187 protein-coding genes, 1 tRNA gene and 2 pseudogenes (2 of these 190 only partly in view) are annotated in these 230,686 nt (G+C 62.4%); 94 read left to right on the plus strand and 96 right to left on the minus strand.

Annotated elements, in window-relative coordinates; all coding sequences use genetic code 11:
* The 5 genes from J3P92_RS13290 to pedF all read right to left on the minus strand — a co-directional run.
* Nucleotides 1–664, minus strand: the 5' portion of a protein-coding gene (locus J3P92_RS13290; protein WP_434647458.1) for a PQQ-dependent methanol/ethanol family dehydrogenase. It extends 1,112 nt beyond the left edge of the window; only the first 664 of its 1,776 coding nucleotides appear in the window; its start codon is at nucleotides 662–664; its stop codon lies off the left edge, out of view.
* A 280-nt stretch (nucleotides 665–944) separates the two neighbouring features.
* A complete protein-coding gene (locus J3P92_RS13295) occupies nucleotides 945–1,883 on the minus strand; it encodes a quinoprotein relay system zinc metallohydrolase 1 (RefSeq protein WP_434647460.1) in 939 nt (312 codons plus the stop codon).
* 16 nt (nucleotides 1,884–1,899) lie between these two features.
* Entirely contained in the window at nucleotides 1,900–2,655 is a 756-nt protein-coding gene (locus J3P92_RS13300; RefSeq protein WP_434558882.1) for a quinoprotein dehydrogenase-associated SoxYZ-like carrier, read from the minus strand.
* Between the two features lie 9 nt (nucleotides 2,656–2,664).
* Nucleotides 2,665–3,540: a substrate-binding periplasmic protein gene (locus tag J3P92_RS13305; protein ID WP_434647461.1), complete on the minus strand. Its 876-nt coding sequence runs from the start codon at nucleotides 3,538–3,540 to the stop codon at nucleotides 2,665–2,667.
* A gap of 5 nt (nucleotides 3,541–3,545) precedes the next feature.
* Complete coding sequence (pedF, locus tag J3P92_RS13310) at nucleotides 3,546–4,007, minus strand: cytochrome c-550 PedF (RefSeq protein WP_420763890.1); 462 nt, start codon at nucleotides 4,005–4,007, stop codon at nucleotides 3,546–3,548.
* A gap of 251 nt (nucleotides 4,008–4,258) precedes the next feature.
* Here pedF and exaA point away from each other — a divergent pair, with 251 nt between their 5' ends.
* Nucleotides 4,259–6,115: a quinoprotein ethanol dehydrogenase gene (gene exaA / locus J3P92_RS13315; protein ID WP_434647463.1), complete on the plus strand. Its 1,857-nt coding sequence runs from the start codon at nucleotides 4,259–4,261 to the stop codon at nucleotides 6,113–6,115.
* Between the two features lie 133 nt (nucleotides 6,116–6,248).
* Nucleotides 6,249–6,887 (plus strand): pentapeptide repeat-containing protein, encoded by a 639-nt coding sequence (locus tag J3P92_RS13320; protein ID WP_434647465.1) that lies wholly within the window; start codon nucleotides 6,249–6,251, stop codon nucleotides 6,885–6,887.
* A gap of 163 nt (nucleotides 6,888–7,050) precedes the next feature.
* Here the strand turns inward: J3P92_RS13320 and J3P92_RS13325 are convergent, their stop codons facing one another.
* The 3 genes from J3P92_RS13325 to J3P92_RS13335 are packed head-to-tail and all read right to left on the minus strand — an operon-like array spanning nucleotide 7,051 to nucleotide 9,142.
* Complete coding sequence (locus tag J3P92_RS13325) at nucleotides 7,051–7,689, minus strand: response regulator (RefSeq protein WP_434647466.1); 639 nt, start codon at nucleotides 7,687–7,689, stop codon at nucleotides 7,051–7,053.
* The gene (locus J3P92_RS13330; protein WP_434647468.1) at nucleotides 7,686–8,942 is read right to left on the minus strand and encodes a histidine kinase; all 1,257 of its coding nucleotides are present in this window, start codon (nucleotides 8,940–8,942) and stop codon (nucleotides 7,686–7,688) included. Before J3P92_RS13330 ends, J3P92_RS13325 begins: the two co-directional genes overlap by 4 nt.
* Before the next feature lie 2 nt (nucleotides 8,943–8,944).
* Nucleotides 8,945–9,142 (minus strand): hypothetical protein, encoded by a 198-nt coding sequence (locus tag J3P92_RS13335; RefSeq protein ID WP_434605791.1) that lies wholly within the window; start codon nucleotides 9,140–9,142, stop codon nucleotides 8,945–8,947.
* Nucleotides 9,143–9,305: 163 nt separating this feature from the next.
* Between J3P92_RS13335 and J3P92_RS13340 the strand changes: the two genes are divergently transcribed.
* The 6 genes from J3P92_RS13340 (at nucleotide 9,306) to J3P92_RS13365 (ending at nucleotide 14,490) form a co-directional block, all read left to right on the plus strand.
* Nucleotides 9,306–10,472 (plus strand): ABC transporter substrate-binding protein, encoded by a 1,167-nt coding sequence (locus tag J3P92_RS13340; protein ID WP_434647470.1) that lies wholly within the window; start codon nucleotides 9,306–9,308, stop codon nucleotides 10,470–10,472.
* A gap of 26 nt (nucleotides 10,473–10,498) precedes the next feature.
* Nucleotides 10,499–11,488 carry a YVTN family beta-propeller repeat protein gene (locus J3P92_RS13345; RefSeq protein ID WP_420763884.1) on the plus strand — a complete coding sequence of 330 codons (990 nt, stop codon included), beginning with the start codon at nucleotides 10,499–10,501 and terminating at the stop codon, nucleotides 11,486–11,488.
* On the plus strand, nucleotides 11,485–12,216 hold the full coding sequence (locus J3P92_RS13350; RefSeq protein ID WP_434647472.1) for an ABC transporter ATP-binding protein: 732 nt from the start codon (nucleotides 11,485–11,487) through the stop codon (nucleotides 12,214–12,216). The genes J3P92_RS13345 and J3P92_RS13350 overlap by 4 nt, the downstream gene beginning before the upstream one ends.
* Nucleotides 12,213–13,004, plus strand: a complete 792-nt coding sequence (locus J3P92_RS13355) for an ABC transporter permease (RefSeq protein WP_434647474.1) — start codon at nucleotides 12,213–12,215, stop codon at nucleotides 13,002–13,004. The genes J3P92_RS13350 and J3P92_RS13355 overlap by 4 nt, the downstream gene beginning before the upstream one ends.
* A gap of 233 nt (nucleotides 13,005–13,237) precedes the next feature.
* The gene (locus J3P92_RS13360) at nucleotides 13,238–13,771 is read left to right on the plus strand and encodes a PQQ-dependent catabolism-associated CXXCW motif protein (RefSeq protein WP_434647475.1); all 534 of its coding nucleotides are present in this window, start codon (nucleotides 13,238–13,240) and stop codon (nucleotides 13,769–13,771) included.
* Nucleotides 13,772–13,824: 53 nt separating this feature from the next.
* A complete protein-coding gene (locus tag J3P92_RS13365) occupies nucleotides 13,825–14,490 on the plus strand; it encodes a response regulator transcription factor (RefSeq protein ID WP_039588789.1) in 666 nt (221 codons plus the stop codon).
* Nucleotides 14,491–14,650: 160 nt separating this feature from the next.
* Here J3P92_RS13365 and nahK read toward each other — a convergent pair whose 3' ends face one another.
* The 4 genes from nahK to J3P92_RS13385 form a co-directional block, all read right to left on the minus strand.
* Complete coding sequence (gene nahK, locus J3P92_RS13370; protein WP_434647477.1) at nucleotides 14,651–17,293, minus strand: hybrid sensor histidine kinase/response regulator NahK/ErcS'; 2,643 nt, start codon at nucleotides 17,291–17,293, stop codon at nucleotides 14,651–14,653.
* Nucleotides 17,223–18,386, minus strand: coding sequence for a nitric oxide-sensing protein NosP (gene nosP / locus J3P92_RS13375; protein WP_434558902.1), 1,164 nt, complete (start codon nucleotides 18,384–18,386; stop codon nucleotides 17,223–17,225). Before nosP ends, nahK begins: the two co-directional genes overlap by 71 nt.
* Before the next feature lie 215 nt (nucleotides 18,387–18,601).
* Nucleotides 18,602–19,786, minus strand: coding sequence for a porin (locus J3P92_RS13380; protein ID WP_434558904.1), 1,185 nt, complete (start codon nucleotides 19,784–19,786; stop codon nucleotides 18,602–18,604).
* 362 nt (nucleotides 19,787–20,148) lie between these two features.
* Nucleotides 20,149–21,423: a glucarate dehydratase family protein gene (locus tag J3P92_RS13385; protein WP_434558906.1), complete on the minus strand. Its 1,275-nt coding sequence runs from the start codon at nucleotides 21,421–21,423 to the stop codon at nucleotides 20,149–20,151.
* A gap of 96 nt (nucleotides 21,424–21,519) precedes the next feature.
* Here J3P92_RS13385 and J3P92_RS13390 point away from each other — a divergent pair, with 96 nt between their 5' ends.
* Nucleotides 21,520–22,416: a LysR substrate-binding domain-containing protein gene (locus J3P92_RS13390; protein WP_420763876.1), complete on the plus strand. Its 897-nt coding sequence runs from the start codon at nucleotides 21,520–21,522 to the stop codon at nucleotides 22,414–22,416.
* A 160-nt stretch (nucleotides 22,417–22,576) separates the two neighbouring features.
* On the plus strand, nucleotides 22,577–23,005 hold the full coding sequence (locus J3P92_RS13395) for a nuclear transport factor 2 family protein (RefSeq protein ID WP_420763875.1): 429 nt from the start codon (nucleotides 22,577–22,579) through the stop codon (nucleotides 23,003–23,005).
* 203 nt (nucleotides 23,006–23,208) lie between these two features.
* On the opposite strand, the gene J3P92_RS13400 is transcribed toward J3P92_RS13395, so the two are convergent.
* Nucleotides 23,209–24,132 (minus strand): LysR substrate-binding domain-containing protein, encoded by a 924-nt coding sequence (locus tag J3P92_RS13400; RefSeq protein ID WP_434647479.1) that lies wholly within the window; start codon nucleotides 24,130–24,132, stop codon nucleotides 23,209–23,211.
* Nucleotides 24,133–24,259: 127 nt separating this feature from the next.
* On the opposite strand from J3P92_RS13400, the gene J3P92_RS13405 reads away from it, so the two are divergent.
* Both J3P92_RS13405 and J3P92_RS13410 read left to right on the plus strand, forming a co-directional pair.
* Nucleotides 24,260–24,466 carry a tautomerase family protein gene (locus J3P92_RS13405; protein WP_030140737.1) on the plus strand — a complete coding sequence of 69 codons (207 nt, stop codon included), beginning with the start codon at nucleotides 24,260–24,262 and terminating at the stop codon, nucleotides 24,464–24,466.
* A gap of 309 nt (nucleotides 24,467–24,775) precedes the next feature.
* Entirely contained in the window at nucleotides 24,776–25,510 is a 735-nt protein-coding gene (locus J3P92_RS13410; protein ID WP_420763873.1) for an SDR family NAD(P)-dependent oxidoreductase, read from the plus strand.
* Between the two features lie 52 nt (nucleotides 25,511–25,562).
* Here J3P92_RS13410 and J3P92_RS13415 read toward each other — a convergent pair whose 3' ends face one another.
* Together J3P92_RS13415 and J3P92_RS13420 are read right to left on the minus strand one after the other, a co-directional pair.
* On the minus strand, nucleotides 25,563–27,704 hold the full coding sequence (locus J3P92_RS13415; RefSeq protein WP_434647481.1) for a TonB-dependent siderophore receptor: 2,142 nt from the start codon (nucleotides 27,702–27,704) through the stop codon (nucleotides 25,563–25,565).
* 75 nt (nucleotides 27,705–27,779) lie between these two features.
* Nucleotides 27,780–29,195 carry a PLP-dependent aminotransferase family protein gene (locus tag J3P92_RS13420; protein WP_434647483.1) on the minus strand — a complete coding sequence of 472 codons (1,416 nt, stop codon included), beginning with the start codon at nucleotides 29,193–29,195 and terminating at the stop codon, nucleotides 27,780–27,782.
* 133 nt (nucleotides 29,196–29,328) lie between these two features.
* Between J3P92_RS13420 and J3P92_RS13425 the strand changes: the two genes are divergently transcribed.
* From J3P92_RS13425 to J3P92_RS13510, 18 genes are all read left to right on the plus strand, one after another.
* The gene (locus tag J3P92_RS13425) at nucleotides 29,329–30,495 is read left to right on the plus strand and encodes an MFS transporter (protein ID WP_434605813.1); all 1,167 of its coding nucleotides are present in this window, start codon (nucleotides 29,329–29,331) and stop codon (nucleotides 30,493–30,495) included.
* 91 nt (nucleotides 30,496–30,586) lie between these two features.
* Nucleotides 30,587–31,258: a GntR family transcriptional regulator gene (locus J3P92_RS13430; protein ID WP_434605815.1), complete on the plus strand. Its 672-nt coding sequence runs from the start codon at nucleotides 30,587–30,589 to the stop codon at nucleotides 31,256–31,258.
* A 118-nt stretch (nucleotides 31,259–31,376) separates the two neighbouring features.
* On the plus strand, nucleotides 31,377–32,387 hold the full coding sequence (locus J3P92_RS13435; RefSeq protein ID WP_434605817.1) for a hypothetical protein: 1,011 nt from the start codon (nucleotides 31,377–31,379) through the stop codon (nucleotides 32,385–32,387).
* A gap of 124 nt (nucleotides 32,388–32,511) precedes the next feature.
* Entirely contained in the window at nucleotides 32,512–33,444 is a 933-nt protein-coding gene (locus tag J3P92_RS13440) for a 4-hydroxyproline epimerase (protein ID WP_434605818.1), read from the plus strand.
* On the plus strand, nucleotides 33,441–34,556 hold the full coding sequence (locus J3P92_RS13445) for an NAD(P)/FAD-dependent oxidoreductase (RefSeq protein ID WP_434647485.1): 1,116 nt from the start codon (nucleotides 33,441–33,443) through the stop codon (nucleotides 34,554–34,556). Before J3P92_RS13440 ends, J3P92_RS13445 begins: the two co-directional genes overlap by 4 nt.
* Nucleotides 34,549–34,785 carry a 2Fe-2S iron-sulfur cluster-binding protein gene (locus J3P92_RS13450; protein WP_420763865.1) on the plus strand — a complete coding sequence of 79 codons (237 nt, stop codon included), beginning with the start codon at nucleotides 34,549–34,551 and terminating at the stop codon, nucleotides 34,783–34,785. The genes J3P92_RS13445 and J3P92_RS13450 overlap by 8 nt, the downstream gene beginning before the upstream one ends.
* Nucleotides 34,782–36,029: an FAD-dependent oxidoreductase gene (locus J3P92_RS13455; protein WP_434647487.1), complete on the plus strand. Its 1,248-nt coding sequence runs from the start codon at nucleotides 34,782–34,784 to the stop codon at nucleotides 36,027–36,029. The genes J3P92_RS13450 and J3P92_RS13455 overlap by 4 nt, the downstream gene beginning before the upstream one ends.
* A gap of 72 nt (nucleotides 36,030–36,101) precedes the next feature.
* Nucleotides 36,102–36,851 (plus strand): helix-turn-helix domain-containing protein, encoded by a 750-nt coding sequence (locus J3P92_RS13460; RefSeq protein WP_434647490.1) that lies wholly within the window; start codon nucleotides 36,102–36,104, stop codon nucleotides 36,849–36,851.
* A 231-nt stretch (nucleotides 36,852–37,082) separates the two neighbouring features.
* Entirely contained in the window at nucleotides 37,083–37,901 is an 819-nt protein-coding gene (locus tag J3P92_RS13465; protein ID WP_434647492.1) for an ABC transporter substrate-binding protein, read from the plus strand.
* A 10-nt stretch (nucleotides 37,902–37,911) separates the two neighbouring features.
* A complete protein-coding gene (lhpI, locus tag J3P92_RS13470) occupies nucleotides 37,912–39,690 on the plus strand; it encodes a cis-3-hydroxy-L-proline dehydratase (RefSeq protein ID WP_434647495.1) in 1,779 nt (592 codons plus the stop codon).
* Nucleotides 39,683–40,348, plus strand: a complete 666-nt coding sequence (locus J3P92_RS13475; RefSeq protein WP_434558928.1) for an amino acid ABC transporter permease — start codon at nucleotides 39,683–39,685, stop codon at nucleotides 40,346–40,348. The genes lhpI and J3P92_RS13475 overlap by 8 nt, the downstream gene beginning before the upstream one ends.
* Nucleotides 40,349–40,357: 9 nt before the next feature.
* Nucleotides 40,358–41,008, plus strand: coding sequence for an amino acid ABC transporter permease (locus J3P92_RS13480; RefSeq protein ID WP_434647498.1), 651 nt, complete (start codon nucleotides 40,358–40,360; stop codon nucleotides 41,006–41,008).
* The gene (locus J3P92_RS13485) at nucleotides 41,001–41,723 is read left to right on the plus strand and encodes an amino acid ABC transporter ATP-binding protein (protein WP_434647500.1); all 723 of its coding nucleotides are present in this window, start codon (nucleotides 41,001–41,003) and stop codon (nucleotides 41,721–41,723) included. The genes J3P92_RS13480 and J3P92_RS13485 overlap by 8 nt, the downstream gene beginning before the upstream one ends.
* Nucleotides 41,724–41,874: 151 nt before the next feature.
* A complete protein-coding gene (locus tag J3P92_RS13490) occupies nucleotides 41,875–42,903 on the plus strand; it encodes a trans-3-hydroxy-L-proline dehydratase (protein ID WP_434647502.1) in 1,029 nt (342 codons plus the stop codon).
* Nucleotides 42,904–42,980: 77 nt separating this feature from the next.
* Nucleotides 42,981–43,898 (plus strand): dihydrodipicolinate synthase family protein, encoded by a 918-nt coding sequence (locus J3P92_RS13495; protein ID WP_420763856.1) that lies wholly within the window; start codon nucleotides 42,981–42,983, stop codon nucleotides 43,896–43,898.
* Between the two features lie 226 nt (nucleotides 43,899–44,124).
* Complete coding sequence (locus tag J3P92_RS13500; RefSeq protein WP_434605830.1) at nucleotides 44,125–44,679, plus strand: DinB family protein; 555 nt, start codon at nucleotides 44,125–44,127, stop codon at nucleotides 44,677–44,679.
* Nucleotides 44,680–44,703: 24 nt separating this feature from the next.
* Nucleotides 44,704–45,054 (plus strand): DUF6152 family protein, encoded by a 351-nt coding sequence (locus tag J3P92_RS13505; protein WP_434647504.1) that lies wholly within the window; start codon nucleotides 44,704–44,706, stop codon nucleotides 45,052–45,054.
* A complete protein-coding gene (locus J3P92_RS13510; RefSeq protein WP_420763853.1) occupies nucleotides 45,054–45,554 on the plus strand; it encodes a DUF6644 family protein in 501 nt (166 codons plus the stop codon). Before J3P92_RS13505 ends, J3P92_RS13510 begins: the two co-directional genes overlap by 1 nt.
* Before the next feature lie 65 nt (nucleotides 45,555–45,619).
* Here the strand turns inward: J3P92_RS13510 and J3P92_RS13515 are convergent, their stop codons facing one another.
* The 5 genes from J3P92_RS13515 to J3P92_RS13535 all read right to left on the minus strand — a co-directional run bounded on the left by J3P92_RS13515 (nucleotide 45,620) and on the right by J3P92_RS13535 (nucleotide 50,984).
* Entirely contained in the window at nucleotides 45,620–46,684 is a 1,065-nt protein-coding gene (locus J3P92_RS13515; protein WP_434651124.1) for a 2,3-butanediol dehydrogenase, read from the minus strand.
* Between the two features lie 84 nt (nucleotides 46,685–46,768).
* Nucleotides 46,769–47,881: an acetoin dehydrogenase dihydrolipoyllysine-residue acetyltransferase subunit gene (locus J3P92_RS13520; protein WP_434558934.1), complete on the minus strand. Its 1,113-nt coding sequence runs from the start codon at nucleotides 47,879–47,881 to the stop codon at nucleotides 46,769–46,771.
* The gene (locus J3P92_RS13525; protein WP_434558936.1) at nucleotides 47,881–48,897 is read right to left on the minus strand and encodes an alpha-ketoacid dehydrogenase subunit beta; all 1,017 of its coding nucleotides are present in this window, start codon (nucleotides 48,895–48,897) and stop codon (nucleotides 47,881–47,883) included. The genes J3P92_RS13520 and J3P92_RS13525 overlap by 1 nt, the downstream gene beginning before the upstream one ends.
* A 33-nt stretch (nucleotides 48,898–48,930) precedes the next feature.
* On the minus strand, nucleotides 48,931–49,908 hold the full coding sequence (locus tag J3P92_RS13530; RefSeq protein WP_434647506.1) for a thiamine pyrophosphate-dependent dehydrogenase E1 component subunit alpha: 978 nt from the start codon (nucleotides 49,906–49,908) through the stop codon (nucleotides 48,931–48,933).
* A gap of 2 nt (nucleotides 49,909–49,910) precedes the next feature.
* A complete protein-coding gene (locus J3P92_RS13535) occupies nucleotides 49,911–50,984 on the minus strand; it encodes an ATP-NAD kinase family protein (RefSeq protein WP_434647508.1) in 1,074 nt (357 codons plus the stop codon).
* Nucleotides 50,985–51,325: 341 nt separating this feature from the next.
* Here J3P92_RS13535 and J3P92_RS13540 point away from each other — a divergent pair, with 341 nt between their 5' ends.
* A complete protein-coding gene (locus J3P92_RS13540; RefSeq protein WP_434647511.1) occupies nucleotides 51,326–53,200 on the plus strand; it encodes a sigma-54-dependent Fis family transcriptional regulator in 1,875 nt (624 codons plus the stop codon).
* Between the two features lie 202 nt (nucleotides 53,201–53,402).
* On the opposite strand, the gene J3P92_RS13545 is transcribed toward J3P92_RS13540, so the two are convergent.
* The 3 genes from J3P92_RS13545 to J3P92_RS13555 all read right to left on the minus strand — a co-directional run bounded on the left by J3P92_RS13545 (nucleotide 53,403) and on the right by J3P92_RS13555 (nucleotide 55,384).
* Nucleotides 53,403–53,696, minus strand: coding sequence for a hypothetical protein (locus J3P92_RS13545; protein ID WP_420764035.1), 294 nt, complete (start codon nucleotides 53,694–53,696; stop codon nucleotides 53,403–53,405).
* Nucleotides 53,697–53,880: 184 nt separating this feature from the next.
* Nucleotides 53,881–55,089 (minus strand): cytochrome c biogenesis protein DipZ, encoded by a 1,209-nt coding sequence (locus J3P92_RS13550; RefSeq protein ID WP_434647513.1) that lies wholly within the window; start codon nucleotides 55,087–55,089, stop codon nucleotides 53,881–53,883.
* Nucleotides 55,090–55,120: 31 nt separating this feature from the next.
* Nucleotides 55,121–55,384 (minus strand): DUF2790 domain-containing protein, encoded by a 264-nt coding sequence (locus tag J3P92_RS13555; RefSeq protein WP_434647515.1) that lies wholly within the window; start codon nucleotides 55,382–55,384, stop codon nucleotides 55,121–55,123.
* A gap of 225 nt (nucleotides 55,385–55,609) precedes the next feature.
* On the opposite strand from J3P92_RS13555, the gene J3P92_RS13560 reads away from it, so the two are divergent.
* The 6 genes from J3P92_RS13560 to J3P92_RS13585 all read left to right on the plus strand — a co-directional run bounded on the left by J3P92_RS13560 (nucleotide 55,610) and on the right by J3P92_RS13585 (nucleotide 63,770).
* Complete coding sequence (locus J3P92_RS13560) at nucleotides 55,610–56,350, plus strand: response regulator (RefSeq protein WP_434647517.1); 741 nt, start codon at nucleotides 55,610–55,612, stop codon at nucleotides 56,348–56,350.
* Nucleotides 56,347–57,663 carry an ATP-binding protein gene (locus tag J3P92_RS13565; protein ID WP_420763844.1) on the plus strand — a complete coding sequence of 439 codons (1,317 nt, stop codon included), beginning with the start codon at nucleotides 56,347–56,349 and terminating at the stop codon, nucleotides 57,661–57,663. The genes J3P92_RS13560 and J3P92_RS13565 overlap by 4 nt, the downstream gene beginning before the upstream one ends.
* 246 nt (nucleotides 57,664–57,909) lie before the next feature.
* The gene (locus J3P92_RS13570; protein WP_434647520.1) at nucleotides 57,910–58,548 is read left to right on the plus strand and encodes a ferric reductase-like transmembrane domain-containing protein; all 639 of its coding nucleotides are present in this window, start codon (nucleotides 57,910–57,912) and stop codon (nucleotides 58,546–58,548) included.
* Between the two features lie 16 nt (nucleotides 58,549–58,564).
* Nucleotides 58,565–59,083 carry an HvfX family Cu-binding RiPP maturation protein gene (locus J3P92_RS13575; RefSeq protein ID WP_434647521.1) on the plus strand — a complete coding sequence of 173 codons (519 nt, stop codon included), beginning with the start codon at nucleotides 58,565–58,567 and terminating at the stop codon, nucleotides 59,081–59,083.
* A gap of 99 nt (nucleotides 59,084–59,182) precedes the next feature.
* Entirely contained in the window at nucleotides 59,183–60,982 is a 1,800-nt protein-coding gene (locus J3P92_RS13580) for a thiamine pyrophosphate-requiring protein (RefSeq protein ID WP_420763841.1), read from the plus strand.
* A 214-nt stretch (nucleotides 60,983–61,196) separates the two neighbouring features.
* Nucleotides 61,197–63,770 carry a bifunctional diguanylate cyclase/phosphodiesterase gene (locus tag J3P92_RS13585; protein WP_434647523.1) on the plus strand — a complete coding sequence of 858 codons (2,574 nt, stop codon included), beginning with the start codon at nucleotides 61,197–61,199 and terminating at the stop codon, nucleotides 63,768–63,770.
* 72 nt (nucleotides 63,771–63,842) lie between these two features.
* Here the strand turns inward: J3P92_RS13585 and J3P92_RS13590 are convergent, their stop codons facing one another.
* Nucleotides 63,843–64,283, minus strand: coding sequence for a carboxymuconolactone decarboxylase family protein (locus tag J3P92_RS13590; RefSeq protein ID WP_420763839.1), 441 nt, complete (start codon nucleotides 64,281–64,283; stop codon nucleotides 63,843–63,845).
* A 165-nt stretch (nucleotides 64,284–64,448) separates the two neighbouring features.
* On the opposite strand from J3P92_RS13590, the gene J3P92_RS13595 reads away from it, so the two are divergent.
* From J3P92_RS13595 to J3P92_RS13610, 4 genes are all read left to right on the plus strand, one after another.
* Nucleotides 64,449–65,882, plus strand: coding sequence for a PLP-dependent aminotransferase family protein (locus J3P92_RS13595; protein ID WP_434647526.1), 1,434 nt, complete (start codon nucleotides 64,449–64,451; stop codon nucleotides 65,880–65,882).
* Between the two features lie 112 nt (nucleotides 65,883–65,994).
* Entirely contained in the window at nucleotides 65,995–66,288 is a 294-nt protein-coding gene (locus J3P92_RS13600) for a putative quinol monooxygenase (RefSeq protein WP_420763837.1), read from the plus strand.
* A gap of 144 nt (nucleotides 66,289–66,432) precedes the next feature.
* A complete protein-coding gene (locus J3P92_RS13605; RefSeq protein ID WP_420763836.1) occupies nucleotides 66,433–66,837 on the plus strand; it encodes a cupin domain-containing protein in 405 nt (134 codons plus the stop codon).
* A 114-nt stretch (nucleotides 66,838–66,951) separates the two neighbouring features.
* On the plus strand, nucleotides 66,952–67,971 hold the full coding sequence (locus J3P92_RS13610) for a GlxA family transcriptional regulator (RefSeq protein ID WP_434558960.1): 1,020 nt from the start codon (nucleotides 66,952–66,954) through the stop codon (nucleotides 67,969–67,971).
* 19 nt (nucleotides 67,972–67,990) lie between these two features.
* Here the strand turns inward: J3P92_RS13610 and J3P92_RS13615 are convergent, their stop codons facing one another.
* Entirely contained in the window at nucleotides 67,991–68,932 is a 942-nt protein-coding gene (locus J3P92_RS13615) for a LysR family transcriptional regulator (RefSeq protein WP_434558962.1), read from the minus strand.
* 389 nt (nucleotides 68,933–69,321) lie between these two features.
* Here J3P92_RS13615 and J3P92_RS13620 point away from each other — a divergent pair, with 389 nt between their 5' ends.
* The 5 genes from J3P92_RS13620 (at nucleotide 69,322) to J3P92_RS13640 (ending at nucleotide 74,241) form a co-directional block, all read left to right on the plus strand.
* Nucleotides 69,322–70,497, plus strand: a complete 1,176-nt coding sequence (locus tag J3P92_RS13620; RefSeq protein WP_420764034.1) for a sensor histidine kinase — start codon at nucleotides 69,322–69,324, stop codon at nucleotides 70,495–70,497.
* On the plus strand, nucleotides 70,457–71,107 hold the full coding sequence (locus J3P92_RS13625; protein WP_434647527.1) for a response regulator transcription factor: 651 nt from the start codon (nucleotides 70,457–70,459) through the stop codon (nucleotides 71,105–71,107). The genes J3P92_RS13620 and J3P92_RS13625 overlap by 41 nt, the downstream gene beginning before the upstream one ends.
* A 100-nt stretch (nucleotides 71,108–71,207) precedes the next feature.
* Nucleotides 71,208–71,582, plus strand: coding sequence for a response regulator transcription factor (locus J3P92_RS13630; RefSeq protein ID WP_420763832.1), 375 nt, complete (start codon nucleotides 71,208–71,210; stop codon nucleotides 71,580–71,582).
* Nucleotides 71,583–71,906: 324 nt separating this feature from the next.
* Nucleotides 71,907–73,109 (plus strand): NAD(P)/FAD-dependent oxidoreductase, encoded by a 1,203-nt coding sequence (locus J3P92_RS13635; RefSeq protein WP_420763831.1) that lies wholly within the window; start codon nucleotides 71,907–71,909, stop codon nucleotides 73,107–73,109.
* 220 nt (nucleotides 73,110–73,329) lie between these two features.
* Nucleotides 73,330–74,241 carry a LysR family transcriptional regulator gene (locus tag J3P92_RS13640; RefSeq protein WP_420763830.1) on the plus strand — a complete coding sequence of 304 codons (912 nt, stop codon included), beginning with the start codon at nucleotides 73,330–73,332 and terminating at the stop codon, nucleotides 74,239–74,241.
* A gap of 193 nt (nucleotides 74,242–74,434) precedes the next feature.
* On the opposite strand, the gene J3P92_RS13645 is transcribed toward J3P92_RS13640, so the two are convergent.
* The 9 genes and pseudogenes from J3P92_RS13645 to J3P92_RS13685 form a co-directional block, all read right to left on the minus strand.
* Nucleotides 74,435–75,451 (minus strand): ABC transporter substrate-binding protein, encoded by a 1,017-nt coding sequence (locus tag J3P92_RS13645; protein ID WP_434564110.1) that lies wholly within the window; start codon nucleotides 75,449–75,451, stop codon nucleotides 74,435–74,437.
* Between the two features lie 74 nt (nucleotides 75,452–75,525).
* Nucleotides 75,526–76,908, minus strand: coding sequence for an aspartate aminotransferase family protein (locus tag J3P92_RS13650; protein ID WP_434647530.1), 1,383 nt, complete (start codon nucleotides 76,906–76,908; stop codon nucleotides 75,526–75,528).
* Nucleotides 76,908–78,350 carry an APC family permease gene (locus tag J3P92_RS13655; RefSeq protein WP_434647532.1) on the minus strand — a complete coding sequence of 481 codons (1,443 nt, stop codon included), beginning with the start codon at nucleotides 78,348–78,350 and terminating at the stop codon, nucleotides 76,908–76,910. Before J3P92_RS13655 ends, J3P92_RS13650 begins: the two co-directional genes overlap by 1 nt.
* Nucleotides 78,351–78,414: 64 nt before the next feature.
* Nucleotides 78,415–79,909 (minus strand): annotated as a pseudogene (locus tag J3P92_RS13660) (aldehyde dehydrogenase).
* Nucleotides 79,910–79,924: 15 nt separating this feature from the next.
* On the minus strand, nucleotides 79,925–81,094 hold the full coding sequence (gene argE / locus J3P92_RS13665) for an acetylornithine deacetylase (protein ID WP_434647534.1): 1,170 nt from the start codon (nucleotides 81,092–81,094) through the stop codon (nucleotides 79,925–79,927).
* Complete coding sequence (locus J3P92_RS13670; protein WP_434647536.1) at nucleotides 81,087–81,761, minus strand: DUF1028 domain-containing protein; 675 nt, start codon at nucleotides 81,759–81,761, stop codon at nucleotides 81,087–81,089. Before J3P92_RS13670 ends, argE begins: the two co-directional genes overlap by 8 nt.
* A 10-nt stretch (nucleotides 81,762–81,771) precedes the next feature.
* On the minus strand, nucleotides 81,772–82,182 hold the full coding sequence (locus J3P92_RS13675; RefSeq protein ID WP_003201555.1) for a RidA family protein: 411 nt from the start codon (nucleotides 82,180–82,182) through the stop codon (nucleotides 81,772–81,774).
* Entirely contained in the window at nucleotides 82,182–83,486 is a 1,305-nt protein-coding gene (locus tag J3P92_RS13680; protein WP_434647537.1) for a flavin-containing monooxygenase, read from the minus strand. The genes J3P92_RS13675 and J3P92_RS13680 overlap by 1 nt, the downstream gene beginning before the upstream one ends.
* 299 nt (nucleotides 83,487–83,785) lie before the next feature.
* Nucleotides 83,786–84,841 carry a LacI family DNA-binding transcriptional regulator gene (locus J3P92_RS13685; RefSeq protein ID WP_434647539.1) on the minus strand — a complete coding sequence of 352 codons (1,056 nt, stop codon included), beginning with the start codon at nucleotides 84,839–84,841 and terminating at the stop codon, nucleotides 83,786–83,788.
* 128 nt (nucleotides 84,842–84,969) lie between these two features.
* Between J3P92_RS13685 and J3P92_RS13690 the strand changes: the two genes are divergently transcribed.
* Genes J3P92_RS13690 through J3P92_RS13700 form a run of 3 tightly spaced genes read left to right on the plus strand, consistent with a single transcriptional unit; the run spans nucleotide 84,970 to nucleotide 88,028 of the window.
* The gene (locus J3P92_RS13690; RefSeq protein WP_434647541.1) at nucleotides 84,970–85,893 is read left to right on the plus strand and encodes a TIM barrel protein; all 924 of its coding nucleotides are present in this window, start codon (nucleotides 84,970–84,972) and stop codon (nucleotides 85,891–85,893) included.
* Nucleotides 85,894–85,912: 19 nt separating this feature from the next.
* Entirely contained in the window at nucleotides 85,913–87,082 is a 1,170-nt protein-coding gene (locus tag J3P92_RS13695) for a Gfo/Idh/MocA family protein (RefSeq protein ID WP_434647543.1), read from the plus strand.
* 43 nt (nucleotides 87,083–87,125) lie between these two features.
* Entirely contained in the window at nucleotides 87,126–88,028 is a 903-nt protein-coding gene (locus J3P92_RS13700; protein WP_434647545.1) for a sugar phosphate isomerase/epimerase family protein, read from the plus strand.
* Nucleotides 88,029–88,038: 10 nt separating this feature from the next.
* On the opposite strand, the gene J3P92_RS13705 is transcribed toward J3P92_RS13700, so the two are convergent.
* Nucleotides 88,039–88,497: a metallophosphoesterase family protein gene (locus J3P92_RS13705; RefSeq protein WP_434647547.1), complete on the minus strand. Its 459-nt coding sequence runs from the start codon at nucleotides 88,495–88,497 to the stop codon at nucleotides 88,039–88,041.
* Nucleotides 88,498–88,625: 128 nt separating this feature from the next.
* Here J3P92_RS13705 and J3P92_RS13710 point away from each other — a divergent pair, with 128 nt between their 5' ends.
* The 5 genes from J3P92_RS13710 to J3P92_RS13730 all read left to right on the plus strand — a co-directional run bounded on the left by J3P92_RS13710 (nucleotide 88,626) and on the right by J3P92_RS13730 (nucleotide 102,857).
* Nucleotides 88,626–90,191 (plus strand): sensor domain-containing diguanylate cyclase, encoded by a 1,566-nt coding sequence (locus tag J3P92_RS13710; RefSeq protein WP_434647550.1) that lies wholly within the window; start codon nucleotides 88,626–88,628, stop codon nucleotides 90,189–90,191.
* A gap of 105 nt (nucleotides 90,192–90,296) precedes the next feature.
* Nucleotides 90,297–92,300, plus strand: coding sequence for a peptidase U32 family protein (locus J3P92_RS13715; protein ID WP_420763817.1), 2,004 nt, complete (start codon nucleotides 90,297–90,299; stop codon nucleotides 92,298–92,300).
* 195 nt (nucleotides 92,301–92,495) lie between these two features.
* The gene (locus J3P92_RS13720) at nucleotides 92,496–94,235 is read left to right on the plus strand and encodes a dipeptidase (protein WP_434647553.1); all 1,740 of its coding nucleotides are present in this window, start codon (nucleotides 92,496–92,498) and stop codon (nucleotides 94,233–94,235) included.
* Nucleotides 94,236–94,287: 52 nt separating this feature from the next.
* The gene (locus J3P92_RS13725) at nucleotides 94,288–96,924 is read left to right on the plus strand and encodes an excinuclease ABC subunit A (protein ID WP_434647556.1); all 2,637 of its coding nucleotides are present in this window, start codon (nucleotides 94,288–94,290) and stop codon (nucleotides 96,922–96,924) included.
* A gap of 320 nt (nucleotides 96,925–97,244) precedes the next feature.
* On the plus strand, nucleotides 97,245–102,857 hold the full coding sequence (locus tag J3P92_RS13730) for a putative Ig domain-containing protein (RefSeq protein WP_434647559.1): 5,613 nt from the start codon (nucleotides 97,245–97,247) through the stop codon (nucleotides 102,855–102,857).
* A gap of 191 nt (nucleotides 102,858–103,048) precedes the next feature.
* On the opposite strand, the gene J3P92_RS13735 is transcribed toward J3P92_RS13730, so the two are convergent.
* The 6 genes from J3P92_RS13735 to J3P92_RS13760 all read right to left on the minus strand — a co-directional run bounded on the left by J3P92_RS13735 (nucleotide 103,049) and on the right by J3P92_RS13760 (nucleotide 114,739).
* Nucleotides 103,049–104,398 carry a TolC family outer membrane protein gene (locus J3P92_RS13735; protein ID WP_420763813.1) on the minus strand — a complete coding sequence of 450 codons (1,350 nt, stop codon included), beginning with the start codon at nucleotides 104,396–104,398 and terminating at the stop codon, nucleotides 103,049–103,051.
* Between the two features lie 2 nt (nucleotides 104,399–104,400).
* The gene (locus J3P92_RS13740; RefSeq protein ID WP_434647562.1) at nucleotides 104,401–105,771 is read right to left on the minus strand and encodes an HlyD family type I secretion periplasmic adaptor subunit; all 1,371 of its coding nucleotides are present in this window, start codon (nucleotides 105,769–105,771) and stop codon (nucleotides 104,401–104,403) included.
* Complete coding sequence (locus J3P92_RS13745; RefSeq protein WP_420763811.1) at nucleotides 105,764–107,485, minus strand: type I secretion system permease/ATPase; 1,722 nt, start codon at nucleotides 107,483–107,485, stop codon at nucleotides 105,764–105,766. The genes J3P92_RS13740 and J3P92_RS13745 overlap by 8 nt, the downstream gene beginning before the upstream one ends.
* A gap of 331 nt (nucleotides 107,486–107,816) precedes the next feature.
* Nucleotides 107,817–108,464, minus strand: coding sequence for a response regulator transcription factor (locus J3P92_RS13750; protein ID WP_434559002.1), 648 nt, complete (start codon nucleotides 108,462–108,464; stop codon nucleotides 107,817–107,819).
* Between the two features lie 87 nt (nucleotides 108,465–108,551).
* Nucleotides 108,552–109,151, minus strand: coding sequence for a lecithin retinol acyltransferase family protein (locus J3P92_RS13755; protein WP_434559004.1), 600 nt, complete (start codon nucleotides 109,149–109,151; stop codon nucleotides 108,552–108,554).
* Nucleotides 109,152–109,264: 113 nt separating this feature from the next.
* Complete coding sequence (locus J3P92_RS13760; protein ID WP_434647565.1) at nucleotides 109,265–114,739, minus strand: trifunctional serine/threonine-protein kinase/ATP-binding protein/sensor histidine kinase; 5,475 nt, start codon at nucleotides 114,737–114,739, stop codon at nucleotides 109,265–109,267.
* Nucleotides 114,740–115,202: 463 nt separating this feature from the next.
* On the opposite strand from J3P92_RS13760, the gene J3P92_RS13765 reads away from it, so the two are divergent.
* The 4 genes from J3P92_RS13765 (at nucleotide 115,203) to J3P92_RS13780 (ending at nucleotide 119,824) form a co-directional block, all read left to right on the plus strand.
* Complete coding sequence (locus J3P92_RS13765; RefSeq protein WP_434559008.1) at nucleotides 115,203–115,577, plus strand: response regulator transcription factor; 375 nt, start codon at nucleotides 115,203–115,205, stop codon at nucleotides 115,575–115,577.
* 177 nt (nucleotides 115,578–115,754) lie between these two features.
* On the plus strand, nucleotides 115,755–117,224 hold the full coding sequence (locus tag J3P92_RS13770; RefSeq protein WP_434647568.1) for an efflux transporter outer membrane subunit: 1,470 nt from the start codon (nucleotides 115,755–115,757) through the stop codon (nucleotides 117,222–117,224).
* Nucleotides 117,221–118,786, plus strand: coding sequence for an MFS transporter (locus tag J3P92_RS13775; RefSeq protein WP_434647571.1), 1,566 nt, complete (start codon nucleotides 117,221–117,223; stop codon nucleotides 118,784–118,786). Before J3P92_RS13770 ends, J3P92_RS13775 begins: the two co-directional genes overlap by 4 nt.
* A gap of 6 nt (nucleotides 118,787–118,792) precedes the next feature.
* Nucleotides 118,793–119,824, plus strand: a complete 1,032-nt coding sequence (locus J3P92_RS13780; RefSeq protein ID WP_434647574.1) for an HlyD family secretion protein — start codon at nucleotides 118,793–118,795, stop codon at nucleotides 119,822–119,824.
* A gap of 16 nt (nucleotides 119,825–119,840) precedes the next feature.
* Here J3P92_RS13780 and tspO read toward each other — a convergent pair whose 3' ends face one another.
* A complete protein-coding gene (gene tspO / locus J3P92_RS13785) occupies nucleotides 119,841–120,281 on the minus strand; it encodes a tryptophan-rich sensory protein TspO (protein ID WP_434605905.1) in 441 nt (146 codons plus the stop codon).
* Nucleotides 120,282–120,427: 146 nt separating this feature from the next.
* Between tspO and J3P92_RS13790 the strand changes: the two genes are divergently transcribed.
* Entirely contained in the window at nucleotides 120,428–121,567 is a 1,140-nt protein-coding gene (locus tag J3P92_RS13790) for an epoxide hydrolase family protein (RefSeq protein WP_434647577.1), read from the plus strand.
* Nucleotides 121,568–121,632: 65 nt separating this feature from the next.
* On the opposite strand, the gene J3P92_RS13795 is transcribed toward J3P92_RS13790, so the two are convergent.
* Together J3P92_RS13795 and J3P92_RS13800 are read right to left on the minus strand one after the other, a co-directional pair.
* Complete coding sequence (locus tag J3P92_RS13795) at nucleotides 121,633–123,945, minus strand: hypothetical protein (protein ID WP_434647580.1); 2,313 nt, start codon at nucleotides 123,943–123,945, stop codon at nucleotides 121,633–121,635.
* 24 nt (nucleotides 123,946–123,969) lie between these two features.
* Nucleotides 123,970–124,044 (minus strand) — tRNA-Lys (locus J3P92_RS13800).
* Nucleotides 124,045–124,570: 526 nt separating this feature from the next.
* On the opposite strand from J3P92_RS13800, the gene J3P92_RS13805 reads away from it, so the two are divergent.
* Together J3P92_RS13805 and J3P92_RS13810 are read left to right on the plus strand one after the other, a co-directional pair.
* Nucleotides 124,571–124,852 (plus strand): fructose-bisphosphate aldolase, encoded by a 282-nt coding sequence (locus tag J3P92_RS13805; RefSeq protein ID WP_434647582.1) that lies wholly within the window; start codon nucleotides 124,571–124,573, stop codon nucleotides 124,850–124,852.
* Between the two features lie 243 nt (nucleotides 124,853–125,095).
* Nucleotides 125,096–125,416: an isochorismate lyase gene (locus J3P92_RS13810; protein WP_434647585.1), complete on the plus strand. Its 321-nt coding sequence runs from the start codon at nucleotides 125,096–125,098 to the stop codon at nucleotides 125,414–125,416.
* A 180-nt stretch (nucleotides 125,417–125,596) separates the two neighbouring features.
* Here the strand turns inward: J3P92_RS13810 and J3P92_RS13815 are convergent, their stop codons facing one another.
* The 4 genes from J3P92_RS13815 to J3P92_RS13830 are packed head-to-tail and all read right to left on the minus strand — an operon-like array spanning nucleotide 125,597 to nucleotide 130,723.
* Nucleotides 125,597–125,818: a formate dehydrogenase subunit delta gene (locus tag J3P92_RS13815; protein WP_434647588.1), complete on the minus strand. Its 222-nt coding sequence runs from the start codon at nucleotides 125,816–125,818 to the stop codon at nucleotides 125,597–125,599.
* A complete protein-coding gene (gene fdhF / locus J3P92_RS13820; RefSeq protein ID WP_434647591.1) occupies nucleotides 125,815–128,691 on the minus strand; it encodes a formate dehydrogenase subunit alpha in 2,877 nt (958 codons plus the stop codon). Before fdhF ends, J3P92_RS13815 begins: the two co-directional genes overlap by 4 nt.
* Nucleotides 128,688–130,247: a formate dehydrogenase beta subunit gene (locus tag J3P92_RS13825; protein ID WP_434647593.1), complete on the minus strand. Its 1,560-nt coding sequence runs from the start codon at nucleotides 130,245–130,247 to the stop codon at nucleotides 128,688–128,690. The genes fdhF and J3P92_RS13825 overlap by 4 nt, the downstream gene beginning before the upstream one ends.
* Nucleotides 130,241–130,723: a formate dehydrogenase subunit gamma gene (locus tag J3P92_RS13830; protein ID WP_420763805.1), complete on the minus strand. Its 483-nt coding sequence runs from the start codon at nucleotides 130,721–130,723 to the stop codon at nucleotides 130,241–130,243. Before J3P92_RS13830 ends, J3P92_RS13825 begins: the two co-directional genes overlap by 7 nt.
* Nucleotides 130,724–131,173: 450 nt before the next feature.
* Here J3P92_RS13830 and J3P92_RS13835 point away from each other — a divergent pair, with 450 nt between their 5' ends.
* The 3 genes from J3P92_RS13835 to J3P92_RS13845 are packed head-to-tail and all read left to right on the plus strand — an operon-like array spanning nucleotide 131,174 to nucleotide 135,883.
* The gene (locus tag J3P92_RS13835) at nucleotides 131,174–132,658 is read left to right on the plus strand and encodes an RHS repeat domain-containing protein (protein ID WP_434647595.1); all 1,485 of its coding nucleotides are present in this window, start codon (nucleotides 131,174–131,176) and stop codon (nucleotides 132,656–132,658) included.
* 17 nt (nucleotides 132,659–132,675) lie between these two features.
* Complete coding sequence (locus J3P92_RS13840; protein WP_434647598.1) at nucleotides 132,676–135,366, plus strand: RHS repeat-associated core domain-containing protein; 2,691 nt, start codon at nucleotides 132,676–132,678, stop codon at nucleotides 135,364–135,366.
* The gene (locus J3P92_RS13845) at nucleotides 135,353–135,883 is read left to right on the plus strand and encodes a hypothetical protein (RefSeq protein ID WP_434647600.1); all 531 of its coding nucleotides are present in this window, start codon (nucleotides 135,353–135,355) and stop codon (nucleotides 135,881–135,883) included. Before J3P92_RS13840 ends, J3P92_RS13845 begins: the two co-directional genes overlap by 14 nt.
* Nucleotides 135,884–136,131: 248 nt before the next feature.
* Here the strand turns inward: J3P92_RS13845 and J3P92_RS13850 are convergent, their stop codons facing one another.
* Nucleotides 136,132–137,022 carry a LysR family transcriptional regulator gene (locus J3P92_RS13850; protein WP_420763801.1) on the minus strand — a complete coding sequence of 297 codons (891 nt, stop codon included), beginning with the start codon at nucleotides 137,020–137,022 and terminating at the stop codon, nucleotides 136,132–136,134.
* 230 nt (nucleotides 137,023–137,252) lie between these two features.
* Here J3P92_RS13850 and J3P92_RS13855 point away from each other — a divergent pair, with 230 nt between their 5' ends.
* The 4 genes from J3P92_RS13855 to J3P92_RS13870 all read left to right on the plus strand — a co-directional run bounded on the left by J3P92_RS13855 (nucleotide 137,253) and on the right by J3P92_RS13870 (nucleotide 139,979).
* Nucleotides 137,253–137,594 carry a cyclophilin-like fold protein gene (locus tag J3P92_RS13855; protein WP_434647604.1) on the plus strand — a complete coding sequence of 114 codons (342 nt, stop codon included), beginning with the start codon at nucleotides 137,253–137,255 and terminating at the stop codon, nucleotides 137,592–137,594.
* A 24-nt stretch (nucleotides 137,595–137,618) separates the two neighbouring features.
* Complete coding sequence (locus tag J3P92_RS13860; RefSeq protein ID WP_434647607.1) at nucleotides 137,619–138,647, plus strand: alpha/beta hydrolase; 1,029 nt, start codon at nucleotides 137,619–137,621, stop codon at nucleotides 138,645–138,647.
* Nucleotides 138,648–138,675: 28 nt separating this feature from the next.
* Nucleotides 138,676–138,969 carry a hypothetical protein gene (locus J3P92_RS13865; protein WP_434647610.1) on the plus strand — a complete coding sequence of 98 codons (294 nt, stop codon included), beginning with the start codon at nucleotides 138,676–138,678 and terminating at the stop codon, nucleotides 138,967–138,969.
* 140 nt (nucleotides 138,970–139,109) lie between these two features.
* Nucleotides 139,110–139,979 carry an AraC family transcriptional regulator gene (locus J3P92_RS13870; RefSeq protein ID WP_434647613.1) on the plus strand — a complete coding sequence of 290 codons (870 nt, stop codon included), beginning with the start codon at nucleotides 139,110–139,112 and terminating at the stop codon, nucleotides 139,977–139,979.
* A 19-nt stretch (nucleotides 139,980–139,998) separates the two neighbouring features.
* Here the strand turns inward: J3P92_RS13870 and J3P92_RS13875 are convergent, their stop codons facing one another.
* The 6 genes from J3P92_RS13875 to J3P92_RS13900 form a co-directional block, all read right to left on the minus strand.
* Entirely contained in the window at nucleotides 139,999–140,442 is a 444-nt protein-coding gene (locus tag J3P92_RS13875) for an HIT family protein (protein ID WP_420763795.1), read from the minus strand.
* On the minus strand, nucleotides 140,439–140,855 hold the full coding sequence (locus J3P92_RS13880) for a response regulator (protein WP_434647615.1): 417 nt from the start codon (nucleotides 140,853–140,855) through the stop codon (nucleotides 140,439–140,441). The genes J3P92_RS13875 and J3P92_RS13880 overlap by 4 nt, the downstream gene beginning before the upstream one ends.
* Entirely contained in the window at nucleotides 140,852–143,035 is a 2,184-nt protein-coding gene (locus tag J3P92_RS13885; protein ID WP_434647618.1) for a PAS domain-containing sensor histidine kinase, read from the minus strand. Before J3P92_RS13885 ends, J3P92_RS13880 begins: the two co-directional genes overlap by 4 nt.
* 193 nt (nucleotides 143,036–143,228) lie before the next feature.
* On the minus strand, nucleotides 143,229–144,059 hold the full coding sequence (locus J3P92_RS13890; RefSeq protein ID WP_434647619.1) for an amidohydrolase family protein: 831 nt from the start codon (nucleotides 144,057–144,059) through the stop codon (nucleotides 143,229–143,231).
* Nucleotides 144,060–144,089: 30 nt separating this feature from the next.
* A complete protein-coding gene (locus tag J3P92_RS13895) occupies nucleotides 144,090–145,379 on the minus strand; it encodes an MFS transporter (RefSeq protein WP_434605936.1) in 1,290 nt (429 codons plus the stop codon).
* Between the two features lie 130 nt (nucleotides 145,380–145,509).
* Nucleotides 145,510–146,241 (minus strand): GntR family transcriptional regulator, encoded by a 732-nt coding sequence (locus tag J3P92_RS13900; RefSeq protein ID WP_434647622.1) that lies wholly within the window; start codon nucleotides 146,239–146,241, stop codon nucleotides 145,510–145,512.
* Between the two features lie 280 nt (nucleotides 146,242–146,521).
* Here J3P92_RS13900 and J3P92_RS13905 point away from each other — a divergent pair, with 280 nt between their 5' ends.
* On the plus strand, nucleotides 146,522–148,222 hold the full coding sequence (locus J3P92_RS13905; protein ID WP_434647625.1) for an amidase: 1,701 nt from the start codon (nucleotides 146,522–146,524) through the stop codon (nucleotides 148,220–148,222).
* Between the two features lie 74 nt (nucleotides 148,223–148,296).
* On the opposite strand, the gene J3P92_RS13910 is transcribed toward J3P92_RS13905, so the two are convergent.
* The gene (locus tag J3P92_RS13910) at nucleotides 148,297–149,076 is read right to left on the minus strand and encodes an EAL domain-containing protein (protein WP_434647628.1); all 780 of its coding nucleotides are present in this window, start codon (nucleotides 149,074–149,076) and stop codon (nucleotides 148,297–148,299) included.
* Nucleotides 149,077–149,366: 290 nt separating this feature from the next.
* Between J3P92_RS13910 and J3P92_RS13915 the strand changes: the two genes are divergently transcribed.
* Both J3P92_RS13915 and J3P92_RS13920 read left to right on the plus strand, forming a co-directional pair.
* On the plus strand, nucleotides 149,367–149,789 hold the full coding sequence (locus tag J3P92_RS13915; RefSeq protein ID WP_434647630.1) for an AraC family transcriptional regulator: 423 nt from the start codon (nucleotides 149,367–149,369) through the stop codon (nucleotides 149,787–149,789).
* A gap of 32 nt (nucleotides 149,790–149,821) precedes the next feature.
* Nucleotides 149,822–151,162 (plus strand): OprD family porin, encoded by a 1,341-nt coding sequence (locus tag J3P92_RS13920; protein WP_434647633.1) that lies wholly within the window; start codon nucleotides 149,822–149,824, stop codon nucleotides 151,160–151,162.
* Between the two features lie 85 nt (nucleotides 151,163–151,247).
* Here the strand turns inward: J3P92_RS13920 and J3P92_RS13925 are convergent, their stop codons facing one another.
* The 4 genes and pseudogenes from J3P92_RS13925 to J3P92_RS13940 form a co-directional block, all read right to left on the minus strand.
* Nucleotides 151,248–152,540 (minus strand): PQQ-dependent sugar dehydrogenase, encoded by a 1,293-nt coding sequence (locus J3P92_RS13925; RefSeq protein ID WP_434605946.1) that lies wholly within the window; start codon nucleotides 152,538–152,540, stop codon nucleotides 151,248–151,250.
* Nucleotides 152,537–152,965 carry a DUF2231 domain-containing protein gene (locus tag J3P92_RS13930; RefSeq protein WP_420763786.1) on the minus strand — a complete coding sequence of 143 codons (429 nt, stop codon included), beginning with the start codon at nucleotides 152,963–152,965 and terminating at the stop codon, nucleotides 152,537–152,539. Before J3P92_RS13930 ends, J3P92_RS13925 begins: the two co-directional genes overlap by 4 nt.
* 92 nt (nucleotides 152,966–153,057) lie before the next feature.
* Nucleotides 153,058–155,058 carry a M10 family metallopeptidase C-terminal domain-containing protein gene (locus tag J3P92_RS13935; RefSeq protein WP_434647635.1) on the minus strand — a complete coding sequence of 667 codons (2,001 nt, stop codon included), beginning with the start codon at nucleotides 155,056–155,058 and terminating at the stop codon, nucleotides 153,058–153,060.
* Nucleotides 155,059–155,182: 124 nt separating this feature from the next.
* A pseudogene (locus J3P92_RS13940) lies at nucleotides 155,183–156,105 on the minus strand (LysR family transcriptional regulator).
* A gap of 113 nt (nucleotides 156,106–156,218) precedes the next feature.
* On the opposite strand from J3P92_RS13940, the gene J3P92_RS13945 reads away from it, so the two are divergent.
* The 3 genes from J3P92_RS13945 (at nucleotide 156,219) to J3P92_RS13955 (ending at nucleotide 161,159) form a co-directional block, all read left to right on the plus strand.
* A complete protein-coding gene (locus J3P92_RS13945; RefSeq protein WP_434647638.1) occupies nucleotides 156,219–157,214 on the plus strand; it encodes an aldo/keto reductase in 996 nt (331 codons plus the stop codon).
* Nucleotides 157,215–157,449: 235 nt separating this feature from the next.
* Entirely contained in the window at nucleotides 157,450–158,859 is a 1,410-nt protein-coding gene (gene potE / locus J3P92_RS13950) for a putrescine-ornithine antiporter (protein WP_434647641.1), read from the plus strand.
* Nucleotides 158,856–161,159 (plus strand): Orn/Lys/Arg decarboxylase N-terminal domain-containing protein, encoded by a 2,304-nt coding sequence (locus tag J3P92_RS13955; RefSeq protein ID WP_434559075.1) that lies wholly within the window; start codon nucleotides 158,856–158,858, stop codon nucleotides 161,157–161,159. Before potE ends, J3P92_RS13955 begins: the two co-directional genes overlap by 4 nt.
* A 37-nt stretch (nucleotides 161,160–161,196) precedes the next feature.
* On the opposite strand, the gene J3P92_RS13960 is transcribed toward J3P92_RS13955, so the two are convergent.
* On the minus strand, nucleotides 161,197–161,892 hold the full coding sequence (locus J3P92_RS13960) for a tRNA (adenine(22)-N(1))-methyltransferase (RefSeq protein WP_434647644.1): 696 nt from the start codon (nucleotides 161,890–161,892) through the stop codon (nucleotides 161,197–161,199).
* A 229-nt stretch (nucleotides 161,893–162,121) separates the two neighbouring features.
* Between J3P92_RS13960 and J3P92_RS13965 the strand changes: the two genes are divergently transcribed.
* Nucleotides 162,122–162,850 (plus strand): substrate-binding periplasmic protein, encoded by a 729-nt coding sequence (locus J3P92_RS13965; RefSeq protein WP_434651125.1) that lies wholly within the window; start codon nucleotides 162,122–162,124, stop codon nucleotides 162,848–162,850.
* 15 nt (nucleotides 162,851–162,865) lie between these two features.
* On the opposite strand, the gene J3P92_RS13970 is transcribed toward J3P92_RS13965, so the two are convergent.
* Entirely contained in the window at nucleotides 162,866–163,324 is a 459-nt protein-coding gene (locus tag J3P92_RS13970) for a winged helix-turn-helix transcriptional regulator (protein ID WP_420763778.1), read from the minus strand.
* Nucleotides 163,325–163,439: 115 nt separating this feature from the next.
* Here J3P92_RS13970 and J3P92_RS13975 point away from each other — a divergent pair, with 115 nt between their 5' ends.
* Together J3P92_RS13975 and J3P92_RS13980 are read left to right on the plus strand one after the other, a co-directional pair.
* The gene (locus J3P92_RS13975) at nucleotides 163,440–164,648 is read left to right on the plus strand and encodes an MFS transporter (protein WP_434647647.1); all 1,209 of its coding nucleotides are present in this window, start codon (nucleotides 163,440–163,442) and stop codon (nucleotides 164,646–164,648) included.
* Nucleotides 164,645–165,022: a YceK/YidQ family lipoprotein gene (locus J3P92_RS13980; RefSeq protein ID WP_434647650.1), complete on the plus strand. Its 378-nt coding sequence runs from the start codon at nucleotides 164,645–164,647 to the stop codon at nucleotides 165,020–165,022. Before J3P92_RS13975 ends, J3P92_RS13980 begins: the two co-directional genes overlap by 4 nt.
* Nucleotides 165,023–165,041: 19 nt before the next feature.
* Here the strand turns inward: J3P92_RS13980 and J3P92_RS13985 are convergent, their stop codons facing one another.
* Complete coding sequence (locus J3P92_RS13985; protein WP_434559087.1) at nucleotides 165,042–165,896, minus strand: LysR family transcriptional regulator; 855 nt, start codon at nucleotides 165,894–165,896, stop codon at nucleotides 165,042–165,044.
* Nucleotides 165,897–165,970: 74 nt separating this feature from the next.
* Between J3P92_RS13985 and J3P92_RS13990 the strand changes: the two genes are divergently transcribed.
* A complete protein-coding gene (locus J3P92_RS13990; protein ID WP_434647652.1) occupies nucleotides 165,971–166,942 on the plus strand; it encodes a DMT family transporter in 972 nt (323 codons plus the stop codon).
* Here J3P92_RS13990 and J3P92_RS13995 read toward each other — a convergent pair.
* Both J3P92_RS13995 and J3P92_RS14000 read right to left on the minus strand, forming a co-directional pair.
* On the minus strand, nucleotides 166,906–167,460 hold the full coding sequence (locus J3P92_RS13995) for a DUF488 domain-containing protein (RefSeq protein WP_434559091.1): 555 nt from the start codon (nucleotides 167,458–167,460) through the stop codon (nucleotides 166,906–166,908). The two genes, J3P92_RS13990 and J3P92_RS13995, sit on opposite strands and share 37 nt — an antisense overlap.
* Before the next feature lie 294 nt (nucleotides 167,461–167,754).
* On the minus strand, nucleotides 167,755–169,809 hold the full coding sequence (locus J3P92_RS14000; protein WP_434647655.1) for a 2Fe-2S iron-sulfur cluster-binding protein: 2,055 nt from the start codon (nucleotides 169,807–169,809) through the stop codon (nucleotides 167,755–167,757).
* Nucleotides 169,810–170,141: 332 nt separating this feature from the next.
* Here J3P92_RS14000 and yghU point away from each other — a divergent pair, with 332 nt between their 5' ends.
* A complete protein-coding gene (gene yghU / locus J3P92_RS14005; protein ID WP_434647658.1) occupies nucleotides 170,142–170,981 on the plus strand; it encodes a glutathione-dependent disulfide-bond oxidoreductase in 840 nt (279 codons plus the stop codon).
* Nucleotides 170,982–171,052: 71 nt separating this feature from the next.
* On the opposite strand, the gene J3P92_RS14010 is transcribed toward yghU, so the two are convergent.
* A complete protein-coding gene (locus J3P92_RS14010) occupies nucleotides 171,053–171,979 on the minus strand; it encodes a Gfo/Idh/MocA family protein (RefSeq protein WP_434605974.1) in 927 nt (308 codons plus the stop codon).
* A 91-nt stretch (nucleotides 171,980–172,070) separates the two neighbouring features.
* On the minus strand, nucleotides 172,071–172,856 hold the full coding sequence (locus J3P92_RS14015) for a DeoR/GlpR family DNA-binding transcription regulator (RefSeq protein ID WP_420763770.1): 786 nt from the start codon (nucleotides 172,854–172,856) through the stop codon (nucleotides 172,071–172,073).
* 220 nt (nucleotides 172,857–173,076) lie between these two features.
* Here J3P92_RS14015 and mqo point away from each other — a divergent pair, with 220 nt between their 5' ends.
* Entirely contained in the window at nucleotides 173,077–174,726 is a 1,650-nt protein-coding gene (gene mqo / locus J3P92_RS14020; protein ID WP_434647661.1) for a malate dehydrogenase (quinone), read from the plus strand.
* Between the two features lie 21 nt (nucleotides 174,727–174,747).
* On the opposite strand, the gene J3P92_RS14025 is transcribed toward mqo, so the two are convergent.
* The 19 genes from J3P92_RS14025 to gspG form a co-directional block, all read right to left on the minus strand.
* Complete coding sequence (locus J3P92_RS14025; protein WP_434647664.1) at nucleotides 174,748–175,707, minus strand: LysR substrate-binding domain-containing protein; 960 nt, start codon at nucleotides 175,705–175,707, stop codon at nucleotides 174,748–174,750.
* A 41-nt stretch (nucleotides 175,708–175,748) separates the two neighbouring features.
* Complete coding sequence (locus tag J3P92_RS14030) at nucleotides 175,749–176,714, minus strand: peptidylprolyl isomerase (RefSeq protein ID WP_420763766.1); 966 nt, start codon at nucleotides 176,712–176,714, stop codon at nucleotides 175,749–175,751.
* 5 nt (nucleotides 176,715–176,719) lie between these two features.
* A complete protein-coding gene (locus J3P92_RS14035; protein ID WP_434647667.1) occupies nucleotides 176,720–177,202 on the minus strand; it encodes a YbjN domain-containing protein in 483 nt (160 codons plus the stop codon).
* A 34-nt stretch (nucleotides 177,203–177,236) separates the two neighbouring features.
* Entirely contained in the window at nucleotides 177,237–177,884 is a 648-nt protein-coding gene (locus tag J3P92_RS14040; RefSeq protein WP_434647670.1) for a DNA repair protein, read from the minus strand.
* A gap of 16 nt (nucleotides 177,885–177,900) precedes the next feature.
* Nucleotides 177,901–179,592 carry a putative porin gene (locus tag J3P92_RS14045; protein ID WP_434647673.1) on the minus strand — a complete coding sequence of 564 codons (1,692 nt, stop codon included), beginning with the start codon at nucleotides 179,590–179,592 and terminating at the stop codon, nucleotides 177,901–177,903.
* A 35-nt stretch (nucleotides 179,593–179,627) separates the two neighbouring features.
* The gene (locus J3P92_RS14050; RefSeq protein WP_434647676.1) at nucleotides 179,628–180,350 is read right to left on the minus strand and encodes an energy transducer TonB family protein; all 723 of its coding nucleotides are present in this window, start codon (nucleotides 180,348–180,350) and stop codon (nucleotides 179,628–179,630) included.
* 3 nt (nucleotides 180,351–180,353) lie between these two features.
* On the minus strand, nucleotides 180,354–180,779 hold the full coding sequence (locus tag J3P92_RS14055; protein ID WP_434559115.1) for an ExbD/TolR family protein: 426 nt from the start codon (nucleotides 180,777–180,779) through the stop codon (nucleotides 180,354–180,356).
* Between the two features lie 10 nt (nucleotides 180,780–180,789).
* Nucleotides 180,790–182,622 carry a DUF2341 domain-containing protein gene (locus J3P92_RS14060; RefSeq protein WP_434559117.1) on the minus strand — a complete coding sequence of 611 codons (1,833 nt, stop codon included), beginning with the start codon at nucleotides 182,620–182,622 and terminating at the stop codon, nucleotides 180,790–180,792.
* A gap of 31 nt (nucleotides 182,623–182,653) precedes the next feature.
* A complete protein-coding gene (locus J3P92_RS14065; protein WP_434605990.1) occupies nucleotides 182,654–184,243 on the minus strand; it encodes a ShlB/FhaC/HecB family hemolysin secretion/activation protein in 1,590 nt (529 codons plus the stop codon).
* 146 nt (nucleotides 184,244–184,389) lie between these two features.
* Nucleotides 184,390–184,989: a transposase gene (locus J3P92_RS14070; protein WP_420763758.1), complete on the minus strand. Its 600-nt coding sequence runs from the start codon at nucleotides 184,987–184,989 to the stop codon at nucleotides 184,390–184,392.
* Nucleotides 184,990–185,242: 253 nt separating this feature from the next.
* Nucleotides 185,243–197,755 carry a filamentous haemagglutinin family protein gene (locus J3P92_RS14075; RefSeq protein WP_434647679.1) on the minus strand — a complete coding sequence of 4,171 codons (12,513 nt, stop codon included), beginning with the start codon at nucleotides 197,753–197,755 and terminating at the stop codon, nucleotides 185,243–185,245.
* A 203-nt stretch (nucleotides 197,756–197,958) separates the two neighbouring features.
* Complete coding sequence (locus J3P92_RS14080) at nucleotides 197,959–199,191, minus strand: substrate-binding domain-containing protein (protein WP_420763755.1); 1,233 nt, start codon at nucleotides 199,189–199,191, stop codon at nucleotides 197,959–197,961.
* A gap of 338 nt (nucleotides 199,192–199,529) precedes the next feature.
* Nucleotides 199,530–200,741 carry a type II secretion system inner membrane protein GspF gene (gene gspF / locus J3P92_RS14085; protein WP_434647682.1) on the minus strand — a complete coding sequence of 404 codons (1,212 nt, stop codon included), beginning with the start codon at nucleotides 200,739–200,741 and terminating at the stop codon, nucleotides 199,530–199,532.
* The gene (gene gspE, locus J3P92_RS14090) at nucleotides 200,741–202,183 is read right to left on the minus strand and encodes a type II secretion system ATPase GspE (RefSeq protein ID WP_434647685.1); all 1,443 of its coding nucleotides are present in this window, start codon (nucleotides 202,181–202,183) and stop codon (nucleotides 200,741–200,743) included. The genes gspF and gspE overlap by 1 nt, the downstream gene beginning before the upstream one ends.
* On the minus strand, nucleotides 202,180–204,552 hold the full coding sequence (gene gspD, locus J3P92_RS14095) for a type II secretion system secretin GspD (protein WP_434647688.1): 2,373 nt from the start codon (nucleotides 204,550–204,552) through the stop codon (nucleotides 202,180–202,182). Before gspD ends, gspE begins: the two co-directional genes overlap by 4 nt.
* Nucleotides 204,549–205,103, minus strand: a complete 555-nt coding sequence (gene gspM, locus J3P92_RS14100; protein ID WP_434647691.1) for a type II secretion system protein GspM — start codon at nucleotides 205,101–205,103, stop codon at nucleotides 204,549–204,551. Before gspM ends, gspD begins: the two co-directional genes overlap by 4 nt.
* Nucleotides 205,096–206,259: a type II secretion system protein GspL gene (gspL, locus tag J3P92_RS14105; protein ID WP_434647694.1), complete on the minus strand. Its 1,164-nt coding sequence runs from the start codon at nucleotides 206,257–206,259 to the stop codon at nucleotides 205,096–205,098. Before gspL ends, gspM begins: the two co-directional genes overlap by 8 nt.
* Nucleotides 206,256–207,239 (minus strand): type II secretion system minor pseudopilin GspK, encoded by a 984-nt coding sequence (gene gspK / locus J3P92_RS14110; protein WP_434611588.1) that lies wholly within the window; start codon nucleotides 207,237–207,239, stop codon nucleotides 206,256–206,258. The genes gspL and gspK overlap by 4 nt, the downstream gene beginning before the upstream one ends.
* Entirely contained in the window at nucleotides 207,227–207,676 is a 450-nt protein-coding gene (gene gspG / locus J3P92_RS14115) for a type II secretion system major pseudopilin GspG (RefSeq protein WP_420763750.1), read from the minus strand. Before gspG ends, gspK begins: the two co-directional genes overlap by 13 nt.
* A gap of 173 nt (nucleotides 207,677–207,849) precedes the next feature.
* On the opposite strand from gspG, the gene gspI reads away from it, so the two are divergent.
* Nucleotides 207,850–208,230, plus strand: a complete 381-nt coding sequence (gspI, locus tag J3P92_RS14120; protein ID WP_420763749.1) for a type II secretion system minor pseudopilin GspI — start codon at nucleotides 207,850–207,852, stop codon at nucleotides 208,228–208,230.
* A gap of 1 nt (nucleotide 208,231) precedes the next feature.
* Here the strand turns inward: gspI and J3P92_RS14125 are convergent, their stop codons facing one another.
* The gene (locus J3P92_RS14125) at nucleotides 208,232–208,660 is read right to left on the minus strand and encodes a type II secretion system protein N (protein WP_420763748.1); all 429 of its coding nucleotides are present in this window, start codon (nucleotides 208,658–208,660) and stop codon (nucleotides 208,232–208,234) included.
* A 92-nt stretch (nucleotides 208,661–208,752) separates the two neighbouring features.
* On the opposite strand from J3P92_RS14125, the gene gspH reads away from it, so the two are divergent.
* Both gspH and J3P92_RS14135 read left to right on the plus strand, forming a co-directional pair.
* A complete protein-coding gene (gene gspH, locus J3P92_RS14130) occupies nucleotides 208,753–209,211 on the plus strand; it encodes a type II secretion system minor pseudopilin GspH (RefSeq protein WP_434606007.1) in 459 nt (152 codons plus the stop codon).
* The gene (locus J3P92_RS14135) at nucleotides 209,211–209,822 is read left to right on the plus strand and encodes a prepilin-type N-terminal cleavage/methylation domain-containing protein (protein ID WP_434606009.1); all 612 of its coding nucleotides are present in this window, start codon (nucleotides 209,211–209,213) and stop codon (nucleotides 209,820–209,822) included. Before gspH ends, J3P92_RS14135 begins: the two co-directional genes overlap by 1 nt.
* A 22-nt stretch (nucleotides 209,823–209,844) precedes the next feature.
* Here J3P92_RS14135 and J3P92_RS14140 read toward each other — a convergent pair whose 3' ends face one another.
* The 3 genes from J3P92_RS14140 to J3P92_RS14150 are packed head-to-tail and all read right to left on the minus strand — an operon-like array spanning nucleotide 209,845 to nucleotide 212,126.
* Nucleotides 209,845–210,801 carry a FecR family protein gene (locus J3P92_RS14140; RefSeq protein WP_434606011.1) on the minus strand — a complete coding sequence of 319 codons (957 nt, stop codon included), beginning with the start codon at nucleotides 210,799–210,801 and terminating at the stop codon, nucleotides 209,845–209,847.
* A gap of 54 nt (nucleotides 210,802–210,855) precedes the next feature.
* Entirely contained in the window at nucleotides 210,856–211,401 is a 546-nt protein-coding gene (locus tag J3P92_RS14145; protein ID WP_420763744.1) for an RNA polymerase sigma factor, read from the minus strand.
* Nucleotides 211,398–212,126: an STN domain-containing protein gene (locus J3P92_RS14150; protein ID WP_434647698.1), complete on the minus strand. Its 729-nt coding sequence runs from the start codon at nucleotides 212,124–212,126 to the stop codon at nucleotides 211,398–211,400. Before J3P92_RS14150 ends, J3P92_RS14145 begins: the two co-directional genes overlap by 4 nt.
* Nucleotides 212,127–212,286: 160 nt before the next feature.
* On the opposite strand from J3P92_RS14150, the gene J3P92_RS14155 reads away from it, so the two are divergent.
* Nucleotides 212,287–212,595 (plus strand): hypothetical protein, encoded by a 309-nt coding sequence (locus J3P92_RS14155; protein ID WP_434559139.1) that lies wholly within the window; start codon nucleotides 212,287–212,289, stop codon nucleotides 212,593–212,595.
* A 242-nt stretch (nucleotides 212,596–212,837) separates the two neighbouring features.
* Nucleotides 212,838–213,086, plus strand: a complete 249-nt coding sequence (locus J3P92_RS14160) for a hypothetical protein (RefSeq protein ID WP_434647700.1) — start codon at nucleotides 212,838–212,840, stop codon at nucleotides 213,084–213,086.
* On the opposite strand, the gene J3P92_RS14165 is transcribed toward J3P92_RS14160, so the two are convergent.
* The 3 genes from J3P92_RS14165 to J3P92_RS14175 all read right to left on the minus strand — a co-directional run bounded on the left by J3P92_RS14165 (nucleotide 213,087) and on the right by J3P92_RS14175 (nucleotide 215,377).
* Complete coding sequence (locus tag J3P92_RS14165) at nucleotides 213,087–213,464, minus strand: hypothetical protein (RefSeq protein WP_434647703.1); 378 nt, start codon at nucleotides 213,462–213,464, stop codon at nucleotides 213,087–213,089. It abuts the gene before it with no gap.
* A gap of 165 nt (nucleotides 213,465–213,629) precedes the next feature.
* Entirely contained in the window at nucleotides 213,630–213,971 is a 342-nt protein-coding gene (locus tag J3P92_RS14170; RefSeq protein ID WP_434647705.1) for a hypothetical protein, read from the minus strand.
* A gap of 218 nt (nucleotides 213,972–214,189) precedes the next feature.
* Entirely contained in the window at nucleotides 214,190–215,377 is a 1,188-nt protein-coding gene (locus J3P92_RS14175) for a XylR family transcriptional regulator (RefSeq protein WP_420763739.1), read from the minus strand.
* 154 nt (nucleotides 215,378–215,531) lie between these two features.
* Here J3P92_RS14175 and xylA point away from each other — a divergent pair, with 154 nt between their 5' ends.
* From xylA to leuD, 6 genes are all read left to right on the plus strand, one after another.
* The gene (xylA, locus tag J3P92_RS14180; protein ID WP_434647708.1) at nucleotides 215,532–216,848 is read left to right on the plus strand and encodes a xylose isomerase; all 1,317 of its coding nucleotides are present in this window, start codon (nucleotides 215,532–215,534) and stop codon (nucleotides 216,846–216,848) included.
* A 147-nt stretch (nucleotides 216,849–216,995) separates the two neighbouring features.
* Nucleotides 216,996–217,997 (plus strand): D-xylose ABC transporter substrate-binding protein, encoded by a 1,002-nt coding sequence (xylF, locus tag J3P92_RS14185; protein ID WP_434647711.1) that lies wholly within the window; start codon nucleotides 216,996–216,998, stop codon nucleotides 217,995–217,997.
* 163 nt (nucleotides 217,998–218,160) lie between these two features.
* The gene (xylG, locus tag J3P92_RS14190; protein ID WP_420763737.1) at nucleotides 218,161–219,717 is read left to right on the plus strand and encodes a D-xylose ABC transporter ATP-binding protein; all 1,557 of its coding nucleotides are present in this window, start codon (nucleotides 218,161–218,163) and stop codon (nucleotides 219,715–219,717) included.
* Entirely contained in the window at nucleotides 219,718–220,854 is a 1,137-nt protein-coding gene (locus J3P92_RS14195; protein ID WP_420763736.1) for a sugar ABC transporter permease, read from the plus strand.
* A 154-nt stretch (nucleotides 220,855–221,008) separates the two neighbouring features.
* Nucleotides 221,009–222,430 (plus strand): 3-isopropylmalate dehydratase large subunit, encoded by a 1,422-nt coding sequence (gene leuC / locus J3P92_RS14200; RefSeq protein WP_434647713.1) that lies wholly within the window; start codon nucleotides 221,009–221,011, stop codon nucleotides 222,428–222,430.
* A 3-nt stretch (nucleotides 222,431–222,433) separates the two neighbouring features.
* Nucleotides 222,434–223,039, plus strand: a complete 606-nt coding sequence (leuD, locus tag J3P92_RS14205) for a 3-isopropylmalate dehydratase small subunit (protein ID WP_434647715.1) — start codon at nucleotides 222,434–222,436, stop codon at nucleotides 223,037–223,039.
* Nucleotides 223,040–223,104: 65 nt separating this feature from the next.
* Here leuD and J3P92_RS14210 read toward each other — a convergent pair whose 3' ends face one another.
* Together J3P92_RS14210 and treA are read right to left on the minus strand one after the other, a co-directional pair.
* Nucleotides 223,105–224,022, minus strand: coding sequence for a LysR substrate-binding domain-containing protein (locus J3P92_RS14210; protein WP_434647717.1), 918 nt, complete (start codon nucleotides 224,020–224,022; stop codon nucleotides 223,105–223,107).
* A gap of 61 nt (nucleotides 224,023–224,083) precedes the next feature.
* The gene (gene treA, locus J3P92_RS14215) at nucleotides 224,084–225,688 is read right to left on the minus strand and encodes an alpha,alpha-trehalase TreA (protein ID WP_434647720.1); all 1,605 of its coding nucleotides are present in this window, start codon (nucleotides 225,686–225,688) and stop codon (nucleotides 224,084–224,086) included.
* 147 nt (nucleotides 225,689–225,835) lie between these two features.
* Between treA and J3P92_RS14220 the strand changes: the two genes are divergently transcribed.
* Nucleotides 225,836–227,137, plus strand: coding sequence for an SDR family oxidoreductase (locus J3P92_RS14220; RefSeq protein ID WP_434647723.1), 1,302 nt, complete (start codon nucleotides 225,836–225,838; stop codon nucleotides 227,135–227,137).
* A 20-nt stretch (nucleotides 227,138–227,157) separates the two neighbouring features.
* Here the strand turns inward: J3P92_RS14220 and J3P92_RS14225 are convergent, their stop codons facing one another.
* Nucleotides 227,158–229,158 (minus strand): sigma-54 interaction domain-containing protein, encoded by a 2,001-nt coding sequence (locus tag J3P92_RS14225; RefSeq protein ID WP_434647726.1) that lies wholly within the window; start codon nucleotides 229,156–229,158, stop codon nucleotides 227,158–227,160.
* 179 nt (nucleotides 229,159–229,337) lie between these two features.
* On the opposite strand from J3P92_RS14225, the gene J3P92_RS14230 reads away from it, so the two are divergent.
* Both J3P92_RS14230 and J3P92_RS14235 read left to right on the plus strand, forming a co-directional pair.
* Nucleotides 229,338–230,360 (plus strand): Gfo/Idh/MocA family oxidoreductase, encoded by a 1,023-nt coding sequence (locus J3P92_RS14230; protein WP_420763729.1) that lies wholly within the window; start codon nucleotides 229,338–229,340, stop codon nucleotides 230,358–230,360.
* Nucleotides 230,357–230,686 carry the 5' portion of a TIM barrel protein gene (locus J3P92_RS14235; protein ID WP_434647729.1) on the plus strand. It continues 462 nt past the right edge of the window, so 330 of the gene's 792 nt are visible here — the first part of the coding sequence; it begins with the start codon at nucleotides 230,357–230,359; its stop codon lies beyond the right edge, outside the window. Before J3P92_RS14230 ends, J3P92_RS14235 begins: the two co-directional genes overlap by 4 nt.

Consider the following 230,686-nt stretch of genomic DNA (forward strand, 5'->3'; position numbering starts at 1 on the left):
TCGGCCGGGTCCACAGCAACGCACCATTTTTCGGATCGAATGCGGTGATCTGGCCGACCACGCCGAATTCGCCCCCCGCCACGCCGGTGATGAGCTTGCCATTCACAACCATGGGCGCGGCGCTGATGGAATAGCCTTCCTTGTGGTCGGCGACCTTCTTGCTCCACACCACTTTGCCGGTGTCCTTGTTCAGGGCCACCAGCTTGGCGTCCAGCGTGCCGAAGAACACCAGGTCGCCATACAACGCCACGCCCCGGTTGATCACGTCGCAGCAAGGGCGGATGTCATCGGGCAAGCGCGCGTCGTATTGCCAGAGCTTCCTGCCGGTGCGCGCATCCACCGCAAACACCCGAGAGTAGGAGCCGGTGAGGTACATCACCCCGTCCTTGATCATGGGCTGGGCCTGTTGACCGCGCTGCTTTTCACCGCCGAAAGAGAACGCCCAGACCGGACGCAGGTCCTTGATGTTATCGACATTGAGGGCATCGAGCGGGCTGTAGCGCTGGCCCTGCACGCCCAGGCCGTTGGTCACGACCTGCTGCGGATTCTTCGGGTCCTGGAGAATTTCCTGGTCGGTCACGGCGGCCAAGGCCGAGCCGGACAGCAGCATGGCACTGAGCAGCAGGCTTACGGCGAAGGGCTGGCGACGTGCGGGATGAATCATGGCGGCTACCTCTGCGGTTATTGTTATACCCGGGAAAATTTCCCGGTCTGTCGCAGATTCTTGGGCCGGGGGCCGCCGCCAACAATTGCCCGCTGTGTTGAGTTTTCTAGTTCCTTGGTACACATAGAGGTAAGCAAATACCCCGTGGCGAGGGAGCTTGCTCCCGCTGGGCTGCGCAGCAGACCTTCTGTTGTCCCCCTGGTTATCAATGTTGACTGGCTATCTTAGGGCCGCTGCGCGCCCCAGCGGGAGCAAGCTCCCTCGCCACGGGGATGTGTGATCAGTCAGGGTTTTGGGTATCCACCCGCGTCATCCCCGCCCGCTCATAACGCGGGTAAAGATGACTGACGCTGCGGATCAACTCATACCGGCTCAAGCTGATCCCGGCGAAGCGCTCGGGGATGGGGCTGCGGATCATTTCGGCCATGTCGTCGCCCCGGGCGGCGCCCTCGCGCATCAGTTGGTCGAGCCAGCCGAGGTAATCGTGCATCTGTGCGAAAGGCCGGGCGTCGATGGCCACCGGGCCGTGGCCGGGGACGATCTGCTTCCAGGGCAGCGCCTGCAGCGTGTTCAGATCGTTGAGCCAGATATCCAGGCCGGGGCTGTTCGGGGTGGTCAGGGCCCGTTCATAAAACACCAAATCACCGGCAAACAGCACGCCGGTGGTTTCATCGAGGATCGCCAGGTCCGCCCCGGTGTGCCCGGCCAACGCAAGCAGGCGCAGCGAGTGATCGCCGACCTTCAGCGTACCGGGGCTCAGCGCCTGGGTCGGCAAAACCACTTCGGTGCCGCGCATCCAGTCGCCCACCAGCCGGTACATGTTTTCCGCCATCGCATCGCCCTGCTGTCGCAGCAGGTCCGCGGTGCCCGCCAGCGCACCAACAGGCACGCCGTTGAAGGCCTGGTTGCCCAGCACATGATCGGGGTGATGGTGGGTCAGCAGCACCTGGATCACCGGTTTGTCCGTCGTCGCCGCGATGGCCTGGCGCAGCGCCTCGCCGTAACGCTTGGACGGACCGGTGTCGATGACCACCACCCCGACGTCGGTGACGATGAACGCCGTGTTGACGATGTTGCCACCGTTGGCCTTGGCGAAATTATCCGTGCTGCCTTCCAGCAGCCAGGTGCCCTCGGCGATCTGCCGGGGCTTGAGGGAATAATCGCTGGAGGACCACGCCGGCAGGCACAGTCCAAGACAGATCAGCAACAACCAGCGCATGGCGCGCTCCTTGTGGTCAGGGAATGGCCGCCTCGAATTCGTTGCCGCTGTTGTCTCGCAGCACCAGGCGGGTCTGTCCCGGGCCTTGGATGTCGAAGCCCAGGTTGGGGTTTTCACTGACCGCCGGGAACAGCTCCAGGCGCGCCAGCAGCTTGCCGTCAGCGTCCAACAGTTGCGCCTGGTTGAGGAAAAACTCAGGGATGCCGCTCACCAGGCCGTTGTCCATGGGATGGGCTATCTGCAAGCGCAGGCGATTCGAGTCCCCACGCGGGTAGCGCCCGCCCAGCACTTCGCCCAGGTGTTCTTCCCAACCCGGTTGGGTGCGCACCACGCTGGGCGCCGTGCAACCACCACCGGCCGCGTCGATCAAGGCCGAGCCAACGTGCCACAGGCCGTCGCGGGTCTGTACGGCGGCACGTAACGGCGTGGCCTGCTCGATACGAATGCGGATCGACAGCCACGGCAGCACCCGCTCCGAAGGTTGGAAGTCGACGATTTTCGGCAGTGGGTTGAGCTCGGCCCACGCCAGCACTCGTACGACATCGCCGGTGAACGCCCTGGCATCGATTTCCAGCGGCACCTGCCGCGCATCTTCGGCAAAAGGTGGCGCCAGCAGCCGCACCCGGTCGTCGAAAACGAACGGTGCGTCAGCCAGCAATTGCTTGTGATAGAAGGCCCACATCACCGATGGCACCGGATCCTTTCCCGGCTCGATTGCGCTAACCATCAATGGCAGCCAGCCCAACAGCAGCCCCAACACACGCCAGTTCATCCTGCGCTCCTATTGGTACATTTGCGCTACTTCGTAGCGCAGGCCATAGCGGGCATACACCGCCTTGAGGCTGCCGTCGCGAATCAAGCCTTCCAGCGCCTCCTCCACCGCATAGGCCAGCTGACGGTTGCTTTCATGCACCGCCATGCCGATCTCCCAGCGCTGCTTACCCATGTTCGGATAAGCGTTTTCAGCGAGGGCCAACTGCGAGTCGGCAGCCTGATGCACTTGCCAGTCGATCTCGCCGCGCATCGCCATGACCGCATCGACTTCGCCGGCCCGCATGGCCCCGAAGGCTTTGGCAACGCTGGGGTAATGGCGAGTCTTGGCACTGAGCATGCCGTTGAACACCGAGGTCAGGTAGAACGATGGCACGCTATCGACTTCGACGCCGATGGGGTGCCGCTGGAACACCGCGACACTGCCCACCGAAGCCAATCGACGGCGGTCATACGCCACCTGCCAGCACTCCTGCTGATATGGCCCGAACATCACGACCTGGGCGTTTTCCCGTTCGCCAATGTCGTTGCGCCGCTGCACATAGTCGTGATCGTACGGCACTCGCATCATCAGGTCGGCCAGTTGCCGGTCGTGCAGCGGACTGCTGCGCCAGATGTAGTCGCGCAGGTCATCGTCGAGCTTCTCGCCAGGCGGCGCCCACATCAGTTTCAGCCGCACGCCCATGGCCTTGGCCAAGGCCTGGGCCAATTCAATGTCGACGCCCCTGGGCTGGCCCTGGTCTTCGAAACTGTAGGGGGCAAAGTCCTTGTAGACCGCGACCTTCAATTCGCCGTCGGCGATCATCTGGTCATAGCCGCGGACCTGCGCCTGCACCGCCGAGCCCCACAGCAACAGGCTGCACATCACCCAGGCGAACAGGCGCATGGCGGTCACTCCTCGACGTGTACGCTGTCCAGATAGGTCCGCACCGCCCACAGCGCTTCCTGGCTCAGGTAGTCGGCCATCTTCGGCATATAGACCCGGCCGTCGCGCACCGCGCCATGGCGCACCCGTTCGACGAACCATTCGTCACCGGCTTCGGCGGCATCGAGCATGCGCAAGTCCGGGGCGATCCCGCCGGACTTGGCTTCCAGGCCATGGCAGGCCGCGCAGTTCTGGTTGTACGCCGATGCGCCGATTTCGACTGCTTTGTCCCGTTCGGGAGCATTGCGATAGGGGTTTTGCGAGGCCCAGCCATCGGCATCCAACGGCAGGTTGGTGTCTTTGATCGGGGTCAGTCCCTGGGTTTCCACTGCCTGGGGCACCACGTTGCCATGGGCCCATGCGGAGCCTGCGCCGGTCAGCCCCATCAGCAATGCGGTAGCGATGATGGCGTTGCGTTTTGTTGTCATTGTTATGCCCTCGAAATTGCACGCAAGACCTCTTCGCAGAGGCCGTGCCGTCATCTTAGGAACCGTCTGCCCCCAACCGAATGCTGCTTTGGTGGTCGCGGTCTAGTTCCTTGGTAGCAGGCCATCCGACGCTAGTCGCAAAGACAGGCGCCCTGGGAAGTTTTCCCGGCGAGGGCGGGATTTTTTCCGTATCGGACCAGGGGGGCGAGACCCGACCCTAGTCAGGCCAAAACCTCACTGGGAATCCCACCATGACAATAAAAACGCTCCCTGCCCTCTCGTCCCTGACCGTTGCCTTGCTGCTGGCCGGCAGCCTGTCCCTGGGCCCACAGGCCAACGCCGCCGTTACCTGGGAAGACATCGCCAACGATCACCTGACCACCAAGGACGTGTTGCAATACGGCATGGGCACCAACGCCCAGCGCTGGAGCCCGCTGGCCCAGGTCAACGACAAGAACGTCTTCAAGCTGACCCCGGCCTGGTCCTATTCCTTCGGCGACGAGAAGCAACGCGGCCAGGAATCCCAGGCCATCGTCAGCGACGGCGTGGTCTACGTCACCGGCTCGTACTCACGGGTGTTCGCCCTCGACGCCAGGACCGGCAAGCGCCTGTGGACCTACAACCACCGCCTGCCGGACAACATCCGCCCATGCTGCGACGTGGTTAACCGGGGCGCGGCCATCTATGGCGACAAGATCTACTTCGGCACGCTGGACGCCCGGGTCGTCGCCTTGGACAAAAACACTGGCAAGGTGGTGTGGAACAAGAAGTTCGGCGATCACGCCGGCGGCTACACCATGACCGGCGCCCCGGTGCTGATCAAGGACAAGACCAGCGGCAAGGTCTTGCTGATCCATGGCAGCTCCGGCGACGAGTTCGGCGTGGTCGGGCAATTGTTCGCCCGCGATCCGGACACCGGTGAAGAAGTCTGGATGCGCCCCTTCGTCGAAGGCCACATGGGGCGGCTAAACGGCAAGGACAGCACCCCGACCGGCGACGTCAAGGCGCCGTCCTGGCCCGACGACAAGACCACCGAGACCGGCAAGGTCGAGGCCTGGAGCCACGGCGGCGGCGCGCCCTGGCAAAGCGCCAGTTTCGATCCCGAGACGGACACCATCATCGTCGGCGCGGGCAACCCCGGCCCGTGGAACACCTGGGCGCGCACGGCGAAGGACGGCAACCCCCACGATTACGACAGTCTCTACACCTCCGGGCAGGTGGGCGTCGACCCCAGCACCGGTGAAGTGAAATGGTTCTACCAGCACACGCCCAACGATGCCTGGGACTTTTCCGGCAACAACGAACTGGTGCTGTTCGACTACAAGGACAAGGACGGCAAAATGGTCAAGGCCACCGCCCACGCCGACCGCAACGGCTTCTTCTACGTGGTGGACCGCAACAACGGCAAACTGCAGAACGCCTTTCCCTTTGTCGACAACATTACCTGGGCCAGCCACATCGACCTGAAGACTGGCCGCCCGGTGGAAAACCCTGGCCAGCGTCCGGCCAAGCCATTGCCCGGTGAAACCAAGGGCAAGCCGGTGGAAGTCTCACCGCCATTCCTCGGTGGCAAGAACTGGAACCCCATGGCCTACAGCCAGGACACCGGGCTGTTCTACGTACCGGGCAACCAGTGGAAAGAGGAGTACTGGACCGAGGAAGTCAGCTACAAGAAAGGCTCGGCTTACCTGGGCATGGGCTTTCGAATCAAGCGCATGTATGACGACCACGTCGGCAGCCTGCGAGCCATGAACCCCACCACCGGCAAGGTGGTGTGGGAGCACAAGGAGCCGCTGCCACTGTGGGCCGGTGTGCTGGCGACGAAGGGCAACCTGGTGTTCACCGGTACTGGCGATGGCTTCTTCAAGGCCTTCGACGCGAAAACCGGCAAAGAGCTGTGGAAGTTCCAGACCGGCAGCGGCATTGTCTCCCCGCCCGTCACTTGGGAGCAGGACGGCGAGCAATACATCGGCGTGACCGTTGGCTACGGCGGCGCCGTACCGTTGTGGGGCGGAGACATGGCCGAACTGACCAAGCCGGTGGCCCAGGGCGGTTCGTTCTGGGTGTTCAAGATTCCGAGTTGGGATAAGGCGACGGCGCAGAAATAACCCTGACCTCCACCACAATCCCTTGTGGGAGCGAGCTTGCTCGCGATGGCGCAGTGTCAGTCAACATCAATGCCGGCTGAACCACCGCCATCGCGAGCAAGCTCGCTCCCACAGTTAACATCGAGTTCATGCCATGAAATCATTGCCCTTGTTGCTTCTGTTCATCAGCGCGTTTGCCAACGCCGACGACACCCCACTGACCCTAAACGGCTGCCTCATTGCCGAATCCAGCCAATGCCCCGGCGCTAACCTGCGGGGCGCCCACCTGGCCAACCAGGACCTGCGCAAGATGAACCTCGCCGGCGCGGATCTGCGCGACGCCGACCTGCGCCATGCCCGGCTGGACCTGGCGAATCTAGAAAAGGCCCAGCTACAGGGCGCCAACCTGAGTCGCGCGAGCCTGCAACAAAGCAACCTTCGCCTGGCGGACTTCAGCGATGCCACGCTCAAGGCGATCCAGGGCTGGGGCCTGTTTGCCCAGGGCGCGCAGTTTCAGCGAGCCGACCTGACCGCCGCCTATCTCCAGTTCGCCCGCTTGTCCGGCGCCCGCCTGCACGACGCCAACCTGCAAGCCGCCGACCTGGAAATGGCCTGGCTGAGCAAAGCCGACCTCAAGGGCGCCGACTTGCGCGATGCCAACCTGCAAGAGGTCAAACTGGGCGAAAGCAACCTGGAACGGGCCAACCTGACGGGCTCGCGGCAGCATTACGGGAATTTCCAGGATGCGAATATGCAGGGGTGTGTCGGATGCCCAACGTCTTGGGAACAATGAAGCTCCCGTGGCGAGGGAGCTTGCTCCCGCTGGGGTGCGAAGCAGCCCCAATTTGTACGAGTCAATTAACCTGACACACCGAGGCGCCGGCCTTGGGGGCGCTTCGCACCCCAGCGGGAGCAAGCTCCCTCGCCACAATTGGCCGGCATTTCAAGTCAGGGACTCACCCCGACACCCGCACCACTCCCATATCGATCCCCAAATGCACCAACTCGGCATGGGAACTGACCTGCAACTTACTCTTGAGCAACGTCAGGTGGTTGGACACAGTCTTGGAGCTGATGCATAGCTGTTCGGCAATGGTGCGCGCGGGAGTGCCATTGGCGAGCATGACGAAGATCTCCAGCTCGCGCTGGGTCATCGATTGCAGGCGTGGATCGCTGTTGTGGCGGGTGGTGGCGCAGGCCAACTGAGTGGCCAGGGCCTGCTCGATGTAGGCATGGCCGGCCAGCACTCGCCGTACCGCCTCGATCAATACCTGCGGCGCCGAGTTCTTGGTCAGGTAGCCCGCAGCGCCCGCGTCCAACGCCTGGCGAACCAACGGCAACTCGTCGTGCATGCTGAAGAACAGCACCCGCAGTTGCGGCAAGCGTTGACGCAGGCGCCGGGTGGTTTCCAGCCCGCTGATCCCCGGCAGGCCGAAGTCCATGATCACCAGGTTCGGCACTTGTTCCTGCACCTGGCTCAACGCCTCTTCGCCGCAGGCCGCTTCGCGCACCTGCAGCTGTGGCATCAAAGCCCGCAACAAGCTGGCGTAGCCCTGCCGAACCACGGCGTGGTCGTCCACCAACAAAATGTTCATGAGGCCTCCAAGGGAATATTCAAGGCCAGCGCCCAACCCGCCCCGGGCCGGCTGATGATGCGCAGCTCACCACCAAGGCTGCGCGCCCGTTCCGCCATCGAATGCAGGCCCACGCCGGCCCGGGAGCGCTGCTGGGCACCGCGTCCGTTATCGCGCACCCATAGCCGTAGGCGACCGGCGCGGTGCTGCATGCGGATCCGCACCTGGCTGGCGTCGGCATGCCGTGCGATGTTGGTCAGCGCTTCCTGCAACAGGCGGTACAACTGAGCCTTGTGCGATGCGGCCAATGGCGGCGGTGCTCCATCGACCCGTAACTGACAGGCGATGCCGTGGCTGTCCTGCCATTGCCGGGCCAACAATTCAATGGCCTCACCCAACGGCAGATGCTGGAGCACGACCGGATACAAGTCGTTGACCAAGGCGCGAAAGCCTTGCTGCAAATGATCGCAGTGTTCTTCCAATTCGTTGGCGGTCTGCTCCAGCACGGGCGGCTGATGAATCACCAGGCGCAACAAACAGGCCCTCGCGCGAATACCTGCCACGTACTGGCCCAAATCGTCGTGCAAGGTTTGCGCGAGGGACCTGCGCTCCTGCTCCTGGACGGCCAGCAACGCCTGGGTCAGCCGCGCATTGTCGGCCCGAGTCTGGCCCAGGGCGGCGGTCATGCGGTTGAAATGCGCCGCCAATTGCTGGGCTTCCGATAGGCCCTCGGGCCGCAGATGCACTTGCAGGTCGCCGCTGGACACCTGGTGCAACGCCTGTAGCAACTCGTCCAGCAGGCGCATGCCCCGGCGCACCGCCCAGCGGATCGCCAGCAGGCTGAGCAGCAACGCCATCGCGCAAACGCCAAGCAACTGCACCAGGGAATCGAAGATTTCATCGACTTCATCACCGGGGTCAACGGCAATCCAGGCCCGACGACCGTCCTGCAACTCGACGATCTGGGCGGCAGGCCCTTGGGCCAGGAGTCGACGCCCCAACCAGGCGTTCAAGCCAGGCTCCTGTGCCGGCGCGTTTTCGCCGGGCGCCAACCAGCGCACCCGAACGTGACGCAGGCTGCCGGTGAGCCGCGACTGGAGGCTGGCCGGGTCGCGCTGGGCAGTCTCGCGCAGGTAATGCACCACCGACTCGGCCGATTGCAGTTCGCGTCGCACATCCACCGTGGCCTGGTGCAACAGCAGCGTTGCGCAGGCCAGGGTGACCAGGGCGAAGAACGCCGTGACCCAGAGGTTGATGCGCCAGAGGGCAGACATGGTCAGTGCTCCAATCTGCGAATCACACCGGCCCCCTGTGGGAGCGAGCCTGCTCGCGAAAGCGAAGGCACATCCAACATCAACGTCGGCTGGACCAACGCTTTCGCGAGCAGGCTCGCTCCCACAAAGGACACTTTAGGTCGATCCACGCCTATCAAACTCAGGATCAGCAACAACGGCAACAGCAGCGTCTTGAACATTCGCACGGTCTGTCCGCTCCCTGATGAATGACAATTGAAAGCATCCTAAAACCCCGGCGCCTGGACCGAGCTACTACCTTGGTACTGCCCCAGCGGTACTTTCTGCATATTTCCCCGGCATCACGGCCTTCCTATGCTGGCGCTACCTGCAATGGAGGACGTCATGCGCTGGCTTGTCAGTTACGCCCTGATCTACCTGTTGGCCGCATCGACCGCTCAGGCCAGCGATGCCGCGCCGTTGCAGGTGCGCATCGGCTACCTGGGTTACCGTCCCGACCCCGGCCCGCTGCTGTCCAACATCATCCCTGAACCCACCGATGCCGGATTGCGCGGCGCCGAACTGGCGATCATCGACAGCAACAGCACCGGGCGATTTCTCAAGCACGACTACCGTCTCGAAAGCGCTAACGTCGACAATTCCCAAGCACTGCTGGAGGCCGCCCGTGCCCAGCATGAACAGGGCCTGCGTTTGTTCGTGGTGAATGCGCCGGGTGAAAGCCTGCGCCAACTCAGCGCCGCCCTGCCCGACAGCCTGCTCTTCAACGCCGGCAGCCCCGACGACAGCCTGCGCACCAGCGGCTGCCTGAGCAACGTGCTGCACACCCTGCCCGACCGCGCAACACTGGCCGACGCCTTGATCCAGTTCAGCGTCGTGCGCAAATGGCAGCGGGCCTTGCTGATCGTCGGCCAGACACCCGAAGACCAGGCCTACGCCGCTGCATTGCGCCGGGCCATGAAACGCTTCGGCATGAAGATCGTCGCCGAGAAACCTTGGCAGTTCGATAACGACCAGCGCCGCAGCGCCCAGGCCGATATGCCGCTGTTCACCCAGGCCGCCGAGTACGACGTGGTGCTGGTAGCCGATGAGCGCGGCGACTTCGGCGAATACGTGCCCTATCAGACCTGGCTCCCGCGCCCGGTCGCAGGGACCCAGGGACTGACGCCCACCGGTTGGCACAAGACCGTCGAGACATACGGCGCGGCGCAGTTGCAAAAGCGCTTCGAAGCCTTGGCCGGCCGCTGGATGAACGACCGCGACTTCGCCGCCTGGATCGCCGTGCGCAGTATCGCCGCCGCCGTGAGCAAGCTGCGCCAGGACGAGCCATTCGCCATTCGCCAACTGGCCCTCGGCGACGAGCTGCCGCTGGATGGATTCAAAGGCCGCAAGCTCAGCTACCGGCCCTGGAATGGTCAACTGCGCCAACCGATTCCCCTGGTTCAGCCTCGGGCCTTGGTCAGCACGTCGCCCCAGGACGGTTTTCTCCACCCGTCCAACGAAATGGACAGCCTGGGCTTCGACCGGCCCGAAGTGAGCTGTCGCTACCCCTGATCGATCACAACAATAAGGAAGACGCCATGCGCCGCCCCCTGCTCAACCCGGCTCTGCTTTGCCAAGCCCTCGCCCTGGGCGCCTCGCTGCTCCTTGCCGGTCCCGCTGCCGCCAGTATCGCCTGGGTCTCCAACGAAAAAGACAACAGCCTCAGCCTGATCGACCTGCAGAGCCTGGAAGTCGTCGATACCTTGCCGGTAGGCCAGCGCCCGCGAGGCTTGTTGTTGTCCCATGACAACCGCCTGCTGTACATCTGCGCCAGCGATTCGGACCGCGTCCAGGTGATGGACGTCGCCACTCGCAAGATCATCAAGGAGCTGCCCTCCGGCAAGGATCCGGAGCAATTCGCCCTGCACCCCAACGACCGCTGGCTCTACGTTTCCAACGAGGACGATGCGCTGGTCACAGTGATCGACACCCAGACCTCCGAAGTGCTGGGCCAGATCGGCGTCGGCGTCGAGCCCGAAGGCATGGCCGTCAGCCCCGACGGCAAGTGGGCGGTCAACACCAGCGAAACCACCAACATGCTGCACTGGATCGACACCAGCACCCAGACCCTGGCCGACAACACCTTGGTGGACCAACGGCCGCGTTTCGTCGAGTTCAATCGCGACGGCACGCAACTCTGGGCCTCGGCGGAGATCGGCGGGACGCTGACCATCCTCGACGTTGCCTCGCGCCAGGTGCTCAAGACTCTGACCTTCCAGATCAAGGGCGTGCACCCGGACAAGGTGCAGCCAGTGGGCATCAAGCTCAGCGCCGACGGCAAGCTGGCATTCGTCGCCCTGGGCCCGGCTAACCATGTGGCAGTGATCGATGCCAAGACTTTCGAAGTGCTGGATTACCTGCTGGTGGGCCGACGCGTCTGGCAGTTGGCGTTCACCCCGGACCAGAAGCAACTGCTGGCAACCAATGGAGTCAGCGGCGACGTCTCGGTGATCGACGTGCAGAGCCGCAAGGTGCTCAAGTCGGTGAAAGTCGGCCGCTATCCCTGGGGCGTGGTGGTGACGCCATGAACGCCTTGGAGGTCAGCGACCTGAGTTTCGCCTATGGTGCGCGGCAAGCCCTGCGCCAGATCAGCTTCAGCGTACCGGCCGGACGCTTCGCCGCCCTCCTCGGACCGAACGGCGCTGGGAAGTCGACGCTGATTGCGTTGCTGACGCGTCTGTACGATGTTCAGCGCGGCGAGATCCGCGTCGGCGGTCATTCATTGCGCACGTCACCGCACCAAGCGTTGCGCCAGTTGGGCGTGGTGTTCCAGCAAAGCACGCTCGACCTGGACCTGAGCGTCGAGCAGAACCTGCGTTATCACCTCGCGCTGCATGGCTTTTGCCGGCGCCAGGCCGATGCCCGGATTGAAACCGAACTGGCCCGCCAGCAGTTGACCGAACGACGTCACGAGCGGGTGCGCCACCTCAATGGCGGACACCGGCGCCGGGTGGAAATCGCCCGGGCCCTGCTCCACGAACCGCGCTTGCTGCTGCTGGACGAGCCGAGCGTCGGGCTCGATCCGGCCAGCCGCCAGGCTTTGGGGCAACACATTCGCCAACTGTGTCGCGAACAGGACATCAGTGTGCTCTGGGCCACGCACCTGCTGGACGAAGTGCAGCCCAGTGATGACCTGTTGATCGTGCATCAGGGCCGGCTGGTCGCCAGCGGACGGGCCGAGGACGTGAGCGAGGAACACGGCGGCAGTCTCGGCTCGGCCTTTCATCGATTGACCGCCTCGGGAGTTGCCGCATGAACGCGTATTGGCAATGTTTCCTTGGCGTCGTGATGCGCGAATGGCTGCGCTTCGTCTTGCAACGCACGCGATTGCTCAGCGCACTGGTGCGACCGTTGTTGTGGCTGCTGGTGTTCGCCGCCGGCTTCCGGGCGGCGCTGGGCATCGCCATCATCGCGCCTTATGACACTTACATCCCCTATGAGGTGTACATCGTGCCGGGGCTGGCCTGCATGATCCTGTTGTTCAATGGCATGCAAGGCTCGCTGTCGATGGTCTATGACCGCGAAATGGGCAGCATGCGCGTGCTGCTGACCAGCCCCCTGCCCCGGGCCTTTTTGCTGGCGAGCAAATTGCTCGCAACCTCGCTGATCTCGCTCTTGCAGGTCTACGCCTTCCTCGCCATCGCCTGGCTCTACGGTGTCCAACCGCCAGCCATGGGCGTTCTGCTGGCATTGCCGGCCTTGCTTTTGGTGGCGCTGATGCTCAGTGCCCTGGGCCTGTTGTTGTCCAACGCGATCCGCCAGCTGGAGAACTTCGCCGGGGTGATGAACTTCGTCATCTTCCCGATGTTTTTCCTGTCTTCGGCGCTGTACCCGTTGTGGAAAATGCTCGAAGCCAGCCCCTGGTTGTACTGGCTGTGCGCGGTGAACCCCTTCACCCATGGCGTGGAGCTGGTGCGGTTCGCGTTGTATGGGCAATTCAATGTGCTGGCGATGGTTGTGTGCGTGGGGCTGACGCTGCTGTTCGCGCTGCTGGCGGTGTGGACGTTCAATCCGCAGCATGCGGCGTTGCGCAAGGCCAATTGACCTACCTGATACACACAGCCCCTTGTGGGAGCGAGCCTGCTCGCGAATGCGGTAGACCAGACACATCTATGCTGCCTGACCCACCGCTTTCGCGAGCAGGCTCGCTCCCACAGGGGATTTGTGTGATCCGTGATGAAAATTACTACTTTAGTACCGTTTTTCCTGTCTATGGTCGCATTCACAAGACCTCGACCCTGGCATGTAATGGGCGCATAACAAAAAGGATAAATCCCATGCCCCGTTTGCTGGCCATCGTCTTGCTGGGCCTGGCGCTGAATGTCGCCCAGGCCGACACTGCGTTGTTTTCGGCGCAGGGCTATCGCATTACCCAATACCGCAGCCCCACGCCCGCCTCCGCCCAGGGCGCGCAAACCGTCGACACCGAAGGCTTGCAGCGCCTGCTTGGGCAAACGCCCGCCCCGGTGTTGATCGACGTGTACCGTCGTCCATGGGTCCAGGGGCGCTTCATCGACACCGAGCCCCACGCCAACCTCCCCGGCAGCCTATGGCTGGCCAATACGGGCGATGGTGAGCTGGAGGGGAACTGGCAAGATTACTTCACCTCCCACCTACGCAAGGCCACCGACGGGCGCCTGGACCAACCCTTGGTCTTTTACTGCCGCTCCGATTGCTGGTTGAGCTGGAACGCGGTAAAACGCGCCGCGTCCATGGGCTATAAACATTTGTATTGGTACCGCGACGGCCTCGACGCCTGGGAGGCGGCCAACCTGCCCTTGCAAGCGGCCCGCCCCGAACCTTTTCCCTGATGCAGCGCCCTGCGTGCAATTGCCCCAACACGACAATAACGAGGTGAATGGCCATGTATAAAATCCTGATAGCCGACGATCACCCACTGTTTCGCGAAGCCATCCACAACGTCATCAGCGACGGGTTCGCCGGTAGCGAGGTGATGGAAACCGCCGACCTGGACAGCGCCCTGGCGCTGACCCGCGAACACGACGACCTGGATTTGATCCTGCTGGACTTGAACATGCCCGGCATGCACGGCCTCAACGGCCTGATCAACCTGCGCAACGAAGCGCCGACCATCCCCGTGGTGATCGTGTCCGCCGAACAGGACAAGCAAATCGTTCTGCAGGCCATCACCTATGGCGCGGTGGGTTTCATCACCAAGTCTTCACCTCGCTCGCAAATGACCGACGCCATCGAGCAGATCCTCAACGGCAACGTGTACTTGCCGCCGGACATCATCCGCACCCAGAAGAGCCCCACGGGCCGCCGCTTGAACGAAACCCCGGCGTTCCCGCCCGAACTGCTCCAGGCCCTGACGCGCAAGCAACTGCTGGTACTCGAACGCATGACCAAGGGCGAGTCGAACAAGCAGATCGCCTACACGCTGGACATCGCCGAAACCACGGTCAAGGCCCACGTCTCGGCGATCCTGCGCAAGCTCAACGTGCATAACCGGGTGCAGGCGATTCTCAGCGCGGGGGATATTGATTTCGGGGCTTATTTGCGGCGTTGAACGGCTGAACACTAACGGGACACTGTGGCGAGGGAGCTTGCTCCCGCTGGGGCGCGAAGCGGCCCCAAACCCAGGCACCTCGGTGTGTCAGGCTTGTTCAGGATGGGGCTGCTTCGCAGCCCAGCGGGAGCAAGCTCCCTCGCCACAAAAGCGGTTCGACTCATCGGCTGGTTGTTTGGCCCAGCAAGTGACTCATCGCAATCTTCAGTTTCATCGGCCGCACCGGCTTGTGCATCAGTGTGTGCCCAAGCTCGCGGATCTGCTGTTTGAGTTCATTGCTGTAATTGGCGGTGATCATCATGGCCGGGATCGGTGAGGCACGGCAGGCGTTGATCCGGGCCACGGCGTCCACGCCGTTCTGGTCGTGATCCAGGTGGTAATCGGCGATCAGCAGGTCGGCTTCGGCACGGTAGCCGTCCACTTTCCGCGCTAGGTCCTGTTCCGACAGCGCAGTCACCACGAGGCAGCCCCAACCTTCGAGCAAGGTACGCATGCCGGCGCAGATCGCTCCATCATTATCCAGCACCCAGACCCGCGCCCCGCGCAGGCGTTCAAGCATGGGCTCGCTCATGTCCAGGCACGGCAGCGGCTTGGGCGCGGTGGCGCTGAGGGGCACCTCAATGGCGAATACCGAGCCTTTGCCCGGCCATGAGCGCACCCGGATCCGGTGCCCAAGTATCCTGGCGATCTTCTCGACAATCGCCAGCCCCAGGCCCAAGCCTCGATCCTGGTTCGGTCGCTGGACATCACCGCGCTTGAACTCCTGGAAAATCTCCCCCAGGCGATCCTGGGCGATGCCTATGCCAGAATCCCAGACCTCGATCGAAACACGATTGCCAAGACGCCGGCATCCCAGCAGAACCCGCCCGTTCGGGGTGTAGCGCAGCGCATTGCTCAGCAGGTTCCGCAGGATCCGCGCCAACAGTTGGATGTCACTGCGCACCAGCACCGAACAAGGTACGAAACACAATTCAAGACCCTCGCTGCGCGCCACTTGGCGATATTCGGCCGCCAGGTTGTCGAGCAATTCACTCAAGGCGAACGGCGCCACGTCGGCCTTGATCACGCCGGCGTCGAGCTTGGAGATATCCACCAGGGTGCCCAACAGGTTTTCCACGTCCTGCAGCGAATTGCTCACGTTGCGCACGAGGTGCGCGTTCGCCACCGGCTCGCGGCGCTCCAGCAAGGCGCTGGTGAACAGCCGCGCGGCGTTCAACGGTTGCAGCAGGTCATGGCTGACCGCCGCGAGGAATTTGGTTTTTGACAGGTTGGCCCGCTCGGCCTCGCGCTTGGCTTCACGCAAGCGCAGTTCCACCCGGCTGCGCTCATCGATCTCGCGCAGCAACTGGTCGTTGAGGCTGGTCAGTTCAGCGGTGCGCTCCTGCACGCGCTGCTCCAGGTTTTGATAGGCCTGGTGCAACGCCTCGGCGGTGCGACGGCGCTCGGTGATGTCGCGGATCAGCACGAAGATCCCCACCACCTCGCCGTTGGCCAGCACGTTGGGCACATAGGAGCGCAGCATGTAGCGCTCCTGGTTGTTGATGTTGGTCTCGGCGAATTCGAACGTCACGCTCTCGCCCGCCAGCGCCCGGGCCACGTAGGCTTCCAAGCGCTGATAGTGCTGCTCGCTGTGGGCTTCTCGCAGGCTCTGGCCGAGCATCACGCCACGGGGCCAGCAATACCATTGCTCGTAGACCTTGTTGGTGAACTCATAAACCAAATCGGCGTTGAGATAGGCGATCAGCGCCGGAACGTGGTCGGTGATCAGGCGGATCCAGCGCTCGCTCTCGCTCAACGCCTCGGCGTGCTGGTAGCGCTCGGTGATGTCGGTGAAGGTGTTGACGTAGCCACCGGTGGGCAGTGGATGGGTGCGGATCTCCAGGACTCGGCCATCGGACAGCCGTTGCTCACACTCCTGGATCAGCCGGCCATTGCCATCGCGACTGGTCGGTGTAAGCAGTTGCAGCTCGCTGTCGGCGATGACCTCGTTGAACGGCCGATGGGCCGCTACCGGTGCCAGGCCACTGAGCTCCAGGAAGCGCCGGTTCCACAGTTCCAGCACGCCTTGAGCGTTGACCATCGCCACGCCCTGGGACAGGTTGTCCACGGCGCGCTGCAACAGATGGGATTTCTGCGCGATGGCCTGTTCCCGGCGCACGGTTTCACTGAGTTTGACGTCGGTGATATCGGTGAAGAGAATCACCCGGCCGCCTTCCTGGGTCGGCCGTTCACTGACTTGCAGCCAGCGCCCGTTCTGCAATCGGTACAGCACCGGTTCGTCGGGCTGGCCGCGGGTTTCTTCGCTGAACAAGCCGTTGGCGGTCATCAAACGCTTGACCTCGGCAAGGCGCATCCCCGCGATGATCCGCACCCGGCTGTGGGCCCAGAACGCCTTGAAACGGCTGTTGAACAGGACGATGCGCTGTTGCGCGTCGAACAGCACGAAGGCATCGGAAATACTTTCGATCGCGTCGATCAAATGCCGATGGGCCGTTTCCGCCCGCAACCGCGCTTCGCCGAGCAAATGGTTGCCGGCCTTCAACTCGGCCATGGCTTGGTTCAAGGCGTCGGTACGCTCACGCACCTGTTCGGCCAGCACCACCGAATGCTGGAAGGCTGCGTATGGGTCGCTGCCGCGCGTCACGCCGGATTCCACCCGCTCGATCAGCGCTTCATTGATGCGCCGCAGCTTGCGGTTCTCATGCTCCAGAGCGGCGAGCTGCGCCTGCAGTTCAGCGATGGTCGGGGACGCGATGGCGGGCAATGGCAACTCCGGTGAACGTCTGGTTGATGTGCATGCCATTGAATTGCTCTCCATAGGTGTTGAACCCCATCACCCGATGTTCACGCAGGAACTGGCCGATCTGTTCCAGGCCGTCGCGATCTTCCAGCTCCAGGCGTCGAAGGAAACAGTCGCAGCCCAGGGTCAGCAGCAAGTCCCCGAGGCGCGCCTGCAAACCATCGAACAGATCTTGCAGGTTGTGCAGCAACGGCCCCGGGCTCATGGCGGTGAGGACGATGCCGTTCTCCACCGCGCAATAGAAACTCAGGCTCAGGTCCGAATGGACCTGCTGGATCGCTCGCACGTAGTACTGGTCATTGATGCGCACGGCCAATGGATGGGCAGCGAAGACCCGGTAATCCAGCGCGTTTACCGGCACGCCAATGTGCCGTGCGTATTCTTCGGCCGCAGGCTCGGCGTTTAGCTCGTAGACCCTGCGCGTGGCGCTGTCGGCGCCGGTCACCACCAGTTTTTCCTGCCGGGGCAGGATGTGGTGGGTGGTAAACACTTCGAACTCCAGCCAAGTATTGATCAACACCACCACGGCCGCGCCGCTGTGGAATTGACCTTCAAAGTAGACGTGGGTGTGGGTCAGGTAATTGTCATCCCCGGCCGAACCGCCGAAATGCGGGATGTCCCCCAGGGCGGCGCTCAAGGCTGCCAGCACCATCTCCTCGCGGCTAGACAAACCGTCGAGCAAGGTCAAGGCGAAGCTGTGGCCCTTGATCGGCGCCAAGGCGTTGCTGCGGCAACCACTGGCCAGGCGCTCGACCATCTGCTGGGCATCGATCAGGCTGAAGTGCTCCATTTCGCCGATCAGTTCGGCAGCGATGGAAAAATGCCGGTGGTCGAAACCCACCGCCGTCACGCAGTTGCGGCCGTAACCTTGTGGCGTGATTTCCCCCGCGCTGGTGCATCCCGCCAGCCGGATCCCGCCAAAGCTGCGCGAAAGCGCGTGGCCCAGGGCCGGCAGATTGTATTCGGCGGAACAGAAAAACAGCACGAACCCCAGGTACGGGTGCAACAACTGTCGCGCCAGCTCCTGGGCCACTTGCTCGACGTCCGTTGCCTGGGACATGGCGCTGACCACGCCCTCGCTCTGGGCCTGCTGCATCTGCGCCTCCGACGGTGCGTGATAGAGCCTTGAGTGTACGAATCGACGCCCGGCCCACGAATGCTACTTGGGTAGCGGATGGACGCTTCCATGGGATGAGAACCGTGGCGGCCCCAGCCGCGATGCGCACGGTTGGGGCCGCCAAGAAAACCTTGTTGACGTGGATCGCTTCTGTGGCGAGGGAGCTTGCTCCCTCGCCCGGGGTTGAGTAGTCCTTACCAGGTCAACACCGCCCCCACCGCGAAGGTATCGGTGTCTTCGTTCTGCGCGCTGGTGTCATGGCCGTTGATTTCGAACTGGTTGTATTCGGCGACGAGCTTGAGGTTATCGTTGATGTCGTGGAACAGCGCGACACCGCGAGTCTCATAGTCGGCGCCGCTGCCGACCACGCCGTTTCCGTCGTCCTCGGTCTTGCCATAGGACAGCGCCAGGCGGTTCTTGCCCAGCTTGTAGGAGCCCTGCAAGAGGTAGCCCTTGCTGTCGACATTGCGCAACGTGGCCTCGCCGGCATTGTTTGTGAAGAACGGGTTGATACCCTTGGCCTGAAACCCCGAGCCGGTGAGCGACAGCCCACCCATCTTCGCCTGCACCCCATAACCCAAACCTTTGGACGTGACCGACTCGACGCTGGAGTCGGTGTTGTCGGAAGTCTGGTAGCTGCCGTTCAGCCAGCTGTAGATCTTCGCTGCGCCCAGGTCGAACTGATAAGTAACCTCGCTCTCTGTGCGAGGGTTCTCCTGGTAGGCCTTGCCGGTGGCGCTGCTGTCGTTGGTGTCCACCGGGTCCATGATGCCCACCGCCACGCGCAACCCGTCCATCACGGGGGTGCGATAGGTGATTTGCGACGTCGGGAACGGGTACGGATAACCGCTGCCGATATTGCCGAACGAGACGCCGCCGCCGTCCACCAGCCCCAAGGTGTCGCTGACCTGGCCATAACCGGCCAGCAGCTCATCGAGCAGGATGTTGGAACGGGCGAACAGGCCGAAGTCCTTGCCGATCAGCACTTCGCCCCACTCCGGGTTGGCGACGGTGCCGTAGAACTGGCGCACGTCGATGGCAGTGTCGGTGCCGTTGGTTTCGCTGTCGTTGATGGTCACCCAGAACGACGCCCGGGCGCCGAGCTTGAGGTCATCGACCTGCTTGCCCATGTTGAAGCCCAGGTAGTTGGGCAAGAAGCCCATCTTGACCCGCGACTGGCGGCGGTCGAACTGTTCGCCGGCACGGTCCACGTCGCTGTTGACGTAGAAAGCGTTGATGTAGCCGTCGGTGGAAAAGGTCGTCTGGTCCTTGTCGTACAGCATGATTTCGGCGTGGGCCCAAGGCATCGGGGCGAGGGTCGAGAGGCCTGCGATGACCGCAGGCAAAAAACGCAGGCAGGTATTTTTATTGTTGTGCATGGCGCGCTCCGCAACAGGGGACGGGATGTCGGAGGCGATTATCGAAAGGCACCCGGGCGCGTCATACGCTGCCTTGGAAGTGATTGGCGGCTGCTTTGGCAGCGCAGGCCCGGCGCGGCAGTTTGTGTGTAAGACCCGGATGCCGCCGGGCGCGGTACTTTGGGTGTGGGCCGGTGGGTGGGTAGGATCAACTCGTTGTGCAGTGGTACCGAGTCGTCTGGTTTGGGGCTGCTGCGCAGCCCAGCGGGAGCAAGCTCCCTCGCCACAAAGCCGAGTACGACTTCGTTCCCGAATACAAGGTGATCCCGTGGCGAGGGAGCTTGCTCCCGCTGGCTTGCGCAGCAGGCCCCCTCGCCTTCAGCTCAGAACCTCGGCTTGACGGTCTTCCAATCCGGCCGATAACGGCGCATCTGCCGCACGTCATCGCGCTGACGAATGCCGCAGCTGAGGAACTGCTCGTGCAGCTTGCCCAGTTGATCGCGGTCAAGCTCCAACCCCAGGCCCGGCGCCCGGGTGATCTTCACGCAGCCGTCGACAAACGGAAGCTTGCCACCCTTGATCACTTCTTCATCCGGTTCCTGCCATGGGTAATGCGTGTCGCAGGCGTAATCCAGGTTCGGCACCGAAGCCGCCACGTGGGCCATGGCCATGAGGCTGATGCCCAAGTGCGAATTGGAATGCATGGAAACCCCCAGGCCAAAGGTGTCGCACATTTTCGCCAGTACCTGGGTGTCCCGCAGCCCGCCCCAATAATGGTGGTCGGCCAGGACGATCTGCACGCTGTCCTGGGCCACGCTTCGGCGGAACTCGTCAAAATCGGTGACCACCATGTTGGTCGCCAGCGGCAGGCCAGTGCGCTTGTGCAGCTCGGCCATGCCCTCCAGGCCAGGCGTCGGGTCTTCGTAATACTGAAGGTCGTCCCCTAGCAGCTCAGCCATGCGGATCGAGGTTTCCAGCGACCAGTTGCCGTTGGGATCGATGCGCAGCGGAAAGCCAGGAAACGCTTTTTTCAACGCCTTGATGCAGGCCACTTCATGCTCCGGCTCCAGGGCGCCGGCCTTGAGCTTGATGCTTTTGAACCCGTATTCCTCGATCATCCGCCGTGCCTGGGCGACGATCTGCTGCTCGTTCAGCGCTTCGCCCCAGTTGTCCGCAGGATATGGCGAGTCGATGTGCTCGGCATATTTGAAAAACAGGTATGCGCTGAACGGCACTTCATCGCGAATCGCACCGCCCAACAGGTCCACCAGCGGCACGTTCAGGTAATGCGCCTGCAAGTCCAGGCAAGCCACCTCGAAGGCCGAATAGGCATTGCTCACCGCTTTGCTCGCATGGGAGCCCGGCGCCAGTTCCGCCCCGGCAACGCTGGCCGGCTTGTGGGCCGCCACGGTGGCCTGAACGATGGCCCGCAACTGGTTGAGGTTGAACGGGTCCATGCCGACCAGTTGGTCCTGGACCTGTTGCTGGATCGCCAGGGCCGGCGCATCGCCGTAGCTCTCGCCGAGGCCGATGTAGCCGTTGTCGCTTTCGATCTCGATGATCGAGCGCAGCGCAAAGGGCTCATGGATGCCGCTGGCGTTAAGCAGCGGTGGGTCGCGGAAAGCGATGGGGGTGACGGTGACGCGTTTGATTTTCATGCAGCGGCTCCGGAAGGTGTGCGCGTCGATGATGGACGCCGCTGATTGTTCCCGTCTAATCTAACCTGGCACTTGATTGATACCAGGATTGAATCAATGTTTGAGCTGGCCCAACTGCGCTGCTTCACCACCGTGGCGACCGAACTCAACTTCCGTCGCGCCGCCGAACGCCTGAACATGACCCAACCACCCTTGAGCCGGCAGATCCAATTGCTGGAGCATCACCTGGGCGTCGAACTGTTCACCCGCAGCACCCGCAGCGTCGCCCTCACCGCCGCCGGCCGGGCGTTCTTCATCGAGGCGCAGAACCTGTTGCAACAGGCGCAGCAGGCCGCAGTGGCCGCCAAGCGCTTTGCCCAGGGCCATATCGGTTCGGTCACCATCAGCTTCGTCGGCAGCGCGGTGTATGAATTCCTGCCAAAGGTGATCGCCGAAGCGCGGCTCAAGCAACCGCAGGTGAAGATCGTCCTGTCGGAAATGAACACCTACCAACAACACGAAGCCCTGCGCGCCCGGCGCATCGACCTGGGCATCGTCCGCTCGCCGCTGCTGGAAACCGGCTACGCCACTGAGTGCCTGGTGCGCGAGCCGTTTGTCCTGGCCGTGCCTGCGGGCCACCCGCTGGCCAACGCCGAGTCTGTCAGCGTGCAGGACCTGGATGGACAGCCGTTCCTGATGTACGCCCACTCCGCCTACCCGCCCTTCAACGAACTGCTCACCGGCATGCTGCGCTCGGCCCGTGTCGCCCCGCAGTTCGTGCAATGGCTGGGGTCTTCGCTGACCATCCTGGCGCTGGTCAACGCCGGCATGGGCCTGGCACTGGTGCCGCGTTGCGCGACCAGCGTGGCGTTCAGGCAGGTGGTGTTTCGCGAGATCGATCTGGGTGAAGGGGTGCAAAGTGAGCTGCATCTGGTTTGGCGGGAGGATAACGACAACCCGGCGTTTACGATGTTGCTGGAGGGGATTCGAGGGGCGGTTCGGGAGGGACTGTAGGCAAATCGCGGATCAATACCGTGTGCCCTTGTGGCGAGGACGCTTGCTCCCTCCCCACGTTGGCCGTGCCCTATTCCAGTCTACCGTGACACGTTGTACGATGACCGACGAGCACTAGACGCTCGAATTCCCGATACTTACAAAAACAAGGAAAAAACCCATGAAAAAAGCATCATTGCTGATCGGTTTCGTTTGCCTCTTCAGCGGCTACGTCGCAGCCGCCGCACCGGCCGAAAAAGAGGTGGCCGAAGCTGTAGACCACCTGACCCAGGCCATGCTTCACAAAGACATCCCCCAACTCCAGGCCCTTGCCGCCGAGAACCTGACCTACGGCCACTCCAGCGGCAATATCCAGGACAAAAAAGCCTTCATCGCCGACATCGAAACCGGCAAGAGCGCATTCAAGACCCTGGAAATGAAAAATCAGAAAATCACCCTTTCTGGCGACGTGGCCCTGGTACGCAACCACTTCTCTGCCCAGGCGCTCAAGGGCACCGAAGTGGTCCCGACCGAAATCGAAAACTTCCAGATTTGGCAAAAACAGAACGGCAAATGGCTGCTGATTGGTCGTCAGGCATTCCGGTTCTGATAAAAGGCTGGGCCGGGAATCTCTGCGGCAAACGCATCATTTGAGCGTATGGTGATCCATTGTGGCGAGGGGATTTATCCCCGCTGGGCTGCGCAGCAGCCCCAACAGCGGCGGGTGTTCAATCTGGCACACCGAGCAGTCTGAGCGATGACTGCTTCGCAGCCCAGCGGGGATAAATCCCCTCGCCACAGATCACAATCACCTCAAGTCGCGGCCCACTGCTCCCGGTACTGCAACAGAAAATCCACAAACGCCCGCACCCGCTGCGGCACATATCGGCCATGGGGATACAGCAACGTGAACGGGCGCGAACGCCCCGCGAACGGTGTCAGCACTTCCACCAATTGCCCGTCCGCCAACTCTGTTTCAACGATGAATCGATAGGTCTGGAACAGCCCGGCGCCATGCTTGGCCAGCGTTACCCCGCCCAACACGTCGTCGGAACAGCAATACCCACCCTGCCCGAACACTTCCTTCTCCTTGCCCTCGACGTTGAACAACCAAGAGATACGACGACCACTGCTGGGCAGCTCGAATTGGATGCACTCGTGCAACTCCAGGTCTTCCAGCGTTTGCGGCGTGCCTACCCTGCGCAAGTAATCCGGGGACGCGACCACCGCCAGTTTCGCGTCTTCCAGCAACCGGGCGATCATCGAGGAGTCCGGCTGGGCCCGAACACGGATGGCGAGGTCATAACCTTCGGCGACAAAATCGATGTTGCGGTTGCTCAAGTGGACATCAACGGTGACTTGCGGGTATTGCGCGCGAAACGCCGGCAGCAGTGGCAGGATGCGGTGATGGCCGTAAGTCGTCGGCACACTGATGCGCAGTTGCCCGGATGGCACGGATTGCGCCCCCATGACTTCCTGTTGCGCCTCGACCAATTGCGTCAATGCCTGACGGCATTGCTCGAAAAAAGTCCTGCCGGCGTCGGTCAGGCGGATGCTGCGGGTGGTGCGCACAAACAGGCGGGAACCCAGACGCTCTTCCAACCGAAAAATCGAGCGGCTCACCGCCGCTGGGGTCACGCCCGCCACCTGCGCCGCCGCCGTGAAACTGCCCGCCTCCGCCGCCAGACAGAAAAGCTCGATGCTGCCCAACTGCAAGTCTTCGAAGTGCCGCTTCATGATTCATTACACCGCGTATCAACTGAAGATTCCCGATGCCTGTTTATCAGGCCGTGGCGTATAAATACAGTGGTCCCTCGATTGCGCTGGATCTTCCCGCGCCTATTCTCGTCAACTGGAGTGCAGCATGCCTTTCGTCAATGTACGTATCACCCGCGACGGCGTTACCCGCGAACAGAAAGCCCAGGTGATTAGCGAAATCACCGAAACCCTGCAGCGTGTGTTGGGCAAGGACCCGCACCTGACCCATATCGTGATCGAGGAAGTCGACACCGATAACTGGGGTTATGCCGGCATGACGACGACGGAGTATCGAAGCAAACCCAAGGAGTAAGGCTTCGCCCTACCGAGCCCGGTCCGAATGACCGGGCTTTTTTCTGCCTGCCGAGTCGCTATCCCTGTGGGAGCGAGCTTGCTCGCGATAGCGGCGGGTCAGCCAGCCCACATGTGATTGATCTAATGCCATCGCGAGCAAGCTCGCTCCCACAGGGTGTAGCGTAGGTTCGATTGATTGATTACACCAAGTATCAACTCAAGTACCAGAACCCCCATTTATCAAACCCAAGCGCATCAATACCCTGATCACAACCAACGCCCAGACAGGCGCAGCGGTTCCTACTCAACGTGATCAGGAGTCAACATCATGAGCAATCAGAAAACCGTCATCATCACCGGCGCGTCCAGCGGCATTGGCCTTGGCTTGGTCAAGGCGTTCCTGGCTCGCGGCTATAACGTAGTGGGCAATGCCCGTTCCCAGTCGGGCCTGGACGATGCGGCCGGCCAGTTGGGCCATCCAGCGAGCTTCATCGGCGTGGCCGGAGACATTGCCGATCCGGCGACCTCTACCGCCCTGGTCGGCAAAGCCATCGCGGCGTTTGGCGCGGTTGATGGGCTGGTCAACAACGCCGGTTTTTTCCTGCCCAAACCCTTTGTCGAATACAGCCCGCAGGACCTGGAATCGCTGCTGGACACCAATCTCAAAGGGCTCGTCTACGCCAGCCAGGCCGCAGCCGCGCACATGATCGGTCGCCAGCAGGGTTTCATCATCAACATTTCCGCCTCGGTGGCCTTGCAACCGAACATCCAGGTGCCGGCAGCACTGCCAGTGTTGATCAAGGGCGGCGTCAACCAGATGACCCGCGCCCTGGCCCTGGAGTTGTCGCCTTTCAACATCAAGGTCAACGCCGTGGCGCCCGGTATCATCGACACGCCGATGCATGACCCGGCGCACCGCGACTTCCTCAACAACCTGGCGCCGGCCGGTCGGGTGGGCACCATCGAAGAGATCGCCGAAGCCGTGTTGTACCTGGCGGGTGCCGACTTCACGACTGGCGCGGTCCTGCCGGTGGACGGCGGCATGAGCACCGGCAAATGGTGAAAAACAAAAACCCCGAAGGCAGAAACCTTCGGGGTTTTTCTTTAGCTCGAACCTACAGCGTGTAAGAGATGCCCGCCTGCACCGTCCGCGGTGCGCCCGGATAGGCGTAGACGCCACCAAACGCGCCCTCTTCGTAATCGGCGTCGAACAGGTTCTTCAGGTCCAGGTTGAGGCGAATGCGCTCGTTGACCTTGTAGTAGCCGAGCAGGTCGACCACCGTGTAGTCGTCCATGGTGAAGGTGGTGGCGGCGGTGTTGCCGGCCCGCTCATCCACATACCTGGCGCCCAGGCCCAGGCCTAGCCCCTTCAAGCCACCGTCCTGGAATTCATAGACGTTCAACAGGCTGACGGTGTTTTTCGGTACGTTGAGCAGCCGAGTACCGGTGGGGATGTTCTCGTCCTTGGTCACTTCGGCGTCCACATAGGCGTAGCCGCCGATGACGCGCCACTCCGGTGTCAGGTTGCCCGCCACGTTCAAGTCGAAACCACGGCTGCGCACTTCGCCAGCGGCGACGTTGAAGGTCGAATCCAACGGATCGGGCGTCTGCACGTTGCGTTTTTCGATCTGATAGACCGCCGCATCGACGCTCAACTGGCGATCCAGCGCTTCCCACTTAACGCCCATTTCATAGGACTTACCCTCTTCCGGCTTGAACCCGCCACCCTCGCGGCTCGCGCCGTTGTTGGGTTTGAACGAGCGCGCGGTGTTGGCATAGACCGCCACCGTGTCGGTCAGGTCATAGATCACGCCTAGGCGTGGGGTGACCGCATTGTCGGTAACCTCCCAGTTGCGGCTGCCGGGGCGTGCTTGGGGCACAAAGCTTTCATACTCATGCTCAAACCGCTCGAAACGCGCCCCCGCCAGCACCTTCAGCCGCTCGGTCAGCGCCACCTGGTCCTGGACAAACACGCCGAAGGTCTTGAGATTTTCCTGGTCGTCGGTTGGGGTGCGGGTCAAGGCCGGGCGCGGCTGGCCATAGACCGGATCGAAGATGTCGATCGGGTAGGCGCCAAGGCCATTGGCGGAACGCTGGATGATGGATTCGTAGCTGTAGTCTTCGTATTCAACACCCGTCAGCAGCGTATGTTCGAACCCTCCCGTGGAGAAGTGCCCGGTGAGGTTGAGCTGGGTATCGCGGTCGGTCCATTCCAGCTTGCGGTAGTTGAAGTTGCGCCCCAGGGTGCGCCCATCGGCGGCGATGCCGTTGCCTTCGACAGCGTTGCCCTGCAACGTGCCGTCGAGCCACTGGGTGCCACCGGCCAGGGTCCAGTCGTCGTTGAGCATGTGCTCGAAACGCACCTGCAGCATGTTGTTGTCGTTGTGCAACTTGCCGACGTCTTTTTCGCCGAAGAAGGTATCGCGGGACGCGGTGCCACGCTGGCCTGCGTAATGCGTCAGGCCACGGTCCAGCGGCGCATTGTTGCGCATGAAGTCGCCTTCGAAGGTCAGGCGCGTGGTGTCGTTGACCTGCCAAGTGACCACAGGGGCGATGCCATAACGTTCGGTCTCGACATGATCGCGGAACGTATCGCCGCCCTCGCCCACCACATTCAAGCGATAAGCCAGGCGGCCTTCGTCATCCAACGGGCCGGACGCATCCAAAGTGCCGCGACGCATTCCCTGATCGCTGATCTGACTGCCCAGGGTCACCGTGCGCTCGGCCAATGGTTGCTTGGACACTACGTTGAAGGTGCCGCCGGGATCGCCACGCCCATACAGCATGGACGCCGGCCCACGCAGCACTTCCAGACGCTCGATGGTGTTGGCATCGGGCATGTTCGGGTAACCCCGATTGATCGGGAAGCCGTTGCGGTAGAACTCGCCCGTGGTAAAGCCACGCACGGTAAACGTGGTCAGGCCCTGGCCGCCGAAATTGTTCCCCCTGCCGACGCCCCCAGCGTAATCGAGGGCATCTTGCAGGCGCGTGGCGCTGAGGTCTTCGACCACATCGCGGGACACGACAGAAATCGACTGCGGGGTTTCGTGGATAGCGGTGTCGGTACGCGTGGCGCTGGCGGAACGGGTGGCGTGGTAGCCCTTTACCGGGCCTTGTGCAGTCTCGAAGTCCGAGGTGCCGACAATGTCGGTGGCTTGCAACTCCAGCGGCGCCTTGTCCGTGGAAACGGGCTCTTCTGCCCAGGAGGAGATGGAATAAGCTTGGAGCACACACAGTGAAACGAGTATCCGACGCATCGACACACAATCCTAATGAAAGACGCCGCCTCAAGGGCGACAAGAATGTGTCGCGAAAGATACAGCAACTCATTCCTATTTGACATCTATTCCCATTAGTACCCCCGTTCCAGCTGTGGAAACTTGTCGAATTTGCCTGAGAAACGCCTGGGCCCGGGCATCCTGGGTGAACGCAACGTTCAGCCGCAACCAGTCGCAGGCACCCCCCTCTGGCAGGAACGACGACCCTTGGGACAACTGGACCTGCAGCTGCTTGGCGATCTGTCGCACCCGCTCGGCCGGCACAAGACGAGGCCGCGCCCACACGAACAGCCCGCCACTTGGCTCGGCAAACACTTCCCAGTGCGTCGCGTCAAGCTGACGCAACGTGCTCGCCATCTGCTTGTTCAGGCGCCCGCGAAGGCGCTGGATCAGCTTGCGATACGCCCCGTTCGCCAACAGCGTCGCCACGACGTTTTCCGTCAGCAATGAACAACCAATACCGGTCACCATCTTGACCTGCGCCAGGCGCTGGATGATTTCAGGCTGGGCGACGACGTAGCCGATGCGCAACGAGCTGGACAAGGTCTTGGAAAAACTCGCCAGGTAGATCACCCGGTCCAGGGCATCGAGGGAGGCCAGGCGCGACGTCGGGCCGTTCTGGAAATCGGCGTAGATATCATCCTCGATGAGGCGAAAGTCGTGCAGCGTCGCCAGTTGCAACAGGCGATAGGCCACGCTCGGCGCCAGGCTGGTGCCGGTGGGGTTCTGGTACATGCTGTTGATGAAGAAATACGTGGGCTTGTGCGCTTTGAGCAACTGCTCCAGCCGGGCGATATCCGGACCATGGGCGGTTCTCGGCACCGCCAGGGTCCTGACTCCATGCAGCTTCAGCAGGTTGAACAGGTTGTAATAGCCAGGGCTCTCCACCAACACCAGGTCACCGGGCTTGAGCAGCGTGCGCACCAACAGGTCCAAGCCATGGCTAGCGCCTTGGGTGGTGATGATCTGGCGAGGATCGACGTGAATGTCGATCAGGCCCAGGCGCTTCTGGATTTGCAGGCGCAGATCAGCCGAGCCCAACGGCGTGCTGTAATTGAACAGCGCTTTATTGTCACTGCGCACCACCTGCCGGATCGCCTGGCCCAGGTCGGTGTCATCGCGCCACGCGTCCGGCAGCCAGCCGCAACCCAGCTTGAGCTGGGTCGATTCGTTGTCGAACAGCGGCCAGGATATCGCCTCATCCTCGATCTGCGCCGCCAGCGCCTGGGGTAACTGCTGGGCCACGAAAAAACCCGAACCATGCCGCGATTCCAATACGCCGCTGGCGACCAGTTGGTCATATGCCTTGATCACGCTCGACAGGCTCAAGCCGTTTTCCGTCGCCAACTGGCGGATCGAAGGCATTCGCGCACCGGGGCGGATGCCATGGGTATCGATCCACGCGGCTAGGCTGGCAACCAGTTGCCGGACCACGCTTCCCCTGGCGTTGCGATCGATGTTCAGGTCCATGGCGCGGCGTCTCGGCTAAGTGTTCTTGAATTTCGAGCAAACAGTTAAACATAAAAGCCCCCCGTCTGTTCCTTGTTTGCCTGCTGTCCGGCGGTGATAGTCCGCCCAGGCTCACACTTTTGCAGGATCTCTCTTGGACGCACAGCAACGACATTCATGGGGCCTGGCCTTTGGTCTGTGCCTGATCACCCTGGCGGTCAACCTGCAGGCGCCGCTGTACACCACCTATGCGCAGCTTTCCGGTTACGGCGCAGGCGCCACGGCGGTGGCGTTTTCCGGTTATGTGCTCGGCGTGTTGCCCGTGCTGCTGGCGTTCGGCGGACTGGCCGACCGGATGGGCCGCAAACCGTTGATCCTGGTGGCGCTTGGCCTGTCGATGCTGGCAACGGTCATCACCTCGATCTGGCCCAACCTGATAGCGCTGGGCGTGGCGCGCCTGATGATGGGCGTCGGCACCGGGTTGGCCTCGGCGACTTCCACGGCCTACATGGTGGAATTGATGCCGACCGGCGATGCCCGGTCGCCGGCCAACCGGGTCACCGCCAGCACCTCTCTGGGTTTTGGATTGGGCGCGGCGTTGACCAGCCTTTTCCTGTTCGTCCATCACAGCGTTACGCCAGGCAGTTTCTGGGTGCAGTTGGCGTTGGCCGCCCTGGCGATCGTCGTGGTCGCGCGACTGCCGGACCCAGCCCCGAAAATCAGGCACGCGCCGCTGTTGCGCCTGCCGTTGTTCCCTGCTGGCAGCCTGCCCTACAGCTTCTCCATGCTGCTGGCCTGGGCGACTTCCGGGCTGGTGATCGCCATCCTGCCTTCGGTGCTCGCGGCCCATGACTTGCAGCGCTGGTCCGGCCTGTCGACCTTCACCGTGATCAGTTGCGGGCTGATCTTCCAGCCTTGGGTGAAACGCATGCAGCCGGCCAGGGCCACCGGATTGGGGCTGCTCGTCTTGCCTTTGAGCTATGCGCTGCTCGCCTGGGGCGCGAGCCAGGGTTCGCTGGCCGCCGTGCTGCTCGGCGCACTGGGGGCCAGCAGTGCGTGCTATGGCTTTCTTTACCTCGGCGGACTGTCGGCGATCACGGCCATGGCCGGTACGCAAAAAGCCCGAGTCAGCGCCGGTTTCTTCCTCTTCGCCTATGTCGGGTTCAGCATTCCGGTCGTGGTGACGGGTTGGATGGCTGACCATTTCGGCGCTGATGTCGCGTTGACGGTGTTTGGCCTGGCGTTGCTGGCAGGCGCAACGATCACCGGGTTGCGCATCGTCCGGACGCAGGCTTTCATCACCCAACCCTCCCACGGCTGAATAAACCCTTCGCCACAATGGCCAACGTCGCTCGACATCACGGCAGGCAGGTCGTATACCATATCCCCACCTCAGCCAAACGACCGTCGCCGTGACTTTATCCAAATTCAACCTGCCCGACCTGGGCAACACCCCGTCCACCTCGGAAATCATTACCCGCCACTTGCGCGACGCTATCGTGGCCGGGCTTTTCGCCGAGGACGAGCCGATTCGCCAGGACGACATCGCCCGGCAATTCAACGTCAGCAAGATCCCCGTGCGCGAAGCGCTCAAGCGCCTGGAAGCCGAGGGCCTGGTGATGTTCCAGCGCAATCGCGGGGCGATGGTTACGCGGATCTCCGAGGCGGAACTGGCGCAGATGTTCGAGGTGCGGATGTTGCTGGAGGACAAGGTGCTGCGCCTGGCGATCCCCAACATGACCGACGCGACCTTCGCCCGTGCCGAAAGCATCTGCCGGGAGTTCATCGGCGAGGACGACGTCGGCCGCTGGGCCGAGCTGAACTGGCAGTTGCACGCCTGCCTCTATGAACCGGCGCAACGGCCCTTCATGGTGAGCCTGATCCGCTCGGTCCACGACAAACTCGAACGTTACCTGCGCATGCAGATGAGCCTGTCGGCCGGTAAGGATCGCGCCGACCATGAGCACCGCGAAATCCTCGACGCCTGCCGCGCCGGTGACGTGGAGCGCGCGGTGAAACTGCTGGACGAACATATCGCCGGGGTCTGCAGGACGCTGTTCGAGTTCTTGCCTTCCGGTCACTGATCACGATTGCCTTATTTCCCGCATTGGCCTATTCCAAAAACATAGAAACAAAGCGCCCGTTGCAACTTGCGCCTGATTTGTTAGGCTCTCGCGCACCTACTTTTGCCAGGGACGGCATATGTCTAATCAGCACCGGTTGAGCATGAGCTCATTCAATCAAAGCGACGCAGCTTCGTCCGTCGCAGCGTCAAACATCACCCCAGATACAATCGTCTCAGCGTTCAATCAGCCCATCATCGACACGCTGACTGTCACGGCGCAGATAAAGAATACTTACTACGCGGGAACCGACGACACACTATTGATATCAATGGGACCGTACAACGAGTTACAGACTTACATCGAAGCCCCGAGAGTCGGTCAGACGATTCACATTTCGATTGATATCCAAAGGATGTTTGGCAGGTCGAGCATTTCGCTATCGGACATTCGCGGCCTGACGTTCTATCAAGCGCCTGTGCCGCACCCGATCATCTCGGATGCCTGGGAACTCGAGTCACTACTGATTACCGCCAACGATATCTACACCAACGCAATGAATAAAATAGATACGTGGATTTTTAACAAATCACCGCATCTTCGCCCGGTATGGTCAGGCATCGTGGATTTCTCCAACTGGACGAACTCCGATCGTCGCCCCTTAGATCTGAGCGCTCAGACGTATCCAATACGCTGGATGCCGTATATCAGTGACTTGACCCGCTGGCGCTGTTACAACCCGGCACAACTAGAAGGGGTGGGTCAACTGCTCGGCGTCTGGAACGGCAAGTTGATCGGTAATCAACTGAAAGGTCAAACAAGCGAACTCCTTGCCCCAAACAGCGAATCCAACAGCTATACATGGGTATATACGCCTGAGGGATCGATAATTTATAAGCGCTGGGAACATGCCAAACCATCGGAGTATTTAAGACACAGTCAACTTGGAAGCGGCAGACCGGTCATTTGCGCGGGAGAGTTCAGGGTCAAGGAACACCGTATGCAAAATGTCCTAGCGATGGTCAACGATGCCTCCGGACACTACAAACCCGACGGAGGAGCCTGCTTGCGCTATGTGGCGGAGAAGCTCGAGTCTATCAATATCGATACAAGCCATACCGAATGGCGATGGACAAACGCACGCAGTTGATGACGGTTCGGCCTCGTCTCGCACACTATGCCGATTTCGTCATCACCGACAACTAAAACCATCAAGCCGCCACCCCCCGGCGCGCGCCACGCTTGTGTCCACTCATCTGAACGGACGTGGCGCCATGAAACGCATCACCGTGATCGACTCCCACACCGGCGGCGAACCGACCCGACTGGTGACCGATGGCTTCCCCGACCTGGGCCAGGGCAGCATGGCCGAACGCAGGCAGCGCCTGGCCGAGCAGCACGACGCCTGGCGCACCGCGTGCGTCCTGGAACCGCGCGGCAGCGATGTGCTGGTGGGCGCGTTGCTGTGCGAACCGGTGGACCCGACCGCCTGTGCCGGGGTGATCTTTTTCAATAACAGCGGCTACCTGGGCATGTGCGGCCACGGCACCATCGGCCTGGTGGCGTCATTGGCTCATCTGGGCCGGATCGGCCCGGGCGTGCACAGCATCGAGACACCGGTGGGCACAGTGCAGGCGACGTTGCACGAGGATCGCTCGGTCAGCGTGCGCAACGTGCCGGCCTACCGTTACCGCCAAGGGCTGCGCCTGGAGGTGCCGGGCATCGGGCCGGTGTCTGGCGATGTGGCGTGGGGCGGGAATTGGTTTTTCCTGATCGCCGACCACGGGCAACGCGTGGCGGGCGACAACCTGGAAGCACTGACCGCCTACACCTTCGCCGTGCAACAAGCCCTGGAGCAACAGGGGTTTCGCGGCGAGGACGGCGGGCTGATCGATCATATCGAGCTGTTCGCCGACGATCCCCAGGCCGACAGCCGCAATTTCGTGCTGTGCCCCGGCAAAGCCTATGACCGCTCTCCCTGCGGCACCGGTACCAGCGCCAAACTGGCGTGCCTGGCGGCCGACGGCAAACTGCAACCCGGGCAGATCTGGCGCCAGGCCAGCGTCATCGGCAGTGAATTCGAAGGGTCGTATGAACGTTCAGGCGAGCGCATCGTGCCGACCATTCGCGGCCGGGCCTATATCAGTGCTGAAAGCACCTTGCTCCTCGAGCCGGACGATCCGTTCGCTTGGGGCATTCGTCCGTGAGCCAAGGCCATGTCGCAGACGTGATCATCATCGGCGCCGGCATCATCGGCGCCGCCTGCGCGCAAGCCTTGGCCCAGCGTGGTTTGAAGGTGCTGGTGCTGGACGCCGGTTGGCACGGCGCCACGGCGGCCGGCATGGGCCACTTGCTGGTACTCGATGACAACCCGGCGGAGCTGGCCCTGAGCCAATACTCCCTGCGACGCTGGCGCCAGATGGCCCCCGATCTTCCAGAACGCTGCGCCTGGCGCAACAACGGCACGTTGTGGCTGGCGGCCAACGCCGAAGAGATGGCCGTGGCCCACAGCAAATACATGAACCTGATGGCCCATGACGAAGCCTGTGAACTGATCGGCCGAGCCGCACTGCTCCAGCGCGAACCGGAACTGCGGCCCGGCCTGGAAGGTGGGCTGCTGATCAAGGGCGACGGCATTCTCTACGCACCCGCGGCCGCCCGCTGGATGCTCGATCACGCCAACATTCGCCATCAACGGGCGCAAGTCAGCGAAGTGGACGGTCACCGCGTGCGCCTCGCAGGGGGCGGTTGGCTCCGCGCCGACGCAGTCGTCCTCGCCAACGGCATCCAGGCCACTGAGCTGTGCCCGGAGCTGCCGATCGAACCCAAGAAGGGACACCTGCTGATCACCGACCGCTACCCCGCCACTGTCAGCCACACCTTGGTTGAGCTGGGTTACGTCACCAGCGCTCACAACGCCAGCGGACCGTCGGTGGCGTGCAACATCCAACCGCGCCCGACGGGACAACTGTTCATCGGCGCTTCGCGGCAGTTCGGCAATGTCGACCCAGCGGTGGAAGGCTGGATGCTGGCGAAAATGCTCAAGCGTGCCGTGGACTACATGCCTGGCCTGGCGCACCTCAACGGTATCCGCGCCTGGACGGGCTTTCGCGCGGCGACCCCCGACGGCTTGCCACTGGTGGGCCAACATCCGCAGCGCAAGGACCTATGGCTGGCGGTGGGTCATGAAGGGCTCGGCGTTACGACCGCGCCGGCGACGGCTGATTTGCTGGTCGCCCAGCTATTCAACGAAACCGCGCCGCTGGCCGCGCAACCTTACCTGCCGCAACGTTTCCTGGGAGAAGCGGTCCATGCCTGAGTTATTCCTCGATGGCCGCCCGCTCTCGGTGGCCGATGGCACCAGCGTCGCGGCGGCATTGGCGTTGGGTGCTGACGGTTGCAGTCGCACCTCGGTCAGCGGCCAACGCCGGGCCCCCTTGTGTGGCATGGGCATCTGCCAGGAATGCCGGGTGATGATCGACGGCCGCCGGCGCCTGGCGTGCCAGACGCTGTGCCGCGACGGCATGCGCGTGGACACCCGACCATGACCGAACTCGCCGACATCCTCATCATCGGCGCCGGCCCCGCCGGCATGGCCGCTGCGCTGGCCGCGGCACGCAGCGGGGCGCGCATCGTGCTGCTGGACGACAACCCGAGCCCTGGCGGACAGATCTGGCGCGACGGTCCCCAGGCCAGCCTGCCTGCCCAGGCGGGTCGGATGCGTGATCGTCTGAACGCCTGCACTAATGTGTACTGCCACGCCGGCACCCGGGTCATTGCCTGCGCGGGCGAGAAGACGCTATTGGTGGAAAACGCCGAGCAGGGATGGCTGATCCGCTACGAGCGGCTGATTCTTTGCACGGGCGCGCGGGAACTGCTGCTGCCCTTCCCCGGCTGGACACTGCCCGGCGTCACCGGCGCTGGCGGCTTGCAGGCACTGATCAAGGGCGGCCTGCCGGTGCGCGGCGAACGCCTGGTGATTACCGGCAGCGGCCCGTTGTTGTTGGCCAGCGCGGCGACGGCCAGGCATCACGGGGCGCAAATATTGCGCATCGCCGAACAAGCCAGCGGTGCCGCCGTTACAGGTTTTGCCATGCAGTTGCCGCGCTGGCCGGGCAAGTTGACGCAGGCGTTCAGCCTGTTCGATTCCCACTACCGCGTCGGCACGCATGTGCTGGAAGCCCTGGGACGGGACAAGCTCGAAGGCGTGCGCCTGCAACAGCGGGGCAAGACTGTGGAACTGGCGTGCGACCGGTTGGCCTGCGGATTCGGCCTGATTCCCAATACCCAGCTGGGTCAGGCGTTGGGCTGCGAGCTGGCTGGACAAGCCCTGGCGGTCGACGCCTGGCAGGCCACCACGCGCCGTGATCATTACGCCGCTGGTGAGTGCACCGGTTTCGGTGGCAGCGAACTGGCCCTGGTGGAAGGCGCCATCGCCGGTCACGTCGCCGCCGACGACACCTCGGCAGCCGAACGCCTCTGGCCTCGCCGGGCGCGATGGCAGGGCTTTGCCCTGGCGTTGAACAAGGCTTTCGCCCTAGATGCTCGTTTGAAAGGCCTGGCCCGGGGCGACACCTTGGTGTGTCGCTGCGAAGACGTGGCCTATGCAGAACTGAGCAGCCATGCCGACTGGCGCGAAGCAAAACTTGCCAGCCGCTGCGGGATGGGCGCCTGCCAGGGTAGGGTTTGCGGCGCGGCGCTGGAGCATCTGTTTGGCTGGGCGCCGCCGGCTCCTCGTCCACCGTTCAGTCCGGCACGGGTTGAGACGTTGCTTAATCTGGCAGATGAGTGAGCCACGCGTACGGCGTGACAAGCACCTCATTTCGATCAAAACTCCACGTCTGACAAAACGACGAAGCCGCCCATGTACCCCTCGCTGACGACCTTCACTCCCTGCGACTTCGACACCCTGCTGCGCAGTCTGCTGCCCATCGCGCCGTTGCTCGATACCCTCTCGGACACGGTGTTTTTCATCAAGGACACCCAAGCCCGCTACGCATTCGTCAACCAGACCCTGGTCCGGCGTTGCGGCTTCAAGCAATGCAACGACCTGCTCGGTCTGACCGCCGAGCAAGTGTTCCCGGAGCGCTTCGGCCCGCTGTACACCGAACAGGATCGACGGGTGCTGGCCAGCGGACGGGAGCTGGCCGACCAGCTCGAATTGCACCTCTATTACGGCAACCAACCGGTGTGGTGCCTGACCCACAAGCTTGCCTTGCGCGAACCTGAGGGCGGGATCGTCGGCCTGGCCGGGATTTCCCGTGACTTGCAGTCGCCGCAATCGAGCCATCCGGCGTACCAACAACTGGCGGCCGTGGACGCGCATATCAAGCAGCACTTCGCCCGCCCCATCAGCCTGGCGGAACTCACTGCCATCGCCGGGTTGTCGGTGGCGCAGCTGGAACGACACTGCAAGCGCATCTTCCAGCTCACGCCTCGGCAGATGATCCACAAGGCGCGCCTGGGAGAGGCCTCGCGATTGTTAATGGAACACGATCTGCCCATTACCGAGATCGCCCTGCGCTGTGGTTACACCGATCACAGTGCCTTCAGCCGCCAGTTCCGCGCGCTGACGAGCCTTTCACCCAGCCAGTACCGGGACAACCAGCGTTGAGCCTGTTCCTTTAGGGGGCGTAAACCCACCCCACTGCTCCCATCTGTAACACTTCACTTTCACCTGCGCGCCGGTGCCTGGCCAGCCGGACCACCATAATCCGTTGGTTATCAAAGCATTACTAGAAACACAGAAATAAGACCCGATCAGGCACGTCGATTGCTTATCTAATATCGTATACGAAATCCTCAGTACGATATTTCACCGCATTTATTCGACAGCGAGGCATTTATGAAAAACCCTGCATTGGCCGTAGCCCTTGGCGTTGTCCTCTTTCCCCTGCTTGCCCTACCCGCCCATGCCGACAAGCTCGACGACATCATCGGCTCGGGCAAGCTGCGTTGCGCGGTGACACTGGACTTCCCACCCATGGGTTTTCGCGATGAAAGTAACAAACCGGCGGGCTTCGACGTGGATTACTGCCACGACCTGGCGAAGGTCCTCGGCGTCGACGCCGAAGTGGTGGAAACGCCGTTCTCCGACCGCATCCCCGCGCTGCTTTCGGGCCGCGCCGATGTCATTGTCGCTTCCACTTCCGACACCCTGGAGCGGGCCAAGACCGTTGGCCTGACCGTGCCCTACTTTGCCTTCCAGATGGTGGTGCTGACCCGCGACGACACCAGTATCAACAGCTACGCCGACCTCAAGGGCAAGAAACTCGGAAACACCAGCAGCACTTACGAAGCCATCGCCCTGGAAAAAGACCAGAAGAGTTGGGGCAGCGGCAGTTTCCGCGCCTACCAGTCGCAGAACGACACATTGCTGGCGGTCGCCCAGGGGCACATCGACGCCACCGTCGTGACCAACACCGTGGCCGCCGCGACCATCAAGTCGGGCAAGTACAAGGGCCTGAAGATCGCTGGCGATGCTCCCTATGTCATCGACTACGTGTCCCTCGGCGCCAAGCGCAGCGAGTACGGCTTGCTCAACTACCTCAACCTGTTCGTCAACCAGCAAGTGCGCACGGGCCGCTACAAGGAGCTGTTCGTCAAATGGGTCGGTACCGAGATCCCGCCGGCCAACCTGACCGTGCCCCAGGTGTACTACTGAGGATCGCGGCATGCCAAGCACGCCTATCCGCTTGCACGGCCGCAGCCTGGTGGAGGGTGCCGCCCAGGGCACCCTGTTGTTCGCCGACGTTGGCCTGAGCTTCTGGGGCGGGGTCGATCCCATTACGGGCGAAATCATCGACCGGCATCATCCTCTGAGTGGCGAACGCCTGGGCGGCCGCGTGCTGGCGATTCCCAGCGGGCGGGGTTCCTGCACCGGCAGCAGCGTGTTGATGGAGCTCATCAGCAACGGCCATGCACCGGCCGCACTGGTACTGGCCGAAGTCGACGAGATCCTGGCCCTTGGAGTACTCGTGGCCGAGGTGATTTTCCAGCGCTCGCTGCCGGTGTTGTGCATCGGCCACGAGGCGTTCGCTGGCTTGCGCGGCCAAGGATTCGTGCGCGTCGAGGGCAACCGCCTGACGTTGTCCGGCCGACGGCCCAACGATCAATGGCATGGGACGGATATGGCCCCGCAGCCGTCCATGCCGTTCACCGTCCGGTTGAACGAGCGGGATCGGGCAATGCTCGACGGCGCGCACGGCAAGGCAGCCCAAGTAGCGATGCAAATCGTCCTGCGGATGGCCGAGATCCAGGGCGCCGACCAACTGCTGGACATCACCCAGGCGCACATCGACGGCTGTATCTATACCGGCCCGGCCAGCCTGCGCTTTGCCGAACAACTGGTGCGGTGGGGGGCGAAAGTGAGTGTGCCCACGACCCTCAATTCGATATCCGTGGACCAGCGCCGCTGGCGGGAACTGGGCGTCGACCCTGCGCTGGGCGAACCGGCCAGCGCCTTGGGTGAAGCTTACATGGCCATGGGCGCGCAATTGAGCTTCACCTGTGCGCCCTACTTGCTGGATACCGCGCCCGTGGCCGGCGAACAGATTGTCTGGGCCGAGTCCAACGCGGTGGTCTACGCCAACAGCGTGCTCGGCGCCCGCACGCAGAAGTACCCGGACTTTCTCGACATCTGCATCGCCCTGTGCGGTCGCGCGCCGCTGGCCGGATGTCATCTCGATGGGCCGCGAAAGGCCGGGCTGATCGTCGAAGTGACAAGGCCCGACCCGATGGACGACAGTTTTTATCCGCTGCTGGGCTATCACATCGGCGGCCTGACGGGACGACGTGTCCCGCTGATACGGGGCCTGGAAGACGCCGCGCCCACCCGGGATGATTTGAAGGCGTTTGGCGCCGCGTTCGCGACCACCAGCGCCGGGCCACTGTTCCACATCGCCGGGGTAACGCCCGAGGCCTTGGACCCGGCCAATGTGCTGGACTGCGACGCTGTGTTACCGGTGGAAACCGTCAACGCTGCCGGGCTGCTTGTCAGTTGGCGCGAGCTCAACAGTGCCCGGCATCGCCACGTGGATGTGATTTCCCTGGGCAATCCACATTTCTCCCTCAGCGAATTCGCCGCCCTGGCACACCTGTGTTCGGGCCGGAACAAACACCCCGGCGTGGTGCTGGTGATCACCTGTGGCCGTGCCGTGCTGGAACAGGCCCGCCAGGCAGGTTACCTGGACGCGATCCAGGCTTTCGGGGCGACGCTGGTCACTGACACCTGTTGGTGCATGTTGGGCGAACCGGTCATCCCGCCGGGCGCCACCACCCTGATGACCAACTCCGGAAAATACGCGCACTACGCGCCGGGCCTGGTGGGGCGCGGCGTGCATTTTGCCGGACTGGCCGATTGCATCGAGGCGGCCTGCACCGCCACCGCCAGCGATCAGCCGCCACAGTGGTTGCAACCTTCCGCACCCAAGGGGACTCCGAGCCATGTTTGACTACAGCTTCCAGTGGCGCCCCGCCTTACGCGCCCTGCCCGATATGCTTGCCGGCGCCTGGGTGACCTTCGAGACCGCCGCGTTGTCGATGATTTTCGGCGTGCTGATCGCCCTCGTCCTGACGGTGATGCGCCAGGCACGCCATCCGCTGTTGCGCGGTGTCGGCAATGGTTGGGTGTCGATCGCCCGCAACACACCCTCCTTGTTCCAGATCTACATCCTCTACTTTGGCCTCGGCTCCCTCGGGCTGCACGTCAGTTCGTGGTTTGCGTTGCTGGCGGGTATCACCTTCAACAACGCCGGCTACCTGGCGGAAAATTTTCGCGGCGGCCTCAAGGCCGTACCGGGCACGCAGATGCGCGCCGCCCGTTCCCTGGGCATGAGCGCGTTCCAGGCCTACCGGATGATCATCGTCCCGCAACTGTTGCGCATCGTTTTCTACCCGCTGACCAATCAGATGGTCTGGGCGGTGTTGATGACGTCCCTGGGTGTGGTGGTCGGTTTGAATAACGACCTCACGGGGGTGACCCAGGAATACAACGTCAAGACGTTCCGCACCTTCGAATATTTCGCCCTCGCGGCGGTGCTCTATTACCTGATCGCCAAGTTGATCGTCGGGTTGGCCCGGCTGTTGTCCTGGCGCCTGTTTCGTTATTGAGGGCGGGACATGTTCTCTACAAGCCTTACCGTCAACGACGTGTTGTATCTGCTCGAAGGTGCCTGGGTCACGGTGCAATTGACCGTCTGGTCGATCCTGCTGGGCACCGTGGCCGGGTTGTTGTTCGGCCTGTTGCGGGCGCTGGTGCCCAGGGTCAGCCTGCCATTGGCCTGGGTACTCGATGCGTTTCGCAGCGTGCCACTGCTGATCCAGTTCGTGCTGTTCAATTCCCTCAAGAGCATCGTCGGCCTGGACCTCAGCGCCTTCGCCGTCGGTTGCATCGTGCTGGGGGTCTACGCCGCCGCGTACTTCACCGAGATTGTCCGCGGTGGCGTGCTGGCGGTGCCGACGAGCACCCGGCGGGCCAGCCGATCCCTGGGACTCACGTACTGGCAGGACCTGCGCTTCATCGTCCTGCCGATTGCCACGCGGGTGGCATTTCCCGGCTGGTTGAACCTGGTGCTGGGGGTGATGAAAGACACCGCGCTGGTGATGTGGATCGGCATCGTCGAACTGCTGCGGGCTTCGCAAACCATCGTCACGCGTATTCAGGAACCCCTGCTGGTGCTGTGCATCGCGGGCCTCATTTATTACCTCATGAGCCTGGTGGTCGCCCGCCTCGGCGCTCGCCTGGAAAGAAGGTGGCAAGAAAATGATTGAGATCGAAAACGTGCATAAATCCTTCGGCAACCTGGAAGTCGTCAAGGGTGTCAGCCTGACGGTGGACAAGGGCGAAGTCGTGTCGATCATCGGTGGGTCCGGTTCCGGTAAATCGACCCTGCTGATGTGCATCAACGGCCTGGAGCCGATCCAGAAAGGCAGCATCCGCGTGGACGGCGTCTCGGTACACGACAGCGCCACCGACCTCAACCGCCTCCGGCAGAAGATCGGCATCGTTTTCCAGCAGTGGAACGCCTTTCCCCACCTGACCGTGCTGGAAAACGTGATGCTCGCGCCGCGCAAGGTGCTGGGCAAGAGCAAGCAGGACGCCGAGGCGCTGGCGGTCAAACAGCTTGAGCACGTGGGCCTGGGGGACAAGCTCAAGGCCTTTCCCGGAAAGCTCTCCGGCGGCCAGCAGCAGCGCATGGCAATCGCCCGTGCCTTGGCGATGTCGCCGGACTACATGCTGTTCGACGAAGCCACCTCGGCCCTCGACCCGCAACTGGTCGGTGAGGTGCTGGACACCATGCGCATGCTGGCCGAAGACGGCATGACCATGGTGCTGGTGACCCACGAGATCCGCTTCGCCCGGGACGTATCCGACCGCGTGGCGTTCTTCTGCAATGGGCGAGTCCATGAGATCGGCCCGCCGGAGCAGGTGATCGGCAATCCGGTGCAGCCGGAGACGGCGGCGTTCCTCAAATCGGTGAAATAGCGGATGGCCTATCGCGAGCAGGCTCGCTCCCACACGGGTTTTGTGTAGGCCGCAATGAGCTGCTAACCACCACAGAACCCTGTGGGAGCGAGCTTGCTCCGGGCGGCGATCCGACGATGAGGCCCCACCAGACAACACAAGGATCTGACCCATGCGCTCATCCAGAATCATCCACATAGTCAGCTGCCACGCCGAAGGCGAAGTCGGCGATGTGATCGTCGGCGGTGTCGCGCCGCCACCCGGCGCCACGGTCTGGGAACAATCACGCTGGATCGCCCAGGACCAGACCCTGCGCAACTTCGTCCTCAACGAGCCCCGTGGCGGGGTGTTCCGCCACGTCAACCTGCTGGTGCCGGCCAAGGACCCGCGGGCGCAGATGGCCTGGATCATCATGGAACCGGCCGACACCCCACCCATGTCCGGCTCCAATTCGTTGTGCGTCGCCACCGTGCTGCTGGACAGCGGCATCCTGCCGATGACCGAACCCCAGACGCGCTTGGTCCTGGAGGCACCGGGCGGCTTGATCGAGGCCGTGGCCGACTGCCGCGACGGCAAGGTGCAACGGGTCGAGATCAAGAACGTGCCCTCCTTCGCTGACCGCCTCGATGCCTGGATCGAAGTCGAGGGCCTGGGAACATTGCAGGTGGACACCGCCTATGGCGGCGACAGCTTCGTCATCGTCGACGCCCAGCGCCTGGGCTTCGACATTCGCCCCGACGAGGCCGCCGATCTGGTGACCGTGGGGCTGAAGATCACCCGGGCCGCCAACGAGCAGTTGGGCTTCGTACACCCCTTGAATCCCGATTGGTCGCACATTTCGTTCTGCCAGGTCGCCGCGCCCGTCGTCATGGAAAACGGCATCGCCACCGGCGCCAACGCCGTCGTCATCCAGCCCGGCAAGATCGACCGCTCGCCCACCGGCACCGGTTGCTCGGCCCGCATGGCGGTGCTGCACGCCAAAGGCCTGATGCAGGTGGGTGAACGGTTTATCGGCCGCTCGATCATCGGCTCCGAATTCCATTGCCGCATCGACTCACTGACCGACGTTGCCGGTCGCCCGGCGATCTACCCGTGCATCGCCGGGCGGGCGTGGATCACCGGAACCCACCAATTGCTGCTGGACCCGGCCGATCCGTGGCCGCAGGGCTACCGGCTCTCGGACACCTGGCCCGGCGCATGACTTTCATACCCACCCATAACCCTTGTGGCGAGGGAGCTTGCTCCCTCGCCACAGAGACACACCAAAAGGAGACACCCATGAGCCAACGCATCAACTGGAGCGGCGTATTCCCCGCCGTTACTACCCAATTCAACGATGACTTTTCCATCAACCTGGAAAAAACCCATCAGGTCATTTCCAACGTCATTCGCGATGGCGTATCCGGCCTCGTGGTCTGCGGGTCGGTGGGGGAAAACACTTCCCTGAGCGCGGAGGAAAAGATTGCCGTGACCGAAGTGGCGGTGGACGCTTCCGGGGGCCGAGTGCCGGTGATCTGCGGCGTGGCCGAGTTCACCAGCGTGCAGGCCGCCAAAGTCGCCAATGCGGTGCGCAAGGTCGGTGTCGACGGGGTGATGCTGATGCCCGCGTTGGTCTACGGCTCCAAGCCGTTCGAAACCGCCGAACATTTCCGCTACGTCGCCCGGCATGCCGACGTGCCGCTGATGGTCTACAACAACCCGCCTATCTACAAGAACGACGTCACCCCGGACATCCTGATTTCCCTGGCCGATTGCGACAACGTGGTGTGTTTCAAGGACTCGTCCGGCGACACCCGGCGTTTCATCGACGTGCGCAATGAAGTGGGCGATCGCTTCGTGCTGTTCGCCGGTCTCGATGATGTGGTGCTCGAAAGCCTCGCCGTAGGCGCAGAAGGTTGGGTCTCGGGCATGTCCAACGTGTTCCCCAAGGAAGGTGAAACGATCTTCCGGCTGGCCCGCGCCGGACGGTTCGCCGAAGCCATGCCGATCTACGAATGGCTGATGCCGATCCTGCACCTCGACGCCCGCGCCGACCTGGTGCAGTGCATCAAGCTCTGCGAAGCCATTGCCGGCCGAGGCAGCGCTCTCACCCGCCCACCGCGCCTGGCCCTGCCGGAAGCAGACCGGGTGTACGTGGAGCAGATCATGGCCACGGCCCTGGCCAATCGGCCAGTGTTGCCGGAGGTGGGGCTTTAAGCCGGGGCGCAGGCTCAGGCATGTGAGAAACCTGTGGGAGCGAGCTTGCTCGCGATAGCGGTTGTCCAGCTTGCATCTCTATTGGATGTGCCGACGCTATCGCGAGCAAGCTCGCTCCCACAGGGGGTTGTGGTGCAAACACGGGACCAACCGACCAGCAACACGGCGTTATCGCCAGTCTTTGCTACGCTTTTTCCCCGGCGCAATGACGCACGGGAGGCGTCCCATGAATTATTTCCTGGCCCAGGCCCTGAACAACCAATGGGCCAATCACAGGCTGCTGGACGCCTGCGCACAGCTGAACACCGTGGAATACGAGGCCTACCGCACCAGTTTCTTCCCCTCCATCCAAGCCACGCTGTGCCACATACTGGAAGTAGATCGCTATTACCTCACCGCCCTCAAAGGCGATGTCCTGGGCCAGGAGCGGGATTTTTCCGAGATGCTGGCGTTCAACCAGCTCAGGGAAAGCCAGGACCGGACCGACCGGCAACTGGCGGCATTGTGCAGCAACCTTAAACGCACAGACCTGTCTCGCACCGTCGACCTGGTGCGTGCCGACGGCAACGCTTTCGAACGGATCGACCGCTTACTGCTGCACCTGTTCGAGCACCAGATCCATCACCGCGGCCAGGTCCACACCATGCTCAGCGCCACCCACGTCGAACCGCCGCAGCTCGACGAGTTTTTCCTCGATTGCGACCGCCGCTTCCGCGAAGAGGAGGAACAGTTGCTGCAACTCGACGAGCAGCGGGTCTGGCGAGAGTACCAGCCCGATTGAATCGATAACCCAGGAGACCTTGCCATGAACCTGATCTTTCGTTGCATCGGCTTGTCCACGATGCTGGTCGCCACCGCCGCCCTTGCCCACCATGGCTGGAGCGAATACGACGCCAGCAAGCCACTGACGCTCGAAGGTACGATCAAGGAGTCCGGTTACTCCCACCCCCACGGGACCATGCGCCTGCAAACCACGGAAAAGACGTGGTTCGTCGTGCTCGCGCCGCCTTCTCGCATGGAAAATCGGGGGCTGACCAAAGACATGCTCAAAGCCGGTAACCGGGCCACCGTGGTCGGCTACGCCAATAAAAACAAGCCTGACGAGCTTCGCGCCGAACGCATCACCATCGACGACAGAACCACCGAGCTGCGCTGATGCAGGTCACTGGCCCGGTCGCGCAAGGCTGGATGGACCGATTGGGCGACTCGCCCCTGGCCTCGGCCATGCGCAGCGAGCTATGGCTCTATCCGCTGGTGGAAGTGCTACACATCATCGGGTTCTCGATACTGGTGGGCGCGGTGGTGATGTTCGACCTGCGCGTCCTCGGGCTGTCCAGGGACATCGCCGTGACCGCACTGGCTCGCCATCTGCTGCGATGGGCCGTCGGGGCCCTGCTGTTGATCGTGCCTGCCGGCTTGATGATGTTCAGTGCGCACCCTCATGATTTCGCCAGCAACAACGTGTTCATTCTCAAGCTGTGCCTGATCGCGGCGGCAGGCGTCAATGCCCTGCTGTTCCATCTGGTGCCCTACCGCTCCGTCCAGCAATGGAATACCCACGTCACGGCGCCGAGCCTGGCCAAGCTCCAGGCGTTGCTGTCCGTGGCGTTGTGGATCGCGGTGATCGGCTGCGGGCGCTTGCTGGCCTACACCTGAACGAGCATTGAAAAAAAGGCGATGGCCGCTTCCGGCCATCGCCAAATCGCCCACTTCAGGCGCCGTCAGATCCGTGCGGGTGACACGATGATTTTCACGTTGTGTTCCTTGTTGTTTACCAACTCCTCGAAGCCCTGGCCGACGATTTCTTCCAACTGGATGCGCCCGGTCACCAGCGGCGAGATGTCCAGGCGTCCGTCGGCGATGAAGGCAATCACGTCGGCGAACTCACCGTTGTAGGCCAATGCGCCCAGCACCTGCTTCTCGGTTGAAACCAGTTCGAAGAAGTTGAACTCGCTCGGTTCTTCGAAAATCCCCACCAACACGCATTTGCCCGCCTTGCGGATCAGGTCGATGGCGAACTTGGCGGTGTGCTTGTTGCCGATGCACTCGAAGCTGACATCGGCGCCCAGGCCGCCGGTCAGGCGCCGAACTTCGGCCAGGGCGTCGCACTCATTGGGATCGATCACATGGCTGGCCCCGACTTCCAGGGCCTTGGCCTTGCGCGCGCCGGACATTTCCAGTGCGATGACCTGGGCCGCGCCGGCCGCCTTGGCGCACATGATCGTGCACAGGCCGATGGTCCCGGCGCCGACCACCACGACGTTCTGGCCAAGCAAACTGCCAGCCTTCTTCACTGCGTGCATGCCCACCGCCAGCGGTTCGATCAACGCGCCAGCCTCGGCAGGAAAGTTGGCCGGGAGTTTGTACAGCAGGTTGGCCGGGACATTGACCAACTCCGCAAACGCACCGTTATTCATCAGCCCGGTAAAAGCCAGGTTCTCGCAGATGTTGTAGAGCCCATGGGTGCAGTAATAGCAGGTGCCGCAATGCTGGCAGGCATCGGCGGCCACTGGTTCGCCGACGTTGAAACCTTCGACGCCCTCGCCCAGCTCGGCGATCTCGCCGCAGAACTCATGGCCGAGGATGCACTGGCCCTTGATCCCGGTCAGGGGGTGTGGCGCGTCCACCGGGATGAACACCGGCCCCGCCACGTACTCGTGCAGGTCCGAACCGCAGATGCCGCACCACTGCACGCGGATCTGCACCCAACCGGCGGGCGGTGAAACCGGCAGCGGCACGTCTTCGACGCGGATGTCATTACGGCCATGCCAAACGGCGGCGCGCATGCTGCGGGTCGGCTTGATTGAAACGTTCATAGCGTTACCTCCAGGATTTTTCATAGGGCGACGACTCAACCGCCGCCCGCTGGTTCAGTGCTGTCCGATGAACTCGATAATCAATCGATTGACCTGCTCGGCCGCCTCCATCTGCACCATGTGGCCCTGGCCCGGCAGCACTTCGACCTGGGCACTCAACCCTTCGGCGTGGACCGCCGGGATGATGGCGTCATCACTGCCCCAGATCACCAGGGTCGGGACATGGCCGGCCTGCACCACCTCGCGTAGCTCCACTTGCTGGCGGCCGTCCTTGAACAAGTTCTCTGCCAATTGGCGCAGGGCCACGTCCACACCTTCCAGGCGCTTGTACTTGAGCATGTCATCGAGCATCTGCCGGTTGACCAGCTCGGCATTGGAGAACAGTTGCACCAGCTGTGGCTTGAGGGCGTTGCGGTTGGCGGCGTCGACGAAGCCTTGCAAGTAACTGCCGTTGATCTGGGCGCCCAGGCCGGCGCTGCCGATCAGGGTCAGTGAGCGCAAGCGCTGCGGCATCAAGCGCGCGGCATTCAGCGAAACGGCCCCGCCCATGGAATGCCCGACCAGATGGGCCGCGTTGATGTCCAGATGATCGAGCAAGGCCAGCACCACACCGCTCAGCTCGTCGAGGTCACCGCGCTCCAGGGTTTTCGCCGATTCGCCATGCCCTGGCAGGTCCAGGGCAATCACCCGGCGCCCAGCGGCCAAGGCTTCATGGTTGAACAGCCAGTTGTTGAGGTCACCACCAAAACCGTGCACCAGCACCAGCGGCGTACCGCCCTCGCCGCGCTCGAAATAGCGGATCAGCCGACCGTCCACCTCGACTTTCTGCGGTTTCGGGCCGCTGTCCTCGTCAGCCGCGTCGCCAGGCACGAAATTGGATTGGAACTGCTCGATGACCGCGTCGATGTCGGCGTCGCTGGCTTCGCCTTCGACGACGATGCCGAGCAAGGCGCCGACCGGCAGGGTTTCATCCTGGCGCGCCACCTGGCGGCGCAATACGCCGGAAAATGGCGCCTCGACGCTGCTGGAGATCTTGTCGGTCTCGACGTCCATCACTTCATCGCCTTTGGTGATGGCCTGGCCTTCTTCCTTGAGCCAGGCATCGACCCGGCCCTCGGTCATCGACAGGCCCCACTTGGGCATGGTCAGGGTAAAAATCTGGCTCATCAGTGCTTGCTCCACTCGATCACGTTGAGCACGGCTTGCTCGATTTTTGCCGCGTCGGGGATGTACAGGTCTTCCAGGGAGTCGGAAAACGGCACCGGCGTATGCGGCGCGGTGACCATCTCGATCGGTGCCTTGAGCGCGCCAAAGGCCTTTTGCGCCACCAGCGCCGAGATGTCGGTGGCCATGGAGCAGCGCGGGTTGGCCTCGTCGATCACCACCAGGCGTCCGGTTTTCTCGACGCTTTCAAGGATGCTGTCCTCGTCCAGCGGGCTGGTGGTGCGCAGGTCGATGACTTCGCAGTCGATGCCACGTCCGGCCAGGTTGCGTGCCGCATCCATCGCGGTGTTGACCAACCGCCCGTAGGACACCAGAGTCACGTCCTTGCCGTCGCGCAGGAAGTTGGCCTCGCCGAACGGCACGGTGTAGAGCTCTTCCGGCACCTCGCCCTGCATGCTGTAAAGCAACTTGTGCTCGCAGAAGATCACCGGGTCGTTATCGCGAATGGCCTGGATCAGCAGACCCTTGGCGTCATAGGGCGATGACGGACACACCACTTTCAGTCCCGGAATGTGTGTCCACAACGAAGTGAGCATCTGCGAATGCTGGGCCGCGGCGCGCAGGCCGGCGCCGACCATGGTGCGAATGACCAGGGGCGTGGACGCCTTGCCGCCGAACATGTAGCGGAATTTCGCCGCCTGGTTGAGGATCTGGTCCAGGCAGCACCCTGCGAAATCGACGAACATCAGTTCGCACACCGGGCGCACGCCGCAGGTGGCGGCGCCGACCGCCGCGCCGACATAGCCGATTTCCGACAGCGGCGTGTCCAGCACCCGCCCGGGGAACTGGTCGTAAAGCCCCTTGGTGACGCCGAGCACGCCGCCCCAGGCATCGTTTTCACCGGGTGCGCCAGCGCCGCCGGCCACGTCTTCACCCATGATGAACACGCTGGAGTCGCGACGCATTTCCTGGGCCAGGGCTTCGTTGATTGCCTGCTGATAGCTGATTTTTCTCGCCATGATGGGATTCTCTCTTGTTGTTTTCAGGGGCGTTCAGGGGTAGCTGACGTAGACGTCGGTCAGCAGGTCGGACGCCGCCGGCTTGGGATCGGACTTGGCCTTGTACACGGCATTTTCGATCAGCATTTGCACCTCTTTGTCGATCTGGTCCAACTGCTCGACGGTGAGCAGCCCGGCCCGTGTGGTGCGCTCGCGGAACTGCATCAGGCAGTCCTGGTTTTCGCGGAAATGCTTGACCTCGTCGGGTGCGCGATAGGTCTGGGCGTCGCCTTCGAAGTGGCCGTAGTAGCGGGTCAGCTTGACCTCGATCAGCGACGGTCCTTCCCCGGCACGGGCGCGCTCGACGGCGGCCCCGGCGGCTTCATGGACGGCGAAGAAGTCGAAGCCATCGACGGTCACGCCGGGCATGCCGAAGCCGGCGGCGCGGTCGGCGATGTGGTCGCAGGCCACCGACCAATTGGAGGCGGTGGCTTCGGCGTAGCCATTGTTTTCCGCGATGAACAGGCATGGCAGGTTCCACACCGAGGCCATGTTCATGGCTTCGAACACTGCGCCTTCGTTGGAACCGCCGTCGCCGAAAAACACCACGGCGACGCTGTCGGTGCCCTTGAGCCGAGCCGCCAGGGCAGCGCCGACGACCAGTGGCGCACCGGCGCCGACGATGCCGTTGGCGCCGAGCATGCCTTTTTCGAAATCGGCGATGTGCATCGAGCCGCCCTTGCCTTGGCAGACGCCGGTTTTCTTGCCGTAGATCTCGGCCATCATCCCGTACACATCCACGCCCTTGGCGATGCAATGGCCGTGGCCACGGTGGTTCGAGGCAATGCAATCGTCGTCCCCGAGATGGGCCATGACGCCCGCGGCCGAGGCTTCTTCGCCGGCATACAAGTGGACGAACCCGGGGATCTCCCCCGTGGCGAATTCCACGTGCAGGCGCTCTTCGAAGGCGCGGATGGTGCGCATGACCTGATAGGCGTGCAGCAATTGATCATGGTTGAGCGATGTCGACATTTTTATTCTCCAGGCGTGTCTTCTTGAAGGTTCGAGGGGTGTTGCGGGTGCTCGCGACCAATGGCCAACAAGCGCTGTTGCGCGGCGTAGGTGAGCACCGCGTTGACGTCGATGCTCAGCGGGCCGCCGGCATCGAGGGTGACCGTGGGCCGGTCATGGACGTTGAATTCGATTTCCCGCTCGCCATCCAGGGCCAAGGTGCCGGCGGACAGCGACAAGCCATGGGCGACGCCGGGCTCCAGAGGCCCGGCGGCCAGCACCCCGCAACCTTGCAGCAAGCCCGGCGCGAGCGGCACCAGCAGCGCCTCGGGGGATTGCGGGTCCAGGCGCATCCAGGCACCGCCCGGGGCCTGGCGAGACACCGGAAACCACAACCCGCACAGCGCCGACAGGCCGATGGATTGCGGTTCGGCGAAGGTCACGAACACTTCGGCCAGGTCTTGCGCGCGGCTGATCGCCCTCGCGCCGACAAAGCGCAGCGGCGACACGGCGACGTCCACCAGAGCGACTTCCCGCAAACCACGCCCGGCGTCGCAAACCAGCAAGCGCTTGTTGCGACGCAGACCGACCTCGTCTGGAATTCGCCCGCTGGCGTACAACCCGCCGGCCAGCCCGGCGCTGGTGGCCTCGCGCAATTCGGGGAAGGCATTGTTGGTGCCGGTGGACAGGGTCAACAGAGGAATGTCGCCCACTTCGGCGGCGACAGCCTTGTGGGTGCCGTCGCCGCCGAGCACGGCGATCAGCGCCACCTCGCGCTCGGCCATCAGGCGCGCGGCGCGGCGGGTGTCTTCGACGGTCTGGCGCAGGGTCAGGTCGAGAAACTCCAGTGCCGGCCAATGGCTACTGCGGGCCTGGCGGCTGTGGCTGTTCTTCAGCACGGCGGCGGCGATGCCGATCATGTCGGTGGGCATCAACACCTGCTCGATGCCGGTGGCGCCAAACGCCGCCAGCAAGCGCTGGATCACCGAGACCTTGTCGGTGCTGGAGAACAATCCCGCATTGGCGGTCAACCGCCGCACGTCACGGCCCGACGCGGGGTTGGCGATGATGCCTACGGTGAGCGGGCGGCGGCTCATGGCGCCACCGTGGCGGGAACAGTCAACGGGCTTGGCGTGCAAGTCATAGGCACCTCTTTTTATTATTGGAAGCCCAACGGGTGGGTCCAAGGCCTAGAGCAAGGGCGGTGCCAATAGCCGGAAACTGGACGCAAACGCCCGAGCCAGAGCGCTTGCGACGCTCCGCTGCAAGCATTGGCCATAGGCCCGGTGAGACGCCACATGCCAGCCTGCACGACCTAACCGCGAGACGTTGAGACGTGGCGTCTCACCGGGTTGCCTGCGCTCCGTAGGGCTTGTCTGCGCCCGGCGATCAGCGCTTAATGTGCCGACAATGACAAGAAGCTGAACCGGAGGCCCCTATGCTTTCCGCTCACTCCAGGGCGCACGTGGATTGCATCAGCCGCGTGCTGAAGAACGCCGCCCAACTGCCGCAACTGCCCGTGCCGGACCTGATCCTCGACTCCTGGCGCCGCTCCATGGAGCAACATCATCTGGACCCCGGCTCGCTGCAGGGCCCACGGATCCTGTCCCACGACGTGCTCAAGCAATGCCGCGAGCGCTCGGAGCTGTTCCTCAATATCGCCAGCGACGAAGTGGCGCGCCTGCACGGCCGGGTGCGCGATGCCGACTATTGCGTCTTGCTGACCGATGCCCAGGGCCAGACCATCGATTACCGGGTGGAAACCACCCTTCGCAACGACTGCCGCAAGGCCGGGCTCTACCTGGGTACGTGCTGGTCGGAAGGCGAAGAAGGCACATGTGGCGTGGCGGCGGTGCTCACGGCCAAGACTGCGGTGACGGTGCACAAGCGTGATCACTTTCGCGCGGCATTCATTGGCCTGACCTGCTCCGCCGCGCCGGTCTTCGATCCGCAGGGCGAGCTGCTCGGCGTGCTGGACGTCTCGGCGGTGCGCTCGCCGGATGATCGACGTTCCCAGCACCTGATCCGGCAAATGGTGGTGCAGAGCGCCCGGGAGATCGAACAGGCGTTTTTCATGAGCAGCGTCCAGGGTTACTGGGTGTTGCGGGCCCATCGCAACGCGGGGTACGTCGACAGCCAGCCGGATTTGCTGCTTGCCTGGGACGACGATGGCTGCCTGCAAGCCCTGAACCCGGCGGCGCGCCAATACTTGATGCAACGCTACGGCCAGTTGCCTCGCCACCTCAGCCAGGTATTCGACCCGCAATTGCTGCACCGGGCCCGGGATGAAAGCCTCTACCCACTCGATGTCGATTTGCATGGCCGCCTGAGCGCGCCACGGCGCCGGGCCAAGCCTCGCCAGCGCGTCGCGATGACTCCCACCGAACTCGATCCACGCCTGGCCGACAGCCTGAACCTGGCGGTGCGGGTCAAGGATCGCAACCTGCCGGTGCTGATCCAGGGCGAAACCGGTTCCGGCAAGGAGGTCTTCGCCCGCCAGTTGCACCAGGCCAGCCAGCGTCGCGATCGGCCCTTCGTGGCCTTGAACTGCGCGGCCATACCGGAAAGCCTGATCGAGAGTGAGCTGTTCGGCTACGTCGCCGGTGCCTTCACCGGGGCCTCGGCCAAGGGCATGCAGGGTCTGTTGCAGCAGGCCGATGGCGGCACGCTGTTCCTCGATGAGATCGGGGACATGCCGCTCGCCTTGCAAACCCGCCTGTTGCGGGTGCTGGCCGAAGGCGAAGTGGCGCCACTGGGGGCTTCAAGGCGCAAGGCCGTGGACATCCAGGTGATCTGCGCCACCCACCGCGACCTGGAGGCGCTGGTGGCGGCTGGCGAGTTTCGCGAGGATCTGTATTTCCGTCTCGGCGGCGCCCGCTTCCAGCTGCCGCCGCTGCGCGAACGCACCGACCGGCTGGCGTTGATCAATCGAATCCTTGAAGAAGAGTCGGCGCTGTGCGGCGGTGCGGTGCAACTGAGCGGCGCCGCGCTGGAATGCCTGCTGGGTTATCACTGGCCGGGCAATGTCCGCCAGTTGCGGCATGTGCTGCGCTATGCCTGCGCGGTCTGCGAGGCGAGCGTGATCCAGCTTAGCCACCTGCCTGAGTCATTGCACATCACGGACGCCGCCGATCATGGGCCGGAGCCCAGCGCCAGCCCTGAACGCCAGGCGTTGCTGGACGCCCTGGTGCGTCATCGCTGGAAACCCACCCCGACGGCCAGGGCGCTGGGCATTTCCCGGGCGACCCTGTATCGACGGGTGCATCAGCACGGTATCGAGATGCCCGGCAGGCGTCCTGACGCTGTTCACTAAAGGCCGCCAAACAGCTGTGGCGAGGGAGCTTGCTCCCGCTCGGCTGCGAAGCAGTCGTAAAACCGGAGAATGCGATGTATCTGAAGCTCTGCATTCGGCAGGTATGGGGCCGCTTAGCGGCCCAGCGGGAGCAAGCTCCCTCGCCACGGGATCGTCTTTTTCTCAAGTGAACGATATTACGGCAGGAACCCGGGCTGATGGCTTATCGTCGCGCCAGCTCATGGCGCACGCATTGTTCGTAGTAGGTCTGCTTGACCGCGGCAGGTTTGAGCCGCGAGGTGCTGTTGTAGGTCTGTTCGGTGATGCCCAGGGCGGTCATGCGCATCCAGGGCCGGGGAAACTTGCGCACCTGCAGTTTCTTGCGCGCCCCATACAGGCTCACTCCGGACAGCTTGGACGCCTGCGCTCCAGCGGCAATGTCCGAACCCCAGCGACACACCGATTGCTGGTTTGCCGTCAGCGCCCTGGCTTGGGCTTCATGCGAAACGGCGGCCATGAGCATGGCCGCCGCGATCCAGATAGAAACACGCATAGGTTTGTCGTCCAACTTTCTGAAATGAAAGGAGTTTGACCTCAACTTATGGAGCAAGGGGCCAGCATTGGCGCGCCGTTCTCAAGCCTATGTCTATCCGTACAAACAACTTTATATAGAAACTATAACCTCTTGATAAATAGTATTTTTATCCAGACTTCGCCTCTTGTAGCAATCGCTGGATCACCTGTTCCTGTTCGCCATACCGCCCTTCGCCGAAGTGGCTATAGCGCACCTGCCCCTTGGCATCGATGAAGTAATGGGCCGGCCAGTACTGGTTGTTGAAGGCACGCCAGATCGCATAGCGGTTATCGATGGCCACCGGGTACTGGATGTCCAGCTTGCGCACCTGTGCGCGTACGTTGTCGATGATCTTTTCGTAGCCGTATTCCGGGGTATGAACGCCGATAACCACCAGCCCGTCCTTTTCGTATTTCTTCGCCCACTCGTTCACATACGGCAGCGTGTGCTGGCAGTTGATGCAGTCGTAGGTCCAGAAATCCACCAGCACCACTTTGCCCCGCAACGACTCGCTGCTCAGCGGCGGCGAGTTGAGCCATTGCACCGCGCCGTCCAGCGAAGGCATGGCGCCTTGGGCTTCGAGGTCCGGCATGGCGCTCGCGCTGGCCTTGCTCACCACATAGTCGATGGCTTTGGGCACGCTCTCCAACAGGCTTTTTTCCAGGCTGGCCGACTGTTGCGACGACGTCGCAGCCAATAACCGGTCATCCGCCCCAGTGCCGATCGCCACGGCGGCCAGCAACACCAGTGCCCCGGTGGCGCGGCGCAGCCAGGCGGTGATCGGCAGCGAGAGTTTCAACCGACCGATCAGGCCTCGACCGGCGAGGATCAGGGTACCCAGCGACAGGGCGCTGCCCAGGCCGTAGGCGAGCAGCAACAGGCTGGTCTGGGCGCTGGCGCCTTGCAGCATGGCCCCGGTCAGGATCACGCCGAGGATCGGCCCGGCACACGGCGCCCAGAGCAACCCGGTGGCGACACCGACCGACACTGACACCAGAGGCCCGCCCATCCGCCCGGCACCGGTGTCAAGACGGTTGCCCAGGCTGACCAGCGGCCGCGCCAACCAAGTGCCCACCCGGCTGAACATCAGCGACAGCGCAAACAGCACCATCACCACCAAGGCGACCTGCCGGCCGACGCTACTGGCGCGTATCACCCATTCGCTGCTGGCCACCGCCAGGCTGGACACCAAGGCAAAGGTCAGCACCATGCCGGCGAGCGTCAGCAACACCGAACGGCGCGATTGATTGGCACGGGCGAACAGGAACGGCACCACCGGGAGGATACAAGGGCTGAGGATCGTCAGGATCCCGCCGAGAAATGCGATCAGAAGCATGGCAACACCTCAATATAAAGGCTGGCGAAGGTCAGTTCTGGTTGGTGCAGTTATCGGAGAGCTTGCGGTAATCCAGCGCCTGCTCATGGCCCGCCGAGTCCAGGTAGGTCATGTGGGCGTTGACCACGCCACAGGCTGGCTGCGGGTCTTCGCTCAGGGACAGCACTTTGCGAACATCCAGGTGTGTGCCGTAGGTGTAGGTGTGCGCCGGCGCGGTGCTTTCGGCCCGGGCCGACAGGGTGCAGATGCTCAGCGCGGCGAACAGGCAGGCGGCGTAGATGGCTTTGGTGTTCATGGTGCGGTCCTCGATTCAATGGGTGTTTGTCGCAGAGGCCGGTTGTGTCGCCTCGATGGATGCCATTGAATGCCCCCCACGTATCGCGCCTGTATCGAGCAGGTGGCTTTTTGCATCGCTGTGTATCCGCCACGCGCCAGATACACTGCAATACAAACCGTCGCGAGCCAGGCCGGCTGCTGGCTGTAGACTGACCCACACCAAAACGCCAAGGGGCAGAACACCATGGATCATGTCGATCATGTGCTGATCGTGGACGACGATCGCGAGATCAGGGAGCTGGTAGGCAACTACCTGCAAAAGAACGGTTTGCGCACCACCGTGGTCGCGGATGGCCGGCAAATGCGCGCCTTTCTGGAGACCACTCCGGTGGACCTGATCGTGCTGGATATCATGATGCCCGGCGACGATGGCCTGGTGTTGTGCCGGGAGCTGCGGGCCGGCAAGCACAAGGCCACGCCTGTCCTGATGCTCACCGCTCGCAACGACGAGACCGACCGCATCATCGGCCTGGAAATGGGCGCGGACGATTACCTGGTCAAGCCTTTCGCCGCCCGGGAGCTGTTGGCGCGGATCAACGCCGTGCTGCGCCGCACGCGCATGTTGCCGCCTAACCTTGTGGTCACCGAGAGCGGGCGCCTGCTGGCGTTTGGCCGTTGGCGGCTGGATACCACCGCTCGCCACCTGCTGGACAGCGACGGCACCATGGTGGCCCTGAGCGGCGCCGAATACCGCTTGCTCCGGGTATTCCTCGACCATCCACAGCGGGTACTCAACCGCGACCAGTTGTTGAACCTGACCCAGGGCCGTGACGCGGACCTGTTCGACCGCTCCATCGATTTGTTGGTCAGTCGCCTGCGCCAACGCCTGTTGGACGACGCCCGCGAGCCGGCGTACATCAAGACGGTACGCAGTGAAGGTTACGTGTTCTCGCTGCCGGTGGAGATCCTCGAGGCCTCGGTATGACCCTGTCTCTGCGGTGGCCGCGTACCCTCGCCTCGCGCTTGTCGTTGATTTTCCTGATCGGTCTGGTCCTGGCCCAGGGTTTGTCGTTCGGCGTCCAATACTACGAACGCTACGAGAGCGCCAAGAACACCATGCTCGGCAACCTGGAGACTGACGTCTCGACGTCCGTGGCGATCCTCGATCGCCTGCCTGCCGCCGAACGCCCCGCGTGGCTGCCAAAGCTTGCGCGACGCAACTACGGCTATGTGCTTGATGAGGGCCAGCCTGGCATGCCAATGCTCCCGGACAACGCGCCGATATCGGTCAGCTCGATCCAGGAAGCCTTGGGCGAAGCCTATGCCCTGACCTACAACCAGATCCCGGGACCGAAGATGCACTATCAGGCGCACCTGCGCCTCAAGGACGGCAATCCGCTGACCATCGACGTACGTCCGGCGATGGCACCGCTTTCGCCCTGGCTGCCGGTGGTCTTGCTGGGGCAACTGGCGCTGCTGATCGGCTGCACGTGGCTTGCCGTGCGCATCGCCATCAGCCCCCTCACCCGGCTGGCCCAGGCCGTCGAAACCCTGGACCCCAACGCCCACGGCGTGCGCCTGGACGAAAAAGGCCCGACCGAGGTGGTACATGCGGCCAAGGCCTTCAATGCCATGCAGGACCGCATCGCCGCCTATCTGAAGGAGCGCATGCATCTGTTGGCTGCGATCTCCCATGATCTGCAGACCCCCATCACCCGCATGAAGCTGCGGGCCGAATTCATGGATGACGGCATCGAAAAAGACAAACTTTACAGCGACCTGGGGGAAATGGAGCACCTGGTGCGTGAAGGCGTGGCCTACGCCCGCAGCATCCATGGCGCCACCGAGGCCAGTTGCCGGATCAGCCTGGACGCGTTTCTCGACAGCCTGGTGTTCGACTACCAGGACACCGGGCAGGACGTGCAGCTGTCCGGCAAGAACGCCGCGATCATCGATACCCGTCCCCACGCATTGCGCCGGGTGCTGGTCAACCTCGTGGATAATGCGTTGAAGTTCGGCGGCGCGGCGCAGATCCAGGTCCAGCCCGCCGCCAACGGGCAGCTGGCGATCCGGGTTTTGGACCGTGGCCCCGGCATCAGCGAGCAGGAACTGGCCGAAGTGCTCAAGCCGTTCTACCGGGTGGAAAGCTCGCGCAACCGGGAAACCGGCGGCACCGGCCTGGGTTTGGCCATCGCACAGCAACTGGCGAATGCCATGGGCGGTTCGCTGACCTTGAGCAACCGTGAGGGCGGTGGGCTGTGCGCTGAGCTGCGGTTGGGTTGCGATACCCAGGTCTGAAGACTACTGAATCCCTTGTGGGAGCGAGCTTGCTCGCGATGGCCCAACGCCATCGCGAGCAAGCTCGCTCCCACAGGGTCTGGTGCAAGGTTCGGTATTGGGTTTGTATTGCAGTGTGTCAACCGCCACAGCGCATACACAAACTTGCACACCGGCCCCCTTCCCGACACACCCCGCTTACACCCACTTGAAAAACTCCTTTTATTCCCGGCCACCACGATGCCGGGCCATCCAAGGAGCTTCCCCATGCCTACCGCCACCGCAACGCCGTCTGCTTTCCGTTACCAGGGCTGGTCGCTGTTCAGCCTGCTTGCCGCCATGGTATTGCTGATGACCGTGCTGGTCCTGATCATCAATCCAGACCTCACAGAAGGCGTGCGCAGTGCCATTCGCGCGACCGCCCGTTCGTCCTTCGTCCTGTTCCTGCTGGCCTTTACAGCGTCGGCGTTCGCCGTGCTGGTGCCCTCGCCCCTGAGCAAATCCCTGGTGCGCGAACGGCGCTTCATCGGGCTGGCCTTTGCCTTTTCCCATTTGGTCCACGCCGCATTGATCTACTGGTACGGCCAGCTCAACACCGAGTTCTGGCCCGGCCGGACCACCCTTGGCAACGTGCCCGGCACCGTGGGTTACGTGTTTATCCTGCTGCTGGCCCTGACTTCGTTCAAAAGCACCACGCGGCTGATCGGCGCCACCGCCTGGAAGCGCCTGCATACCACCGGCATGTGGGTACTGGCGGCGATCTTTGCCTATTCCAATTTCAAGCGCATTCCGATGAGCGCCTGGTACGTGCTGCCCTTCGGCCTGATATGCGCCGCCACGGCGGTCCGCCTGGTGGGCAAGCTGGCCCAGGCCAACAAGCGTCAATCCCTGCAACGTGCGGCCTGAGCCGAGGAGATCAACCATGTACGCCTCTTTCTCGAAAGCCCTGAACGGCCTGCACCTGAACCTCGATCACGCCGGTTCGTGGCTCGCACCGCTGGGGCTGCGCCTGTTCCTGGCCTGGGAGTTCTTTGAATCCGGCCTGGAAAAATGGAACGGCCAGAACTGGTTCGCCGAGATCCAGACCGCCTTTCCGTTCCCGTTCAACCATGTGCCGGCCAGCTGGAACTGGGAATTGTCGATGTGGGCGGAGCTGATCTGCGCCCTCGCCCTGTTGATCGGCCTGGGCACACGCGCCTCGGCGCTGGTGCTGATGATCGTCACCGTGGTCGCTACCGCCGCCGTGCACTGGCCGGCGGATTGGTCGAGCCTGGGCGAGCTGGCCCGAGGGTACGCGATCACCAACAAGGGCTACGGTAACTTCAAGCTGCCATTGATTTACCTGGTCGCATTGCTGCCGCTGCTGTTGCAGGGCGCCGGGCGGTTGAGCGTCGATGCGCTATTGAAGTCGTTGCTCCGGTCAAAAAAATCGAAACCTTGAAGGGCTTGAGTCGGTCCAGTCCTGTAAGAGCCATGGCGCTGCGTACCGCTGCCCAGCGGGCGCAACGCTCAAGACAGCCCATCAGGACGAGGAACAGACATGAGCATGACCGTCGGCGATTTTCTGGTTGAACGCCTTTATGAATGGGGCGTTCGTCGCATCTATGGCTATCCGGGCGATGGCATCAACGGTGTGTTCGGGGCTCTGAACCGGGCCAAGGGCAAGATCCGATTCATCCAGGCGCGGCACGAGGAAATGGCGGCCTTCATGGCCTGCGCCCATGCCAAGTTCACTGGCGAGCTGGGCGTTTGCATCGCAACCTCCGGCCCTGGGGCGTCGCATCTCATTACCGGCCTGTATGACGCGCGCATGGACCATATGCCGGTCCTGGCGATCTGCGGCCAGCAGGCCCGAAACGCCCTCGGCGGCCATTATCAGCAAGAACTGGACCTGCCCAGCCTGTTCAAGGACGTTGCAGGCGCGTTCGTCCAGCAAGCCAGCGCCCCGGCCCAGGTCCGCCACCTGCTCGACCGCGCGGTACGCACGGCGGTGGGTGAGCGTCGGGTCACCGCGCTGATCCTGCCCAACGACCTCCAAGACCTGGAATACACACCGCCGCCCCACAAGCACGGCACGCTGCATTCCGGCGTCGGCTACCGCAAACCTAAGGTCGTGCCCTACGAGGAAGACCTGCGCCGAGCGGCAGAGGTGCTCAATGCCGGCAAGAAAGTTGCCATCCTGGTGGGCGCCGGCGCCCTGCATGCAACGGACGAAGTGATCGCCATCGCCAACAAACTCGGCGCCGGCGTCGCCAAGGCCCTGCTCGGCAAAGCCGTGGTGCCCGATGAACTGCCATGGGTCACCGGCTCCATCGGGCTGCTGGGCACCGAGCCCAGCGACAACCTCATGGCCGGTTGCGACACCCTGCTGATGATCGGGTCCGGCTTTCCCTATGCCGAATTCCTGCCTGGCGAGGGCCAGGCGCGTGGCGTGCAGATCGACCTTAAGCCAGACATGCTCAGCCTGCGCTACCCCATGGAAGTCAACTTGCAAGGTGACAGCGCCGACACCCTGCGGGCCCTGTTGCCGCTGATCGAAGAAAAGACCGACCGCACCTGGCGCGAAAAAATCGAGAAATGGCGAGCGGACTGGGACAAGACCCTGGAAAAACGCGCCCTGGTCTCGGCCAAACCGATCAACCCGCAGCGCGTCACGTTCGAACTCTCGCCACGGCTGCCGGATCGCGCCGTCATCACCTGCGACTCCGGCTCCTGCGCCAACTGGTATGCGCGGGATGTCCAGATCCGTCGCGGCATGATGTGTTCACTCTCCGGCGGCCTCGCCTCCATGGGCGCCGCCGTGCCCTACGCCATCGCCGCCAAGTTCTGCCACCCGGACCGTCCGGTGATCGCGTTGGTGGGTGATGGCGCGATGCAGATGAACAACATGGCCGAATTGATCACCGTCGCCAAATACTGGCGCACCTGGACCAACACCACCTGGATCTGCGCGGTATTCAACAACCAGGACCTGAATCAGGTGACCTGGGAACAACGAGTGATGGAAGGCGACCCGAAATTCGAGGCGTCCCAGGATATTCCCGACGTTCCCTATCATCTGTTCGCCGAGTCGATCGGCCTCAAGGGCATCCTCGTCGACCAGGAAAGCGACGTGGCGAGCGCCTGGGACCAGGCGTTCGCCGCCGAACGCCCGGTGGTGATCGAGTTCCGCACCGACCCCGACGTGCCACCGCTGCCGCCGCACATCAAGCTGGAACAGGCGAAGAAGTTCGCCTCGACCCTGCTCCAGGGCGATCCGAACGAGCGCGGCATCGTGGTCGAGACCGCCAAGCAGGTGCTCGGCGCGTTGCTGCCCGGTCATCGCAAGGACAAAGAATAAGCATGCAGACTCGAGCGCGCCGTTATGAGCTGATCGGATCGATCGGCGGCGCCTATATGGGCGGCGATACCGCCAAGGCGTAGCACCTGAGGGCAGCTGCCGTTAAAAATGGTGCAACTGGTCAGCTATTTTCCACTTTCATTAAGTTAATCAGGCGGTCAGCCGATACAAAACTAGTGCGGGATGTCTCGCGTTCAGCTGATGGCTTGTTTTTATGAATGAAGATGCTGGCAATGGCTCCACGGTGATTTCCGGCGAGCGGCCTACCCGAAGTTTCACTCGCCGCACCTTTCCGGCCATCATGCTGTTGCTGTTCATTATGTCCGCGCTGGCCATCGCGGTATTGCTCAACATCACCCAGACCCAGGACGAACAGGCCCGTTCCCAGAGCCTGTTCTTTGCCCAACGGGCCGTCGACGGGATTCGTACCGGCATCGGCCGCGACCTGAGCGATTATTCCAAGTGGAGCGACGCCTACCGCCACCTGCACGTCGAAGTCGACAAAGACTGGGCCTACGACCAGGAAAATGTCGGCAGCAGCGTGTTCTCGCTGTATGGCTACCAGGCTGTGTTCGTGATTTCCCCGACCGGCAAGACGGTTTATTCGGTCATCGATGGTGAAATGAGCGAAGTGCACGCCGACACATGGCTGACTGGCAACCTGCGGGCACTCGCCAGAAAGGCCAGCGCCGCCGAGAATCGCGATGAAGTGATCGTCGAATTGCTCCATCACCAGGACGCGCCTGCCTTCGTCGCCGTCTCTGCCATCACCACCGGCACCGACAACAGCGTGGCTGAGATTCCTGGCCCGCCGAGCCTGCTTTTATTCGTCAAAGTCCTCGACAAGGGCGCGTTGCAAGCGCTGGAGCGGGACTTTGCCCTGCCAGACGCGCATATCGCCCATACCCCAGGCCCGAAAGACACCGCCCAGGTGCTGCTCAATGACCTGACCCGCGAAGCCCTGGCCTGGCGCCCCGCTACCCCTGGCAAGGATCTGCGTAAAGCCCTGTTGCCGTTGTTGGCGCTGGCGTTGCTGTTCCTGGGCGTCATGGCCCTCTTGGTATTGCGCCACGCCTTGGTCATGCTTCGCGCCCAGGAACAGCAGTACGTCAGCCTCCTGGCCCATCGCAAGGCGTTGGAGCGCAGCGAGGAACGCTTTCGCGACATTGCCGAAGTGTCGTCAGACTGGCTGTGGGAAGTCGACTCGGCCGCAAACCTGACCTATCTGTCGGAGCGCTTTGAACAGGTGACGGGCTTCAGCCCCACGCAATGGATCGGCAAACCGTTGCACCGGTTGCTGGAACCCCACAGCGGGTCGATCTCCATTGCCCATTGGCTGCTCGGCGGCGCCAACAGTGCCTCGTCTGCCCCGCTGCTGTGCGAGTACATTGCGCGTAACCAACGCATACGCACCTGCAAGCTTTCGGTACGGGCCATCGACGCCGGTAGCCAGGGCTTTCGTGGCACCGCCACCGACATCACCGATGAATTGCGCGCCCTGGCACAAATCAAGCACCTTTCCCAGCACGACCCGCTGACCGGGCTGGCCAATCGCAACCGTCTGTTCGATTGCCTCAGCGAACACCTGGACCAAGCGCAGAGCACACCATTGGCGCTACTGAACCTGGACATGGATCGATTCAAGCCGGTCAACGACACCCTGGGCCATGCCGTGGGCGACAAAGTGCTCAAGGAAGTGGCTCATATCCTCCAGCAAAACGTTCGCAACAGCGATCTTGTGGCGCGACTGGGGGGCGACGAATTCGTCATCGTCATGCCCAACCCAGGCAGCGCAAGAGACCTCGATCAGCTCTGCGAGCGCTTGATCGACTGCATGCAGCGCCCCATGCACCTGGACGGCAATACGCTGTACCTGGGCGTGAGTATCGGCGTGGCGTGGTCGCCCCCCCGTGACCCACGTGCCGAGGAGCTGCTGCGCCAGGCTGACATTGCCCTGTATGCGGCCAAGGCCGCCGGCCGCAACACCTGGCGCATCTATGAAGAGGCCATGGGCAACGTCGCCCGTGACCGGCGCCGCTATGAACAGCAATTGCGCGACGCGATGCAGGAAGGCCAGCTCGAACTGCGTTACCTGCCACGCTTCGACGTGAATGCCGAGCAGTTGCACGGCTTTGAAGCCCAGGCTTTCTGGCACCATCCCGAACGCGGCGAACTGGGCGGCATTGACTTCATCCCGGTCGCCGAAGCGTCCGGGCAGTTGGAAGAGCTGGGCACCTGGATGCTGATCAACGCCTGCGAAGAAGCGACGAGCTGGCCCAACGCACTCAACGTTTCCCTGGCCGTTTCGCCTCGGTGGTTCAGCAGCAGTTTCCTGTTCAACCAGGTACACAAAGCCCTGGAGACCAGCGGTCTTCCCGCCCAACGCCTGACCCTGGAAGTGGCCGAAGGCGTACTGCTCACCGACCACAAGACCCTCGCCAATACCTTGCATGCCTTGAAGGCGCTGGGCGTACGGATCAACATCGACAAGTTCGGCACCAACATCGCTTCCCTCAGGGAAGTCCTCGACCAGCCATTCGACGGCATCCGCTTCGATCGCAATATCCTCACGCAATTGGGCCTGGAGCATGATCAGGAAGGCGTGTTGGCGATGATCAGGCTGAGCCGCAGCGTCGGGCTGATGGTCACCGCCGAGGGCATCGAGAATGCCCGGCAGTTCAGCCAATTGCGCAGCGTGGCGTGTGACCAGGTACAAGGGCCTTACTTCGGCGCGGCATTGGCTCGCTCGGAAATGGCCTCGTTCTTTACAACGCCGCGGTGGCTCTAGGCTTCATGGCTTTTGTTGGACTGACCCCAGAATGTTGGACGGTCTGTTTTCAGCACGCCGCTTAGGCACTGCCTAGCCTCCCGGACTCTGGCGAAAACTCACCGCCAATCGGTTCCAGCTGTTGATGGTGCTGATCGCCAGCGTCAGGTCCACCAGTTCCTCTTCGCTGAAGCTGGCGCGGGCCACGGCATAGACGTCATCGGGCACCTGGCTTTCAGCCAACAGGGTGACCGCTTCGGTCCAGGCCAGGGCCGCCCTTTCGCGTTCGCTGAAGAATCCGCTGTCGCGCCATACCGCCACGGCATACAGACGCCGCTCCGTCTCGCCCTGGCGGCGCGCATCCACCGAATGCATGTCGGTGCAGAAGGCGCAGCCATTGAGTTGCGAGGCGCGGATCTTGATCAGATGCTGCAGCGCCGGCTCGATGCTCAGGCGGCTGGTCAGCGCTTCCAGGCCAATCATTGCTCTCATCGCCCCGGGGGATGCGCTGTAGTAGTCAAGACGCGGGCTCATGGCGGCCTCCGTGGTGGTTGATGATTCCACGGTAGGACGTCGACGCCGCCCGTGACAGGTCCAATCTGACGATAAACGCCCACGCAACTTCTCCGCGCCGGCGCATTGCGGGTAACCTTGCGTCCGCGGCCCTTGCCGCCATCGATTATCCGGGAGCCCGCAGGTATGGAACTTCACGTCGTCATCAACGGCCGCAAGGACCTGGCGGGCCAGTTGTACCGACAATTGCGCAGCGCCATCGAGAGCGGTCGGCTGGCGGCCGGCACGCAACTGCCACCCAGCCGGCTGCTGGCCGAGCAGTTGGGCATCTCGCGCAAGACCGTCTCCGACACCTACGCGCAACTGACCTACGAAAATCTCCTCACCGGCGTCATCGGCAAGGGCACCTATGTCAACGCGCGCCCGGCCAGCGTCGTGCGCAAGCAGAGTCACCGTGAGCTGGCCGGGGCGGACGTGGTCGAGACCTGGCGCAACATGCCGGACCTGCTGCGCCATCCGCTGCCCGAAAGCGCGCTGCGCTATGACTTCATCGGCGGCGCCACCGGCAAGGGCCAGTTTCCCCTGGATGACTGGCGTCGCTGCACCGCCCACGCCCTTCGCCAGATCGCCACCGCCAAGGGTTTCTACAGCCAACCCGAGGGATTGCCGGCGCTGCGCAATGCCATCGCCCGGCACATCGCGTTTTCCCGAGGGGTCAACTGCCAGGACGACGACGTGGTGGTGTGCAACGGCGCGCAACAGGCCCTCGATCTGATTTCCCGGGTACTGACCCGCCCCGGCAGCCTGGTGGCGATGGAAGATCCCGGCTACCCGCCGGCACGCCTGCTGTTCGGATCCCACGGCGCGACGGTGGCCGGGGTGCCGGTGGATGAGCAAGGCATGCGCGTGGATATGATTCCCGACGGCACGCGGTTGATCTACGTGACGCCGTCCCACCAGTTTCCCCTGGGCATGCCCATGAGCCAGCCCCGGCGCGAGGCGCTGCTGGCACGGGCGTATGAGCTGGGCGCGATCATCATCGAAGACGACTACGACAGTGAATTCCGCTATGAAGGCCGGCCCACCGACTCCCTGCAAAGCATGGACGAGCGCGGGATCGTGGCGTACGTCGGGACCTTCTCCAAGACCTTGCTGCCGGAGCTGCGGCTCGGCTACGCCGTCCTGCCGCCGGCGATTCTCGAGGCGGTGATCCTCGCCAAGCGCCTTACCGACCAGCACACCTCCACCCTGCCCCAATGGGCACTGGCCAAGTTCATCGCCGAGGGCTGCCTGCTCAAGCACATCCGCCGCTGCCACGCGCTGTATGCCGGCCGGCGCGAGCGGATCCTGGCGCGCTTGGCCGATGACCTGTCACCGTGGTTCGAGGCCGTGCCCACCACAGCGGGCTTTCACATGGCGGTGCTGTGCAAGGTGCCGATCGACCTGCCGTTGGTGATCGAATTGGCGAAGAAAGCCGAGGTTGGGCTCTATAGCCTCGACGGATTCTTTACCGCGACACCGGTGCGTCCAGGCTTGATACTGGGCTTTGGCGCCATCGAACTGCTCGACATTGATATCGCCTTCGACCGCCTGCGGGACATCCTGCAGCAGGTCGCCTGACCGATTGGACTGGGCATTTATCCGCCCATTGGCTGTTTTAGCCTTGTCTTGCGGGGCCTATCCTGCCTGGGTGTCATCAGATTCCGTTCGACTTGATTCAGGAGCCAGGACAATGTCTCGCCAAGTGATCAATACCGTTCAGGTGCAGGCCGCCGCCGGGCGCTCGGAAGAACTGGGCCGGCAGTTGCAGCAAATCGTCGAAACCCTGCGGGCCTCGCCAGGCTGCGACGCCTATATGGTCGACCGTTGCCCGCAAGACAATGACCGCTGGAACGTCAGCGCCCGCTGGCAATCGGAAGCAGCGATGCAGGCGCATTTCAACTGCCCCGAAGTCCAGGGCTTCATCAGCCTGATCGAAAGCCGCCTGGCTCGCAGCGTGGATTTCAACAGTTTCCCGGTGGTGTGAATGGGCTCATCTCTGGCGTGGCGAGGGAGCTTGCTCCCTCGCCACCGTGGTCTACTCGTCTTTCAATAAATTGGACGTTTGTCCCCGACACCTTGGGGCTTAGGGTGAACGCGAACTCACTCGATACCACAAAGGACCCGCCCCATGAAAACGCTTTATTTGATCGCCGCCCTGAGCCTGCTTCCCGTTGCCGCGCTGTACGCCCACGAAACCGCGCCGTCGGAGAACGTTCAGGTGCTTCAGGAAAAACTGCTCAAAAACCTGCCCGGCAAGAAAGCCATGATGTTGACCGTCGACTATGCACCGGGCCAGTCGTCCATCGCCCACAAGCATGACGGCACCGCCATGGCCTATGTGCTCGAAGGCGCAGTCACGTCCCAGGTCAAGGGCGAGCCGGCCATCACCTACAAGGCTGGCGAGTACTGGTACGAAGCCGCCGGTTCCGAGCATCTGGTATCCAGGAACGCCAGCGCCACCCAACCGGCAAAGCTTTTGGTGTTCATGGTGATGGGTGAGAACGAAGCGGTGCTGATTCCGCTCAAGCAATGACCCATGGCCTCGCTCCCACCGTCGCTTTCCGGTGGTAGCGAGCCTGCTCGCGAAAGCGGGGGGGCAGGCCGAAACCTTTATCCTCAAAATGCGCCCTACCGAGCCGACGCGACCATGAACGAGATGACCCATGACATTCACATCGCCGCCGAGTCGATGTCCCAACCGCGTGCGTTGGTGTTCCTCGCCTATCCGCAAATGGGCCTTCTGGACCTGACCGGCGCCCAGACCGTGTTCTGGGCCGCCACCAAAGCCATGGCCGAACGCGGCCGGCCGGGCTATCGGATGCACACCGCAAGCCTGGCCGGCGGGCTGATGCAGACCGCTGAAGGCCTGGTCGTCGAGACGGCGTCCCTGCATCAGTTCGACGACGTCATCATCGACACGCTGATCGTGCCCGGTGCCCCGAACATTCGTCAGGCGATGATTGACTGTGTCGAGCTCGTGGACTGGCTGCGCGCGGCCTCCACCAGGGCCCGGCGCACGGCGTCGGTGTGCAGCGGGACCTTCCTCATGGCCCAGGCCGGCTTGCTCGATGGCCGCCGTGCCGCCACGCATTGGGCCATGTGCGAGATGCTCAAGAGCGGTTTCCCATTGATCGAAGTGGACCTGGACGCCATCTTCATCCAACAGGACAAGGTCTGGACCTCCGCGGGGGTAAGCGCCGGCATCGACATGGCCCTGGCGCTGGTGGAGGCCGACTGCGGTCGCGACGTGGCCCTGCAAGTGGCCCGGGAACTGGTGGTGTTTCTCAAGCGGCCCGGTGGACAGGCACAGTTCAGCCAATTGTTGCTGTCCCAGACCCAGGACAGCGCCGGGTTCGATGAATTGCACGCCTGGCTCGCCGAGCACCTGGACGAGGCCGACCTGACCATCGAGCGACTGGCCCGGCAGGCGCGGATGAGCCCGCGCAATTTCGCCCGGGTCTACAAGCGCCAGACCGGACGAACGCCGGCCAAGGCCGTCGAAATGTTCCGCCTCGAAGCCGCGCGAAGGTTGTTGGAGGACTCCGAGCGCAACATCGACCAGATCGCCCGCTCGTGCGGCTTCGGCGACGAGGAACGGATGCGCCATACGTTCCAGCGGCATCTGTCGATCTCACCGCGCGAATATCGCAGCCGGTTTTCCCTTTGAGAAGGCTTGCGCGATCGCGTCAGGCCACGCGCCGGGCTTGCGGCGCCGACTGGGCCTGCTCGGCGATGAACGCGCAGCAACGAGAACGCAGCCAGCGCTCGCCTGGATCATCATGGGAGGCACCTCGCCAGACCATCGACAGCTCATGCTCAGGCAATTGGACCGGCGCCGGCTCCGCCCGCAAGCCTGCGACTGCCGCCATGGCCCGGGCCACATAGTCGGGCACGATGGCGATCATGTCGCTGCGATCCAACAACACGGGCAATGCGCTGAATTGCGGCACCGTCAGCACCACCCGCCGCTGCCGGCCTACCAGGCTCAACGCGCGGTCCGAATCATCGATGACGTGGCCCATGGATGAAACCACGGCGTGGGGTCGGCGGCAAAAGTCGTCCAGGGTCAACTCGCCGGGACGCGAATCGGCCCGCAGCAGCATCGGCCGGATCGGGCGCAGCGCCTTGCGCCGGGCGTTGGCCGGCAGTTCCAGGGTATGGCTGATACCGAGGGAAATTTCCCCACTGACCAATAACTGGCACATCTGCCATTGATCGGTGCGACGCACCACCAACGTCGTGCCCGGCGCCTCGACCCGCAGGCGGCGCAGCAAATCCGGCAGCAGCGCGTACTCGACATCGTCGCAAAGGCCTATATGAAACGTTGCCTCGCTGGTGCCAGGGTCGAACGCCTGGCAGCGACTCAAGGCGGCGGCGATGCCGTCCAAAGCGGGTGAAAGGTTGGAAAAAATCTCCCGGGCCCGAGACGTCGGCTCCATCAACCGCCCGGTCCTGACGAACAGCGGGTCGTCGAACATCAAGCGCAAACGCGCCAGGGCCGCACTGATGGTCGGTTGCCCGAGAAACAGCTTCTCGCTCACACGTGTGACATTTCGCTCATGCATCATGGTTTCGAAGACAACCAGCAGATTGATGTCAGCACGACGCAGGTCATTTCTGTTCATCATGGTAGCCATTCCAGGCACAGGGCCAATGAGTCAGCAAAGAAACGTCGTGCCTCGGGCCGTTTGCACGGTTGGACAACGACGACGTACCAGGAAGGTTATGCCTGAGCCCCTCCGGTGTCTGTTGTACTGGGGGACACCGGACTCACGCTTTGGGTAGATTCATTGATACGTGGGTATGCATCGACAACCGGCCGGGGTTGGCAGTAATTCAGGGATTTATGTCCTACCCGATGCCAGGGGCAACTTCTAAGATCCGAAATCAATGCCCCGTCTCCTCGGGCTGCACCGCAAAACAGAAGGTCTGCGCCGTGCCCACACCCGCCACGATGTTCAAGAGTGTCTATGACAGCTTCCGGTACATCCCATGCCCGATGGGCGGGGAGCCATCGATGGGCATCAGCGCCCACCCACTGGTCAACGCCTTGGGCTGGGCCGTGGGCCTGGTGGTGGCCTGCGGAATCGTCATCATCAATTCCGAAACCCATTCCGACCTGGCGCCGACGCTGCTGTACATCACTTTGCTGCTGATGGCGGCGAACCTGTTTTCCATCAACCTGGTGATCACCGTAGCGCTGATGTGCATGTTTTTGCTGACGGCGATGTTTGCGTACAACGGTGGCTATCACCGCTGGGAGTCCATCACTGGGTTCTTTCGTTGCCTGACGGCCCTGTCCGCCATTGCGTTTCTCGCGTTGCGCAGCAAGCAGGCCGCGGACCGCCTGCGCCACAACCAGGCCTACCTGATCAACGCCCTGATCGCCAGCAAACACGCCGAGCAAGCGTTGTCCCGCGCCCACGCCCAGTTGGCCCACGTCACGCGCCTGACGTCCCTGGGAGAGATGGCCGCCTCGATTGCCCATGAAGTCAACCAGCCGCTGACCGCCATCACCAGCAGCGGCGAGGCCTGTCGTCGCTGGCTCGATCGCCCGGTTCCGGACCTCAAGGAAGCCCTCGACGCGCTGGAGCGGATCGTCACCAATGCCTGTCGCGCCAGCGAAGTCATCAATCGTACACGAGCAATGGCGCGCAAATGCGACCCTCTGCGTCAGCCTGAGCTACTGGACGACATCGTCAACGAGTCGCTGAACCTGGTGCGCCAGCAGTTGGCTCATCACAAGATCAGCCTGAAGGCGAACCTCGCGGCAAAGGCGTGCCAGGTCAACGCCGACCGGGTGCAACTGCAGCAAGTGATCATCAACCTGATCATCAATGCGTGCCAGGCGATGGAAACGATTGACTCGCCCGATCGGATCCTGCGCATACGCACCTGGACGCAGGAGCACGAGGTGCTATTGGAGGTGGCGGACCGCGGGATCGGAATCTCCGACGAGATCCTGCCTTCTTTGTTCACCCCCTTCTTCACCACCAAGGAAAACGGCCTGGGCATCGGGCTTTCCATTTGCCGCTCCATCATCGACTTCCATGACGGCAGGATCTGGGCCGCCAGCGCGGCTGGACAAGGCACCTCGTTCACGTTTTCGTTGCCATTGCTTACCTCTGCCCGCCCCGCCAAGGACGCCGCCCATGAACCCAAGCCACACCCCGAACCCTGCCTTCACCGCTGAGCCCATCGTTTACGTGGTCGATGACGATGCGTCGTTACGCCAAGCGCTCCGCAGTCTGCTACGGTCCATCGGCCTGCGGGTCGAGCTGTTCGACTCGGTGGCAGACTTCATGCGCCATTCACGCGCCGACGGGCCCAGTTGTCTGCTACTGGATGTGCGCCTTCGCGGCACCAGCGGCCTCGACTTCCAGCAACAGCTGGCGAGCGCCGACGTTCACCTGCCCATCGTGTTCATGACCGGCCATGGCGATATCGCCATGACGGTACGGGCCATGAAAGCCGGCGCAGTGGACTTCCTGACCAAGCCGTTTCGTGAGCAAGACCTGATCGATGCGGTGTCCACCGCCCACCAGCGCGACCGCCTGCGTCGCGAGGCCGAGCACAGCCAAAAGGCGCTCCAGGACCGCCACGCCAGCCTCACCGCCCGGGAACGCCAAGTGATGCTCCTGGCTGCGTCGGGGTTGATGAACAAACAGATTGCCGGGCAGATCGGCTTGAGCGAAATCACCGTCAAGATTCATCGCGGCCAGGCCATGCGCAAGATGGGCGCGCGCTCGTTTGCCGAGCTGGTGCGCATGGCCCAGGCATTGGACCCGGGGCGCGGTCAGTGAAAGTTCATACCCACGTATACTAGGCGCGGCTTTTGTACCGCGTATCTTGCAGTGATAGGGACGCCTTTATGGCGTCCTGACATTACTGCCAGGTTTCGAAATGTCCGACACCGCAATTATTTCAATTATCGATGACGATGAATCGGTTCGAGTTGCATTGGATGGTTTACTGCGCTCCCACGGTTATCGCGTCAAGACTTACCCCAGTGCTCTCGATTTCTTGTCTTCAGCTGGCTATGTGAATACAGCTTGCTTGCTGTCGGACATTCAAATGCCGGGGATGACCGGGATTCAACTGTGCGATGAGCTTCGTGCCCGCGGCATCGAGATTCCGCTTATTTTCATAACGGGCCTGCCTGCCGTACCGCCGCGAACCCGCTCGGGCGGGATGAGCCCGGTGGCGGTTTTTCCCAAGCCGTTTGATTGTGGTGAGTTGATTGCCTGCATTGAATCGGTGATGGGTGGCGAGGGGTGAAGGCGGTTGCAATGGCCTCTTCGCGAGCAGGCTCGCTCCCACAAGCGTAATGGGGTGCGCATCGTTCTGCGGCTGCTGAAAATCCACAACCCAACGATTTTAATACCTTCGTATAGCCCCCCTAACACCCACGCATGCCGCCACTGACCCTATGTAGAAGTGCCGCGGCTCCCGCCGACGAATACCATTTCCAATAGCGAACCGAAGCTGAATGCGCCTAATGATTCACCCCATCAGGCCAAGCACTTCCGGGCGTTTCGCAACACGGTCACGCTGAAACATCAAACAAATTCAACGTATCGACTCAGTCTTCGGGAGCACCTCATGAAACAGCAAATCTTGATCGTCGGCGCCGGTTTTGGCGGTGTATGGAGCGCACTCAGCGCGGCTCGCCTGCTCGACCAGCATGATCGCAATGACGTACAGATCAGCGTCCTGGCGCCCCAGGCGGAGTTGCGCATCCGCCCGCGTTTCTACGAACCCGACGTCCACACCATGATGGCGCCATTGGCCGGGTTGTTCGACGCGGTCGGGGTAAATTTCGTCCAAGGCTTTGCCGAGAGCATCGACGTCAACCGCAAGCAGGTCGGCTATCGCGACGTGTTTGGCGGCCAAGGCACGCTGGGCTATGACCGGCTGGTACTGGCAGCGGGCAGCAAGCTGGTTCGCCCCGACCTTGAGGGCATGCTGGAGCATGCGTTCGACGTCGATGAGATCGAACAGGCGACGCGCCTCGAAGCCCACCTGAAATCCCTCGCAACCCTGCCCGACAGCCCCGCTCGCAACACCGTGGTGGTGGCCGGCGGCGGGTTTACCGGGATCGAAACCGCCACTGAGATGCCCGCCCGCCTGCGCGCCGTCCTGGGCAGCGACGCCAATATCCGCGTGATCGTGGTCGACCGGGGGCCGACAATCGGTGCGGCGCTGGGCGAAGGAATCAGCCCTTCGATCATCGAAGCGTCCGACCACCTTGGCATCGAGTGGATGCTCAATGCCTCGGTCGAATCGGTGGATGCCGGCGGCGTCACGCTGTCGGACGGCCAGCGCATCGAATCCAGGACCGTCATCTGGACCGTCGGTTTCCGCGCCAGCCCGCTGACCGAACAAGTGCCCGGCACCCACGATCGCCAGGGCCGGCTGCATGTCGACGGGAACCTGAAGGTGCTCGGGCAGAGCGATATCTTCGCCACCGGCGACGTGGCCTACGCCGCCACCGACGACCTGGGCAATTACGCGGCGATGTCCTGCCAGCACGCCATCGCCCTGGGCCGCTACGCGGGCAACAACGTGGCAGCCGATCTGCTGGGCGTCGCGCCGATGACCTACAGCCAACCCAAGTACGTGACGTGCCTGGACCTGGGCGCCTGGGGCGCGGTGTACACCGAAGGTTGGGATCGCCAGGTCAAGTTGGTCGGACAAGAAGCGAAGGACCTCAAGACCCAGATCAACTCTGTGTGGATCTACCCACCCGCCGCCGACCGCGCCACCGCACTGGCTGCCGCGGATCCATTGATCCCTGTCGCCTGATCCCAATGCCCTGAAACTCACGCGCCAACCGGCCAGTCCCTCCTTCTGTGCCGGACTTTCCCAAACGCCTGCCAAGGTTTTTTCGGCGGGCGTTTTTTATTCCCGTCCGACAAGCCAGCCTGGATATCGCCACTGCCTAGCAAAATCCGTTGCAACGCCCGTCGCGCTGCGCAAGCGGCTCACGGTAAGGTAGGCAAAATCATCCGGACCGAGGTGTGCCGTGGCGTCCTACTCCCTGCGTCAGTTGAAGTACTTCGTCACCACCGTGGAGTGTGGCAGCGTCGCCGAAGCCTCCCGCAAGCTGTATATCGCCCAACCGTCGATTGCCACGGCGGTCAAGGGCCTGGAAGACAGTTTCGGCGTGCAGTTGTTGATCCGTCATCACGCCCAGGGCGTCTCGCTGACGCCGGCCGGTGCGCGTTTCTATCGAAAGGCCCAGGAGCTGCTGCGCATGGCCCGGGAATTCGAACAGAACGCGTTGGCCGACAATGACGTCGTCAGCGGGCAGATCGACATCGGCTGCTTCGAGACCGTCGCCCCGCTCTACCTGCCACGGCTGATCGCCGGTTTTCGCGAGCGTTTTCCTGGCGTGGAGATCCGCGTGCAGGACGGCGAACAGCAGGAGTTGGTTCAAGGCCTGACCGGTGGACGTTTCGACCTGGCGATTTTTTATGAGCACGATCTCGACAGCACGATCGAAACCGAAGCGCTCACGGCACCGCAACGGCCGTACGCACTGCTGCCGGCCGGACACCGCTTTGCCAATCAATCCCAGGTATCGCTTCGCGACCTGGCGCTTGAACCGATGATCCTCTTGGATGTGCAGCCCAGCCGCACCTATTTCGTCAGTATTTTCGAGGAGCTGGGCCTGACGCCAAACATCGTCTTCAGCTCGCCCTCCATCGAAATGGTGCGCGGCATGGTCGGCCAGGGATTTGGTTTCGCCGTGTTGGTGACCCGCCCGCAATCGAGCTGCACCTACGACGGACAGGACGTGGTGTGTGTCAGCATCGCCGAGGACGTAACCGGTTCGGCACTGGTGGCCGGATGGCTCAAGCGCGCGCACCTGACCAAGCCGGCGCAGTTGTTCGTGGATTACTGCAAGGAGCAGTTCGGGGAATGGCTGGCGTAGACCGGCGAGCCTCATACCTCCGTGGCGAGGGAGCTTGCTCCCGCTGGGCCGGTCCGACGCCTCGGGCGCAGCAGCCCCAAAAACCTGACGCGGTCCACCTGCTACACCGCGATCACAGGGTAAAGGGGGTGCTTCGCACCCCAGCGGGAGCAAGCTCCCTCGCCACAAGAGCGGTTCGATATTAGGTTGGATACTAGCGAGCCGCCCAGGCGTTGAAGCGCTGTTCCAGCTCTTCGCCATGGTCGACCCAGAACTCCGCGTCCACCGCTTGCGCCTGTGCCAGGTTGGCCTCGGCGGTGGGCAGTTGCTCGCGGACTTCAGCGGGCAGCAGGCCCAGTGTCTGGCGATGCACCGGTCCGTAGGGGATGTTCTCCGAGAAGACTTTCTGGGTCTGCGGCTGGCTGGCGAAGGCAATGAATTTCTCCGCCAAGGCCTTGTTTGGCGTGCCTTTCACCACCGCCCAATATTCCGGGTCATACAGGCTTTGCGGCCAGACGATGCTCAGTTTCATGCCCTCTTTCTGCGCCGAGGCGATGCGACCGTTGTAGGCTGCGCTCATCGCCACATCCCCGGCCACCAGCCATTGCGCCGGCTGGGCGCCCGCCTCCCACCACTGGATATTCGGCTTGATCTGGTCCAGCTTGGCAAATGCCCGCGCCACGCCTTCCGGCGTATTCAAGACCTTGTACACATCTTCTGTCTTGACGCCGTCCGCCAGCAAGGCGATTTCCAGGGTGTACTTGGCCCCCTTGCGCAACCCACGCTTGCCCGGGTATTCGGTCACGTTCCAGAAATCCGCCCAGGAGGTGGGTGCCTTGGCGAGCTTGCTCTGGTCATAGGCCAGGACCATCGACCAGACGTACGTGGCCACGCCGCACTCAGTGAGCGCTCCCGGAACGAAATCCGCAGGCTTCCCTATGGCCGCCGGGTCGAGTCTTTCGAACAAGCCTTCCTCGCAACCACGCAGCAGTTCTGGGCTCTCCACTTCGACCACATCCCAACTGGTATGCCCGGCCGCGACCATCGCCTTGATCTTCGACAGCTCGCCGTTGTACTCGCCGGCCACGATGTTTCCCGCACCGCTGGCGTTGAAGGGTTGGAAGTAGGCCTTGTCCTGGGCCAACTTGGTGGCGCCGCCGAATGAAATCACGGTCAGGCTTTGTGGCGCGGCCAGGACGCTGGTACTCAGCAACGCCAGGGCACACGCCATGTTGTAACGCAAGGATCTGGACATGAATCGGTTCCTCGAAAATGCCGGCTCGCCCGCACGAGCCGGCGACGGACTCAGAGGCGACCGTAAGCGCGGGCGGTGCGGTCTACAGCAATACGGGTCTTGTCGACCAGTTCATCGATATCGGCATGGCTGGCCACGAGCGCCGGGGCCATGATCATCCGGCCCAAGGTGGAGCGAATGATCAGGCCCTCCTCGAAGCCGAAGGTGCGGCATTGCCAGGCCATTTCGTTTTCGTTGGCAAAGCGCTTGCGGCTGTTCCTGTCTTCGGCCAGTTGCAGGGCCGCGACCATGCCGGCGCCCTGGATCTCGCCGATCAGCGGGTGCCCGTCGAACGTTTCCCGCAGGCACCGTTGCAGATACGGCCCGGTGTCGTCCTTGACCCGTGTCACGATGCCCTCGTTGCGCAGGGCCTTGAGGTTGGCTATCGCCACCGCGGCCGCCACCGGGTGCCCGGAATAAGTCAGGCCGTGGGCGAACACGCCGCCCTGCTCCACCAACACTTCGGCCATGCGTTTGGACAGGACCAGCCCACCCATGGGGATGTAGCCGCTGGTCAGGCCCTTGGCGATGGACAATGTGTCGGGCTCGAAGCCGAAATACTCATGGGCGAACCATTCGCCGGTACGACCGAAGCCACCGATGACTTCGTCGGCGCACAGCAATACATCGTACTGCCGGCAGATGCGTTGGATTTCCGGCCAGTAGCTCTCTGGCGGAAAAATCATGCCGCCGGCCCCCTGGAAGGGTTCGGCCACGAACGCCGCGACATTCTCGGCGCCCAGTTCGAGGATTTTCTCTTCCAACTGCCGGGCCGCCCGCAGGCCAAACTCGGCTGGGGTCAGGTCACCTTCGTGGGCGAACCAGTACGGCTCGTCGATGTGCGCGACATCCGGGATCACCCCGCCCATTTCGTGCATGAACTTCATGCCGCCCAGCGCCGACGCGCCCAGGGTCGAGCCGTGATAGCCGTTCCAGCGACCGATCATGATTTTCTTCTGCGCCTTGCCGAGGATCTGCCAATAGCGGCGCACGGTACGAATCAGCACCTCGTTGGCCTCGGAGCCGGAGTTGGTGTAGATGGCGTGGCTGTAATGATCCGGCAGCAGGCTGAACAGCAGCTCGGACAGCTCCACCACGGCCGGATGGGTGGTGTGGAAGAACATGTTGTAGTACGGCAATTGCTCCAGCTGACGGCTGGCCGCTGCCGCCAGGTCCTGGCGCCCGTAGCCCAGGTTGGTGCACCAAAGGCCCGACATGCCGTCCAGATAACGCTTGCCATCGTTGTCCCAGAGCGCCAGCCCTTCGCCACGGACGATGACCCGTGGCCCTTCGGCATTGAGGGCTTTCTGGTCGAGAAACGCATGGATGTGGTGCGCCGCATCCAGCGCCTGATACTCGCGGGTGCTGCGGTTCGGGTTCAATGGCGCGTTCATTAAAGGTCTCCTTTGTTGATCTTGTCGGTTTCGGTGCCCTGGACAGACGCCAGCGGCTCGGGCTTGAACAGCGGTTTGCCCATCACGCACTTGACCCACACCAGCGCGATCAGCGAAACGATGCCCAGCACCGCGCCAGCGCTGGCGAAGATCGGAACAGTCATTTCAGGGCTGGGGGACACGTGCCAGATGGCAAAGAGCATGCCGGCGATGCCGAACAGCTGCGGCACCGGGTAGAACGGCGTGCGAAACGGCCGGTGGACATGGGGATAGCGGCGCCGCAGGGCAATCACGTTGATGTGAGTGATGACGTAGGCCAGCAGCCAGGCCAGGGCCGCCGCCAGAAGCAAAAGGTTGATGGCGTCGGGCGTGTCGTGCATCAGCAGCAGCGGTAAGCCGGTAACCAGCGCCACGAACAGCACCGCCACCCAAGGAGCACCGCTGCGCTTGCCCTGGCGCTTGAAGATGCCGAACGCCTGGCCGCTACGGGCCATGCCCAACAACATGCGCGGTATGGCAGCGAGGGAACTGTTCAGCGTACTGCACGTTGCGGTGATGGCGGCGGTCACCAGGAATACCTGCCCGGCCTCGCCGAACACCGAAGTCGCGAACAGATAGTGCGGCAAGCCATTGCTGGCGAGCTCAGCCTGGGGAACGGTGAGCAAAGCGCCCAGGCAATACAGGCAGATAATGACGAAGATCACCGTCAGGCCAATCATCATCGAGGCCGGGATGTTGCGTTCCGGACGGCGGGTTTCCTCGACCAGTGGGCAGACGAATTCGGCCCCGACAAATCCCCACACCGCCATCGCGGTCAGGGCAATGACACCGAGCCCCATGGGGTTCCAGCCCGTAGCCGCCACCAACGTCGATACGCTGCCTGCCCCATCGCTCGCCAAGGCGCCGAGGCCCATGACCAACAGCATCACCGTCATGACCAGGGCCAACACCGTTTGAAGCCGAGAGAAAATGTCGATGTTGAACAGGTTGAGCACAGTGAACAGGCACAGCACGCCAACCGCGACACTCAACGGCGGCATCGAGTGCGGGTAGACCTTGTCGATGATGAACTCCATCAGCAGCAGTTCCGCCGACAGGGCAAACATCGCCACCACCACGTAACCGGAAAACGTCGCCAGGATCGCCGGGAACTGGCCGATGGCGACTTCGGTGTAACTGCTCAGGCTGCCTGCGCGCGGAATCATCAAGGCCAGTTCGGAAAACGAACAGGCGTAGCTCAGGGCCAACAGCCAGGCCAAGGCCAACGGAATCACGAAGCCCAGCCCGGCGATCCCGGCCCCTTGCAGCATCAGCACCATGACGCCCTGGGAAACCACCAGGCCCACGGCGACGGCCAACAGGGCGCTCAGGCCCAGCCGTTTGCGTGGGCCGACCTGCGATGGCGTAATGGTTTGTAGCGGCACGCTTGAGAAACTGTCCATCGGTTGCTCCGTTTTCTTTTTTTAGGGAGAACAAATCGATTGCGAACGACGACCTGGACCGCGGTCAGCTGCGCAGCTGGATCCAGGTGGTCTTCAGTTGTGTGTATTTGTCGAAGGCGTGCAGCGACAGATCGCGTCCGAAGCCCGATTGCTTGCCGCCGCCAAAGGGCACGGTGACGTCGAGGGCGTCCACGGTATTGACCGACACCGTGCCCGCGTTCAAACGCCGCGCCACACGGTGGGCCCGGTTCAGGTCGTCGGTCCACACGGAGGCCGCCAGGCCGTAGATGTGTTCGTTGGCCATGGCGATGGCCTGCTCTTCGTCATCGAACACGCTGATTGCCAGCACCGGCCCGAACACCTCTTCACGGGCCAATTGCATGGTTGGGCGCACCTCGGTGAAGATCGTCGGTTCGATGAAATTGCTCGACCCATCGATGTTCAGTTGGCGTCCCCCCACACACCAGGCGTGCGCCTTCAGCCTTGGCCTGCTGGATGTATTGCATGACCCTCGCGGTCTGACGCGCATCGACGATAGCGCCGGCAGGGCTCGCAGGGTCCAACGGATCGCCGGGTTGCCACAGGCGAGCCTGTTCCACCAGGCGTTCTACGAACGCGTCGTGAATCGACCGTTGGACCAACAACCGCGAGTTGGCCGAGCACACTTCGCCTTGGTTGAAGAAGATTCCGAACGCGGCTTTGCGCGCCGCCAGGTCAAGGTCCTGACAATCGGCAAACACCAGGTTCGGGCTCTTGCCACCGCACTCCAGCCAGACCTGCTTGAGGTTCGACTGGGCCGAGTACTGCATGAAATATTTACCGACCTCGGTCGATCCGGTGAACACCAGCGAATCGACGTCCGGGTGCAAGCCGAGCGCCCGCCCGGCCTGCTCGCCCAGGCCCGGCACGACGTTGAGCACACCCGGTGGCACGCCTGCCTCGAGGGCCAGTTCAGCCAGGCGCAGGGCCGAAAACGGCGATTGCTCCGCCGGCTTGAGCACGACACTGTTGCCCGCCGCCAACGCTGGCGCGACTTTCCAGGCCGCCATGTCCAACGGAAAATTCCACGGCACCACCGCCGCAATCACGCCGAGCGGAACGCGGGTAATCGTGGCGAGGACGTTCGCCGCCGAGGGCGCGACCTGGTCGTAGAGTTTGTCGAGGCTTTCGCCATACCAGGCAAACACATGGGCGGCACCCGGCACGTCGATGTTCCAGGCATCCATGACCGGTTTGCCCATGCTCAAGCAATCCAGCAGCGCCAGTTCCTCGCGATGAGCCAGCATCAACTGAGACAAACGCAACAACACGGCCTTGCGCTCGCTGGGCGCCATGCGCGCCCAAGGGCCCTGCTCGAATGCCTTGCGTGCGCTTTTCACGGCAAGGTCCACTTCCGGTTCAGCGCAGGCCACGACATTGGCGAGCAACACGCCGTTGGCGGGGTTGATCACTTCGAATCGGGCGCCATCGAGAGCTTCGTGGGGCTCGCCGTCGATGAGGGCGCTGTCGCGCAGGCGCACTTGAGCGGCACGCGCCTTCCAATCATTGAATTCGTTCACGGGTATTTCCTTGGATCAAACGTCATTGGGTTCGCTGAGGTAAACCGCCAGGCGGTCCATCAAGCGATCGCAGGCAGCCATTTGCTCGACGCTCACGTATTCGTCGGGTTTGTGGCCTTGGTCCATGCTGCCGGGGCCGCACACCACCGTTGGGATGCCGGCCTGGTGGAACAGCCCGCCCTCGGTGCCGAACGCCACGGTGCCGAAACCGTCGTTGCCGCACAGCCGGGCCACCAGGCGCGCGGCCGCGCTGTGCGGCGAGGTCGCCAGGCCCGGGTAAGCGGACAAGGGTTCGAAACGAATGGCGGTGTCGGTGTTTACTGCCTGCATCCTGGGCAGCAGCGTCTGTTCGGCGTAATCGCGCAATTGCTCGACCACCGCCTGCGGGGCGAAGTCCGGCAAGGCGCGCACCTCGAAATCGAAGCGGCAATCGGCCGGGACGATGTTCAATGCCGTGCCGCCCTCGATCACGCCGACCTGTACGGTCGAATACGCCGGGTCGAAACGCGGATCGTGTCGTGAGGGCTCGGCCAGCTCCGCACCGATCTCACCCAGATGGCCGATCAAGCGCGCCGCCTGTTCGATGGCGTTGACCCCGTAAGGCGCATAGGCGGAATGGCAAGGCGCGCCCTTGACGTGGCAACGCATCGCCAACTTGCCCTTGTGGCCCAACACCGGTCGCAGCTCGGTGGGCTCGCCGATCAGGCACAAGGCCGGTTGCGGGACGCGTTGCGGCAGGACTTCCAGCAGGCCGCGCACGCCCAGGCAACCGATTTCTTCGTCATAAGAGAACGCCAGGTGTACAGGACGCTTCAACGGGCTGGACAGGAATGTCGGCACCGCAGCCAGCACCGAGGCCAGGTAGCCTTTCATGTCCGCCGTACCGCGTCCGAACAACTTGCCGTCCCGCTCGCTAAGGCGGAACGGCTCCGCGGTCCAGGCTTGCCCGTCCACTGGCACTACATCAGTGTGCCCGGACAACACCACGCCGCCCGGCACCGACGGGCCGATGCTCGCCAGCAGGTTGGCCTTGGTCCGTTCCGTGTTGTAGATCAGCTCGCTGTTCACGCCCAGGCCGTGCAGGTAATCGCGAACGAACTCGATCAACGCCAGGTTCGAATCGCGGCTGACCGTGGCAAAGCCCACCAGCTCGGCGAGTAATGCACGGCTGCGCAACTCACTCATCGCCCGGCACCCCGTAGCTGGGCGCCTGGGTTGGATCGAGGGCGCGAGTGAGGTAGTCCTGCAACTGCGGCTGATAGGCGAGCCAGAGTTTTTCCAGTTCGCCGATGGGATTTTCATCCGCCCAATCGACCCGTAGATCGACGATTGGCCAGGTCAGGTCATCCACCACCGACAACGCCGCCGAATGCACCGCCCCGGCTTCTCCGCCTGCGGCCTGTCCCGCCTGTAACGCGCCCAACAGGCGGGACGCGAGGCTGCCCTCACCCTGTTCGAATGCCGTGACCATTGCGGCAATGACCCCGTCGCCCGCCAGCAGGTTGCCGGCCGCCACACATTGTTCACCGACCCCGGCGCCATGGACGCCCAACGCGTGGCGACCGCTGAAAACCGCCGTGCGCCCCTGGGCATCCACCACGGCCACCTGGCGATACTCGCTGTAGCCGTTGCGTGCCAGGGCACGGTCCAGCGCCTCTTGGGCCACCGAACCGGCGGCCAATTCGTCGAGGATCTGCGGGCCCAGCGCAGGCAATGTGATGTTCTGGCTCGACACCGCGCCAACCCCTGCCTGCAGCCAGGGGCAACGGGCGCCGACGGCAATGCTCGACGAGCTGATGGCGATGCCCAACTGGCCGGTTTCGGCGCAGCGTCCGACAATGGAAAACGTCATGTCGTGCTCCTTATTCGGGGATGACCGCGATCACATCGATTTCCATCAGCCACTGCGGCTGGCCGAGGGCACTGACCACCAGCCCGGTGGAAATCGGGAACACGCCCTTGAGCCATTTGCCGACCTCCTGGTACACCGGCTCGCGGTAGCGCGGGTCGATCAGGTAGGTGGTGGTCTTGACGATGTGGCTCAGGTCACTGCCGGCTTCTTCCAGCAGTTGCTTGACGTTGCGCATGGCCTGTTCGGCCTGGGCCCGCGGATCGCCGAGGCCCACCAGCTGGCCGTTGAAATCGGTGCCGACCTGCCCACGGACGTAAACGGTATTGCCCGCGCGCACGGCCTGGCACAGGTCGTTGTCCAGGGTCTGGTTGGGGTAGGTGTCCTTGGTGTTGAACATGCGGATGCGAGTGTGAGTAGGCATCAACGAACTCCCGTCAGGCTGGTTTTCAAAGGTTGCGAAATGCGCTGGGATGCATCGCGGTAGTCGAGATACGTGCGCTGTTTGACGATGTGGTCGGTGATATGCCGGGCGTCGTGCCACACGCCCCAGATGAACGCCGACCCCCGGCGCGACAGCCAAGGCAGGCCGACAAAATAGAGGCCAGGTTCGCTGCAGACCCCACGCTGATGCCGAGGCTTGCCATCGGCTTTGAACGCATCGACGTTCAGCCAGCTGTAATCCACCGAGTACCCGGTGGCCCAGATGATGGTGCTGACACCCGCCTCGACCAGGTCCAGCTCAAGGATCGGATGGGTCATGCATTCAGGATCGGGCAATAGCCGGCGCGCCTCGGGCTCGGGCGGCAGGTCCAGGCCATTGCGCTCGATATAGGCATCGGCGGCGTCGAGCAACGCCAGGTAGTTTTCATCGCCACGGGCGACGTTTTCGGCAAGGTTGGATTCGAAACTCACTACGTGGCCGTTGAACGCTCGGGTCAGGCCCACCAGCGTGATGCCCTCGTGGGCCAGCCGGCGGAAATCCACGGTGTGGCCGCCCCGGGCGCCACTCACAGCGATGGTCACGTGCTCCTTGCCCGGCTTGACCGCCTCGGCATCCCACTCGCCCAGCACCCCGAGCCACCAGCAGAAATCCCGATTGCGATAGGCGCGTGGCGGACGATCATGGGCACCGACAGAGAGGTATACCTGCTTGCCGGCCCGCTGCAATTCATCGGCGATCTGCACCCCCGACGACCCCGCCCCCACCACGAGCACGGCGCCTTCGGCCAACTGCCCGGGGTTGCGGTATTGCGCCGAGTGAATCTGGGTGAGCGCAGGCATCTGCGGCGCGATGGGCGGGATGACGGGACGTTGGAAGGGCCCGGTGGCGACCACCACGTTAGTGGCTTCGATCACACCGTCGGAGGTATCAATAGTAAAACCTGGGCGACCGACAGTGCGCTCGACCTTGCGCACTTCCACACCCGTGCGGATCGGCGCGTTGAACTTGCGGGCGTAGGCTTCGAAGTACTCGGCCACCTGGTCCTTGGAGGCGAACGCATCGGGATCCAGGCCGTCGAATTCCAGCCCAGGAAAGCGGTCATGCCAGGCCGGGCCGTTGGCGACCAGCGAGTCCCAGCGCGCCGTCCGCCAGGCTTCGGCGATGCGGTCGCGCTCCACCACCAGATGCGGCACGCCTTGGCGGCTCAAATGTTCACTCATGGCGACGCCGGCCTGGCCGGCGCCTATTACAAGCGTATCGATGCGTAGGGTTTCAACGGGCATGTCTTGGCACTTCCGGCAGAGGGTTTGGCTCAAGTCGGCGTGTCGCCGCCTCGGGTTCCGGTTTCTTGTTGTTCTGCGATTGCAGCTATCGAAACAAGCTGTCGAGGCGATTGTGTTGGCAGGCGGGAATTTACGAAACGAGGGTTTTTGTTGTGGCTGGGAAGGAAAAAACTGGTTGGGGAACGAATGGCTGGATCAGCGCGCGCGGGTGTCCCAGGGTCTGTTTGAAATGTGTTCGCGCGAAGGCCAGCCCCGTTTCAACGCTGTATGGGTGAGTGCGGATACATTTCGTACCGAGCCTAGACGCTTTCCGGAACATCCACTTGCAACGCCACCACCCGCCTCGCCACCGGCCCCACCGACGTGGCCGTCGCGGCTTCGACCAGAGCATCCACGGCTTCTTCGGCCAGGGTGGTCACCGGGTGGGAGAGCACCGCCTGGACCAATCCGGTTTTCAACGCCTCCCGGGTCAGCGGCGTCAGGTCATGGCACACCACGACGGGCAGGCGCAGCTGTTGCTGCTGGAGGCTGCGCAGGGCCCGCAATACCCCAGCGATGCCGCCGCCGGCCACGTAAAGCCCCGCCAGGTCGGGTTCTGCCGTGAGCAGGTCGACGGTGTTGCCATAGGCAAACTCGTCGTCCTCCAGGGTCAGGCGCGAGGCGAGCAGCTCCCATTCGCCGGTTTGCTCCGCCAAGTAGCTGCGAAAGCTCAATTCGCACAATTCCTGGCATTGGAAACGCTGGCTGCTGAGCATGACCGCCGCTGGCCCGGGCTGCCTGGCGAGGCGGCTGATGAACCAACCGGCGGTGCGTCCCGTGAGGCGATTGTCGAGGCCGGCGTAACCAGTGCCGGCGCCGCTGGACAGTTCCGAGAGCAGCGCCACGACCGATATGCCTGTCGCGCGCAATTGTGCCACCGTCTCACGCACCTTGGGGTGATCGACCGCCACCACGCCAAGGCCGTCCACCTGGTCACGCAAGGCGAGGATGCGTTGGGCCACGTTGACCGGATCAAGGTCGTCCAGGTACCCAATGACCACGCGAATCCGCGCTCGCGTGCAGGTGGCGGCGGCGTTTGACAGGGCGTGGGCCAGCCCCTGATAGAACGGCACCCCGCTTTTCTGCAACAGGAACCCCAGACGCAGGGTGGGACGGTCGTTGAGCACACGCTGCTCGATCACCCCCTTGGCATGGAAGCCCAAGCGCCCCGCCGCTGCCGCGATGCGCTGGGCGGTGTCGGCACGCACGTCGGCGCGCAGGTTCAGCACCCGGTCCACCGTCGACAGGCTCACACCGGCTTCCCGGGCGACATCGGCCATGGTGGGGCGCAATTTTCGGCGTGGTTGCTTTGACATGTCTTGACACCTCTTTTCGCCATCATGAGGGGTTCTGACACATTAAGCCATCTCCCCATGGCCCGCTCCGCAACGAGGCAATAGCATCAGCCCAAGACAAAAACAACAACACAGCCGGAGTGCTTCAAATGGCGATCCACATCTGCACGGCGCCTTGCTGCTGGGGCGTCGATGACATCAAGAACGCGTTTCTGCCACCGTGGCGACGGGTGCTGCGCGAAGCCGCCGATGCGGGCTATCGCGGCATCGAGCTGGGGCCCTATGGTTATCTGCCGCTGGAGGCGGAAATCCTCAATCCAGCACTGTCGGAGCACGGCCTGCACATCGTCGCGGGAACGATTTTCGATGACTTGGTAAACCCCGCCAATCTGCCCGAACTGCTGCGCCAGACCCACGCCATCTGCGGCTCGCTCAAACAACTGCCGCCCTTGAAACCCCAGCCCGGCCAGCGCTTCGGCGGGCCCTACCTGGTGATCATCGACTGGGGCCACGACGAACGCGATTACGCGGCCGGCCATTCGGACCGCGCGCCACGCCTGGACGACGCGCACTGGAACGCGATGATGGCGCACATCCGCGCCATCGCCGCCCTCGCCTGGGACACCTATGGCATCCGCGCCGTCATCCATCCTCACGCGGGCGGCTACATCGAATTCGCCGATGAGCTGGCGCGGCTGGTGGATGACATCCCCCACGACATTGCCGGGTTGTGCCTGGACACCGGGCACCTCTACTACGCCGGCATGGACCCGCTCGCATCGCTGCGCACCTACGCCCATCGCTTGGATTACCTGCACTTCAAAGACATAGACCCGGCGGTCTTCGACCAAGTGCTGAACGAGCGCATCCGCTTCTTCGCCGCCTGTGCCCGGGGCGTGATGTGCCCGATAGGACGCGGTGCCATCGACTACCCGGCCCTGCATGGCCTGCTGCGTGAGCTCGGCTACCAAGGCGCGATTACCGTCGAACAGGAACGCGACCCGCGCAACGCCGCCACCAGCCTGGACGACGTGGCGGCCAGCCGCGCCTATCTGGCCGGCATCGGCTTCTGACCAAAGGAGGACAATACTTATGATCAATGGCAGCAAAACCCTTGGACGGCCCCTGCGCTGGGCCATGGTCGGCGGCGGCGAGCACAGCCAGATCGGTTACATCCACCGCTCGGCCGCCCTGCGGGATCGCAACTTCGAACTGGTCGCCGGCGCGCTGGACATCGATCCGGGCCGTGGCCAGGCCTTCGGCGAAGCGTTGGGGATCGACCCGGCGCGCTGTTATCCGGACTACCTGAGCTTGTTCGAGCTGGAAGCACAGCGGCCCGACGGCATCGAGGCGGTGTCGATCGCCACCCCCAACGGCACGCACTACGCCATCACCCGCGCCGCCCTGGAAGCCGGCTTGCATGTGGTTTGCGAGAAACCGCTGTGCTTCACCCTCGACGAAGCCGAGGCGTTGCGGACCCTGGCCAGGTCCCGGGGCCGTATCGTCGGCCTGACCTACGGCTACGCCGGGCACCAGTTGATCGAACAGGCGCGGGCAATGATTGCAGCCGAGGAGCTGGGGGAGATTCGCATGGTGCACATGCAGTTCGCCCACGGTTTTCACAGCGCGCCGGTAGAGGCTCAGAGCCAGGCGACGCAATGGCGCGTCGACCCGCGCCAGGCCGGCCCCAGTTATGTGCTGGGGGATGTCGGTACGCATCCGTTGTATCTGTCCAAGGTGATGCTGCCCGAGCTCAAGATCAAGCGCTTGGTGTGCAGCCGGCAGAGCTTCGTCGCCAGCCGCGCGCCGCTGGAGGACAACGCCTACACCTTGATGGAGTACGAAAGCGGCGCGATGGGCATGGTCTGGTCCAGCGCGGTGAATGCCGGTTCCATGCACGGCCAGAAAATCCGCGTGATCGGGTCCCGGGCGAGCCTGGAATGGTGGGATGAGCGCCCCAACCAGCTCAGTTTCGAGATCCAGGGCCAGCCCGCGCAAACCCTGGAGCGCGGCATGGGCTATCTGCACGACGACGCCTTGCTGGACGACCGCATCGGTGGCGGTCATCCCGAAGGGCTGTTCGAGGCCTGGTCCAATCTCTATCGCCGCTTCGCCCTCGCCATGGACGCCGCCAACCGTGGCGACGCCCAAATGCTGGCCGCGCTGCGCTATCCCGACATCGACGCCGGCGTGGACGGCGTGCGCTGGGTGGAGCGCTGCGTGGAATCGGCCAACAACGATTCAACCTGGATCGCCTATTAACCTGCTGCCACAGGTAACCAATGTTGATCAACGGAGAACAACAATGAAAATCGCCCTCGATCCCTACATGCACCGCCACCTGAGCCTGCCGGACCTGTGCCGCAAGACCGCCGAGCTCGGCTACCAATACCTGGAACTGTCGCCGCGTGAAGATTTCCTGCCGTGGTGGGTTCGCCCTCGCGTCCACAAGGAACGCATCACCGAATTCAAGAAAGCCCTGCGCGACCATGACCTGCAACTGGCGTCGCTGCTGCCGATGTACCGCTGGGCCAGCCCCCACGAGGATGAACGCCGGGCGGCGGTGAACTACTGGAAGGAAGCGATCCACGTTGCCGTGGAGATGGGGTGTACGACGATGAACTCGGAGTTCGGTCGCGGGCCGTCGCCCGATCGCGGGCACAAGATCAGCTGCTGTGGCGGCATGCACAGTCATGAGTCGAGCGAAGCGGCCTGGTGGCGCTCGATGGAAGAGCTGGTGCCGATCCTCGAATCCGAAGGCGTTACCCTCAACGTCGAGCCGCATCCGGAGGACTGGTGCGAAACCCTTCAGCCGGCCCTGGACATGCTCAAGACCGTCGGTTCAGACAACGTGAAGTTTTTGTACTGTGCCCCCCACACGTTCTACTTCGGCGATGACATGCAAGCCATGATCGCTGAAGCCGGGTCGATGATCTCCCATGTCCACATTGCCGACACCTACAACCACAAGGCCTCGTCCGGCCTGCGCTATATCGTCAACCCACCCGGAGCCAAGGTGACGGTGCATCAGCACATGGACATGCACCAGGGCGAGATCGACTGGGACCTGTTCTTTGGCGAACTGGCGAAGACCGGCTTCGACGGCATCGTCACGGCGTGTGTGTTCGGCTGGGAGGAACGGGCCGATGAATCCGGGCGTTTCATGCGCCAGGAGATCCAGTCCTACGTCGACAAATACTTCAGGTAACTCAGGCCTGTCACGGTAGCAACGGCACGATCCGCGGCTCGATCCCCTGCTCGCTGACCTCCAGCAACGCCAGCGTCACCGGCAACTTGAACCGCCGCCGGCCGGCGCTGCCGGGGTTGAGGTAGAGCCGCTCGCCACGCCAGTCGATCAGCGGCTTGTGGGAATGGCCGGTGATCACCACCCTTACAGCTGGATCGAGCGTCGCCGGCACATCGGCGATGTCATGGACCAACAGCACCTGCCACCCGCCCAGGTCGAATTGCAACTGATCGGCGATCTGTCCCGCCCAGTCGGCCTCCAGGTCGTTGTTCCCACGTACCACGTACAGCTCGCCGATGGATGCCAGGGCTTCCAGGATCTGGTGGCTGCCGATATCACCGGCATGAATGATCCTCTCGCAGCCTTGCAGCGCGTCCAACGCCTCGGGGCGCAGCAAGCCGTGGGTGTCGGATATGACGCCAACTTTCATGAACCTTCCCCTTGTGCCGTGTGTCGTCGGCTGTATAGGCCTCGTCGCAGTTAGCTAACGTGCTGAAATGGAATAGGATAGGCTGTGCGCTGCAAGCGCACGGACCCGTCGTGTAGAAGGATAAGCCAATGCTCGGACGCAAACAGCCAGAGCCCAGGATTGAAAGCCCCGATCAAGCGTTCCCGCAGGCTGTGCGAGCCGGGGCGGCGTTTCGGCTGACGGTCAGTTTCATGCTCGTGGTCGTCATGGCCTTCCTGGCCGTCGAGGGCTGGCGCACATGGCGCGATTATCGCGCGGCCTTCGCTTCCGCCCGCGACTCGGTCACCAACCTGGCGAGGGCAACCGCCCAACACGCCGAAGACGCCATCCGCCAAGTGGACGTGCTCACCGCCGCCCTTGCCGAACGAGTGGAAGGCGACGGGCTGCAAAACATGGACATTGCCCGTATCCACAAGCTGCTCATCCAGCAAGCCGCGATCATGCCGCAACTGCACGGCTTGTTTATCTACGGCCCGGACGGTCAATGGCTGGCGACAGACAAGGACGTGATACCGGAAATGGCGAACAACGCCGATCGAGACTACTTCCAGTACCACCGCACCCACCAGGACCGTGGCGTGCGTATCGGCGAAGTGATCAAGAGTCGTTCCACCGACGACTTGATCATTCCTGTCTCGCGCCGTTTGAACAACCCCGACGGCTCTTTCGCCGGCGTGATGCTCGGGACCGTCAAGGTCAGCTATTTCGTCGACTATTACGGTGACTTCAAGATCGACGACAAAGGCGCGCTGGTGCTCGCATTGCGCAGTGGCACGATCCTGGTACGACGGCCCTTCGTCGCCTCGGTGATCGGCAAGAGCCTGGTCAACAGCGTGATCTTCCGTGAGCACCTGCCAACCTCCAACCAGGGCGTGGCCGAAGCCCGGGCGGTCGTCGACGACACCGAACGCTTGTACGGCTACCGGGCCCTGACCACCTACCCGCTGGTGGTGGAAGCCGGTTTGTCCCGCGAATCGATCGTCGCCCCGTGGCGCCGGGACTTGTTCAAGACCAGCCTGGTGCTGATATTCCTGATCGCCATCCTGGTGGGTTTCGGGCTCATCGTGTTGAGCCAGCTGCGCTACCGCATGACCATGGAAAAGCAGATCCGCAGCGCCCACCAAGCCATGCGGGACATGGCCCTGACCGACAGCCTGACCGGCCTGGGCAACCGTCGGCGGCTAGACAGCGCCCTGGCCGATGAGCTGCGCCTGGCCAAGCGCCAGGGTTCGTCCCTGGCCCTGATCATGCTCGACGTCGACTACTTCAAACGCTTCAACGACAAGTACGGCCATGCCGCCGGCGACGACTGCCTGCGGGCGATTGCCAGCGCGATCGGGCAGACGATCAAGCGGCCCGGGGACCTGGCGGTCCGCTACGGCGGCGAGGAATTCACGGTGTTGCTGCCCAATACCGACAGCACTGGCGCCGCCCAGGTCGCGCAACAAATCCTCGAAGCCGTCAGGGCCCTGAACATCGAGCATGGCGATCATCCCCTGGGCATCGTCACCATCAGCGCGGGCATCAACACCTGCCAGCCGAGCAGCGAGGACGTGAGCCCCGCCATGTTGATCAAGGCCGCCGACGCGTTTCTGTACCTGGCGAAGAACACCGGGCGCAACCGCTGGTGCAGCATCGGCGCCGCCCAGGGCTGACCGCGTATCGGCTCATTTCCCCCGACACAGGCTTGCACAGGTGCCGATCCGGCGCCTGGCGGCTACAATGCGCGCTTCGACCGTGACCAGCCTGACTAAAAAAACATGTCCTTGCCTAAACATCATCTGGAATTGCTCAGCCCCGCCCGCGACGTGACCATCGCCCGCGAGGCGATCCTGCATGGCGCCGACGCCGTGTACATCGGTGGCCCGAGTTTCGGTGCGCGTCACAACGCCTGCAACGAGGTGAGCGATATCGCCGGGCTGGTGGAGTTCGCCCATCGCTACCATGCCCGGGTGTTCACCACGATCAACACGATCTTGCATGACAACGAGCTGGAGCCGGCCCGCCAGTTGATCCATCAGCTCTACGATGCCGGCGTCGATGCCCTGATCGTCCAAGACCTGGGCGTGATGGAACTGGACATTCCGCCGATCGAGCTGCACGCCAGCACCCAGACCGACATTCGCACACTCGCCCGGGCGAAATTCCTCGACCAGGCCGGTTTCTCGCAGCTGGTGTTGGCCCGCGAGCTGAACCTGCAGGAAATCCGCGCCATCGCCGACGAAACCGACGCAGCCATCGAGTTCTTCATTCACGGCGCGTTGTGCGTGGCGTTTTCCGGCCAGTGCAACATCTCCCACGCGCAAAACGGCCGCAGCGCCAACCGTGGCGATTGCTCCCAGGCCTGCCGCCTGCCCTACACCCTCAAGGATGATCAAGGCCGGGTGGTCGCCTACGAAAAGCACCTTTTGTCGATGAAAGACAACAACCAGAGCGCCAACATCCGCGCCCTGGTTGAAGCTGGCGTGCGCTCGTTCAAGATCGAAGGCCGCTACAAGGATGCGGCCTATGTGAAGAACATCACCGCCTACTATCGCCAGCGCCTGGACGATGTCCTCGAAGACCGCCCGGACCTGGCCCGCGCTTCCAGTGGCCGCATCGCGCACTTCTTCGTGCCGGACCCGGACAAGACCTTCCACCGTGGCAGCACCGACTACTTCGTCAGCGAGCGCAAGATCGACATCGGCGCCTTCGACTCCCCCACGTTCACCGGCGTACCGGTGGGCGTGGTGGAGAAAGTCGGCAAGCGCGACCTGCACGTGGTGACGTCTGATCCGTTGTCCAACGGCGACGGCCTCAACGTGCTGGTCAAGCGCGAAGTGGTGGGTTTCCGGGCCAACATCGCCGAGCCCAAGGGCGAGTTCCTCGATGACGAAGGCCAGAAGCGCTACCGCTACCGCGTCGAGCCCAACGAGATGCCCGCCGGCATGTACCAGTTGCGGCCCAACCATCCGCTGAGCCGCAACCTGGACCACAACTGGCAGCAAGCCTTGCTCAAGACCTCCGCCGAGCGTCGCGTGGGCCTGGCCTGGGTCGCGCAGTTGCGCGAAGAGCGCCTGGAGCTGACCGCCACCAGCGAAGAAGGCATCAGCGCCAGCGTTGCCCTCGACGGTCCTTTCGGCCTGGCGAACAAGCCAGAACAAGCCCTGGAGCAGTTGCAGGACCTGCTCGGCCAACTGGGCACCACCGAGTACCACGCCACGTCGATCAAGCTGGACGCGCCCCAGGCGTTTTTCATTCCCAACTCCCAGCTCAAGGCACTGCGCCGCGAGGTGATCGAAGCCCTGACCACGGCGCGCGTCGCAGCGCATCCACGGGGCGGGCGCAAGGCCGAAACCACGCCGCCACCGGTGTACCCGGAGTCGCACCTGTCGTTTCTGGCCAACGTCTACAACCAGAAGGCCCGGGACTTCTACCACCGCCACGGCGTCAAGCTGATCGACGCGGCGTTCGAGGCCCACGAGGAAACCGGCGAAGTACCGGTGATGATCACCAAGCATTGCCTGCGTTTTTCGTTCAACCTCTGCCCCAAGCAAGCCAAGGGCGTCACCGGCGTGCGCACCAAGGTCGCGCCGATGCAGCTGATTCACGGCGATGAAGTGCTGACCTTGAAGTTCGATTGCAAACCCTGCGAGATGCATGTGGTCGGCAAGATCAAGGGGCATATCCTCGACCTGCCATTGCCGGGCAGCACGGCTCAGCCAGTGGTGGGGCATATCAGCCCGGAAGATCTGCTCAAGACGATTCCGCGCGGGACGCATTGACTCCAGTCACCACCGAACCCTGTGGGAGCGGGCTTGCTCGCTCCCACAGGGGATTTTTCATTTCTGCGCCGTTTGCGCTTTTTCCGGCGACATATTCCGTTCTTAGGGCTCCCCCAACCGGCGCTCATGGTGCTAGGTTGTAAGTGATTGTTTCACCAAACGACACTTTTCCCTTGCAAAGGAATGCCCCTCACCATGAACTTCCCGTTCAAGCGCCTGGCTATTGCCACCCTCGTACTGTCCACCCTCTCGTCCTACTCGATATCCGCCAACGCCAACATCACCGCCCAACAGAGCGCGGACTTCGTCAAGACCTACGCCGATACCTCGGTCAGCGATTTCCGCCAGTTCCTGGCGAGCGTCGCCAAGAGTGAGCTGGCCAAATCCGCGAATCTCGGCCCGGCCATCGATGCCTTCCAAGGCAACAAAACCCTGTCGGCGGAACAACAGAACGAAATCCATCGGCTGCTCGGTATCTACGCCCGGGTGAAGTATGGCAAGGCCGCCACCGAGACCTTGCGCCAGTTAGTGGAAATCCAGACCTTTCGCAAGGACGGCGTGGCCCAGCATGAAAACCCCGAGTTTCTCAAGATCGCCGACAAGATCAAAAGCCTGGCCACCGACTTCAACCTGAACTTCCGCAACATCGACAACCGCGTCTATGAGATTTCACTCGAAGGCAGCGGTGACGAAGTCGTGGGCATTCACGCCCATGCCGACGTGGTGCCGGTGACGCCGGAAAACTGGGTGCTCAAGGACGGCACCAGGCTCGATCCGTTCAAGGTCACGCTGGTGGGCGATCGCATGTACGGTCGAGGCACCGAGGATGACAAGAACGCCATCGTCGTGGCGCTCTACGCCATGAAGATCATCAAGGACGAAAAACTGCCGCTGGCGCGCCACTTCAAGCTGCTGGTGGACACGACCGAAGAAACCACCGGCGACGCCATCCCCTACTATTTCGAGCGCAACCCGACGCCCAATTACAACCTGGCGCTCGATGGCAGCTACCCAGTGGTGATCGCCGAGAAAGGCTACGGCACGGTCATGGCGAACTTCCCTCGCCGGGCGGGCGAAGGCAAAGGCGCTGAAGTCGTTGCAATGACCGGCGGCATGGCGACCAACCAGATCCCGTCGACTTCAGTCGCGACATTCAGCACCGACAAACCCGCCGAACTGGCCGCCAGCCTGCTCAAGGCCGGCACCGACTACGCCAAAGCCAATGGCGGCGACTTTGAAGTAAGGAGCGAGGTGGCCGATAAAACCGTCAAGCTGACCTTTACTGGCGTATCCGCCCATTCCTCCGAGCCCGAGTCAGGCGTCAACCCGGTCGCCAGGATGCTGGCCTTCATCAATGGCCTGGATGGCAAGGTCGCGCTCAAGCACAACCACATCACCGACGCCGCGCGTTACGCCACCGACAACTGGGGCCTGGATTACCTGGGCAACAAACTGGGCATCGGCTTTTCCGACGCGTTCATGGGCCCGCTGACAGCCTCGCTCACCTACGTCGGGACGGACGACAAGAGCTTCAAGCTCGCCGTGAACCTGCGGGTGCCCGTGGGCAAGCCAACGGACACGCTGAAGGCTGAGATCAACGACAAGCTCTCCGCGTGGGCCAAGAAGTCCGAGGTTGCCGTGACATTCGACAACACTATCGACGAACCCATGTACCGTAACCCCGAAGGCGAATGGGTCAAGGCACTGCTGGCCGTCGCCACCGAGAACCTGGGCATGGAGCACAAGTTCGGCACGTCCGCCGGGGCCACGTCGGTCCATGACTTGCCCAACGGCGTGCAGTTCGGCCTGGCCATGCCCGACGTCAAGTACACCGGCCACAACGACAACGAGTTCAAGACCGTGGAGCAGTTCCTGCTGGACCTACAGGTCGTGACCGAAATGATGGGGCGGATCGGGCAGTTGCCGAAGCTCTAAGTAACGGCGTGCTCCCCATCGCCGCAACCACCGACGTCCACAAGGAATCCCGATGCCCCCACGCTCAGCCCCTGCTTTAACCGCTGGCACCGGTTTCGTCCGGGTGCGTGGCGCCCGCGAACACAATCTCAAGAACGTTGACGTGGACATTCCTCGCGATGCCCTGGTGGTGTTCACCGGCGTGTCGGGTTCCGGCAAATCCTCGCTGGCCTTCTCCACGCTTTACGCCGAAGCCCAGCGTCGTTATTTCGAGTCCGTCGCACCTTATGCCAGGCGCCTGATCGACCAGGTCGGCGTGCCGGACGTAGGCAGCATCGAAGGCCTGCCGCCGGCTGTCGCCTTGCAACAACAGCGCGGCACGCCCAGCGCGCGCTCCTCGGTGGGCAGCGTCACCACCTTGTCGAGCCTGATCCGCATGCTTTACTCCCGCGCCGGCAGCTACCCGGCCGACCAACCGATGCTCTATGCCGAGGACTTTTCGCCCAACACGCCCCAGGGCGCGTGTCCGCAATGCCACGGCCTGGGCCGGGTTTACGAAGTGACCGAAGCCACCATGGTCCCCGACCCTTCGCTGACCATCCGCGAACGCGCGGTAGCCGCCTGGCCCATGGCATGGCAAGGGCAGAACCTGCGGGACATCCTCGTGACACTCGGCTATGACGTCGACATTCCCTGGCGCGACCTGCCGAAGAAGCAACGCGACTGGATCCTCTTCACGGAAGAGACCCCCACCGTCCCGGTGTACGCCGGGCTCACCCCGGCCCAGACCCGCGACGCCCTCAAGCGCAAACTCGAACCTAGCTACCAGGGCACGTTCAGCGGGGCCCGGCGCTACCTGTTGCACACCTTCATGCATTCGCAAAGCGCGCAGATGCGCAAGCGGGTGGCGCAATATATGCGCGCCAGCCCCTGCCCGGTCTGCGAAGGCAAGCGCCTCAAGCGCGAGGCGCTGACCGTTACCTTTGCCGGGCTGGACATCGCCGAGCTGTCCAACCTGTCATTGCTGGAATTGGCCGAGGTGCTCAAGGCCGTAGCGGCGCCGGATTATCTGGAGCAGCCCGAAGAATCGGGCGATGTTCTCACCCATCGCCAGACGCGCGAGGCTCGTGAGCAGCGCGCCGCCAGGGGCGACAACCCGCACGCTGGCGGGCCGGACGCGCGCCACACGCCCAATCTGTCCCTGGAAAAGCGCTTGGCCGCCCAGCGCATTGCCGCCGAACTGCTGGAGCGCATCGTCACGCTGATCGACCTGGGCCTCGGCTATCTGGCCCTGGAGCGCAGCACGCCGACGCTTTCCTCCGGCGAACTGCAACGCCTGCGCCTGGCGACCCAGCTCAACTCCCAATTGTTCGGGGTGATCTATGTGCTGGACGAACCTTCCGCCGGCCTGCACCCGGCCGACAGTGAAGCGCTTTTTGGCGCCTTGCAACGGTTGAAAGCAGCAGGAAACTCGGTGTTTGTGGTCGAGCACGACCTGGACACCATGCGCCGCGCCGACTGGCTGATCGACGTGGGCCCCGACGCGGGCGAGCAAGGCGGCAGGGTCCTTTACAGTGGCCCGCCCGAAGGCCTTGGGCAAGTGCCCGAATCCCGCACCCGCGCCTACTTGTTCGCCGAAGAACGGGCCATTGCGCGCCATCCGCGCCCACCCAAGGACTGGCTGCGGCTGGACGGCATCACCCGCAACAATCTCGACAACCTGAGCGTGGGTTTTCCCCTGGGCTGCTTCACGGCTGTCACCGGCATTTCCGGTTCGGGCAAATCCAGCCTGGTCAGCCAGGCCCTGCTGGATCTGGTCGGCGCCCACCTGGGCCAGCCCGGCGCCAACGCCGATGGCGAAGAGCAAAGCCTGGAAGACGAACCGGTGCTGGCCAGCGGCGGCCAGGTCACCGCCGGGCTCGAGGGGGTCAAGCGACTGGTTCAGGTCGACCAGAAACCCATCGGCCGCACGCCACGCTCCAACCTCGCCACCTATACCGGGCTGTTCGACCATGTGCGCAAGCTCTTCGCCGCGACAGAGCAGGCACAAGCGCTCGGTTTCGATGCCGGACGGTTCTCCTTCAACGTCGCCAAGGGCCGTTGCGAAACCTGTGAGGGGGAAGGTTTCGTCAGCGTGGAATTATTATTCATGCCCAGCGTGTACGCCCCCTGTCCGACCTGCCATGGCGCCCGCTACAACCCACAGACCCTGGAAGTGACCTGGCAAGGCCTGGACATCTCCCAAGTGCTGCAATTGACGGTGAACCAGGCCCTGGAGGTCTTCGCCGAGCAACCGCCAGCCAGGCGTTCGCTCCAGGTACTCAAAGACATCGGCCTGGGCTATCTGCGCCTGGGCCAACCGGCCACCGAACTGTCCGGCGGCGAGGCCCAGCGGATCAAGCTGGCGACGGAACTGCAACGCAAGGCCCGAGGCGCGACGCTTTACGTGCTGGATGAACCGACCAACGGCCTGCACCCCCAGGACGTGGACCGCTTGCTGGTGCAGCTCAATCGACTGGTGGATGAAGGGCATACGGTGGTCGTGGTGGAACATGACATGCGCGTGGTAGCGCAAAGCGACTGGGTCATCGACATCGGGCCAGGGGCCGGGACCCAGGGAGGCAAAGTCGTGGTGTGCGGCGCGCCGCAGGTGGTGGCGAATTGCGGGGAGAGCCGCACGGCGCCGTTTCTCAAGAAGGTCTTGGAGTGAATGTTCACCTTGGCCAAGGCACTGCAAGCCGCACCACCCTTTCATTGTGGGAGCGAGCTTGCTCGCGATGGCGTCGGATCAGTTGCATCAAAGGTAACGGGTACACCGCTATCGCGATCGAACTCCCATAGCTCTGATACGGCGCTCAAAATCGTCAATTAAATGTTACACATCAAACCAACCCACAACCGTTTATCAGTTTTTTGACACTCCGCCGATATGCGGACGCAACTTTTTCACTTACTCCGGTCATAACTCCGTGGTCGCTGATGGAATATTGGCAGATACCGAGGTTCTTAACCTGATACGGAGATAAGTCCATGATTTTCAACGTACAAAATTTTGGCGCCAAAGGAGATGGCGTCACTGACGACACGGCGGCCATTCAAAGTGCAATTGATGCGGCAGCTGCCGCGGGCGGGGGCCAGGTGTACATGCCGACGGGCACTTACATCGTGTCAGGGGGCGAGGAACCCTCCGACGGCTGCCTGATGCTCAAGAGCAACGTTTACCTGTACGGCGACGGCATGGGCGACACCACGGTGAAATTGGTCGATGGCTCCGATGCCAAGATCACCGGCATCATCCGCTCAGCCTATGGCGAAGAAACCCATGATTTCGGGGTCAGCAACCTCACCATCGACGGCAACCGCGACGCCACCACCGGCAAGGTGGACGGCTGGTTCAACGGGTATATCCCCGGCGAAGAAGGCTACGACTCCAACGTCACCCTCGACAGCGTCGAGATCAAGGATTGCTCCGGGTATGGCTTCGACCCCCACGAGCAAACCGTCAACATGGTTATCAAGAACAGCGTGTCCCACGGCAACGGCCTGGACGGATTCGTCGCCGACTTCCTCAGCGACAGCACCTTCGAAAACAACGTTGCCTACGACAACGACCGCCACGGTTTCAACGTTGTCACCAGTACCCACGATTTCACCATGACCAATAACGTCGCTTACAACAACGGCGGCAACGGCATCGTGGTGCAGCGCGGCAGTGAAGACATCCCCTCCCCCAGCAACATCACCATCACCGGTGGCGAGATGTACGGCAACGGCGCTGAAGGCGTGCTGATCAAGCTGTCCAGCGACGTAACCGTGACCGGGGTCGACATCCATGACAACAACGGCGCCGGTGTCCGCATCTATGGCAGCAACCATGTCGAGGTACTGGACAACACGCTGAACAACAACGCGCTAGGCAGCGCGGTGCCGGAAGTGATCATCCAGTCCTACGACGATACGCTCGGGGTGTCCGGCAAGTACTTCAACGGCAGCGACAACCTGATCCAGGGCAACATCATCAGCGGCAGCAACCTGTCCACCTACGGTGTCGCCGAGCGCAACGAAGACGGCACCGATCGCAACGCCATCATCGCCAACACCATCAGCCACACCAGCAAGGGCGCCACGCTGGTCTATGGCGATGGCAGCTACGTCAGCGCCACGGTGCCGATGACCACCGTACAGGGTACGGCCGGCAACGACACACTCACCGGCACCAGCGCCAGCGAGATCTTCTTTGGGGCGGCGGGCAACGACACCATCAACGGCGCGGCCGGAAGCGACATTCTGGTGGGCGGCGCGGGCGTCGACAAACTCACCGGCGGCACGGGCGCCGATACGTTCCGTTTCACCAGCCAGTCCGACAGCTACCGCAACGCAACGGCGAGCTTCGACGACACCATCACCGACTTCGACGTGACCCAGGACAAGATCGACCTCGCCGATCTCGGCTTCACCGGCCTGGGCAATGGCCGTGGCGGCACCCTGCAGGTCAGCTACAACGCCAGCAGCAACCGCACCTACATCAAGGACTACGACGCCGATGCCAGCGGCAATCGCTTCGAGCTGATTCTCTCAGGCAACCTGGCGAGTACCTTGACGGCAGATAACTTCATCTTCAACCGGGTGATCACCGGCACCACCGGCAGCGACTCGTTGCAGGGCAGCGATGCGGCGGACACCCTGCTCGGCCTGGCGGGCAACGACAGCCTCAGTGGTGGCGCGGGCGCCGACAAGCTCGACGGCGGCGCAGGCATGGACACCCTCACCGGCGGCGCCGGGGCAGACACCTTTGTGTTTGCCAACCGACTCGACAGCTACCGCAACTACAACACCGGCGGCGCGAATCTGGGTGACCTGATCACCGACTTCGACATCGCCGCCGACAAGATCGACCTTTCCGCCATGGGCTTCACCGGCCTTGGCGACGGCAAGAACAACACCGTCTACCTGGTGCTCAACAGCGCCGGCACCAAGACCTACATCAAGTCCTTGGAGGCAGACGCTAACGGCAATCGGTTCGAGGTAGCGCTGGACGGCAATTACCTCAATAAGCTGACCAATGCCAATTTCGTCTTCGCCACGTCCTCGCCCACCAACCAGGCGCCGGTGGTAGCCACGCCATTGCTGGATCAGAACGCAACCGAAAAGACACCTTTCAATTATGTGGTCCCGGCCACCAGCTTCAACGATCCGGACAATGACAGCCTCAGCTACACCGCCAAGCTGGCCGACGGCAGCGCCCTGCCCAGCTGGCTGACGTTCGATGCCGCCACGCGCACCTTCAGCGGCACGCCTCCCGACACGGCGTCGGGCACTTACTCGATCCAGGTCACCGCAACCGATGGCAGCAACGCCACCGTCAGCGACAGCTTTACCCTGGCCGTGCAAGACGTGCCCTCGTCCGTGGTGATCAACGGCACGCCGAACAACGACACCTTGACCGGCACCGTCGCCAACGAGCAGATTTTCGGCGGTGCGGGCAACGACACCCTCAATGGCGCCGCCGGCAACGATGTCCTGGTGGGCGGCACCGGCGTGGACAAACTGACCGGTGGTACGGGCGCCGACGTATTCCGCTATACGTCCAAGCTCGACAGCTACCGCACCAGTTCCACCAGCGCCAGTGACCAGATCCTCGATTTCGACGTGGCCGCCGACAAGATCGACGTCGCGGCTCTCGGTTATACGGGCCTGGGCAACGGGCTCAATGGCACGCTGCAAGTCACTTACAGTGCATCGACCAACCGCACCTACCTCAAGGACCTCACGGTCGATGCCAACGGCAACCGCTTCGAAATCTCGATGGCCGGCAACCTGGTCAGCAGCCTGACCGCCAATCATTTTGTCTTTGCCGACCAGAACACTCCGACGAACGTCGCGCCGGTGGTGGTCATCCCCCTTCTGGACCAGAACGCCAGCGAAAGCACGCCGTTCAAATACACCGTGGCCAGCAACAGCTTCAGCGACGCCAACCAGGATGTGCTGACCTACACCGCGACCCTCGCCAACGGCAACGCCCTGCCTTCGTGGCTGACGTTCAACGCCGCCAACCTGACGTTCAGCGGCACGCCCACCACCACCGCCGCTGGTAACTACGACGTGCTGGTCAAGGCCACCGACCCCTCGGGCGCCTCGGTCAGCGACAACTTCGCCCTGGTGGTCGCCGATGCGCCGGCCAACACCATCACCGGTACCGCCAACGCCGAAAGCCTCAACGGCACGGCAGGCGCCGACCTGATCCTCGGCCTCGGCGGCAACGACACCATAAAGGCCGGCACCGGCGCGGACATCATCGACGGCGGCGCCGGACGCGACTCGTTGTATGGCGGCGACGGCGCCGACACGTTCCGCTACAACAACCTGGCCGACAGCTACCGGGATTACGACACCGGCGGCGTGACCGCCACGGACACGATCTACGACTTCACCGTTGGCGTGGACAAGATCGACGTCTCCGGGCTGGGCTTCCTTGGCCTGGGCGACGGCAACAACGGCACGCTCTACATGACCCTGAACGCGGCGGGCGACAAGACCTACGTCAAATCCAGCCAGGCCGACGCCGATGGCAATCGCTTCGAAATCGCCCTGAACGGCAACTACCTCAACACCCTCACCGCCGACGATTTCGTCTTTGGCGAACGCGCCCAGCAAGACATCCTCTACCTGCCGACTCTTGGCCAATCCAACGCGCGCCTGCTGCGCATGAGCGAAGACGACGATCAATCCGGCACCTCGATGCTGGTCAACGATCTGAGCAAGTACACCACCTACGACGTACGCAGCCAGTTCGACGATGCCGATGGCAACGGCATCGACATCGCCGTCGGCGGCAGCACGGTCAACGGCTTGTCGACGCTGGGCGCCGAGGAGCTGAAGTTGTGCTGGTGGCTGACCGATACCAATCAACCGGGGCCGGCGCTGTTGCGCGCCGTGACGTTGCTGCGTGACCAGCTCACCGAACTGAAGTCCATCGATAACGTGACCATGGGCATCATCTGGGGCCAAGGCGAAGAAGCCGCCCAGGAAATCGCCCGCTCCACGGACAAGGCGGCAGCAGCGGCAGCCTACAAAGCGGCGACATTGAAGGTATTCGATTACCTGCACAGCCAATTCGGCAACTTCAACGTGTACATCATGGAGACCGGGCACTACGAGCAGGACGCCGCGCGCGCCCGTGGTTACCCGGAGGATAAGATCGCCGACATCGTCGAGGGTGTGGGCTACGTTCGCGCCGTCCAGGAAGCCATCGCCGCCGAGCGTGCCGATGTGAAACTGGCGGTGGACCCCAACGACCTGCCCTTGCGTTATGAAGTGGACCCGCTGGTCTATCCCGACGACGTCTGGCACCTGCACGAGGAATCAGCGGAAATCGTCGGCCAGCGCCTGGCCGACTACATCGCCGATGACCTCGGTTTCCAGGGCAACCCCAACGACAACAACAGCGTGCAGGACATTTTCGACGGCGCGCAGAATGAGGGCGGGATGATTTCCGGCACCGACCAGGACGATACGCTGGTGGGCAGCTCGGGCAACGATACTCTGAACGGCGACCTGGGCGCCGACACGTTGACCGGTGGCGATGGCAACGATATCTACGTCGTCGACAACGCGTTCGACAGCGTCGTGGAAACCAACACCTCGACCGCGCAGATCGATACGGTACAGGCTTCGGTCAGTTGGACACTGGGCGCCAATCTGGAAAACCTGGTGCTGACCGGCGTTTCGGACATCGACGGCACCGGTAACGATCGGCGGAATTTCATCACCGGTAACGTCGCCAACAACGTGCTCAATGGCGCTGCGGGAGCCGACAGCATGAGCGGTGGCGACGGCGACGATACCTACTACGTCGACAATGCCAGCGATACCGTCATCGAGAAAAGCAGCAATCCGGTGACCGGCGGTATCGACAGCGTCCACAGTAGCCTCGCCGCCTACACCTTGGGCACCAACGTGGAGAACCTCTACGTCGACAGCCCCGGCGTCGCTAACGGGACGGGTAACGCGCTGGCCAACACCTTGTTCGCCGGTGCCGGCGACAACATCCTCGACGGGCGTGATGGTAACGACACCGTGTCCTACGACCGAGCCCTGGCCGGGGTCACCGTGAACCTCTCGACCTCTGCCCAGCAAAACACCGTGGGCTCCGGGCTGGACACCTTGAAGTTCATCGAAAACCTGACCGGTAGCGCCTACGCCGACACATTGTCGGGCAACAGCGCTGGAAACATCCTCGACGGCGGTGCCGGCAACGACACCCTGGTGGGCGGCTCGGGCGATGATCGGCTGATCGGCGGTGCGGGCACCGATAACCTCACCGGCGGCACCGGCGCGGACACCTATGCGTTTGGCGCGTTGTCGGACATGGGCGTCGGGGCGGCACGGGACGTGATCAACGGCTTCAAGAGCACGGAGATGGACAAGCTGGACTTCACCGGCCTGGACGCCAACCCGCTGACCGCCAACCTCGATGCGTTCACCTTCATTGGCAGTAACGCCTTTGACACCACCAACGCCACCGGCCAATTGCGCTTTGTCGACGGCATCCTCTACGGCAGCGTCGACTCCGACGCCACCGCCGAGTTCGAACTCTCCCTGGTGGGCGTCAAGGAGCTGCATGCCAGCGACTTCACTGCCTGATTGAGCTTATAGGGGCTGCTTGCAGCCCTTGTACTCACCTGCTTTGTGGCGAGGGAGCTTGCTCCCGCTGGGCCGCGTAGCGGCCCCAAAGCAATTACTGCGGTGTGTCAGGCAAATTCCGTCTTGCCTTCTTTAGGACCGCTTCGCGGCCCAGCGGGAGCAAGCTCCCTCGCCACCACAGCGCCACGACTTCAGAACAGACTTTGCACCTGCTCCAGCACCGCACGGTTCATCTGGCCGGTGTGGGTGTGCAGGCTTACGTAGCTTTGGAGCATGTCGAGCTTGGTGTCGAGCAGGTCCCGGCGCGCCTGGAACAGCCGTTGCTGGGCGTCGAGGATGTCGACCGTCGAGCGCACGCCGCCCTGGAAGCCTTTTTCCGTCGACGTCAGCGCGCGCTGATTGGACTCCACCGCCCGTAGCATGGCCCTGCTCTTGGCGAACCCCGCCACCACGCCCAGGTAATCGGTCTCGATGGACTCGGCCAGCTCCTGACGCTGCACGTCATAGTCGGACTGGGCTCCGGCCAGTTGTGCCTCGGCCTTGGCCACCGAAGCGCGCACCGCGCCGCCGCGATACAAGGGGATGTCCAGCTGCACACCGACGTAATAGGTGTCCTGGCGCGGGTCGAGCTCTTGGTACTGGCGGGTTTCCCGGCGCGTCAACTGCGTGGTCAACGACAACGTCGGGTAATGCCCGGCGCGCTGGCTGTCGGCCTGGGCCTCGGCGACTTTCACCGCCGCCAGCCGCGCGGCCAGTTCGGGGCTGGCCTCGCGGGCGATTGCCGTCCAGTACGGCAAATCCTGCTCCGGCGGGATGGGGCTGCCGGCAGGCAATTCTTCGCGCATCGGCTGGATGTCCTCGATGGGCACGCTTGCCCGTCCCGACAGTGCCCGCAGCGCGGCCACGCGACGGGCCTGGGCTTCGGTTTCCTGGGCCTCCACCAGATCGAGCCGGGCCTGGGCCTCGTCGATGTCGGTGATTGCCCCCTGGCCGCCTTCATAGAGCTTTTTGCTTTGGATGACCAAGCCACGAATGGCGGTCTTCTGCTGGGCGATCAACTTCAATTCATTCTCGGCCCGGGCCACATCGAAATAGCCCTTGGCGACCCGGTCGAACAAGGCTTGGCCGGCCACGTCGAATTGTTGGCTACCGAGCACGCCGCGGGCTTTGCCTTCCTGATAAGCCGCCCAGCGCCCCTTGTCATACAGCGGCTGTTGCGCCGCCAGCGTCACGCTGTTCGCCTGGTAGTCGTTGCTGTTCACATAACTGCTGTCGTCGCCGCCATCGGTACGCCCGCCATACCCATACCGCGAGGACAGCGAGACCTGCGGATAAAGCCCGCCACGCCCAATCGCTTCTTCCTGCCGGGACGCGTCGTAGGCGTGGGTCGCGGTCTGCAAGGTCGGGTCATTGAGCCGCGAGGCATCGTAGGCGGCAGTCAGGCTCAGCCCGCCCTCCGCCGCCCAGGCGGGGCCGATCACCGCCCAACTGGTGTACAGGCTCAACAGCACACGGACGCCGTAACGGCAACGGTCGGTCATGCTCATTCCTCTTTGAAGGCAGCCAGCAAGCGTTCGCGCAATGGTTTCATCAGGTAGTTCATCAAGGTGCGCTCACCGGTCACGACGGTGACGTCGGCGAGCATGCCGGGACGCACCAGCAAACCGGCGCCTTGCAGCGCGACGACTGTCTCGGCGGGAATTTCTACCTTGGCGGAGAAGTACGGCTGGTGGGTCTGCTGGTCGATCAGTTGGTCCGCCGACACGGTGGTGACCGTGCCGGTCACAGTCGGCGTATCCACCCGCTGCAGGGCGGTGAAATGCACATGCACCGGCAATCCGGGGGTGAGCTTGTTGGCCATCAACGGATCGAACCGCGCGGTGATCGCCATCGGCGCGTCCAACGGCACCACCTGCATCAGCGTCTGCCCGCCCTGGGCGACGCCGCCCACGGTGTGGATCGACATGTCCATGACCTGGCCCGCCACCGGCGCGCGGATGGCACCGTTATCGACTTCGAACTGCAAGGCGCGGATCTGATCGGCATAGGCCGCGGCTTCGGCCGAAACCTCGCTGAGTTGGGTTTCGGCATCGCGGCGAAACTCCTGCTGCGCCTGCAAGGCCTTGAGGCGACTTTCGTTGATCGCCTGGCGCGTGCGCCCGACGTCGCCGATGCCCGAAGCGATCTGTCCGGCCAGTTGCGCCGCGTTTCGCTCAGCCTCGAAAAGTTTGTTGCGCGGCACGTAGCCTTCCCGGGCCAACTCGCGCAAGCCCTCGAGTTCCTGTTGCTGGAAGCGCATTTGCGCATCGTAGTTGCGCTTGACCCCTTCGTAGCCCTGCAGTTGTTGCTGCAAGGCGCCGATTTCATGCTCGATGATCTTCAGGCGGCTGCCCAGTTCGGCACGCCGGGTCATGAACAGCTGACTCTGCAGGGCCATGGCCGCCTTGACACGTGGCTCATCGGCGCGCTCCAGCAATTGTTGCGGCCATTGGATTTCATCGGCGCCCAGGCGCTCGGCCATCAACCGCGCCTCGATGCTGCGGTCGTTGAGCAGCTTGCCCAGGGTCACGTCCAACTGCGATTGCGCCTGCACCGTGTTGAGCTGCACCAGCAACTGCCCCTGGCTGACACGATCGCCATCACTGACCAACAGTTTTTCCACCACGCCCCCCACCAGTGACTGCACCGCTTTGCGCTCCCCCGCCACTACCACGGTGCCGCTGCCCACCACGCCCTGGTCGAGTGGCGCCAGGCAGGCCCAAAGCAGAAAGCCGCCAAGGGTCAGGGCCAGGAAAACCACGCCGTAGCGCGCCGCGCCGCCCGCATCGGTGCTCGCGGTGGGCAATGTGTCGCTGCTGAGCACGCTCAGGCCATGCTCGCCGTGGGCCGGTGTGGCCGATTTCAAATCACGCATCCTTGCCTGCCTCCCGCACAGCGGCCGGCCGCGGCCCCGGCATCAGCGCCTTGAGCACTCGGTCCCGAGGGCCGAACGCTTGTTGAGTGCCGTCCTTCAACACGAGGATGTGATCGACCACCGCCAGCACGTTGGGCCGATGGGTGATCAACACCACGGTGCTGCCGGCGGCCTTGAGCACGCCGATGGCCTGCACCAGCGCCAATTCCCCGGCTTCATCGAGGTTGGAGTTAGGCTCGTCGAGCACGATCACGGACGGGCTGCCATACAGCGCGCGCGCCAGGCCCAGGCGTTGCTTCTGGCCGCCAGACAGGCCAAGCCCGCCAGGGCCCAACGGTGTGTCGTAGCCCTTGGGAAACCTTAGAATCATTTCGTGAATGCCCGCTTGACGGCTGGCGGCGATGATTTTGTCGGCGTCCTGCTCGCCGAAACGGGCGATGTTGTCGGCAACGCTGCCATCGAACAGTTCGATGTCCTGGGGCAGATAGCCCAGGTATGGCCCCAGCGCGTCATGGGACCACTGGCTGATCTCGGCATCGTCCAGGCGCACCGATCCGCCCATGGCCGGCCACACGCCAACCAACGCGCGAGCCAGAGTCGATTTGCCGCTGGCACTGGGACCAACCACCGCAAGCACTTCGCCCTTGCCGAGGCTGAAATTGATGCCCCGCAGAATCGGCTGTGATGCCCCGGGCGGTCCGACGTACAACTGCTCCAGGCGCAGCGCGCCGGTGGGCGGTGGCAGCGGCATGCGCAAGCGATCGCGTGGATGTTGCGCGAGCAGTTGGCTCAGGCGCTGGTAACTCTGGCGGCCGCTGTTGAATTGCTTCCACGAGCCGATGGCGATTTCCACCGGAGCCAGGGCACGTCCCAGCAGCAGCGACATGGCGATCATCATCCCCGCCGAGAGCTGCCCCTCCAGCACCAGCAGCGCGCCCAATCCCAAAGCGAGGGACTGACCGGAAATCCGCACGAATCGCGTCGCCGAGGTGATGCGCGCCCCGCGGTCGCTGGCGTGGGCCTGCGCGGCGATGATCCGTTGTTGCAGCAGGCTCCAGCGCTGGCGCAGCGGCCCGAGCATGCCCAGGGCCTGGATGACCTCGGCGTTGTGCAATGTGCTGTTGACGTAGACCGAGGACTGCACGCCCAGTCGATTGGCCTCTCCCAGGCGCGAACGGGTCGCCAACTCGCCCCACAGCGCCAGGCCTATCAGCAATACGGCGAGCACCAGCGTCAATACGCCGAACCAAGGGTGAAAGATGAACGCCACCAGCAGGAAGATCGGCAGCCACGGCGCATCGAGCAAGGCGATCAGGCCCTGGCCGGTAATCAGCTGTCGCAAGGTGGCAAGATCGGTAAGCACCTGTGCCGGGTTGGCGTTGTGCTCGCGCAGGCTGCGGGCAAACGCCGCATCGAAAATCCGCTCGCCCAAGGCGTCGTCCAGCCCGGCGCTCATGCGGATCATCACCTCGCCGCGCACCCACTCGATCAACGCACTGAACATGAACAACCCAAGGGCGATCAAGGTGAGCATGACCAGGGTGGTTTCGTTGCGACTGGTCAGGACCCGGTCGTAGACCTGCATCATGTAGAGCGACGGCACCAGCACCAGCAGATTGATCACGCCGCTGAACAAGGCCAGGGACCAGAATACACGGCGATAACTTAACAAAGCGGCATCAATGTCATGCCGTGGATCGAGAAAAAAACCCATAGAGTGTCAACCCGCAAAAGGAAATAACGGTCCCCGCGAAATCCATGCGAGTCTTTGCCCCGAAGGCGTCAAAAAAAGGGCGTCATGTAGCTGACATTGTCGCTATATGAGCCGAACGTCGGCCCTACGGCGGCCAAGTACTGACAACGTAGTCGCAAGTTAGTGCCAGAGGGGAAGCGGGATTTTTGCGAGGGAAAGAGCAAAACGGCGGCGGTTCGGGATTGGGCTTTGCTGTGGCAGCGAGCTTGCTCGCGTTGTTGGCGGGTCAGTCGCATCGATTTGACCGCCTTACGGCCATCGCGAGCAAGCTCGCTCCCACAGGTTTGGCGCGTTAGGCAGGTTCTGCGCCGAGGGTTTCAGCCATCCGCACCAGGTCGGCGAACGACTTGGCGTGCATTTTCTTCATGGCATGGGCGCGATGGATTTTCACGGTAATCTCGCTCAGGTTCATCTGCCCGGCGATCTGTTTGTTCATCAGTCCCTTGGCGGCCAGGGCCATGACCTCCTTCTCGCGCGCCGTCAACGTCTGGTAACGCGTATGCAAGCCGCAAAGCTGCTGCTCGATTTCCCGCCGTTTGACGTCCGCCTCAAGCGCAGCTGACACGGCGTCCAGCAAATCCTGTTCGCGAAACGGTTTAGCCAAAAAGTCCATGGCGCCGGCCTTCATCGCCTTGACGGACATTTCAATGTCGCCGTGACCGGTAATGAAGATGATGGGAATCCTGATATTCGACGCCGCCAACTGGCGCTGGAAATCCAGCCCGCTACTGCCCTGCAACCGGACATCGAGTACCAGGCAACTGGCGCAATCGGGTTTGGGCCGCTGGAGAAACTCGGCGGTGGACGCGAATGTCTCGACGCGCATGCCGACAGAGCGCAGGAGATTGCTCAATGCACAACGTATGGACGCATCGTCGTCCAGCACGAACACAACAGGACCTTCGCTGCCCGGCTCATTGTTTTTGATATTGCCGTTCATGCACGATTCTCTCGCAGGGTGGATTGAAAAAGCCTAGCACAGCGCCTTCGACGCCGAAGTGGGCCTGACGAGGCGCAATCGGTAGCGTCACGCAACGAAAAGAGCCTTCAGTGCGGTAATCGTTGCCAGGAACTCGCGCGGCCGGTGCCAATACGCGCCGACCTGGGCACTGTAGCCCTTCCCGGTAAGGCACCAGGTGCAGAAATGTTCGCAGTTGTTGGCCAGGAGACTGTAGCGGTTTTCGCCCAACCTGGAGCGGGCCCGACGGGCCACTTCGTTGGCCGGATAGCGGGCGGGTTGTTGGATGATCCACACCGGCCTGCCACTGGCGAAATGCTCCAGATCGGTCACTTCGATGGGCCCCGCTTCCAGCGCGCCACTGAACCCCGAATAATGGGCAACGCTTCCGGCGCCCAGGTAAATCCCGTGATGGATATAGAAACGGCGCGGACTGATCAGATGCGCCCCGATGGGCACCTCGCCCAAGGCGCTGATATCGACCAACCTCAGCGAATCGATCGCCAGCCCTCCGGGCCTTTTGGTGCCGTGGCGGGGTTCCAGAGTCACGCCTGCCGGCACCGGCACAACCAAACGGTAGGAGACGTTGGCCGCTACCAACGCCAGGCAGATAAGCACTATTGAACGAAGTGACGAAAATTCATCCGCCGCGATGCCTGTCAGTTTCATTGCCAGATCCTCCGCAACCCATGGCAATCACTGTATCGCTCGGGTTGGCGGGGATCATTTGTACGTGGGATTGGTTCACTGATCGATTGATATGCAGCGTGTAAACCTTGGTATTAGCGAGCAACGGGCAGCGAGAACTCGAGGACAGCCCCACGGGGCTGGTTGGCGTGCGCCTGCAAACAGCCGCCGTGGGCTTCGATGATCGATCGACAGATGGATAATCCCAGCCCAAGGCCCGAAGCCTTGGTGGTGTAGAACGATGCGAACACCCGTTCCGCGCATCCCAAGGCAAAGCCCGGTCCCGAATCGCAGACTTTCACCCACACGCAACCGGCATCGTCCAGCCCGGAACTGATCGACAAGTGCCGCTCGCTTTCATCGACGGCGCTCATGGCCTCCAATGCGTTCATGATCAGGTTGAGCAGCACCTGTTGCAGCTCCACGCGATCCCCGTCGATAGCAGGCAGCGCGTCGGCCAGGTGTGTTTGGATCGAGGCGCCACTCTTGATGATCTGGCTGCGGCTGAACTCGACCATTTCCTCGATGGCTGCGTTGATGTCCAGCGGCCCTTTCTGCGGTGGAGCCTTGCGGATGTGCTCGCGGATTCGCCCCAGCACATCGGCGGCTCGATTGGCATCGAAGACCAGATGCCCGAGAATCTGCCGGACTTCCTCGATTTCCGGCGGCTGCGCGTTGAGCCAACGCAGGGCAGCGTCGGCATTGAGGATCGTCGCGGCGATCGGCTGGTTGACCTCATGGGCGATCGAGGCGACCAACTGGCCCATCGTCGCGACTCGGTTTGCATGGGCCAGTTCGGCCTGCACTTCGCGATAGCGACGCTCGCTTTCGCGAATCTTCTCCTCGGCCTGTCGGCGCTCGGTCAGATCCAGCACAAAGGCCACGCCTTCCCGGCTGCTGGCTTCGAACATGGCCAGGCCAACGATCACCGGCAGACGGCTGCCGTCTTTCCTGAAGTATTCCTTCTCGTACGGGCAGGCTTGCCCGGTGCGCAGGGCCTTGGCCAACGAACGCTCACTCAGCTCGCGATACTCCGGCACCGTCAGGTCCCTCCAACGCAGCCGGCCGGAGGCAAGGTCTTCGCGCTCATAGCCCACCATGCGCAGGAATGCGTCGTTGGCTTCGATGATGTCGCCCTCGGCATTCCAGACCAGAATCCCGATGATGTTGGCATCGACGAGACGACGGATCTTTGCCTCCCGTTCGGCCACCTCTCGGTACAGACGAGCGTTTTCCAGGGAGATGGCCGCGCGAGACGCCACCAGATTCAGGATGGTGAGCCGGTTCGGACTGAATACATGGGCGGCAAGGCTGTTTTCCAGATACAGCACGCCCACCAGCGCGGCCTGGTTGATCAACGGCAGGCACAGGATCGACCGCACCGGACGTTGGCGAAAGTAGGGATCGGCGGCAAACGTCGCGGCAGCCGGGCCCATGGCGTCGTCGAGAAACACGCTCTCCTGGGTCCGCAGCACATGGTAAAAAATCGACTCCGGCAACAGCGCCGAACTGACCGGCTCGTCACGCAGTTGCGTCGTGGTCCCGCCGGTCGTCGCTTGCGCCGCGATCCGGTGCCCCTCGCCAGTGGACAGGATCAGCAGGCCGCGCTCAGCGCCGGCTTGCTCGATGGCCGTGGCCATCACCCGATCGATCAGCTTCTCCAGGACGATTTCTCCCGACACTGCCTGAGAGACTTTGAGCACGGTGGCGATGTCCAGGTGTTCCACCGGAGTCGCCATCGTAGTCGCCGGGCCGGGCGCGGGTTCTGTTTCGCGCAGCCACGGATACCGGGCTTCGAGCTGTCGAACCTTGCCGTCGGCTCCCCAACGCAGATAGCCGTAGCAGGCGTCCTGCATATACATGCGAGCGATTTTCCCAAGGCCACGGGCGGCGTAGAAACGTGAGGCTAGTTCGTTGGCAAGCGCCTCGACATGGACGAAGCCGCTTTGCCGGGCGAGGTTCATGGCGTGTTCGTAAAGCAGCTCGGCATCGATTGGCCGCCCTTCGACACGGGCAATCTCCGCGCCCACCAGTGCGGCGCGGCTCGCAAAGTTGTCCGGGCACTGCTGCGCCCAGGCCTGAAGCTGTCCATGGCCCTCCTTCATTGCGTCCAGATGCGCCCCTCGCTGATCCGCAGGGGCTTTGTCATAAACGGCAGCATGGGCCAGGGCACCGAAAAAGTGATATTCGGCTTCCTCGAAAAAGGACTGGCAAACCCAGAGCAACCGGCGCGCTTTTTCGGCAGCGGCCAAGGCCGCTTCAGGCTCGTCGGCCATACAGCGGGCCTGTAGCTTGCGAACCCAGTACAAGCATTCAGCCAGGACCAGGTCCGGATTGCTGGACAAATGGGATTCGGTGGTCACCTCGTCCAGTTCGTCGTCATCCAGGCGCCCGAAGATCGACGTCTGGCCGCGAAGCATCCGGATCAGCAGCAATTGCGTGACGATGAAATCCGTCACCAGCCCGAAACGCACCTTCCTCGCATAGTCCAGGCCACGCTCGGCTTCATCTTGTACCTTGGGCAGCGGTTCCCCGGCGAAGAGCAGATCCGCAGTGAGGTTGTTGCCCGCGTAGGCACCGTACGGCAGGTCCCCGATCCGGTTCGCAGCCGCAAACGAACGACGCAAGAGGTCGCGGCATTGTCCGACCGGTCTCATCCATCGCACGGCAAAGCAAGAGAAGCACAGATAGGTGCTGGCTTCGAATCGAGTCATGCCACGGTGCTCGACAAGGCCGCAGCCCAACTGCCCGAAACGGAACCCCACCTCGTGGTCGCCGAACCGCCGGCCCGCGACCCTGAACAGATTGGCATAGAGCACACAGGACGCGTCGCAATTGCCGCGTTCCAGGCTCAAGGTGATGGCCTTGCAGATCAACAGGTCCGCCAGGTTCGCGTCACTTTGCAGTGCCGGGGCGAAGAGCTTGCTCAGCGCATTGACGGTCTCCAACGCGGTCGCGTCTTCCATCAAGGGCAGATCGATCAAATCCTCGATGGCCCGATCGCCGAGCAATGTGGCGATGCGGTCGTATTCCTGGCGCACGGCCTCGTCACTTGGCTGCGCGGCCCAGTGAATGCCGACATGCCGCAAATACGCGAGACACACCGCCACCGCGCCGTCGCTGCGATCCATCAGCAAGTACACATCCATCAACAGGCAGGCGACGCTGGCCCGTTCGCTCACCGTCACGGCGCGATTGGCCAGCGCCGTCAGCCGCTCGTCGGCAATGGCGAGCTGGCCGGTGAGGAACTCGCATTCGGCCCTGTTCAGCTCAAGGGCGAAATTCAAGCCGTGCCGATGCGTCCAACTGTCATCGCCCAGCAGCTGGGCACCATGGGCCAGGTAATTGAGTGCCGACGCATAGGCCGTCGACGCCTTGGCCCGTTGGCCGGCGAGCAAGTTGAGCGCGGCCAGCTCCTCTCGCTCGGCCTGATCGACGAGCAACCCGGCGCCGAGGTTGAGCTGGCCCACGATGTCGAATATCGCCTCGTCCCGGCCCTCGGGAGCGGTCTGCCGGGCCAGCAGCCGGCCGATTTTCAAATGGGCCGAGGCGCGTGACTCCGGGGGGATCATCGAGTAGGCCGCTTCATGGATACGGTCGTGGACAAAACCGTAAGCACCGTCGCGGCGCTCTACCAGTTCCTGGCGGACCGCCTCCCAGAGGACCGTGCGGATTTGCGCTCTGGGGACCTCAAGGATAACCGCCAGTGCGTTCAGCCCGCAGACGTTCCCCATGCAAGCAAGCTGCTGCAAGGCCTGCTGCGTCTGGGCCGGCAGGCGCGCCAGCTTGCCGCTCATCAAGTCGACGATGTTGTCGGTGTACCCCTTGGCGTGAATCCGATCCGGGTCCCACCACCACTGTCGGCTGCCATGATCGAACGCCAGCAAGTGCTCATCGGCGAGCGCCTGCAAGAACTGGATCACGAAGAACGGATTGCCCGCGGTCTTGTCCAGCACCAACTGCGCCAGCGGCTCGATGCGAGCAGGCTCGTCATGCAGCGCCTCGGCGATCAATTGCTCGATATGCCCCTTGGCGAGCGGTGAGAGCATGATTTCGCTGACCTTGCCGCCGACGCTGCGCAGCGTCTTGAGTTTGCCTGACAGCGGGTGCGTCGCATCCACTTCGTTGCTGCGGTACGCACCGACCAGCAGCAGATATTGCACGTCGTCGCTGGTCAGCAGGTCTTCCAGCAGGTCGAGCGTCGCCGCGTCAAGCCATTGCAAGTCGTCGAGAAACAGCGCCAGGGGATGCTCGCGGCGGGCGAACACACCGATAAAACGGCGCAACACCAGCAGGAAGCGCCGTTGCTCCTGCTGGGGATCGAGTGCCAGCACCGCAGGCGGCTCCCCGACGATCAGCCTCAGTTCAGGGATCAGGTCCGTCATAAGCCGTGCGTTGGGGTCCAGGGCCTGGCGCAATGCATCGCGCCAACCGGCCAACTCGGCATCGCTCTTGCCCAACAGCGTACGCACCAGGCTCTGAAACGCCTGGATCAGCGTCGAATAGGGAATATCGCGCCGGTACTGATCGAACTTGCCACGGGCGAACAACCCCCTTGGCGGCACGAGTACCTTGTGCAGCTCGTTGACCACGGAAGATTTACCAATCCCGGAATACCCCGTGACCAGCACGAGTTCCGGCGCGCCACGTTCAACCACCCGGTTGAACGCGCTTACCAACGCTTGGACCTCGGGCTCGCGTCCATAGAGTTTCTCGGGAATCAAAAGGCGGTCCGAGCCGCCTTGCTCGCCCAATGCAAAATCTTCGATGCGACGCCACTGCCGCCAATGCGCCAGGCACTGACGCAGGTCGTGCTCTACGCTCGCGGCCGTCTGGTAGCGTTCCTCGGCGGTCTTGGCGAGCAGCTTCATGACGATCCGCGACAGCATGTCGGGAATGGTTTGGATCCGCTCGTTGGGCGCCAGCGGCCTCTTGGCGATATGGCAATGCACCCATTCGATCGGGTCTGATGCCGTGAACGGCAGCGAGCCGGTCAACATCTGGTAGAGCGTGACGCCGAAAGAATAGAGATCACTGCGCGAGTCGATCGAGCGATTCATCCTGCCGGTCTGTTCGGGCGCCATGTAGGCCAGCGTCCCGGCAAGCGTCTCGGGAGCCTGCCGCTCGCGGGGCAAGCGTGACGTCATGCCGAACCCGGTGAGCCGGGCCTGGCCGTCGTCGCAATCCACCAGGATATGGCTGGGCTTGATGTCCTTATGGATCAGGCCACGCTCGTGAAGCTTGCCCAATGCGACGGCAATGCTCACCGCGAGCTGCAAGAAGCGGGTCGTCTCCAAAGGCGAGGTGAGCAATTGCAACAGCGGCAAACCACCCGGGTCGCTGGCGACCAGTTGCACTTGAGGACCTTCACTGATCCATTCCAGGGGCTGTACGCACCACGAAGCATCCAACTGGTCCCTCAGGCCGAATTCATGAGCAAGACGCTCAAGGCAATCGGGCCGCGGCTGGCGGGTGGCGGGCCGCACCACCAGGACAGGTTTATCGCCGTCGGCACCTGGGTGTCGTTCCCGGCAGAAGATACGCTCGCCATCGTCCCATTGTGTTTGCATGCGGGTTTCCATCGGCACTGGAGCAAGAGGGGTTCAGTTGCATTTACCGTCGAGCTGCCATCCAGTGTCGTGCCGCAATTGCCAAGGCCAGGGTTCGGCTTCCATGGCTGCGCCGGCGACTCGACGAAAAGCGTTCATGTCGGGTTCCGGGACGGATCGTATTGCCGTCGTTTAGATTAGCGCCTCGCCTGTGCCCTTCCCATATTTTTTTCAACGGCGATGACGGGCCTCGGACACAGCGGATACGGCAGTTGAATGACCACGCAGGCCGACGATGCGGCGCCAGTCTATGTGAAATTCCCCGCCAGTCATTCCTGCCCGCGTATGACTTGGGCATCCGTTGGTTGCATGCCGCCAGGGGCGCGCGCACCTTAGGTCTTAGCCGGATATACATAGGTATACTTTTGCGCCTGGACGGACCGCGTATGGTGAATTGAAAACCGGCGCTGTTACGAGCGATCCCATGGAAGACACCCCCGTGTGCAACAAGACGATCGCAGTCATCGATGACGATGAATCCGTACGCACGGCGCTCAATAGCCTGTTGCGGTCCAGCGGCCATCAGGTCCGTACGTATCGCAGCGCCAGGGAATTCCTCGATTCAGAAGCGCCCGCGCAAACCGGCTGCCTGGTTTGCGACATACAGATGCCGGGCATGAGCGGCATCGAGTTGCATCGGCACCTGCTGAAAAACAAGGTGCGTATCCCTACCCTGTTCATTACGGCGTACCCGGAACTGGCCGCCAACACGTCGGGGCTGGTGGATTGCCTGCCCAAGCCCTGCGATGCCAGAAGGTTGCTGGACTGCATCGCAAAAGCCCTCGGTCAGCCGCACTGATCAACGGGATCGGTTCCTGCTCATATTTGCGTATATCCCCGCCTATCCCACGTATGGTTTCGCTGAACCGAGGTAGAAGTGTGCCTGGGGCAACCCGTCGATAACATGGGGTCACGAATCTATCGACCCCATGGCGGAGGCTCTTCGGCTGACGCCGCACATTGCGGGGATCTGGCTATGTCAGGCTTCGACGAATTACCCCAGTACCTACGCTCTCGCTTCCCCGCCATCACCGCGGCGCTTGGCGCTGCTTGCCTGGCGGGCTGCATGGTGGGCCCGGATTTCATCAGGCCTGAAAACGGATTGGACGCCGCGCAACTGACGCCCCGCCAGGAACACCACGGCGAGCCTCGCTCCTCCACTGCGGCCGTGCCCATGCAATGGTGGCGGCTGTTCAATGACGCCCTGCTCACCCAGTTGCTGGCGCGCACGCTGGAGGGAAACCTTGACTTGCAAATGGCCGCCGAACGCATCGAGCAAAGCCGCGCACGGCTGGGCATCGTCGCGTCGCAGCTGTTGCCCATTGTCGGCGCCAACGCCAGCTACGCCCGCGAGGGGCTAAGCGAGCATGGCAAATTCGCCGCCCTGGGGGCTCCCACCGATCCCAGCAATTTCTGGCAGCTGGGTTTCGATGCGAACTGGGAAATCGACCTCTGGGGCCGGGCCCGACGTTCGCGCGAAGGTGCCGAGGCGACAGTCCAGGCCTCGCTGTACGATCGCGAAGCCGTAAGGGTGGCGCTGGCCGCCGAAGTGGCGCGCACGTATCTGCAGTTACGCGGGACCCAGGCACAACTGGACATTGCCCGGCAGAACCAAGCGGTTGCCGAACGCACCCTGGCCCTGGCCGAAAGCCGCGAACGCAACGGCGTGGCGACACGCTTCGAAACCTCATCGGCCCGCGCGCAGTTGGCGACGGTCAAAGCCCTGCTTCCCGAGCTGGCCCAGCGTCGTAACGCCCAGATGAACGCCCTTGCCCTGCTCATGGGTGAACAACCGCGAGCCCTCGATGCGCAACTGCGCCAGGCCATGCCCCTGCCGTCGCTGCCTGCACGCATTCCGCTGGGCGTGCCGTCGGAACTGGCCCACCGGCGCGCGGATATCCTGCGCGCCGAGGCGCAACTCCACGCTGCCACGGCGGCTATCGGCGTGGCCAAGGCTGATTTCTATCCGCGTATCGGCTTGAAAGGCCGCATCGGCGTGGAGGCTTTCGACAGCGGCGACCTCACCAGTTGGGACTCGCGGATGTTTTCGGTCGGGCCGACCGTCTACCTGCCCATCTTCGAGGGTGGCCGCCTGATGCAGCGCTTGGCCCTGAACGAATCGCGGCAAAAAACCGCCGCCCTCGCCTATCGCCAGACCGTGCTGCAAGCCTGGCACGAGGTAGACAATGCCTTGGACGCCTGGGCTGCTCAACGGCGCCAGCACGACGAGCTGCAGGTTTCGTACGAACAGAACAGGGAGGCACTGGACGCGGCGGAGCGTGGCTATCAACAAGGCGCCGCCGACTATCTGAGCGTCCTCACGGCGCAACTCAACTTGTTGGCCAGCCAGACCCACCTCAACACCAGCGCGACCAACGCCACCCTCACCGTGGTCAATCTGTACAAATCCCTGGGCGGCGGCTGGGATCCGGAGCAGGTTCGATGAACAGCATGGCCTTGCCGACGGCCGCCGTCGCTGTCAGCGAAGCGCCCCACGCCGGGGCCTCGAAGCGGCCGTTGGTCGGCCTGCTGGGCATCTTCCTGGCGGCAATGATGGCGGGACTGAACATCCGCGTCGGTGCTTTGGCCCTGGCGGACGTGAGGGGCGCGTTGGGCTTCGGCCTGGACGACGCCTCCTGGCTCACCACGGCGCACAGCGCCGGGGAGCTGATCGCGATGCCCTTTGCGGCCTGGTTTGCCATGACGCTTTCGGTCCGCCGCCTCGAACTGTGGGTGTTGGGCACTTGTACCGCGCTGGCGGCGATATTGCCCTTCATCCGGGACCTGGACCTGCTGCTGGCGTTGCGCTTTGTTCAAGGCCTCGCCAGTGGCATGACGATCCCCTTGCTGATGATGGCTGCGCTGAAATTCTTGCCGCCATCGATACGGCTGTATGGGTTGGCGTTGTATGCCATGACCGCCACCTTCGCGCCCAACCTGTCCATCTGGCTGGCCGGCCATTGGACAGATGGCCTGCAGGACTGGCGCTGGGTGTACTGGCAGATTATTCCGCTGGCCTGTATCGCTGCGGCATTGATTGGCTGGGGATTGCCCAAAGAACCCATCCAACCCCAGCGTTTCGGGCATGCCAACTGGCTGGGCATGGCATTCGCGGTGCCGGCCTTCGGCCTGATCACGGTGGCACTGGACCAAGGCACGCGCCTGGACTGGTTCAATTCGCCGCTGGTCACCTCCTCGCTGCTGGCCGGCCTGGCATTGCTGGTGATCTACTTGTTGACCGAGTGGTATCACCCCTCGCCCTTCATCAAATTGCAAGTCCTGGGGCGCCGCAACCTGGGGCTGGGCTGCACCTTGTTTCTCTGCTTGCTGGTGGTGCTGATGTCCAGCTCGCTGTTGCCCGCCAGCTATCTGGCCACGCTCCAGGATTATCGGCCCTTCCAGATGGCCTCCATTGGCCTGATCGTGGCGCTGCCGCAGTTGATCCTGGGCCCCCTGGTGGCGCTGCTGCTCTACCAGAAGTGGGTCGATGCGCGCCTGGTCTTCGCCGCGGGGTTGTGCCTGATTGCCCTGGCGTGCCTGTGTGGCGCGCAATTGACCAGCGACTGGAACCGCGAACAATTCGTCTTGGCGCAAACGCTGCAATCGCTGGGGCAACCCATGGCCGTGGTGTCGATGCTGTTTCTGATTACCAGCGTGGTGCAGCCTGCCGAGGGGCCTTTTTTCTCCGGCACCATCAATACAGTGCGCGCCTTCGGGTCCCTGGCCGGCGCTGCGCTGGTCGGGCAGTTGATGGTATTGCGCGCACGTTTCCACTCGGAAATGCTGCTGGACCACACGGCCATGGTGGGCGGCGCCTTGCCGTCCATGCCCGATCCACAGCAACTGATGATGCTCATCGGCGGGCAGGCGCTGGTGCTGTCTATCGCCGACGCCTACCGCGTCCTGGGCGCACTGGCCGTGCTGCTGATTCCGCTGGTGCTGCGCCTGAGCTTCATCCCTGCCCCGGTCATACGGGCCGCCTCGCCCCCTTCTTCCTCCCATCGGTGACCCATCATGGCATTACCCAAGAAAGCCAAGCTCATCATTGCATTGCTGCTCACCGTGGCGATCAGCGGGGCCGCCTACCTCAACCGACCCGAGTCGGCTGCCGCCATCCAGTCGACCGACGATGCTTATGTCCACGCCGACTTCACCACGGTAGCGCCGCAAGTGTCGGGCACGGTGGCTTCGGTATGGGTCGAACACGACCAACCGGTGGCCAAGGGCGACTTGCTGGCGACCATCGACGACCGTGATTTCGCGGCGGCGCTGAGCGCGGCGACAGCCCAGGTCGCCAGTGCCCGGGCCGGTATCGCCAGCTTGCAGGCACACCTGGCCCGGCAGGCCACCGCCATTCGCCAGGCCCAGGCTGCGCTGGCGGCAGACGAGGCCGCGGTCAAGTTGGCGACTGCCAACCAGACGCGGTATCGCAACCTGGCCAATGACGGCTCGGGCACCGTGCAGGCACGGCAACAGGCCGAAGCGCAACTGAGCATCCAGCAGGCACGCCGGGACAAGAGCGAGGCGGGTCTGCAAGCTGCCCGGCAACAAGTCGAAATCCTCAAGGCCGACCTGGAAAAAGCCGTGGCGACCCTCGCCCATGCCGAGGCCACGCAATCCATCGCGCAACTGCAGCTGTCCTACACCCGGATCACGGCACCGATCAGCGGCATGATCGGGCAGAAATCGGTACGGGTCGGTGCGTTCGTCAATGCGGGCAAACCGTTGCTGGCCATCGTCCCGCTCGACGCCGTCTACATCACCGCGAACTTTCGCGAGACGCAACTGGCGCGGGTTGAGACCGGACAGGTGGTGGACATCGAAGTGGACGCATTGCCGGGCGAGGCGTTGCAAGGCACGGTGCAAAGCCTGGGACCGGCCAGTGGCGTGAGTTATTCGGCCGTTGCGCCACACAACGCGACCGGGAACTTCACCAAGATCGTCCAGCGCCTGCCGGTACGAATCCACATTGCCCCCGACCAGCCCGCTGCCAGGAAGCTGCGGGTGGGGATGTCCGTTACGCCGCATATTCGTGTGGGGGATTAGCGTTTCAACAAGCTCGTCAACGGTTGTTGCGCAAGATGGAGAAGTTCAGCGCAGCAGCCACGCATAGCCACGCCAGGTAGGGAAACAGGATCAGCCCGGTGATCACATCCAAACGCAGTGCCAACACCACCATCGCCGCCACCACGAGCCAGAGCAACGCGATGATCACCATGCCGGCGAGAATCTGATGCGCCCCGAAAAACACCGGCGTCCATAACGTGTTGAGCGCAATTTGCGCCGCCCACAGCGCCAAGACCAACTGGCTTCCCGGTATCAGGCTCAAGCGGTACCCTGCCCAGGCAAGCAGCAGGTAAATAATCGACCAGGCCACCGGGAACATCCAGTTGGGCGGTGTGAAGCTGGGTTTGACGAGGGATTCGTACCATTGGCCCGGTTTGAAAATGACGCCAGTACTCGCAGCAGCACAGCAGGCGATGAGAAAAATAAAGAAGGTCATTGTCCGTCCTTAGCTGGTGTCAGCTGTCTGAGGTAATGGAATACGTCGGCAGGCAGCGACTGGTCGCCGATCCGTTGCGGTGTCCATTTTTCAAAGACTCGACGGCGGTCTGATAAATTCAATAAACCACCCGTCTGGAGCAAAACATGTTCGTCCGACCTTTCTCCATCGCCGTCCCTGACAGCGCGCTTGACGACTTGCACGATCGCCTGCGTCGCACCCGGTTGCCAGAGCCCTTGGCCGGCGTGGGCTGGAGCGAAGGCATGGACGCGGACGTGCTGCGCGATCTGCTCGCCCAATGGTCGACAAACTTCGACTGGCGGGCCCAGGAAGCGGCGCTCAATCGCCTGCCGCACTTCGTCGCCACCTTGGGCGAGCAAGAGATTCACTTCGTCCACCAGCGCGGCATCGGGCCCAATCCGATGCCGCTGGTGCTTACCCACGGCTGGCCCGGCTCGTTCATCGAGATGCAGCGCATCATCGAGCTGCTGACGGACCCCGCCAGCCATGGCGGCGACCCGGCCGATGCTTTTGATGTGGTGGTACCGTCCTTGCCGGGCTACACCTTTTCGGCGCCGTTCATGCAAACCGGGTGCGGGCCTTATGAAGTGGCCGGGTTATGGAGCGAGCTGATGACCGGGCTGGGTTACGAGCGGTTCGGTGCCCAGGGCGGCGATGTCGGCGCGGCTGTCACCAGTTGGTTGGGCTTGCGCTTTGCCGAGCGTCTGACCGGTATCCACCTCAACTACATTCCCGGCGCGTACCGCCCGCCCCTCGGCGAAACCGACCCGCCTCTGAGCGAAGAGGAAACCGCATTCCTGCAACGCGCCACGGCGTTCAGCGAAGCCGAAGGTGCCTATGCGCATATCCAGCGAACCAAGCCGCAAAGCCTGGCCGTGGGCTTGAACGACTCACCTGCTGGATTGCTGGCCTGGATGGGCGAAAAAATTCTGTCGTGGTGCGATCCGAGCGCTCCAATCGATCGCCAATGGCTGCTGACGAATGTGACGCTTTACTGGCTGACGAACTGCATCGGTTCGTCGTTTCGCCCGTATGTGGAAGGCAGTCGCCGGCCCCTGCTGATCAACAGCGGTGAGCGGGTAAAACCACCGCTGGGGGTCGCGCTGTTTCCCAGGGAGTTGCCGCTGCCACCACGAAGCTGGGTGGAGCGAGGCTACAACGTTCAGCGCTGGACGCAGATGCCTCGGGGCGGTCATTTTGCGGCGTTGGAGCAGCCTGAGTTGTTGGCGGAGGATATTCGGGGGTTTTTCCGGGACTACCGTTAAGCAACTAGTGCCTTGCGATGAGCAGGGCAATCTTCCAGCCGGGTTGCCCTTCGTCAGTGCACGTCTTATCGCAACCAATGCGACTCCGTCGTCCACCCCAGGAAAACGCGTGCACCTTCAATGGTTCGATTCTGTTGCGGCAAGCGACGTCCCGCTGCTGCAAGGCGCAGCCCAACCATCACAGGTCGAAACTTCTCCTGAAAAGCAGCCGGCTGGCTAACGAAATGCGCTTCGATGCCTTCGATAGCCGACCCCCTTTCGGATTCGTCGAGCATCGACAGGTAAAAAATCATCTGGCGCCAGGCATACGCCGTGTTCTTGAGCATGATCAAGCGCCCGTGATAGTGCTCGATACGCATCTGCTGGCGTCTGCAGATCCATTCGAAACAGGCCTGGACGAGTGCGTTCAAGCGCGGATACAACAACGTTTTCAGATCAAGTTCGCAGAACAGCATCGAGAGATTCTGCGTAGTCAAAATCTGCTGCTGTTCGATGATGGTGCCGTTGGTTGCGGGACGCCAGGTACCCAGCTCTGCGTTTGCCCGCCGCGCGCACAAGGTCGTCAAGGCGTCGGTGCTTGTTGACGAACGTCGCCAGAAGGGTTGGCTCGATCTCGACTTGGGTTTGTCGGGAAGCGTCGCCAGCATAGGGGTATCGATATCGTAGTAACGGGCGTACAGGGTACCGGTCAGCGCCCTGCCCGCCCGCCTGGCGGCGTCGATGAACTTGTTGGAAAACTCGCCCATGAAGATGTCCGAAGCGACTTCGTCCACGAATGGCAGATCCAGCCCCGCTGTTTCGGCGAGGGTACGCAGTTCCTTGAGCAGCTTGTTGGGCAGGATCGCCTGGGGAAAGGCAGTCAGCGTCAGCGCTGATGCCTCGATAAGCGCCTGGCGAGCGATGTCCGCGTCGAGCGAATGACGTTGACGCTGGCCTTCCATGAGCGCCACCCAGGGCAACTCGTCCAGCCTGACCTGGCTTTGAAGATCGACCAATAACAACGAGCGGCGTCGGCGAAAAGCACGATAAGTCGCCGCATAGAGATTGCCCAGTATCGGGTCGGGAAACCCGGCGCTACGTATGTCAGCGGTCATCGCCGGCAATACCCGCGCGACGGTGTCGCCCGACGTAATCAAGCCGCGTTCGATCAGTTCGGCAATCGTACCGCTACCGCAGCGCTCCACGCGCTGGCGAATCGACTTCGGAAGGTCAGCCCCGTCGGCAAGGGCGAATACGGCTGCCTCCTCTGCGGTGATCGGCTCAAGCAAGGGCGTCAGGTCCGAGACGCCGTCATCGGCCGGATAACGCTCCATTCGCTTGGCAACCGCCTTGGCGAGCACGTGATGCCCCGGCGCGGCTACATCCTCGCACTGTCTTGACCGGTACTCACGTTGAACGCTGGAGTCGGGCAGACCATGCTTGCGCACGAAATCTCCAACGATCTGACGAACCCGGCCGACTTGCCGGCCTGTCAGCGAGCTTGGATCGCCAGAGCACTGTTCGAGCAGTGCGAACAGTTCCGAGAGGCGTGGTTTAGAAGCGCCAATGGTGTGCCCTTCGGCATCGCGGAACGCATAGAAACGCGTGCAAAGCGAAGCGGCCTTTTCGGGCCAGCCCTCGGGATAAACCCGGCACGGCCACTCGTCCTGGTAAGTCAAAAGGAAATGGGAGACAGCGGCGTCGTACAGCGGCAGGCAGATTTCAATGACCTGCTTCTGGACCGCCAGTCGTGGCTGAGCCCGCAACTTCAAGAGCCGCTGGCGAATATCACCGACATTGAAGACATGGACTTGCGCCGAAGAAGATTGCGGTTTTGCACAAGGCGATGGAAAGAAGCGCAGCCGATCGAAGAACGGGGTGATGGTCTCGATAAGTGCCCAGGCTTCATCCACTTGACGTTGGTCCAGCAGCCACGCAACGCCCAGCAGGGCCGACTCCTCCGGAACGTCGACACGGTAATTACCCGTCGCCAGATAGCTCCGCAATACGTCGAGCCCTTCATCCGTCAGATACCGCGCATTGAGGTCCAGACGTTCGAAGCCGGAACGGATGCCCGGGATCGATGCAGCCAGCGCTTGCTCGTGCTCATTCAGCTCACCACCGGCCAGCAGCTGCCCCGTGGCAAATCCGCCCGTGGCAACTTCCAACGTCACCCAGACAGGAATATCGGCTATCGGCATCCGGGCGCCGTACCGCAGAGTCCCCTGCGCGGCGTGCGCTAACACCTGCTGCCAACGGGCGATCCGCTGAGCCACTTTGGCCTGGGCTTCTGGCTCGGGATCGGCGCTTTGGGCGCCGAGTGCCTTGGACAATTGGAAGGCCGCATAGCCCACGCCAATGTCGTGTATTCCGTCAGATTCAGTGTCGTCCTTGAGCATGCGTGTTGATGACCCTGCGAATAATGGGTCCGGGGGCTGGATTCGAACCAGCGCCCACCCGGTTAAGAGCCAGGTGTTCTACCGCTGAACTACCCCGGAGCAGAGCGGGCATTGTCGGTCAGCATCACCGAGATGTGAAGCGCCTTGGATGACAGGATATGTGGCGCGATTTTGCGGTCCGAAAATCTCGTAGGAAATGACGACCCGTGGCGAGGGAGCTTGCTCCCGCTGGGCTGCGAAGCGGCCCCACATCAGCGACTCCATTTCTCCAGACACACCGCAGCGCCCGGTTTTGCGGCGGCTGCGCCACCGAGCGGGAGCAAGCTCCCTCGCCACGGGGATGGGGGCGTCCTACAGGTCGGTTGTGGGGGGTGGGATCGGCTTCTATAGTTGGGGCGTCGCTGGCTTTCGTCAGTGACTGGGTTTCGCAGCCCGATAGCAAAGGAAATGCACCGTTGAGTGAAATTCAGGCAAACTTGCCCGCTTTCATTTTATGGCGGTTGCGTGCGGGAGACTTTCGGGTCTGCCGGGTCTTCCTTCCTCGGTCTGCGAACCTGCGCGCAACTGCCACCCATTTGTTTCGCAGCGAAAAGGGGGCATTTCTTTTATTGAAGGAAGTAATCTCATGACAGCTGATCAACCGTTACCCCGCTACACCCCCCTAACCCAAACCGCCACCACCCACCCCGTCCTACTGATCGACAGCCGCGCCCCACTGCCCGATCTTCACGCCTGCGTCAGCGAACGCCTGCACGCCACGCTCGATTTCCTGACCCTGGTGGCCTGCTCCAGCCTGCGCGACTCCTCCACCAGCGACATCAACACCCTGACCAACGTTGCCCGGATCCTCGTGCAAGACGCGACAGACGTATTCGGCGTCATCGAACAACGCGGTCTCGAAGGCTGACCCCACTGTGGGAGCGGGCTTGCTCCGGGCGGCGTTCCGACGAAGGCGGCGCACAGCGAATGCAGATGCAAGCTGACCCACCGCTTTCGCGAGCAGGCTCGCTCCCACAATGGATCGGCGTATGACCGTAAGAGTCAGGTCGGTGACTCCAAACCCAAAAACATCCAGGCCGGCTGTAAAGCCAATACTCCGAGTAAGCTGCCACAGCAAATAGGCCATCTACCAAAAATGGAATAAACCTGAATGGAAGCAAAAAACCAGCTATCCCCTGCGCAATGCACCGGCATGGAAGAAATCCGCCAGGAAATAGATACCCTCGACCAAGCCGTCATCAAGCTGCTGGGCAAACGCTTCCAGTACGTGCTCGCGGCGTCGAAGTTCAAGACATCGGCCACGTCGGTACGCGCCCCGGAGCGCTTCAAGGCGATGCTGGCGACTCGACGGGAATGGGCCGAGGCCGAGGGACTGAGCCCGGATGCCATCGAGAAGATGTACAGCGATCTGGTGAATCATTTTATTGCTGAAGAGATGAAACACTGGGCCGCACAACACCCCCAAACCTGAGCCATCTCATAATACTGTGGCGAGGGGATTTATCCCCGCTGGGTTGCGCAGCAACCCCATACCAGGCACCGCGTTGCATCTAATGAACCGTGCTGACTGGTTACGACTGCTGCGCAGCCGAGCGGGGATAAATCCCCTCGCCACAGGGGCACAGGGGCACAGGGGCACAGATAGTTTTGCTTAAGTGGCTCCCTCCGGCTCTTTCAACGCCGCCAACACCAACGGATGCAGCACCGCATCCGGATATTTCTCCTGCCAAGCCCCCAGGTCCCGGCGCATGCCTGGTGTCCAGAAGTTCTTGATGTGTTGCCGAACGCCGTTCACCGCCAGGGCGTGGTCAGGCTCGGTGGCGAAATACCGGGCGATCTCGTTGGCCATTTTGATCAGGTTCTGAGCGCTCATCGACGCACCTCGGCCTTTTCCCCTTGACGGCGTTCCTTGAGCAAGCGGCGTTGTTCGTCGCTGAAGGCCTGGTAACGCTTCTGCCATTCCGAAGGCTGGCTGACCCGCACGATTTCCACCGCCGTGACCTTGTATTCCGGGCAGTTGGTGGCCCAGTCAGAGTTGTCGGTGGTGATCACGTTGGCGCCGGATTCGGGGAAGTGGAACGTGGTGTAGACCACGCCCGGCGCCACCCGCTCGGTGACCTTGGCCCGCAGCACGGTCTGCCCGGCGCGGCTGCTGATGCCGACCCAATCGTCTTCGGCGATACCGCGGTTCTCGGCGTCGGTCGGGTGGATTTCCAGGCGATCTTCCTCGTGCCAGGCGACGTTATCGGTGCGCCGGGTCTGGGCGCCGACGTTGTACTGGCTGAGGATGCGCCCGGTGGTCAGCAATAGCGGATAACGGCCGTTGACCTTCTCGTCGGTGGGCACGTAGCCGGTGAGCATGAAACGCCCTTTGCCCCGCACGAATGCCTCCATGTGCATGGTCGGCGTGCCGTCCGGCGCGGCGTCGTTGCACGGCCATTGCAGGCTGCCATGACGCTCCAGTTCGGCGTAGCTGACGCGGCTGAAGGTCGGCGTCAAACGGGCGATTTCATCCATGATTTCCGAGGGATGGCGGTAGTCCATTTTGTAGCCCAGGGCATCGGCCAGGGCGACGGTGGCTTCCCAATCGGCCTTGCCGGCCAACGGCTCCATCACTTTGCGCACGCGGGAGATGCGGCGCTCGGCATTGGTGAAGGTGCCATCCTTTTCCAGAAACGAGCTGCCCGGCAGGAACACGTGGGCGAACTTGGCCGTTTCGTTGAGGAAGATGTCTTGGACGATCACGCATTCAAGGGCGGTCAGGGCAGCGGTGACGTGCTGGGTATTGGGGTCGCTCTGGGCGATGTCCTCGCCTTGGCAGTAAAGCGCCTTGAAGGTGCCGTCCAGCGCCGCCTCGAACATGTTCGGGATGCGCAGGCCCGGATCGGGTTGCAGGGTCACGTTCCAAGCCTGTTCGAACTGGGCGCGCACCGTTTCGTTGGAGATGTGCCGGTAGCCGGGCAGTTCGTGGGGAAAGGAGCCCATGTCGCAAGAGCCCTGGACGTTGTTCTGCCCACGCAACGGGTTCACCCCGACGCCTTCGCGACCGATATTGCCGGTGGCCATGGCCAGGTTGGCGATGCCCATCACCGAGGTGCTGCCCTGGCTGTGTTCGGTGACGCCGAGGCCATAATAGATGGCTGCGTTGCCGCCCGTGGCGTAGACCCTTGCGGCGGCGCGGATCTGCTCGGCAGGCACGCCGCAGACAGGGCCGAGGACTTCGGGGGCATTTTCCGGCAGGCTGACGAAATCGCGCCAGCGAGCGAAATCCGTCGCCTCGCAACGGGCCTCGACAAAGGGTTGGTCAATCAAGCCCTCGGTGGCGATCACATGGGCAAACGCGTTGAGCATCGCCACATTGGTGCCTGGACGCAGTTGCAAATGCAGCTCGGCGCGGGCGTGGGGTGAATCCACCAGGTCGATGCGCCGTGGGTCGATGACAATCAGACGTGCGCCCTGGCGCAAGCGACGCTTGAGCTGGGAGCCGAACACCGGGTGTGCATCGGTAGGGTTGGCGCCCATCACCAGGATGACGTCGGCCTTCATCACCGAGTCGAAATTCTGCGTGCCGGCGGACTCGCCCAAGGTTTGCTTGAGGCCATAGCCGGTCGGCGAATGGCAGACCCGGGCGCAGGTGTCGACGTTGTTGTTGCCGAACGCGGTGCGCACCAGTTTCTGCACCAGGTAGGTTTCTTCGTTGGTGCAACGGCTGGAGGTGATGCCGCCGATGGAATCGCGCCCGTACTTGAGCTGGATGCGCCGCAGTTCGCTGGCGGCGTAGGTGACCGCCTCATCCCAGCTGACTTCCTGCCACGGGTCGCTGATGTGCTTGCGGATCATCGGCTTGGTGATGCGGTCCGGGTGCGTGGCATAGCCCCAGGCGAAGCGGCCCTTGACGCAGGAGTGGCCGTGGTTGGCCTGGCCGTTCTTGTCCGGGACCATGCGCACCAGTTGTTCGCCTTTCATCTCGGCGCGGAACGAACAACCCACGCCGCAATAGGCGCAGGTGGTGACAACGCTGCGTTCCGGCTGGCCGATCTCCACGACGCTTTTGTCGATCAGTGTGGCCGTCGGGCAGGCCTGGACGCAGGCGCCGCAGGACACGCATTCGGAATCGAGGAAGTTCTCGCCGCCAGCCGCTTCTACTCGGGAGTCGAAGCCGCGCCCGCTGATGGTCAGGGCGAAGGTGCCCTGGATTTCCTCGCAGGCGCGCACGCAGCGACTGCAGACGATGCACTTGCTCGGGTCGTAATCGAAATACGGGTTGGACACATCCTTGGCTTCGGCCAGGTGATTGGCCCCTTCGTAGCCGTAGCGCACCTCACGCAAACCCACCTGTCCCGCCACGGTCTGCAGCTCGCAGTTGCCGTTGGCCGGGCATGTCAGGCAGTCCAGCGGGTGATCGGAAATGTACAGTTCCATCACGTTGCGGCGCAGCGTGGCGAGCTTGGACGTCTGCGTGCGGACCACCATGCCGTCGGTCACCGGCGTCGTGCACGAGGCCGGATAGCCGCGCATGCCGTCGATTTCCACCAGGCACATGCGGCAGGAGCCGAAGGCTTCCATGCTGTCGGTGGCGCACAGTTTGGGGATGGTGGTGCCGACCAGGGCCGCCGCGCGCATCACCGAGGTACCGGACGGAACCCTGATTTCGCGCCCGTCGATGGTCAGGCTGACCTGCACGTCGCTTTCGCGGGCCGGGGTGCCCAGGTCGATGTCGCTGGCTGGATCGAAAATGGTGATCATTGGTCGGCCTCCGAGGTCGCCAGACCGAAGTCGGCGGGGAAATGCTTGAGGGCGCTGGCGACGGGGTAGGACGTCATCCCACCGAGGGCACAAAGCGAGCCGTATTGCAGCGTGTCGCACAGGTCTTGCAGCAACAGCGCCTGGTCCTGACGGGCATGGGCATCGGTGCTGGCGAGCAGACGATCCACCACCTCGACGCCACGGGTCGAGCCGATGCGGCACGGCGTGCATTTGCCGCAGGATTCCTCCGCGCAGAACTGCAAGGCAAACCGGGCCATCCTGGCCATGTCCAGGCTGTCATCGGCGACCACCACGCCACCGTGGCCGAGCATTGCGCCCATGGCGGCGAACGCCTCGTAGTCCAATGGCGTGTCGAACTGCGCTGGCGGCACCCAGGCGCCCAACGGCCCGCCGACTTGCGCGGCCTTCAGCGGACGACCGCTAGCGGTGCCGCCGCCATATTCTTCCACCAATTCGCGCAGGCTCAGGCCGAACGCCCGTTCAACCAGGCCGCCGCGACGCACGTTGCCGGCCAATTGAAACGGCATGGTTCCCAGGGAACGACCCATGCCGAAATCGCGATAGAACTGCGCGCCCTTCTCCAGGATCACCGGTACCGAGGCCAGCGTCACCACGTTGTGCACCAGCGTCGGCAAGCCAAACAGGCCCTGCAACGCCGGCAGCGGCGGCTTGGCGCGCACCGTGCCGCGCTTGCCTTCGAGGGATTCGAGCATCGCCGTTTCCTCACCACAGATATAGGCGCCGGCGCCAACCCGGACTTCAAGCTCGAAGGCGCGGCCGCTGCCGGCCACATCGGTTCCCAGGTAACCGGCCTCGCGGGCGATGCGCAGTGCTTCGTTCAAGGTGCTGACGGCGTCCGGATACTCCGAGCGCACGTAGATGTAAGCCATCGTCGCGCCGACGGCGATGCCGGCGATAATCATGCCTTCGATCAGCAGGAACGGGTCGCCTTCCATCAGCATGCGGTCGGCAAAGGTGCCGGAGTCGCCTTCGTCGGCATTGCATACCACGTACTTCTGCGGCCCCGGAGCGTCGCGCACGGTGCGCCACTTGATGCCCGCCGGGAAAGCCGCCCCACCCCGGCCACGCAGGCCGGAGTCGAGCACCTGGGCGACCACCTCGGCGCCATCCGTCTGGATCGCCCGGGCCAGGCCAAGGAACCCGCCCCGGGCGCGGTAGTCATCCAGGGACAAAGGTTGAGTGATGCCGGCACGGGCAAATAACAGGCGTTGCTGGCTCTTGAGGTAGGGAATGTGCTCAACCAATCCCAATGCCGATGGATGGCTACCAGGATCACCCGCCAGCGCGTCGAGCAGGCCCGGTACGTCCTGGGCCGTGACCGGGCCAAAACCCAAGCGTCCTTCAGGTGTGTCCAGCTCCACCAACGGTTCCAGCCAATAAAGCCCACGGGAACTGGTGCGCAACACCTGCAAGGGCCATTGACGCCGCTCGGCCTCGCGGACCAACGCATCGGCCACCTTGTCCGCACCGACGGCGCGGGCCACTGAATCACGGGGAATGCAGAGGGTCAGCATGGGCCATCCTCCAGGCAGCCATTCACCAATTGGCGCAGGCGCTCCGGGGTCAGCCGCGCATGCAGTTCCCCGTCCAGCTCCAGGGCCGGCGAACAGACGCAGGCGCCCAGGCAATAGACGGGTCGCAGGCTGATCGCTCCATCGGCGCTGGTGCCGTGGTCATCCAGCGAAAGCTGTTCGCGCAACTGCGCAGCCAGCCCCTCGGCCCCCATGCTCTGGCACGACTCGGCCCGGCACAGGCGCAGGGTGTGGCGCGCCGGTGGCGTGGTGCGAAAGTCATGGTAGAAGCTGATCACCCCGCGCACTTCAGCCTGGCTGAGGTTGAGGGCATGGGCGATTTCAGGGACGGCGGTGTCGGGAACGTACCCGCACCCTTCCTGGATGGCATGGAGGATGGGCAACAAGGCACCGGGGGTGTCCTTCTTGCGCGCCAGCACGTCGTGAATCAGAGGCAGGTGAAGCGTCTCATCAGGCATAAACGTACCTCGGCATCTCGAACGACAGCGCCGCGTGGCGGTGGCCGTTCGGAGTCTTGGCTGCGGCGTGCGGCCCACGTCACGGTTACGTGGCAAATCCGATCGCCATTCTTGCTCGCCGGCCAAATGTCTTTGGCGCACTGGGTCCGGGGCATCTTCACAGCTTGCCACTCCCGGGGGGTGGCGATTGCACATGGACGACTAAACGTGTTCTGAAAGCGACCAGGGGTGAAAAGTTGTCCTGCGTCCACAGGAGGTCAAATGCACAAATGATTGTAGGCGACGCACAGCGATCGGTGGCTATTGGCCGTTTTCCTGACTGTCAGCGTGGCGGCTGCTTTGCTGGATCACAACATGAAGTAACAAACACCCTATATATGTATCGTTTCACAGCGATCAATCCCGCCATCCTTTAGGAGAACAACAATCTGATACCAGAAGGACCCTGGAATGCCATGCAAACAACTTTTTACGCACTTCTTTTTGCTTACGTCACTTACGGCAAGCTTCAATACGTTGGCAGAAGAGTATTACTGGACGATTGAGCAATTCCCGGAACACCTGCAAGAGCGACAGCCCTCGCCGGAATTGGCTTGTAGATGGTTACATAAAGAATATGGCGAAATCTGGAATTACACACCAGCGGCGGCAACGGAGGACGATCACATCTGGCATTGCCACATGATATATGGCAAGGATCCCTTAAACGATTCTTATGGCGCGGGATCCATTTTCCGCAGCGGCAACACTTGCGTCGAAAGCCAACAATTCAATAAGACTTCAGGCCAATGCGAGACTCAAGGCGTCGACAGTGGCTGCCCCCTGAGCCTGGCGGGAAATCCAATAAATTTCGCGACAGGTTACAAAATACAAAAAGAAAACGATTACTCAAGTGTGCATTCACACCCAAGCGCAAACCCACTCCACTTTTCAAGATTCTACAGAAGCATTGACGGAGTATGGCGGCATAGCTATTCATCCAGGCTCAGCCTCGAAAAAAACTTGATCACGCTAGTTCATCATGATGGAAGTCGATCCTTTTTTGATAAAAAGGGAGCGTCTTATGAGGCTAGGCCACCCGAAACAGGAAGGCTCGTATATCAGTCGGACCGGTGGAACTACCAGGCCCACGATGATCGTTCTCTTGAATTTGATAGCAGCGGAAGATTAATTGCGCTTATCAAATCAGGTCGCGCGCTGAACATTGGCTATTTAAGCAACGTTGCGACCGTCACCGATAGTTCTGGCAACACCTTACAATTCACCGAGGACACATTAAAACAACCTCTTACCTTGACTACGAACAGCGTAAAAATTGTCTATACCTATAACAAATACAAACAACTGACTTCCATGACCAGCGCCTATCCGACCCACACAGAGAATAAACAATACATCTACGAAGACCCGAAAGATAGCAGGCTGCTGACCGGCGTTATTGATGCGCGCGGGGTACGTTATGCAACATGGAGTTATGATGATCAAGGGCGGGCCGTTACGAGTGAACACGCAGCCGGCATAGAAAACATCTCAGTCCACTACAACCCTGATGGATCATCAACGGTAATCAACGCACTGGGTAAAAAAACCCGATATCAATTTGAATTGATTCAAGGCGTCAAACGTATCAAATCGATTGCGGGTCTTCCTTCAGCAAACTGTCCCAACAGCAACTCAACTTTCACCTACGACACCCACGGTCTGCTGACAAAAAATACAGACAACAATGGCAATATAACCACTTATATCTACAACGACCGTGGCCTGGAAACCTCTCGAACGGAGGCGAGCGGCACTTCTCAAGCGAAAACGACCACCACCGAATGGCACCCGACGCTGTATTCCCCAGTGCGCATCAACGAACCGGATCGCTCCATTCAATACACCTACGACTCTCAAGGGCGGCAGCTCAGTAAAACAATCATTTCACGTTAATTCAGAAGGATCTGAATATGAACACATGGACATGCAGGGTGGCTCTGTTCGCTCTCGCTTTGGGCGGAACCATTACCACCCTTCCTCATTGCCAAGCTGCCGAACGTGGCTGGTCGTTCACCTATAATACCCAGGGGCAGCTGGAGTCGTCAGATGGCCCCCGAACAGATGTAAGTGACATTACCCGCTATGAATACGATGCCAAAGGACGTCTGGCACGCGTTATCAACGCGCTTGGGCATACCACCGCATTTTCCAACTTCGACGTCGCTGGCTACCCTAAGACAGTTGTCGATTCCAATGGTGTTATTACAAACCTGACTTATGCCCCACAAGGCTGGATGAAGTCGTTGAGTACCGCTACCGGCACTGTTCGCCTCGAACACAACGCCGTGGGGGACGTCATCAAGATAATTCGCGCAGACAAGAGCTGGTCGACTTACACCTGGGACGATGCACGACGGCTTATTCGAGTGACCAATAACGCAGGGGAACAGATCGAATTTGATCTCGATCCGATGGGGAACCGGACTGCGGTACGGATCAAGGACAAGACGGGTAATCTGACCAAACAACATCAATGGGTGTATGACGAACTGGGGCGCTTGCTGCGCTCAGTGGGTGCGGCCGGCCAGACAAGCCTGGCACAGTACGACCTCAACGATAATCCCATCGCGCGGACCAACCCCCGCAATCACAGTCACCAACGGGCCTTTGACTCACTGAACCGATTGGTGACGAATACTGACCCACTTAATGGCATCACTCAACTTGAGTACGACGTTCAACATAACCTCACGCAAGTCCGCGACCCACGTGGTGTGGCCACTCAATATCAATACGACGGCCTGGGCAACCTGACGCGGGTGAACAGCCCTGACAGCGGCGCCACTCACTACCAGCACGATGCCGCAGGCAACGTGACGCAACAGGTGGACGCGCGTGGTGTGGTCACGACTTTTACCTACGATGCGCTCAATCGCCTGACCGCCCGCCGCTATTCGACGAACCCGGCATTGGACGTTCAGTTCCACTACGATTCGATTGCCGCCGGTAACAAAGGCATCGGCCGACTGACAGCCGTGGAGGATGTCAACGGGGTGCTGAATTACACCTACGACGCCCAAGGCAACGTTACAGCCCAGCGGCAAACAGCGCCTGCAAACACAGCCACTCAGCCAGAACAAATCGGCTATGGATACGATGTCGCCAATCGATTGAGCAGCATCGACTATCCGGCGGATTTTGGCATCGTCTACTCACGCAACACCGCAGGACAAATCAGCCAAGTGCAGATCCGGCGCGGCACAGGGCAGCCAACCGCATTTGCCAGTCACATCACGTATCAACCTTTCGGTCCGCTTAAAAACCTGACCTGGGCCAACGGGGCTACGCTTCAACGTACCTACGATCTGGACTACCGGCTGACCGCTCAAACCGTTGCGGGCCAGAGCAAGACCTATACTTACGACGGCCAGGGAAACATGACTCAATTGCAACGCGACTCAGTCGACAACCATGGCTACAGCTATGACTCACTGGATCGCCTGATAGGGGAATCTACTGCTTTCAACCGGATGACTTACGTTTATGATCCGGCGGGGAACCGCACCCGAAAAGAGCTCAGCACTTTGATTGACGGCGAGTTACGTATCACCGCTGGCACGTCTTATCGGTATGGGGCGAGCAACAATCGGTTGACGCAGGCAGGCACCCACTCGGTAGACTTCGACGCGGCAGGCAACCTGACCGCAGACCGCGCTAATCGTCAGTTTTCCTACGACGAGCAGAATCGCCTGAGCAAAGTGAAAATCAAGGGGGTTATCAAGGCTCGGTTCCGCTACAACGCTCTCGGCCAACGCAGCCAGAAAATCACCCCTCAAGGCACGACAACGTTCATCTACGGATTAAATGGCGAACTCCTTGGCGAGCATTTATTCGATAAGCATGGCAAGAAGCTGAAAAGTCAGTTTTATATCTGGCTCGAAGGGGTGCCCTTGGGCGGGATCAGTATGAGCTACGGCGCAACAGGCGCGCCAGCAAACAGCACCCCGTTCTACCTCCATAGCGATCACCTCAACACACCTCGAATCGCAACGAACGCAGCGCGGACCAAGGTATGGGAATGGGTTTCCGATGCATTTGGTACAAAGGAAGCCAGCGGACAACTGGAGATCAATCTGCGCTTTCCCGGTCAGTACTACGATGTCGAGACTGGACTCCACTATAACTATTTTCGTGATTACGACCCTAAAACTGGACGCTATGTGCAGAGTGATCCGATTGGGTTGGCGGGCGGACTGAACACCTACAGCTATGTAAATGGCAATCCGCTAAAACAGGTTGACCCATTAGGCTTGGAATCTATTTTTGAGTGGTCCACAAAAGCTGAAACCGAAGCGCAAAATAGTAAATTACCTGGCATGCACAATGGGCCTCAAGATGCGTATAGACATTGTGTTGCATCCTGCATGATCGCCTCATCGAACTGGGGAGAAACAGTAAGCCAGTTCGCAGGCTGGGCAAATGAAATATCCAATTTTGGACAAAATCCCAGCGAAAGAGCCATGGATGATTTTAACAACCAAGCAGGTATATGCGCAGCCAAGGGCAACAACCCCCCGGAAAACTGCCCCCAAAGCTGCATGACATTTCTTAACAATGGAATTTTAAGGACAGAGGCAAGCTCTGAAGGTGCATACTATTAACATCATTCTTAAAATATCGAAAAGAACAGCAGTATTGGTTGCTCTAGCGGTTGTATTTTTTGCTGCCTTTCAACTCAGATACAAAGAACCCGTAAACATTGAACTTGCTTGCGAGGGCACTCCACCTCTGCTAACAAACAACTTAAATAGCTGCAGCTTTGTTGATCAGACATTGAGCTTTCTTGAGGCGGAAGGCTACAAGCCAGTAATCCTAGAAAGCTCAGAAAAGAACAGCGGCCTTCTACGAAAAAAATTTTCTTTAAAAATACTTGAAGTATCCAACTATAAAATAGACAACGATACTGGATCCGCGCAATTCAGCTTTATAAATGGACGATTATTTGCCATTTCCTACTTCCCAAAAGCTTCAGATACGGTATTTGAAAGGTATCCAGCAAGTAAATCCGAGGCGCTGACTGTAAAACACCTGACCAACCACCAAGGGTTGAAATACATATCATGGTCAAACAATCACCTTGAAGCCTATATCACTTGGTGGATATCGAGATTCTCATAAGAACTAGTATATGAGTCACTAACGTTACGGCTTTCTCCAAGCCGTAACGTTTCTTTAGAGGTATTGGAGCGCCCGGTTTCAGTGCAACAACAGTTCTTATCAGCCCACAGATCTCCGCGAAAAAAGGACTCCCGTCTCGCCACAAAAGCAACACATCCTGACCAAAACACTCGCGCCGAAATGACCTATCGATCTACCTCGCTTGAGACGATGCATAGGTTCCGGCTGACTGGCGTAGCGTTTTACTCTCAGACGTTGCGCAATGCATTGGCAACCAGGGTAAAGGCAGGCGAAGGCTGCCGTCGGCTGGGATAGTACAGATAGTAGCCTGGAAATGGTGGGCACCAATCCTCCAGTACGCGCACCAGCCGGCCCGCCTCCAGGTGCGGTTCGAATTCCTCTTCGGGCAGGTACGCAATGCCCAGTCCGGCCAACGCGGCGTCAACGATGTGGGTCGAGGTATTGAAGATGAGCTGGCCGTCTACTCGGACGTTGACCTGCTTGCCGCGCCGCTCGAAATCCCAGACATAAAGCCCGCCAGAAGTCGGCATGCGCTGGTTGATACAGCGATGGCCGAGCAGGTCGCGGGGGCTCTTGGGAATGGCGCGGGTGTCGAAGTAACCAGGCGCAGCCACCGCAGCCATTCGCAATTCAGGACCTATCGGCACTGCCACCATGTCCTTGTCGATGGTGTCGCCCAAGCGTACCCCGGCATCGAAACGGTCCGCGACGATGTCACGGAAGCCGTAACTGACGTCAAATTCAACGTTGATGTCCGGATAGTCATGCAGCAACCCAGTCAGTTTCGGCAGCAAAGTGGTGCGCAAGACGTGGTCGCCGCAGGTGATGCGAACAATGCCTGCGGGCTTGTCGCGCATTTCCGTGAGCATAGCCAGCTCGGCTTCGATCTCATCGAAACGATTGCCGATGGCCTGCAGCAGGCGCTCCCCCGCAATGGTCGGCGACACGCTGCGGGTGGTGCGCGTGAGCAGGCGGATCTGCAGGCGTGCCTCCAGCCCACTGATCGCCTGGCTCAGCGCCGATTGGGTGACGCCCAATGCGCCGGCAGCCCGGGTGAAGCTGCCCTCCCTCGCCACGGTGACGAAAGACAGCAGATCGTTGAGATTTCTTTTGACCATGGCGAAAGCACTTCAAGCAGTTTGATTAGCTTTGCTTATAGCCTTGTTAAGCATTCATTAGCTAGTCGCTTTACTGTGCGCAGGTCACCATGGCCCCTATGAAAAAGAACCCCTGCACAACGGCGATAAGGTCGGGCCGGCTTGTGTTACCGCTGGTCATGCTCGTACTTGGCAACCACGCAACGCTCAACGGTGCTGCGTTGGCATCTTCCCTCACGGAGAAAACGGCAATGTGGATGACCGTGGGTGAACAGCGTTTCGCCATTACCGTGGCTGACAACGCCGCTGCCCAGAGATTTGTCGCGCTATCGCCACTGGCACTGGAGATGAGCGATCTCAATCGCAACGAGAAATACGCCACCCTCCCCCAAACGCTGCCCGCCACGGCGAGCAGGCCGGGAACCATCCGCAACGGCGACCTGATGCTGTACGGCAAGGACACCCTGGTCATGTTCTACAAGGATTTCGACTCGACCTACGCCTATACGCGCCTCGGTCACGTGAACGACACCTCGGGACTCGCTCAGGCATTGGGCCCAGGCACCGTGCGAGTGACGTTCTCCCACGATTGATAACCCGCATCGACAGGTCCACCCATGAAAAAGATCCTCGTCCTATTAACGCTTTTCGTCATGTCTCTTTCAGCGATAGGAGCCGATATGTCCAACGGCGCAGACAATTTCTACACCAGCGACGAAGTGACCGTGAAAAAGGTCAGCTTCAGGAACCAGTACCAGATGAAGGTGGCAGGCAACCTGTTCATCCCGAAAAAACTCAACGGCAAGACAAGCAATCCGGCAATTGTCGTGGGCCATCCAATGGGCGCGGTGAAGGAACAGAGCGCGAATCTATATGCCACGAAGATGGCGGAAAAAGGCTTCGTGACCCTCTCTCTCGACCTGTCGTTCTGGGGCGAAAGCGAGGGTCGGCCACGCAACGCGGTCTCGCCGGATATCTACGCCGAGGACTTCAGCGCGGCGGTGGACTATCTCAGTGCCCAACCTTTCGTCGACAAGGAACGGATTGGCGCCCTCGGTATCTGTGGCAGCGGCAGCTTCGTGATCAGTGCCGCCAAGATCGACCCGCGCATGAAGGCCATCGCCACCGTGAGCATGTATGACATGGGCGGCGTCAATCGCAACGGGTTGAAGCATTCCCAGACGCTCGATCAACGCCGAGCCATCATCGCTCAGGCAACGCAGCAGCGTAACGTCGAGTTCGCCGGCGGTGAAACGCTGTACACCAGCGGTACGGTGCACAAGCTGGATGAAAACACCCACCCTATCCAACGCGAATTCTTCGACTTCTACCGCACCCCACGCGGCGAGTTCACGCCATCCGGCTCGTCCAGGGACTTGACTACGCACCCCACGCTCACCAGCAACATCAAGTTCATGAACTTCTACCCGCTCAATGACATCGAGACCATTTCACCTCATCCGATGCTCTTCATTGCCGGCGCCGATGCCCACTCCAGGGAGTTCAGCGAAGAGGCCTATAAACTTGCCGGCCAGCCCAAGGAACTGGTGATCATCCCTGGGGCCGGGCATGTGGATCTTTATGATCGGGTCGATCTGATTCCGTTTGACAAGTTGATGAGTTTCTTTCAGAACAGCCTGAAGTGATATATCGGCAACCAGGTTCGAAAAACCCATGGACGAACGCCTAGCAATTATCAAGAAGCTGATCCGAGCCGTTGTGACCACGAGCCAATCTGATGAAATCACCTATCAATCAGAGTGGCTCGGCTACATGCCCTTCCCGGTCAATCACTGGGTTGAACATCAAGGCAAGACGTTCTCCGGCGACTTCCCGTTTGACTGGACGCTAGAGGACTTGGCCGGTCTTGAGCGCATAGGCTTCCTGGAAAAGCTGGAAGCCTATGAAAATCCGGAAGACCGATTCGATCGACATATCCGGTACCGCGTGCATATCGGACCCGCGTAACACGCGGTGATAATGGCGGGCGGGGTAATTTCAGCCGTCCGCGTTCGTAGTCCCCGCCTGTTCTTTTAGCAAAAGCGGCTAGGCGGGCTCGCGGCGTATAGTCGACTCTAGGCCCGACCCGTTTCCAAGAGCCCTGATCCGTGCCCGACTTGCCAAAGACCTCCACCTATAAAAGACGCTTCGACGCCGTCCTCGCCTACATCGACGCCAATCTCGAAGGTGATCTCTCGGTGAAAACGTTGAGTGATGTGGCGAACTTCTCGGTATTTCACTTCCATCGACAATTCACGGCGTTCATGGGCGTGCCCGTTTCACGTTATGTGCAACTGATGCGCCTACGACGCGCGGCACATCAATTGGTTGCCTTTGCTGGGTACTCGGTACTGGATGCCGCATTGGATGCGGGCTTTAAAAGCCCCGAGGCGTTCTGTCGAGCGTTTGGCCGAGCGTTCGGCATGGCGCCAAGCGCGTTCAGGAAGAAACCCAACTGGCAGGTCTGGAGTACGGTGTTTGCCATCCCCCATCTCTCACGGAGTATCTTTATGCAAGTTCGAATCATCGAGTTACCTGAAGTCAGGATTGCGGCGCTTGAACATCGCGGCCCTGCCGGGCTCGTCAGCGAAAGCGTGGACCGGTTCATCGAATGGCGTATGCGTAGCGGGCAGTCGCCCGTGGCATCAAGCCGTACGTTTGGCATTCCCTACGGCAACCCCGACACCACACCGCCACACGACTTCCGCTTCGCGATCTGCGGCGAGATTGATGAGGAAGTGGCGCCGAACGCGTTCGGTGTTCAGCCAATGGTCATCCCCGGCGGTCGCTACGCAGTGGTCCGCCACGCCGGATCGCCTGATCATATCGGCGAAACGATCTATCCGATCTATCGTGAATGGCTACCCGCAAGCGGCGAGGAACTTCGTGACCAGCCGCTGTTTTTCCACTACCTGAGCGCCTATCCCGAGACACCACGAGATCAATGGCAAACCGATGTGTACGTTCCGCTGCGGTGAGGACAAGCGCTACGCCCCATCAGGCCCCCGAGCGAATCCGCTCCACCAACCGCGCCTGCAACGCCTCAAGCTCCTGCGGATCGGCTTTCCCTTGCCCATGTACGCCAGGCGCCTGTCCTTCCCAGCGCGGAACGATGTGCACATGGATGTGAAAGACCGTCTGCCCCGCCGGCGCGCCGTTGAATTGAGCGATTTGCACGCCGTCGGGTTGCAACTCGTCGACGATGATGCGGGTCAGGCGTTGTACCGCTGCCATCATCTTGCCAAGGATTGCCGGGTCGACGTCGAGGATATTGCGCGCCTGGGCCCCCTTTGGAATGACTAGCACATGGCCCCGGGACTGGGGAAAGATGTCGAGGAAGGCCAGCACATCGTCATCTTCGTAGATCTTGTAGGCAGGTGCTTCACCCCGAAGGATCATCGCGAAAATGTTCTGGGAATCGTATTGGCCGTGCAGACTCATGGTTGCTCCTTGGGTTTCAGAGCCGCCGATATCGGCCCTGGGATGGCGTTGCGTTCTTGCAGGGTCAGCGCGATTTTTCGCTGCAACTCGTTTTCCGAAAACGGCTTGTGCAACACCGGGCACTGGGCAAACTCGGCGGGCAGGCCGCTGGCGCCGTATCCGGTGCTGAATAAAAAAGGAATTTTACGATCACGAAGGATTTCAGCCACCGGAAAAACCCGTTCTCCGGCCAGGTTGACGTCCAGGATCGCCAGATCGACCTCAACGGTCCCCGCCGCTTCCCGGGCCATGGCAAGCCGCGGGATGGAGGCCACCACCTCGCACCCCTGCTCTTCGAGCATTTCCTCGATCAGCATGGCGACTGCGCCTTCATCCTCGACGAGCAACACCTTGATCCCGGCAAATATCGTCATGCGTGGTGCTCGGGAACCATGAAGGAGAACCGGCAGAGCACGCCTTCAGGCGCGAAGGTCAGCACAAATATTCCACCCAGGTCGCGTTCGATGCAGCGCTTCATCAATCGCGAACCCAAACCCTCGCGTTCCGGTTGCGACACTGGCGGTCCGTCTTGCTCGCGCCAGTCCACGGTCAGCAACACGCCGTTCGATTGCGGCTGGACATTCCAGCTCACTGAAAGGCGGCCCGTCTCGACGGACATCGAACCGTATTTGAGGGCGTTGATCGCCAATTCGTTGAGCGTCATCGTGAGGCCGAGCGCGACCCGGGTATCGACGTCAATGGGATCACCCTCGATCGTGATACGGTCAGAATCAGTGCCGAAAATGGGCATGAGCACCTCCTGGGCCAGGGACCCCAGGGCCGTATGGCCCCAATGCCGCCTCGTCAGCAGGTCATGGGCGCGGGACAACGCGAGCAGCCGCGCTTCGAACCGGTTGTAACCGTCCTTGGCGCTTTCTGCGTTGCGTGCCGTCTGGGCCGCCAGGGATTGCACCGTGGCCAAGGTGTTCTTGACCCGATGGTTGAGCTCGTCGATCAGGGTTTTTTGCCGGTCTTCCGCCTGTTTTCGCTCGGAGATATCCACCAGCATGTTGATGGCGCCCACCAGGTTGCCCTCGGCATCGTGCAGCGGCGTAGGGTACGGGGCGAACGGCACCCGTGTGCCGTCGGGCCGCTCCGCGACGGCTTCGACCCCGCGTATCGGCCGGTTTTCCTTCAGGGCGACTGCCATCGGGCACTGGTCGTGGGGCAGGAAGGTCCCGTCGGTGGTGAACAATTTCCAGGTCACGCACCAAAGGTCGCCCAACTGTGGTGTTTGTCCCGACAACTCCACTGCTGCCCGGTTGAAAAAGGTGATACGGCCTTGAGCATCGGTGGTGTAGACCGCCGCCGGCAGGGCCTCGAGCAGATTGCGCATATGCCGCTCGCTGTCGCGGATCTGATTTTCCATGCGACGCGCCAGCGTGACGTCCTGCAGTATCCGGACCCCATACCGAAACGCGCCGTTGGCGTCGCGCACGGACGAGCTGTGGATGTCCAGGTAGACGGTCTCGCCATCGGGCTTGAAGGCGCGCTTGCGCAGCACGTAATTGTCCAGTTCACCCGCCACCTGGCGTGCATAGAGGGCTGCATCCTCGTCGGTACTGTCCCTGTGCGTGTAGTCCAGGAATGTCATTTCCAATAGCTCTTCGCGCGTGCGGCCCAGCATGTTGCAGAGGGCGTCGTTGACGCGCAGCAGCCGGCCATCCGCGCCGGACTCGGCAATGCCGATCGTCGCCGCTTGGTAAGTCGCCAGGAGTCTGTCGTCGCTCTCCTGGCGCGCCGTCTCGGCCACGTGGACACTGGTCATGTCCACCGTAAAGCACCGCGTATTGAACAGTTTTCCCTCTTCGAACCGGCCGTTGGACGTGATGGTGACATGCTTGATCGAGCCGTCCTTGGCCTTCAGGCGCGCCGGGTAATCCTGCAGGCATTGACCGCTGCCGAGCTTGTTCAGGATGTCGTTGATGACCGGCTCGTCGGCATGGAAATCGGTGATGCTACGGCCGATGTATTCCTCCGGCGAATAACCCAGCAAGGCCAGTTCGGCCTTGTTGGCGCGCAGGATGATGCCTTCACCACTGACGATGTGGAGGCCCACGGCGCTGTTCTCGAAGAAATCTTCAAGGTCCTCATTCTTGCGTCGCAACTCTTCGGCCAAGGCATGCTGCGCCGAAATGTCCTGGAAGCAGTTGATCGCCCCTTGGATGATGCCTTGGGAGTCTTTCAATGGCCTGATATTCACCAGGGCAATGAATCGCGATCCGTCCGGACGCTCGATGAACACTTCCTGGTTGCGCGTTGCCTCACCCGTGACGAGGGCTGTGGCCATCGGGCAGTCTTCGAAGGCAAGCGGAGTGCCGTCGGGCAGGAACAAACGGTAGGAACCGCAGAAACGATCACCGCCCTCCCCCAGAATCGGCGTCCGCCCCCACATGGCGGCCGCCTCGCTGTTGTGCCGCACCAGCCAGCCGTTGTGATCGCACAGGTACACCGCGCCAGGAATCGCATCAAGTGCGCTGGCGCCCGTTGCCACAAGGCTTTCGTACTCGCTCGGGGGGCGCGTCTGCGAGGGAAACGCTTCTATGTTCGACATGGTTGATCCTCAATCCGCCTGGCTGACTACCTGCTACACAACGACTCCCAAGTTCAACCTGAGTCGTGATCCCGGCCCGGGATAACTCCGTATACATATGCCGGCGCGGATTTTTTCATGCAACTGCAATAGATTCTAGATGTTTATTCAGCCTACGAGTTCAGGAAAGTTGTCCACGCCGACGAAGCGGCTCTTAAAACTTGAATAATCTGCGGGGCGTTTCCACCATGAGCGCGCGCAAGAGCGGCGCCGGGCATTGCAAAGCCCGCAACTGCCGAACCACGGTGTCGAAGCCCACGACGCCTTCATGTTGTGTATGTGGCCAATCGCTGCCCCACACCATCCGATGAGGGCCCAGGCTCTGCTCCAGCATCGCCAACGCGGAGCGGGCGAAGTCGAGATTTTCTCGATCCGTCCCCGCCAATCGGTAGATGCCCGAGACCTTCATCCAGACTTGCCCGCCGACCCCCAACTCAAGCAGCTCGGCGAAACCCGGTTGGTCGAGGCCCAGACGGGCATCCGGACGACCGAAATGGTCGACCACCAGGCGGATGCCAAAAGGGATCAGTTGGCTGATCAACCCGGCCAGTTGGTCGACCGGCGCATGCAGTTCCACATGCCAGTCCAACTCGGCAAGATGCGCAAGGAAGCCTTTCCACCTTGTCTCGCAAAAATCAGGCACGGCCTTGCCCATCAGGTTCAAGCGAACGCCGACCACCCCCAGCCGTGCCATTTCATTCAGCACGGTCCGGCTGATCTCGGGTTCCACCACCACAACGCCGCGCAGTTGCCCCGGTGCCTGCCGGAGGGCGGCCAGCAGGTAACGGTTATCGGTGCCGAGAAAGCTCGGCTGGACCAATACCCCATGGCTCAGGCCGTGGGAACGCAGGTGATCCAGGTATTGCGCAAGCGTGGCGTCATAATCCGGTGTGTAGCGCCGCACCGCAGCCAGCTCCAGTTCACGGCTGAACACATGGGCATGGCTGTCGATGCCGGTGATCGGCGTAGTGCAGGTATCAACCATTGGTCTTCATCTTTCAAAAATAAGCAGTGATCAGGCCCGGGCGCTCTCGGTGCCAGGCGCTCCGTCCGGTGCAGGCGGCGCCGTGGCCTCAAGGCTGCGGCCTCGGGTTTCCGGCAGGCAAAGCGCCGCAAGCACCGCTACGCCGTAGGCAATGCCGGCGTCGATACCGATGGCCGACCCCAGGGACATGGAGTCGCTCATATGACCAACCAGGAACGGAAACAGCGCCGAGAGGACCCGGCCGAAGTTGTAGCAAAAGCCGACACCGGCGCCGCGCACATCCGCCGGGTACAACTCGTTGAAAAACGCCCCGAGACTGGCCGGAATGCCGGCCGCGAAAAAGCCGAGGGGGAAACCCAGGAACAACATCTGGGTATTGGTCAGCGGCAGGAACACGTAGCACTGCACCGTCACGACGCAGCACAGCGCAAACAGCAGGATGTTCTTGCGTCGGCCGATGCGATCGATCAGCAGCCCGCTGACCACACAGCCACACCAGAAGGCGAAGATGATCACCGCCAGGTAGCCGCCGGAGTTGAGCACCGACAGGTTGCGTTCGGTCTTGAGGAACGTCGGCAGCCACGTCATCACCGCGTGGTAACCGCCGTGTGCCCCCAGCCCCAGCAAGCCACCGAACAATGTCACGCGAATCAACTCAGGGCGAAAGATACCGCCCAGGGACTTGAAAAAACTCTGGGGAATGGCCTGTTCCTTTTGCAGCCGTTGGAAGCTGTCCGGCTCCTCGACGTTGCGACGCACCCAGATGATCAGGAACGACGGCAGCAAGCCGACGATGAACATCACCCGCCAGGCCATGTCCTGCGGCACCAGGGAATAGATCAGCGTAAAGACGCCCACCGCCAACCCCCAGCCCACCGCCCAGGCACTCTGCACCGTGCCCATGACCTTGCCGCGGTATTTCGGATTGATCGTCTCGGCCATCAGCACCGCGCCGGCGGCCCATTCGCCACCGATCCCGAAGCCTTGCAGGGCCTTGACGATCAACAATTGATGGAAGCCTGTGACGAACGCCGACAGGAAGGTGAAGAACGAAAACCACAGGATCATCCACTGCAGCGTGCGCACCCGCCCGTAGCGATCGGACAGCGTCCCGCCCACCCAGCCACCCAGGGCCGAGGTCACCAGCGTGACCCCGCTGATCAGCCCCGCATCGCCTTTGGACAAGGCGAACGCGGCGATCAGCGCCGGGATCGCAAGGCCGAACATCTGAACTTCCAGCGCGTCGAGGGACCATCCGCCGAAACAGGCCCAGAACGTCTTACGCTCCCGGGAGGTGATTTGCCGATACCAACTGAACATGATTTTTATCCTTGTAGGTGGAACGAAAGGCAGCCGAGCGCGAACCGTGCCGCTGCAAGGCCAGTCAGGAAAAACAAAAACGGCAAGGGCAGCGGTATTTGCTGCCGGACGATCCGCTAATCCGGTGAGGTCAACGAATCTCTACGCTGTAGCGGAAATGCTCGGCATGCCCGCGCGAACGTCGCCACTCCAGCGGGTTGCCCGCGTAATCACGGGCCAGGCGCTCGATTACCACCACCGGGCTATTGACCGGCACTTGCAACAAGCGGGCATGCACGTCGTTGACTGACTCGGCGGTGAGGGTTTCCTGCGCATAAGCGACAACCTGCCCGCAGGTCTCTTCATAGATGGGATAAAGCAACGGGCCTTTGTGGTTCAGGTCGATTTCCAGCAACGGCTGGAATCGGCTGCGAGGCAGCCAGATCTCTTCGGCGAGCACGGGCTCGACGTCCAGCAGACGCACCCGCACGATACGAATCACCGCCGCCTCCACTGGCAGCCCCAACGCCTGGGCCACGGCTGACGGCGCCGCCACCGGCTCTACCGACAAGATGCGGCTCTCTGGAACCCGGCGCTCCCCGGACGCGGACTGAAAACGGAAGAAACGAAACAACGACGACTGGAACTGAGGGCGACGAATGAAGGTGCCTCGGCCCTGCTGACGCTCCAGGACGCCTTCGCTGACCAACGCATCGATCGCCTTGCGCACCGTCCCGGTGGACAGTTGGTATTCGGCTGAAAGCGCCGCCTCGGTGGGAATCGCCTCCCCCGGACGCCAGCGATTGTTGGCAATCTGCTCGGCCAATTGGTCGCGCAAACGTTGATAGAGCGGCAAGCGGGCATCGCTGGGCAGTGGTTTCATCAGACGTTATCTACCTTGTTATCTAGTCATCTATATGAATTTAGGCGGAAGTATTCGCGCCCACGAATCTGTTGTCAAGAACGCCCGATTACCGCACGTCCCCTCGGACGGTCAGTGACAACGGCTGCCACGCCACGGGACATTCCTCGTGAATGGCCGGCGCTCTCGTAGTAAAGTCTGCAACCGATATCAGAACCCATTTTGAAAGACGTGAAGCCACCCGAACTTCGTTCGAACCAAGCCTCGCATCACGTCATTCGCCAGCCGCAGCGGTCATCGCATGATTGAAATCACCGAAGTCTCCATCGCCCAACTCCGGGCTGCGCTCGAATCCGGCCAGACCACGGCGGTCGAACTGGTCCAGGCCTACCTTGCCCGAATCGACGCCTACGACGGCCCCGAAACGCCCACGGCCCTCAACGCTGTGGTGGTTCGCAACCCCGAGGCGCTGGAAGAGGCGAAGGCGTCGGATACCCGTCGGGCCAAGGGCCAGACACTGGGCCCGCTCGACGGCATTCCTTACACGGCCAAGGACAGTTACCTGGTGAAGGGCCTGACCGCTGCCTCTGGCAGCCCGGCCTTCAAAGACCTGGTTGCCTATCGCGACGCCTTCACCGTCGAGCGGCTGCGCGCCGCCGGGGCCATTTGCCTGGGCAAGACCAACATGCCGCCGATGGCGAACGGCGGCATGCAACGCGGCGTTTATGGCCGCGCCGAAAGCCCGTACAACGGTGACTACCTCACCGCGCCCTTTGCCTCCGGCTCGTCCAACGGTGCGGGCACCGCCACCGCCGCCAGCTTTGCCGCCTTTGGCCTCGCCGAAGAAACCTGGTCCAGCGGACGCGGGCCCGCGTCCAACAACGGGCTGTGCGCCTACACGCCTTCGCGGGGAGTGATCTCGGTGCGCGGCAATTGGCCGTTGACCCCAACCATGGACGTTGTCGTGCCCTTCGCCAGGACCATGGCCGACCTGCTCGAAGTGCTGGACGTGGTGGTGGCCAATGACCCCGACACCCGCGGAGACCTGTGGCGCCTGCAACCCTGGGTGCCGATTCCCTCCGTTGATTCCGTTCGTCCCGCGTCCTACCAAAGCCTTGCCGCCAAACCGCAGGTGCTGGCCGGCGTGCGCTTTGGGGTCCCGCGCATGTACATCAACGCCGACCCCGAGGCGGGCACGGCCGAAAAGCCAGGGATCGGTGGCCCGACCGGCCAGCGCATCATCACGCGCCCGTCGGTGATCGCTCTTTGGGAAGAAGCGCGCAAGGCTCTGCAAGCCCAAGGCGCCGAGGTGATCGAGGTGGATTTCCCGTTGGTATCCAACTGCGAGGGTGATCGCCCTGGCGCGCCGACCGTGTTCACCCGCGGCCTGGTGTCCAAGGAGTTCTTGCATCACGAATTGTGGGATCTATCGGCCTGGGCATTCGATGATTTCCTGCGGGCCAACGGTGATCCGAAACTCAATCGCCTGGCCGACGTCGACGGACCGCTGATTTTCCCCCACGACCCTGGCACCCTGCCCAACCGCGAGGATGACCTTGCCGCCGGCATGGACGAGTACGTGAAGATGGCCCAGCGCGGAATCACGCCGTGGGACCAGATTCCTACCTTGCCTGATGGCTTGCGAGGTCTCGAAGAGACGCGCCGGATCGACTTGGAAGATTGGATGGCGCGCCTGGGCCTCGATGCGGTGATCTTCCCCACGGTGGCCGACGTCGGCCCAGCGGACGCGGACGTCAATCCAGCCTCGGCCGACATCGCCTGGAGCAATGGGGTCTGGGTCGCCAACGGCAACCTCGCCATCCGCCACCTGGGCGTGCCCACCGTCACCGTGCCGATGGGCGTCATGGCAGACATCGGCATGCCTGTCGGCCTGACGTTCGCCGGCCGAGCCTATGACGATTCGAAGCTGTTGCAGCTGGCTTCGGCGTTCGAGTCGCTGGGATCGAAACGGATGATCCCGCCGCGGACTCCGCCGGTGTAACCACAACAGCACCGCCCTGGTAAAAGCAGGCCCACCCCGGTGAGGCCTGCGTCACCATTGCTTCAAGCTATCGGTTAATCAAAGCTTCCGACCGCCAGCCGGCCGATTTCGGGCCGCGCATAAAAAAATCCTTGCATCAACTCGATGCCCATCGCCAGCAGCGTAGCGCTCTCTTCGCGCGTCTCGACGCCCTCGGCAATGATGGTAATCCCCAGCCGGTTGGCGACCAGGATGATCCCCTCGACGATGGCACGCTTGACCGGATCGTGATCGATGCCTCGGGTCAGCGCCATGTCGATTTTCAGCACCTGGGGTTGGAACAGCGCCAACAGGTTGAGCCCTGAGTAGCCAGACCCGAAATCATCGATGGCCGTGGTGAAACCCTGGCGCTCATATTCCATGAAAATCGATTTCAAGTGATCGGGGTCGTCGACACGCTCGCCTTCCGTCACTTCGAACATCAGCCTGTCCGGCGGAAAGCCGGTCTGACGCGCAGCCTCCAGGGTTGCGCGAATGCAGGTCTCGGCCCGGTAGACGGCGTTGGGCAGGAAGTTGATGCTGAGCAGGCAACCGGGAATCTCCAGGATACCCAGCCGAGCGGCTTCTTCGATGGCCTTCACGCGACAGGCCTGGTCGAATCGGTAGCGGTTGCTGTCGTTCACCAGCCCCAGGATATGGCCGGCCGACTCACCCTTCAGGCCTCGGACCAACGCCTCGTACGCAAACGCCTGGCGCGTGCGGACATTGAAGATGGGTTGGAACGCCATGGTGAATTCGAACCCCAGCGCCTCGTGGTCGCGACACTCGGCGCAGCCAAGGGACTTGAAGTTGGGATGGGAAGAAGATTGGGTCATGATCTGTGTTCCGTCGCGTCAGCGGGCGTCCCTGTGAAGCAGAAACTATAGGCAATACCCTTGAGTCGGCACGGGCGCGGCTTTCTGGAGTGCTATCGGGTCCGTTATCGTATGACCGGTGGGTCAAATCAGGCGTTCATTCGATTGTCTGAACGTAATTAACAACGATTAACTCGCACCCGCGCGCGGCGTCACCAAAAATGGAGGCTCTCTGCAGACCTTCTAAAGCGGGACGCGCGCCCCAGAGCGCTGCACATCGACGTGCTTCCCGCTGGCACGGAATTCATGTCATGGCTCATCCATCGCTCAGCGCCGTCAGGACGCCCCTTACGCCGTTGCAAAAATCCAACCACGGCGGCCTTTCGCCCTGGCGTGAAAGCCTGGTCAAGAAAATGATCTTCGACGGCCTCGGTGAAACATTGGCAATAGCCCGGCTGGCCGAGGCGTGCGCCCTTTCCCGTAGTCACTTTTCCCGAGCGTTCAAGGCCAGCACCGGTCAGTCCCCTCAAGCCTGGATCAGGGGCCAGCGCATCATGCGCGCCAAGCGCCTGATGCAGACCACCGACCTGACCCTCACGCAAATCAGCCAGGAATGCGGCTTTTGCGACCAGGCGCACTTCTGCCACATCTTCACCCATAGCGAAGGCATCAGCCCGTTCGCCTGGCGATACCGCATGCTGCGCACGTTACTGCACGCGGGGGAGCCTGGGTGATCGCGCGAGCCTCTGTTATCTGGAAATCATCCATGTCGCCTGTCATGAAAAACCTGATCGCCCCCGGGCAAGCGACGTTTACGCTGAAGCCGCTCTGGTTCCTCGCCCTGCTGACAGCAAACGCCCCAGCACTGGCGGCGCCCGGCCTCTTGGAAGGGGCGTCGCTGGAGGTACTGGGCCGCAACTTTTACCTCAACAGTGACTACCGGTCCCCTACCCCGGCGGGCCAAAGCTACAAGAAGGAATGGGCGCAAGGATTCATCGCCACGTTCGAGTCTGGCTTCACCCCCGGCATCCTCGGCGTAGGCATCGACGCCCACGGGTTCCTGGGCTTGAAACTGGACGGCGGCAAGGGCCACGCCGGAACGGGATTGCTGCCGCTGGACAGCGACGGCCGTAGCGAGGATCAATATTCCAGCGCCGGCGGCGCGCTGAAATTCAACCTGTCGCGAACCACCCTGGCACTGGGCGAAATGACCGTGGCGACGCCGGTATTCGACACTGCGGACAAACGCCTGCAACCGGAATACGCCAGCGGCGCACTCCTCACCAGTCGGGAGATCGACGGGGTCGATCTCCAGGCCGGTCATTTCAGCGCGTTCAAGAATCAGGATGCGTCCACCGCCAAGGGAGATTTTTCCGGCTACGGGGCAACCACCCGACACGCCAGCATCGATTTCATCGGTGCCGATCTTTTCAGCGGCCAGCGAGTGGGCGGCGCGCTCTACGCCTCCGAACTGAGCGACACCTGGCGCCAGTACTACGGCAATCTGCACGCAACCGCTGGCGACCTGTTCCTGGACGGCAACCTGTATTACACCCGCGACCACGGCCAAGCCAGTGCCGGGGCCATCGACAACACGGCATTCAGCCTCGCGGGCAAATACCGACGCGAGGCCCAGGCATTCACCCTGGCCTATCAGAAAGTGCGCGGCGACACGCCTTTCGACTTCGTCGGCGGCGACTCCATCTACTTGGCCAATTCGATCAAATATGCCGACTTCAATGGCCCGGGCGAACGCTCCTGGCAGGCACGCTACGACCTTGACCTGGGCGCCATGGGCGTTCCCGGCCTTAGCTTCATGGCCCGCTACGTGACAGGGCACAGGATAGATGGCAGCCATGCTCCCCGGGGCGGCGCCTACAACCCGTACGACGGCATCATCGGCAACTACGTCCCGCAGCAGGGAGACGGCGGCCGACATTGGGAACGCGACATCGACCTGCGCTATCTCGTGCCGTCAGGCCCGGCCAAGGACTTGTCGTTGCAGCTGTCCCACGTCACCCATCGCGCCAACAGCGCCCAGGCCGGCGATGACATCGACAGGCTGTACATCGTCATCCAGTACCCACTCAAACTGGGCCCGTTCTGAAGGCGCAAAAAACCGGTCGAACAGTGTTTCCGCTTAGTCAGTCATGGAGATTGCCCGGGACGACGATCCGCCCCGGGCTTGGGGATCATGGCTTGCGGGTTACACGCCAGACCGTGTTCGCCAGGTCGTCGGCGATGATCAAGGCACCCCGAGGATCGACCGTCACGCCCACTGGCCGCCCCCGGGTCTTGCCATCGGACCCGCGAAAGCCAGTCGCGAAATCCACCGGCTCACCGGCGGGCCGCCCGTTGCTGAACGGCACGAAGATCACCTTGTAGCCTACAGGCTGGTCACGGTTCCAACTGCCGTGCTCACCCACGAACGCCCCTTCGGCGAACTGTTCGCCCATGGCCGGAATCGAAAAATCGACACCCAGGGCGGCGACGTGGGACCCCAGGCTGTAGTCGGGCTTGACCGCAGCGGCGACTTTTTGCGGATCCTGCGGCTGCGCCCGTGGATCGACGTTCTGCCCCCAATAGCTATAGGGCCACCCGTAGAACGCGCCTTCGCGCACCGAAGTCAAGTAATCCGGCACCAGGTCGGGCCCTAACTCGTCCCGCTCGTTGACCACCGCCCACAACTGCCCGGAACCAGGTTCGACCTTCAACGCCGTCGGGTTGCGCAGGCCGGTCGCATAAGGCTTGTGGGCGCCCGTCTCGGCGTCGATCTGCCAGACCATCGCTCGGTCGATCTCGACTTCCATGCCGCGCTCGGTGACGTTGCTGTTGGAACCGATACCGACATACAGCGAGCGCCCGTCGGGGCTGATGGCCAACGCCTTGGTCCAGTGATGGTTGATCGCCGACGGTAGATCAGTGACCTTGACGGGCGCCCCGCTGGCCTTGGTCTGGCCCTCCTGGTAGTCGAAGCGGACCAGCGCATCCTGGTTCGCCACGTACAGCTTGCCGTCGGCAAACGCCAGCCCATAGGGCGCGTTGAGGTTTTCGGCGAAGACAGTCTTGAGCTCGTAAGTGCCATCGCCATCGGCGTCGCGCAACAGGGTCAGGCGGTTACCGCCCTTGACCTGCGTGTTGCCCTTCGCCTTGATGACGCTGGCGATCACATCCTTGGGCTTCAACTTCGGTGCATTTCCGCCTCTGCCTTCGGCCACCAGGATATCGCCGTTGGGCAAGACGAGGGTCTGGCGCGGTATTTTCAGGTCGGTGGCGATGGCGGTGATGTCGTAGCCTTGCGGCACCGTAGGCTTCTGGTCACCCCAAGCCACCGGCTCGGCGATTTTCATGCTGGGCAGGAGGCTACGCTGGGGCTCCGGCAACTTCGGGTCCGGACCGCGCGCTTGCGTGGCGTCCCCTTCGCCTCCGCAACCGCTCAACAGCAGGGCCATGCTCAAGGCCGTCAATGGGATGCGAGAGTTCATTGCTCACCTCCCGAACGCAGGTTGGTCAGCCCGACCCATGCCGCCACGCAGGCCAGCAAGGTCACGACGACGGACAATGCCAGGCCCTGGGGCATCGCGGCCCAGGCGTCCTTGGCGTGCTCGAAGGCGTTGATCAGCCCCAGCACCCAGGTGACGAGCAACAACAGGAAATAGCCTACCGGACGACCGGCCTTGTGGTCCGCGCGAATCAGATTGACCAGCGCGAACACCAACGCCAGCCCACAAAACAGCAACCCACCGGCAATCAACCAGGAGGCGAAATTGCTCCATTGGATCTGGTAGGTCTTGTAGTAAGCGATGTCGCTGAGCAGGCCCCCGAGAAACAGTGGAACCGTGCCGGCAAGCAGGACCGCATGGAGCGGTCCCGGCGTGCTTCGGTAGATAGGATGGGCGGTAACGGTCATGACAACTCCTTTTCGGTCGCGGTGATACGCCTTGGAAAAGGATCGTGTCGGGAGCGCGTTAGTTCCGACATTTTTACTCGCAGGCAGACCGTCTACCCGAACTGTTCCGGGGCCGCGACGCCCAAGAGTTGCAGTTGCGCAAAGGGCTCGTCACCTGAAGCGAAGATAAAGTTCTTGTCGCTCAGTTGCGCTGCCACATTCCCCTCCAGGGTGACCTCGAATCGGCGCCCCTCGTCATCCGCCTCATAGCTTTTCAGGTAGGTCCGCTGGCCGTCTTCACTGACGACCGCTTGCAGCGTTTTGTTATAGCCGCTCCAGAACTCGGTGAAGCCCAACGCCGACACGTCGATCTTGTCCGTGAGCGGATCGAAGTCGATGATCCGATCCTGGAAATTGCCGTCGGCCGTGCGAAAGCTGTCATCGAGAGCATCGAAGCGGAAAACATCCCAACCCTCGCCGCCGCTGAGCACGTCGCGTCCCAGCCCGCCGTCGATGACATCGTGCCCATTGCCGCCCGAAACGACATCGTTACCGGCGCCGGCGACAATCTGGTCACCGACCACCGAACCCATCAGTCGGTCGGCTGACTCGGTCCCCTGGATCAGGTGCGGCGCGAATACCACGTTGGTTTCATCGAGGGCCTGAGCCACGTCGCCATCCAGGACCAATTCGAAACGATGCCCCCGCCCGTCCGCGTCGAAGCTTTTCAGATAGGTTCGCGTTCCGGCCTCGTTGACGTGCACCGCCAAGGTTCCATCCAATCCGTTGCCGAACCCGCTGAACCCTAGCGACGTCAAATCGATCCGATCCAGATCGGCGTCGAAGTCGACGATTCGATCGCTGACGGCCTGGTTGTCGGTGCGGTAGCTGTCGCCGATCGTACTGACCCGGAAGACATCGGCACCGGCTCCGCCCTCCAGCACGTCCCGTTGCCCAGCGCCATCAAGCAAGTCGGCACCGTCATGGCCGCTGAGTCGTTCCGGGACATAGGTGCCTGACAGGACGTCATCGCCCCGCCCTCCGTCGATGCCCGGCAACACACCGTCAAGTGCGCCGAAGGAGGTATCGAGCGTGCCATCGGGGTTGAGCCGAATAAGGCTGAAATCAGCGTTGCCGAAATAGGTGCTCTGCCCCGCCACCAGGATTTTCCCGTCCGCCAGAACGGTAATGTCCCTAGCCATGTCCCGATCACCGGTCAGGTCGATCACCGCGACGCCAGCGTTGCCGAAACTTGTGTCCAGAGAGCCGTCCTGGTTCAGCCTGATGATCTTGAAATCAAAACCGCTGCCATTTTGTTCGCCGCCACCGGCCAACAGGATCTTGCCATCGGCCTGGACGGTGACCGAGGCTGCCAGGCCCGCCACCTGGGTATCGACCAGGCCGTCCGTGCCGAAACTGCTGTCCAGGCTGCCGTCTGCATTCAAGCGCGCGACCACCATCTCGCCGTTGTAGCCCGGCACCAGCAATTTGCCATCCGCTTGCAGGGTGAATCCGTACCCTTCCAGCGCGCCCATGTTCGGGATATTGAATTGGATGGCGTTGCCGCCATTGAAGGTCGAGTCAAGCGTTCCGTCGGCATTGAGGCGACTGACCGAAAACAGACTCTCGTAGCTGTCCTGATTCGACACCAGGATCTTGCCGTCAGGCTGTACCGTGGCACTGGCATAATCGCCCCAGGACCCCGGCACGATGGCCTTACCGTTGACACCAAACCCCTGGTCCACCGTGCCGTCGGTATTGAGCCGGATCATGGCGATGCCGGATGTGAATTGTGGGTAGACGAGCAGATACTTCCCGTCTGGCTGCACGGCCGCACTGTAGCCTTCCCCTGGGAAAATATCGTGAGGGAGCTGCGTCTTGCCGTCGTCGCTGAAGGTCGTATCGAGGGTGCCGTCGGCATTGAAGCGCATCAGGGAGGTCCGGTAGCCTTCGTACTCCCAGTCCTTTTCTACCTTTGTCATGCCCGCCAGCCATATCGTGCCGTCCGGGGCCACCGCGATTTTCTTGGTGTCGTTGTAGCCGTCAAGGTCGACGAAGGTCTTCCCGGTGCCTGCTCGTGGGGCCAATCCTGCATTGCTGTGTGCGTTGTCCATGCTGAACCTCATGTGTCGATGAGACACTCCAGAAAATTTTCGCACCTTACAAAATAGCCATTGATGGCGGCTTCGCCAGTCTTGGATCCCATCAGCGCAACGCAGCGCCGTGCTTTTCCAAGCCTTACACCTTCATCATCAACTCGCCTTGGGCATCCGCTTCGCCATGGAGCAACTCGATCACCCAGTCGATAAACACCCGCACCCGGGGCGACAGTTGCCGATGGGGCGGATAGACCACCGAAATCGGCCATGACGGCACTGGATGTTCCGTCAACACTTGCACCAAGCGCCCTTCGGCCAACTGCCGCTGCACGTGATAACGCGGCGCCTGAATCAAGCCGAGTCCCGCTTCGCAGGCCGTCACGTAGGCGTCGGCATTGTTGACGGTCAGTTCCGACGACATGTTCAGCTCTCGCACCTGCCCCGCTGCCTCGAACTCGAACGGAAAAAAACGTCCATTGCCGGACGCGAAGCCAACGGCGCGGTGCCCGGACAATTCTTCAGGTCGCCGTGGCGTGCCCACGCGAGCCAGGTACTGCGGGCTGGCGCATGTCACTTGATGCAGCCGCACGATCGGCCGCGCCACCAGCGCCTGGTCGACGATATTGCCGGCCCGGATGGCGCAATCGACCCCCTCGCGTTGCAGATGTACTTGCCGATCATGGAAACCAAGGTCCAGTTGCAACTGCGGATAGCGTCGATAGAAGTCCGCCAGGTTCGGCACGATCCAAGTGCAGCCGAAGGCGATCGGCATGTCCACGCGCAAGGTGCCCCGGGGTTGGCTCCGTTGCGTGGAGAGCGAGTTTTCCAGGTCGTCCAGTTCTTCCAACAAGTGGCCGCAGCGCTGGTAATAAGCTTCGCCGTCGAGGGTGGCACGCACTTGCCGGGTGGTGCGCTGCAACAACTGCACGCCCAAGTGGCTTTCAACTGCTGGATCAACAAGCTGACGGTGGCCCTGGGCAGCCCCAGGTCATCGGCCGCCCTGCCAAAACCGCCCAGCTCGACGATGCGTCGGAACACTTGCATTGCCTGTAATCGGTCCATTATTCGGCTCACTGTTTAGAAATCACGAATAGTTAAACCAAAATCACCAGCTTTAACCATAAAACCAATTTAAGGAGACTGATCCCGTCATCTCAACCCAAAGGAACACTCTTATGATCACCCGCCAACTTGGCCATCAAGGCCCACACGTCAGCGCCATCGGCCTGGGCTGCATGGGCATGTCGGATTTCTACACCACCGGCGCGGATGAGCGAGAGGCAATCGCCACGCTCCACCGCGCCGTCGAACTGGGCGTAACACACTTCGACACCGCGGACATGTACGGGCCGCACACCAACGAGCAACTGGTGGGACAGGCTTTGCGCGGCAAGCGCGATGGGATTTTTCTGGCGAGCAAGTTCGGCCTGGTTCGCAGCGACGATCCACATGCCCGGGGCGTCGATGGTCGCCCGGGGTACGTCCGGCAATCGATCGACGGCAGCCTCAAGCGCCTCGGAACCGATTACCTGGATCTTTACTATCAACACCGAATCGACCCTCAGGTGCCGGTGGAAGAAACGATTGGCGCCATGGCCGAATTGGTCAAGGCCGGCAAGGTTCGCCACATCGGCATTTCGGAAGCCAGCGCCGAGACAATCGAGCGGGCCCATGCCGTGCATCCCCTGGCGGCGGTGCAAAGCGAATATTCGTTGTGGTCCAGGGAGCCGGAACACAACGGCGTGCTCGAAACCTGCCGACGCCTGGGAATCGCTTTTGTCGCCTACAGCCCGTTGGGGCGTGGTTTCCTGACGGGCGAGTTGAAGACGCCGGAGGACTTTGCCGCCGACGACTATCGGCGCTTCAATCCGCGTTTCGAGGCCGACAACTTCTATCGCAACCTCGCCCTGGTCGAACGAGTCCGGGCCATGGCCGAGGACAAGCACATCAGTGCCGCGCAACTGGCCTTGGGCTGGGTACTGGCCCAGGGAAGCAATGTCACCGCGATCCCGGGCACCAAGCAGCGTCGGTACCTGGAAAGCAACATCGCCGCCGCCAGCGTTTTCCTGAGCAGCGATGACTTGAATCATCTGGACGCCATTTTCGCCCCCGAAGGCGCCGTGGCCGGCGAGCGCTACAGTGCCGAGGTGATGACCTTGCTCGACGGCTGATCCTCACACCCACCGTGGCGAGGGAGCTTGCTCCCGCTCGGCTGCATAGCAGTCGCAAACAGCCGACGCGGTCTGCCCGAAGACCGCCGGGGACGGCTTCGCCGGCCAGCGGGAGCAAGCTCCCTCGCCACGGGTTATTCGATAGATGGGGTCATCGCGATGCGAGCGATTCTTGCTTACTGGAGATCCTCTGCTATGACTTAACCCCGTCACTTTCAGTATGTGAGGCAAGGGAATGTCAGCCGCCAAGAAAATGAGCGTGGGGCAGCTCACCATGCTGACCGCCGTCAACATGCTGGGATCCGGCATTGTCCTGTTACCCACCAAGCTCGCCGAAGTCGGCGGCATCTCCATCCTCTCCTGGTTGATCACCGCCACGGGCTCCCTGGCGCTGGCCTACGCGTTCGCCCGCTGCGGCATGCTCAGTCGAAAGACCGGCGGCATGGGCGGATACGCCGAATACACCTTTGGCAAATCCGGCAACTACATCACCAACTACACCTATGGCCTATCGCTGCTGATTGCCAACGTGGCGATCAGCATCACGGCCGTCGGCTATATCCAGACGCTTTTCAGCATCGAGCTCGACTCGCTGCAAGTCGGCCTGGCAACCATCGCCTTGTTGTGGCTGACCACCTTCGCCAATTTCGGCGGCGCAAGCGTTACCGGCAAGATCGGTGCCGTGACCGTTTGGGGCGTCATTGCCCCGGTGGTGCTGGTGTCGACTATTGGTTGGTTCTGGTTCGACAGCAGTGTCTATGCGGCCGGTTGGAACCCTCACGACAAACCCTGGTACGAAGCGGCTGGCGCATCGGTGGCAATCACGCTCTGGGCCTTCCTGGGCCTGGAGTCGGCGTGCGCCAACGGTGACGCGGTGGAGAACCCCGAGAAGAACGTGCCGATCGCCGTTCTCGGCGGGACGCTCGGGGCCGCTGTGATCTACATCGTCTCGACCAACGTCATCGCCGGTATCGTCGACAACGCCGAGCTGGTGTCCTCCACCGCGCCGTTCGGCCTGGTGTTCGCCAAGATGTTCACGCCCCTGGTGGGCAATATCGTCATGGGGCTGATGGTGCTGGCGTGCGTCGGCTCCCTGCTCGGTTGGCAGTTCACCGTCGTCCAGGTGTTCAAGAGTTCGGCGGACACGGGTTACTTCCTGCCGATCTTCGCCAAGGCCAACAAGCATGGCGTGCCGATCATCAGCATGTTGATCCTGCTGGCGATGCAGACGGCGATGGCGCTGCTGACTATCAGTCCCGACCTCGCCAAGCAGTTCGATACGTTGGTGAACCTCGCCGTGGTGACCAACCTGGTGCCGTACATTCTCTCCATGGCGACGCTGGTGACCCTGCAGAAGGTTTCCAATGTCCCGGCGAACAAGGCTCTGGTCACCAATATCGTCGCAGGCATCGCCGCGGCCTACAGTTACCTGGCGCTCTACAGCTCGGGCGAACAAGCGCTGATGCTCGGCGGCGTGGCGGTCATCGTCGGCTACACGCTGTTCGGTTACGTCAATACCCGCCTGATCCGCCTGGAGGCCATGAACAACAGCGTACCGACCCAGACCGTCGCGGCGCAGCACATCGTTGGCGAGCCCATTCCCGTCAACCACTTGAAGCCGGCTAACCTGGAGGCATTGCCATGACGGAACATCGAAATCTATTGGGGATGCTGGCCCTGCTCGTCTCCAACGCACCGGACAAGCGCAGCGTATTCGGCCGGGCCCTGATCCAGCTGATCAGTGACGTAGAGGATCGCGCCGTCAGTGTGCTGACTTCCGAGACCCTGAGCGATGCCAAGTCGATCCTAAGCTCCGACCCGGCCATCCAGTGCGTGCTGCTCAGCTGGGAAATAGACACCAGCGAAGACCATCGCGAATGCATCGACCTGCTGACCGCCCTGCGCGAGCGCAACACCCGCGTGCCGGTGTTCCTGATCAGCGATCGCAGCACCGCGTCCAACGTGCCGTTGATCGTCATGCAACACGCCGACGACTTCATCTGGCTGCCCGAGGACACCAGCCGGTTCCTGAGCGGGCGGATCCTGGCGGCGATCGAACGTTATCGCCAGGCAGTGTTGCCACCGATGTTCGGCGCCCTGCTGAAATTTGCCCGCAGCTACGAATATTCATGGCACACGCCGGGCCACGCCGGCGGCACGGCCTTTCTGAAAAGCACGGCGGGCCGGGCATTCTATGAATTCTTCGGGGAAAACCTGCTGCGCTCGGACCTGTCCATCTCCGTCGGCGAGCTGGGTTCGCTGCTCGACCACAGCGGCCCCATCGGGCAAGGCGAGCGTTATGCCGCCAAGGTCTTCGGCGCCCATCGCACCTACTACGTCACCAACGGGTCATCGATGTCCAACCGCGTGATCCTGATGGCCAGCGTGACGCGGGACCAGATCGCCTTGTGCGACCGCAACTGTCACAAATCCGCCGAGCATGCGATGACGCTGTCCGGGGCAATTCCGACCTACCTGGTGCCGACTCGCAACCGCTTCGGCATCATCGGCCCGATCCTGCCGCAGACCCTCAGCGCCGAGGGCGTGAAGGCCGCCATAGCCAGCAATCCGTTGGTCAAGAGCGACATCGACCCGACACCCGTGCACGCGATTATCACCAATTCCACCTACGACGGCCTGACCTACAACGTCACCCGCGTCGAGGAACTGTTGGGGCAAAGCGTCGATCGCTTGCACTTCGACGAAGCCTGGTATGGCTACGCGCGCTTCAACCCGCTGTACAAGGACCGCTTTGCGATGCACGGCAGCCCGGACGACCACGACCCGTCGAAACCGACCGTGTTCGCCACCCAGTCCACTCACAAGCTGCTGGCTGCGCTGTCCCAGGCGTCGATGATCCACGTGCGCAATGGCCGTAATCCGATTCCCCACGGGCGCTTCAACGAGTCGTACATGATGCACGCCTCGACCTCGCCCAACTACGCGATCATGGCCTCGTGCGATGTCAGCTCGGCGATGATGGAGGCGCCCAGCGGGCAGATCCTCACCAGCGAGGCGATCGAAGAAGCTGTCGCCTTCCGGCAGGTCATTTCCCATATGCAGAGCGAGATGTTCAGTCACGACGATTGGTTCTTCTCGTGCTGGCAGCCGCCGATGGTGCAAGTGGACGGGCAGTCGATCGCCTTCCATGAGGTCGATCCAGCGCGGCTCAAGGCCGATCCTGGTTGCTGGGTGCTGCACCCCAATGAGGTCTGGCACGGCTTCGGCGACATTGAAGACGGCTACTGCATGCTCGATCCGATCAAGGTCTCGATCCTGAGCCCTGGCATGGGCGACGACGGCAATCTGCTGGACTTTGGCATCCCGGCCTGTGTACTCAGCGCCTACCTGGGCACGCAAGGCATCGTGGTGGAAAAAACCACCGACTTCACTATCCTGTTCCTGTTTTCCATCGGCATCACCAAAGGCAAATGGGGCACCCTGGTGAACGCCCTGCTCGACTTCAAGCGTGACTACGACGCCAACCTCGAACTGGAGCTGTGCCTGCCCGACCTGTTGAGCGCCAACCAACAGCGCTATGCCGGCATGGGGCTCAAGGACCTGGCCGAAGAGATCTTCGCCGCCATGAAAAAAACCAAGACCACCGCAGCCATGGCCAAGGCTTTCGGCACGCTGCCGCAAGCGCAGTTCAGCCCCGTGGAGGCCTACGAAAAACTGGTCAGAAACGAAATCGAGCAGGTGACGCTGGACGAGGCCGCCGGTCGGATCGCGGCAACGGGGATCGTGCCGTATCCACCGGGCATCCCCCTGTTGATGCCAGGGGAAAATGCTGGCCCATCAGACGGACCCTTGCTGGCTTACCTGAAGGCTCTGGAGAGTTTTGACCGGTCATTCCCTGGCTTCACCCATGACACCCATGGGATCGAAAATGACGGCGGCGTCTATCGGTTGCTGGTGTTGAAACAGGACGCGGCGGACCGTTAGCCGATTGGATCGGGGACGTCATCGAGATTCGCTGGGCTCACGCCAGCAACTCGTTGATCCACCGCACCTGCCGCGCGAGCTCTTGTACTTTTTCTTCAGCCACGGCCTGCTGCGCCTGGGCGAAATTGGCCAGGGTCTTGTGCTTGAGGCGCAGCATGCGTTGCCACTTGGCCAGGAATACCGGGCTGCGGGCCTGCATTTGCAGCGGGCCGAAGTACAGCTCCTCGGCGCTGTACATCACCGGCCCGTCACGCTCGGCGACGATGATTTCGTAGTAGAAGCGGTTTTCCCGCAATACGTCTTCGCACAGGATGCGGTAGTCGTTGTCCATCAGCCATTGGCGCAAGGGCTGTTCGCCGCCATTGGGCTGGAGGATCAGGCGTTCCCGACCGCTCAGGCGACACTTGCCGCTGTCAAGAATGTCGCGAATCGTCTCGCCGCCCATGCCGCACAGACTGATCGCCGTGATGCCGTCCGCCGGTTCGATCGCCGCCAGGCCGTCGGCCAGGCGCACGCTGATCCATTCGTCCAGGCCGCTTTCACGCACGGTGCGCTCAGCCGCGCGGAACGGCGTCAACGCCACCTCTACCGCCACCGCCGCCGCGATCACCCCACGCTTGATCAACGCCACCGGGAGATAGCCATGGTCCGAGCCGATATCGGCCAGGCGCGCCCCTGTCGGCACGAGCCCCGCCACGCGTTCAAGGCGCATGGACAATGTCTGTTCGTTCAAGCGTTCAATCCTGTTTTGCGTTGCTTATGCTGCCGCTGTCTTGGCGGGGCGCCCACTTTATCAGCGATGGAATGTAAAAGTTGCTACCGGCCACGCTTGCGACAATGAACTGAGGCATTGCTCGCATAACGAAGCAGCCGCCGATGCCCGGCACGTGTTTGGGTCTATGCTTGTCTTGGGTTCGCCAGCAACAGCGAACCGTTGATCAGGAGAACACGTGAAGTATTCGATGCCTGCCGCAGTGCTGCTCAGCCTGTTGCTCGGCCCGGCGACCGCACACGGGCAAGTCGTCACCGAGGAATGGGCACCCTACAACTATGTGGAGAACCATCGGCTCACCGGCATGACCACGGAAATCGTCCGGGCCATCATGGCGCTGACTGGCGATCATTTCGAGATGTCGGTGCAACCCAGCATGCGCGCCACGCAGATCCTGAAGAACCGGCCCAAGACCATCATGTATTCGCTGTTCCGCACACCGGAGCGTGAGCCATTGTACAAATGGGTCGGCCCGATCGTTGAGGAATCCATCCACGCCTACCAACTGGCCGGCTCGCCGCCGATCAACTCTCTCGAACAACTGCTGCGCGCTCCGCAGATCACCACGCGGCACGCGGGCCTGGTGCCGCAGACGTTGCAATCGCTGGGTTTCAATAACCTGGACAAAAGTGCGACCGAAAGCAGGCTGCTGTACCGCATGCTGCTTGCCGGACGAACCAGCATCATCGTCGGCGACACCGCGGCCGGAGTGGCGTATTACAGCCGCCAATTGGACATCGCGCCGGGCACCCTGCGCAAGATTCCCATCGAGCTTTACCGCTCGTCGCTGTACATCGCCTTCAGCACCGACAGTGACGACGAACTGATCACCGCTTGGAGCAACGCGCTGGAGCAACTGCGCCGGTCCGGCGAATTGGCGCGTATCCAGCAACGCTATGAGCAGCCTCCCCAGCCCTGAAGCAACGCGCCTGAGTCACGGCTCGCCGGCGATGCGTCTCACCCTGTGGCAATCCCCCGGTTGCAATTTCTGGCCGCTCAATGCGCGGACCTCGATGGGCATCAACGGCTCGCCAGAGGCGTTGTCCAACAGCACCGACCGCGTCTCGTGCTCGGCGAACAAAAACCGTTCGCCCCACTGCCGCAGGCTGATCACGATTGGAAAGATTTCCTGGCCTTTTTCCGTCAGGACATATTCCTTGTAGGCGCTTGCGTCCGATGCGGGCTGCACGCGCAATACACCGACTTGAACCAGGCCTTTGAGGCGCGATGCGAGGATGTTCTTGGCAACGCCCAGGCTCTTCTGGAATTCGCTGAAGCGGCGAATGCCGTCGAAGGCATCGCGGATGATCATGAGCGACCAGCGATCACCGATGATTTCCAGTGTTCGGGCTACCGGGCATTCGCTGTTGGGCGATGGGGTGTTTTCTGACATTGGGTTTCCTGTTTGCTGACGCTGGGGGTAGCTCCACCAAACTAGTTGCAAATTAAAACCCATTCAAGCAAAAATCCAATCCGGTTTTTAATTGCAACCAGATTGGAAGGCGCACATGACCGCACACATCATCCCAAGCCAAGGCCTGTCCCCAGCCCTCACATCCCTGTTATCCATCACCTGCGCACTGGCCGTCGCCAACGTCTACTTCGCCCAACCCCTCCTAGCCTCGATGGCCGAGAGCCTGGGCGTCGCTCCCGCCTCGATCGGCATCGTGGTCACGGCCACCCAGCTTGGATACGCATTGGGCTTGCTCTTTATCGTCCCGCTGGGCGACAGGATCGACGGCAAACGGCTGATCCTGACCCTGGTGACGTTGTCCGTGATTGCATTGGCGGCCGTCGGCGCATCCCAGCATTGGCTCATCCTCCTGGGCGCCATGATCACCACGGGCCTGCTCGCGGTCGTCGTCCAAGTGCTGGTGGCCTATGCAGCCGTGCTATCGGCACCGTCCCGACGAGGCCAGACCGTCGGCACCCTCACCAGCGCAGTCGTGATGGGCATACTTCTGGCGCGATTCATCTCGGGGTTCATCGCCGACCTCGCCGGCTGGCGTGCGGTTTATTTTGTGTCGTCGGGACTGATGCTGATCATCGCGACGGTGTTCTGGAAAGTGGCACCCACCACGGCGTCACCGGGAAATCGGCAGCCCTATCCGGCCCTGATCCGTTCGCTGTTCCAACTGTTCATGACCGAACCGCTGTTACGAATCAGGGGGCTGTTCGCGCTGCTGATCTTCGCCGCGTTTTCCGTCCTCTGGACCGCCATGGTCCTGCCGTTGAGTGCCCCGCCATTGTCGCTTTCCCACACCGCCATCGGCCTGTTTGGCCTGGCCGGGGTTGCCGGCGCGCTGGCGGCTCGGAGAGCCGGTCGCTGGGCCGATCGAGGACTGGGGCAACGCGTGACGGGTCTTTCGCTGGGTCTGCTGGTGCTCTCATGGTTGCCCATCTCCTTCGCCGAAAGCTCCCTGATCGCCCTGGTCTTCGGCGTGGTCTTGCTCGACTTCGCCGTACAAGCCGTGCATGTCACCAACCAGAGCCTCATCCTCGCCGCACGCCCCGACGCGCAAAGCCGCATGGTCGGCGCCTACATGTGTTTCTACTCGATCGGCAGCGCACTGGGTGCCGCCGCCGCGACCCAGGTCTATGCGCTATGGGGCTGGGCCGCGGTCAGTTGGCTGGGTGGGTCGATCAGTGTTGTAGCGTTGGGTTTGTGGGGCGTTTCGATTCATCGGGGCGGGTGCGCTGAACAGAAATCGGCGTGATCGATAACTTGTGCGCGGCGAGCTGCGAGGCGCTTTCGATCAAGGCACCGACTCACCCGTCACAAATGCTACAGTCGCGCTCCAATATTCGAGGGAACGCCATGCGCATCATCGGAGCGGCTCTAACCATCGCAATGCTGACCGGCTGCGCAACGGCCAACGAAACCTTTGGCCCCGGGTCGCTCTGCGGTGTGCAGCCTTATTGCGGTACGTATTTCGATTATCAGGTGCTCAAGGAAGCGGCGACGGAGGATAACGCGACGTACGCCAGTGCGTTTGCGCCGCTCGCGGCCATCGATCTGCCCCTCAGTTTTGTCGCCGATACGCTTATCCTGCCCTACACCCTCTTTCACATAAGGCCGGCGGAAGAATAGCCGTCGCCTCCTCCTGTTCTTACAGTCGAAAGCGCTGCTGGATCGCTTTGCCCAACAGGTCTACCGCTTCATCGGCGTGTGAGGCCTGGGAGCGCACGAACACCACTTCATGATCGGGCACCACCGGCAAACCCTCGAGGATGCGCATGTTCTCCGTCACCCGGGCGCGGTCGATCAGGCTGATTCCCAGTCCGGCTTCCACGCATGCCTTGATGGCCTGGTTCGAGGGGCTCTCCAGGACGATTCGCACCTTGCGCCCGCTTTGCCGCAGCGCCTGCAGCATGACTTGGCGGTAAGGGCATTGCGCCGCATGCACGGCCAGCGGGAGCGGGTCCGTCGCGCTCGGCGCCCCATGGGTCGCGCCTACCCAAACCGGCGTAGTGGTGACCAGGATCTGGCCCGCCGCCTCAGGCTGGTCCATTGGCTGGGTGAGTACGGCGGCCTGCAGTTTTGCACGTTGGACATACTCGCGCAGTGCATAGCTGGGTGCGGTCTTGAGTTCGAGGACCACGTTTGGCCAGGCTGCGGTGAATGTCGGCAGAATGTCGCGAATGACATGATCGGCGTATTCGTCCGGCACGCCCAGGGTGACGCGCCCCGCCAGCCGTGTCCCGTGTAGGTCGGCGAGCACGCGGTCATGGGTCGCGAGCAGCTCCGTGGTGGACACGAGCAGGCGCTTGCCCAAGGCAGTCAGGGAAACCGACTGATTGTCACGGTCCAGCAAACGTCCCCCGGCGACTGCTTCCAATCGCTGGATGTGCACGCTCACCGCCGCCGGGCTCTTGTGGAGCTGCTGCGCCGCGCCGCTGAACTTGCCCAGGCGCGCGACCGCATGAAACGTCCGGATCAGTTCGATATCCAGTATGGCTGTCATGATTCAACCTTTTTAAACCAGTGCTGCACGATATTTTGATTTATTAGATTAGTCGGCTTTCGTAGCCTGTGACCATGAACCCGACCAAATCGATCACCCGCTCGTTGCCGCCCAGTGCGTATTGGCTGATTCCGTTGCCCTTGCTCGAAGCGGCATTACTCGTGGCCTGGAGCTCCGGCTTCGTCGGCGCGCGATTCTCCATCGATTACGCCCCGCCGCTGCTTGTGGTGTTCTGGCGTTGCGTGCTGGTCACGCTCCTGCTGTTTCCTTTCGTCGTCCGGCAACTGAGGCGTACCGCCCTCGTCACCCTCCTGAAAAACGCCGGTATCGGACTGCTGGCGATGGCGGGTTACCTGGCTGGTATTACCCAGGGCATCGCCTGGGGTGTGCCCGCTGGCCTGGCCGCCTTGTTCGCCGACTTGTTGCCGATGGGCCTGGCGCTGATGGCCGCGGGTATCCTGGGGCAGCGCATGGCGCCGCGGGTCTGGGCAGGTTTGTTCATAGGCCTGATGGGCGTTGCCCTGGGCACCCATGGCGCGCTCGGGTGGGGCAGCGCGCCGTTGTGGGTCTACGGGCTGCCACTGCTGGGCATGTTGTCGCTCGCTGCGGCGACGCTCTGGCAAAAACACCTGCCAGCCTCGCAATCCATGGGCCTGCTACCGAACCTCTGGTTGCAATGTTGTGTCTCGGGCCTGGCCTTTGCCCTGATCGAAGGCGTGCAAGGCAGTCTGGCGCCGATACCCAGTACGGGGTTCGCCCTGAGCGTCATATGGACGGCCGGATTGTCGACGATGGGCGGCTATGGACTCTACTGGCTATGCCTGCGCCGGGCCTCGGCGACCCGGGTCGCCAGCGTTCTTTACCTGAGCCCGCCCATCACGATGGTGTGGGCATGGGCGATGTTCGACGAACCGCTGTCATGGCAAATGGCGCTGGGGATGGCGGTGTCTGCTGTCGGGATCGGATTGGTTGTGCGAGGGGAAGCGCGTGAGGCGCGACGCAAACAACCTCACGGAACGGCTGCCGAATCGGAAACCGCCGGGTAGGTCAGCTTCAGTTCGGAGCGTCGTGCCGCCGGGTTCAACGCCGCCCGGGTGGCCTTGTCCTTGTCCATGATATGGAAGACGTCGACACCGCGAATCAGCAGGTAATCGGTGATGATGCGGCGATGACAACGCCACCAGACCGCTTCCGCACACATGATGGCGCATCGGCGTGCCTGGTTGAGCGCAAGGAGGCGGTCCAGGCCCGTCTCGAATTCGTCCGACAGCGCGTAATCCGCATAATTGTGGAAACTGCGGTTTTCCCAGAATCCGTTGACCTCATCGGCTACCGTCCTGGATTTTTTTCGCAGGCCGCCCAGCTCCCGTATCTGCTCATGCTTCAACCCGTGCGGCTCCAACAGCCCCGCAAGCGTATCGAGGTTGTATTGAGGATTCGTCCGGGATCTCGGAACAGTCCTGACGTCTACGATCATCTCGACATCGAAGCTTTTTACGATGTCCACGAATTGCTCGAGGGTTCGGGTCGAATGACCGATCGTGTAGAGGCTGGGTTCTTCCATGACGGATCCAGATTCAGCTGAGCGTTTTTATAGGAACAACTGCGCCGCACGTTAGTTTCCCAACACGCCCGTCACAAAAGCCCGGGCACGACAACATGCCCGGGGCTTTGCAGAGCGCGCAATCAAGCCGGTTGCTTGAGCGTGTCGTACGCCTCCAGCGACCGCAGCGAGTAGATATAAGCTGCGCCAGCATTCATCAATCCCAGGCGGCGTTCAGCAAGAAATTCAAAGAGGTCTATGGCGAGGCGCCGGGACGTGTAAGGCGGACGATCTAGTCAGCTTGCATCGCCGGCTTCAAACCTCCAATACCAAAGGCTCGCTGCCCTGGGCCGGTACCGCGCAACAGATCAGCACTTCGCCGTCGGCCACGGGCTCGGCGGGTTGGGTCAGGTAGTGCACCTGACCTTGGGTCATGCGGGTTTTGCAGGTACCGCAGGAACCGCCACGGCAACTGAATTCCGGATTCAGGCCGCGGGCCTCGGCCAGCTCGAGCAGCGTCCCGCTGCCGGGTTCCCAGCGGGCTTCCTTGGCCGAACCGGAGAACAGCACTTTCACCGCATCAGTCGCCACTGGCACCTGTTCGGCGGCCGGTACGCGGACCTCGATATCGCGCACCAGCGTAGACGGACCAAAGGTTTCAGCGTGAATGCGATCATCCGGGATACGCAGCTTGCGCAGGCCGTCGTAGAGCGCCTGGGTAAACGTGCCCGGACCGCACAGGTAGTAATCGTAGTCGTCCAGCGGCAGCAGTTGCTTGAGCAGCGCCACATCGATTCGTCCGGCCACGTCATAACCCTGCCCGGGTTTGCCGTCGGCGGGCGGTTGGCTGACCAGCCGCAGCACTTTCACTTTGTCACCGGCACGCGCCACCAGCTCATCGATTTCCTCGCCAAAGGCCAGGTTGGCCACGTGCCGGGCACTTTGCACCAGCCAGACCGGACGCATGCGGCTGATGCGTTTTCCTTGATAGACCACCTCGCGCAGCATCGACAACAGCGGCGTGATGCCAACGCCCGCCGCCAGCAGCACCAACGGCCGGCGCTCGGTGGCGTCCACCGTGAAATGACCTTGTGGCGCCCGGGCTTCGATATCGTGGCTCGCCTGGATCTGCTCATGCAGATGCGAAGAGACCGCGCCGTCACGCTTGACGCTGATGCGCAGGAAATCATCCGAGGGCGCGCTGGACACGCTGTACGTCCGGATCGAAGGCACGCCCTGCCCCTCCAACAACACCCGCACGGGCAGATGCTGCCCGGCCTCGAACCGGGGCAAGCCGGCACCGTCGGTGGTTTGCAGATAGAACGAGCGGATGTTGTGGCTTTCGTCCACCACTCGCGTGACTTGCAGCGCACGCCAATGGGTACGCAGGGCCTCGGCCTGCAAGCGTTCGGCAGTCTGTTCCCAGTTGCCGGTCATCAGTGAATTGGGCGAGTCGCCTTCAGCCTGATCCTTCCAGCGCAACGGTATCGCCGTCGAACGGTAGACCACGCGCTGCGGGGTGAACCGCAATAACCGTTCGGCGCCCTGGAACGCGGCGATCTGCGGGTCTTCCAACACCACCTGCGCCGAACCACTCATCTGCAGCAGGTCGCCGGTCTGGAAATCGACGAACACCAAGCCTGCGCGGGGGTTCAGCAGGATGTTGCCGAGCGTGTTGAAGAACAGGTTTCCAGAAAAATCCGGGATGGTCAGCGTCCCGTCCTCGTCCATGCGTACGAAACCGGGCTTGCCGCCGCGATGGGAGGCGTCGACCTGCCGTTCACCGTCGCGTACCACGTAAGTGGCGATGTAGAACGAGTCTGACGCGGTGACCAGACGACGAACCAAAGGATCGGCTACTTCCAGCTCACGTGAGGCAGCCGGCTGCTCATCGACGAAGCGGTATTGGCGCAGATTGATGTAACGCGGGCAGTTGCCATAGGCCTGGGTCACCGAAATCTCCAGGCCCTGGTCAAGCTCGCGGCGCACCACGCCGTTCATGCGATTACGCCGACGGGTGTGCAATTCGATACCCAGCATGCCGATGGCGTCGCCCTCGCCCAGCCCTTCTTGTGCCGGGTCTTCGGGCTGCGCATCGAAATGGATATGCAGCGTTTCAGGATCTGGTGAATTCATGAAGCCGGGCTGCCCGGTGCGCAGAGTCGCCCAGACATCGCCCTGACGATCCACTGCCCCAAGCACCACAAACGGCAATTGCCCGTAGAACTCCCGGTGCTGGTCCGGCATCCAGGTACGCGCCAGTTGTCGCTGACCGACGCCGGCCATCATCTCAACCGCCCCGACGGAGCGCTGCAAGGTCAACTCCCCTTCATGCCAGGGCGAAGATTGTGCTTTGGTGGCTTCGTTCATCAGCTACTCCTCGCGCCCCCCGTTTTGCAACGGGGTTGAATGCGCATTGGTCAGGGAGGGTCCATTACACCGATGGCGAACGGTGCATGAGGGTGGAGCCATCTTCTGCCCAAAGCGGTGGCGCAGGAATACGCATGGATTGAAATCCACTGTTTCATTAAATGGAATGACCCTTCAAAGCGCTGCGCCGTCGACTCGACTTATCTTGTCGGTGGCCCTTGTCTGCCTGACAGAGCGCCCATAGATTAGAGTCCACGTCTCGACGCCAGCCATAGCGCAAACGTGTCGTGGCTTCGTCCCGGAACAAGTGCACTCAACGATAAGGTACGTTCATGAGCCAAGCGTCTTACGTTCCACCCAAAGTCTGGAAACACGAGGCCCCCTCGGGTGGCCACTTCGCGAGCATCAACCGGCCTGTCGCCGGGCCGACCCACGAAAAAGACTTGCCGATCGGCGAGCATCCTTTGCAGCTCTATTCGCTGGCAACGCCCAATGGCGTGAAAGTCACGATCATGCTCGAAGAGCTGTTGGCCCTCGGGCACACCGGCGCGGAATACGACGCCTGGCTGATTCGCATCGGCGAAGGCGACCAGTTCTCCAGCGGCTTTGTCGAAGTCAATCCGAACTCCAAGATCCCGGCCCTGCTGGACCGCAGCGTCGAGCCGCCGACCCGTGTGTTCGAGTCCGGTTCGATCCTGCTGTACCTGGCGGAGAAATTCAGCGCTTTGCTGCCCAGCGATCTGGCCGGCCGCACTGAAACCCTGAACTGGTTGTTCTGGCAGATGGGCTCGGCCCCTTACCTGGGCGGTGGTTTCGGCCATTTCTACGCCTACGCGCCGGACAAACTGGAATACCCCATCAATCGCTTCACCATGGAAGCCAAGCGCCAACTGGATGTCCTGGACCGTCGCCTGGCTGAAAACCGCTACCTGGCCGGCGAGGCGTACACCATCGCCGACATCGCGGTCTGGCCTTGGTATGGCCAACTGGTGCGGAACGACGTGTACTCGGCGGCCGAATTTCTTAGCGCCCATGAGTACACCCATGTGCAGCGCTGGGCGGAGGAAATCGCCCAGCGGCCCGCAGTCATGCGCGGACAGCGTGTCAACCGGACCTGGGGCGATGAGGCGAGCCAGGTGCCGGAGCGGCATCGGGCGCAGGATTTGGGCTAGGCAAGGCACCATGGCGAGGGAGCAAGCTCGCTCGCCATGGAAGCTCTGCTATACCCCCGGCATGGGGTATTTCAGTCGTAGAACGGCTCGACCAAGGTACGGCTGCCGACGAAAAAGCTGTCCGCCACCAGGCGCAGCGGTTGCAGGTCCATGTCGCACGCCTTGTCATTGATCAGTTGCTGGAAGTGCCGGTACACCGCCGCGTACTCACCCTCCTGCGACACGACCTGGCGCACGCCGTCGATGCTCAGCAGCGCACCGCCGTTGTCCAAGCGCAAAGTGCCTTCGGCGCAACGAATCTCGATGCTCCAGAGCTCATCATGACCATGGTCGAAATCGAACTCCGCGCGGATATCGAGACCGCGCGCGTCCGACATCTTGATGCTCGCGGCGATGGGCGACTGGCAGTTGTCGGGAACCCGCAGTTCGGCCGACTCGACGAACAATGACAGCGGCAACAGGTGGGTGGCGATGGACAAGGCGTTGATGCCCGGATCAAACACGCCCAGGCCGCCGGGTTGCCAGATCCATGCCTGGCCGGGGTGCCATTTGCGCACGTCTTCCTTCCAATCGATCTGGACGCTTTGCAGCGTGCGGCTGGCAAGCCAGTCGCGGGCCGCCTCGATGCCGGGCGCATAACGCGAATGCCAGGCGAACAGCCCGCTGACGCCTGCCGCATGCGCCTGGTCCACCAACGCCATGGCCTCGCCCAATGTGGCGCACGGGGGCTTTTCCACCAGGACGTGTTTACCCGCCTCCAGCGCCTGCCGCACCAGCTCGAACCGGCCCTGGGGCGGCGTGCAAAACGCGACCGCATCGACGCGCGGACCTTTGTCCAGCAGCTCCCCCAGGGACTGGAAGTTCTCCACTCCGGCGCAAGGCTGCCCTTGGGTCGCGACCGCCACCAACTCGAAAGCAGGGTTGGCGCGGATAGCGGGCACGTGTTGGTCCTGGGCAATTTTACCGTAGCCCACCAGACCGAGACGGATCGGTTGCATCGATGACTCCTGACTTTTGTACTTATGATGGGGCAGCAAACTAGACGTAAAACGCTTGTCGGACAATGGGCTCGTGGCCCGTTGCAGCATCTTATGTCTTGGCGGGGGCTTTGATGACCTTGGCGATGCGCTCCAGGAAGGGGTCGAGCCGCTCATGGGGTGCATCGTGTTCCACCACCAGCGCGGTGACTTCTTCACACGTCGCCACTTGGTAATGAGCAACGCTGGACAGCTTCTGGTTGGTAACCGCCACCACCACCTGACCGCTCGCCGCGACCACCGCACGCTTGAATTCGGCGTCATCCAGGCCAAACGCCGTCACGCCATTGTCCGGGTCGATGGCGCAGGCACCGACAAAACACAGGTCGAAATTGAACTGGCGCAATTGCTGGACGGCCGCCAGCCCGATCGCACCGCCGGCGACAGGGTTCAGACGGCCACCGAGCAGGATGACCTCGGCGTTGGGCAGCTTCATCAACTCCACCGCGATCAAGGGCGAGTTGGTGCTGATGGTCAAGCGCAGCGCTGGATCGATGGCACGGGCAATCGCCAGGTTGGTCGACCCGGCATCGAGAAAGACGTGCTGACCGGCGCTGAGCAACGACGCCGCCGTCCGGGCAAGGTCGTCCTTGCGCGCCGGATCCTGATGGATCCGAACGTCTATGGGCGCTTCGGCCGCCGGCAGGCGAATCGCGCCGCCATAGACGCGCTTGCACAAGCCTGCCGCCGCCAATGCCCCGAGGTCCCTGCGGATCGAGTGTTCGGATACATTGAATTCGCTGGCCAGGTCCGCCGCGATGACCCGGCCATAAACGGCGAGTCGCTCACTGATCAAGCGTTGGCGCTCGCCGGGAAATACTTCGTGAGTGGCGCTCATGACATCACAACCTGCATAAACGAGCATGAATAAACATAAACGAGCACAATATGCCGGGTCTTGTTCGGGTCGTCAAACCCCCGCCGCAGCCCAGGCTGAATCACCTTTCGTCACCCTCTCCCGCCGGGTCGCTGAACAGCGCCCCGTGACGCCAGTCAACACAAGGTCGGTTGCGTCATTTCGTTAACGAGCGACTTCCTCGGTCGCCGAGGATGGAACTATGAACACTGCAATCATTGCGACCCTGCTGACCGTCGCCCTCTCATTGAGCGTCAACGGTGCCCAGGCCGCGGAAACGAAAAAAGTCGATGTGCTGCTGGTGGGCGGCGGCATCATGAGTTCAACCTTGGGCATATGGCTCAACGAGCTAGAACCGGGCTGGTCGATGGAAATGGTCGAACGCCTGGATGCCGTGGCCGAAGAAAGCTCCAACGGCTGGAATAACGCCGGCACCGGCCATTCGGCGCTGGCCGAGCTGAACTACACGCCGATGGACGACCAAGGCAACGTCAACATTACCAAGGCCATCGAGATCAACGAGGCCTTCCAGATCACCCGGCAGTTCCTGGCGTGGCAGGTCAAGAGCGGCGTCTTGAAAAACCCCCGTTCGTTTATCAACTCCACCCCGCACATGAGCTTTGTATGGGGTGACGACAACATCAAGTTCCTGCGCAAACGCTACGAAGCGCTGCAGGCGAGCCCCTTGTTCCGCCCAATGCAATATTCGGAAGACCCGGAGCAGATCAAGAAGTGGGTGCCCTTGATGATGGAAGGCCGCGATCCGAATCAAAAGCTCGCGGCCACTTGGGCGCCGATCGGCACCGATGTGAACTTTGGTGAAATCACCCGCCAGTACGTCAGCTATCTGCAAAGCAAACCCAACTTCAGCCTGAAGCTGTCCAGCGAAGTGCGCGACATCACCCGCAATGACGACGGTACCTGGCACGTTGAATACAAGAACCTCAAGGACGGCGAAACGAGCGCCACCGACGCCAAGTTCCTGTTTATCGGCGCAGGCGGCGGCGCCCTGCATCTGTTGCAGAAGTCAGGCATTCCAGAGGCTGACGAATACGCGGGCTTCCCGGTCGGCGGCTCGTTCCTGGTCGCCGAGAACCCCAGCGTTGCCGAACGACACATGGCAAAGGCCTACGGGATTGCGTCCACCGGCGCGCCGCCGATGTCGGTGCCTCATTTGGATACGCGGGTACTGGACGGCAAGCGCGTCGTCCTGTTCGGGCCATTTGCGACCTTCTCCACCAAGTTTCTCAAGGAAGGGTCCTACTTCGACCTGTTCACCAGCATGACCACGCACAATGTCTGGCCCATGACCAAGGTCGGCATCGAGCAATACCCCTTGGTTGAATACCTGGCCGGCCAGCTCATGCTGTCGGATGATGATCGTTTCAAGGCCTTGCAGGAGTATTCCCCCCAGGCCAAGCAGGAAGACTGGCGCCTCTGGCAAGCCGGCCAACGGGTGCAGGTCATCAAGCGCGATGAGGAAAAAGGCGGCGTGCTGAAGTTGGGCACCGAAGTGGTGGCCTCCCAGGACGGCAGCATCGCCGGCCTGCTTGGCGCGTCCCCTGGCGCATCGACGGCGGCCCCGATCATGCTTGAAGTGATGCAACGGGTCTTCAAGGACAAGGTCGCCTCCCCGGCCTGGCAGCAAAAGCTGCACCAGATCGTGCCCAGCTATGGGACACGCCTCAACGACGATCCTGACCGTGTCTACGAGGAATGGAAATACACCAGCGACGTGTTACAACTGACACCGCCACCGGATATTCGTGGCAACAGTGAGCCGAAGGCTCCGACCAACAGCGATCCGGTGGGCCAGAAGCACAGCGACTCCGACCCGGACCTGGCGTTGTGAAGGAGGGCTGGCCGGCACGGGCTAGAACCATTCCCGGTGTTCCTCAAACGCCGCGCGGACCAGCGCCGCCAGCCGGGCGACTTCTTCCCGGTGTGCTTCGTCGCCGTGCACGGCCATCCAGACCTGCATCGTCATGTCCCGGCCGAACAACTCGGGTAGCGGCTGCAGGTTTTTTTCGAGCGCGCCTACGTAATGCGGCAGCAGGCCCACGCAAGCGCTCCACTGGATCATCTGGCGCATCAATTCATAGGAATTCACGTGGGTGACGCCAGAACGACGCGCCTCGACTGCTCTATTCCAAGGCTGCAGGGAAGCAATGTCCGCGTGGCTGTGCAGGCTCACCAACATGTAGTCCTGCAGTTCGACCAGGCTGCGCGGGCGGCTCGCTTCCCGTGAATAACGCTTGGCGATGTGCGGAATGTATTCCAGTTCGGCGAGACAACTGAGCTCGGCCACCGGAAACGACAGCCTCGGAGCCACGACTTGCGAGTCGGCGAGCCAGACGATGACATCCGCCTCGACCGGTTCGCTGTCGAGGCGCAGCAGGTTCAGGCGTACGTTGGCGTGCCGGCGCAGGAAGCCGAGCAGGTCGCGATTAAGGATGTCATGCAACAAGGGCTCCGCCATGGCCACACGAACCAGCGCCTGGTCCTCCTCGGACGTACCGGGCAATGCCAGCAACGCACGGTGGGCCAGCAACTGGCTGCGCAGATGGTGACCGTCCTGGCTGAGCACCAGCGCATTGCCTCGGTGCTCGAACAAAGGACGCCCGTAATGGCTCGATAGCCGCGAAAGTTTTTTGCGCAACAACGAAGCTTTGACGTTGAGGCTCCGCGCCGCCTGCATAAAACAGCTGCAACGGGCCGCCACCAGGAAGAACTCCAATGCCTGGAGATCCTTGAAGCCGTTCAAGACATCGGTACCTACCGAGGTGGCCTGCCGCGCACACTCGTGAATGAGATCAACCTCCTCCAACGCCATACGCCCTCCTCCCTAAGGTGACCCTCGAATTGCCGGACCGCTTAACGAACAGACTCCAATGCCTGATTCAGTTGCGCGCCATCGATGCTCAGCGTTGCCTTGCTCACCAACCCTTCCATATAGGCCCTGGCCACTTGTTCCTGGCGCTGATTGCGCAGCGCCTCGCGCAGTTGTTCGCGAACTTCATCCAGGCTGGCGGCGCGTGCCGGCTGCATGTCGGTCAGTTTGAGAATGTGAAAACCCGCCTGGCTCCGCAACGCGTCGGAAACGCTGCCGACCCGTTGCCGGCTCAAGACCTGGCGCATCTCCGGCACGTATTGTTGCAACGGTTGCAAGCCGCTGTCACCGCCGCGTTGGGCCGTCGCCTGGTCCTCGGAAAACTGCCGGGCGAGGTCGGCAAAATCCGCGTTGGGGGCCTGGGCACGACGAGCCAGCTCGGTGGCTTTCTTGCGCAGCGGTTCTTCGTTGGCTCCCGGCTCAACCGCGATGAAAATCTGGCTGACTCGGTACAGCGCCGGGCTTCGCAGCTTGTCCTTGGCGCTCTCGTAAGCCTGTTGCAGGGCTTGGTCATCCGGATAGTCGGCGGGGACCTGGCTGACGGATTGCAAGTAAGTGCGCAGCAAAATCTGTTCGGTGGCCGCGCGGGTCATCTGTTGGATGTCCGGACGCTCCTGCCAACCTTGGGCGTCGGCCTGCTGCAACAGGGCTTTCTCTGCCAGGCGCGCTCGGACCCACCCCTCCAGCGCACCACGATTGCCGCGCAGCTGCTCGCGCACCTGCGGTGTGAGCGCGCTCAACACAGCGTTGAGCTCGGCGCTGCTCAGTTGCAGTTCGCCCAGGCTGGCCACGGCCGGTGCAGCCTCGGCCGGGGCTCTGGCGGGTTTCGGTTGTGCCGCAGGCACCGAGGCTTGGGATACGCCGTCAGGGTTGGAGATTACCGTCAGCACAATGCCGCCGAGCACCAGGACAGCCGCACTGATGCCAGCCAGTCTGCTAAACCTGTTCATAGTAATCAGGCCTCTTCGACCGCAGCTTCCTGCGTTACATCCGCACCGTCTTTGTGCTGCTCGCGTGCGTGCTGGCTGTAGTCGCGCAGGTACACCACGAACTCTTGCAACAGGCGGTCCCAGAGTTCCAGCACGCCACGCACGTGGTCTTCACTGACACCGGCGGCAACGATGGCATCCATTTCCATCACCAGGAAATCGCCCTGGCGACTCAGGCGGGCAAAGCGGCGACTGGCATTCCATACCTGGACCAGACCGTCAGGCAATTGGCCCTCGATGCGCAACGCGCAACTGAACGTGAAATCGACAAAGCTGCCCTCGGTGGCGGCCGGGTTGCCGAAACGCACGGCAAAACCAATGCCCTGGCTGGCGCTCAACAACTGAACCACGGCGCCTTGCTCGGTACGATTGACACGATAACCGGAGGCTTGCAGTAATTCGCCCAGTTGCTCGGGAGTGATGCTATGGATCAGTGTCTGTGCGGTCATGACAGGATGTTCCTTATGGTCATTTGATCAATGGTTAGTTGCCGGCAGTGGACTTGGCGGCATCGAACTGGGTCTGGTACAGCGCATCGCCGTAGCGCTGCGCCAATTCTTCGAACTTCACCCGCGCCCCACTGGCGAAGGGTTGGCGGATCTTCAATACGTCGCTGACCTCGATGTTTTCGTAGGCAGTGAGGATCTCCTTGGCGATGCCGTACATCTCTTGGTTTTTCGCCACGCACTGCTGCACTTCACTGTCCCGACTGGTCAGGCTGGCTTGCAGCGTGGCGCGCGCCGCCTCTATACCCCGTGCGCGGCCCAGCAGCTCTTCATAAGCTTGTTTGAACTTGCCGACCTGCTCGGTACTGGCCGCGATCTGCGCCTGGGCGCTGCTGCGTACGGCGTCCTGTTGCGCGCCCAGTTGTTCGCTCTGGCTGCGGGCCTTGGCGAGTTCGGCGGTCAGTTGCTTGATTTGCGCTTGTGCCGCGCTCAGCTCGGTCTGTGCTGCCTGGCGCGCGGCGGCGCCTTGCGCCTGTTCGCTCTGCAAGGTTTGCAGCTGTTGAGTGGTACTGCGCAACTGGGCACGCAGGCGTTCTTCCAAGGTTTGCGCCGATGCGCCCAGGGCTGCACCGAGCCCCAACAGCAGCACCACGGCGTGGATCGCGGGATGAAATGACTTTTTCATGCTGTCTCTCCCGGCGCTAGAAGCGCGTGTTGAGCTCAAGTTGCAGAACGTCGATATCGAACGGCGCGCCGTAGACTTCTTCGCTGCTCAACCAGCGCGCGGTCGCGAAGACGTTGTCTTCGATGCCGTAGTTGCCGCCGAGGAAATAACCCTTGGCGTTGGTGCCGCCGAGGTGGAACGAGGAGTCGTTGAAGCCGTCCGGCAAGGCGTCCGGCTCGATGTATTTGTAGCCGGCGAACAGGTTCCAATCGCCGCGCTTCTTCAGGTCCAGGGAACTGCCCAGGGTGAACTGCAGCATCCAGGCGGTATCGCCGCTTTCGATGTCACCGTTTTCGTCCACGTTGTTGACCAGCGCACCGGCCGAGCGCTTGCGCATCTTGCCTTCGTCGTAACCAAGGTTGACCAGGTAGTTGCCCTGGCTGCGCAGCTTGAGATCGTCGAACAGCAAGGTGTCCCACACCAGATTCAAGTCAAGCACGTTGAACTCCGAGGCCAGGCCCACGAATTGTGGTTGCGGCGAGGTGGTCGGCGCGGAAGGGTCAGGCACCAGGTTGCGCAGTTCCATCAGGGTGTTGCCCTTTTGCATGAACGCCGGACGCGTTTCGTCACTGTCACAGGCCGGCGCGCCGTCGTAGATAGCGCAAGGGTTGGAGCGCCGCCCTTCGATGTCGTCAAACTGGTAGTAAGCCAGTGCCCCTTTGATGCTGTTGTCCGGCGCAAACGCCCAGGTCGCGCCAAGCTGGGCGCCGTAGAGCCACTTGTTCTCGCTGTCTTCCTTGTTGAAACCATCGCTCGACGCGCTGTCGGAGCTGTACTCCACCGGGAACGCACCGAGGGTGCCGAACATTGCCAGGTCGCGGCTCAACGGGTGATTGAACGAGCCGGCCAAGCCGTCGAAATTGAGGTCGTTGGAATACAGCAGATCGGTGGACATGAACGGGTTGGGCATGCGCCCGCCGGTGAAGCTCAGTTCCTTGGTGGGGCGATAGTTGAGGTAGCCCTGATCGAGCCACAGGTCCTTTTTGTCAAAGCCGCCGCCAAGGGTCTGGGTGGTGGAGACAGGACTGCTGTCCGATCCCGTGCCCAGGCGGATAGCCGCTGTCCATTGCGGGGAAAGCGCCGCCCGCATACCCATGCGAGCCCGCAGGCGCAGCATGTTCTCGCGGTCTTCGCGGGTATTGAGCAACGGCGGAAGTTGCGAGCCGCTGTTGGGGTTGACGTCATAAGGCCCGCTGTTGTTGAGCTCGGCGAAGTCGACGATCTCGTTGCTGTTGCTGCCCGAGTAGAAGCGCGACTCGTTGCGCAAGCGCACGTCGCCTTCAAAGGTGATGCGTGAGACCCAGTCGGGGAAGGTGTTGGGCTGGGCCCAGTTTTCCTGTTTGGCCTGGGCGATCACTTCGGCTTTCACCTGGTCGCGAATCTGTTCCCGAACGATGGCCGGCACGTATTGCACCCGCACCTCCCCCGGCGCGCCGGGCGCTGGCACCGGCGCGGCAGTCGCGGCGGCCTGCCGGGCTTGCACGGCCTCGGCTTCGGCCTGATCGATCAGCGCTTGCGCCTGGTCCTGCTTGAGCACGCCTTGTTGCACCAACAGGCGAATCAGATTGACCGTCGCGTTCTGCGAGGGTGTCTGCGCCAACGCGCTGCCCGCCAGGCTGGCGATCACCAGGCCGACGCCCAGCGCCAATCGATTGATTTTGCAGATCATGAACACAACTCCTAATGGTCTCTTGTCGACCCGGCTCAGCCCGGTCGGCGTCCTTGTAGGCGGATACGCACCGGCACCTGCAACGAGGCGGGTGGACGTTCCAGATGGGGTGAAGCGCGCAAGGTCGCCAGAACCTTGGCGTCGAGTTCGGCATCGCCACTGCTGCGTCCCAGCTCCACGCGCGTCACGCGACCGGCCTGGTCCAGCCAGACGTCGGCCTCCAGGCGGAACGCCAGGTTGCGCAGCTCGGGCGACTCGCGCAGCAAGCGTTGGAAGCTGTAGGCGAGGAACTGGCTGTAGGTGCCGTTGCCGAGGCGTCCGCCACCGGCGCCAGCCATCCCGCCGCCCTTGCCCGCGCCGATATTGAAAGCGTCGGAGCCAGCCTGGGCGTCGCTGTCCATTTGCATCGGGTCAGCCAGGTCCTCGGCGGGTGAAGGCGGTGCTTCTTCCTCCGGCTTGACTTCCTCTGGTTCGGGCGTGGGTTCGGGCTCGACGATTTTTTCTTCCACCGGCTTTTCCGGCTCCGGCGGTTTTTCCGGGGGCGGAGGCGGAGGTGGCGGCAACGGAATGATCGCGGGAATTTTCGGCGCCTCGCGACGGATGCCGCTCATGTCGTTGGCCCATGACCACAGCAGCCAGGCCAGGCCCGCCCCCACCAGCAAACCTACAGTCCACTGCAATACGCGGCGCACCCTGCCGGTGCCGTCCCGCTGTCGTTCCAGGTGTTCGTTTTGCGGCTGTTCAGGAAAAGACGTCATGACTCAGCCCTGGCTCGGTTTGCCGGTGACCAGGCCCACCTGGGACAACTCCAGGCGGCGCAACAGGTCCAGCACTTCAACGACTTTCTGGTACTGCACGGCCGAGTCACCGCGCACGATGATCGGAAAATCCGGGCTCTGGGCTTTCTCGATGCGCAAGCGATCTTCCAGTTCGTTAAGGGTGACCGGGTAAGCATCGAGGAACACCTGGCCGCCATCATTGATGGAAATCGCCTTGGTCTTGGGCTGCGAAAGCGAAATGGTCGAGCTGGCCTTCGGCAGGTTGATCTGGATCCCGGAGACCTGGGCGGTGGCGGTGAGAATAAACATCACCAGCACCACCATGAGCACATCCACTAGTGGCGTGATGTTGATGGTATCGACGGCGGCATCTTCGTCGTCGTCCGAGGCGCTATTGAGGTTGGCCATGGTCGCTCCCTTACACCGTCAACGACGGGCTGGCGACGTGGTTGCCCCGTCGATGCGCCGCTTCACTGGACTGGCTTTCGCCGTGGACTTCGGCCAGGCGGGTGATGAACTCGTCGACGAATACCCGCATGTCGGCACTGACTTCCTTGTTGCGCGTGGTCAGGCGGTTGTAGCCAAATAGCGCCGGAATCGCGACGAACAACCCCATGGCGGTGGCCAGCAACGCAGCCGCCATGCCGGGGGCGATTGCGTTGATGTTCACATCACCGGCCATGGCGGTGCCGAGGAACACCACCATGATCCCCAGCACCGTCCCCAGCAGGCCGATGTAAGGGCCGCCGGCGATGGCGTTGGACAACGTCGACAACTTGGAACTGAGCTGTTGGTTTTCCCGGGTCCGTACACCGTCCATGGAACAGCGGATGGCTTCGATGGTGGCGGCGGAGATCGACGAGGTGTCGGCGCCCTGGTCGCGGCGCGTGCGGATCTCGGCGACCGCCACCCCATACAGGCGCCACAGCGACGAATCGCCCAGGCGCTGCGCCAGGTCGCGGTCATCTGCAAGCAGTTCCAGCCGTGTCCCGACCTTGGCGAAATGACTTCGGAAGACTTCGTTGGCATGGCTGACTCGGCTGACATTGCGGCTCTTGCGCACCATGATCACCCACGACTGCAGCATCATCAGCACCAGGACGGCGATGATCACCCAGGCGTCCAGCGGCACCGCATTGAGCAGGAAACCCAGGCTGCCGAAACCAAATCCAGACTGTTCTTCGTCCACCCCATAGGCCACCAGGCGCGACTCGGCGCCCTGGGCGGTGGCATCGGCCAGGATCTGCTCAGGCGAACGGGCGACGCGGGACAAGCGCAGTTCATCGAGGGCGCCGGTGAAGGCTTGATACGTAGCGGCCGGAGCCACCACGCCGGCATCGACGGCGGCCGGTGAGTCGGCGCCGATGGCAATCGCACCCTGCAAGGCCGGCAACGGTTGCGCCAGGCTCGCCGCCGGCTTTCCATTCACATACAAACGCAACCCGCTGGCGTCAGCCGTCAACGCCAAGTGTTGCCATTGTCCCAGTGCCACGGCCTGGTTGGCCACGGCGCGCTGGCCGTTCACTTCCACAAAGGGCACGCCTTGGTTCACGCCCACCAGCAGCGCATTGCCGGCATCACGACGGGCCAGCAGCAGTTGCTCGCCTGCGCCCTGCTCCATTCGCAACCAGGTGCTGAAGGTCAACGCACCACCCGCGCTCACGCCCAGGGATGGACTGGCCGGCAGCAACAGCGGCTGACCGTTGAGCTGTGCCGAGCGCCCGATGACACCGTCAATGATGTTTGCCGGGGCGTTCTGCGCGTGGTTGGCAAAGGCGCTGGCATCACGCGGTGGTGCGCCAACGGCACCATCGAAGTGATAGACCAGGCTGTAATCGGCATCGAACGCCAACTGGGGATTGCTGGTGGCCGGTGCTTTCGGGTTACCGTAGTACATCCAGATGTCCGAGCGCTTGCCCCCCTCCACCATGGGCACGTCCACCCAGATCAAGGCCATGCCCATCAGCGGATCGAAGCTCTCAATCTGGTGGTTGAGCACGGTGTGGTCGTCGGCGGCGACAAAGCGAATGTCCGAGCCGTTTTCGTTGACACCGTCAAAGGTGAAATTGCCGGTGTGCAAACGCACCAGCAGCGAGGTGCGCCCCACCGCCTGGCTGATCGCCGCGCCCTGGGGCGTGGTGTCGATGCTGATCTGTTTGCGGTAGTGCCAATCGTCCTGCCACCAAGCGCTGGCCGTTGCCGGCAGCACGAGGCCCAGGCAAGCGAGAAGAATGAAAATCAAGCGATGCATAACGGAGTGCTCCAAGGTCTGTGCCTACCGGTCAAAAGGTCGCCTGCACATTGAAGTGCACGCGTGAATCGTGTTTGCGGGTGTTCGGGCCGTCCTTGAGCGGCAGGCCCCAGTCGAGGCTGCCCGACAGCCATTCGCGCAACGTGGCGCGGGTGCCGAAGCCGATACTCGCCAGGCTGTAGTCGGCCTCCTGGTCGGGCAGCGCGTCTTGCAGGGCCAACTGCGCGCCTTCGGCAAAGATGTATAAACGCCAGTTGTCGACGTAGCTGCCGATGCCTTTGCCCAGGTGCTTGCTCAACGACGGTGTGCGCAGTTCCTGGGAAAACAGCACGCCATCATCGCCAGTGCGTTCCGCAGCGAGATAACCGCGCACACTGGTGGCGCCACCGGCGGAAAACTGTTCGTTGGAGACCAGCGGCCCGGAGGCCAATTGGAAGCTCAGCTTGCTTGCCGCTTGCCAGTCCCCGGAAAAATTCCGGGTGAAGGTGCTGTCGCCCTTGAACACGGCGAAGCTGGGATTGGCCTCGTAGCGCTTGGCCCGAAATTCATCGGCGTCGCTGCCATAACCGAAGAAGCTGCGGGTGCCGGCAACGATGCTCAGGCCCAGGCCGAACTGTGAGGTTTCGGTGTAGCGAAAGCCGTTGTAGGCAAGGGTGATGGGCGCGTACTTGATCGGCACTTCATCGCTCGAACCGCCGAACTGCAGGGCTTCATCGAAATCCTTGAAATCCACGCCCACCGACAGCGAGTTCGCCCAGACGCCTTGCGCAGGCACGTTGTAGATCAACGACACGCCGTAGGAATGGCCCTTGCCCAGCACATTGCTGCCGCCGATGGTTGCGACGTTGCTGTCGGATTGATAGCCAGCGAACTGCAGGTTCCAGCGCTCACTCAAGGGAGCGTTATAGGAACCCGACCAGACCTGCGCGTTGTCCCGGTCCTCGGGGGCGGTGAAATAGGTCAGCGAAGCCGTATGGCCGCGTTGCCAGAGGTTGTTGTGGCCGAGCGTGACCACCGAACGCAGCTTTTCGGTGTCGGCGCTGTAGTCGTTGTTCAAGCCGACGCTCGCCTGCCAGGGATTTTTATCCTCGACTTGCAGGTCGACATCCATCGTTCCCGGGCGCTGCCCTTCGCGCACGACCGGCACCACTTGGCGTCCGGGGTTACGGTTGGCAACCGCCAGCTGGGTTTGCACCGCCGCGAAATCGGCCACCTTGCCTTCTGTCAGCGCCGGTACTTCTTCGCGCACATTGACGGGAGAGTAGTGCTCGGTGCCGACCACGCGTACCCGGCCGATCCTGGTTTCGCTGACCTGCAGGTACACCACGCCGCCTTCGACCTGCTGCTCCGGCAGTTCGACGAACACCGACTGGTAACCCTTGGCCTGGTAGCGCTGTTGCAGGGCATCGCGTGCGCCTTCGATATCGGTGAGCTTGCGTTGCGGCCCCAGGAACGCATACACCGCCTCTTCGATTTCCCGGGCATCGAGCACGGTGTTGCCGCGCACCACGTACTCATTCACGTCCACCAGGCGCGCAGGCGTTCCGGCCTCGGCCGCTGTATCGGCTTCCTCGGCCCACAGCGTTGGCGCCTCCGCGACGAGCATCAGCGCGAGCGCCATGGGCAGGTATGGCCTGCACCGGCCGATGTTGAAGTCCCAATGATCCACACATCCCCCTCGATTCAATTGCGCCACGCGCGCAGCGCCTGCTACAAAGCCGCGCGCCGCATGACGCGCCGCTTTGCATCGTGTTGTTGCCTGACGGTTTATTTGCGTTTGGAATGGCCTGCGTGCCTGGAAAGCCAGGTGTGCAACAAGGCGAAGTTCAGCGAAAACTCCGGCATGTGCATCAGGTCGCCGCAGAACACTTCACTGACGATGCGCTCGAGCAATTTCGCCGCGTGCGGGCTGTCCAGCAGCTCGCCGATATCGCGCACAAAGACCGAGAACGCCCAGACCCGCTGGTTCAGCTCAAGGCCCACAAACCAGCGGAACAACAGGTTGTAATTGAGCTGCTCGTACAACTGTTTTTCACTGGGCAGCGAGTACAGCAGTTGCAAAAGCAACGCGAGCATCAAGGCCGGTACCGGCACCTGGATGTGGTGTTCCCGGGCCCATTGCTGCAAGGGCTCGGACGCGGCCTCCAGCAGCTCCTCGATTTGCGGGCGCAACATCACCAGGGAATGACCTGGCGGCACGTAGCTGGACAGTTCCTTCAAGGCACTCTGCCAATCGTCCTGGGACACAATCCACACCCAAGGCGCGCCGTAGCGGTACACCGAGACCGGTTTTTTGCGCGCGGCTTCAACAATTTTCGACAGGCGCTGGTCCAGCTCCTGCATGCCCACTTTCGAGTAACTTTCCATAGACCCCAATGCCCCTGTCACACCTGGCATCCAGCGCGAAATAGCGCCAGAAAAAAGTTGTCCGGCTTCCCTGCATAAGGCCTTTTCGTCCACGGCGTTCCTGCGCCGTTGCCGTTTCACACAACCTTGACCCCGGCCACCTGCCACTACCGAACTTTTGTCATCGAATCTTCATGAACGGTTACCGACAGCGACCGAGCGCCCACAAAAAAGGGCGACAGTTGCCTGTCGCCCGGGGTTTTTTTGATGTTTCTTAGAGCGTCAGGTTGCGCTGTTCCTCCGGGGTCAACTGATTACGCGCCTGGTCGTCCAACCGTCCGGCGCCCAATACCCGCACGCTGTTGTTCGGTTCAGGGTCCGGTGCCCGGCTGGCGCCTTCCTGGGACGGCGCCAGACGTTCGTTGCCGAAGCCCAGGACCTGCACGCTGAACACCGATGGCATACGGTTGCGCGACGCGGCTTGTTGCTCGCGCGCGACGCCTTCCGCGGCATCGCTCGCGGACGCTGCGGCGGAGCTGGCGTTGGTCAGTGCGCCAGTGTTGACCACCGCGCTGACCGGCACGCCGTTGGACTTGCCTTGCACCTGGATGTTGGCGGCGTTCACTACATGCAACGCGGCAATGTTGATGTTACCCGAGACCCGGATGCCCGCCTCTCCCGCGTCGATGGTGCCGAGCGGCGCGAGCAGGTCGATGTCGCCCGGCGCGACCTCGGCGATGGGGTTGAGGGTGGCAATGCCGGCGCCAGTGCTCGGCACCGACGGCGACAGGGTGACGTTGCCCCAGTCGTCGTAGACGCGCTTGGGCGGCGTGTACACCAGGGTGGTTTTCGAGCCGCGACCGGCGTTGATATCCCCGGTCGCCGACCAGGCGAGAATGTCGCCGCCGAAGGTGGTCATGATCCGGCTTTGTCCCAGCAACACGCTGCCGTTGCTGAACAACTGGATGTCACCGGTGCCTTGGGTGATGACCCCGGCACTGGACGGCGGGGCCTCGCCTTCGATACCAAACACCTGCTGCCCGCCGGGCGTCAGCAGCTGGATATCGCCGCCGAAGTTGGTGTGCACCCCGGCGCCGCCGAACATCGTGATGTCGCCCTGGTAAGCCAAGGCATTGCCGGCCACGTCGTGGGTGGGGAACAACGCGGCGATGGCGTTGCGACCGCGCAGGTAGCTGCCGGAACGCGGGCTGCTGGCATCGTTGTACTCGCGGCCACCGGCACGTAGTTCGGCGAAATACACCTGGCGGGCAAACACCCGCTGTTGTTCGGACGGCAATGCCGCGAAGTAGGCCTGTGCCTGCTCGGTATCGCCGTCGAAGCCGTACCGCAATGCCAGCCACGCCGCCAGCTCGACCTCATAAGTCTTCGCCACCTTGCCCGGCTGTTGGGCCAGGCCGGCACCGGCGTCCGCCAGGTTGGCCGGGTCCAGGTATTGCCGCACGAAGCCCAGGTAATCCGGCCCGGCGGCGCCTACACCGGCTTGCATCACGATGCTTGCGCCGGGGCGATTGTCACCGGCTTTCACCGGACCGAGGCTGGTCACGGCGGCCTGGTCTTCCATCAGGATATTGCGCCCGGCGCTGATTTCCAGCGTACCGGGGCCGGCAACGTTGAAGGTGCTGTAGAGGATGTCGCGGCCGGCGGAGACAATGGAGATGTCCGTGGGGTCATCGTGGACGAACAGGTTGCCGGTGCTGGTGGGCCGGGTTTCGAACTGCGTCAGTAAAGTGCCCGCGATGTCACCACTGTTGACGATATCCCGCCCCGCCATGATCCATGCGGGGCTGGCGGCCTCGTACCACGTCTCGCCAGCTCTTGGGCCGGAACTGAAGGCAATCATTTCGCCCGTGCGCAAACCCACGATATCGCCCTTGACCGCATAAAAGCGCACTGGCTGATCGCCCCCTCGGTAATCTCCGTCTGCACCGGTACCGCCAAACGCGAACAAGCCCATTCCGATACTGCTGGGTAGCGAGAGGTTCACACTCGCCCCTTCCAGATCGCCATACAGCCGGCCCGACTCGTCCCTGTAATAGAACGCAGGATTGTCTGGGGTCGTCAGGCTGCTTTCCGGAGCACGGGTGGGTGATATTGCGTAGCCTCCCGCATAAATCGAATCCCCAGCGAGAAACTCCAGCTGCGCCTGGTTTCCAGGCGCCAGGATCAAGGAATAGGGGGTCACAAAGCCCCCTACCCCACGTGATGAGGGCCCGTAATACAGGCTGCCTGAGGGCGCGGCTACCCGCAAAATCGACGGATAGACGAAACGCCCGTCGGTCGGTGAATAGTCCATACCGCCACGAGGCGTGGCGATATTGACGCCAGTTGAAAGCTCTGCGCCTTGGGTCGAAGGCGTAAGGTTCCCTCCAGCGGCAAACAGATCGATAGACGTATGGTCAGTCCACAGGCTGAACCAGGAATATCCGGGGCCTCTGGTCCCGCCGCCCAGGTCCACCGACTGGGCGGCTCGTGTCGGCGCACGGCCCGGGTCCACTGCGGCGCCAAGCACGAGATCGCCACGGGCATCCAGACTGGCGGTGGCATCGCCGGGTACCAGCAACAGTCCACCGGTCGCGCTGGCCATCGTTGCATCGTATGGGTTGTAGGCACGGATCTCTCGGGGGTCCTGCGAAACCTTGTCCGGACCGTTGATCAATTCCATGCCGCCGAACGAACCGGCACTGGCCCTCAGCGAACCCCGCAAGTTCGTCAGGCTGCCATTCATGTCATGGCGCGAATCAACCGGCTGGCCGGCTAAGTCGAGAAACGCCCTAGCCTCCAGTGAAGGGTTGAGCGCGCCGCCGATTGCCAGCGACAGGTCACCGCCACCCGTGAACTTCAATTGACCGTCCACCATGCGCCCGGTCGAGCCGACCGCCAGGACTATCCCCTGACTGCGACTGGCGCCCTGCTCGCCTCGCTCCCCACGGGGCGCCAACATGCCCGCATCTCCCGCGACTCGCACATCCACGTTGCCGCCGCCCAAGGTACCGATACCGGTGAAACCGTTCAGTACCGGATCGGTGCCATGGGGCACATAGGTGCCGAAATTGATCCACCAGGCCGTAGGCGTACCGTCACCATCGCCTTGGCGCCACAACCAATTCCCAACCCCCGAGCTCTCCATCTGCGGTGCATCTTCGGTCACGAGAGTACTTTGTTTTCTGCCGACTATGTCACCGGCCAAATCGCCGCCCACCGACAGCAGCAGGTTACCGCCATGGTCTGGATACCATGCGCGATATCGGCTGTCTGCGCCGCCATCCACCAAGCGTTCATAAGGGCTGTCACCGTTCCCCAGGATCGAGTCAGTCGGCAGGCCGGCGTTATTCAGCGAGACGCCTCGCGCAAGGTTGTACGCCGCCGAGTCGGCCAGGCTCAAGGACGACGTGCCCGCGGTATAAATGCCAAACAGCGATTGCATGCCGAAATCACCTGCGCTGACCAGGTCCAGATCGCCGGTACCGGTACGAAGCACACTGAAGCTGCTGGTGCCCACCACGTAGGTGTAAACGCTCCCACCGACGCATAACCCCGGCGCCTGGGCACAGAATTCGTCCTCCGACATACCGTACAGGTCCGCCAACTCCGCCACGGGCCGACCGGCATAGGTCAGGTCACCGAAATAGTCGAGCGAGGCTTGCTCGGTCAACGTCCGCCCCGCAGCGACACAGAGCCCTGCCCCCTGCCCGCAGAACTCGTCGACGCTTATGCCGTAGAGGTCAGCCAACTCGGCGACAGGCCGCCCGGAGTAGCTCAAGTCACCGTAATAGTCGAGCGAGGCTTGATCGGTCAACACCAAGCCACCCGCCTTAGCCAGCATTCCATAGTGAGTGTCGGCCACCGTGAAGCGTCCATGCTCGGCATAAGGATTGGCCAGGCGGGTATCAGCGGCCTGCAAATCGGCGCCCGCCACGGCACGCAACGACCAGGACTGCGAGCCCTCGGCCAACATCGGGGCTATCGCCCAGTTACGGCCCTTGCCATCGCCGCCGCGCAGATTGATCTTGTCCACGCCCGCGGCCAGCTTCACGTCGGTGCCTGCGGGTATCAGCGCGCCCAAGGGCAACAGCAACGCGCCCGCCTGAACCACGGTGCTTGGGCTATGAACTGTCACCGAACTTGCCGGACGGCTGGGCAAAGCCACGCCTTTTGGCCAGACCAAACCGGTCAAGGCGGTATCGCCGATCAACACTGAACCACTCCCGAGGATCATCCCTTGCGCCACGGTCAGGTCGGCGGTCAGGCGCGTACCGGCGGCATACGCCATACGGCCGTCGCTGTAACGGATATTGGCCGCCAATACCGTGCCGGCAGGCAGTGAAATCGCCTCGGCCAACTCGCCGTCCACGGGCAGGCGGGTTCCCGCGGCCAGGGTAATGGCTTGCAGTGGCAGGTCGTAGTTGAGGATGACGCCGGACAGGAACGTCGTGCCGTCCTGCAATTCAATGCCCGCTCGCGGCACGATCAAATCACCGTTGAACATCACCTTGCCGGGCGTCAGCACCCAGCCATCGTCATCCGGGGTTTCCGGCGGCGGCGCGAAACCATCGTTGATGCTGCCAAGCACGGTCAGGTCGCCCCCGGCACGCAGCACCAGGCTGCCGACTTCGCCGGAGCCGTATACGCCCGTCTTTGGTGTAAGCGGGTTGAGGCTGGCGTAGCGGTAACCGGAGAGGTCCAGGTCGCCCTGCACCACCAGGTCACCGTCGGCGGTGGCACTGACGATTTCGACGCCGGGGCGCAGGTGGAAAGCGTTGCGATAGGCGGCATTGTTGAGGCCCGCCAGCTTGCCATCGCGTAAGGCATTGTTGTTCAAGGCATTGTCGATAAAGTCGCGGTTGTCGTCATGGATACCGTTGAGGTAGTCCTGATTGATGACTTGGTACGGCCGGCCACTGGCCGCCGGGTCGGTGCCGTCGGCGGCATCGTCGTAGCGTTGCACGCCATTGAGCGCGATCAGCTTGGCGCCCTGGATGTTCAGGTTGCCGCTGGCATCGATGGCGATGTCGCCGGCCGTGGCCCCGCCCAGGCGTGGCGCATTCAGCTCCAGGGTGCCACGGGCCTTGCCGTCGTGGCCGACCGTGGTGGCGGTGCCATGGCGCAAATCGATGCGCGCGCCACCGGCCAGCGTCAGCAGGCCATCTCCGGAACTGAGCTCAACCATGGCGCGGTTCGGCGAATCGATGATCTGGCCGTAACTGTCCACCCGCAGCACGCGGCCGTGGGCGTCGAGCACCGCGTTGCCGCCCACGGTCAAGCCTTGCTTGCCGGCCAGGCGAATGGACCCCACGCGCTCGCCACTGGCGTCCACGGTGCCGTTGACCGTCAGCTTGCCGCCGTCCACCGACACGCTGATCACGCCGGCCTTGAGCCCATCGCCGATCACCAGGTCACCCTGCTTGAGCTGGAAGCTGCGGCCGCCGAAGACCTGGCCCTGGTTCAGGCGTTGGTTGAGGGCGGCGAAGTCATCGCTCAGGCTACCATCGCCCAGGCGCTGGGCACGGATGTCCAAGCTCCCGGCCTTGTAGGGCACGGCGGTGCCGCCCGCATCGTAGTAGCCGCTGCTGCTGCCCAGCACGCTGCCCGCCAGGTCGACCTTGCCAGCGGCCGCCGCCAATGCGGTGGCCTTGAGGGTCCCGGCCTGGTTGTTCACGGCGGAGAGATCGATCACCGAGCCGGCGGCCTGGCGGATATTGCCGTTGCGGCTTTCGAGGATCAGGTCACCACCCCAGCTGTACTTGCTGACATCGTTGAAGGTGATTTTGCGTCCGGCCAGGTCGAGGCGCGCGGCATCGGTGAGGGTCAATTCATCCTCGGCGCTGAGGGTCAGCTTGCCGCTGGGCAGTACCACGTTGCCTTCGACCCGCACGTTCTTGCCGTTCAACGCCAGCTCGGCGCCCAAGCTATCGGCGCTGGCCACCGGCAAGCGACTGCCCGACGGAGCGCTGACACGGATATTGCCGCCTGCGGTGATCCGGTTGACCGACCCGGCCTCGCCGGTCATCAACGGCGTGAGGATGTTCAGGTTGCCGCCGCTGTACTGGAAGCCCTTGCCTGTGATGTATTCACCCTGACGCTGGTAAACCAGCAGGCCACCCTTATGGTTGGCGGTGATGCGTTCGCTGGCGTTGAGATTGACGTTGGCAAATCCCAGTGCAAGCCGGTCATAGGCCTTGGCCGCCTTGGACTCGGTGGCTGGGGCATAACCAAACTCGATGCGTTGGGCATCGATCTGCAGGTTGCCCGTGCCGGTGCCCGCGCCGCCGGCCACGATGCTGCCAGCCTCGTTTTGCACCCCATTCCAGATCAGGTTACCGGTGCGAATCAGCGCCGTTTCATTGGCATTGCCTTTGCCATAGATCGCTGGAGTGCCAAGCACCAATTCCTTGAGCCGCGACTTGCCGGTCACCGCGTCAAAGGTATCGAGGCTGGCGTTGCCATAGAAATTCAGTGAATCGCGCGCGCCCAGCACCAGGGTTTCGAGCGCCGGCGCGCCAGCGCTGGTATCGCCCTGCAACAGGCGGTCGAGCACCTGCTGGTTGAGTGTCAGCCCGCTGGGCAACAGATTGCGTGACGCCAGGTCGGCCAGGGTCTCGGCGCTGCCAACGTTGATGCCGCCAACCGCCAGGGTCAGGTTACGGGTACCGAAGCGTACGGCATCCGTCAGCTCGAAGCGATTGTCCGTGGCCGAAGCGATGGTGCCTTCGGAGTACAAACGGGTTGTACCGCTGCAAACACCATCGCATACACCGATGCGGATAATGCCAGGTGCGCTGTCCGGCGTCATCGGGTTGGGCGCCGCAGGCGCCAGCATGTTCACGTAGCCATTGGAGACGGCGAGCACGCTGTTGCGGCCGGGGTTGTAGAGATAGCCATCACGCGAGTCACGGGCCACGGCGCCCATGCCCAGCGTATTGATCGACGCGCCCTGCTCCACGGTGATGCCGCCATTCGGGCTGGACGTCACCAGGAACACTTCAGGTGCCCGCAAGGTCGCGCCGCTGCGCAAGGTGATATTTTGGGTCCTGGCGACGGAGCCATTACCATCTCCGAACTCAAGGAAGTTACCGCCCTGGCCATAGCGGGCCAAGGCATAACCGCCGATGAACAGGCTGCTGGCGCCGATGGCATTCACCGCATCGTCGGTCAGGGTTACACCGTTCAATCCGGCGTTGGCTACCTGTCCAGCCTTGATGATTTCCAGGTCCCCGGCCCTGACCAACGTGAGTGAGGTGGTGCTGCCGCGACCCTCTTTGGCTGCTTTGCTCAGCAGTTTGCCGGCAAAACTGAAGCTCGGTTGGTCACTCTGGTTGCGCTCGAACGTGACGTTGAACGCCTTGGCATCCCGGGGCAGCAGGACGGCGGGCACGCCCAGGCGCGCCGCGTCCGCCAGGGCGAACTGACTGAAGCTGGTCTCGTTGTACTGCGAATAGCGGCGCAGCGTATCGGCCGCGGTGACGATCACCTGGCTCGCCAGACTGTCGCGTACGCCGGTGCCGGCAATGCCGAGGGTACCGGCCGTTGCCCAGGAGCCGTTACGCATGGCCTGGGTCGGCACCACCCCGCCCTGCCCGGCCAGGCCGTTGACCTCGATGCGAAACGCACCCGGCAGCAGCGCGTAGGTCGAGGGCAGCAAGGTATAGGTGCCGGCCGGCAAGCCGGGGACGCCGGCACCGAGGGTAATCTGTTGGCCGGCCAAGGGGGCGACGGCGCCGGCTTCACCGCCCACGGGCGCATAGCCGGTCTGTACGCCAGGAACGATGGCGTAGACCGGGTTGCTGCTCAGTGCCGGTAACAGGAAACCGTCCGAACCGAACTGCACCAAGGGGTTGAAGCGCGCGTCAGTGGAGCCGCCACGCCCCGAGATGAACCCGGCGCCGGTCAATTCACCCCCACCGGACACGTCCACCACGGCTCCCGCCGCGACGTCGATGGTCTCGCCCACCAGATCTATCTTTCCCGGCACGCCATTGAGGGCGGGCCGCAGCAGGCTCTTGTCGAGCGTCACGCCATCGAACACGTAGGACTTGCCATCCGCTGTTCCGCCATAGGGCATGACGAGCCCCGCGCCGCTGACGGAGGTCAGGCTGCCTGACAGCAGGTTCACGTCACTGCCAGGTCGCCCCTCCGTTTCCAGCGCCGTCTGGCCGATGATCAGGTTGCCCAATGGCGCTCGCAGAATGCCGCCCTGGTTGATGACATCCGCTTCAAGCCGCAACTCGCCGAACGCGGAATAAGGCACCGAGGGAATCGCCGAGCCGTTGCGGCCTATGTCCATGCGCTTGGCGGTCAGCGTCCCTTGCACGCCGGTGCCGGGATAGATCTGCGCGGCGGTGAGGCCCAGGACGCCGGGCGTTCGAAGTAACATTTTATGATCGGCCTGGCTGCTCGCCATCCGAATGTCACCCTGGCTGTTCAATTGCAAATCCGCAAAACCACGACGATCGACGTTTCGAACTTCGCCCTGGGCCATCGTCAGCGTTCCGCTGCCACCGATCCTCACCGCGTCGCGAACCTCAAGCAACCCGGTCGCTGACACCAACAACTGCCCTGCGGCAGGTCGTGCCGAAGGCGCCAGCCCTATGCCGGTGCTGCTGTTGTCAGCCCCGGCGGTCGTATTATCTTGCGCGCCGGCCAAGCGCACATAGTTACCGCGCAGTTTGACCACCGAGTCCGCCGCCGCTGTCTCCGCCATGCCGTACGCACCCGCGTAGAGCTGAAGCGCATTGGCCATCGTCAGGTTGACATTGCCATCGAAGGTCAGCAGACCGGTACTGAAAAGGGACAACGTATCAAAGCCGCCGGCCTCGACCTGATCCACCGCAAGCCGTGCATAGCCGTGCTCCAGCAGGGAGGCGCCCTGCTCTGGCGCGCTCCCGGCCGTGATACCCGTCGCGGAATGGTGCTGCTCGATAATCAGTTCGCGAGTCTTGCGCTGGTTGTCCGGCAAATCCGAGCTGTTCAAATAAACCGTCGCCCCGAGCCCGACCGACAAGCTCCCGCCCGCCGCTCCGGCACCGCCGGCGGCAGCCTTGAACTGACCGTCCAGGTAAAGCCCACTGGTCGAGCCAAAACTGATGTCGCCGCCGTGGCTGGCAACCACTCGGCGTTGCCCCGCGTCATCCAGCACCGCCTGGGCACCCGAAGCATCGAGCAACGCGCCTTCGCGCACCACGATGAATTTTCCGATACCGCCGCCGTCGCCCGTCGCATGGTCGATTTCACCACCGATGACGATACTTCCGCCGTTACGCACGAACCCGTATTGGGTCCCCCTGGTACCCGTGGCGGTGGCGGCGCGAGCGGCTACGTCCAGGACCGCGTTCTCGCCGATCCAGATCGACTTGAAGTTGTCACCGGGCGGTATGACCGCCGCTTGCGGCCCAGGCGCGGAGCCGACAGTGATCGAGCCGCCCCAGGCATTCAAGGTGCCGTCCACGGTGATTTGGCCAATGCCCGTCAAGCGGATCGCTTGTCCGGGGTCGACATTCAACACCGCCGACTTGCCCACCAGCAGGTCAGCCGTGGCGACATTCGCCGCGCCGGTTTGCTGGCTGCCGGCTTGCAAGGACAGGCTGGCACCCTGGCGCTGGGTCAGCACGCCCTTGCTGGCGTCTTCGAGGTACAGCGGCGGCGTCCAGGTTTCCAGCGCGCTGCCCGATGCACCACCGGTGGCGACCCCAGGCGCGCCAGCACCTTGGCGATAAACCGGCATGGTGACATCGACCCGGGTGCCCTCGGCAACCTCAAGGCCGTCGTTGCCGATGATGTCGTAGGCGGAAAAGCCTTTTTTGAAGAAGTCGCCATGGAGCAGCAAGGTACCTTCCGCCGCCGACGTCGCGGTGTCACTGATCAGCACTTTACCGGCCTGCATTTGAAGGGTGCCGCCGCCCTTTACACCCTGGCCCCGCAATTCGCCGCCCAGGCTCAATTCGCCCGTGAGAGTGCTCAAGGTGACATCGCCGCCCTTGCCGCCCTGGAACTTGCCTGAGTTGAGCAGTGCCGCTCCGGAAGAAACGTCCAGCACGCTGCCGGCACCCAGCACGATGGCGCCGCCGGCTTTCAGGGCGATGCTGCCGCCGTTCTGGTAAGGCAAGGCGCTGATATCGCCAGGGTCCAGTTGTAGATTGCTCCACAGCCCGCTGGCATCCAGACGCACCCGGTCAGCCACCCTGACCGAGGACGCGCCGGCAACTGGCATCGTGCCGTCGACCTGGACGAAATCCCTGCCTACCTGAATGGCACCAGCGTGGGCAGTAAGATTGGCATTCACGGCCACCTTCGGGCCAAACAGGCTGATGGAACCGGCCGGAGCCACCTGCAACGCACCGTTGACTGTGATGCCTTCGCTCGCAGCGACCTTGACGGCACCGAGCTTGAAGCCGTTGAGCTGGTTGCTGTCCAGGTACAACGTGCCCTGGCGATCCGTCGGCAAGGCACCGTCCAGACCGACGCTACCGGCAACGCCCGCCGCGTCTTGGCCGAAGATCACGTTCTTCAAGGTATTGGCCGTGGCGCCAAGGGCATATTCCACAGTGCCGCTTTCCTTCACGTAGAACGGCACGTACGAGCCGACCACCAACTGCCCGCCACGGGCCACCGCTTTCTGCGATTGCTGGTAGCCATCCAGGCCGGCCTGGGCGGCGCGGGTCTGACGGTCACCCTGGAAGGTATCGCTGGCGAGCGTGCCTTCGAGCACCGCGTTTTTAGTCCCGATCACCAGGGTGCCGGCGTCGCGGCCGACCGTGTAGCCGGTCTCCTGGCGCGAACGTGGAGCAATCAAGGGATTGTAGTAATACTTCGTTTGTCCCCAGCGCTGGGTGTGGTCTTCGTATCCCTTGTAGATCCCGGTGTAGAGCATGTCCCCAGGCGCACTGTTGAGTTCATACAAGCGGCCATCGGCGCCCTTGAGCCAGGTCTGCTTGACGGTGCCGCTCTGCACATCCAGCGTGCCGCCGGACAGATTGACCTGCGAGCCGGCCTGGGTCACCACATCATTACCGGTAAAACTCACGGTGCCGCCCTGGGCCATCCATTCGGCGGCGCTGTGGCCCTGAGTACCGAGGTAGCCGCTGACTTCCAGCAGACCACCGGCGGTGTACCAGCGATCAGTGGCGTAGCCGTTGGTGCCGGCGGGTACGAATACCAACTCTCGGGCATCCACCCAAACATCATTGTTGTTCAACGCACCTTCATCCCGGTTGCCGGCGGCATCGCGCTGCTCGTTTCCCTGGATGTTGACCTTGATGCTGTTGGCTTCCATCGCCACCTTGACGCCGGTGGCGCCGGAGACGTCGATCACCGCACCGTCGCGCACCAGGCTGCGGGTGCCGGCGTTCACCGCCACCTGACCGCCCGTGGCGAGGGTGATCGATCCCTTCTGGAAATCGACGCTGCCGGCGCTGTCGATCTGCACCAGGGACAGGTCGCGGCGATAGGTGTCCGCTGGAATGACTTTGCCGTCCTGGCTGACGATCGGTTTCAAGGCACTGTCGCGTTGGCTGTCCAGGGCCTTCGCGCTGGCATCCACTAGAATCGCCGTGGTGCTGCCCTCGCCCAGGGCCACGCTGGCATCGCTGCCTCGCGCCGTGAGGTGCAGCGTGCCACGGGTGTCCGCCGAAGTGCTGGCCACGGCTACGCCGTTCTGCCGCACTTGATTGCCGGTCAGCGTCACATCACCGCTGGCCGCCATCAATAATCCTGTGTTGCTCACCCGGCCGGCGCCCGTGCCGCCATCCTGGTGGGCGATGACTTCATTGCCGCGCGTGGTCGACGTCGAGTTACCATCGCTGGCGAAGCCCTTCTTGATGGTGAAGCTGCCGCCCGCCGCCAGCACGGTCTGTCCACGCGGGGTACTGATGGTGCCTGCGTTGTCGACGTTTTTGCCCAGCAACAACACATAGCCGCCACCGGCGGTCGATTTGCTCGGGGCGGCCGTGGAAATCTGCGCGCCCTTCTCCACTCGGATCCCGCCCTGGGCGTTGGTAAAGCTCGCCGCGTTGGCGTTGTAGAGGCCACCGGTCTTGAACTGTTCGTCGCTGAAATCCGTGGCGGCCGCCACCAGGTTACGCACGTTGACCTGGCTGCTGCCGCTGAACACCACGCCGTTGCTGTTGAGAATCATCACCGTGCCGTCGGCCTTGATCTGGCCGTGGATCTGGCTCGGCGCGGTGCTGTTGTTGACCTTGTTCAACGCCGCCCAACTGGCGTCCTGTTGAAACGCCAGGGTGGTGTCACGGCCGATATTGAACGTGTCCCAGTTGAGGATGGCCTTGTCGGCGGTCTGCTTGACGGTCACCACGACCTTGCCATTGGCATCGGTCTGTACCGGGCCATTGGCGTTGACGAACAGCGGCTTGCCGTCCGGACCAATCACCGCGTTCAGGCCATTGCCACCCAAACCGTTATGGATGGTTTGCGGTGCGCCAAAGGTAGCCGCACGTCCTGCCGCCTGGGCAGCTTGGCTGGCCGCAATGGCCGCCACCGTGCTGTTCATGTTCGCCAGCGAACGGCCCAACTGCTGCTGCACCCGTTGCTGCTGCGCCAGCGGTGGAGGCGTTCCAGGGCGAGGCGCGCTGGGGCTGGCCGGGCCCGCCGCCGGAGCCGCGCCCTTGGCCGCGAACCAGGCCGAACTGAAACTGGTCGCTGCGTAGGCGGGGTTGGCTAGCAACAGCAAGGCGATGGCTTGGGCCAAGGGCTTGAGGCACGGCACAGCGGCGGAATCAGCATTACGGCGAGTGGCTTTCTGGGGGCGGCAACGCATCACTACGGATCCTTTTTACGCAGGGCGAATTCGATAGCGACCTCTGGGACGAGGCGCACAAATGACTAATTCCAAGGCAGGTTGAAGCCGTCGCGACCGAACTTTTGTCACGCAATGTTCATCTGCCGGGCGGTTGCCTGAAACGAAAAACCGGCAACAGCGCGAAGCTGTTGCCGGTTCATGGAGCGAACCCTGATCAGGGCTTATTGCGGACGACCAATGCCGTTGCAGGCGGTGGCGTTACCCACCGACAGCGAGTTGCTGGCGGTCCAGAAGGTGCTGCGAATGGCAGTTTTCCAGGTGTCGGTGATCGGGATCAGCTTGGCGGCGATGATTTCATCGTCGTTGTTGTTGGCATCGGACAGGGTGTAGTGGCGACCGATGAAGTCACGTACAGCCGCGGTATCGGTGCTGTCTTTGTAGCACTGGTTGAACACCAGGAAGGTGTAGCCAACGATGCTGTAGCCCGTCGCCGGGTTAGGCAGGACCTTGGCCCAGTTTTCCGGCAGGCCACGATCAGCAGCGGCTGGCGGAGCGATGGTGCTCAGGGCGGTCGTCACGTTGCCGACGGTGGGCAGGTTGCCGTTGACGCGAGCGACCACGGCGTTGCTGCTGGCGTTGACGTCTTCCGGACCGACGTAGCCGATGGCGCCTTCGGTGGAAAGCACGGTGCTGGCCATCGCGGTGCTGCCGGTCACGGCAGTGGAGTTCGCCGGAACGGTGCCGACAGCCGTGGTGAAGGTGCCGTTGGTGGTGAACTTGGTCGGGCACTGGCTGTTCAGGTGACGGGTGAAGATCTCACTGGTGCCGCTGCTGCCAGCACGGTAGTAGACCTTGATTGGGGTGCTGGGGTAGGTGCTGTTGACCTGGTTCCAGGTGGTGACAGTGCCAGAGAAAATGTCGCACAGCTGGGCGCTGGTCAGGTTCAGGTTGTTGACGGCGGTGCCGTTGGCCAACGTGAGTTTGTATGGAACGGTGACCGAAGTGGCTTCGGCAGGGATCTGAATGATCGGACCCCAGTTGGCGGCGTTGCCGGTCGGCACGGCTGGCGACTGGTGAGCGGCGCGATAGGTGGTCAGTTCAGCGCTGGACAGGATCGAATCGCTGCCGGCGTAGTCAACGGTCACGGCCGGAACGTAGACCTTTTCCAGGGCAGTTGCCGAGTTGCCGTCGAGGTTCCAGACCAGCACGTCCGAGTTGTTGGTCAGGAAAGCAGTCTTGCCGCCGCCGCTGCCCACACCCACGTAGTTGGCGAAGGCCGGTTGTGGCGCAGGGCCGTTGAGGATGCCGACGGGAGCAGCGACGCCACCGGTTGGAGGCACGCCGTACAGGTTCTGCGGCAGAGTGGCACCGCCACCGACGACAGCGGCCATGGCCTGGGCGGAGCAAAGGCCGGCGACGGCCATGGAAACAGCAAGAACGTTGCGCTTGAACATGAAGAATCTCCTTTCATCGTGTCTGGACGTTGGTAGTTCGCTTGTGCTTCTCATCGCGACCGCTGCCCCGAGCAGGTTTCCAGCGCTCTTTTAAAGGGGTGGCCACGGCGTAGAAGCTCTCAACTTCCGGTGACAGAGAAAGGAAAAAATCTCGGGTGTTCGGTGTTGTTTTTCCTGAATATTCTCGGGAGTTACCGACACCTTACTGACATTTCGCCCAGCTTTCGCAGCATGAGCGAAATTCCCATTGTATGCCCTGCCCCGTGCGCCGTAGCTTGGCGCGCCGTACATGTCGGACCGATGAACCCGAGTGGCGCTCTGGTGTGGGATGGTTGGGATCATTGCACCAGCTGATTGATCTCGATGATCGGCAGCAACACAGCCATGACGATGGTCAGCACGACGCCTCCCATGATCACAATCATCAGCGGCTCCAGGAGCGCCGTCATGCCCATGGCCCGCCGTTCGATGTCGCGGGACAGGGTTTGCGCGGCGCGTTCGAGCATGGGCGGCAAATTACCGGTTTTTTCGCCACTGGCGATCAGGTGGATCAGGATCGGCGGGAACACCTTGCCGACTCGCAGCGCATTGGCCAGGCCCACGCCTTCGCGTACCCGCAGCGTCGCATCAGCAACGCAATGAGCCAGGCGATCGTTGGCCAGCGTCTGCCCAGCGGCGTCCAGGGCGCGCAACAGCGGCACGCCGGCGCTGCCGAGAATCGCCAAGGTCGAGGCGAAACGCGCCGTGTTCACCCCGAGCACGAAGCGGCCGATCAGCGGAAGCCGCAACACCCGGCTATGCCAGGCCAGGCGTGCCTCGGCGTTACGCAAATAGCGGCGCCATCCCCACCAGCAACCGGCCAGCCCGGCGAAACAGGCCCAGCCCCAGGCGCGCAGGAAATCGCTGGCCTGCAGCATCACTCGGGTCAGGGTTGGCAGGTCCTGGCGCGCCTGGGAAAACGCGCTGACCACCTGCGGCACCACGAAACCCAGCAGGAAAATGACGATGACGATGGACACCACGCCCACCACCGCTGGGTAGATGAAGGCCGTGAGGATCTTGCCCCGCAGGTTGTTGCGCTCTTCGATGTAGTCGGCCAGGCGCTCCATCACCTGGGCGAGATCGCCAGACTCCTCCCCCGCTGCGATCATCGCCCGGTAGATCTCGGGAAAATCCCGTGGTCGCGCGGCCAGCGCATCGGCCAGGCGCATGCCGTTGCGCACATCGCCGCGCACCGCGCCGAGGGTGTCGGCGATGTGGCGTTTCTCGGCCTGGTCGACGGTGGCCGACAGGGCCGCTTCCAGGGGCAGACTGGCGCCCAACAGGCTCGCCAATTGACGGGTAGCCCAGGCCAGGTCGCTGTCCGACAATTTCGGGCTGAACAGGCCCGAGGCACCCGAGCTGCCGACTTGCAACTGCTCGTCGATGCGCAACGGCGTCAGCCCACGGCCACGCAGTTCAGCCATCGCACCGCGCTGGTTGTCGGCCTCCAGCACGCCTTGCTCGATTTTCCCCGAGGCATCGGCGGCCTCGAAACGGTAGCGGTTCATCAAGCGTCTCGGGTCACGCGCAGGATTTCCTCGCGGGCGGTGGAGCCACTGCTCACCCACCGTTCGCCGTCCTCGCGCATGCTTAACATGCCGGCCTGTCGCGCACAGGTGCGCAACGCCTGCTCGCCTTCACCCTGATGGATCAACCGCCGCACCTCGTCGTCCACCACGAAGAGTTCGTGGATGCCAGTACGGCCGCTGTAACCGGTGTGGTTGCAGCGCGGGCAGCCATGGGGACGCCATTGGCCCGGCGCGGCTTCGTCAGGTTGCTTGCACTCCGGACACAGGCGACGCACCAGGCGTTGCGCCAGGACGCCGAGCAATGACGACGCCAACAGGAACGGCTCGACCCCGATGTCGGTCAGCCGCGTCACCGCCGACACCGCGTCGTTGGTATGCAGGGTCGCCAGCACCAGGTGTCCGGTCAGCGAAGCCTGGACCGCGATCTGCGCAGTCTCCTGGTCGCGGATTTCACCGATCATGATGACGTCCGGATCCTGGCGCAGGATCGCGCGCAAGGCCAGGCCGAAGCTCATGTCGATCCGGGTATTGACCTGGATCTGGCTGATGCCCGGCAGGTCATATTCCACAGGGTCCTCAACGGTGAGGATATTGCTGGTGCTGGCATCCAGACGGGCCAAGGCGGCATAAAGCGTGGTGGTCTTGCCGCTGCCGGTGGGGCCGGTGACCAGCACGATGCCGTGGGGTTGGCGGATCAATTGATCCAGTTGGCTCAGCACCGCGGGCGCCATGCCCAGGGTTTCCAATTGCAGGCGCCCGGCCTGTTTGTCCAGCAGGCGCATCACCACCCGCTCGCCGTGGCCGGTGGGCACGGTGGACACCCGCACATCAATGGGCCGTCCGGCAACACGCAGGGCGATGCGGCCGTCCTGGGGCAAGCGCTTTTCGGCGATGTCCAACTGCGCCATGATCTTGATCCGCGACACCAGCGCCGCGTGCAGGGCCTTGCGCGGCGCGACCACATCGCGCAGGGCTCCGTCGACGCGATAACGCACCACGGAATGGCTTTCAAACGGTTCGATATGAATATCGCTGGCCTCATCCCGCGCGGCCTGGGTCAGCAATGCGTTGATCATGCGGATGACCGGCGCGCCACCCTCACTGTCCAGCAAGTCGGTGACTTCCGGGATGTCCTGCATCAGGCGATCAAGGTCGACTTCGTTTTCCGCCGCGCCGACGATCGCCGCGGCGCTGCCGGTGTCGGCATAAGCGCTGGTCAACAGCGCTTCGAGCTCTTCGTCGCGTATCCGTTGCAACGCAGTGGGGCCATAACGCCGGCGTACCTCGTTGATGGCCCAGCCCGGCGTCGCGGCACTGACCAGCAACACGTTGCCCTCCTCACCTGCCTTGAGGAGGAGCCGCTGGGCCTTGGCCCATGCATAGGGCAACGCGCCCGCACCGGTTTGCAGAGAGGGGCTCATGGCTGCTTGTCCGGTTCCAGCGGCACGGCGCGCATCGCTCGGGGTGGCTGATTGAGCGGTATCGGCTGGCGTGGCGGCGGATTGAGCGGCATCGCCTGGGCGGCCGGCGGCAACTGCGGCGCCTGCATATCCGTGAGCGGCCATTTGTGCGCTGGCTGCAGATTGCCTTGGGCACGACGAATAAAATCGTAGCGATTGAGGGTAATGCTGCGGCCGACGTTACTGTCGCGAATGATGTAGGGACGCAGGAAGACCATCAGGTTGGTCTTGGTCCGCGAACGACTGTCGCTGCGAAACAGCGCGCCAATGCCCGGGATGCTGCCCAGCCCCGGAATCGCGTCGCTGCTTTCGGTAAAACCGTCTTGCAGCAGGCCGCCCAACACCATGATCTGTCCGTCGTCGAGCAGGATGCTGGTGTCGATGGCGCGCTTGTTGGTCACCGTGCCGGCGTCGCTGGAGGCGCGCGGGTCCACGCTGCTGACTTCCTGGTAGATGTCCAGTTTGACCGTGCCACCCTCGGAAATCTGCGGGCGTACATTCAGGCGCAGCCCCACTTCCTCCCGCTCGATTGTCTGGAACGGGTTGTTGCTGTTGCCGCCGCCGTTGGTCACGTAGTTGCCGGTGACGAAGGGGATGGTCTGGCCCACGAAAATGCTCGCCGCTTCGTTGTCCAGCGTCAGCAGGTTGGGCGTGGACAACACATTGGTTCCGCCCTTGCTTTTCAGGGCGCGGGCCAACACTTTCAGATCCAGCACCTGGCCGATGCCGGGAATATTCACCGTGCCCGAGACCTTGCCAATGCTCAAGCCACCGGGCAACGCATCAATGCTGTTCTTGGCCGAGGTATTGATGCCGGCACCGCCCAGGTTGGCGCCACCGATCCAGCCGTTGCCCGCCAGGTTGCCGGCTTGCCACTGAATGCCGAACGCACTCGCATCGTCTTCGCTGACCTCGACGATCAGGCTTTCGATCACCACCTGGGCGCGGCGCTGGTCGAGCAGATCGATGACTTCACGCAGGTTTCGATACAGCGGGTCGGGCGCGGAAATCAGCAACGTGTTGGTGGTGGTATCTGCCTGCACGGTGACGCCGTTGGCGGAAAACGCCACTGCGCCTTCGCCTGCCTGATGGCTGCCCTGGCCGCTCGACATTTGCAAGCCTGCATTCTGCCCATTGTTGGTTTGCGAACTGCTGCCGGTAGTACTCGACGAATGGCTGCCGTTGCTGGTCGTACTACTGCCCGCCGGGCCACCCAGGCCGCCGCCGTTCAACAGGTTCCGTGCGCTGTCGGTGGACGCACCGGCCATTTCCCCTTCACCCGTGAGCAAGCCGCGCAGGGCTTGCGCCAGCTTGTTGGCCTGGGCGTTGCGCAGGTACACCACGTGGAGATTGCTCGGGTTGTTCTGGGCATTGTCGAGCTTGTAGATCAGTTGCCTGGCCAGCTCGGTGCGTTCGGGGCTGCCGGTGCGCAGGATGATGCTGTTGGATCGAGGGTCGCCGATCACCGACACCTTTTGCGTCGCGTCGGCGCCCTGCACGTCGAGCAACTCGGACACCATCGTCGCAATGTCGACGGCAATGCCGTTCTGCACGGGGACTACGTCGGTGTCGATGGCGCCGGGTATATCGATGTTGGCGATGATCTGCGCCACCCGATTGAGGTTTTCCGCATAGTCGGTGACCACCACCGTGTTATTGCCGGGATAAGCATTGATGGGGTTGTTGGCCGATACGATGGGCCGCAGTGCCGGAATCAGGTTGACTGCGTTTTCGTATTGCAAGCGAAAGGTCCGGGTGATCATGCCGTTGCCCGCCGCGCGATCGGCGTCCCCCACCGGCCCGCCCAACAACTTGGCGTCGGCTTCCGGGACCACCTGGCTGACGCCTTCCACTTCGACCACAGCAAAGCCCTGCATGCGCAGGGCCGCGAGCAGCATGTCATAGGCCGTGCGGGCCGGCACTTCGCCTTCGGACACCAGCGTCAGTTGGCCTTTGACACGTGGGTCCACCAGGAACTGGCGACCGGTGGCGCGTGACAGCGCACGCACCACCGCGGGTATATCCGCCTCGACGAAATTCAGCTGCACCGGTTGGTTGCCCAGTCCGTTGCCGGTCGGGCCGGCAATGTCGGCGGGCGAGCGAAGACTTGAGCGCGACGAGGCCTTGCGCGTGACCTGGCGTCGCTGCTCTGCCTGTGTCTGCACGCGCTGGCGCTCCACCAACGCGTCACCACTGCCGGTCTGTGCCAGCGGCTGGCCCAGCTCACTTTGAGCGGGAATGGGCTGCGCCTGCTCGCTGCCCAATTGACTACAGGCACTGAGCAACAGCGCCAAGGGAATTGTTGACGCATACGTACCAAACCGCTTCATGAGGATTCCTTAGCGCCGGGCGCCTGTTCCATGCCAACGACCCCGGAAATCCGCGCGGCCGTCTCAGTGCCTTGCGAGGTTGCCCGTTGCAAATGAGCGTCGCGCACCTGCAGGCCGAGCCTGGGTGCGTCGTCCAGTAACCAGTTCAACAAGGCATCGGCGGGCGCGTCGTCGACGGTCAGCCGCCAGGTCACGGCGCCGGCCTCGACGCGGTGCTCCAGGTCGTAGGCGCCGGCCAGGCCGACGCCATCCAAACGCGCTTTCACAAGCTGTGGCGTGATCGCGCCGGGCACCACGCCAGCGTCCTGAACCTCGGCCATCACCCCCTCCAGGGCTGCCGCCTGGGAACGCAGGCGCGGCAGTTCGGCTTGCCAATGGTCGATGCGTTGCAGTGGCGGCTGGATCAGGCCGTACCACAGCACCACCACGGGCAACACCAGCGCGGCGATCCGCAGGGTGCGTTTATCCCGGGCGCTGCTACGTTGCCAGAACTGCTGAGCGCTGGCTCGCTGCGCCTGCCAGCGGGCGCGGTAACGGGCAAGGCTATTCATCCGCGCCTCCCGCAACGGGCGCTGCCGCGGCGTGCGCTGGCAAACGCTTCAGCGTCCATCGCCCATTGGCGAGATCGGCCACGATGCCCGCTTGCGCCAGGCTGGTTTGCCAGTTGCTATCGGCGGGTGGCTTGCGGGCAGGCGTGCGGGGGGTCAGGTGCAATTCGCTGCCATCGAAGTCGAGTTTGTCGACCGCGCCCGCCATGAACGGCAACTGCCCAGCCGCCTGCTGCACCAGGGCAGCGAAGCTGACCGGACCCTCGGCCAACGCGCCATTGCGCCGGGCATCGCGTTGCTGGCGAGCCTGCTGCAAGGGATTGAGAATTACCGGCAGTTCAGGAAAAGCCTGCTGGACCCGGCTGCTCATCTGCCCCTTGATTGCCTGGCCCTCGCCGGCCAACCGCATCGCGTACAGGTGGAGGCCCAGGGTCCAGATCAACGCCGCCATCGCGCAACAGCCGACCGCGCGGCCCCAGCGCTGATTGCCCCGGACGCTTTGTTCGATCCCGCTCAGTAAGTTCCACGCCGGGACGGGACCGATCCAGCGTTGCTCGTCCGGCCATGGATCGACGGATTGCGCACCTTCGCCGATCCAACGCACCGTCCTTTCGCGCAACTGTTCGGCGCCTTCTTGCATCATCGGATGCACCCATGCGCGTTGGCGATCCTCACGGACCAGCAAATGACCTTCCACGCTTGCCGCCGTGCACGTGCCCGGCTCAGCCAGCGGCAGAAAACAAGGCGCCGCGTACACGCCACGCGGTTGCAACCTGAGCCCCTGCAACAGTTGCGAAAGACCCGACAGCGCCGCGCGCTCGAACCAGGCCAGTTGAACCTGGCCGCCCGCATCACGAGGCCCGTGCACCAGGTGCAAGGTATCGTCGCTGCCCAGCAGGAGGTTGTCTGCCGCACAGCGCACGGCATCGCCAAGGCGCGCCGGTGGCAGTGGCGGCAACTCGACGCAGGCGAGCAACGTGTCTTGAGGATGCAAGCAGAGTTCCAGGGCTTTGCCTTGGGCCGCGCCGCTCAGCTCCCGCAGGGGTCGCCGCCCCTGCTCGACCAGCGCACCCTTGCGATCGAGCCAGGCGAAGTCCAACGGGCTGTCGGCGGTCAACTGTGCCAACGGCGCCAGCGCTATGCGCAGCAAGGTGCTCATGCGCCCACCCGCGACCAGACCACCTGGGGCCTGCGCTGCTCGCTGCGATAAAACAACGCTTCGACACCGAAGCGGCGTTGTTCGACCGTGGCCCGTCCCCGCAATAGAAACCACTCGCTGGTAATGCCCAGGCGCAGCTGCTCGGTGCTCATCTGCGGCACGCGCAAGCGGTTGAGGAAATCCCCGCTGTTGATGAACCACTGGCCACGGTCACGCTCGGCAATCACCGCCTGTGCCTGGGCCACGCTCATACCGGGCACTCGTGCGGCCAAGACCTGGGCCGTGGTGGTATTGCCGTTCACCCAAGTGAGCGCCGGCAGCACCGTGACATAGGGGCGCAGGCGCTCAAGGGCAGCGAGGTCGATCCCGGGCAGGCCGGCCAGGTCATCGAGACCGCGCAACATCGGCCGGGTGGCGGGCAGCGGCTGGCTTTCGGCGTCCGGCGATGTCAGGCGACCGCTATCGAACCCGGGTGCCGCGCTGGAGACTGGCGGCGGTGGACGCAGGCGCTTGGGGTAGGCCTCTACCACGCGTTGGACGATACGGTTGCCCTGGGCCACGGGCACGCCCAGCTCGGCGCACAGGCGTTCGAATACGGCGACTTCCAGTGTGTCGAGTTGGCCGTCGAGGATCAGGTTGCGCAGGTTGAACTTGCTTTGCTCATCGCTGATATGGCCGTCGAACACCCCGCTTTCAGTGCCCAGGCGCACCCCACGCAAGGGCTGCGCCCACGCCTGGTCCAAACGCGTCATGGGCTCGCGCAGGCGTTGCTGCCAGAGCGCCTGGCGGGTCCATTCCAATACGCCATTGGACAGCCAGGCGCCCCGCACCCGCTGGCTTTCGCTTTCCACGCCGCGAGTCACCTGGACCTGTCGGGCGATCATGCCGGCGGCGATCACCGCGACCACGGTCGCCACCAGCAAGGCGCTGATCACCGCCATGCCACGCTGGGCTGAGCGATTCACGACTAGAGCTGCCAGGAGCCGATATCAGCGTTGACACCTTCGCCGTCGGGCTGCCCATCGGCGCCGAGGGAAAACACATCGACCTCACCGTTGGTGCCCGGGTTGAGGTAGTTGTAGGCGCGGCCCCAAGGGTCCTTGGGCAGCCGTTCCAGATACGCGCGCCAATTGCCGCTGGTGGCGTTGGCGGGTTTTTCCGCCAGGGCCTTGAGCCCTTCATTCATGGTCGGGTAGCGACCCTGGTCGAGACGGAACAGCTTGAGTGCCTGCATCAGGCCCGCAACATCCTGGCGGGCCGCCGTGGCCCTGGCCTGGTCCGGGCGGTCAAGCACCTTCGGCACGACCATGGCGGCAAGAATGCCGAGAATGACCACCACGACCATGATCTCGATCAGGGTAAAACCTCGCTGCCGGCGAGGGCCATGTGTGGGACGGCCAGACGATGCGACACCCATCTCGACACTCCTTGGCTGGCGCCGCATTCTGGCGCTGGTTGAGGTTTCCATTCGCTGCGGATTGTTCCAGCGGCATATGTCACTGGTATAAAAAATCCTCAGGAGCTTTGGTCAGCAATCCGTCAAACGCGGCCATTAGGCTGAAGCACATTTCCCCGACGATGCTCATTGCCATGACCCGACAGGTACCCCGGCAACGCGGCTTTACCCTGATCGAAGTATTGGTGGCGCTGCTGATCGTGGCGGTGGCGATGTCAGCGGCCGTTCGCGCCAGTGCACAGATGAGCCAGAGCAACGCGCTGTTGCGGGATCGCTCGATGGCGCTGTTGGCGGCCCAGAACAGCCTGGCAGAAGTGCGTCTGCGCGGGACCACAGATAAGGGCAGCGCCATGCAACGCTGTGATCAAGGACGCTTGAAACTCAGCTGCGAGCAGCAGGTAACCCGCAGTGGCGACCTGCTGAGAGTGAAAGTGCTGGTGCATGAACGTGAACATGACGGACCGCCGCTGGCGCGCCTGGAAACGCTGCTCAGCCGCCCTGTCACCCCGCCATGAATCAGCGCAACGACGGCAGCGCCACCGGCACCGGCAAACGAGCCATCGACAGGCGAGACTCAACGCCGGCCCGCTCGATGACCACGGCATCAGCCTCGATTCCTCTCAGGCGCACGCCTTCGCCCAATGGCTCACCCGCACGAAAAGCCCGCGGCGGCGAGTCCTCGATGCTGAGAATCGCCACCGCGCCATGGGGTCCGGCCAGTAGGCCGCTGAGCTTGATCTCCAGGTTGTGCGGGGAACTGGCGAACCATTGCGCCGCGGCTTGGCCAGTGGCTGCCAAGGGCGGCAAGGGTTCGCTATTGGCCTGGGCTTGCACGGGCGCCGAATCGTTGAGCAAGAAGCCCCAGGTGACAAGCCCCGCCACGCTGGCCAACACGGCGACAGCCTGGACCAGCGTGGCCGGATCAAGGCGATGGAAATGGCGCATGAGCGAATCCTCCGTGACGTCCAGTGCTTCAGGCTACCAGCGCTTTCTCACGGTTTTATTGCAAATTCACCCCAGCGAAAGGCGTAGAGACCATGAATGAATGGCGACACCGACAACGCGGCTTCACGCTGATCGAATTGATGGTCGTGCTGGTGATCATCGGCATCGCCAGCGCCGCCATCAGCTTGAATATCCACGCCGACGCTGCCAGTGGCCTGCGCGAAGATGCCAAGCGCCTGGCCTTGCTGCTGGAAACCGCCCAGGCCGAAGCGCGCAGCGACGGTCGTCGCATCGCCTGGGTCGCGGACAGCCAGGGCTACCGTTTCGTGCGGCTGGACGCTGTCGGCGTGCAGGACCGGGAGTTCATCAACGACCCGCAACTGCGCCCCAGGCACTGGAGCGCGGGACCGGTGCAGGTGCGCATCCACCCAGGCAAAACACTGGTGCTCGATGCCGAATGGATTGCCGCGCCCCTGCACGTCATTCTGTCCAGCGACCAGACCAGCGTATCGGTGAGGCGCACCGCGGCTGGCCGCATCGAGGTGCATTGATGGTCCGGCAAAACGGCTTCACGCTGATTGAAGTGATGGTCGCCATCCTGCTGATGACAATTGTCAGCCTGATCGCCTGGCGCGGGCTCGACGGTGTGACCCGCGCCGACGCCCACTTGCAGGACAGCGCCGAACAGCACGCGCAACTGATGCGCGCACTCAACCAACTGCAGCGTGACTTCGCCCTGCGCGCCACCACTGAACTGGCCGAACCGCCTCCACCCGACGAACCCTCGGCCAGCCGCCCCCCGGTGCCCGCTGCGATCAGTATTCGCAGCAGCGACAGCGACCCTTTGCAGTTGGAATTGATACGTGCCGCGGCGGACCAGGACGGCAAGATGCAACGGGTGAGGTGGTGGATTGAAAGCGGCACGCTTTTCCGTGCCTCGGGCGTCGCGCGGTCACGCTATCCCCTACCGGCGCCCAAGGAGCGTGTCGCGGTGTTGAGTGAGCTTGAGCGCGTTGATGTGCGGGTATGGCGCACCGACCGGGGCTGGAGCCATCTGACTGGCAGCAAGGAGGAAAATCCGGCGGGTGTGGAAATCAGCTTCAGCCGCCGCACGGCATACGGCACCGAGCGCTACCGCCAGGTGCTGGCACCGCTTCAATAGCAGCCCACTGGAATGAAAACGCCTAGCTGACCAGCACGACACCGCCCGGTAGCTCGGTAATGGTCGCGCCGTAGGCATCGCGAATCAGTACGGCGACATTCGCCAGTTGCGCCAGGCTGAAGCGCGCCTGAACCTTGCGCCGCCCGAGCTCAGCGTTCATCAGTACGATCATGCCGGGACGGTAGCGGTTGATCTCATCGATCACGCTCGCCAAGGGGGCATCGTTGAACACCAGCAACTGTTGACGCCAAGCCATGACTTGCTGGGTATCGAAGGGGGTGGGTTGGCCTTGTCGCTGCGCGGTATAGGTCAATTGTCGGCCCTGCTCCAAGCTCACGCGCCGCCCCTGATGCTTCAGTTGCAAGCGGCCCTCCAGGCACGTTACGCACACGCTACCCTCGGTGGCCCGCACATTGAACCGCGCCCCATCGGCGAACAACTCGCCATTGCCGGCAAGCACACGCAACGCCGTGCTGGCCTGGATTTCCAGTTCACCGCTCAGTACTTCGATGGCGGCGTCACCAGGGGCCTCGCTGCGCTGGCTGATGCGCGTCTGGGTATTGAGCTCAAGCACCACGCCCTGGGTCAGGTCGACGCGGCGTTGCTCGCCGACACCTGTATGAAAATCCGCGCCCACGGGCCAGCCGTCCAGCAGCGACGGGCGCGCGACCAGCACCGCAACCGACGCGGCAATCGCGCCGCCGAGAAACGCTCGGCGCCCGAAACGCCGCGGGTGGTTGACGACCTTTGCCGCCTGCTCCTGCTGGAGCTTTTGCTCGGCGGGCGCCATGGCCTGCCACAACTGGCGGGCCAGGAAAAAGGCCCGGGCGTGCTCGGAACTTTGCGCACTCCAGCGCCGAAAAGCCTCGGCGTCGGCGTGGGTGGCGTGCCCTGAAGTCAAGCGCACCAGCCAATGGAACGCTTCTTCCCGGAGCTGGTTAGCCGTGGCAGTGGCCGATTCAGATGCGCTTATAGACATGTTTTTCAAACGTGAAATGACTCAAGAAGGTATGCGCGACAAGCGCCTTATCACCTAAGACTGTTTTCCCGCGCCGGGACCGAACCGCTGAATCACTTTTCTTTCCAGGCGATCGGCACAGTATTGCAGCGCAGCCTTGAGTTCCTTCTCAACCATCCGGGTGGAGATGCCGAATCGCTGGGCGATCTCCTGATGCGGTGTTTGCTCCATGCGCGACGCCATCAATATTTGCCGGCGCCGGGGCGCAAGCTCGGTCAGCGCCTGCATCAGCGCGCGAATTTCAATCTGGCCACCGACGATCACCGCCGGGTCCTGATGTTCGTCGGCGGTTTGCATCAGTTCCTCGATTTCAGTGCCGGTGAGCAAGCGTGCATCCTGCGCACGACGGTCAGCCGCGATGTTCAGGGCCATGCGGAACAGGTAGGCGCCAGGCTTCTGCACGTCCACCGGCTGTTCCATGCGGTCTACCCGAAGATAGGTTTCGTGCAGTACGTCGTTGGCCAGGTCATCGGAGCCCAGACGCCGACGCAAGCGTGCGCGAAACACATCATAGGAAGCCAGGAACACCTTGAGCATGGTGCTCTGCTCCTTTTCCTTCATGGCTCTACCGCTCCTTCCCATGGGTTGCATTCCGTGCCTGCCGAAGCGGCGCCTGGCACCACCAGCACCGTCACCGGCTGCGGCAACGAGGACGGCGGAACCCGGCCGATGTCCAATGTGCCCAGCCCCTCGATAATCGCCGCATCGCGCCGGGCGTCACCGGTGGAGGCCAGCAAGCGACTGCGCCGCACCTCGCCCGATGCCCCCACCCACAGCTGTAACGCTGCTCGATAATGGCCCGGGCGAGTCACCATTGACCGGCAAAGCGCCTGCTCCAACGCGACCTGCAATGCACGGGCAAAATTGCCCTCGCGCACTGTAGGACCACCGTTGCGCGAAGACGCATCGGCGCGGAGGGTCAGCTTTGCCTCTTTCACGGTGAAAGCGTCTGCGCCGGTGTAGAGCGCCGCCAAGCCGCTACCGGCCAGCAGTTGCTCCAACGCCTGGCGGGCATTCAAGCGTCCGTGCACCGCGGTCGACCGTCGCCCATGTGCCAGTTGACGGTCCACCAGGATCGCCATCCCGCTGGCCCTGCTGTACAGCTCCAGGGCAACGGTCATTTCCTGGGCGGGTATCGCAAACTCGACAAAACGCGCCAGCCGATCGTCCACCTCGACAGGCGCAGGCGTGGCAGACCACGCGTCGCGTTGCGGCATCAATGCATGGAGCAACAAGAACAGTACCGTGGGCGCGAGGCAGCACCTGCTCAGCGCTTCTCTTGACATAGACATCTTCCGGCCCGAACGGCGTGTCGACGCCCTGCGTTGGCGCATCATGAGACGTGTACATGTCGTTTGTGTGACGAGCGCTGCAAAAAAAACATCGCCATACCTCGCTCCAATACGAGGTAGATTCAGGCTTCTACCGTTAGAAAGGAGCTCCGCCATGGACTGTCGTGTATTCGCGCTGCTGCTTGCTGCCCTTCCCTTGTGGGCCCAAGCCGCCGAGCCGGCGAATGAGGGATGCATCAATGTCGAGGTGAACGGGTACAAGGCGCTGTCCTACGAATGCCTGAGCGAACAGATGGCCAACCCGAAGGGTACGCCGGCAGCGCGCAAGAACCAGGAAGCGTTGAACGTGCCGATAGAGCAGCGAGCGCCGAACAGGCTGGGTCTGTACAACCAGTCGGCCACGCGGATTCGCATGGGCAATACCTTCGGCCACTCGGCGTTGCCGCAACGCCCACCGCAGTGACCTGGATGCTTAATCCAACGACCGCATACCCGGTGTGTTTGCCTCCCTGGTCGAATCGATCAACCAGGCCCTGAACGCCTCGACCTTTTTCGAGTGGGCTGTCTCGACGGGTGTCACCAGATAGAACTGGAATGAGGCCAATCTAGGCAGCAGCCATTTTGATGCGAAGGACACCAGGGTACTCACCGTCCGCGCACTGTTGTGGACCGAATCCAACAAGGTTTCGTGCAATGACGCAACTCATGGAATGCCGAACGAACGCCTGGAAAATAGGCGCGACCGTCATCGGTCAACGCCAGGCCATCCTTGAGCCGCAAGAACAAGCGCACCCCCAATACCCTGCGTATCTGTTCTCGGTGCTCAAATGGCTGCCGTTTTTCGCCATCGGTATCAATGATTGGCCGGCGCTGGCGTCGTATATGGCTCGGATCGAGACGCGACCCAGCGTCATGGCCGCGATCGAAGCCGAGGCGAACGCCGGCCGAGGCTGATCATTGGGCCACGAACGGATAATGCTCGATCCGACAAGGATGCTCGTTGCCGTCGCCCTTGCAGATGCCGTCCAGGTAGCGGTATCTGATCCGAATCGCCTGGCCTTTTGCGGGCCATTTTCGCCGCGCAAGCGTTGACTGATAGTCAGCGGTTTCCGGGATGAAGCTGATCACTGCGCCGACTTCTGGGCATTCCACCTTGGGAGAGGCCGGGCTGGTTTTCAGAACCTGGGCCCGGAGACCAGGTGATGGCCGCTTCACCACCTCAGTGACCCGTAATTGCATATCGCAGATCTGCCACGTCGCGGCGTGCACCGGGACGCACAAGGCTGAGAGCATCAGGATGAATGGCACGGCATGGGCAGGGGGCAGGTTCATTTCGATCCTTTGTAGGCGGCGACGTCGCGTACGGCATCCTCTCACACCCACGTACGCAAGGCTCTCCAAACAAAAAAAGCCCCGCGACCGAATACGGTGCGGGGCAAAGGGAATTGGTTGGTTGCGGCCAACCAAAGGAGCACGGGTAAAACGTCTACGGGCCGGTCAGATGCATTCCTGGGCGGCGCGTTCAAAATTCGAAGGCAAGAGATTGGAGGCCAGCAGATGCCGGTCGTAAATGAACACCTTCCCACCGTTGCCAGCCTTGTAGGCTTCGAGCACGTTGTCCGCCGCAATTTTGCTCGGCACGACGATGCGGTAGCTGCGCTGGGTCTGCGAGACCGTCGGGTTCAGGGCGCTGCCCTGCAGCTTCGGTACGACGCATTCGGCGTATTCGGCCGGTGTCTTGCTGGTCTGCAAGGTCAGGGTCGGATCGTTCGGAGCCGAAGCGCAACCTGCTAGCAACAAAGGGGAAAACGCCAGGGCAAGGAGAGATAAAGGGCGCATGATTGAAGTCCTGCAGTGGTGGGCTGCGTGTTCGATGGCGCTGATTTTCCAATGATTGCCGACAAAGCAGAACTTGCATTTCGTAATGGTCACTATTACTGATGGCAATAGTTGAAAGCCCCAGAAGGGACCTCGCAAAAGCGCTCGGCCAAGATGAAACCGACGGACCTCCCCCGACGCAGCTGACCGTCGATTAACGCCTCACCAAGGAGCCCGGACTACTCGCTCACCACGCTCGCGCCCTGCTGATACTCCCGAGGCGTACAACCGAACTCGCGACGAAACACCGTGTGCAGGTATTGCGCCGACTTGAAGCCGCAATTGCGGGCGATGTCGGCGATCGCCGAGTCGGTGTTTTCCAAGCCGTTGGCCGCCGCGGCCAATTTGAAGCGCAGGATTTCGTCATGAACGCTGCAACCTCGCTCCTTGCGAAAATGCGCTTCCAGGGATGAGCGCGAGACACCGACATACGCCGCCACTTGCGCGGTCTTGATGCCCTGGCATGCGTACTGGCGGATGAACAACAGCGCTTGCATCACATAAGGATTGCCCAGCGGCTGGTGCAAACTGGATGTCTGCACATTGATCGCATCCGGCGGGATCAGCACCTGCGTGCCTGTGGACGGCATGCCATGCAGCATCTGGTGGAGCAGCCGCGCGGCGGTCCGACCCATCGTTTCGGTGCCCTGCACCACGGAGCTCAGCGGCACCCGAGTCAGGCTGCGGGTCAGTGGATCGTTGTCGATGCCGATCAACGCCACCTGCTCCGGAACAGCGATGCCGGCGGTCAGGCAAGCCTGCAACAGCTGGCGGGCTCGCGCATCGCTGACGGCGATGATGCCGATGGGTTTGGGCAGGCTTTGCAGCCAGGCGATCTGCTGTTCGACGGCGCTGTCCCAGAGCGGCGCGCTGGTGCCCATGCCGCGATAGACCTCGGCGTGCAGACCATCGCGCAGCATCAACCGGCGAAAGGCTTTCTCCCGTTCCTGGGCCCAGCGATTGGCTTGGGACTCCGGCAGGCTGAAACAGGCGAATCGCGTCAGTCCGGCTTCGATCAGATGTTCGTAAGCCAATTTGATCAGCCCATGGTTGTCCGTGGCGACATAGGGAATGCCCTTGGGATAGGCGCGCTCGTCCTGGTACGAGCCGCCCACCGCCACCACGGGCATCTTGATCCCGGCCAGCGCCTCGCCGATCAGCGGGTCGTCGAAGTCGGCGATGATCCCGTCGCCCTGCCAACGCTCGATCCCTTTCAACCTGCATAGGAAATCTTCCTCGAGAAACAGATCCCAGGACGCGCGGGTACTGCTCAGGTAGTTACCGATGCCGCTGATGATGCCTCGGTCGTAGATCTTGCTGCCGTTGAACAAAAGGGCGATGCGGTGGACGGGCGGGACGATTTTCATTGTAAGAACCCTAGGCCGGTGGACAGAGACTAGGCGCGCGGACGGCGAATCTCAATACTCAAAATCGAACTGTCCTTTGATGATTTTCATAATCAGCGGCGCCAGGGGCGGCGTTAGTATCAGGTCACCGCCAAGAATAAAAAGGAAACCGTCCATGTCGTACTTCCCCGATGTTCAGCCGATCCGCTATGAGGGCCCGGGCAGCGACTCGCCGCTCGCTTTCCGGCACTACGATGCCGACAAACTGATCCTCGGCAAACCCATGCGCGAGCACCTGCGCATGGCGGTCTGCTATTGGCACACCTTTGTCTGGCCGGGGTCCGATGTGTTCGGTGCGGGAACCTTCAAACGCCCATGGCAGCACGCAGGGGACCCGATGGAAGTGGCCATCGGCAAGGCCGAGGCGGCGTTCGAGTTTTTCTCCAAGCTGGGCATCGACTACTACTGCTTCCACGACACCGATGTCGCGCCGGAAGGCCAATCGTTGAAGGAATACCGCAACCACTTCGCGCAAATGGTCGATCACCTCGAGCGTCACCAGGAACAGACCGGCATCAAGCTGCTCTGGGGCACCGCCAACTGCTTCAGCAACCCGCGTTTTGCCGCCGGCGCAGCCAGCAACCCTGACCCGCAAGTCTTCGCCTGCGCCGCCGCCCAGGTGTTCAGCGCCATGAATGCCACCCAGCGCCTCAAGGGCTCCAACTACGTGTTGTGGGGCGGCCGCGAAGGTTACGAAACCCTGCTCAATACCGATCTGGCCCGCGAACGCGAGCAACTGGGCCGGTTCATGCGCATGGTGGTCGAGCATAAATACAAGATCGGCTTCAAGGGCGACCTGCTGATCGAGCCCAAGCCCCAGGAGCCGACCAAGCACCAGTACGATTACGACAGCGCCACGGTGTTCGGCTTTCTGCAGCAGTTCGGCCTGGAAAAAGAGATCAAGGTCAACATCGAGGCCAACCATGCGACCCTGGCCGGGCACAGTTTCCATCATGAAATCGCCACGGCGGTCTCCCTGGGGATCTTCGGCAGCATCGACGCCAACCGGGGCGATCCGCAGAACGGCTGGGACACCGATCAGTTCCCCAACAGTGTCGAAGAAATGACCCTGGCTACCTACGAGATCCTGAAGGCCGGAGGCTTCGGCAACGGCGGTTTCAACTTCGATTCCAAGGTACGCCGCCAGAGCTTGGACGACGTCGACTTGTTCCACGGCCATGTCGCGGCCATGGACGTGCTCGCCCTTTCGTTGGAACGCGCAGCCGCCATGGTGCAGGACGATCAGTTGCAGAAATTCAAGGACCAGCGCTACGCCGGCTGGCAGCAGCCGTTCGGCAAGGCGCTGCTCGCGGGGGACTACAGCCTCGAATCCCTGGCCGAGCATGCATTCACCAACGAGCTGAATCCGCAGGCGGTCAGCGGTCGGCAGGAAATGCTCGAAAACGTCGTCAACCGGTTCATCTACTCCTGACGGCGGGCGACTTTGCGGGCGCGGGGAGGCTGTTACATTCGCGCGACAAATCTGTGCCCGCAACGCCGCGCAACGCTCTACAGTTCTACCGGCATCACGTTCTCGTCAGGCAGTGTCTTTCAAAAAACAATAAAAGGACGCACCACCATGAAAACATTCAAACGTACCCTGCTCGCCGGCGCCCTCGCCCTGCTATCGCTCCCGGCCATGGCCGACGCCACCCACCCCAAGATCGGTTTCTCCATCGATGACCTGCGTCTGGAACGCTGGTCCCGCGATAGAGACTACTTCGTCGCGGCGGCAGAAAAACTCGACGCCAAGGTTTATGTCCAGTCCGCCGATGCCAACGAGCAGAAGCAGATTTCCCAGATCGAAAACCTGATTTCCCGTGGCGTCGATGTCATCGTGATCGTGCCGTTCAACGCCACTGTGCTGACCAACGCCGTCGCCGAAGCCAAGAAGGCCGGGATCAAGGTAGTGTCCTATGACCGGCTGATCCTCAACGCCGATATCGACGCTTACATTTCCTTCGATAACGAAAAGGTCGGCGAGATGCAGGCCGGCGGCGTGTTGAAGGCAGCGCCCAAGGGCAACTACTTCCTACTCGGCGGCGCGCCTACCGACAACAACGCCAAAATCCTGCGTGAAGGCCAGATGAAGGTGCTGCAACCGGCCATCGACAAGGGCGACATCAAGATTGTCGGCCAGCAATGGGTGAAGGAATGGAACCCCACAGAAGCCCTGAGCATCGTCGAAAACGCCCTGACCCGGAACAACAACAAAATCGACGGCATCGTCGCCTCCAACGACGCCACCGCTGGCGGCGCCATCCAGGCCCTGGCCGCGCAAAAGCTGGCCGGCAAGGTGCCGATCTCCGGCCAGGACGCCGACCTGGCGGCGGTCAAGCGAGTGATCGACGGCACCCAGGCCATGACGGTCTACAAGCCCTTAAAGCTGATCGCCTCCGAAGCCGCCAAGCTTTCGGTACAACTGGCGCGCAACGAAAAACCCACCTACAGCTCGCAGTACGACAATGGCAACAAGAAAGTCGACACCATCCTGCTCACGCCTACCGCGCTGACCAAGGACAACATCGACCTGCTGGAAAAGGACGGGTTCTACACCAAGGCGCAGATCGCGGGGCAGTGACCCGGGAGCAGCTCTTTGGATAGCAAAAATCCTTGTGGGAGCGAGCCTGCTCGCGATGGCGGCGGCACAGTGAATGCAGATGCAAGCTGACCTACCGCTTCGCGAGCAGGCTCGCTCCCACAGGTTTTATGTTGTGTGAGCCCCTTTCTTACGAGCCCTCGCCATGTCTGAATACCTGCTGCAAATGAACGGCATCGTCAAGACCTTCGGCGGTGTCAAGGCCCTGAACGGCATCGACATCAAGGTCAGGCCGGGTGAATGCGTCGGCCTGTGCGGCGAGAACGGCGCCGGCAAATCCACCTTGATGAAAGTCCTATCGGCGGTCTATCCCTACGGCACCTGGGAGGGTGAGATTCTCTGGGACGGCCAGCCGCTGAAGGCGCAATCGATCAGCGAAACCGAAGCTGCCGGCATCGTCATCATTCACCAGGAACTGACCCTGGTGCCCGACCTGTCGGTGGCCGAAAACATCTTCATGGGCCACGAGCTGACCTTGCCCGGCGGACGCATGAATTACCCCGCGATGATCCACCGCGCCGAAGCCCTGATGCGTGAACTCAAGGTGCCGGACATGAACGTCTCGCTGCCGGTTTCGCAGTACGGCGGTGGCTACCAGCAATTGGTCGAGATCGCCAAGGCCCTGAACAAACAGGCGCGCCTGCTGATCCTCGACGAGCCTTCCTCGGCCCTGACCCGCTCGGAAATCGAAGTGCTGCTGGACATCATCCGCGACCTCAAGGCCAAGGGCGTGGCGTGCGTCTACATCTCCCACAAGCTCGATGAAGTGGCCGCCGTGTGCGACACCATCGCGGTGATACGCGATGGCAAACACATCGCCACCACTGCCATGGCCGACATGGATATTCCCAAGATCATCACGCAAATGGTCGGGCGGGAGATGAGTAACCTCTACCCCACCGAACCCCACGCTATCGGCGAGGTGATTTTCGAGGCACGCCATGTGACCTGCTACGACGTCGACAACCCCAGGCGCAAACGCGTCGACGACATTTCGTTCGTGCTCAAGCGCGGCGAAATCCTTGGCATCGCCGGGTTGGTGGGTGCGGGTCGCACGGAGCTGGTGTCGGCGTTGTTCGGCGCTTACCCCGGTCGTCACGAAGGCGAAGTCTGGCTGGACGGCCAGCGCATTGACAGCAGCACGCCCCTCAAGTCGATCCGGGCGGGCCTGTGCATGGTCCCTGAAGATCGCAAGCGCCAGGGCATCATCCCGGACCTGGGCGTCGGCCAGAACATCACCCTGGCGGTCCTGGAAAACTTCTCGAAGATGACCCGCATCGACGCCGAGGCCGAGCTGGGCAGCATCGACCGGGAAATCTCGCGCATGCACCTCAAGACCGCGAGCCCGTTCCTGCCGATCACCAGCCTTTCCGGTGGCAACCAGCAGAAAGCTGTGCTGGCGAAGATGCTCCTGACCAAGCCTCGGGTATTGATTCTCGACGAACCCACCCGGGGCGTGGACGTCGGCGCCAAGTACGAGATCTACAAGCTGATGGGCGCGCTGGCGGCCGAAGGCGTGTCGATCATCATGGTGTCCTCGGAACTTGCCGAAGTGCTGGGTGTGTCGGACCGCGTGCTGGTGATCGGCGAGGGGCAACTGCGCGGCGATTTCATCAACCAGCAATTGACCCAGGAACAGGTGCTTGCCGCCGCGCTCAGCCATCCCGAAAGCAATAACAACAATGATCGGAAGTCCGCGTAGATGAACCAAGTCAAACAAGTGTTCACCCGCTACAAAATGCTCGCCCTGGTGATTGCCGTGGCGGTCATCTGGTTGTTCTTCAGCTGGCAGACCGAGGGCGGGTTCCTGACTCCGCGCAACCTCTCCAACCTGCTGCGGCAGATGTCCATCACCGGCATCCTGGCTTGCGGCATGGTGCTGGTGATCATCAGTGGCGAGATCGATTTGTCGGTGGGCTCGTTGCTCGGTTTATTGGGAGGTCTGGCGGCGATACTCGATGTGGTCTATCACATCCCGCTGCTGGCGAACCTGAGCCTGGTCGCCCTGTGTGGGCTGATGATCGGCCTGGCCAACGGCTACATGACCGCCTACCTGCGCATCCCCTCCTTCATCGTCGGCCTGGGTGGCATGCTGGCGTTTCGCGGAATCCTGCTGGGCATCACTGGCGGCACCACCATCGCGCCGGTATCGCCGGAGCTGGTTTACGTCGGCCAGGGTTACCTGCCCCACGCAGTCGGCACGGGCCTGGGCGTGTTGTTGTTCGCGCTGACGCTTTTCCTGACCTGGAAACAGCGCCGCAACCGCGCGCTGCATGGCCTCGCGGCCCATTCCCTGACGCGGGACGTGGCGCGGGTGGTGTTGATCGGCGCCGTGCTGGCCGGGTTCGTCTATACGCTCAACAGCTACGACGGGATCCCGGTTCCGGTGCTGCTGCTGTTGGTTCTGCTGGGGGTGTTCAGCTACGTGACCAGCCAAACCGTATTCGGCAGGCGCGTCTATTCCGTGGGAAGTAACATGGAGGCCACGCGCCTGTCTGGCATCAATGTACAGGCAGTGAAGCTCTGGATCTTCGGCATCATGGGCGTGATGTGCGCCCTCGCCGGCATGGTCAACACCGCGCGCCTTGCCGCCGGCTCGCCCTCGGCGGGCAACATGGGCGAACTGGACGCTATCGCCGCCTGCTTTATCGGCGGCACATCCATGCGCGGTGGCTCGGGCACGGTCTACGGCGCGCTGCTGGGCGCGCTGGTCATCACCAGCCTGGACAACGGCATGTCCATGCTCGACGTCGACAGCTATTGGCAGATGATCGTCAAGGGCAGCATTTTGGTCCTAGCCGTGTGGGTGGATGTCAGCACCCGCACCGCCCGACGCTGACCCATACCGATTCGGGGCAACCATGGATGGCCGCCCCACTCCCCGTCGTGATTGATCACAATCCGTGTGCAACGCCTTCACCGCTGGGCTCTTGATGCGACGCCGGCAGCCAATATGCTGTGGGCAGACCCGCCAAAAATGAAGAAGCGCCTGCATGAACAGCCCCCGAACGCTCTATCAAAAGCACATCGACAGCCATACCGTTTGCCCGTTGGACGATCAGGGCCACGTGCTGTTGTACATCGACCGCCAGGTCGCCAACGAATACACCAGCCCGCAAGCCTTCAGCGGCCTTCGTGAAAACGGCCGCAGCGTCTGGCGGCCGAGCGCGACGCTGGCGGTGGTCGATCACGTCAACCCGACGGCGCCCCAGCGCATCGCAGCCATGCCGGATGCCGGCGGCGCCCGGCAGGTCTCGTACTTCGCAGAAAACTGCCGGGACTTCGGCATCGAACTGTTCGACGTGCTGGACAAACGCCAGGGCATCGAGCACGTCGTTGCCCCCGAGCAAGGCTTCATCCTGCCGGGCATGGTGGTGGCCGCGGGCGACAGCCACACCACGACATACGGTGCGTTGGGGGCCTTTGGTTTTGGCATCGGCACGTCTGAAATCGAACACCTGCTGGCTACGCAAACGCTGGTCTACAAGCGCCTGAAAACCTTGCGCGTCACGGTCAACGGCACGCTTGGGGCAGGTGTCACCGCCAAGGACATCATCATGGCGCTGATCGAAAGGATCGGCGCCTCGGGCGCCACCGGTTATGCGATCGAATTCACCGGCCCGGCAATCACCGCCCTTAGCGTCGAAGCCCGCATGACCATCTGCAACATGGCCGTGGAAGCCGGCGCCCGGGGCGCGTTCATGGCGCCGGATGACAAGGTTTTTGCCTATCTGCAAAGCAAGCCCCGCGCTCCCAGGGGCGAGCTGTGGAAACGGGCCGTGACCAAATGGCGAGCCCTGCACAGCGATGAAGGCGCGGTGTTCGACCGGGAAGTGACGCTCGATGTCGACGCGTTGGAACCCATGGTCACCTGGGGCACCAGCCCTGACCAGGCTGCACCGATCGGAAGCCAGGTACCCGACCCTGCGACAGAACCCGACCTGATCCTGCGCCAAGGCCTGCAGCGTGCCCTCAACTACATGGGTCTGACGCCAGGCATGCCGCTCGCCGACGTGGTCATCAACCATGCTTTCATCGGCTCGTGCACCAACGCGCGGATTGAAGACTTGCGCGATGCGGCGCGTGTCGTACAGGGCAAGCACGTTGCCGCCCATGTGCGCGCGATGATCGTGCCCGGCTCGACCATGGTGCGCGAACAGGCCGAAGAAGAAGGCCTGGCGGCAATATTTCGCGAAGCCGGTTTCGAATGGCGCCAATCCGGCTGTTCGATGTGCCTGGCGATGAACGATGACGTGCTCGCCCCTGGGGATCGCTGCGCCTCCAGTACCAATCGCAACTTCGAAGGACGCCAGGGCGCCGGCGCGCGCACCCACTTGATGAGCCCGGCCATGGTGGCCGCCGCCGCGATTGCTGGTCATTTGACCGATGTTCGTTCACTGCTGCCGGAGGCCTGAAGCATGCAACCCTTCAATACTGTAACTGGCACCGCCGCCCCGCTGCTGGCCGCCAACATCGACACCGACGTGATCATGCCCAAGCAGTTCCTCAAGGGCATCGACCGCAACGGGCTGGACCGTGGCCTGTTCTTCGACTTGAAGTGGCTGGGCAACGGCGATCCCAATCCTGAATTCGTGCTCAACAAACCGGGCTGGCGCGGCGCAACGTTCCTGGTGGTGGGGAAAAACTTCGGATGTGGCTCAAGCCGCGAACATGCGGTGTGGGGTTTGAAGCAAGTGGGCATCCGGGCGTTGATCGGCAGCAGCTTCGCCGGGATCTTCTATGACAATTGCCAGCGTAACGGGGTGTTGGTCATTCAATTGCCCGAAGCGCAACTCAAGAGACTCGCGCAGACGATCAGCCGCGCCGAAACCGCCAACATCAGCGTTAACCTGCCGGCGCAACAGATCAGATTGGCGGACGGTGAGGTAATTACTTTCCAGATCGACGAGCTGCGCAAGCAATCCTTGCTGCTCGGCCTGGATGCCATTGGCACGACCCTTCAACGTGCGGACCAGATACGCCGCTTCGAAAGCCGGCACCTGGCGGAAAATCCCTGGCTGTAGCGTAACGTCCAACCACTGAGGAAGACTCTGGGAGCGAGCCGGCTCGCGAAAGCGGTGCTGCTCTTCTACCCAGCCGACAAGTCCCGAAAACACGTCTCAAGAAATTCAACGCAAACCCGCAGCTTCGCCGACTGACTGAGCCGGGTCGGATACACCGCCCAGACGTTGGCGCTTTGCGAATACGCCGGCAGCACCTGAACCAACCGCCCCTGTTCAAGCAGGGGCCCGGCGTCCCACATCGAGCGCAGCAGGATCCCGCCGCCACTCAACGCCCACTCCAGGACAATCTCGCCGCTGTTGGAGGACAACGGGCCGCCGACACGCACTGTCTCCTGCACCCCATCCTTGCTCAAGGTCCAGATGCCGAAGGCGTTGTCGCGCTCCTTGAGCACCAGGCAATCATGGTCCTTGAGGTCATCGAGCGAACGCGGTGTGCCCCGTCGTTCCAGGTACCCGGGGGCTGCGCAGAGCACGCGCCGATTGCTCACCAGCTTGCGGCCCAGGTGCTGCCCTGGCAGGTCATCACCGACGCGGATCTCAAGGTCGAACCCCTCGCCAACGATATCGACGACGCGGTCGAACACATCCAGCCGGATGTCGAGGCCAGGATACGTCTGCGACAGCTTGCCGATTGCCGGCGCGACATGGTTGCGGCCAAAACCAAAGCTGCTGCAGATATGCAACGAGCCGGTGGGCTGATGGCGAGCCCGGGCGATCTCACCGACGAACTCATCGAAATCCCCCAGCAGCTTTTCGGCCCACACCCGCACGCGCTCGCCGTCGTCGGTCAATGCGATGCGCCGGGTCGTGCGATGCAGCAGTCGGGTAGCGAGCGTCGACTCCAATACCGAGATGCGCTTGCTGATATAGGCCGGTGAATAGCCCAATGCCTCGGCCGCGCTGGCAAAGCGATTCTTTCGGACGACAGTCAGAAAGACCTTCAGGTCCTCCGGCAAGGGGAATTGATCACGGGTTGTGTTCATCGGCTCTACCGCAGCGCTATTCTTCGCAATTTCGCGAAGAATAGCACTGAAGCGGCCCGGCTCAACCGCCGTATTTGCCCAGCAATTTAAGCGTCACGCCGTTCGTCCAGCCAAAGCCATCCTGCAATTCATACTCGCCCCCGCCCCCACCGTCGCCTTGACCGGACAAGTCGTACTTCTCGACCAGTTTGTCTTCCTTGTGGTAGAGATCCTGGACCTGTTGCAGAAAACGGCTGCCAACCTCCCTGGCCAGGTCGGTTTGGCCGTAGCGCTCCAACCCCTCGACCGCCACCCATTGCAGGGGCGCCCAGCCATTGGGTTCATCCCACTGCTGGCCGTTATTGACCTGGGTGGTGGCGATGCCGCCGGGACGCAGCAAGCCCTTGCGCACGGCGTCGGCAGTGCGGTTGGCGCGTTCGCTGGAAGCCAGGCCGGTATAGAGCGGGAACAGCGTCGCGGCAGTGAGTGCCGGGCGCTGCCGGTTCTGCTGCCAATCGTAGTCCACGTAATAGCCGCCTTCGGCGTTCCACAGGTACGTCTCGATGGCGCGCTGGCGTTGCTCGGCCCGTTGCCCATAGGCTTGGGTACACGGCGTGTTCCGCACCGTTTCACAGGCCTTGGCGATGGTGCGCTCCAAGTGATACATCAGGCTGTTCAGGTCCACGGGTGCGATGGAGGTCGTGCGAATGGTCGCCAGGTTTTTATCGTCTCCCAGCCAGCGGGAACTGAAATCCCAGCCGCTTTCAGCGCCTGCGCGCAAGTCGCGCCAGACTTCTTGCTTGGGCCTGTCGGCTGCCTGTTCAGCGGTCTTGACGTCCTGCAGCCACGACTCCTGACGAGGCGTGGGGCTGGCGTCCCAATAGCGGTTGAGCACGCTGCCATCGGCAAGCTTGACGACGTGTCGCCCAGCCTCACGCGGCTTGAGGGTCTGCGCCCCTTCCATCCAGTAGGCATATTCTTTTTGCAGTTGCCCAAGGTAACGCCCGTAGGCCTGCTCGCCCTCGATATGCGCCTGCAATTCCACCATATAGGCAAAGAATGGCGGCTGCGATCGGCTCAGGTAGTAGGTGCGATTGCCGTTGGGAATGTGGCCGTAGGTGTCGATCATGTAGGCAAAGTTATCGGCCATCTGGCGAACCTGCGTCTGGTCACCGCTTTGCTCCAACCCCAGCATGGTGAAATACGAATCCCAGTAATACATTTCTCGAAAACGCCCGCCTGGCACGACATAGGGCTGCGGCAACGGCAATAGACTGCTGTATTGCGGAACCTCGGTGTAGGTTCGGCTGAGCACCGGCCAGAGATTGTCGATGTGTTCCTTGATCGGCGCGCCGGGTTTTGGGGTAGGGCTCTCAGCCTGGCCTGACTCGACGAAGTTGTCCTTCACGAACCCGTTGAGATCGAAATCGGCACTGTCGCGGCGGGCCAGGTAATCGGCGCGAATCTGCGAGGGGTCGCGCTTGGGCAGCGCATCGACGAAGTGTTTTTGGTCAGTGAACAACTGTTTGCCTTGCACCGCCTCAAACAATTCGGGATAGGCCTGGTCGGGCGGCACGGGGGTGCGCCTTCGCGCGTCCTCGTAGCTCCATGTCGCAGGCGATTGGCTTGAGCATGCTGCGCACAACAACGCGGTGAAGGACAGGCTGGCGAGATAAACAGAACGCATCTGAGGCTCCTTGATGTGATCACTTCCTACAGCAATGACTGAAGAAAATGAGCCTCGGTTCACTCGAACTTCCTTTCCTCATTTCAATGGAACCCCCGTTTCACCCTCGCTCTCTATCGCAGAACCAACAGAGCGGAGGTGTTGATCATGATTTCCCCGGCAACCGGAATGAGGACGGGCGAACGCTATGCCGTCGAAAGCGTCGAGCGAGCGCCACATTTCCCCGGCTTTTTCCTTGATGGAAAGTATTACCTGGGCCCAGAACTGAACACCGCGGTGGGCTGGCTGGAGGGCGAAAAGTTTGTCTATGACCAACTCGACCCCGAGGGCGAGCCGGTGTACCCGGACAGGGTCGCCGGCACCGTCCAGGACCTGACGCTGATCATGGCGGACGGGGTGCGCCTGAAGCTTTCGCCCATGCAGCCCGAGATCCATCAGTCGACAGGCGAAACCGCCCCGAGCCGTAAGACGACGTCGTATCCCTTGTCGGAGAAACTGGTGGTCATCACCGGCGCTTCGAGCGGGATCGGCCGCGCCACCGCCCAGGCGTTTGCCAGGCAGCGCGCACGCCTGGTCCTGGCGGCACGCGACCGTGCGGCGCTCGATGAGGTCGTTGCACAATGCCAGGCCCAGGGAGCCGACGCGTTGGCGGTGTGCACAGACGTCACCAGCAGTGAGCAGATGCAGGCGCTTGCCGCCGAAGCCGCAACGTTCGGTGACGGTCGCATTGACATCTGGATCAACAATGCCGGCGTGGGTGCGGTAGGCAGCTTCGAGCAGACGCCGCTCGATGTGCATGAGCAGGTCCTGCAAACCGATTTGCTTGGCTACCTGCGCGGCGCCTACGTGGCCTGGCCGTATTTCAAGAAGCAACAACGCGGCATCCTGATCAATACCCTGTCGTTAGGCAGTTGGGTCGCCCAGCCTTACGCCGCCGCCTATTCCGCCAGCAAGTACGGACTGCGCGGGTTGTCCGAAGCCTTGCGCGGTGAGTTGGGGGAATACCGGGACATCCACGTCTGCGACATCTACCCCGCGGTCATCGATACGCCGGGCTTTCGCGATGGCGCCAACTTCACCGGCCACGCGCTGAAGCCACCACCACCGGTCTACGACCCCCATCGCGTCGCCGAGGCGATGGTCAGTTGCGCACTCAACCCCAAGCCCACCACCACCGTGGGCAGCGCCGCGACACTGGCAAGGATGGCGCATTTTCTTGTGCCCGGGTTTGCGCAACTCTCCGGCTGGCTGACACGCCGGGGCTTGGATCGCAGCCCGGCAATGGCTTCATCCTCCGGAAACCTGTTCTCCCCGCCCAGCGGCCAGCGACGTGTCGAAGGCGGTTGGCGCAAGCCGACGCGGCGATCCGCGCCCCTGCTGGTGGCGGGCGCCGCATTGTTGATTGGTGGGTGCCTGGTGGCGCTGGGTCGGGAACGAAGTCGTCGCTGAAGCGGCGTCTGGGTATTGGCTCAGGCCAATCCCGAACGGAACGCTTCCACCTTGAGCCCGAATCGGTTCATCTTGTTGTACAAACCGCCACGGGAAACGTTCAACTGCCGGGCGGCCAGGCGGATATTGCCCCGCGTGTCCCTGAGGGCCGCGATGATCGCGTTCATTTCATGGGTACCTAGATCCACGGCTGCCCGGGGCTCGGGGGCAAAATGCCGGGCCGATGGCTGTCCTCCCTGCCTGATCTCCAACGCAAGATCACTCGCTTGGATCAGCTCGGTGGCAGCCAGGTTGGTCGCGCGCTCAATGACGTTTTCCAGCTCACGGACGTTGCCCGGCCAGTGGTAGGCGCCCAAGAGCTCCAGCGCCTCCGGGGACAGGTCGCGCATGGGTTTTCGCAGCGACCGGGCGCAACGCGCAAGAAAATGCCGTGCCAGCATCGGCACGTCTTCGCGGCGCATGCGCAGGGGCGGCACCGTCAGGCCCAGCACGTTGAGGCGGTAATAAAGATCTTCGCGAAAAGCCCCTTCGGCCACGGCCTGGCTCAGGTTGCGATGGGTCGCAGCGATGATGCGCACGTTCACCCGCAACGATTTTTTCGCCCCCACCCGAGTGACTTCGCCTTCCTGCAGGACACGCAGCAAGCTGACTTGAGCATCGAATGACATGTCGCCGATTTCGTCGAGAAAGATCGTCCCGCCGTCAGCCAATTCGAACTTGCCCGCCGAACCGCCACGCACCGATCCGGTGAACGCGCCTTCGACATGGCCGAACAGTTCACACTGGACCAGGTCGCGAGGAATGGCCCCGCAATTGACCGCAACGAAAGGTCCGCCGCAACGCTCGCTGCCATTGTGGATGGCCTGGGCAAACAGTTCCTTGCCGGTGCCGCTCTCCCCGAGAATCAGCGTGGTCGAATCGCTGCGGCTGGCGATTCGAGCCAGGTGCAATGCGTCCTGGATGGCGCGTGAATGGCCCTGGATGGTTTCGAAGGTATAGCTGGCCTGGGTACCCATGATGCGCCGGGTAATCTCGCGGATGCGCCGGTTCTCGCGCAATGAAACAATGCGACCGCCCTGCGCCAGGGGACAGACCGACACCAGGCAGGCCAGGTGGCTGCGATCGTGCAGCTCAAACGTACAGTCCAGGTCCCGTACTCCTTCCCCGGCCCTGCGCAGGATTTCATCGCTCAGTTCGGTCTGGCCCAGGCTCTGGAACGGCTTGCCCAGCCAGGCAGGGTCGACACGAAACAATTGCCGGGCGTAATGGTTGAGGGCCTTGATATCGTTTTTTTCATCCAATACGACCAAGCCCTCGTTGAGCACTTCCAAAACCGTTTGTTGTTCTTCCAGCAACGCTTGCAGCGCCATTTGCCTGGAAACAGCTTCGGCTGCAGCCTGGACGGTGCCCAAGGTGTGGAAGTGAAACCAGCCGGGCTCGGCCGTTAGGGTCAACATGGCCAGGGTCCGGCCATGGGCATCGCGGATGGGCGCGGCGGCACAATGCATCTGCCGCTGGCGCAGGCCGGCGCCGAAATTCTCGCCAGACAGCACGTATACCAAGCGGTCTTCAACCAGCGCCAGGCCGGTGCAATTGGTGCCCTGTACCGATTCAAGCAAGCGACTGCCGATGGGTGTGAGGTCCAAGCCACAGAAGTACAAGGTGGTGCCCTGGGCATCCGTGAGGTTGATATGCCCGTTGGGATTGTAGGCAAGCAGGCCGCGCATGACCTGCGCCGCCGCGGCGATCAACAGTCGATTCGCCGCCAGTGTGGCGGTCAGCTCGGCAGGCGAGACAAAACGGTACTCGCCGTCTGCCGAGTCGAGGCCGGCATCGACGCTACGCTGCCAGGAACTCCAGATAACCTGCCGGACACCTTCAGAACGCTCGGTGACACCGCTCAAGCAGGCTCGCCAGGCTTCATCCAGCGCCGGGCTTGATCCGCCATTCAATGACGCAGGCCCCAGGGCAGTCAGGTAATCACGGTCTTCAACGCTCAACGTCATCGGCTGTGTGTTCATGGCGGGCTCTATGTACATACTTTTGACATGTCAGTATAGGCATGTCTTCTAAATGGACACATGCAATCACAAAGCACCAATAAAACCCTTTATTTTCAGGCTGTTAACAATTGGCACAGCCCTTGCTCCCGGCAATGCACCGACAACGAGTCGCGAACAACAATAAAAGGGAGTCTCTTATGGGTACGTCAAAAACCGTCCGCCTGGGTCTTATCGGTGCGGGTCGCATGGGCAGCTTTCACGGCCTGACCGCCGCTCGCCACATCCCCGGCGCATACCTTGCCGCCATTGCCGATCCAACCCCCGGCCAGGCCGAGCGCCTAGCGGCAGAACTGGGCGCAGGGAAGGTTCATACCGATCCACAACAGTTGCTGAATGACCCGGATATCGACGCGGTGCTGATCGCCGCGCCAGCTCGCAGCCACGCCGAACTGGTGATCAGCGCGGCGCAGGCGGGCAAAAGCGTTTTCTGCGAAAAACCCATGGCCGTCACGCTGGAGGAAGCCGATCGGGCCATTGCCGCCGCTGCCGATGCGAGGGTCACGCTGCAAGTCGGCTTCAACCGGCGCTTCGCCAAGAGCTTCCGCACCGCGCACCTGGACGTGGTCGCCGGCCGAATCGGCACGCCACAGCTTCTGCGTTCGCTGACCCGCGACCCGGCGCTGAACAATCCCGCCGCCTCGCCGCAATGGGTCATTTTCCTGGAGACGCTGATCCACGACTTCGACACCCTGCGCTACCTCAATCCGGGTGCAGAAGCGGTCGAGGTGTTCGTCATGGCCGACGCGTTGATCGCGCCGGACTTCAAACACAAAGGGTTCCTCGACACGGCGGTGGTCACGATCCGATTCGACAACGGCGCCATCGCCACGGCCGAGGCCAACTTCCAGGCGGTCTACGGCTATGACGTCCGCGGCGAAGTGTTCGGCAGCGCCGGCATGCTGACCATGGGCAGCGTCAACGACAGCGACTTGCTGCGCTACCTGGCAAGTGGCGTCCAGGCCGATACCCAGCGCATGGACACCGACTTGCTGCGTGACGCCTACGTGACCGAGCTCAATCACTTCGTCAATTGCGTACGCAGCGGTGAAAAGCCCCTAGCCAGCGGTGAGGACGCCCGGGCCGCGCTGGCGATTGCCCGTGCCTGTATCGAGTCTTTCCAGCAAGGCAAAGCGGTGCGTGTCCAAGGGCCGCTGTCATGAGTCTCGTACCGTTCAAGCTGGCGGTCAGCGCGGAGATGGTGTTCCTCGACCTGCCCTTTATCGAACGCGTCAAACGCATCCATGCGCTGGGCTTCAGCGTCGAGATATGGAACTGGACGACCAAGGACATCCCCGCCCTCGCCGCGACGGGCGCTGACTTTACCTCGATGACCGGCTACATCACGGGCAACCTCACCGACCCCGAGGACATCCGGCAACTGCTGGACAGTGCCCAGGAGTCCTTGGGTGTCGCCGCGCAATTGAATTGCCCGAGCCTGAACCTGCACGGCACCGGCCTGGGGGACCAGGGTCTGCCGGTCAAACCC

Origin of the sequence: Pseudomonas sp. D3-27 (assembly GCF_051132165.1) — a bacterium.
GTDB lineage: Bacteria > Pseudomonadota > Gammaproteobacteria > Pseudomonadales > Pseudomonadaceae > Aquipseudomonas.

What these genes read in the sequence shown, in the direction of transcription:
- J3P92_RS13625 (WP_434647527.1), top strand. Translation starts at nt 70,457, where the DNA reads ATGAACCCAAGCCACACCCCGAACCCTGCCTTCACCGCTGAGCCCATC.
- J3P92_RS13560 (WP_434647517.1), top strand. Translation starts at nt 55,610, where the DNA reads ATGGATCATGTCGATCATGTGCTGATCGTGGACGACGATCGCGAGATC.
- gspI (WP_420763749.1), top strand. Translation starts at nt 207,850, where the DNA reads ATGACCCGACAGGTACCCCGGCAACGCGGCTTTACCCTGATCGAAGTA.
- J3P92_RS13900 (WP_434647622.1), bottom strand. Translation starts at nt 146,241, where the DNA reads ATGAAACCACTGCCCAGCGATGCCCGCTTGCCGCTCTATCAACGTTTG.
- J3P92_RS13650 (WP_434647530.1), bottom strand. Translation starts at nt 76,908, where the DNA reads ATGAACGCGCCATTGAACCCGAACCGCAGCACCCGCGAGTATCAGGCG.
- tspO (WP_434605905.1), bottom strand. Translation starts at nt 120,281, where the DNA reads ATGACCTTCTTTATTTTTCTCATCGCCTGCTGTGCTGCTGCGAGTACT.
- nahK (WP_434647477.1), bottom strand. Translation starts at nt 17,293, where the DNA reads ATGGCATGCACATCAACCAGACGTTCACCGGAGTTGCCATTGCCCGCC.
- J3P92_RS13355 (WP_434647474.1), top strand. Translation starts at nt 12,213, where the DNA reads ATGAACGCGTATTGGCAATGTTTCCTTGGCGTCGTGATGCGCGAATGG.
- J3P92_RS14145 (WP_420763744.1), bottom strand. Translation starts at nt 211,401, where the DNA reads ATGAAGGAAAAGGAGCAGAGCACCATGCTCAAGGTGTTCCTGGCTTCC.
- J3P92_RS13480 (WP_434647498.1), top strand. Translation starts at nt 40,358, where the DNA reads ATGTTCTCTACAAGCCTTACCGTCAACGACGTGTTGTATCTGCTCGAA.
- J3P92_RS13455 (WP_434647487.1), top strand. Translation starts at nt 34,782, where the DNA reads ATGACCGAACTCGCCGACATCCTCATCATCGGCGCCGGCCCCGCCGGC.
- J3P92_RS13745 (WP_420763811.1), bottom strand. Translation starts at nt 107,485, where the DNA reads ATGGGTTTTTTTCTCGATCCACGGCATGACATTGATGCCGCTTTGTTA.
- J3P92_RS14060 (WP_434559117.1), bottom strand. Translation starts at nt 182,622, where the DNA reads ATGCATCGCTTGATTTTCATTCTTCTCGCTTGCCTGGGCCTCGTGCTG.
- J3P92_RS13610 (WP_434558960.1), top strand. Translation starts at nt 66,952, where the DNA reads ATGAACGAGATGACCCATGACATTCACATCGCCGCCGAGTCGATGTCC.
- J3P92_RS13880 (WP_434647615.1), bottom strand. Translation starts at nt 140,855, where the DNA reads ATGACGATATTTGCCGGGATCAAGGTGTTGCTCGTCGAGGATGAAGGC.
- J3P92_RS13575 (WP_434647521.1), top strand. Translation starts at nt 58,565, where the DNA reads ATGTACGCCTCTTTCTCGAAAGCCCTGAACGGCCTGCACCTGAACCTC.
- J3P92_RS13405 (WP_030140737.1), top strand. Translation starts at nt 24,260, where the DNA reads ATGCCTTTCGTCAATGTACGTATCACCCGCGACGGCGTTACCCGCGAA.
- argE (WP_434647534.1), bottom strand. Translation starts at nt 81,094, where the DNA reads ATGAGTGAGTTGCGCAGCCGTGCATTACTCGCCGAGCTGGTGGGCTTT.
- J3P92_RS13985 (WP_434559087.1), bottom strand. Translation starts at nt 165,896, where the DNA reads ATGACAGCCATACTGGATATCGAACTGATCCGGACGTTTCATGCGGTC.
- J3P92_RS13500 (WP_434605830.1), top strand. Translation starts at nt 44,125, where the DNA reads ATGAATTATTTCCTGGCCCAGGCCCTGAACAACCAATGGGCCAATCAC.
- J3P92_RS13325 (WP_434647466.1), bottom strand. Translation starts at nt 7,689, where the DNA reads ATGAACATTTTGTTGGTGGACGACCACGCCGTGGTTCGGCAGGGCTAC.
- J3P92_RS13390 (WP_420763876.1), top strand. Translation starts at nt 21,520, where the DNA reads ATGTTTGAGCTGGCCCAACTGCGCTGCTTCACCACCGTGGCGACCGAA.
- J3P92_RS13930 (WP_420763786.1), bottom strand. Translation starts at nt 152,965, where the DNA reads ATGACCGTTACCGCCCATCCTATCTACCGAAGCACGCCGGGACCGCTC.
- gspF (WP_434647682.1), bottom strand. Translation starts at nt 200,741, where the DNA reads ATGAACCGCTACCGTTTCGAGGCCGCCGATGCCTCGGGGAAAATCGAG.
- J3P92_RS14150 (WP_434647698.1), bottom strand. Translation starts at nt 212,126, where the DNA reads ATGTCAAGAGAAGCGCTGAGCAGGTGCTGCCTCGCGCCCACGGTACTG.
- J3P92_RS14160 (WP_434647700.1), top strand. Translation starts at nt 212,838, where the DNA reads ATGGAATGCCGAACGAACGCCTGGAAAATAGGCGCGACCGTCATCGGT.
- J3P92_RS13885 (WP_434647618.1), bottom strand. Translation starts at nt 143,035, where the DNA reads ATGTCGAACATAGAAGCGTTTCCCTCGCAGACGCGCCCCCCGAGCGAG.
- J3P92_RS14035 (WP_434647667.1), bottom strand. Translation starts at nt 177,202, where the DNA reads ATGACCGCACAGACACTGATCCATAGCATCACTCCCGAGCAACTGGGC.
- J3P92_RS13345 (WP_420763884.1), top strand. Translation starts at nt 10,499, where the DNA reads ATGCGCCGCCCCCTGCTCAACCCGGCTCTGCTTTGCCAAGCCCTCGCC.
- J3P92_RS13855 (WP_434647604.1), top strand. Translation starts at nt 137,253, where the DNA reads ATGTGGATGACCGTGGGTGAACAGCGTTTCGCCATTACCGTGGCTGAC.
- pedF (WP_420763890.1), bottom strand. Translation starts at nt 4,007, where the DNA reads ATGACAACAAAACGCAACGCCATCATCGCTACCGCATTGCTGATGGGG.
- J3P92_RS13330 (WP_434647468.1), bottom strand. Translation starts at nt 8,942, where the DNA reads ATGTCTGCCCTCTGGCGCATCAACCTCTGGGTCACGGCGTTCTTCGCC.
- gspH (WP_434606007.1), top strand. Translation starts at nt 208,753, where the DNA reads ATGAATGAATGGCGACACCGACAACGCGGCTTCACGCTGATCGAATTG.
- J3P92_RS13680 (WP_434647537.1), bottom strand. Translation starts at nt 83,486, where the DNA reads ATGCCCGTTGAAACCCTACGCATCGATACGCTTGTAATAGGCGCCGGC.
- J3P92_RS13335 (WP_434605791.1), bottom strand. Translation starts at nt 9,142, where the DNA reads ATGTTCAAGACGCTGCTGTTGCCGTTGTTGCTGATCCTGAGTTTGATA.
- J3P92_RS13890 (WP_434647619.1), bottom strand. Translation starts at nt 144,059, where the DNA reads ATGGTTGATACCTGCACTACGCCGATCACCGGCATCGACAGCCATGCC.
- J3P92_RS13735 (WP_420763813.1), bottom strand. Translation starts at nt 104,398, where the DNA reads ATGACCGACCGTTGCCGTTACGGCGTCCGTGTGCTGTTGAGCCTGTAC.
- J3P92_RS13670 (WP_434647536.1), bottom strand. Translation starts at nt 81,761, where the DNA reads ATGACGTTTTCCATTGTCGGACGCTGCGCCGAAACCGGCCAGTTGGGC.
- J3P92_RS13620 (WP_420764034.1), top strand. Translation starts at nt 69,322, where the DNA reads ATGGGCATCAGCGCCCACCCACTGGTCAACGCCTTGGGCTGGGCCGTG.
- J3P92_RS13395 (WP_420763875.1), top strand. Translation starts at nt 22,577, where the DNA reads ATGAAAAAAGCATCATTGCTGATCGGTTTCGTTTGCCTCTTCAGCGGC.
- J3P92_RS13975 (WP_434647647.1), top strand. Translation starts at nt 163,440, where the DNA reads ATGACCGCACACATCATCCCAAGCCAAGGCCTGTCCCCAGCCCTCACA.
- J3P92_RS13850 (WP_420763801.1), bottom strand. Translation starts at nt 137,022, where the DNA reads ATGGTCAAAAGAAATCTCAACGATCTGCTGTCTTTCGTCACCGTGGCG.
- leuD (WP_434647715.1), top strand. Translation starts at nt 222,434, where the DNA reads ATGCAACCCTTCAATACTGTAACTGGCACCGCCGCCCCGCTGCTGGCC.
- J3P92_RS13305 (WP_434647461.1), bottom strand. Translation starts at nt 3,540, where the DNA reads ATGCGCCTGTTCGCCTGGGTGATGTGCAGCCTGTTGCTGTGGGGCTCG.
- J3P92_RS13860 (WP_434647607.1), top strand. Translation starts at nt 137,619, where the DNA reads ATGAAAAAGATCCTCGTCCTATTAACGCTTTTCGTCATGTCTCTTTCA.
- J3P92_RS14140 (WP_434606011.1), bottom strand. Translation starts at nt 210,801, where the DNA reads ATGTCTATAAGCGCATCTGAATCGGCCACTGCCACGGCTAACCAGCTC.
- J3P92_RS14025 (WP_434647664.1), bottom strand. Translation starts at nt 175,707, where the DNA reads ATGGCGTTGGAGGAGGTTGATCTCATTCACGAGTGTGCGCGGCAGGCC.
- J3P92_RS14230 (WP_420763729.1), top strand. Translation starts at nt 229,338, where the DNA reads ATGGGTACGTCAAAAACCGTCCGCCTGGGTCTTATCGGTGCGGGTCGC.
- xylG (WP_420763737.1), top strand. Translation starts at nt 218,161, where the DNA reads ATGTCTGAATACCTGCTGCAAATGAACGGCATCGTCAAGACCTTCGGC.
- J3P92_RS13830 (WP_420763805.1), bottom strand. Translation starts at nt 130,723, where the DNA reads ATGCCTGATGAGACGCTTCACCTGCCTCTGATTCACGACGTGCTGGCG.
- J3P92_RS13475 (WP_434558928.1), top strand. Translation starts at nt 39,683, where the DNA reads ATGTTTGACTACAGCTTCCAGTGGCGCCCCGCCTTACGCGCCCTGCCC.
- J3P92_RS13360 (WP_434647475.1), top strand. Translation starts at nt 13,238, where the DNA reads ATGCCCCGTTTGCTGGCCATCGTCTTGCTGGGCCTGGCGCTGAATGTC.
- J3P92_RS14010 (WP_434605974.1), bottom strand. Translation starts at nt 171,979, where the DNA reads ATGCAACCGATCCGTCTCGGTCTGGTGGGCTACGGTAAAATTGCCCAG.
- J3P92_RS13825 (WP_434647593.1), bottom strand. Translation starts at nt 130,247, where the DNA reads ATGCTGACCCTCTGCATTCCCCGTGATTCAGTGGCCCGCGCCGTCGGT.
- J3P92_RS13750 (WP_434559002.1), bottom strand. Translation starts at nt 108,464, where the DNA reads ATGAACGGCAATATCAAAAACAATGAGCCGGGCAGCGAAGGTCCTGTT.
- J3P92_RS14050 (WP_434647676.1), bottom strand. Translation starts at nt 180,350, where the DNA reads ATGACGTCTTTTCCTGAACAGCCGCAAAACGAACACCTGGAACGACAG.
- J3P92_RS13790 (WP_434647577.1), top strand. Translation starts at nt 120,428, where the DNA reads ATGTTCGTCCGACCTTTCTCCATCGCCGTCCCTGACAGCGCGCTTGAC.
- gspE (WP_434647685.1), bottom strand. Translation starts at nt 202,183, where the DNA reads ATGAGCCCCTCTCTGCAAACCGGTGCGGGCGCGTTGCCCTATGCATGG.
- fdhF (WP_434647591.1), bottom strand. Translation starts at nt 128,691, where the DNA reads ATGATCACCATTTTCGATCCAGCCAGCGACATCGACCTGGGCACCCCG.
- J3P92_RS14045 (WP_434647673.1), bottom strand. Translation starts at nt 179,592, where the DNA reads ATGATCTGCAAAATCAATCGATTGGCGCTGGGCGTCGGCCTGGTGATC.
- J3P92_RS13435 (WP_434605817.1), top strand. Translation starts at nt 31,377, where the DNA reads ATGTCTAATCAGCACCGGTTGAGCATGAGCTCATTCAATCAAAGCGAC.
- J3P92_RS13815 (WP_434647588.1), bottom strand. Translation starts at nt 125,818, where the DNA reads ATGAGCGCTCAGAACCTGATCAAAATGGCCAACGAGATCGCCCGGTAT.
- J3P92_RS13685 (WP_434647539.1), bottom strand. Translation starts at nt 84,841, where the DNA reads ATGTCAAAGCAACCACGCCGAAAATTGCGCCCCACCATGGCCGATGTC.
- J3P92_RS13795 (WP_434647580.1), bottom strand. Translation starts at nt 123,945, where the DNA reads ATGCTCAAGGACGACACTGAATCTGACGGAATACACGACATTGGCGTG.
- J3P92_RS13990 (WP_434647652.1), top strand. Translation starts at nt 165,971, where the DNA reads ATGAACCCGACCAAATCGATCACCCGCTCGTTGCCGCCCAGTGCGTAT.
- yghU (WP_434647658.1), top strand. Translation starts at nt 170,142, where the DNA reads ATGAGCCAAGCGTCTTACGTTCCACCCAAAGTCTGGAAACACGAGGCC.
- J3P92_RS13915 (WP_434647630.1), top strand. Translation starts at nt 149,367, where the DNA reads ATGGCTCATCCATCGCTCAGCGCCGTCAGGACGCCCCTTACGCCGTTG.
- J3P92_RS13935 (WP_434647635.1), bottom strand. Translation starts at nt 155,058, where the DNA reads ATGGACAACGCACACAGCAATGCAGGATTGGCCCCACGAGCAGGCACC.
- J3P92_RS13730 (WP_434647559.1), top strand. Translation starts at nt 97,245, where the DNA reads ATGATTTTCAACGTACAAAATTTTGGCGCCAAAGGAGATGGCGTCACT.
- J3P92_RS13755 (WP_434559004.1), bottom strand. Translation starts at nt 109,151, where the DNA reads ATGAAACTGACAGGCATCGCGGCGGATGAATTTTCGTCACTTCGTTCA.
- J3P92_RS14015 (WP_420763770.1), bottom strand. Translation starts at nt 172,856, where the DNA reads ATGAGCGCCACTCACGAAGTATTTCCCGGCGAGCGCCAACGCTTGATC.
- J3P92_RS13525 (WP_434558936.1), bottom strand. Translation starts at nt 48,897, where the DNA reads ATGGCGAGAAAAATCAGCTATCAGCAGGCAATCAACGAAGCCCTGGCC.
- J3P92_RS13415 (WP_434647481.1), bottom strand. Translation starts at nt 27,704, where the DNA reads ATGCGTCGGATACTCGTTTCACTGTGTGTGCTCCAAGCTTATTCCATC.
- J3P92_RS14175 (WP_420763739.1), bottom strand. Translation starts at nt 215,377, where the DNA reads ATGAAAATCGTCCCGCCCGTCCACCGCATCGCCCTTTTGTTCAACGGC.
- J3P92_RS13550 (WP_434647513.1), bottom strand. Translation starts at nt 55,089, where the DNA reads ATGCTTCTGATCGCATTTCTCGGCGGGATCCTGACGATCCTCAGCCCT.
- J3P92_RS14065 (WP_434605990.1), bottom strand. Translation starts at nt 184,243, where the DNA reads ATGGCGCTCGCGCTGATGCTCGTCGCGGAGGCGCCAACGCTGTGGGCC.
- J3P92_RS13615 (WP_434558962.1), bottom strand. Translation starts at nt 68,932, where the DNA reads ATGATGAACAGAAATGACCTGCGTCGTGCTGACATCAATCTGCTGGTT.
- J3P92_RS13970 (WP_420763778.1), bottom strand. Translation starts at nt 163,324, where the DNA reads ATGTCAGAAAACACCCCATCGCCCAACAGCGAATGCCCGGTAGCCCGA.
- exaA (WP_434647463.1), top strand. Translation starts at nt 4,259, where the DNA reads ATGACAATAAAAACGCTCCCTGCCCTCTCGTCCCTGACCGTTGCCTTG.
- J3P92_RS13835 (WP_434647595.1), top strand. Translation starts at nt 131,174, where the DNA reads ATGCCATGCAAACAACTTTTTACGCACTTCTTTTTGCTTACGTCACTT.
- lhpI (WP_434647495.1), top strand. Translation starts at nt 37,912, where the DNA reads ATGCCAAGCACGCCTATCCGCTTGCACGGCCGCAGCCTGGTGGAGGGT.
- J3P92_RS13905 (WP_434647625.1), top strand. Translation starts at nt 146,522, where the DNA reads ATGATTGAAATCACCGAAGTCTCCATCGCCCAACTCCGGGCTGCGCTC.
- J3P92_RS13300 (WP_434558882.1), bottom strand. Translation starts at nt 2,655, where the DNA reads ATGAACTGGCGTGTGTTGGGGCTGCTGTTGGGCTGGCTGCCATTGATG.
- J3P92_RS13925 (WP_434605946.1), bottom strand. Translation starts at nt 152,540, where the DNA reads ATGAACTCTCGCATCCCATTGACGGCCTTGAGCATGGCCCTGCTGTTG.
- J3P92_RS13570 (WP_434647520.1), top strand. Translation starts at nt 57,910, where the DNA reads ATGCCTACCGCCACCGCAACGCCGTCTGCTTTCCGTTACCAGGGCTGG.
- J3P92_RS13690 (WP_434647541.1), top strand. Translation starts at nt 84,970, where the DNA reads ATGGCGATCCACATCTGCACGGCGCCTTGCTGCTGGGGCGTCGATGAC.
- J3P92_RS13760 (WP_434647565.1), bottom strand. Translation starts at nt 114,739, where the DNA reads ATGCAAACACAATGGGACGATGGCGAGCGTATCTTCTGCCGGGAACGA.
- J3P92_RS14055 (WP_434559115.1), bottom strand. Translation starts at nt 180,779, where the DNA reads ATGGCCAACCTCAATAGCGCCTCGGACGACGACGAAGATGCCGCCGTC.
- J3P92_RS13440 (WP_434605818.1), top strand. Translation starts at nt 32,512, where the DNA reads ATGAAACGCATCACCGTGATCGACTCCCACACCGGCGGCGAACCGACC.
- J3P92_RS13805 (WP_434647582.1), top strand. Translation starts at nt 124,571, where the DNA reads ATGACAGCTGATCAACCGTTACCCCGCTACACCCCCCTAACCCAAACC.
- J3P92_RS14135 (WP_434606009.1), top strand. Translation starts at nt 209,211, where the DNA reads ATGGTCCGGCAAAACGGCTTCACGCTGATTGAAGTGATGGTCGCCATC.
- xylF (WP_434647711.1), top strand. Translation starts at nt 216,996, where the DNA reads ATGAAAACATTCAAACGTACCCTGCTCGCCGGCGCCCTCGCCCTGCTA.
- J3P92_RS13380 (WP_434558904.1), bottom strand. Translation starts at nt 19,786, where the DNA reads ATGCACAACAATAAAAATACCTGCCTGCGTTTTTTGCCTGCGGTCATC.
- J3P92_RS13605 (WP_420763836.1), top strand. Translation starts at nt 66,433, where the DNA reads ATGAAAACGCTTTATTTGATCGCCGCCCTGAGCCTGCTTCCCGTTGCC.
- J3P92_RS13555 (WP_434647515.1), bottom strand. Translation starts at nt 55,384, where the DNA reads ATGAACACCAAAGCCATCTACGCCGCCTGCCTGTTCGCCGCGCTGAGC.
- J3P92_RS13700 (WP_434647545.1), top strand. Translation starts at nt 87,126, where the DNA reads ATGAAAATCGCCCTCGATCCCTACATGCACCGCCACCTGAGCCTGCCG.
- J3P92_RS14210 (WP_434647717.1), bottom strand. Translation starts at nt 224,022, where the DNA reads ATGAACACAACCCGTGATCAATTCCCCTTGCCGGAGGACCTGAAGGTC.
- gspG (WP_420763750.1), bottom strand. Translation starts at nt 207,676, where the DNA reads ATGGGTGTCGCATCGTCTGGCCGTCCCACACATGGCCCTCGCCGGCAG.
- J3P92_RS13400 (WP_434647479.1), bottom strand. Translation starts at nt 24,132, where the DNA reads ATGAAGCGGCACTTCGAAGACTTGCAGTTGGGCAGCATCGAGCTTTTC.
- J3P92_RS13695 (WP_434647543.1), top strand. Translation starts at nt 85,913, where the DNA reads ATGATCAATGGCAGCAAAACCCTTGGACGGCCCCTGCGCTGGGCCATG.
- J3P92_RS13910 (WP_434647628.1), bottom strand. Translation starts at nt 149,076, where the DNA reads ATGACCCAATCTTCTTCCCATCCCAACTTCAAGTCCCTTGGCTGCGCC.
- J3P92_RS13895 (WP_434605936.1), bottom strand. Translation starts at nt 145,379, where the DNA reads ATGTTCAGTTGGTATCGGCAAATCACCTCCCGGGAGCGTAAGACGTTC.
- J3P92_RS13865 (WP_434647610.1), top strand. Translation starts at nt 138,676, where the DNA reads ATGGACGAACGCCTAGCAATTATCAAGAAGCTGATCCGAGCCGTTGTG.
- J3P92_RS14030 (WP_420763766.1), bottom strand. Translation starts at nt 176,714, where the DNA reads ATGAACAGGTTTAGCAGACTGGCTGGCATCAGTGCGGCTGTCCTGGTG.
- J3P92_RS14220 (WP_434647723.1), top strand. Translation starts at nt 225,836, where the DNA reads ATGATTTCCCCGGCAACCGGAATGAGGACGGGCGAACGCTATGCCGTC.
- J3P92_RS13655 (WP_434647532.1), bottom strand. Translation starts at nt 78,350, where the DNA reads ATGGACAGTTTCTCAAGCGTGCCGCTACAAACCATTACGCCATCGCAG.
- J3P92_RS13505 (WP_434647504.1), top strand. Translation starts at nt 44,704, where the DNA reads ATGAACCTGATCTTTCGTTGCATCGGCTTGTCCACGATGCTGGTCGCC.
- J3P92_RS13465 (WP_434647492.1), top strand. Translation starts at nt 37,083, where the DNA reads ATGAAAAACCCTGCATTGGCCGTAGCCCTTGGCGTTGTCCTCTTTCCC.
- J3P92_RS14165 (WP_434647703.1), bottom strand. Translation starts at nt 213,464, where the DNA reads ATGAACCTGCCCCCTGCCCATGCCGTGCCATTCATCCTGATGCTCTCA.
- J3P92_RS13875 (WP_420763795.1), bottom strand. Translation starts at nt 140,442, where the DNA reads ATGAGTCTGCACGGCCAATACGATTCCCAGAACATTTTCGCGATGATC.
- xylA (WP_434647708.1), top strand. Translation starts at nt 215,532, where the DNA reads ATGTCGTACTTCCCCGATGTTCAGCCGATCCGCTATGAGGGCCCGGGC.
- J3P92_RS13780 (WP_434647574.1), top strand. Translation starts at nt 118,793, where the DNA reads ATGGCATTACCCAAGAAAGCCAAGCTCATCATTGCATTGCTGCTCACC.
- J3P92_RS13635 (WP_420763831.1), top strand. Translation starts at nt 71,907, where the DNA reads ATGAAACAGCAAATCTTGATCGTCGGCGCCGGTTTTGGCGGTGTATGG.
- J3P92_RS13350 (WP_434647472.1), top strand. Translation starts at nt 11,485, where the DNA reads ATGAACGCCTTGGAGGTCAGCGACCTGAGTTTCGCCTATGGTGCGCGG.
- J3P92_RS13545 (WP_420764035.1), bottom strand. Translation starts at nt 53,696, where the DNA reads ATGGCCGCCGTTTCGCATGAAGCCCAAGCCAGGGCGCTGACGGCAAAC.
- J3P92_RS14075 (WP_434647679.1), bottom strand. Translation starts at nt 197,755, where the DNA reads ATGCGTTGCCGCCCCCAGAAAGCCACTCGCCGTAATGCTGATTCCGCC.
- J3P92_RS13520 (WP_434558934.1), bottom strand. Translation starts at nt 47,881, where the DNA reads ATGAGCCAGATTTTTACCCTGACCATGCCCAAGTGGGGCCTGTCGATG.
- J3P92_RS13515 (WP_434651124.1), bottom strand. Translation starts at nt 46,684, where the DNA reads ATGCGCGCCGCCGTTTGGCATGGCCGTAATGACATCCGCGTCGAAGAC.
- J3P92_RS13965 (WP_434651125.1), top strand. Translation starts at nt 162,122, where the DNA reads ATGCCTGCCGCAGTGCTGCTCAGCCTGTTGCTCGGCCCGGCGACCGCA.
- J3P92_RS13460 (WP_434647490.1), top strand. Translation starts at nt 36,102, where the DNA reads ATGTACCCCTCGCTGACGACCTTCACTCCCTGCGACTTCGACACCCTG.
- J3P92_RS13320 (WP_434647465.1), top strand. Translation starts at nt 6,249, where the DNA reads ATGAAATCATTGCCCTTGTTGCTTCTGTTCATCAGCGCGTTTGCCAAC.
- J3P92_RS13340 (WP_434647470.1), top strand. Translation starts at nt 9,306, where the DNA reads ATGCGCTGGCTTGTCAGTTACGCCCTGATCTACCTGTTGGCCGCATCG.
- J3P92_RS13385 (WP_434558906.1), bottom strand. Translation starts at nt 21,423, where the DNA reads ATGAAAATCAAACGCGTCACCGTCACCCCCATCGCTTTCCGCGACCCA.
- J3P92_RS14170 (WP_434647705.1), bottom strand. Translation starts at nt 213,971, where the DNA reads ATGCGCCCTTTATCTCTCCTTGCCCTGGCGTTTTCCCCTTTGTTGCTA.
- J3P92_RS13645 (WP_434564110.1), bottom strand. Translation starts at nt 75,451, where the DNA reads ATGGCGTGTGCCCTGGCGTTGCTGAGTACCAGCGTCCTGGCCGCGCCA.
- J3P92_RS13765 (WP_434559008.1), top strand. Translation starts at nt 115,203, where the DNA reads ATGGAAGACACCCCCGTGTGCAACAAGACGATCGCAGTCATCGATGAC.
- J3P92_RS14195 (WP_420763736.1), top strand. Translation starts at nt 219,718, where the DNA reads ATGAACCAAGTCAAACAAGTGTTCACCCGCTACAAAATGCTCGCCCTG.
- J3P92_RS13580 (WP_420763841.1), top strand. Translation starts at nt 59,183, where the DNA reads ATGAGCATGACCGTCGGCGATTTTCTGGTTGAACGCCTTTATGAATGG.
- J3P92_RS13630 (WP_420763832.1), top strand. Translation starts at nt 71,208, where the DNA reads ATGTCCGACACCGCAATTATTTCAATTATCGATGACGATGAATCGGTT.
- J3P92_RS13365 (WP_039588789.1), top strand. Translation starts at nt 13,825, where the DNA reads ATGTATAAAATCCTGATAGCCGACGATCACCCACTGTTTCGCGAAGCC.
- J3P92_RS13675 (WP_003201555.1), bottom strand. Translation starts at nt 82,182, where the DNA reads ATGCCTACTCACACTCGCATCCGCATGTTCAACACCAAGGACACCTAC.
- J3P92_RS14040 (WP_434647670.1), bottom strand. Translation starts at nt 177,884, where the DNA reads ATGAAAAAGTCATTTCATCCCGCGATCCACGCCGTGGTGCTGCTGTTG.
- J3P92_RS13485 (WP_434647500.1), top strand. Translation starts at nt 41,001, where the DNA reads ATGATTGAGATCGAAAACGTGCATAAATCCTTCGGCAACCTGGAAGTC.
- J3P92_RS13710 (WP_434647550.1), top strand. Translation starts at nt 88,626, where the DNA reads ATGCTCGGACGCAAACAGCCAGAGCCCAGGATTGAAAGCCCCGATCAA.
- J3P92_RS13490 (WP_434647502.1), top strand. Translation starts at nt 41,875, where the DNA reads ATGCGCTCATCCAGAATCATCCACATAGTCAGCTGCCACGCCGAAGGC.
- J3P92_RS13920 (WP_434647633.1), top strand. Translation starts at nt 149,822, where the DNA reads ATGTCGCCTGTCATGAAAAACCTGATCGCCCCCGGGCAAGCGACGTTT.
- J3P92_RS13995 (WP_434559091.1), bottom strand. Translation starts at nt 167,460, where the DNA reads ATGGAAGAACCCAGCCTCTACACGATCGGTCATTCGACCCGAACCCTC.
- J3P92_RS13840 (WP_434647598.1), top strand. Translation starts at nt 132,676, where the DNA reads ATGAACACATGGACATGCAGGGTGGCTCTGTTCGCTCTCGCTTTGGGC.
- nosP (WP_434558902.1), bottom strand. Translation starts at nt 18,386, where the DNA reads ATGCAGCAGGCCCAGAGCGAGGGCGTGGTCAGCGCCATGTCCCAGGCA.
- J3P92_RS13530 (WP_434647506.1), bottom strand. Translation starts at nt 49,908, where the DNA reads ATGTCGACATCGCTCAACCATGATCAATTGCTGCACGCCTATCAGGTC.
- J3P92_RS13725 (WP_434647556.1), top strand. Translation starts at nt 94,288, where the DNA reads ATGCCCCCACGCTCAGCCCCTGCTTTAACCGCTGGCACCGGTTTCGTC.
- gspM (WP_434647691.1), bottom strand. Translation starts at nt 205,103, where the DNA reads ATGAATAGCCTTGCCCGTTACCGCGCCCGCTGGCAGGCGCAGCGAGCC.
- J3P92_RS13945 (WP_434647638.1), top strand. Translation starts at nt 156,219, where the DNA reads ATGATCACCCGCCAACTTGGCCATCAAGGCCCACACGTCAGCGCCATC.
- J3P92_RS13585 (WP_434647523.1), top strand. Translation starts at nt 61,197, where the DNA reads ATGAATGAAGATGCTGGCAATGGCTCCACGGTGATTTCCGGCGAGCGG.
- J3P92_RS13810 (WP_434647585.1), top strand. Translation starts at nt 125,096, where the DNA reads ATGGAAGCAAAAAACCAGCTATCCCCTGCGCAATGCACCGGCATGGAA.
- J3P92_RS13595 (WP_434647526.1), top strand. Translation starts at nt 64,449, where the DNA reads ATGGAACTTCACGTCGTCATCAACGGCCGCAAGGACCTGGCGGGCCAG.
- J3P92_RS13410 (WP_420763873.1), top strand. Translation starts at nt 24,776, where the DNA reads ATGAGCAATCAGAAAACCGTCATCATCACCGGCGCGTCCAGCGGCATT.
- potE (WP_434647641.1), top strand. Translation starts at nt 157,450, where the DNA reads ATGTCAGCCGCCAAGAAAATGAGCGTGGGGCAGCTCACCATGCTGACC.
- J3P92_RS14000 (WP_434647655.1), bottom strand. Translation starts at nt 169,809, where the DNA reads ATGAACGAAGCCACCAAAGCACAATCTTCGCCCTGGCATGAAGGGGAG.
- J3P92_RS13420 (WP_434647483.1), bottom strand. Translation starts at nt 29,195, where the DNA reads ATGGACCTGAACATCGATCGCAACGCCAGGGGAAGCGTGGTCCGGCAA.
- J3P92_RS13775 (WP_434647571.1), top strand. Translation starts at nt 117,221, where the DNA reads ATGAACAGCATGGCCTTGCCGACGGCCGCCGTCGCTGTCAGCGAAGCG.
- J3P92_RS14125 (WP_420763748.1), bottom strand. Translation starts at nt 208,660, where the DNA reads ATGCGCCATTTCCATCGCCTTGATCCGGCCACGCTGGTCCAGGCTGTC.
- J3P92_RS14225 (WP_434647726.1), bottom strand. Translation starts at nt 229,158, where the DNA reads ATGAACACACAGCCGATGACGTTGAGCGTTGAAGACCGTGATTACCTG.
- J3P92_RS13770 (WP_434647568.1), top strand. Translation starts at nt 115,755, where the DNA reads ATGTCAGGCTTCGACGAATTACCCCAGTACCTACGCTCTCGCTTCCCC.
- J3P92_RS13740 (WP_434647562.1), bottom strand. Translation starts at nt 105,771, where the DNA reads ATGCGTGATTTGAAATCGGCCACACCGGCCCACGGCGAGCATGGCCTG.
- J3P92_RS13450 (WP_420763865.1), top strand. Translation starts at nt 34,549, where the DNA reads ATGCCTGAGTTATTCCTCGATGGCCGCCCGCTCTCGGTGGCCGATGGC.
- J3P92_RS14070 (WP_420763758.1), bottom strand. Translation starts at nt 184,989, where the DNA reads ATGGAAAGTTACTCGAAAGTGGGCATGCAGGAGCTGGACCAGCGCCTG.
- J3P92_RS13590 (WP_420763839.1), bottom strand. Translation starts at nt 64,283, where the DNA reads ATGAGCCCGCGTCTTGACTACTACAGCGCATCCCCCGGGGCGATGAGA.
- J3P92_RS13720 (WP_434647553.1), top strand. Translation starts at nt 92,496, where the DNA reads ATGAACTTCCCGTTCAAGCGCCTGGCTATTGCCACCCTCGTACTGTCC.
- gspD (WP_434647688.1), bottom strand. Translation starts at nt 204,552, where the DNA reads ATGAAGCGGTTTGGTACGTATGCGTCAACAATTCCCTTGGCGCTGTTG.
- J3P92_RS14155 (WP_434559139.1), top strand. Translation starts at nt 212,287, where the DNA reads ATGGACTGTCGTGTATTCGCGCTGCTGCTTGCTGCCCTTCCCTTGTGG.
- J3P92_RS13495 (WP_420763856.1), top strand. Translation starts at nt 42,981, where the DNA reads ATGAGCCAACGCATCAACTGGAGCGGCGTATTCCCCGCCGTTACTACC.
- treA (WP_434647720.1), bottom strand. Translation starts at nt 225,688, where the DNA reads ATGCGTTCTGTTTATCTCGCCAGCCTGTCCTTCACCGCGTTGTTGTGC.
- J3P92_RS14080 (WP_420763755.1), bottom strand. Translation starts at nt 199,191, where the DNA reads ATGTTCAAGCGCAACGTTCTTGCTGTTTCCATGGCCGTCGCCGGCCTT.
- J3P92_RS13510 (WP_420763853.1), top strand. Translation starts at nt 45,054, where the DNA reads ATGCAGGTCACTGGCCCGGTCGCGCAAGGCTGGATGGACCGATTGGGC.
- J3P92_RS13600 (WP_420763837.1), top strand. Translation starts at nt 65,995, where the DNA reads ATGTCTCGCCAAGTGATCAATACCGTTCAGGTGCAGGCCGCCGCCGGG.
- gspL (WP_434647694.1), bottom strand. Translation starts at nt 206,259, where the DNA reads ATGAGCACCTTGCTGCGCATAGCGCTGGCGCCGTTGGCACAGTTGACC.
- J3P92_RS13535 (WP_434647508.1), bottom strand. Translation starts at nt 50,984, where the DNA reads ATGAGCCGCCGCCCGCTCACCGTAGGCATCATCGCCAACCCCGCGTCG.
- mqo (WP_434647661.1), top strand. Translation starts at nt 173,077, where the DNA reads ATGAACACTGCAATCATTGCGACCCTGCTGACCGTCGCCCTCTCATTG.
- J3P92_RS13705 (WP_434647547.1), bottom strand. Translation starts at nt 88,497, where the DNA reads ATGAAAGTTGGCGTCATATCCGACACCCACGGCTTGCTGCGCCCCGAG.
- J3P92_RS13295 (WP_434647460.1), bottom strand. Translation starts at nt 1,883, where the DNA reads ATGCGCTGGTTGTTGCTGATCTGTCTTGGACTGTGCCTGCCGGCGTGG.
- J3P92_RS13715 (WP_420763817.1), top strand. Translation starts at nt 90,297, where the DNA reads ATGTCCTTGCCTAAACATCATCTGGAATTGCTCAGCCCCGCCCGCGAC.
- J3P92_RS13540 (WP_434647511.1), top strand. Translation starts at nt 51,326, where the DNA reads ATGCTTTCCGCTCACTCCAGGGCGCACGTGGATTGCATCAGCCGCGTG.
- leuC (WP_434647713.1), top strand. Translation starts at nt 221,009, where the DNA reads ATGAACAGCCCCCGAACGCTCTATCAAAAGCACATCGACAGCCATACC.
- J3P92_RS13565 (WP_420763844.1), top strand. Translation starts at nt 56,347, where the DNA reads ATGACCCTGTCTCTGCGGTGGCCGCGTACCCTCGCCTCGCGCTTGTCG.
- J3P92_RS13955 (WP_434559075.1), top strand. Translation starts at nt 158,856, where the DNA reads ATGACGGAACATCGAAATCTATTGGGGATGCTGGCCCTGCTCGTCTCC.